At 72.3% G+C, this 228,113-nt stretch carries 193 protein-coding genes and 4 pseudogenes (2 of these 197 only partly in view); 116 read left to right on the forward strand and 81 right to left on the reverse strand.

The window, feature by feature from the left end; all coding sequences use genetic code 11:
• Both ACIGQF_RS00800 and ACIGQF_RS00805 read left to right on the forward strand, forming a co-directional pair.
• A protein-coding gene (locus ACIGQF_RS00800; RefSeq protein ID WP_399703625.1) for a bifunctional lysylphosphatidylglycerol flippase/synthetase MprF crosses the window boundary here: on the forward strand, window positions 1–63 show its end. 936 nt of this gene lie to the left of the window's left edge; 63 of the gene's 999 nt are visible here — the last part of the coding sequence; its start codon lies beyond the left edge, outside the window; the stop codon is at window positions 61–63.
• Between the two features lie 38 nt (window positions 64–101).
• Window positions 102–1,163 (forward strand): fatty acid desaturase family protein, encoded by a 1,062-nt coding sequence (locus tag ACIGQF_RS00805; protein WP_399703627.1) that lies wholly within the window; start codon window positions 102–104, stop codon window positions 1,161–1,163.
• A 73-nt stretch (window positions 1,164–1,236) separates the two neighbouring features.
• On the opposite strand, the gene ACIGQF_RS00810 is transcribed toward ACIGQF_RS00805, so the two are convergent.
• The 6 genes from ACIGQF_RS00810 to ACIGQF_RS00835 are packed head-to-tail and all read right to left on the reverse strand — an operon-like array spanning window position 1,237 to window position 7,667.
• Window positions 1,237–2,046 (reverse strand): BTAD domain-containing putative transcriptional regulator, encoded by an 810-nt coding sequence (locus ACIGQF_RS00810; protein WP_399703628.1) that lies wholly within the window; start codon window positions 2,044–2,046, stop codon window positions 1,237–1,239.
• A 22-nt stretch (window positions 2,047–2,068) separates the two neighbouring features.
• Window positions 2,069–2,851: a thioesterase II family protein gene (locus ACIGQF_RS00815; RefSeq protein WP_399703631.1), complete on the reverse strand. Its 783-nt coding sequence runs from the start codon at window positions 2,849–2,851 to the stop codon at window positions 2,069–2,071.
• The gene (locus tag ACIGQF_RS00820) at window positions 2,848–3,357 is read right to left on the reverse strand and encodes a PaaI family thioesterase (RefSeq protein WP_399703632.1); all 510 of its coding nucleotides are present in this window, start codon (window positions 3,355–3,357) and stop codon (window positions 2,848–2,850) included. Before ACIGQF_RS00820 ends, ACIGQF_RS00815 begins: the two co-directional genes overlap by 4 nt.
• A 16-nt stretch (window positions 3,358–3,373) precedes the next feature.
• The gene (locus ACIGQF_RS00825; protein ID WP_399703634.1) at window positions 3,374–4,522 is read right to left on the reverse strand and encodes an acyl-CoA dehydrogenase; all 1,149 of its coding nucleotides are present in this window, start codon (window positions 4,520–4,522) and stop codon (window positions 3,374–3,376) included.
• Between the two features lie 5 nt (window positions 4,523–4,527).
• A complete protein-coding gene (locus tag ACIGQF_RS00830) occupies window positions 4,528–6,192 on the reverse strand; it encodes an aldehyde dehydrogenase family protein (protein WP_399703636.1) in 1,665 nt (554 codons plus the stop codon).
• Window positions 6,193–6,215: 23 nt separating this feature from the next.
• Window positions 6,216–7,667: a CoA transferase gene (locus ACIGQF_RS00835; protein WP_399703638.1), complete on the reverse strand. Its 1,452-nt coding sequence runs from the start codon at window positions 7,665–7,667 to the stop codon at window positions 6,216–6,218.
• 133 nt (window positions 7,668–7,800) lie between these two features.
• On the opposite strand from ACIGQF_RS00835, the gene ACIGQF_RS00840 reads away from it, so the two are divergent.
• Genes ACIGQF_RS00840 through ACIGQF_RS00855 form a run of 4 tightly spaced genes read left to right on the forward strand, consistent with a single transcriptional unit; the run spans window position 7,801 to window position 17,070 of the window.
• Complete coding sequence (locus tag ACIGQF_RS00840; protein WP_399703641.1) at window positions 7,801–8,109, forward strand: acyl carrier protein; 309 nt, start codon at window positions 7,801–7,803, stop codon at window positions 8,107–8,109.
• Window positions 8,110–8,124: 15 nt separating this feature from the next.
• The gene (locus ACIGQF_RS00845; protein WP_399703643.1) at window positions 8,125–14,445 is read left to right on the forward strand and encodes an SDR family NAD(P)-dependent oxidoreductase; all 6,321 of its coding nucleotides are present in this window, start codon (window positions 8,125–8,127) and stop codon (window positions 14,443–14,445) included.
• A 13-nt stretch (window positions 14,446–14,458) separates the two neighbouring features.
• Window positions 14,459–16,063, forward strand: coding sequence for a long-chain-fatty-acid--CoA ligase (locus ACIGQF_RS00850; RefSeq protein WP_399703645.1), 1,605 nt, complete (start codon window positions 14,459–14,461; stop codon window positions 16,061–16,063).
• Window positions 16,064–16,089: 26 nt separating this feature from the next.
• Window positions 16,090–17,070 carry an LLM class flavin-dependent oxidoreductase gene (locus ACIGQF_RS00855; RefSeq protein WP_399703647.1) on the forward strand — a complete coding sequence of 327 codons (981 nt, stop codon included), beginning with the start codon at window positions 16,090–16,092 and terminating at the stop codon, window positions 17,068–17,070.
• 17 nt (window positions 17,071–17,087) lie between these two features.
• Here ACIGQF_RS00855 and ACIGQF_RS00860 read toward each other — a convergent pair whose 3' ends face one another.
• Together ACIGQF_RS00860 and ACIGQF_RS00865 are read right to left on the reverse strand one after the other, a co-directional pair.
• Window positions 17,088–18,014: an esterase/lipase family protein gene (locus ACIGQF_RS00860; RefSeq protein WP_399703649.1), complete on the reverse strand. Its 927-nt coding sequence runs from the start codon at window positions 18,012–18,014 to the stop codon at window positions 17,088–17,090.
• A gap of 76 nt (window positions 18,015–18,090) precedes the next feature.
• Window positions 18,091–19,284: a galactosyldiacylglycerol synthase gene (locus tag ACIGQF_RS00865; protein ID WP_399703651.1), complete on the reverse strand. Its 1,194-nt coding sequence runs from the start codon at window positions 19,282–19,284 to the stop codon at window positions 18,091–18,093.
• A 68-nt stretch (window positions 19,285–19,352) separates the two neighbouring features.
• Between ACIGQF_RS00865 and ACIGQF_RS00870 the strand changes: the two genes are divergently transcribed.
• The 4 genes from ACIGQF_RS00870 to ACIGQF_RS00885 all read left to right on the forward strand — a co-directional run bounded on the left by ACIGQF_RS00870 (window position 19,353) and on the right by ACIGQF_RS00885 (window position 22,990).
• Window positions 19,353–20,108, forward strand: coding sequence for a polysaccharide deacetylase family protein (locus ACIGQF_RS00870; protein WP_399703653.1), 756 nt, complete (start codon window positions 19,353–19,355; stop codon window positions 20,106–20,108).
• Window positions 20,109–20,242: 134 nt separating this feature from the next.
• The gene (locus tag ACIGQF_RS00875; protein ID WP_399703656.1) at window positions 20,243–21,079 is read left to right on the forward strand and encodes an SDR family NAD(P)-dependent oxidoreductase; all 837 of its coding nucleotides are present in this window, start codon (window positions 20,243–20,245) and stop codon (window positions 21,077–21,079) included.
• Window positions 21,080–21,127: 48 nt separating this feature from the next.
• Window positions 21,128–22,051, forward strand: coding sequence for a DMT family transporter (locus tag ACIGQF_RS00880; RefSeq protein ID WP_399703659.1), 924 nt, complete (start codon window positions 21,128–21,130; stop codon window positions 22,049–22,051).
• 27 nt (window positions 22,052–22,078) lie between these two features.
• Window positions 22,079–22,990, forward strand: coding sequence for a DMT family transporter (locus ACIGQF_RS00885; RefSeq protein ID WP_399703661.1), 912 nt, complete (start codon window positions 22,079–22,081; stop codon window positions 22,988–22,990).
• Here the strand turns inward: ACIGQF_RS00885 and ACIGQF_RS00890 are convergent.
• Window positions 22,987–23,376: a winged helix-turn-helix transcriptional regulator gene (locus ACIGQF_RS00890; protein WP_399703663.1), complete on the reverse strand. Its 390-nt coding sequence runs from the start codon at window positions 23,374–23,376 to the stop codon at window positions 22,987–22,989. The two genes, ACIGQF_RS00885 and ACIGQF_RS00890, sit on opposite strands and share 4 nt — an antisense overlap.
• Before the next feature lie 68 nt (window positions 23,377–23,444).
• Here ACIGQF_RS00890 and ACIGQF_RS00895 point away from each other — a divergent pair, with 68 nt between their 5' ends.
• Window positions 23,445–23,870, forward strand: a complete 426-nt coding sequence (locus ACIGQF_RS00895; RefSeq protein ID WP_399703666.1) for a YybH family protein — start codon at window positions 23,445–23,447, stop codon at window positions 23,868–23,870.
• A gap of 27 nt (window positions 23,871–23,897) precedes the next feature.
• Here ACIGQF_RS00895 and ACIGQF_RS00900 read toward each other — a convergent pair whose 3' ends face one another.
• Window positions 23,898–25,076 (reverse strand): MalY/PatB family protein, encoded by a 1,179-nt coding sequence (locus ACIGQF_RS00900; RefSeq protein ID WP_399703668.1) that lies wholly within the window; start codon window positions 25,074–25,076, stop codon window positions 23,898–23,900.
• A 60-nt stretch (window positions 25,077–25,136) separates the two neighbouring features.
• Window positions 25,137–25,970 carry a dimethylargininase gene (gene ddaH / locus ACIGQF_RS00905; protein ID WP_399703670.1) on the reverse strand — a complete coding sequence of 278 codons (834 nt, stop codon included), beginning with the start codon at window positions 25,968–25,970 and terminating at the stop codon, window positions 25,137–25,139.
• A gap of 143 nt (window positions 25,971–26,113) precedes the next feature.
• Here ddaH (ACIGQF_RS00905) and ACIGQF_RS00910 point away from each other — a divergent pair, with 143 nt between their 5' ends.
• The 4 genes from ACIGQF_RS00910 (at window position 26,114) to ACIGQF_RS00925 (ending at window position 30,835) form a co-directional block, all read left to right on the forward strand.
• Complete coding sequence (locus tag ACIGQF_RS00910) at window positions 26,114–26,770, forward strand: response regulator (protein WP_399703673.1); 657 nt, start codon at window positions 26,114–26,116, stop codon at window positions 26,768–26,770.
• A 5-nt stretch (window positions 26,771–26,775) separates the two neighbouring features.
• The gene (locus ACIGQF_RS00915) at window positions 26,776–28,389 is read left to right on the forward strand and encodes a sensor histidine kinase (protein WP_399703675.1); all 1,614 of its coding nucleotides are present in this window, start codon (window positions 26,776–26,778) and stop codon (window positions 28,387–28,389) included.
• 106 nt (window positions 28,390–28,495) lie between these two features.
• Complete coding sequence (locus tag ACIGQF_RS00920) at window positions 28,496–29,734, forward strand: cytochrome P450 (protein ID WP_399703677.1); 1,239 nt, start codon at window positions 28,496–28,498, stop codon at window positions 29,732–29,734.
• A 390-nt stretch (window positions 29,735–30,124) separates the two neighbouring features.
• Window positions 30,125–30,835: an ANTAR domain-containing protein gene (locus ACIGQF_RS00925; RefSeq protein WP_399703680.1), complete on the forward strand. Its 711-nt coding sequence runs from the start codon at window positions 30,125–30,127 to the stop codon at window positions 30,833–30,835.
• 212 nt (window positions 30,836–31,047) lie between these two features.
• Here the strand turns inward: ACIGQF_RS00925 and aac(3) are convergent, their stop codons facing one another.
• Window positions 31,048–31,905 carry an aminoglycoside 3-N-acetyltransferase gene (aac(3), locus tag ACIGQF_RS00930; protein WP_399703682.1) on the reverse strand — a complete coding sequence of 286 codons (858 nt, stop codon included), beginning with the start codon at window positions 31,903–31,905 and terminating at the stop codon, window positions 31,048–31,050.
• A gap of 166 nt (window positions 31,906–32,071) precedes the next feature.
• On the opposite strand from aac(3), the gene ACIGQF_RS00935 reads away from it, so the two are divergent.
• From ACIGQF_RS00935 to ACIGQF_RS00945, 3 genes are all read left to right on the forward strand, one after another.
• Window positions 32,072–32,377, forward strand: a complete 306-nt coding sequence (locus ACIGQF_RS00935) for a hypothetical protein (RefSeq protein ID WP_399703685.1) — start codon at window positions 32,072–32,074, stop codon at window positions 32,375–32,377.
• 37 nt (window positions 32,378–32,414) lie between these two features.
• A complete protein-coding gene (locus tag ACIGQF_RS00940; protein WP_399703687.1) occupies window positions 32,415–33,674 on the forward strand; it encodes a nucleotide sugar dehydrogenase in 1,260 nt (419 codons plus the stop codon).
• A gap of 157 nt (window positions 33,675–33,831) precedes the next feature.
• Window positions 33,832–34,365 (forward strand): EF-hand domain-containing protein, encoded by a 534-nt coding sequence (locus tag ACIGQF_RS00945; RefSeq protein ID WP_399703690.1) that lies wholly within the window; start codon window positions 33,832–33,834, stop codon window positions 34,363–34,365.
• A gap of 76 nt (window positions 34,366–34,441) precedes the next feature.
• On the opposite strand, the gene ACIGQF_RS00950 is transcribed toward ACIGQF_RS00945, so the two are convergent.
• Genes ACIGQF_RS00950 through ACIGQF_RS00975 form a run of 6 tightly spaced genes read right to left on the reverse strand, consistent with a single transcriptional unit; the run spans window position 34,442 to window position 40,165 of the window.
• Complete coding sequence (locus tag ACIGQF_RS00950) at window positions 34,442–34,870, reverse strand: DUF6917 domain-containing protein (RefSeq protein ID WP_399703692.1); 429 nt, start codon at window positions 34,868–34,870, stop codon at window positions 34,442–34,444.
• Window positions 34,867–35,802, reverse strand: coding sequence for a Gfo/Idh/MocA family protein (locus ACIGQF_RS00955; RefSeq protein WP_399703695.1), 936 nt, complete (start codon window positions 35,800–35,802; stop codon window positions 34,867–34,869). The genes ACIGQF_RS00950 and ACIGQF_RS00955 overlap by 4 nt, the downstream gene beginning before the upstream one ends.
• Window positions 35,799–36,923 (reverse strand): Ldh family oxidoreductase, encoded by a 1,125-nt coding sequence (locus tag ACIGQF_RS00960; RefSeq protein ID WP_399703697.1) that lies wholly within the window; start codon window positions 36,921–36,923, stop codon window positions 35,799–35,801. The genes ACIGQF_RS00955 and ACIGQF_RS00960 overlap by 4 nt, the downstream gene beginning before the upstream one ends.
• Complete coding sequence (locus ACIGQF_RS00965; protein ID WP_399703699.1) at window positions 36,920–38,245, reverse strand: M20/M25/M40 family metallo-hydrolase; 1,326 nt, start codon at window positions 38,243–38,245, stop codon at window positions 36,920–36,922. The genes ACIGQF_RS00960 and ACIGQF_RS00965 overlap by 4 nt, the downstream gene beginning before the upstream one ends.
• A complete protein-coding gene (locus ACIGQF_RS00970; RefSeq protein WP_399703702.1) occupies window positions 38,242–39,141 on the reverse strand; it encodes a sugar phosphate isomerase/epimerase family protein in 900 nt (299 codons plus the stop codon). The genes ACIGQF_RS00965 and ACIGQF_RS00970 overlap by 4 nt, the downstream gene beginning before the upstream one ends.
• Window positions 39,131–40,165, reverse strand: a complete 1,035-nt coding sequence (locus tag ACIGQF_RS00975; RefSeq protein WP_399703704.1) for a hypothetical protein — start codon at window positions 40,163–40,165, stop codon at window positions 39,131–39,133. The genes ACIGQF_RS00970 and ACIGQF_RS00975 overlap by 11 nt, the downstream gene beginning before the upstream one ends.
• 331 nt (window positions 40,166–40,496) lie before the next feature.
• Between ACIGQF_RS00975 and ACIGQF_RS00980 the strand changes: the two genes are divergently transcribed.
• The 8 genes from ACIGQF_RS00980 to ACIGQF_RS01015 are packed head-to-tail and all read left to right on the forward strand — an operon-like array spanning window position 40,497 to window position 50,887.
• Window positions 40,497–41,585, forward strand: coding sequence for a DegT/DnrJ/EryC1/StrS family aminotransferase (locus ACIGQF_RS00980; RefSeq protein WP_399703706.1), 1,089 nt, complete (start codon window positions 40,497–40,499; stop codon window positions 41,583–41,585).
• Complete coding sequence (locus ACIGQF_RS00985) at window positions 41,582–42,712, forward strand: DegT/DnrJ/EryC1/StrS family aminotransferase (protein ID WP_399703708.1); 1,131 nt, start codon at window positions 41,582–41,584, stop codon at window positions 42,710–42,712. Before ACIGQF_RS00980 ends, ACIGQF_RS00985 begins: the two co-directional genes overlap by 4 nt.
• Before the next feature lie 17 nt (window positions 42,713–42,729).
• Window positions 42,730–43,710, forward strand: a complete 981-nt coding sequence (locus ACIGQF_RS00990) for a UbiA family prenyltransferase (protein ID WP_399703710.1) — start codon at window positions 42,730–42,732, stop codon at window positions 43,708–43,710.
• Window positions 43,707–45,077 (forward strand): protoporphyrinogen/coproporphyrinogen oxidase, encoded by a 1,371-nt coding sequence (locus ACIGQF_RS00995; RefSeq protein WP_399703713.1) that lies wholly within the window; start codon window positions 43,707–43,709, stop codon window positions 45,075–45,077. The genes ACIGQF_RS00990 and ACIGQF_RS00995 overlap by 4 nt, the downstream gene beginning before the upstream one ends.
• Complete coding sequence (locus ACIGQF_RS01000; protein ID WP_399703717.1) at window positions 45,064–46,659, forward strand: AMP-binding protein; 1,596 nt, start codon at window positions 45,064–45,066, stop codon at window positions 46,657–46,659. Before ACIGQF_RS00995 ends, ACIGQF_RS01000 begins: the two co-directional genes overlap by 14 nt.
• 30 nt (window positions 46,660–46,689) lie before the next feature.
• Window positions 46,690–47,535, forward strand: a complete 846-nt coding sequence (locus ACIGQF_RS01005) for a methyltransferase (RefSeq protein ID WP_399703720.1) — start codon at window positions 46,690–46,692, stop codon at window positions 47,533–47,535.
• Window positions 47,532–49,226, forward strand: a complete 1,695-nt coding sequence (locus tag ACIGQF_RS01010) for a CoA transferase (RefSeq protein WP_399703722.1) — start codon at window positions 47,532–47,534, stop codon at window positions 49,224–49,226. The genes ACIGQF_RS01005 and ACIGQF_RS01010 overlap by 4 nt, the downstream gene beginning before the upstream one ends.
• Window positions 49,223–50,887 (forward strand): class I adenylate-forming enzyme family protein, encoded by a 1,665-nt coding sequence (locus ACIGQF_RS01015; protein WP_399703725.1) that lies wholly within the window; start codon window positions 49,223–49,225, stop codon window positions 50,885–50,887. The genes ACIGQF_RS01010 and ACIGQF_RS01015 overlap by 4 nt, the downstream gene beginning before the upstream one ends.
• A gap of 10 nt (window positions 50,888–50,897) precedes the next feature.
• On the opposite strand, the gene ACIGQF_RS01020 is transcribed toward ACIGQF_RS01015, so the two are convergent.
• Window positions 50,898–51,611: a GntR family transcriptional regulator gene (locus ACIGQF_RS01020; protein ID WP_399703728.1), complete on the reverse strand. Its 714-nt coding sequence runs from the start codon at window positions 51,609–51,611 to the stop codon at window positions 50,898–50,900.
• A 194-nt stretch (window positions 51,612–51,805) separates the two neighbouring features.
• Between ACIGQF_RS01020 and manD the strand changes: the two genes are divergently transcribed.
• From manD to ACIGQF_RS01040, 4 genes are all read left to right on the forward strand, one after another.
• The gene (gene manD / locus ACIGQF_RS01025) at window positions 51,806–53,014 is read left to right on the forward strand and encodes a D-mannonate dehydratase ManD (protein WP_399703730.1); all 1,209 of its coding nucleotides are present in this window, start codon (window positions 51,806–51,808) and stop codon (window positions 53,012–53,014) included.
• A gap of 5 nt (window positions 53,015–53,019) precedes the next feature.
• Window positions 53,020–54,480, forward strand: a complete 1,461-nt coding sequence (locus ACIGQF_RS01030) for a mannitol dehydrogenase family protein (protein ID WP_399703733.1) — start codon at window positions 53,020–53,022, stop codon at window positions 54,478–54,480.
• Between the two features lie 79 nt (window positions 54,481–54,559).
• A complete protein-coding gene (locus tag ACIGQF_RS01035; RefSeq protein ID WP_399703736.1) occupies window positions 54,560–55,957 on the forward strand; it encodes an MFS transporter in 1,398 nt (465 codons plus the stop codon).
• A complete protein-coding gene (locus ACIGQF_RS01040) occupies window positions 55,954–56,997 on the forward strand; it encodes an L-idonate 5-dehydrogenase (protein ID WP_399703738.1) in 1,044 nt (347 codons plus the stop codon). Before ACIGQF_RS01035 ends, ACIGQF_RS01040 begins: the two co-directional genes overlap by 4 nt.
• On the opposite strand, the gene ACIGQF_RS01045 is transcribed toward ACIGQF_RS01040, so the two are convergent.
• The 4 genes from ACIGQF_RS01045 to ACIGQF_RS01060 all read right to left on the reverse strand — a co-directional run bounded on the left by ACIGQF_RS01045 (window position 56,960) and on the right by ACIGQF_RS01060 (window position 59,738).
• On the reverse strand, window positions 56,960–57,256 hold the full coding sequence (locus tag ACIGQF_RS01045; RefSeq protein ID WP_399703740.1) for a hypothetical protein: 297 nt from the start codon (window positions 57,254–57,256) through the stop codon (window positions 56,960–56,962). The genes ACIGQF_RS01040 and ACIGQF_RS01045 overlap by 38 nt on opposite strands.
• A 49-nt stretch (window positions 57,257–57,305) precedes the next feature.
• Complete coding sequence (locus ACIGQF_RS01050) at window positions 57,306–58,868, reverse strand: pectinesterase family protein (protein ID WP_399703743.1); 1,563 nt, start codon at window positions 58,866–58,868, stop codon at window positions 57,306–57,308.
• Between the two features lie 102 nt (window positions 58,869–58,970).
• On the reverse strand, window positions 58,971–59,213 hold the full coding sequence (locus tag ACIGQF_RS01055; protein ID WP_399703746.1) for a DUF6411 family protein: 243 nt from the start codon (window positions 59,211–59,213) through the stop codon (window positions 58,971–58,973).
• A 126-nt stretch (window positions 59,214–59,339) separates the two neighbouring features.
• Window positions 59,340–59,738 (reverse strand): VOC family protein, encoded by a 399-nt coding sequence (locus tag ACIGQF_RS01060; protein ID WP_399703749.1) that lies wholly within the window; start codon window positions 59,736–59,738, stop codon window positions 59,340–59,342.
• Window positions 59,739–59,830: 92 nt separating this feature from the next.
• Here ACIGQF_RS01060 and ACIGQF_RS01065 point away from each other — a divergent pair, with 92 nt between their 5' ends.
• The gene (locus tag ACIGQF_RS01065) at window positions 59,831–60,844 is read left to right on the forward strand and encodes a helix-turn-helix transcriptional regulator (protein WP_399703751.1); all 1,014 of its coding nucleotides are present in this window, start codon (window positions 59,831–59,833) and stop codon (window positions 60,842–60,844) included.
• 43 nt (window positions 60,845–60,887) lie between these two features.
• On the opposite strand, the gene ACIGQF_RS01070 is transcribed toward ACIGQF_RS01065, so the two are convergent.
• The 7 genes from ACIGQF_RS01070 to frc form a co-directional block, all read right to left on the reverse strand.
• On the reverse strand, window positions 60,888–61,763 hold the full coding sequence (locus ACIGQF_RS01070; protein WP_399703754.1) for a DUF4231 domain-containing protein: 876 nt from the start codon (window positions 61,761–61,763) through the stop codon (window positions 60,888–60,890).
• A gap of 23 nt (window positions 61,764–61,786) precedes the next feature.
• Entirely contained in the window at window positions 61,787–62,428 is a 642-nt protein-coding gene (locus tag ACIGQF_RS01075) for a hypothetical protein (RefSeq protein WP_399703756.1), read from the reverse strand.
• Window positions 62,425–65,385 (reverse strand): TIR domain-containing protein, encoded by a 2,961-nt coding sequence (locus tag ACIGQF_RS01080; RefSeq protein ID WP_399703759.1) that lies wholly within the window; start codon window positions 65,383–65,385, stop codon window positions 62,425–62,427. Before ACIGQF_RS01080 ends, ACIGQF_RS01075 begins: the two co-directional genes overlap by 4 nt.
• Window positions 65,386–65,645: 260 nt before the next feature.
• Window positions 65,646–67,376 (reverse strand): oxalyl-CoA decarboxylase, encoded by a 1,731-nt coding sequence (gene oxc / locus ACIGQF_RS01085; RefSeq protein ID WP_399703762.1) that lies wholly within the window; start codon window positions 67,374–67,376, stop codon window positions 65,646–65,648.
• A 185-nt stretch (window positions 67,377–67,561) separates the two neighbouring features.
• Window positions 67,562–68,962: an OFA family MFS transporter gene (locus ACIGQF_RS01090; protein ID WP_399703765.1), complete on the reverse strand. Its 1,401-nt coding sequence runs from the start codon at window positions 68,960–68,962 to the stop codon at window positions 67,562–67,564.
• A gap of 110 nt (window positions 68,963–69,072) precedes the next feature.
• On the reverse strand, window positions 69,073–71,202 hold the full coding sequence (locus tag ACIGQF_RS01095) for an acetate--CoA ligase family protein (protein WP_399703767.1): 2,130 nt from the start codon (window positions 71,200–71,202) through the stop codon (window positions 69,073–69,075).
• Window positions 71,203–71,205: 3 nt separating this feature from the next.
• Complete coding sequence (gene frc / locus ACIGQF_RS01100; RefSeq protein ID WP_399703770.1) at window positions 71,206–72,438, reverse strand: formyl-CoA transferase; 1,233 nt, start codon at window positions 72,436–72,438, stop codon at window positions 71,206–71,208.
• A gap of 418 nt (window positions 72,439–72,856) precedes the next feature.
• On the opposite strand from frc, the gene ACIGQF_RS01105 reads away from it, so the two are divergent.
• The 5 genes from ACIGQF_RS01105 (at window position 72,857) to ACIGQF_RS01125 (ending at window position 78,902) form a co-directional block, all read left to right on the forward strand.
• The gene (locus ACIGQF_RS01105) at window positions 72,857–73,654 is read left to right on the forward strand and encodes an acyl-CoA dehydrogenase family protein (protein WP_399703773.1); all 798 of its coding nucleotides are present in this window, start codon (window positions 72,857–72,859) and stop codon (window positions 73,652–73,654) included.
• 108 nt (window positions 73,655–73,762) lie between these two features.
• On the forward strand, window positions 73,763–74,245 hold the full coding sequence (locus ACIGQF_RS01110) for a formate dehydrogenase subunit gamma (RefSeq protein WP_399703776.1): 483 nt from the start codon (window positions 73,763–73,765) through the stop codon (window positions 74,243–74,245).
• Window positions 74,242–75,855 (forward strand): formate dehydrogenase beta subunit, encoded by a 1,614-nt coding sequence (locus ACIGQF_RS01115; RefSeq protein ID WP_399703779.1) that lies wholly within the window; start codon window positions 74,242–74,244, stop codon window positions 75,853–75,855. Before ACIGQF_RS01110 ends, ACIGQF_RS01115 begins: the two co-directional genes overlap by 4 nt.
• Window positions 75,852–78,671, forward strand: a complete 2,820-nt coding sequence (gene fdhF / locus ACIGQF_RS01120; protein WP_399703781.1) for a formate dehydrogenase subunit alpha — start codon at window positions 75,852–75,854, stop codon at window positions 78,669–78,671. The genes ACIGQF_RS01115 and fdhF overlap by 4 nt, the downstream gene beginning before the upstream one ends.
• On the forward strand, window positions 78,672–78,902 hold the full coding sequence (locus ACIGQF_RS01125) for a formate dehydrogenase subunit delta (RefSeq protein ID WP_399703784.1): 231 nt from the start codon (window positions 78,672–78,674) through the stop codon (window positions 78,900–78,902). It begins immediately after the preceding gene.
• Window positions 78,903–78,941: 39 nt separating this feature from the next.
• Here the strand turns inward: ACIGQF_RS01125 and ACIGQF_RS01130 are convergent, their stop codons facing one another.
• Window positions 78,942–79,886, reverse strand: a complete 945-nt coding sequence (locus tag ACIGQF_RS01130) for an SMI1/KNR4 family protein (protein ID WP_399703787.1) — start codon at window positions 79,884–79,886, stop codon at window positions 78,942–78,944.
• Between the two features lie 266 nt (window positions 79,887–80,152).
• Between ACIGQF_RS01130 and ACIGQF_RS01135 the strand changes: the two genes are divergently transcribed.
• Window positions 80,153–80,362 (forward strand): hypothetical protein, encoded by a 210-nt coding sequence (locus tag ACIGQF_RS01135; RefSeq protein ID WP_399703790.1) that lies wholly within the window; start codon window positions 80,153–80,155, stop codon window positions 80,360–80,362.
• A 78-nt stretch (window positions 80,363–80,440) separates the two neighbouring features.
• Here ACIGQF_RS01135 and ACIGQF_RS01140 read toward each other — a convergent pair whose 3' ends face one another.
• Window positions 80,441–81,541, reverse strand: a complete 1,101-nt coding sequence (locus tag ACIGQF_RS01140; protein WP_399703792.1) for a hypothetical protein — start codon at window positions 81,539–81,541, stop codon at window positions 80,441–80,443.
• Between the two features lie 423 nt (window positions 81,542–81,964).
• On the opposite strand from ACIGQF_RS01140, the pseudogene ACIGQF_RS01145 reads away from it, so the two are divergent.
• A pseudogene (locus ACIGQF_RS01145) lies at window positions 81,965–82,588 on the forward strand (TetR/AcrR family transcriptional regulator); the annotation flags it as partial.
• 206 nt (window positions 82,589–82,794) lie between these two features.
• On the opposite strand, the gene ACIGQF_RS01150 reads toward ACIGQF_RS01145, so the two are convergent.
• Complete coding sequence (locus tag ACIGQF_RS01150; protein WP_399704742.1) at window positions 82,795–84,270, reverse strand: LVIVD repeat-containing protein; 1,476 nt, start codon at window positions 84,268–84,270, stop codon at window positions 82,795–82,797.
• Window positions 84,271–84,479: 209 nt separating this feature from the next.
• On the opposite strand from ACIGQF_RS01150, the gene ACIGQF_RS01155 reads away from it, so the two are divergent.
• Together ACIGQF_RS01155 and ACIGQF_RS01160 are read left to right on the forward strand one after the other, a co-directional pair.
• Entirely contained in the window at window positions 84,480–85,214 is a 735-nt protein-coding gene (locus tag ACIGQF_RS01155) for a DUF305 domain-containing protein (protein ID WP_399703794.1), read from the forward strand.
• A 279-nt stretch (window positions 85,215–85,493) separates the two neighbouring features.
• Complete coding sequence (locus ACIGQF_RS01160) at window positions 85,494–86,858, forward strand: FAD-dependent oxidoreductase (RefSeq protein ID WP_399703797.1); 1,365 nt, start codon at window positions 85,494–85,496, stop codon at window positions 86,856–86,858.
• An 82-nt stretch (window positions 86,859–86,940) separates the two neighbouring features.
• Here the strand turns inward: ACIGQF_RS01160 and ACIGQF_RS01165 are convergent, their stop codons facing one another.
• Complete coding sequence (locus tag ACIGQF_RS01165) at window positions 86,941–88,140, reverse strand: sensor histidine kinase (RefSeq protein WP_399703800.1); 1,200 nt, start codon at window positions 88,138–88,140, stop codon at window positions 86,941–86,943.
• Window positions 88,137–88,817 (reverse strand): response regulator, encoded by a 681-nt coding sequence (locus tag ACIGQF_RS01170; RefSeq protein WP_399703803.1) that lies wholly within the window; start codon window positions 88,815–88,817, stop codon window positions 88,137–88,139. Before ACIGQF_RS01170 ends, ACIGQF_RS01165 begins: the two co-directional genes overlap by 4 nt.
• Before the next feature lie 194 nt (window positions 88,818–89,011).
• Here ACIGQF_RS01170 and ACIGQF_RS01175 point away from each other — a divergent pair, with 194 nt between their 5' ends.
• Window positions 89,012–89,860 (forward strand): DUF4344 domain-containing metallopeptidase, encoded by an 849-nt coding sequence (locus ACIGQF_RS01175; protein WP_399703806.1) that lies wholly within the window; start codon window positions 89,012–89,014, stop codon window positions 89,858–89,860.
• Here the strand turns inward: ACIGQF_RS01175 and ACIGQF_RS01180 are convergent.
• Window positions 89,817–90,221: an ArsR/SmtB family transcription factor gene (locus ACIGQF_RS01180; protein ID WP_399703808.1), complete on the reverse strand. Its 405-nt coding sequence runs from the start codon at window positions 90,219–90,221 to the stop codon at window positions 89,817–89,819. The two genes, ACIGQF_RS01175 and ACIGQF_RS01180, sit on opposite strands and share 44 nt — an antisense overlap.
• A 363-nt stretch (window positions 90,222–90,584) precedes the next feature.
• Here ACIGQF_RS01180 and ACIGQF_RS01185 point away from each other — a divergent pair, with 363 nt between their 5' ends.
• From ACIGQF_RS01185 to ACIGQF_RS01235, 11 genes are all read left to right on the forward strand, one after another.
• Window positions 90,585–91,619 carry a hypothetical protein gene (locus tag ACIGQF_RS01185; RefSeq protein WP_399703811.1) on the forward strand — a complete coding sequence of 345 codons (1,035 nt, stop codon included), beginning with the start codon at window positions 90,585–90,587 and terminating at the stop codon, window positions 91,617–91,619.
• Between the two features lie 70 nt (window positions 91,620–91,689).
• Complete coding sequence (locus tag ACIGQF_RS01190) at window positions 91,690–92,958, forward strand: FAD-dependent monooxygenase (RefSeq protein WP_399703814.1); 1,269 nt, start codon at window positions 91,690–91,692, stop codon at window positions 92,956–92,958.
• Between the two features lie 54 nt (window positions 92,959–93,012).
• Window positions 93,013–94,404: an MFS transporter gene (locus tag ACIGQF_RS01195; protein ID WP_399703816.1), complete on the forward strand. Its 1,392-nt coding sequence runs from the start codon at window positions 93,013–93,015 to the stop codon at window positions 94,402–94,404.
• Between the two features lie 55 nt (window positions 94,405–94,459).
• A complete protein-coding gene (locus ACIGQF_RS01200; protein WP_399703818.1) occupies window positions 94,460–95,308 on the forward strand; it encodes an FAD binding domain-containing protein in 849 nt (282 codons plus the stop codon).
• Window positions 95,305–97,695 carry a xanthine dehydrogenase family protein molybdopterin-binding subunit gene (locus tag ACIGQF_RS01205; protein ID WP_399703820.1) on the forward strand — a complete coding sequence of 797 codons (2,391 nt, stop codon included), beginning with the start codon at window positions 95,305–95,307 and terminating at the stop codon, window positions 97,693–97,695. The genes ACIGQF_RS01200 and ACIGQF_RS01205 overlap by 4 nt, the downstream gene beginning before the upstream one ends.
• Window positions 97,692–98,228: a (2Fe-2S)-binding protein gene (locus tag ACIGQF_RS01210; RefSeq protein WP_399703823.1), complete on the forward strand. Its 537-nt coding sequence runs from the start codon at window positions 97,692–97,694 to the stop codon at window positions 98,226–98,228. Before ACIGQF_RS01205 ends, ACIGQF_RS01210 begins: the two co-directional genes overlap by 4 nt.
• Window positions 98,228–98,905 carry an SRPBCC family protein gene (locus ACIGQF_RS01215; protein WP_399703826.1) on the forward strand — a complete coding sequence of 226 codons (678 nt, stop codon included), beginning with the start codon at window positions 98,228–98,230 and terminating at the stop codon, window positions 98,903–98,905. The genes ACIGQF_RS01210 and ACIGQF_RS01215 overlap by 1 nt, the downstream gene beginning before the upstream one ends.
• Entirely contained in the window at window positions 98,902–99,558 is a 657-nt protein-coding gene (locus ACIGQF_RS01220; RefSeq protein WP_399703828.1) for an isochorismatase family protein, read from the forward strand. Before ACIGQF_RS01215 ends, ACIGQF_RS01220 begins: the two co-directional genes overlap by 4 nt.
• Before the next feature lie 11 nt (window positions 99,559–99,569).
• The gene (locus ACIGQF_RS01225; protein WP_399703831.1) at window positions 99,570–100,418 is read left to right on the forward strand and encodes an alpha/beta fold hydrolase; all 849 of its coding nucleotides are present in this window, start codon (window positions 99,570–99,572) and stop codon (window positions 100,416–100,418) included.
• Window positions 100,419–100,475: 57 nt separating this feature from the next.
• Window positions 100,476–100,967, forward strand: coding sequence for a MarR family winged helix-turn-helix transcriptional regulator (locus ACIGQF_RS01230; protein ID WP_399703834.1), 492 nt, complete (start codon window positions 100,476–100,478; stop codon window positions 100,965–100,967).
• 118 nt (window positions 100,968–101,085) lie between these two features.
• Complete coding sequence (locus ACIGQF_RS01235; protein ID WP_399704744.1) at window positions 101,086–101,814, forward strand: aspartate/glutamate racemase family protein; 729 nt, start codon at window positions 101,086–101,088, stop codon at window positions 101,812–101,814.
• 3 nt (window positions 101,815–101,817) lie between these two features.
• On the opposite strand, the gene ACIGQF_RS01240 is transcribed toward ACIGQF_RS01235, so the two are convergent.
• The 5 genes from ACIGQF_RS01240 to ACIGQF_RS01260 form a co-directional block, all read right to left on the reverse strand.
• Complete coding sequence (locus ACIGQF_RS01240) at window positions 101,818–102,399, reverse strand: VanZ family protein (protein WP_399703836.1); 582 nt, start codon at window positions 102,397–102,399, stop codon at window positions 101,818–101,820.
• A gap of 85 nt (window positions 102,400–102,484) precedes the next feature.
• Window positions 102,485–103,786: a cation:proton antiporter gene (locus ACIGQF_RS01245; protein WP_399703839.1), complete on the reverse strand. Its 1,302-nt coding sequence runs from the start codon at window positions 103,784–103,786 to the stop codon at window positions 102,485–102,487.
• Between the two features lies 1 nt (window position 103,787).
• Window positions 103,788–104,258: a TrkA C-terminal domain-containing protein gene (locus tag ACIGQF_RS01250; protein WP_361561725.1), complete on the reverse strand. Its 471-nt coding sequence runs from the start codon at window positions 104,256–104,258 to the stop codon at window positions 103,788–103,790.
• A 134-nt stretch (window positions 104,259–104,392) separates the two neighbouring features.
• The gene (locus tag ACIGQF_RS01255; protein WP_399703841.1) at window positions 104,393–104,851 is read right to left on the reverse strand and encodes an SRPBCC family protein; all 459 of its coding nucleotides are present in this window, start codon (window positions 104,849–104,851) and stop codon (window positions 104,393–104,395) included.
• A gap of 156 nt (window positions 104,852–105,007) precedes the next feature.
• Window positions 105,008–105,319, reverse strand: coding sequence for a hypothetical protein (locus ACIGQF_RS01260; protein WP_399703843.1), 312 nt, complete (start codon window positions 105,317–105,319; stop codon window positions 105,008–105,010).
• A gap of 428 nt (window positions 105,320–105,747) precedes the next feature.
• Between ACIGQF_RS01260 and ACIGQF_RS01265 the strand changes: the two genes are divergently transcribed.
• The 18 genes from ACIGQF_RS01265 to yicI all read left to right on the forward strand — a co-directional run bounded on the left by ACIGQF_RS01265 (window position 105,748) and on the right by yicI (window position 129,504).
• Window positions 105,748–107,004, forward strand: coding sequence for a GNAT family N-acetyltransferase (locus ACIGQF_RS01265; RefSeq protein ID WP_399703844.1), 1,257 nt, complete (start codon window positions 105,748–105,750; stop codon window positions 107,002–107,004).
• 51 nt (window positions 107,005–107,055) lie between these two features.
• Complete coding sequence (locus ACIGQF_RS01270) at window positions 107,056–108,291, forward strand: DegT/DnrJ/EryC1/StrS family aminotransferase (RefSeq protein ID WP_399703847.1); 1,236 nt, start codon at window positions 107,056–107,058, stop codon at window positions 108,289–108,291.
• A 64-nt stretch (window positions 108,292–108,355) separates the two neighbouring features.
• Window positions 108,356–109,411 (forward strand): glycosyltransferase family 2 protein, encoded by a 1,056-nt coding sequence (locus tag ACIGQF_RS01275; protein WP_399703850.1) that lies wholly within the window; start codon window positions 108,356–108,358, stop codon window positions 109,409–109,411.
• Window positions 109,408–110,805: an NAD(P)/FAD-dependent oxidoreductase gene (locus ACIGQF_RS01280; RefSeq protein ID WP_399703853.1), complete on the forward strand. Its 1,398-nt coding sequence runs from the start codon at window positions 109,408–109,410 to the stop codon at window positions 110,803–110,805. The genes ACIGQF_RS01275 and ACIGQF_RS01280 overlap by 4 nt, the downstream gene beginning before the upstream one ends.
• Window positions 110,798–112,219 (forward strand): aspartate aminotransferase family protein, encoded by a 1,422-nt coding sequence (locus tag ACIGQF_RS01285; RefSeq protein ID WP_399703855.1) that lies wholly within the window; start codon window positions 110,798–110,800, stop codon window positions 112,217–112,219. The genes ACIGQF_RS01280 and ACIGQF_RS01285 overlap by 8 nt, the downstream gene beginning before the upstream one ends.
• Entirely contained in the window at window positions 112,216–112,614 is a 399-nt protein-coding gene (locus ACIGQF_RS01290; RefSeq protein ID WP_399703859.1) for a hypothetical protein, read from the forward strand. Before ACIGQF_RS01285 ends, ACIGQF_RS01290 begins: the two co-directional genes overlap by 4 nt.
• Window positions 112,611–114,089 carry a GMC family oxidoreductase N-terminal domain-containing protein gene (locus ACIGQF_RS01295; RefSeq protein WP_399703862.1) on the forward strand — a complete coding sequence of 493 codons (1,479 nt, stop codon included), beginning with the start codon at window positions 112,611–112,613 and terminating at the stop codon, window positions 114,087–114,089. Before ACIGQF_RS01290 ends, ACIGQF_RS01295 begins: the two co-directional genes overlap by 4 nt.
• Window positions 114,086–115,699 carry an FAD-dependent oxidoreductase gene (locus ACIGQF_RS01300; RefSeq protein WP_399703863.1) on the forward strand — a complete coding sequence of 538 codons (1,614 nt, stop codon included), beginning with the start codon at window positions 114,086–114,088 and terminating at the stop codon, window positions 115,697–115,699. The genes ACIGQF_RS01295 and ACIGQF_RS01300 overlap by 4 nt, the downstream gene beginning before the upstream one ends.
• Entirely contained in the window at window positions 115,696–116,727 is a 1,032-nt protein-coding gene (locus ACIGQF_RS01305) for an iron-containing redox enzyme family protein (protein WP_399703866.1), read from the forward strand. Before ACIGQF_RS01300 ends, ACIGQF_RS01305 begins: the two co-directional genes overlap by 4 nt.
• Before the next feature lie 61 nt (window positions 116,728–116,788).
• Window positions 116,789–117,805 (forward strand): ROK family protein, encoded by a 1,017-nt coding sequence (locus tag ACIGQF_RS01310; RefSeq protein WP_399703869.1) that lies wholly within the window; start codon window positions 116,789–116,791, stop codon window positions 117,803–117,805.
• 60 nt (window positions 117,806–117,865) lie between these two features.
• On the forward strand, window positions 117,866–119,305 hold the full coding sequence (locus ACIGQF_RS01315) for a purine-cytosine permease family protein (protein ID WP_399703873.1): 1,440 nt from the start codon (window positions 117,866–117,868) through the stop codon (window positions 119,303–119,305).
• Window positions 119,302–119,823: a pyridoxamine 5'-phosphate oxidase family protein gene (locus tag ACIGQF_RS01320; RefSeq protein ID WP_399703875.1), complete on the forward strand. Its 522-nt coding sequence runs from the start codon at window positions 119,302–119,304 to the stop codon at window positions 119,821–119,823. Before ACIGQF_RS01315 ends, ACIGQF_RS01320 begins: the two co-directional genes overlap by 4 nt.
• Window positions 119,824–119,972: 149 nt before the next feature.
• Window positions 119,973–120,986, forward strand: a complete 1,014-nt coding sequence (locus ACIGQF_RS01325) for a LacI family DNA-binding transcriptional regulator (RefSeq protein WP_399703878.1) — start codon at window positions 119,973–119,975, stop codon at window positions 120,984–120,986.
• Window positions 120,987–121,073: 87 nt separating this feature from the next.
• Window positions 121,074–124,064, forward strand: coding sequence for a glycoside hydrolase family 3 C-terminal domain-containing protein (locus ACIGQF_RS01330; protein ID WP_399703881.1), 2,991 nt, complete (start codon window positions 121,074–121,076; stop codon window positions 124,062–124,064).
• A 101-nt stretch (window positions 124,065–124,165) separates the two neighbouring features.
• Entirely contained in the window at window positions 124,166–125,392 is a 1,227-nt protein-coding gene (locus ACIGQF_RS01335; protein ID WP_399703883.1) for an extracellular solute-binding protein, read from the forward strand.
• Between the two features lie 7 nt (window positions 125,393–125,399).
• A complete protein-coding gene (locus ACIGQF_RS01340; protein WP_399703886.1) occupies window positions 125,400–126,299 on the forward strand; it encodes a carbohydrate ABC transporter permease in 900 nt (299 codons plus the stop codon).
• A 6-nt stretch (window positions 126,300–126,305) separates the two neighbouring features.
• Window positions 126,306–127,127, forward strand: coding sequence for a carbohydrate ABC transporter permease (locus tag ACIGQF_RS01345; protein WP_399703889.1), 822 nt, complete (start codon window positions 126,306–126,308; stop codon window positions 127,125–127,127).
• Between the two features lie 31 nt (window positions 127,128–127,158).
• On the forward strand, window positions 127,159–129,504 hold the full coding sequence (gene yicI / locus ACIGQF_RS01350; RefSeq protein ID WP_399703892.1) for an alpha-xylosidase: 2,346 nt from the start codon (window positions 127,159–127,161) through the stop codon (window positions 129,502–129,504).
• A 78-nt stretch (window positions 129,505–129,582) separates the two neighbouring features.
• On the opposite strand, the gene ACIGQF_RS01355 is transcribed toward yicI, so the two are convergent.
• Window positions 129,583–130,884 (reverse strand): sensor histidine kinase, encoded by a 1,302-nt coding sequence (locus tag ACIGQF_RS01355; protein ID WP_399703895.1) that lies wholly within the window; start codon window positions 130,882–130,884, stop codon window positions 129,583–129,585.
• Between the two features lie 163 nt (window positions 130,885–131,047).
• Here ACIGQF_RS01355 and ACIGQF_RS01360 point away from each other — a divergent pair, with 163 nt between their 5' ends.
• The 3 genes from ACIGQF_RS01360 (at window position 131,048) to ACIGQF_RS01370 (ending at window position 136,089) form a co-directional block, all read left to right on the forward strand.
• Window positions 131,048–132,379 (forward strand): pyridoxal phosphate-dependent aminotransferase, encoded by a 1,332-nt coding sequence (locus ACIGQF_RS01360; RefSeq protein WP_399703898.1) that lies wholly within the window; start codon window positions 131,048–131,050, stop codon window positions 132,377–132,379.
• Window positions 132,380–132,551: 172 nt separating this feature from the next.
• Window positions 132,552–133,982, forward strand: coding sequence for a carboxypeptidase regulatory-like domain-containing protein (locus ACIGQF_RS01365; RefSeq protein WP_399703901.1), 1,431 nt, complete (start codon window positions 132,552–132,554; stop codon window positions 133,980–133,982).
• Between the two features lie 211 nt (window positions 133,983–134,193).
• The gene (locus ACIGQF_RS01370) at window positions 134,194–136,089 is read left to right on the forward strand and encodes an MFS transporter (RefSeq protein WP_399703903.1); all 1,896 of its coding nucleotides are present in this window, start codon (window positions 134,194–134,196) and stop codon (window positions 136,087–136,089) included.
• A gap of 81 nt (window positions 136,090–136,170) precedes the next feature.
• Here ACIGQF_RS01370 and ACIGQF_RS01375 read toward each other — a convergent pair whose 3' ends face one another.
• From ACIGQF_RS01375 to ACIGQF_RS01395, 5 genes and pseudogenes are all read right to left on the reverse strand, one after another.
• The gene (locus tag ACIGQF_RS01375; RefSeq protein ID WP_399703906.1) at window positions 136,171–136,581 is read right to left on the reverse strand and encodes a hypothetical protein; all 411 of its coding nucleotides are present in this window, start codon (window positions 136,579–136,581) and stop codon (window positions 136,171–136,173) included.
• Between the two features lie 189 nt (window positions 136,582–136,770).
• Window positions 136,771–137,378: pseudogene (locus ACIGQF_RS01380) on the reverse strand (hypothetical protein); the annotation flags it as partial.
• 263 nt (window positions 137,379–137,641) lie between these two features.
• A complete protein-coding gene (locus ACIGQF_RS01385) occupies window positions 137,642–138,028 on the reverse strand; it encodes a VOC family protein (RefSeq protein WP_399703908.1) in 387 nt (128 codons plus the stop codon).
• Window positions 138,029–138,171: 143 nt separating this feature from the next.
• On the reverse strand, window positions 138,172–139,272 hold the full coding sequence (locus ACIGQF_RS01390; RefSeq protein ID WP_399703911.1) for an NADH:flavin oxidoreductase/NADH oxidase: 1,101 nt from the start codon (window positions 139,270–139,272) through the stop codon (window positions 138,172–138,174).
• Between the two features lie 627 nt (window positions 139,273–139,899).
• Window positions 139,900–140,406, reverse strand: a complete 507-nt coding sequence (locus ACIGQF_RS01395) for a hypothetical protein (RefSeq protein ID WP_399703914.1) — start codon at window positions 140,404–140,406, stop codon at window positions 139,900–139,902.
• A gap of 326 nt (window positions 140,407–140,732) precedes the next feature.
• On the opposite strand from ACIGQF_RS01395, the gene ACIGQF_RS01400 reads away from it, so the two are divergent.
• Window positions 140,733–141,968 carry a protein kinase gene (locus tag ACIGQF_RS01400; RefSeq protein WP_399703917.1) on the forward strand — a complete coding sequence of 412 codons (1,236 nt, stop codon included), beginning with the start codon at window positions 140,733–140,735 and terminating at the stop codon, window positions 141,966–141,968.
• 40 nt (window positions 141,969–142,008) lie between these two features.
• Here ACIGQF_RS01400 and ACIGQF_RS01405 read toward each other — a convergent pair whose 3' ends face one another.
• On the reverse strand, window positions 142,009–142,938 hold the full coding sequence (locus ACIGQF_RS01405) for an EamA family transporter (RefSeq protein WP_399703920.1): 930 nt from the start codon (window positions 142,936–142,938) through the stop codon (window positions 142,009–142,011).
• An 84-nt stretch (window positions 142,939–143,022) separates the two neighbouring features.
• Here ACIGQF_RS01405 and ACIGQF_RS01410 point away from each other — a divergent pair, with 84 nt between their 5' ends.
• Entirely contained in the window at window positions 143,023–143,943 is a 921-nt protein-coding gene (locus ACIGQF_RS01410) for a LysR family transcriptional regulator (protein ID WP_399703922.1), read from the forward strand.
• A gap of 176 nt (window positions 143,944–144,119) precedes the next feature.
• On the forward strand, window positions 144,120–144,542 hold the full coding sequence (locus tag ACIGQF_RS01415) for a hypothetical protein (protein WP_399703925.1): 423 nt from the start codon (window positions 144,120–144,122) through the stop codon (window positions 144,540–144,542).
• Window positions 144,543–144,551: 9 nt separating this feature from the next.
• On the opposite strand, the gene ACIGQF_RS01420 is transcribed toward ACIGQF_RS01415, so the two are convergent.
• The 4 genes from ACIGQF_RS01420 to ACIGQF_RS01435 all read right to left on the reverse strand — a co-directional run bounded on the left by ACIGQF_RS01420 (window position 144,552) and on the right by ACIGQF_RS01435 (window position 149,708).
• A complete protein-coding gene (locus tag ACIGQF_RS01420; RefSeq protein WP_399703928.1) occupies window positions 144,552–146,183 on the reverse strand; it encodes a flavin-containing monooxygenase in 1,632 nt (543 codons plus the stop codon).
• Window positions 146,176–147,138 carry an alpha/beta hydrolase gene (locus ACIGQF_RS01425; RefSeq protein WP_399703931.1) on the reverse strand — a complete coding sequence of 321 codons (963 nt, stop codon included), beginning with the start codon at window positions 147,136–147,138 and terminating at the stop codon, window positions 146,176–146,178. Before ACIGQF_RS01425 ends, ACIGQF_RS01420 begins: the two co-directional genes overlap by 8 nt.
• Window positions 147,139–147,270: 132 nt before the next feature.
• Window positions 147,271–148,473 carry an MFS transporter gene (locus ACIGQF_RS01430; RefSeq protein WP_399703932.1) on the reverse strand — a complete coding sequence of 401 codons (1,203 nt, stop codon included), beginning with the start codon at window positions 148,471–148,473 and terminating at the stop codon, window positions 147,271–147,273.
• Between the two features lie 35 nt (window positions 148,474–148,508).
• Window positions 148,509–149,708, reverse strand: coding sequence for a glycosyltransferase (locus ACIGQF_RS01435; RefSeq protein ID WP_399703934.1), 1,200 nt, complete (start codon window positions 149,706–149,708; stop codon window positions 148,509–148,511).
• Window positions 149,709–149,950: 242 nt separating this feature from the next.
• On the opposite strand from ACIGQF_RS01435, the gene ACIGQF_RS01440 reads away from it, so the two are divergent.
• Complete coding sequence (locus tag ACIGQF_RS01440) at window positions 149,951–151,207, forward strand: DUF418 domain-containing protein (protein ID WP_399703937.1); 1,257 nt, start codon at window positions 149,951–149,953, stop codon at window positions 151,205–151,207.
• A gap of 26 nt (window positions 151,208–151,233) precedes the next feature.
• On the opposite strand, the gene ACIGQF_RS01445 is transcribed toward ACIGQF_RS01440, so the two are convergent.
• The 3 genes from ACIGQF_RS01445 to ACIGQF_RS01455 are packed head-to-tail and all read right to left on the reverse strand — an operon-like array spanning window position 151,234 to window position 153,299.
• Window positions 151,234–151,623 carry a BlaI/MecI/CopY family transcriptional regulator gene (locus ACIGQF_RS01445; RefSeq protein ID WP_399703940.1) on the reverse strand — a complete coding sequence of 130 codons (390 nt, stop codon included), beginning with the start codon at window positions 151,621–151,623 and terminating at the stop codon, window positions 151,234–151,236.
• A 9-nt stretch (window positions 151,624–151,632) separates the two neighbouring features.
• Window positions 151,633–152,835 (reverse strand): glycosyltransferase family 4 protein, encoded by a 1,203-nt coding sequence (locus tag ACIGQF_RS01450; RefSeq protein ID WP_399703942.1) that lies wholly within the window; start codon window positions 152,833–152,835, stop codon window positions 151,633–151,635.
• On the reverse strand, window positions 152,832–153,299 hold the full coding sequence (locus ACIGQF_RS01455; protein WP_399703945.1) for a hypothetical protein: 468 nt from the start codon (window positions 153,297–153,299) through the stop codon (window positions 152,832–152,834). Before ACIGQF_RS01455 ends, ACIGQF_RS01450 begins: the two co-directional genes overlap by 4 nt.
• A gap of 207 nt (window positions 153,300–153,506) precedes the next feature.
• On the opposite strand from ACIGQF_RS01455, the gene ACIGQF_RS01460 reads away from it, so the two are divergent.
• From ACIGQF_RS01460 to ACIGQF_RS01505, 10 genes and pseudogenes are all read left to right on the forward strand, one after another.
• Complete coding sequence (locus ACIGQF_RS01460) at window positions 153,507–154,028, forward strand: Lrp/AsnC family transcriptional regulator (RefSeq protein WP_399703948.1); 522 nt, start codon at window positions 153,507–153,509, stop codon at window positions 154,026–154,028.
• A 332-nt stretch (window positions 154,029–154,360) separates the two neighbouring features.
• Entirely contained in the window at window positions 154,361–155,173 is an 813-nt protein-coding gene (gene ddaH, locus ACIGQF_RS01465) for a dimethylargininase (protein ID WP_399704747.1), read from the forward strand.
• Window positions 155,170–156,432: an ornithine--oxo-acid transaminase gene (gene rocD, locus ACIGQF_RS01470; RefSeq protein WP_399703953.1), complete on the forward strand. Its 1,263-nt coding sequence runs from the start codon at window positions 155,170–155,172 to the stop codon at window positions 156,430–156,432. The genes ddaH (ACIGQF_RS01465) and rocD overlap by 4 nt, the downstream gene beginning before the upstream one ends.
• Before the next feature lie 70 nt (window positions 156,433–156,502).
• A complete protein-coding gene (gene argJ, locus ACIGQF_RS01475) occupies window positions 156,503–157,702 on the forward strand; it encodes a bifunctional glutamate N-acetyltransferase/amino-acid acetyltransferase ArgJ (protein ID WP_399703956.1) in 1,200 nt (399 codons plus the stop codon).
• Window positions 157,703–157,895: 193 nt separating this feature from the next.
• The gene (locus ACIGQF_RS01480; protein ID WP_399703959.1) at window positions 157,896–158,993 is read left to right on the forward strand and encodes a WD40/YVTN/BNR-like repeat-containing protein; all 1,098 of its coding nucleotides are present in this window, start codon (window positions 157,896–157,898) and stop codon (window positions 158,991–158,993) included.
• 240 nt (window positions 158,994–159,233) lie between these two features.
• A complete protein-coding gene (locus ACIGQF_RS01485) occupies window positions 159,234–159,911 on the forward strand; it encodes a uracil-DNA glycosylase (protein WP_399703962.1) in 678 nt (225 codons plus the stop codon).
• A 69-nt stretch (window positions 159,912–159,980) separates the two neighbouring features.
• Window positions 159,981–160,094, forward strand: a pseudogene (locus ACIGQF_RS01490) (DUF2510 domain-containing protein); the annotation flags it as partial.
• Window positions 160,095–160,355: 261 nt separating this feature from the next.
• Window positions 160,356–161,213, forward strand: a complete 858-nt coding sequence (locus ACIGQF_RS01495) for an LURP-one-related/scramblase family protein (protein WP_399704750.1) — start codon at window positions 160,356–160,358, stop codon at window positions 161,211–161,213.
• Window positions 161,214–161,217: 4 nt separating this feature from the next.
• A complete protein-coding gene (locus ACIGQF_RS01500) occupies window positions 161,218–162,231 on the forward strand; it encodes an N-acetylglucosamine kinase (RefSeq protein ID WP_399703965.1) in 1,014 nt (337 codons plus the stop codon).
• A gap of 371 nt (window positions 162,232–162,602) precedes the next feature.
• Complete coding sequence (locus tag ACIGQF_RS01505) at window positions 162,603–163,511, forward strand: sirohydrochlorin chelatase (protein ID WP_399703968.1); 909 nt, start codon at window positions 162,603–162,605, stop codon at window positions 163,509–163,511.
• 194 nt (window positions 163,512–163,705) lie between these two features.
• Here ACIGQF_RS01505 and ACIGQF_RS01510 read toward each other — a convergent pair whose 3' ends face one another.
• The 9 genes and pseudogenes from ACIGQF_RS01510 to ACIGQF_RS01550 form a co-directional block, all read right to left on the reverse strand.
• Complete coding sequence (locus tag ACIGQF_RS01510; RefSeq protein ID WP_399703970.1) at window positions 163,706–164,497, reverse strand: class I SAM-dependent methyltransferase; 792 nt, start codon at window positions 164,495–164,497, stop codon at window positions 163,706–163,708.
• 192 nt (window positions 164,498–164,689) lie between these two features.
• Window positions 164,690–165,748: a lactonase family protein gene (locus tag ACIGQF_RS01515; RefSeq protein ID WP_399703973.1), complete on the reverse strand. Its 1,059-nt coding sequence runs from the start codon at window positions 165,746–165,748 to the stop codon at window positions 164,690–164,692.
• Window positions 165,749–165,935: 187 nt separating this feature from the next.
• Window positions 165,936–167,450, reverse strand: a complete 1,515-nt coding sequence (locus ACIGQF_RS01520; RefSeq protein WP_399703976.1) for an FUSC family protein — start codon at window positions 167,448–167,450, stop codon at window positions 165,936–165,938.
• Window positions 167,451–167,684: 234 nt separating this feature from the next.
• Window positions 167,685–167,885, reverse strand: coding sequence for a YbdD/YjiX family protein (locus ACIGQF_RS01525; RefSeq protein ID WP_399703979.1), 201 nt, complete (start codon window positions 167,883–167,885; stop codon window positions 167,685–167,687).
• The gene (locus tag ACIGQF_RS01530) at window positions 167,882–169,951 is read right to left on the reverse strand and encodes a carbon starvation CstA family protein (protein WP_399703982.1); all 2,070 of its coding nucleotides are present in this window, start codon (window positions 169,949–169,951) and stop codon (window positions 167,882–167,884) included. The genes ACIGQF_RS01525 and ACIGQF_RS01530 overlap by 4 nt, the downstream gene beginning before the upstream one ends.
• 91 nt (window positions 169,952–170,042) lie before the next feature.
• Window positions 170,043–171,413, reverse strand: a pseudogene (gene sucB / locus ACIGQF_RS01535) (2-oxoglutarate dehydrogenase, E2 component, dihydrolipoamide succinyltransferase); the annotation flags it as partial.
• Window positions 171,362–174,034 carry a pyruvate dehydrogenase (acetyl-transferring), homodimeric type gene (gene aceE, locus ACIGQF_RS01540; protein WP_399703986.1) on the reverse strand — a complete coding sequence of 891 codons (2,673 nt, stop codon included), beginning with the start codon at window positions 174,032–174,034 and terminating at the stop codon, window positions 171,362–171,364. The pseudogene sucB and the gene aceE, both read right to left, overlap by 52 nt.
• Window positions 174,035–174,321: 287 nt before the next feature.
• Entirely contained in the window at window positions 174,322–175,020 is a 699-nt protein-coding gene (locus tag ACIGQF_RS01545) for a DsbA family protein (protein ID WP_362218564.1), read from the reverse strand.
• Window positions 175,017–175,688 (reverse strand): GntR family transcriptional regulator, encoded by a 672-nt coding sequence (locus ACIGQF_RS01550; RefSeq protein WP_399703988.1) that lies wholly within the window; start codon window positions 175,686–175,688, stop codon window positions 175,017–175,019. Before ACIGQF_RS01550 ends, ACIGQF_RS01545 begins: the two co-directional genes overlap by 4 nt.
• A gap of 262 nt (window positions 175,689–175,950) precedes the next feature.
• On the opposite strand from ACIGQF_RS01550, the gene ACIGQF_RS01555 reads away from it, so the two are divergent.
• From ACIGQF_RS01555 to ACIGQF_RS01595, 9 genes are all read left to right on the forward strand, one after another.
• A complete protein-coding gene (locus ACIGQF_RS01555) occupies window positions 175,951–177,105 on the forward strand; it encodes a pyridoxal phosphate-dependent aminotransferase (RefSeq protein WP_399703992.1) in 1,155 nt (384 codons plus the stop codon).
• Complete coding sequence (locus tag ACIGQF_RS01560; RefSeq protein WP_399703994.1) at window positions 177,095–177,607, forward strand: DUF6190 family protein; 513 nt, start codon at window positions 177,095–177,097, stop codon at window positions 177,605–177,607. Before ACIGQF_RS01555 ends, ACIGQF_RS01560 begins: the two co-directional genes overlap by 11 nt.
• Window positions 177,594–178,430: a dihydrodipicolinate synthase family protein gene (locus tag ACIGQF_RS01565; protein ID WP_399703997.1), complete on the forward strand. Its 837-nt coding sequence runs from the start codon at window positions 177,594–177,596 to the stop codon at window positions 178,428–178,430. The genes ACIGQF_RS01560 and ACIGQF_RS01565 overlap by 14 nt, the downstream gene beginning before the upstream one ends.
• 73 nt (window positions 178,431–178,503) lie before the next feature.
• Window positions 178,504–179,337 carry an iron-containing redox enzyme family protein gene (locus ACIGQF_RS01570; RefSeq protein ID WP_361564470.1) on the forward strand — a complete coding sequence of 278 codons (834 nt, stop codon included), beginning with the start codon at window positions 178,504–178,506 and terminating at the stop codon, window positions 179,335–179,337.
• Entirely contained in the window at window positions 179,338–179,616 is a 279-nt protein-coding gene (locus ACIGQF_RS01575; RefSeq protein WP_399704000.1) for a Rieske (2Fe-2S) protein, read from the forward strand. It abuts the gene before it with no gap.
• Between the two features lie 80 nt (window positions 179,617–179,696).
• On the forward strand, window positions 179,697–180,347 hold the full coding sequence (gene lipB / locus ACIGQF_RS01580) for a lipoyl(octanoyl) transferase LipB (protein ID WP_399704003.1): 651 nt from the start codon (window positions 179,697–179,699) through the stop codon (window positions 180,345–180,347).
• 122 nt (window positions 180,348–180,469) lie between these two features.
• Window positions 180,470–180,550: a putative leader peptide gene (locus ACIGQF_RS01585; RefSeq protein ID WP_399704753.1), complete on the forward strand. Its 81-nt coding sequence runs from the start codon at window positions 180,470–180,472 to the stop codon at window positions 180,548–180,550.
• A 197-nt stretch (window positions 180,551–180,747) separates the two neighbouring features.
• On the forward strand, window positions 180,748–181,899 hold the full coding sequence (locus tag ACIGQF_RS01590; RefSeq protein ID WP_399704006.1) for an LLM class flavin-dependent oxidoreductase: 1,152 nt from the start codon (window positions 180,748–180,750) through the stop codon (window positions 181,897–181,899).
• Window positions 181,896–183,263: an MFS transporter gene (locus tag ACIGQF_RS01595; RefSeq protein WP_399704009.1), complete on the forward strand. Its 1,368-nt coding sequence runs from the start codon at window positions 181,896–181,898 to the stop codon at window positions 183,261–183,263. The genes ACIGQF_RS01590 and ACIGQF_RS01595 overlap by 4 nt, the downstream gene beginning before the upstream one ends.
• Window positions 183,264–183,328: 65 nt before the next feature.
• On the opposite strand, the gene ACIGQF_RS01600 is transcribed toward ACIGQF_RS01595, so the two are convergent.
• Window positions 183,329–183,466 carry a hypothetical protein gene (locus ACIGQF_RS01600; RefSeq protein ID WP_399704013.1) on the reverse strand — a complete coding sequence of 46 codons (138 nt, stop codon included), beginning with the start codon at window positions 183,464–183,466 and terminating at the stop codon, window positions 183,329–183,331.
• Window positions 183,467–183,723: 257 nt separating this feature from the next.
• Here ACIGQF_RS01600 and ACIGQF_RS01605 point away from each other — a divergent pair, with 257 nt between their 5' ends.
• Both ACIGQF_RS01605 and ACIGQF_RS01610 read left to right on the forward strand, forming a co-directional pair.
• Window positions 183,724–184,203, forward strand: a complete 480-nt coding sequence (locus ACIGQF_RS01605) for an Lrp/AsnC family transcriptional regulator (RefSeq protein WP_361564452.1) — start codon at window positions 183,724–183,726, stop codon at window positions 184,201–184,203.
• A gap of 24 nt (window positions 184,204–184,227) precedes the next feature.
• Window positions 184,228–184,926 (forward strand): HAD family hydrolase, encoded by a 699-nt coding sequence (locus ACIGQF_RS01610; RefSeq protein WP_399704015.1) that lies wholly within the window; start codon window positions 184,228–184,230, stop codon window positions 184,924–184,926.
• Here ACIGQF_RS01610 and ACIGQF_RS01615 read toward each other — a convergent pair.
• Together ACIGQF_RS01615 and ACIGQF_RS01620 are read right to left on the reverse strand one after the other, a co-directional pair.
• Window positions 184,874–186,526, reverse strand: coding sequence for an AMP-binding protein (locus ACIGQF_RS01615; RefSeq protein ID WP_399704019.1), 1,653 nt, complete (start codon window positions 186,524–186,526; stop codon window positions 184,874–184,876). The two genes, ACIGQF_RS01610 and ACIGQF_RS01615, sit on opposite strands and share 53 nt — an antisense overlap.
• Before the next feature lie 2 nt (window positions 186,527–186,528).
• Window positions 186,529–187,350 (reverse strand): TetR/AcrR family transcriptional regulator, encoded by an 822-nt coding sequence (locus tag ACIGQF_RS01620; protein ID WP_399704022.1) that lies wholly within the window; start codon window positions 187,348–187,350, stop codon window positions 186,529–186,531.
• A 76-nt stretch (window positions 187,351–187,426) separates the two neighbouring features.
• On the opposite strand from ACIGQF_RS01620, the gene ACIGQF_RS01625 reads away from it, so the two are divergent.
• The 6 genes from ACIGQF_RS01625 to ACIGQF_RS01650 all read left to right on the forward strand — a co-directional run bounded on the left by ACIGQF_RS01625 (window position 187,427) and on the right by ACIGQF_RS01650 (window position 196,434).
• Window positions 187,427–190,633, forward strand: a complete 3,207-nt coding sequence (locus ACIGQF_RS01625; protein WP_399704025.1) for a carboxyl transferase domain-containing protein — start codon at window positions 187,427–187,429, stop codon at window positions 190,631–190,633.
• A gap of 220 nt (window positions 190,634–190,853) precedes the next feature.
• Window positions 190,854–192,146 carry a helix-turn-helix domain-containing protein gene (locus tag ACIGQF_RS01630; protein WP_399704029.1) on the forward strand — a complete coding sequence of 431 codons (1,293 nt, stop codon included), beginning with the start codon at window positions 190,854–190,856 and terminating at the stop codon, window positions 192,144–192,146.
• A gap of 13 nt (window positions 192,147–192,159) precedes the next feature.
• Window positions 192,160–192,915, forward strand: coding sequence for a toll/interleukin-1 receptor domain-containing protein (locus ACIGQF_RS01635; RefSeq protein WP_399704031.1), 756 nt, complete (start codon window positions 192,160–192,162; stop codon window positions 192,913–192,915).
• On the forward strand, window positions 192,912–194,888 hold the full coding sequence (locus ACIGQF_RS01640) for a hypothetical protein (RefSeq protein ID WP_399704034.1): 1,977 nt from the start codon (window positions 192,912–192,914) through the stop codon (window positions 194,886–194,888). Before ACIGQF_RS01635 ends, ACIGQF_RS01640 begins: the two co-directional genes overlap by 4 nt.
• A complete protein-coding gene (locus ACIGQF_RS01645) occupies window positions 194,885–195,952 on the forward strand; it encodes a hypothetical protein (protein ID WP_399704037.1) in 1,068 nt (355 codons plus the stop codon). The genes ACIGQF_RS01640 and ACIGQF_RS01645 overlap by 4 nt, the downstream gene beginning before the upstream one ends.
• Before the next feature lie 32 nt (window positions 195,953–195,984).
• On the forward strand, window positions 195,985–196,434 hold the full coding sequence (locus tag ACIGQF_RS01650; protein WP_399704040.1) for a hypothetical protein: 450 nt from the start codon (window positions 195,985–195,987) through the stop codon (window positions 196,432–196,434).
• A 64-nt stretch (window positions 196,435–196,498) separates the two neighbouring features.
• Here ACIGQF_RS01650 and ACIGQF_RS01655 read toward each other — a convergent pair whose 3' ends face one another.
• From ACIGQF_RS01655 to ACIGQF_RS01670, 4 genes are all read right to left on the reverse strand, one after another.
• Window positions 196,499–197,647: an XdhC family protein gene (locus ACIGQF_RS01655; protein WP_399704043.1), complete on the reverse strand. Its 1,149-nt coding sequence runs from the start codon at window positions 197,645–197,647 to the stop codon at window positions 196,499–196,501.
• Window positions 197,648–197,750: 103 nt separating this feature from the next.
• Window positions 197,751–199,886 carry a xanthine dehydrogenase family protein molybdopterin-binding subunit gene (locus ACIGQF_RS01660; protein WP_399704046.1) on the reverse strand — a complete coding sequence of 712 codons (2,136 nt, stop codon included), beginning with the start codon at window positions 199,884–199,886 and terminating at the stop codon, window positions 197,751–197,753.
• A complete protein-coding gene (locus ACIGQF_RS01665; protein WP_399704049.1) occupies window positions 199,883–200,875 on the reverse strand; it encodes an FAD binding domain-containing protein in 993 nt (330 codons plus the stop codon). The genes ACIGQF_RS01660 and ACIGQF_RS01665 overlap by 4 nt, the downstream gene beginning before the upstream one ends.
• Window positions 200,872–201,438, reverse strand: coding sequence for a (2Fe-2S)-binding protein (locus ACIGQF_RS01670; RefSeq protein ID WP_399704050.1), 567 nt, complete (start codon window positions 201,436–201,438; stop codon window positions 200,872–200,874). Before ACIGQF_RS01670 ends, ACIGQF_RS01665 begins: the two co-directional genes overlap by 4 nt.
• A 516-nt stretch (window positions 201,439–201,954) precedes the next feature.
• Here ACIGQF_RS01670 and ACIGQF_RS01675 point away from each other — a divergent pair.
• Window positions 201,955–202,509 (forward strand): TetR/AcrR family transcriptional regulator, encoded by a 555-nt coding sequence (locus ACIGQF_RS01675; RefSeq protein ID WP_399704755.1) that lies wholly within the window; start codon window positions 201,955–201,957, stop codon window positions 202,507–202,509.
• A gap of 14 nt (window positions 202,510–202,523) precedes the next feature.
• On the opposite strand, the gene ACIGQF_RS01680 is transcribed toward ACIGQF_RS01675, so the two are convergent.
• From ACIGQF_RS01680 to ACIGQF_RS01690, 3 genes are all read right to left on the reverse strand, one after another.
• A complete protein-coding gene (locus tag ACIGQF_RS01680) occupies window positions 202,524–204,623 on the reverse strand; it encodes a UvrD-helicase domain-containing protein (protein WP_399704052.1) in 2,100 nt (699 codons plus the stop codon).
• 78 nt (window positions 204,624–204,701) lie between these two features.
• Window positions 204,702–205,139 carry a hypothetical protein gene (locus ACIGQF_RS01685; RefSeq protein WP_399704053.1) on the reverse strand — a complete coding sequence of 146 codons (438 nt, stop codon included), beginning with the start codon at window positions 205,137–205,139 and terminating at the stop codon, window positions 204,702–204,704.
• A gap of 118 nt (window positions 205,140–205,257) precedes the next feature.
• Complete coding sequence (locus ACIGQF_RS01690) at window positions 205,258–206,127, reverse strand: LysR family substrate-binding domain-containing protein (RefSeq protein ID WP_399704055.1); 870 nt, start codon at window positions 206,125–206,127, stop codon at window positions 205,258–205,260.
• A gap of 58 nt (window positions 206,128–206,185) precedes the next feature.
• On the opposite strand from ACIGQF_RS01690, the gene ACIGQF_RS01695 reads away from it, so the two are divergent.
• The 3 genes from ACIGQF_RS01695 to ACIGQF_RS01705 all read left to right on the forward strand — a co-directional run bounded on the left by ACIGQF_RS01695 (window position 206,186) and on the right by ACIGQF_RS01705 (window position 208,406).
• Window positions 206,186–206,581, forward strand: coding sequence for a DUF5997 family protein (locus ACIGQF_RS01695; protein ID WP_361564429.1), 396 nt, complete (start codon window positions 206,186–206,188; stop codon window positions 206,579–206,581).
• A gap of 391 nt (window positions 206,582–206,972) precedes the next feature.
• Complete coding sequence (locus ACIGQF_RS01700) at window positions 206,973–207,182, forward strand: hypothetical protein (RefSeq protein WP_399704057.1); 210 nt, start codon at window positions 206,973–206,975, stop codon at window positions 207,180–207,182.
• A gap of 303 nt (window positions 207,183–207,485) precedes the next feature.
• Window positions 207,486–208,406, forward strand: coding sequence for an ornithine cyclodeaminase family protein (locus ACIGQF_RS01705; protein ID WP_399704059.1), 921 nt, complete (start codon window positions 207,486–207,488; stop codon window positions 208,404–208,406).
• 168 nt (window positions 208,407–208,574) lie between these two features.
• On the opposite strand, the gene ACIGQF_RS01710 is transcribed toward ACIGQF_RS01705, so the two are convergent.
• From ACIGQF_RS01710 to ACIGQF_RS01720, 3 genes are all read right to left on the reverse strand, one after another.
• Window positions 208,575–210,962, reverse strand: a complete 2,388-nt coding sequence (locus ACIGQF_RS01710) for an ATP-binding cassette domain-containing protein (RefSeq protein ID WP_399704061.1) — start codon at window positions 210,960–210,962, stop codon at window positions 208,575–208,577.
• A gap of 185 nt (window positions 210,963–211,147) precedes the next feature.
• The gene (locus ACIGQF_RS01715) at window positions 211,148–212,527 is read right to left on the reverse strand and encodes an MFS transporter (RefSeq protein WP_399704065.1); all 1,380 of its coding nucleotides are present in this window, start codon (window positions 212,525–212,527) and stop codon (window positions 211,148–211,150) included.
• A gap of 250 nt (window positions 212,528–212,777) precedes the next feature.
• Window positions 212,778–213,710, reverse strand: a complete 933-nt coding sequence (locus ACIGQF_RS01720) for a LysR family transcriptional regulator (protein WP_399704068.1) — start codon at window positions 213,708–213,710, stop codon at window positions 212,778–212,780.
• A gap of 302 nt (window positions 213,711–214,012) precedes the next feature.
• Here ACIGQF_RS01720 and ACIGQF_RS01725 point away from each other — a divergent pair, with 302 nt between their 5' ends.
• Window positions 214,013–216,376, forward strand: a complete 2,364-nt coding sequence (locus ACIGQF_RS01725) for an arylsulfatase (protein WP_399704070.1) — start codon at window positions 214,013–214,015, stop codon at window positions 216,374–216,376.
• 83 nt (window positions 216,377–216,459) lie between these two features.
• Complete coding sequence (locus tag ACIGQF_RS01730) at window positions 216,460–217,263, forward strand: formylglycine-generating enzyme family protein (protein WP_399704072.1); 804 nt, start codon at window positions 216,460–216,462, stop codon at window positions 217,261–217,263.
• 75 nt (window positions 217,264–217,338) lie between these two features.
• Here ACIGQF_RS01730 and ACIGQF_RS01735 read toward each other — a convergent pair whose 3' ends face one another.
• A complete protein-coding gene (locus tag ACIGQF_RS01735; protein ID WP_399704075.1) occupies window positions 217,339–217,824 on the reverse strand; it encodes a DedA family protein in 486 nt (161 codons plus the stop codon).
• 307 nt (window positions 217,825–218,131) lie between these two features.
• Here ACIGQF_RS01735 and ACIGQF_RS01740 point away from each other — a divergent pair, with 307 nt between their 5' ends.
• The 4 genes from ACIGQF_RS01740 to ACIGQF_RS01755 are packed head-to-tail and all read left to right on the forward strand — an operon-like array spanning window position 218,132 to window position 222,475.
• Window positions 218,132–219,427 (forward strand): ABC transporter substrate-binding protein, encoded by a 1,296-nt coding sequence (locus ACIGQF_RS01740; protein ID WP_399704077.1) that lies wholly within the window; start codon window positions 218,132–218,134, stop codon window positions 219,425–219,427.
• The gene (locus tag ACIGQF_RS01745) at window positions 219,427–220,416 is read left to right on the forward strand and encodes a carbohydrate ABC transporter permease (RefSeq protein WP_399704079.1); all 990 of its coding nucleotides are present in this window, start codon (window positions 219,427–219,429) and stop codon (window positions 220,414–220,416) included. Before ACIGQF_RS01740 ends, ACIGQF_RS01745 begins: the two co-directional genes overlap by 1 nt.
• Window positions 220,409–221,242 carry a carbohydrate ABC transporter permease gene (locus tag ACIGQF_RS01750; protein ID WP_399704082.1) on the forward strand — a complete coding sequence of 278 codons (834 nt, stop codon included), beginning with the start codon at window positions 220,409–220,411 and terminating at the stop codon, window positions 221,240–221,242. The genes ACIGQF_RS01745 and ACIGQF_RS01750 overlap by 8 nt, the downstream gene beginning before the upstream one ends.
• A 6-nt stretch (window positions 221,243–221,248) precedes the next feature.
• On the forward strand, window positions 221,249–222,475 hold the full coding sequence (locus ACIGQF_RS01755) for a Gfo/Idh/MocA family protein (protein WP_399704084.1): 1,227 nt from the start codon (window positions 221,249–221,251) through the stop codon (window positions 222,473–222,475).
• Between the two features lie 15 nt (window positions 222,476–222,490).
• Here the strand turns inward: ACIGQF_RS01755 and rutA are convergent, their stop codons facing one another.
• From rutA to ACIGQF_RS01770, 3 genes are all read right to left on the reverse strand, one after another.
• The gene (rutA, locus tag ACIGQF_RS01760; protein WP_399704087.1) at window positions 222,491–223,582 is read right to left on the reverse strand and encodes a pyrimidine utilization protein A; all 1,092 of its coding nucleotides are present in this window, start codon (window positions 223,580–223,582) and stop codon (window positions 222,491–222,493) included.
• Window positions 223,583–223,711: 129 nt separating this feature from the next.
• Window positions 223,712–224,737, reverse strand: coding sequence for a YncE family protein (locus ACIGQF_RS01765; protein ID WP_399704089.1), 1,026 nt, complete (start codon window positions 224,735–224,737; stop codon window positions 223,712–223,714).
• Window positions 224,738–224,853: 116 nt separating this feature from the next.
• The gene (locus ACIGQF_RS01770; protein WP_399704092.1) at window positions 224,854–226,167 is read right to left on the reverse strand and encodes a PAS domain-containing protein; all 1,314 of its coding nucleotides are present in this window, start codon (window positions 226,165–226,167) and stop codon (window positions 224,854–224,856) included.
• Window positions 226,168–226,487: 320 nt separating this feature from the next.
• Here ACIGQF_RS01770 and ACIGQF_RS01775 point away from each other — a divergent pair, with 320 nt between their 5' ends.
• Window positions 226,488–227,939, forward strand: coding sequence for an acetyl-CoA carboxylase biotin carboxylase subunit family protein (locus ACIGQF_RS01775; protein WP_399704094.1), 1,452 nt, complete (start codon window positions 226,488–226,490; stop codon window positions 227,937–227,939).
• Window positions 227,936–228,113, forward strand: the 5' end (the start) of a protein-coding gene (locus ACIGQF_RS01780) for a PEP/pyruvate-binding domain-containing protein (protein ID WP_399704096.1). Its footprint extends 1,835 nt past the window's final position; 178 of the gene's 2,013 nt are visible here — the first part of the coding sequence; its start codon is at window positions 227,936–227,938; its stop codon lies off the right edge, out of view. The genes ACIGQF_RS01775 and ACIGQF_RS01780 overlap by 4 nt, the downstream gene beginning before the upstream one ends.

Consider the following 228,113-nt stretch of genomic DNA (forward strand, 5'->3'; position numbering starts at 1 on the left):
TTCCGCGGGCGGGCCTCCCTCCGGTCACTGACCCACGTCTTCCGGGCGGCCAACGCGCTGTAGCCGTGCGCCGCCACCGACATCCCAGGAGGCCATCCGGTATGACCTACGTATCCCCGTACCGTTCCGGCGCGCTGCCCGGCGCGTCCTTCAACGAGCTGTTCCACCAGGTCAAGGACGCGGGGCTGCTCGCGCTGCGGCCCCGGCGCTACGTCGGCAGGCTGACGCTGAACGGGGCGCTGTTCGGCGCGGGCCTGGTGGCGTTCGTCCTCGTCGGCGACTCCTGGTACCAGCTCGCCGTCGCCGCGTATCTGGCGCTGTTCTCCGTGCAGTGCGCTTTCATGGGCCATGACGCGGGGCACAAGGCGATGTTCCGCGACAAGCGCGCGGCGACCGCGGTGGGGCTGATCCATCTGAATCTCGTCAACGGGGTCAGCTACGGGTGGTGGGTGGGCCACCACAACCGTCACCACAGTCACCCGAACCACATCGACCGCGATCCCGACATCGCCCGGCGCACGGCCGTGTTCCACGTCAAGCAGTACGCGAAGCGGAACGCCCGGCAGCGCTTCATCGTGCGCCACCAGGCGGTGCTCTTCTTCGTCCTGCTCGTCCTGGAGGCGTACAAGATCCAGAAGACCTCGGTGCTGGCGGTCGCCCGCGGCGTGCTGCGCCGTCCCGTGCTGGAGGGATTCCTGCTGACGGCCCGGGTGGGCGTCTTCCTGGGCACTCTGCTGCTGGTGCTGCCGCCGCTCAAGGCCCTGGCGTTCCTCCTGGTCCACCAGGCGCTGACCGGTGTGTACCTGGGGCTGGTCTTCGCGCCGAACCACAAGGGCATGGCGGTCCGTGAGGGCGAGGAGGAGGCCCTGGACTGGCTGGAGCGGCAGGTGCTGACGTCCCGCAACGTCCGCCCCTCCCCGCTGGCGGATTTCCTCTACGGAGGGCTGAACTACCAGGTGGAACACCACCTCTTCCCGGCGATGCCGCGGCAGAACCTCGGCCGGTGCCGGAAGATCGTGCGCGCGTACTGCGCGGCGCACTGCCTGCCGTACCGGGAGCTGGGGTTCGCTGCCTCCTACCGGGAGGTCGCCGCCTTCCTGCACGAGGTCAGCGCCCCGATGCGGGCGGACCACGAGCGGGGGCGGCACCGCCGGGCCGCCTGAGAGGTCCTTTGACAAGTCCACGGCCGCCCTCCGGAGAACGGAGGGCGGCCGTGCGCGTACGGCGTCGAAGGGCTCAGCCGCGCGAGGGCACCCGGGCCGCGCGCACCACCGAGGCCGGGCCTCGGTCCAGCCCCGGGTCCTGGACCAGGATGGCGTGCTCCATCCGGCGCAGCGACGGGGAGGGGTCCACGCCGAGCTGCTCGACCAGGCACTGCCAGGTCTGCCGGCAGGTGTCCAGCGCCTCCGCCTGCCGGCCCGAGCGGTAGAGCGCGACCATGAGCTGCTCGCAGAAGCGTTCGCGCAACGGATCGGCCAGGTGGGCTTCGCGCAGTTCGGCAAGGACCGCCGAGTGCCGTCCCAACTGCAGCTCGCTGTCGAACAGCGTCTCCAGGGCCCGCAGCCGGTACTCCTCGTACCGCGCGGCGGCAGCCTTGCCGAGCGGCCCGCCGGGGCTGCCGCCACAGACGGCGCCACGCCAAAGGCGCAGTGCGCCGCGCAGCAGCGTGACGGTCTCCTCGGGCGCCTCGGCGCGCAGCCGTTCGGCCCGCGCCGTGCTCTCCATGAAGGTGGTGGCGTCCAGCCGGGCGCCGTCCATGCGGAGCTGATAGCCGTACGGCAGGCAGACCAGGCGTGGCGTGGTGCGGCCCGGCTCGATCGTCCGCAGTTTCTTGCGGAGCCGGCTGGCGTGCGCCTGGAGGGCGTTGGCCGCACCTGCCGGCGCCGACTCCGCCCACAGTTCGGCCATCAACGTCGCACTGGACACCGTCCTTCCCTCGCTCACCAGAAGGGCCTGCAAGAGCATCCGCTGGAAACCACCGGACACCGTGACACGGCCTTCCGGTGAGAGCATCTCCAAGCCACCGAGAATCCGGAACTCGACCATGCCAGGAAGCTATACCGTCCGGCTATCGTCCGGCTTTCCGGTCAGTATCGAAGTTCCTCTCCGGCGAGAGTCGCTGGAAGTGCCGGGCGAAATCCGTCGCGACGGCGAGGGCGTGCTCCGTGAGGTAGAAATGACCTCCTGGGAATTCGCTGGCCCCGAGGAAGGAAGGGGTACGGGAGGCCCATTCGGCGAGTCCGCCGGGCTCCAGCGTCGGGTCGGACCTGCCGCCGTACGCGGCGACCGGGCAGCCGACCCGGGCTCCGTCCTCACGGTAGTCGGCGACCAGAGCGAGGTCGGCGCGGACCGCGGGCAGGATCAGCGCGACCAGCTCCGGGTCGGTGCCGGCCTCCGCCGGCAGCACGCCGAAGCGCCGGATCGCCGCGGCGAACTCCCCGTCCGGCAGCGGCAGCAGCGCGTCGACCGGCCGGAACCGCTCGGGCGCCCAGCCGGACGCGCCGAGCAGCGCCGGCCCCGTGCCGCCGGCCACCGCGAGCGCCACGGCCAGCCGGTATCCGAGCAGCGCCCCCAGGCTGTGCCCGAAGAACGCGTACGGGCGATCGTCCAGCTCTGCCTCGATCGCTTCGTGCAACGCCTCGACCAGCGGTTCCGCCCGCCGGTAGGGCGGCTCGGCGTGGCGTTCCCCGCGTCCCGGCAGCTGGACTACCCGCACCTCGACGCCGGGGAGCAGCGCCGCCCAGTGGCGGTAGAACGCGGCACTGCCCCCGGCGTGCGGGAAGAAGAACAGCTGGCGTGCCGCGTCCGCGCGGGGTTCCGCCGTATGGAACCAGCGGCCCGGCCGTGTCATCCCGCGCCTCCTTCCGCCGCGTCCCGCATCCGGTCGGCGAAGGCCGTGTCCGGGACGACGCTCGCGCGGGCCTGGGCGGCCGTACGGCCCGCCGCGTCCAGGACGCGGGCGTTGGCGACCATGCGGCGCCGGCCCGGGTGCACGAGTTCGGCGTACACCGTGCAGGTGTCGCCGGGCCGCACCGCCCGCAGGAAGTCGATGTCCAGGCTGAGGGTGACCATCGGGTTCGCACGCTCGCCGTGGCTCATCGCGGCGGCGCAGCAGGCGTCGTCCAGCACCATGGCGAGGTACCCCGCGTGCACACCGCTCCCGGCGAAGTTGGCGAGCTCCCGCGGGGGCCGCCAGGTCTCCTCGATCGCGCCCTGCCGCGCTCCGGTCACCCGCAGGCCGAGCAGGGTGTGGTGGGCGCCGTGCGGCACCCTTCCGTCGGCCAGGGCCTGCAGCATCTGCGCCCCGGTCAGTTCGTGCCACAGCGCGAGCATCGCGCTCTCCATCGTCTCCGGCATGTCCGGCATCGTCCCATCAGGCCAGTGCGAGCGGGGCGCCGCCGAAGTAGCCGAGCAGCGGTTCGGCGGTGCTGGTGCGGGACGGCGGGTGGAAGGCCAGCGGGCGGACTGCGGCGGCGAGCAGCGCGCCTTCCGGGGAGCGGATGAAGTCCATGCCCCCGAGGAGTTCGAGGGCCAGGTCGGCAGCGCCGGACAGGGCTTCCTGGACGGCGAACCGGGCGACGAGCACGGCGGCGACCGCTTCCTCCCCCGCCAGGGCGCCGTCGCGGACCCCGCGGGCCGTGCCTTCCAGGAGCAGGTACGCCGATTCGACGCGGACCGCGAGCGCGGCCCGGTCGGTGACGCTGCCCCGGGCGTGCTCCAGTACGCGCTGGGCGAGTGCGGCCGCGGCGCCCGAGTATCCGGCGGAGATCAGCAGCTCGAACCAGACGAACCCGGCGCTCTGCATCTCGGAGAGCCGGTCGCGGCCCTCGCCGTCGGCCGTGGTGCGCAGCACCAGTTCCTCGGGCACGAACACGTCCGCGAGCCGGACCTCGTCGCTCTCGGCGGCGGCGAGCACGCCGCTGCCCCAGAAGGGGTGCACGGTGATGCCGGGGGTGCCGGCGGTGACCAGCGCGACGGCCAGTTCGGGCCGTCCGTCGGCGCCGGGCACGGTGACGCTCGCGGTGAGCAGGTCCATCGAACGGGACAGGCTGCACGGCTTCTTGGCGCCGTTGAGGAGGTAGCCGCCGTCGACGGGGCATGCGGAGACCGCGGGAGCGAGGATGTTCTGCTGCGTGCGCCCCTCGGCCCAGCCGGACGCCATCAGCTTCCGGCCGGGCACGACGCCGGCCAGCAGGTCGCGCTGGGCGGCGGTGAGCCCGTCCGCGCGGCCGGCCAGCGAGTACAGCATCGCGGCCGTGAAGTGGTGCATGGTCGCGGCGGCGGCGAGGGAGGGCGAGTACGAGCCGACGGCGCGCTGGACGCGTACGGCGTCCACCGGGTCGGCGCCGCGGCCGCCGAAGGCGGCGGGCACCAGCAGCGCGGGGCCGCCGTGCTCGCGGAAGAGCGGGACGACCGGGCTGCCGACCTGTTCCCGGTCCATGAGGTCGGTCTCCTCCAGGGCCTTGCCGAGGCCCGGGTGGTACTGCTCGCAGGTGGTGCGGGCGGATTCCAGGGAACGCATGAAGGTCACCTTTCGCCGAAGACCGTCCGGCGCGGACTGACGCCGGAGCTGATGCCGACGCCCTGCAGGTGCGAGGTGGTCAGCATGGGGTAGTTGGCCTCGCCGTGCACGCCGCCGGTCAGGCCGGTACCGCCGTGGCTGGGCAAGCAGGGCAGGAAGCCGATGTGCGAGTCGTTGACCTTGAGCAGCCCGCCGTTGCCCACCCGCCGCACGAAGGCGTCCACGACGGAGGTGCTGCGGGTCCACAGGGAGTTGCGCAGGCCGTAGGCGTTGGCATTCAGGAAGTCGAGGAACCGGTCGAGCAGTGCCTCGTCGGCGGCCGGTTCGGCGACGACCACCGGCAGCAGCGGGAAGAACGTCTCGCGGCGCACCATCTCCAGCTTCCGGGCACCGGCGAGGCCGTCGACGCGGACGACGGTCGGCTCCAGGAACACCCCGGTCTCCGACCGTGTGGCGTCGGCCTCCATACGGTGCCCGCCGCAGACCAGCTCGGCCCCGGACTTGAGGGCCTCGTCGAGCAGGGCGAAGAACCGCTCACTGCGCCGTACGGGAGAGAGCAGGACGTCCTCGTCCCCGGGGTGTCCCGGCCTGATGTCGCGGGCCTTGGCCGTCACCTCCGTGAGGAGCGCGTCGGCGATGTCGGGGTGGGCGAGGACGTAGTTGGGGACCATGCAGATCTGGCCCGAGCCGTAGAACGCCTCGGTGACGGCCTCGGCGGCGAGCGGCAGGTCGGCGTCCTTCCAGACCACGATGCCGTCGTTGCCCGCGAGTTCGAGGATCGGCTTCTTGCCGGCGGCGGTGCAGCGCAGCTGGAAGCGGAGCCCCTCCTCGCTGCCGCCGATGTAGAAGACGTCGTCCACCAGCGGGCTCTCCAGCCACCGGGTGAGGGTGCGGCCGGGGTTGCCGCAGACGGCTCCCAGGGCGCCGGGCGGCGCGCCGGCGTCCATGAGGGCGGGCGCGGCGAGTTCGCGCAGCAGGTACATGGTGCTGAGCGCGATGCTGCGCGGCGCGCGGACCACGACGGCGTTGCCCGCCATGAGCATCAGGACGGCGAGCGCGGCGCTCGGCGCGGGCGCGTTCTGCGGCGGGTTCAGACAGACGACTCCGTCGGGCTGCCGGTGGACGAGGAGGCGGCGGCCGGCGTGCCGGAACTCGGTGTGCATGCACTGCCGGTACCAGGCGCAGCTCTCCTCGCCGTACAGCTCCAGCAGGCCGCCGAGCTGCCAGCGGGCGAGCCGCAGCGGGGTGCCCTCGGCGACCATCAGGTCGAGGAGTTCCGCACTGTGCCGCACCAGCCGCTCGCGGAAGAGCGGCCCGAGGGCCATGCGCCGGTCCAGTGGTACGGCGGCCCATGCGGGTGCCGCGGCGGACGCGGCCTTGAGTGCGGCGTCGATGCCCGCGTCGCCCGCGACGGCGACCCGGCCCACCACGTACGGGTGCTGGGCGGCCTCGGAGCGGGGGTCCGGTGAGCGTTCCAGCGCGCGCTTCAGGCTGACGCTGGTGAAGACGTCCTCCAGGAGCGAGCCGGCGCTGACGGTGTAGACCCAGCCTTCGCCTTCGACGTCCCGTCCTCCGATGTACGAGGAGTAGCTGAGCAGCGGCCGTTCGCGGGGCCGCGTTGCGGCTGCCGCGCCGGCCGGTGCGGTGGTGCTGCGGGGAGAGTGCCCCACGGTGCCTCCAACGGGGGTGAGGGTCACGGGCCGACCGGTAGGGGGCGCCAGCGCGGCGCCGAGGATCCGCGCGGCACGAGTACGGGGTCGTCGTAACCTGCGGGCGTCTCGCTCAGGCGGACGGGCGGGAGGGTGTACCGGATCTCGCCCAGCGGGGTGGTGCGCGTGTCCCACTCCGGGGCCGGCGGGACGGCGTCCTCGGCGAGGGCCGCGGTCAGCTCCGGGTCCCAGCTGCCCAGCTCCCAGCACCAGTTGGCGACGCCGGCGAGCGAGACGCGCACGGCGTAGCTGCCGCCTTCGGTGGCGCGGCGGACGGCGGCGGCCATGATGCCCGTGGCCGCCAGGTAGGAAGCGACGTAGTCGCAGAGGATGCGGCCGGGCGGCAGCTTCGGGGTGCCGTCTCCTTCGCGCAGGCTGATACCGGTGAACGCCTGGGCCTGCTGGTCGAATCCGCCGCGTGCCCGCCACGGTCCGGTGTGGCCGTAGGCGCTGAGCGAGCAGTGGACGATGCCGGGGCGGGCCGCCGCGCACTCCTCGGCGGTGAGGCCGAGCCGTTCGGCCTTCGCCGGGCGGTGGTTGTGCACGAAGACGTCCGCTTCGCGCAGCAGCCCGTCGAAGGCGGCGCGGCCCTCGGTGCCGGCATGGAGGTCCAGGCGGGCTGAGCGCATGCCGGCCGCCGACTCGTGCCAGACGGCGTCGTGCTCGAAGGAGTCCGGTTCGCACACGTGCAGTACGTCGGCGCCGTACTCGGCCAGCGTCCGCCCGGTCGCGGTGCCCGCCAGGATGTGGGTGTACTGCAGGCAGCGCAGCGAGGACAGCGGCCGCGGCCCGGTCGGCAGCGGCACAGTGGGCCCGTCGGCGATCCGCTCCACCGCGACCGGCGATTCGGCGAGCACGGCGCGGCCCTGCGGGTGGGCGAGGAATTCCGCCCTGCTACGGGCGATGGCGAAGGGCACGGCCCGTTCGGCCGCTGCCTCCTCCAGCGCGTCCGCTTCCCAGCGGCGTACCGCGGCGGCGATGCGCTCCCTGGTGTGCGCGCAGTCCAGGAGGTCGAGCAGGGCGTCGCGGGTGCGCGGGTAGCAGGCGATGGGGATGACCCAGCGGTCGTCGGCGGTGCGGTAGAAGTCCCAGGCCGCGGGGGCCAGGCCGGTGAGGCCGGCCAGCGAACCCATGCTGGAGAAATAGCCGTTGAGCGTCGTGCCGCCGCCCAGGAACGGGGACATGCGGTGCAGTCCCCGGCCCAGGTGCAGCGACAGGTGCTGGGCGCGGCCGGTGCGCAGCTGCCAGATCTGCGCGGCGCCGACGGCCGAGGCGAGCAGGGGCACCCCGATCGCGGCGGACATGCGGAGCGGGCTCCTGACGTACGGACCATCGCCGGTCACGGTCAGGCCGCTCACCGCGGATTCCCGGCCCAGGCCGATCATTTTCAGTGTGCTGTCCAGTTCCCTGGTGAAGTCGAACCGGTCCCCCATCATTTCCTCGATTCTTCGCCGGAAGGCGTGTTCTCGGGTGCGGGCCAGCCGAGTCTGCCATTGCCTGCGGACCGCTGGAACACATGGTCAGCGGGGTGTCAGCGGGGTGTCAGCCCGCTTTGCTTGACTGCCGACCATGGCGGACTCCGACGACCTTCACCGGCTCCCCCGCTCCGAGCGCCGGGAGGCGCTGGAAGCAATCCTGTCCAGGGAGTTCAAGGCCTGCCTCCTGATGGCCGAGGAGGAGGAATTCCCGCGTGAGGAGAATTTCTTCGACCTCGGTCTCACGTCGCTGCGCGTCATGGAGCTGAAGCAGCGGATGGAGACCCTGCTGCGCTGCGAGATCAGCTCCAACGTGCTGTTCAACAGCCCCAACCTGGCGAGGCTCGCGGAGCATCTGGCCACCGACGTCCTGCCCGGCCTCTTCGACGAACCGGTCCGCTGAGGGAAGGAACCAGCCATGCCAGAAACACCCGGGTCCGCCGGGGAAAAGGACCGGCGGGACTCGACAGAGCCGATCGCCGTCGTCGGGGTGGGCCTGCGATTTCCCGGCGGGAGCGAAACGCCCGAGGAATTCGCGGAGTTCCTGCGCGCCGGGCGGTCGGCCGAGGGCCCGGCCCCCGAGGACCGCTGGGTCGGCGAGTCGGCGGGAATTCCGGAGGGGAATTTCCTCGACGGGCTCGACCGGTTCGACGCGAAATTCTTCAAGATATCGCCGAAGGAAGCCCCGTACATCGACCCGCAGCAGCGGCTGGTGCTGGAGACGGCCTGGCAGGCGCTGGAGGACGCCAACATCGATCCCACGAGCCTGCGGGACACCGACACCGGGGTCTACATGGGCGTGATGTCGATGGACTACCTCGCGGAGAGCGTCGCCGTCCCGGACCGCGAGCTGTCCGGCGCCCTCGTGCCCGGCAACGCGCACAGCGCCGTGTCGGGCCGGCTGTCGTACTTCCTGGGGCTGCGCGGCCCCTGCATGAGCGTGGACACCGCCTGCTCCTCGTCGCTCACCACCGCACACCTGGCGGCCCAGGGACTGCGCCGCGGGGAGTGCGACCTCGTCCTGTGCGGCGGCGTGAACGCCGTCCACCACCCCCTGATCCAGAACACCCTGCACCGGGCCGGGATGCTCGGCTCGGACGGCCGCTGCAAGACCTTCGACGAGAGCGCCGACGGCTACAGCCGCGGCGAGGGCTGCGGTGTACTGGTGCTCAAGCGGCTGTCCGACGCGCTGCGCGACCAGGACCGCGTCCTGGGCCTGCTGCGCGGCTCCGCCGTGCGCGCGGACGGCGAGAGCGCGGGCCTGACCGCACCCAACGGCATCGCACAGCAGGCTGTCATGCGGGCCGCGATCGCCGACGCCGGGCTGGCGCCGGAGGACATCCAGTACGTCGAGGCCCACGGCACGGGCACCCCTCTGGGTGACCCCATCGAACTCGGCTCGATCAGCGACACCTTCGCCGCTTCCCACAGCCCGGCCGGGCCGGTGGTGGTCGGCTCGGTGAAGACCAACGTGGGGCACCTGGAGTCGGCGGCGGGCGTCTGCGGCATCGTCAAGGTGCTGCTCCAGATGCGGGAGGGCGTCTTCTACCCGCACCTGCACCTCACCACCCCGTCGCCGCGCATCCCCTGGGACAGCTGCCCGGTGACCGTGCCGACCGGGCTCACGCCGTGGCCCGCCGACGGCCCGCGGCGCGCCCTGGTCAACGGCTTCGGCATCGCCGGCACCCTCGGCTGCGTGGTCGTGGAGGAGCCGCCCCCGCCCCGTACGGAGACACCGCCGGCGGACGGCGTGCCGCACGTCCTCACCCTGTCGGCCAAGAGTGCCCCGGCGCTGCGCCGCCAGGCCGAGCGGTACCGGCAGTACCTCGCAGCGCGTCCCGACGTGTCCGTCGCCGCGCTGTGCCGCACCGCCGCGCTCGGGCGGGCGCACCTCCCCGTGCGCCGCGCCGGGGTCGTCAGTGACCGCGCCGGGCTGGCGAAGCTGCTCGACGGCTGGGCCGCGCGCGACGGCGAGTCGGACGGCGGCGCCGGCAGCAGCGCTCCCGTCGTACGCAAGGTGGCGTTCCTCTTCACCGGGCAGGGCAGCCAGTACCCGGGCATGGGCCGGGCCCTGTACGCGCAGCACCCGGTCTTCCGGGAACACCTGGACGCCTGCGACCGGCTCTTCGCGCCGCATCTCGGCCGGTCGGTGCGGGACCTGGTGACCGGCGACGCCGCCGACGGGGACGCGGTCCACCGCACCGTGCACACCCAGCCCGCCCTGTTCGCGCTGGAGTACGCACTGGCGCGGCTGTGGCTGTCCTGGGGCGTGCGCCCGAACGTCCTGATCGGCCACAGCATCGGGGAGATCGCGGCGGCGGCCGTCGCCGGGGTGTTCTCCCTGGAAGATGCGGTGGCGCTGGTCGCGGCGCGGGCCAGGCTGATGCAGTCCGTCACCGCGCCCGGCGGCATGGCCCAGGTGGCGGCCGCGCCCGAGGAGCTCGCGCCGCTGCTCGACGGCCGGCCCGACCTCGCCGTCGCCTGCCGCAACGCGCCCCGGCAGTGCGTGCTCTCCGGCGCCCGCGCGGCGCTGGACGAGGTGTGCGCGCGGCTGCGCGACGCCGGGCACGACGTACGGGAGCTGCCGGTCTCGCACGCGTTCCACTCGCCGCTGATGGCCGAGGTGACGGACGCCTTCCGGCACGAGCTGAAGGACATCGCCTTCCACGAGCCGCGGCTGACGCTGGTCTCGAACGTCACCGGGCGCGTCGCCAGGCCCGGCGAGCTGACCACACCGGAGTACTGGGCCCGGCACATCGGCGCGCCGGTGGACTTCGCCGGCGGCATGGCGACGGTGGCCGGGCGCGGCGGCCACGCGTGCGTGGAGATCGGCCCCGGCTCGACGCTCACCTCCCTCGCCCGGCAGTGCGTGCCGGCCGGTGACCACCTGTGGCTGGGCGGCCCGAAGCGGAGGGAGGCGGACGGCGGCGCGGTGCTGACGGCCCTCGCCCGGCTGTACGCCGCGGGCTTCCCGGTGTCCTGGGCGGGCGTGCACGGTGATGCGGCCGACCGGCCCGTCACCCTGCCCACGTACCCCTTCGAGCGGAAGCCGTACTGGCTGCCCGCGCCCCGGGGCCGCGACCGGGGCCGGACACCGGCCGCGACCGGAGCGCAGCACCACCCGCTGCTGGGCGAGGAGGTCACCACCGACGAGCAACGGGCGGGCGACGTGCGGGAGTTCGCGGCGAGGATCGACGCCGCGCATCCGGCGTACCTCGCGGACCACGTCATCATGGGGCAGGTCGTGCTGCCCGGCGCGGCCTATCTGGAGGTGCTGCTCGCGCTCCAGGACGCGGTGTACGGCGAGACCTCCCGGCCGGTGACGGACGTGGCGATCCTGGAACCCGTCTTCCTGGCCGCCGACCGGACAGCCGAGCTGCGTACCCGGCTGCGGTCCCGGGCGGACGGCACGGCGACAGCCGAGATCGTGACGCGGGTGGCGGGCCGGGACGGCGACTTCGAGCGGTGTCACGCGACGGCGGTCCTCGGCCCGCCCGACGCGCCCGGTACCGAGCTGAGCCCGGCCGGGACGGAGCTGTGCGCGTCGGCGGCCGGCGCGGGTGAGCCGGCGGCCACGGTCGGCGAGGCGGAACTGTACGCCGGGATGTCCGCGGCGGGGGTCGACTACGGACCGGAGTTCCGCCGGCTGCTGCGGGCCGCACGGCACGGCGGGCAGCTCGCGGTGAGCACGCTGCGGGGCGTACGGACCGGTGCCGCCGAGCAGCTGTCGCCGGCGCTGCTGGACAGTTCGCTGCACGGTCTGGCGGTCCTCGACGACGCCGATGAGACGTATCTGCCGGTGCGGTTCGGGCGGCTGCGGCTGTTCAAGAAGCCGCGCGCCGCGGAGCTGCGTACGGTGGCCAGGCTCGCCCCCGTGCCGCCGGAGGCCGCGGGGGACGTGGACGTGTCCGCCGACCTCGTGGTACTGGAGGGCGACCGCCCGGTCTTCGAGCTGACCGGGCTCGGCCTGAAGCGGGTGGCCAACTCCACGGCCGGCGGCGGGCGCCCCGCGCACGCCTTCCACGAACCGCGCTGGGTCAAGCGTTTCCTGACCGGGCCCGGCCGGGCGGCGGGGGCCGGGGAGCCGCGCCGGGTGCTGGTCCTGAACCGGACGGCGGACGAGTTCGCCGCACCGGAGGCACGGACCGCGGAGACCGGTACGGAACTGGCGTACGCCGCCGGGGCCGACGTGCTGGCCGAGTACCTGACCGACAGGTGGCCCACGGACGTGTGCTGGTTCTGGCGGCCGGGCGACGGCGACGGGGCGGCCGCGCTCCGTGCCGAGTGCCGGCGCAACTACCGTGACCTGCTCGCGGTTCTCGGCGAACTGGAGCGCGCGGGCTTCGGCCACGGCGGGCGTCTGTGGCTGGTCACCGAGGGCGCCCAGCTGCTGCCGGACGACGTGCCGCAGAGTGCGGGACCGTCGGCGGCCGCCACCCTGTGGGGGTTCGGCCAGACGCTGTGGCACGAGTATCCGGGCTACCGGGTCACCCTGGTCGATCTGCCTCCCAGGAGCGGAGGGAGTGGTGCGGACCTCGCCGGGCCGCTGCTGGCCGAGTGGGCGGCACGCGACGCCGGGGAGTTCCAGGTGGCGTACCGGGCCGGAGCCCGGCACGTGCGCCGGCTGTACCCGCTCGATGCCGCGGGGCGGCAGGACTCCCCCGTCCGGCTCGCGATCCAGGAGTACGGTTCCCTCGCCGGGGTGCGGCCGGAGCCTGCCGAGGTGGTGCCGCCCGTGGGCGACCAGGTCCAAATGGCGGTGCACGCCGCGGGGCTGAACTTCAAGGACGTGCTCAACGCGCTGGGTCTGCTCCGGCAGCACGCCGAGGAGGCGGGCGTCGCCCACCGGCCGCAGCCGCTCGGCTTCGAATGCGCGGGGACGGTGGTGGCGGCCGGGCCGGACGCCGCCTTCGAGCCCGGCGACGAGGTGATCGTCAACGCGCTGGGCTGCATGAGCAGCACGCTGACCGTGTCCTCGGAGCTGGCGGTGCGCAAGCCGGCCCGGATCACCATGGCCGAGGCGGCCGGAGTGCCGACCGTCTTCGTCACCGCGCACTACGCGCTGCATCACCTCGCCGGGCTGAAGCCGGGCGACCGGGTGCTCGTCCACGCCGCGGCGGGCGGTGTCGGGCAGGCCGCCGTGCAGCTCGCCCAGCAGGCCGGGGCCGAGGTGTTCGCCACGGCCAGTCCCGGCAAGTGGCAGCTGCTGCGCGATCGCGGCATCCGCCACATCATGAACTCCCGGACCCTGGACTTCGCCGACGAGGTGCTGGCCGCCACCGGCGGCGAGGGCGTGGACCTCGTGCTGAACAGCCTGAACAAGGAGTTCATCCCGGCGGGCCTGCGCTGCCTGGCCGAGGGCGGGCGGTTCGTGGAACTGGGCAAGGTGGGCTCCTGGAGCCACGAGCAGGTGGCCGAGGTGCGCCCCGACGTGGCGTACCACCACTTCGACCTCGGTGAACGGCCCGAGGCCGAGGCGCGGGAGCACACCTGCCAGATACTGCGGACCGTCGTCGAGCAGATCGCCGACGGGCGGCTCCAGCCCGTGCCCGCCACCGCCTACTCCCTCGACGAGGTGGAGGAGGCCTTCTCGGTGCTCAGCCAGGGCGCCAGTACCGGAAAGCTGGTGCTGCGGTTCGCCGAGGACCGGGTCCGTCCCGCGCGGCCGCTGACCGTGGCGCCCGACCGTACGTACCTCGTCACCGGCGGGCTGGGCGGGCTCGGGCTGGTGACCGCCCGGAAGCTCGCCGACCTCGGCGCGCGCCACCTGGCGCTCGTCGGCCGCACCGGGCTGCCCGCTGCGGAGGCGGCGGCGCTCGCGGCCGGGCTCGGCAAGGACGTCGACGTCACCGTCCTGCGCGCCGACATCGCCGAGCCCGCCGAGGTCGAACGCATCACCGCCGAACTGAAGCAGTCGCCGTATCCGGTGGCCGGCATCGTGCACGCGGCGGGCGTCCTGAACGACCTGCCCGTATCGAAGCTGACCTGGGAGGACATGGAAACTGTCCTGAGGCCCAAGGTCTACGGCACCTGGCTGCTGCACGAAGCAGCGGCGTCCTTCCCCGAGCTGGACTTCCTCGTCGGCTACTCCTCCGTCGCCGCCGTGCTCGGCGGTCCCGCGCAGGCCAACTACGCGGCGGGCAACGCCTATCTGGACGGCCTGCTGCGCTGGCGGGCGGGCCGGGGCCTGCCCGGGCTGTCCGTCAACTGGGGCCCGTGGTCCGAGGTCGGCATGTCGGCCCGGCTGGCCGCGCCGCTCGCCCGCCGCATCCAGGACCAGGGCGTCGCGTTCCTGAACCCGGCGGACGGCATGCACGCGCTGGTCACCCTGGCCGGCGGGACGGCCCCCCAGGTCGTCGCCGCCGCCTGCGACTGGGACCGGTACGCGGCGGGCCAGAGCCAGCCCCACAGCCTGTACCGGCACCTCGTACGGGAGACGGGCGGCGGGGCCCGCCCTGCGCTCGACGCCGAGCACCTGCTGACGCTGCCCGCCGAGGAGCGCAGGGCGGCACTCAACACGTACCTGCGGTCCCGGATCGCCGACATGCTGCACTTCGACGGCACGGACGACGTGGCGTCCGACGCGGTCTTCCTGGAGCTGGGGCTGGACTCGCTCGCCGCGGTGGAGCTGAAGAACGCCCTGGAGACCGCGTTGCGCGTGCCGTTGCCCGCCTCGGTCACGTTCGACCACCCCTCCGTGGACCGGCTCACCGATTTCCTCGACCGGCAGCTGTCCTGAAGGAGCGATGAGGATGCAGGACGACACGCTCGTACGTGCCCGGCAGGCGGTCCGGCCGCGGACGCTGGACGCGGTCGCGGCCCGGCAGGCCGCCGACCGCCCCGACCACCCGGCGGTGCTGTGCGAGGGCCGGACGCTCACGTACGGACAGCTCCACCGGGAGAGCGACCGCACCGCACATGCGCTGCGCTCGGCCGGCCTCGGTCCGGGCTCCCGGGTGGCCTACCTCGGCAAAGAGTCCGAGCACTTCTACGAGATCGCGCTGGCCTGCGCCAAGAGCGGCGCCGTACTGGTCCCGGTCAACTGGCGGCTGACCCGTGAGGAGATCGCGCACATCCTGCGCGACTCCGGCACCGAGCTGCTCTTCGCCGAGCGCGAGCGGCTGGCCGTCGCCGGGGAGCTGAGCGCGGTCCTGCCGGAGCTGCGTGCGGTGGTCCCGCTGGACTCCGATGAGGAGCGCGGCTCGGGCTTGCTGGCATGGAAGGCCGGCCGCCCGTCCGGCGGTCGCTCCCCCGGCCCCGCTGCCACTCCCGACGATGCCGTGGCGCAGATCTACACCAGCGGCACCACGGGGCTGCCCAAGGGCGTGGTACTGGCCCACCGCAGCTTCTTCGGCGTCGACGAAGCGCTGACGCGGCACGGCTGCGACTGGGTGGACTGGCGGCCCGATGACCGGTGTCTGATCGGCATGCCGGGCTTCCACATCGGCGGTCTCTCCTACGCGATGCAGGGCTTCGTCGCGGGGGCCACGATGGTCAGCATGCCGGCGTTCGTCCCCGGTGACGTGCTCCGGCAGATCGGCGAACTCGGCCTCACTCAGGGCCTGCTGACCCCCGCCATGCTCCAGATGCTGCTGGCCGAGCCGGGCGCCGGGCCCGCCGCTTTCCGCTCCGTACGCAAGGTGATCTACGGCGGCGCGCCGATCTCCGAACCGCTCCTGCGGCGCTGCCTGGAGACCATGGGCTGCGAGTTCGCGCAGATCTACGGCAGCACCGAGACGGGGAACTTCGCCGCCTGCCTGGCGCCCGGTGACCACGTGCCCGGCAGTCCCCGGCTGGCGGCGGCCGGGCGGGCCTATCCCGGCATCGACCTGCGGATCACCGGGGAGGACGGCGAGGAGCTGCCGCCCGGTGCCGTCGGCGAGGTCTGGGTCCGCAGCCCCGCGCGCATGGTGGGCTACCACCGGCACCCCGCGGCCACCCGCGAGACGGTACGGGACGGCTGGGTCCGCATGGGGGACGCGGGCAGGCTCGACGCCGACGGGTATCTCTTCCTCAGCGACCGGATCGACGACACGGTCATCATCGGCGGCGAGAACGTCTATCCGACGGAGATCGAGCACGCGCTGGCCGCGCATCCCGCGGTGGCCGAGGCGGCCGTCGTGGGCGGACCGGACGAACGCTGGGGAGAGACCCTGCACGCGTACGTCGTGCTGCGACCGGCCCGCCGGGCCACCCCGCGCGAGCTGATGTGCTTCCTGCGGGGCCGGCTCGCCGACTTCAAGGTTCCCGCGGTCTACGAGTTCCTGGCCGAGCTGCCGCGCAATCCCAACGGCAAGGTGCTGCGCCGCGCCCTCCGGGACCCGCTGTGGCAGGGCCGGACGCGCAAGGTCAATTGACGGTACGTCAGCCTGGGAGGCAAAGGATGAGCACCGGGGAACGGACGGACGGGCGGCGGCCCCTGGTCGGGGTCCTGCTGCCGACGCGCGAGGCGGCGATCAACGGTGATCACACCGTGGCGCCGCTGCTGGACTTCGCCCGCGAGGCGGAGCGGCTCGGGTACGACTCGGTGTGGACGGGGGACTCGCTGCTGGCCCGGCCCCGGCTCGACCCGGTGGTGGTGCTGGCCGCAGCGGCGGCCGTAACCACCCGGGTGACGCTGGGCACGGCGGCCTTCACGGCGGCCCTGCGGCACCCGTTGCTCGGCGCGCACCAGCTCGCGAGCCTGGACCGGGCGGCCGGCGGGCGTCTGGTGGCCGGGCTCGGCGCGGGCTTCCCGGTGCCGGAGACGGCGGCGGAGTTCGCCGCGGTGGACGTGGCGTACACCGGGCGCTTCGCGCGGCTGGACGAGACGGTCCGGCGGTGGCGGGAGGTGTGGCGCGGCGAGCCGGCCACGGAGGGGCCTCCTGGGGCCTTCGGCCGGCTGCCCACTCCATCCTCGCCCGCCGGCCCCCCGCTCTGGCTGGCGGGCAGCGACACCCCACGGGTGCTGGCGCGGACGGCGGAACTGTACGACGGGTGGCTGCCGTTCCTGCCGGACGCGGGCGCCTACGCACGGGCCTGGGAGCGGATCGGTGAGCTGGCCGCCGAACGGGGGCGTCCGGCGGACGCCGTCACACCGGGCCTGTACGCGACGGTGGCGGTCGATCCGGACCGGGCGGCGGCGCGCAAGCAGCTGGACGCCTACACGCAGGCCTACTACGGGCGTTCGCTGGACCAAATGGCGGAGTTCCAGGCATGTGGATACGGCAGTGCGCAGGAGTGCGCGGAGTGGCTCGGCGGGTACGTGCGGGCCGGTGCGCGCCATGTGATCCTGCGCATCGGCTCGCTGGACCCGGGAGCGCAGCGTGACCAGCTCGCCGAGGCGGCGCGGGAACTGGTGCCCGCGCTGCACGCGGGCACCTGATCCCCTTGTGGCGGTCGTCAGGGGGCCGGCTTCGGCTGCGGTGCTGCCGCCACGGCGGGCTCCTTGGTCTTCTTCGGCTTCGCCGGTGCGAGCGCGCGCAGCACCTCGCGCATGGCGAACGGCGAGTAGACGACGGCGTTGTGCTCGCTGAGGTCGGCGACGCACAGGTCCTGGAGGAGGACGTTGCGGACGTCGGGGCCCCGGAGCCAGCACGAGGTGTAGGGCGTGACCACTTCGTCGTACTTGGTGGCGATGACGGTGTAGCGCACTCCTTCGACGGTGTCGGGGCCGTCGTTGAGCTTGTTCATGAAGTCGCTGCCCTTGTGCTGCTCGGTGAGCGCGGGCATGACCATGTTGGTCAGCTCGACGGACATCGGGTACTGCTTCATGAGGGCGGCGATGCCGTTGCCGGTGGTGCCGTGGTTGTTCGGGGCCAGTCCGATCAGGTGGTGCACCTTGGCGGCGCCGCCGAGGTACTTGAGGTAGTAGCGCGGGAGCATGCCGCCCTGCGAGTGGCCGATGATGTCGACCTTCTCAGCGCCGGTGGCCGCCAGCACGCGCTCTACGTAGGCGGCCAGTTCCTGGGCCGACTCCTCCATGGAGGCGAGGCCGTGCATGACCGGGATGCGGGGGTCGGCGCCGTAGTCGAGCCGGAAGACGCTGTACCCGGCGGCCGCCAGGACCGGGGCGACGGTCAGCCAGTACGTCTCGGCGTTGCCGAAGGTGCCGTGCACGAGGACGACCGGGCGGGGGTGCTCCTCGTCGGGGCGCGCGGACCAGTCGTCGATGCCCGGCGAGCGGGTCAGCGCGGTGGCCGCCTGTGTGGTGATGGCGGCGGCCTGGGCGAGGGCCAATCCCTCGGTCATCTTGCCGGTCACGCTCTGGGTGACCGCTTCGAGCGGGTTGGCGAACGGTAACTTGGAGCCTTTTCCGGTAGGGAACATGCTGAATCCTCCAGGCATGACGGGAATACCCATTCCGACCCGAATAATCGGATGAGCACCGTTATGTCGCCTCACGCTACCGCCCCGGAAGCCGCCTGCTTCCGTCCCGTTGCTCCCGGGGGCCGGTATCCCGCCATGCCGGGGACCCGCCGTCCGTGCGGTCCGCCGCCGCCAGCACCGCGTCGGCGGCATCGGCCCGGAACAGGTCGCGGCCGGCGGCGATCCGGGCCTGCCGGACAGGGCCGTCGCAGGTCAGGTCGGCGAGGGCCCGCAGCAGGTCGGCCGGGCCGTCGGCGAGGGCGGACAGCCCGGCCTCGGCCATCCGCCGGGCACCCGCCGCGCCGTGCCCGGGGATCGGGCGGTGGGTCACCACCGGCAGCCCGGCCGCCAGCGCCTGCGCCGCGGTCTGCCCCGCGGCGTTCTCCACCAGCGCCCCGGCCGCCGCCATCAGCGCCGGCACGTCCGCCACCCAGCCGAGGGCGACGGTGCCCCGCACCCGGCCTAGCCGCCGCCGCAGCGACCGGCTCCGGCCGCACATCACGACCGGGAGGTAGCCGCCGTCGCGGAGCAGCGCGGCCGTGCGCGCGAGGTGCGAGGCGACGCCCCAGGCACCGCTGGAGAGGAGGACCGGGGTGCGGCCCGGAGCCAGTGCGGCGAAGCGGCGGGCGAAGCGGGCGGTACGCGCGGGGTCCGGCGGGGCATGGAACGCGGCGGGCACGACGGGGCCGACCGCCTCGGCCGCCCCGCCGCCGAGCCGCCCGACATCCTCGGCCGTCTGCCGGGTCGGGCAGAGGTGCAGGTCGTTGGCGGGGTGGAGCCACTGGCGGTGCACGGCGAAGTCGGTGACCACCACGATGCTCGGGCAGGACAGCGCCCCGGCGTCCCGGAGCCGGCCGGTGACCTGCGCGGCCAGGTGAAAGGTGGCGAGCACGGCGTCGGGCCGCTCGCCGGCCAGGCGTCGCCGCAGCTCCCGCGCGGCGGGGGCGACCACGGGCGAGGTGTCGGGGCCCGGGTGCGGGCGGCCGGGGCCGGCCGGCGGGCGGGGGACGAAGTAGGCGCGGTAGATCGCCTCGTAGAGCGCGGGCGTGTACCGGATCGTGGCGGCGTAGAAGCCGCGCAGCGCGGCTCCGGTACCGGCCGGCAGCAGATCCAGGACGTCGAGCGTCGCGACGCGGTGGCCGCGGCCGGTCAGCCGGTGGGACAGCTCACCGGCGACCGCGTGATGGCCGGCCCCCATGCCGGCGCTGAGGATGACGAAACGTCCGCCCATGTGTCCATGCCCCCGGTCAGGATGTCATTCCCGAGCATTTCGCAACGTACGCGACCATACTGGACCCCATGCCCATCAACCGCCCTCCACTCGGACCTGCCGCGTGGCAGGTGGCGACCGGAGCCGCCACGGCGACGGCCGCGCTGCACATCGGACCGGCCGGTACCTGGCTGCCTCCGGTACGGCGCATGCTCTTCCCCGGCCTGGACGGGCAGGGGCAGCCCGGACACGTGGCGCTGACCTTCGACGACGGCCCCGACCGGGCGAGCACGCCGCGCTTCCTGGACGCACTGGACGACCTGGACGTCCGGGCGACCTTCTTCCTGCTGGGCTCGGCACTGGCCGAGGCCCCCGAGACGGGGCGGGAACTGGTGGCACGCGGGCACGAGGTGGGGCTGCACGGCTGGGACCACCGCAGACCGTGGTGGCCGGGGCCGGTGCGCGAACTGCGCGAACTGCGCCGGGCCGTGCGCGCGGTCACGGACATCTGCGGGCACCGGCCGCGGTGGTACCGGCCGCCGTACGGCATCCTCACCGGCGGCCGCTGGGCCGCGGCGCACCGCCTCGGGCTGCGGACCGTGCTGTGGTCGGCGTGGGGCCGGGACTGGGTGGCGGGCGCTTCCGCGGAAACGATCGTGCGCACCGTGGAGCACCGACTGGAGGGCGGCGGGACCGTGCTGCTGCACGACAGCGACCGGACCTCGGCGCCCGGCTCCTGGCGCGCCACGCTCCAGGCCCTGCCCGTGCTGGTACGGAACTGCCGGCGGCAGGGGCTCACGGTGGGCCCGCTGCGCGACCACGGGACCGACGACACGGTTCCATAACCCCTGTGGTGGCAATTGCCCGGATCATCACGAAGGTCGTGTCATGCTGATGAGATGTCGGAACCTGTGCCCCGCCCTGTTCGGGCCCGGGCACAGCCGCTGAGGGTGCGTACCGTCTCCGGAGGAGGTCTCCTGTGGAAGCCACGGGACCACTGCCGCACAGCCCTGTGCTCCCCGAGGGCCGGCCCGGACCACACGGTTCCGCGCGGCGGCCGCACCGGACCGGGTCACCGGTCGCTCTGATCACCGGCGCCTCGTCGGGCATCGGCGCCGCCGTGGCCGCCCGGTTCGCCGCCGAGGGCGGCTGGCAACTCCTGCTGAACGGCCGGGACGAGGAACGGCTCGGGCGGGTCGCGGCCCGCTGCGATGCCACGCCACTGCCCTGCGACCTGAGCGACCCGGCCGGCTGCGAGCAGCTCGTCGGCGCCGCGCTCGATGTGTCGGGCGGGATCGACGTCCTGGTCGCCGGGGCCGGCATCGGCTGGGCCGGGCCGTTCGCCACGATGCCGCCCGACGCGATCGACGAGGTACTGGCGGTGGACCTGGCCGCCGTCGTGCACCTCACCCGCCGCGTCCTCCCCCACATAGTGCGCAGGGACCGCGGTCATCTGCTCTTCGTGGGCTCGATCGCGGGCGCCGTTGGCGTGCGCGAGGAGGCCGTCTACTCGGCGGCCAAGGCGGCGGTCGCGGCCTTCGCCGAGAGCCTGCGGTACGAACTGGCCGGTACCCGCGTGCGCGTGTCCCTCGTGGTGCCCGGCGCGGTGAACACCCCCTTCTTCGCCCGCAGGGGAGCGCCGTACCAGCGGTCCCGGCCCCGGCCGATCGACGCGTCGCGGGTGGCCGACGCCGTGTGGGAGGCGGTGGCGCACGAACGCAGCGAGGTCTTCGTGCCCGGCTGGCTGCAGCTCCCCGCCCGTTTCAAGGGGCTCGCCCCGGCCCTGTTCCGGCGGCTGGCCACGCGTTTCGCCTGAGGGACCGACCGCACCGTCCTCCCGGGAGGACGGCCGAGGAAGGACGTCGTGCTGAGCTACCTCCTGGCCGTACTCGCCGCCTGCGCCAACGCGGCCGCCTCGGTGCTGCAGCGGCGCGCGAGCCGCGACCTGCCGAGCGAGGACAGCCTGCGGCCGCGGCTGATCCTGCACCTGCTGAGCCGCCCCGTGTGGTTCGCCGGCTTCCTCTGCGTGATCCTCGGCTTCCTCCTCCAGGCCGCGGCGCTGGCCACCGGCAGCCTGTCCGTCGTCCAGCCGATCCTCGTCGTCGAACTGCCGGTGACACTGCTGCTGGCGTCGTTCGTGTTCCACACCCGGCTGCACCACCGCGAGTGGCTGTCCACCGTCGGCATGACCGTGGGGCTGGCCGCGCTGCTGTACTTCCTCTCCCCCGCCGCCGGCGCGGGTGAGGTGGCCGGGTGGCAGGCCTGGACGGTGGGCGTCGCCGCCAACCTCCTGGTCGTGGTCGTCGCCGTGGAGTGGGGCCGCCGCGCCGCGCCCGCCCGCCCCGGCGGCGGCAGCCGCAGGGCCGGCGCCTTCGGCGTGGCGGCCGGCTGCCAGTTCGGCCTGACGGCCGCCTTCATGAAGGGCGCGATGAGCCACGGCGAGGAGGGCATCGGCGCGGTGCTCGCGACCTGGCAGCTGTACGCCATGGTCGCGGCCGGCATCCTCGCGATGTTCCTCCTCCAGTCGGCGCTGCACGCCGGCAATCTGCTCGCCGCGCAGCCCGGACTGACGCTCTCCGACCCGATCGTGGCCATCCTGTGGGGCAGCTTCGCCTTCGCCGAGCATGTCCGGGGCGGCTGGTACGTCGTCCCCGCGGTGGCCGGCGGGGTGCTGATGGCGTGCTCCGTGGTCGTGCTGACCCGTTCCCCGCTGCTGAAGGGTGAGGAGGCGCTGATCGAGGCGGACCGGATGGCGCCCGCCGCCGGATCCCCGCAACCGCCCCGCTGAGCCCGCCCGCACACAGGGAGTCGCCGCATGCTCTATCTCTTCGGTGTGCTCGCCGCGTGCATGCTCGGGCTGGGCTTCGTCCTCCAGCAGCACGCGGCGCGCAACGCGCCGCTGTCCGACATGCTCAGCTTCCGGCTGCTGCTGGACCTGGTGAAGGTGCCGCTGTGGCTCGCGGGGATCGGCTGCATGGTCGCAGGCCAGATCTTCAGCGTGCTCGCGCTGAGCCGCGGCGATCTGTCCCGGATCGAACCGCTGCTGGCCACCAACCTGCTCTTCGCCATGGTGCTGGCCCGGTGGCTCAGCGGCGAACGGCTGGGCCTCTCGGGCTGGGCCGGGGTGCTCCTGCTCAGCGGCGGCGTGACGGCCTTCATCATCGCCGGCGCGCCGCACAGCGGCCCCGACGACACCGGTTCGCTGCGGCACTGGCTGGTCTTCGGCGGCGTCCTCGGCGTCGCCCTGCTCCTCGTGCTGACGGCCCGTCACCTGAAGCTGGTGAAGGAGCCGCCGCTGCTGGCCGCCGCTGCCGGCGTGCTCTACGGCCTCCAGGACGCGCTGACCCGGTTGTCCAGTTCGATCGCGGAGGAGCACGGCCTCGCCCGGCTGCTGGTGAGCTGGGAGCCGTACGTGATCGTGGTGCTGGCCGTGACCGGCCTGATGCTCGTGCAGAGCGCCTTCGAGGCCGGGCCGCTGCGCATGTCGCTGCCCGCGCTCACCGCCGCCGAACCGCTGGCCGGCATCGCCTGCGGCATCGGCTTCCTCGGCGACCGCATCCGCGTCACCCCGGGCGCCCTGGCCGGCGAGTTCGCCGGCCTCGCGGCAGTGGTGGCCGGCGTCTTCCTCCTCGGCCGCCACCCCGCCATGCCCACCGGCTCCCACCAGGAAGGGAAGCGGACCGGCTCCCACCGGGAAGCGGACGAACCGACGCCGGGGGGCGACTAGGCCAGGGGCCGGGCGGCGCCCCAGTCCCACAGTGCCTGGAGCACGGGCCCCAGCTGCCGGCCGTGCGAGGTGAGCCGGTAGGCGACGGTGGCCGGCCACCCTTCGGTGCGGTGCCTCTCGACGACGCCCGCGGTGACGAGCCGGCCGAGCCGGTCGCTGAGCACCTTGTCGGACAGGCCGGGGAGAGAGGCGGCCAGCTCGCTGTAGGAACGGGACTCCTGACGCAGCAGTTCGCGCACCACGAGGGTGGTCCAGCGACCGCGCAGCGCGGCGAGGGTGATCTCCACAGGGCATTCCGGGACCGGAGCGGTGACCTCCGCGTGCGGGGCGTCGGGCAGTCCGGGGGCCGGGTCCACCAGGGCGCGGCTTACCGTTCGGTGAGTCACGAGCGCGTCTCCTACCGTTGGCGTGTCCCGGGCGCCCACCCGACACACATCGAACAGGTGATCTCATCATGACGTATGCCGACGCCGGGTACGCGCGTCCGCTCCCGGTCCGCGCCGAGGACGTGCCCGCCGCCTTCGCCGAGCGGTTCAACAGCCGTGATCCGCAGGCGGTCCAGGAGCTGTACGAGCCGGCGGCCGCCTTCGTGCCCGAGTCCGGGGAAGCCGTGCACGGTCAGGCGGCCATCGCCCGGCAGAACGCCCCGTTCCTCGGCCTCGGACTGCCGATTTCCGTACGCCCGCGGCACGTGCACGTCGCCGGCGACATCGCCCTGCTGATCGTGGACTGGACGATCGAGGGCGCGGCCTCGGGCACGGCCGCGGATGTGGCCCGGCGCGGAGCCGACGGATGCTGGCGCTATGTGATCGACAGTCCCTTCGGCGCGGTTCCGCCGCCGGACTCCGGCGACCGCGGCAGCGGCCCCGCGGCCGGCTGACGCCTTCCCCGCTTCCGCGGCGAGCGCTCAGGGCACCGCCTCCGCCATTCTCCGTACCGCTTCGGTCAGTACCTCGGGGGAGGTGGCCAGGTTCAGCCGGGCGTGGCCCGCGCCGCCGGTGCCGAAGTCCGTGCCGGAGCTGAGGGCGACCCGGCCGCGCTCCAGGAAGACCGCCGCCGGGTCGTCGCCCAGGCCGAGGCCGCGGCAGTCCAGCCAGGCCAGGTAGGTCGCCTCGGCCGGCGTGTACCGCACCGCCGGGAGCTCGGCTGCCAGCAGGTCCGCGAGCAGGCGGCGGTTCTCGTCCAGTCCGGCGAGCAGTGCGTCCAGCCAGTCGCGGCCGTCCCGGAGCGCGGCGGTGTGCGCGAGGATGCCGACGTGGCTGGGGCCGTGGCCGACCTCCTCGGGCAGCCGCGCGAGGTCGCCGGCGGCGGCCGGGCCCGCGACGGCGAGGGCCGCCTTGAGCCCGGCGAGGTTCCAGCCCTTGGAGGCGGACAGCAGGGACAGTCCGTCCGCCGCGCCCGGCACGCTCAGGTACGGCACGAAGGAGACGCCGGGGCCCACCACCGGCGCGTGGATCTCGTCCGCCACGACCCGGACGCCGTACCGGGCGGCCAGCGCGGCGACCGCCGCCAGTTCCGCCGCCGTGTGCACCGTGCCGGTCGGGTTGTGCGGGCTGCACAGCAGGTACGCGGCCGGGCGCCCGTCCGCGACGGCGGTGCGGAACGCGGCTTCCAGGGCGGTGAGGTCGATCCGGTGGCCGGGGCCGAGCGGCGCCTCCACGATCTTCCGGTCCGCGTTGCCGACGAACTGGTAGAAGGGCGGGTAGACGGGGCAGTTGACGACCACCGCGTCACCCGGCCCGGTGGTCAGCTTCAGCATCTCCACCACGCCCAGCATCACGTCCGGCACGATCGCCGTGCGCTCCACTGCGAGCCCGTCCCACCCCCACCGCTCCCGCGCGAACTCCGCGAACGCCACGGCGTACGCCGTCCCCGCCGGATAGCCGGTGTCGCCGAGCGCGAGCGCTTCGGTCACCGCCCGGACGACCGGTTCGGCCAGCGGCACGTCCATCTCCGCCACCCACAGCGGCAGCACGTCGTCGGGGTACGTGCGCCACTTCATGCTCGTCCGCCGGCGCAGTTCGGCCAGGGTGAGGCGGCGCAGCGGGTTCGCTTCGGCGGATGCGTCGCGCGGCATGCTGTCCATGCGCCTCACGATAGGCCTCCCGTCACGAATTCCCCATGGGCCGGGCGGAGGTGGGCGTCCTCAGCCCTCGCGCAGCTCCAGCGTGCAGCACTTGACGCTGCCGCCGGCCTTGAGGAGTTCGGTGAGGTCCACGCCGATCGGCTCGAAACCGCGCTCCCGCAGGCCCGCGATCAGCCCCGTCGCGGCCTCCGGGAGCAGTACGTGGCGTCCGTCGGAGAACGCGTTGAGGCCGAACACCGCCGCGTCCCCGGCCGTCGCGGTCAGCGCGCCGGGGAACAGCTCGCGCAGCACGGCCCGGCTGCCCGGTGTGAACGCCTCGGGGTAGTACATGACCTCGTCGTCGGAGAGCACGGCCAGCGCGGTGTCCAGGTGGTAGAAGCGGGGGTCGACCAGCGTCAGTCCGGTGACCGGCACGCCGAAGAACTCCTGTGCCTCGGCGTGCGCGCGAGGGTCGGTGCGGAAGCCGGTACCCGCCAGGAGGCGGCGTCCGGCGAGCAGGTAGTCGCCCTCCCCCTCGTTGATGTGCTCGGGCCAGTACGTCTCGGTGAAGCCGTTGGCCCGCAGCCAGGAGAGGTACAGCGGGCCCTCGGCGGTGCGCTCCTCGTGCCGGAAGCGGGCGCCCAGCGCCTTGCCGTCCACGACGGTGGCACCGTTCGCCGCGAACACCATGTCCGGCAGCCCGTCGGCCGGCTCGATCGTCTCCACGGTGTGCCCCAGCTCGCGGTAGAGCGCGCGCAGCCGCTCCCACTGCGCGAGGGCGAGCCCGGCGTCCACCGGCTTCTCCGGCACCATCCAGGGGTTGATCGAGTACCTGACGTCGAAGTGGCGCGGCGCGCACATCAGGAGGCGGCGCGGGACGGCGGTACGGAGCGGGGTGGAGCCGGTGCGGTGCATGGCGTCGTGTTCCTCTTCCGGTGGGGGTTCGGAGTCTCCGGGTGCGGGGTGTGCAGGGGGTGAAGGGCGACGGAACGGGGGATGCCGGCGGGGTGCCACGGGCCGGCCCGGCGGTAACCTGGGCCCCGGTCAAGGGGGAGATCATGACGCGAGTGCTGCTGGCGGACGACGAGGCGATGATCCGGGCCGGCATCCGGGCGATTCTCGGCGCGGCACCGGACATCGAGGTGGTCGCGGAGGCGTCCGACGGGCACGAGGCCGTGGCGCTCGCCGTACGGCACCGTCCGGACGTGTGCCTGCTCGACATCCGGATGCCGCGGCTGGACGGGCTCGGGGCCGCCGCGGAGCTGCGCCGGGTGGTGCCCGGGACCGCGGTGGTCATGCTCACCACGTTCTCCGAGGACGAGTACATCGCGAGCGCGCTGGACTCCGGCGCCTCCGGGTTCCTGCTGAAGTCCGGCGACCCCCGTGAGCTGATCGCCGGTGTCCAAGCGGTCGCGGAGGGCGGCGCCTGCCTCTCCCCCACCGTCGCGCGCCGGGTGATCAGCCGGCTCGGCGCCGGGCAGCTCGGCAGGCAGGCCGGCGCCCGGTCCCGCATCGAGGTACTGACCGGCCGCGAGCGGGAAGTGCTGGCCCTGGTCGGGGCCGGGCTGTCCAACGCCGAGATCGCCCGCCGGCTGCATGTGGTGGAGGGGACGGTCAAGGCGTACGTGAGCCGGATCCTCGACCGGCTGGACGTCAGGAACCGTGTACAGGCCGCGATCCTCGCCCACGAGGCCGGCCTCGTGGGCGAGCACTAGCCGCGATGCCCGGCCCCGCAGGAAGGCGGAAACGCCTGCCCGGCAGCAGCAGTTGGCTCGCCCGGGTCATCGATCTCACGCTGTGGGCGGCGCTGGCGGCCCCGCCGGCCGTGGCCGTCTGCACCCTGCCCGCAGGCCTGCCCCGGTACGTGGCGGCCGCCGCCGTCCCGCTGCTCGCCGTGGCCGTACTGCTCTGCCGCCGCCGGCCGTTGACCGCCCTCGGGTTACCCGTGCTGCCGGCCCTGGCGCACAGCGTGGAGCTGGTCAGCCCGCTGTACTGGCCGGCGCTCGCCGTCCTCGCCTTCCTGGCCGGGCGGCGCACGACGGAGATCCGGCCGGCGCTGTGGTTCTTCGCGGCGGTCGCGGTGGCCGGCCTGCCGCTGTGCACGATCGTCGGCCGCGACCCGTGGGGCTGGCCCACCCTGCTCCTCACCCTGCTGCTCACCGCGATGCTGCCCTGGCTCCTCGGCCGGCTCGGGCGGCAGTACGCCGAACTGGCCGGCAGCGGCTGGCGGCTGGCCGACCGGATGGAGCGCGAGCAGCAGGCCGTCGCCGACCGCGCCAGGATCCGCGAACGGGCCCGCATCGCCGGGGACATGCACGACTCGCTCGGCCACGAGCTGACGCTGCTGGCGGTGCGGGCGGGCGCGCTGGAGATCGACCCCACCCTCGACGCCCGGCAGCAGGCGGCCGTCGGCGAGCTGCGGGCGGCCGCTGCCGCCGCCACCGGCGAACTGCGAGAGATCATCGGTGTGCTGCGGGCCGACTACGAGGCGGCGCCGGTCGCCCCGTCCGAGGAGACGGTCGAAGAACTGGCCGAACGGGCCCGCGCCGCCGGGGTCGACGTCCGTCTGGAGTACGCCGGGGACATGGCCGACCCGGAGCCCGCCGGTCACCCGGCCGGGCTGCCGCCGATGGCCGGCCGCGCCGTGCACCGCGTGGTCCAGGAGTCGCTGACGAACGCGGCCAAGCACGCGCCGGGCGCCACCGTACGCGTACGGATCGGCCGCGCGGCCGGCACCGTGTCCGTCGCGGTGGTCAACGACCCGCCGGGCGGCGGCGCGCCACCGCCCGGGGCGGCCTCGGGCGGCGCCGGGCTCGTGGGCCTGGACGAGCGGGTCCGGCTGGCGGGCGGCACGCTCAGGGCGGGGCCGGCGCCCGGGGGCGGCTTCGAGGTCGTGGCCGATCTGCCGACCGCCCCGGGAACGGCTCCCCGCGCCGCCGGCTCCCCCGCCCTGACCGGCGCATCGGCACGGGAGCTGGAGCGGGCCCGGTCGCAGGTGCGGCGGCGGCTCACGCAGACCGTTGTGGCTCCCCTGGCCGTACTGACCGGCATCCTCCTGCTCATGATCCCGGTTGCCCTGCTCAGCTCGTCCTTCTCGGTGCTGGACCGCGCGGCGTACGACCGGCTGCGGGTGGGCGACCGGCAGCCCGCGGTCGAGGACCGGCTGCCGGTCTTCACACGGGACGGGCCACCGGACGGCGCACCGCTCCTGCCCCGCGGGCAGCGCTGCGTGTACTACAGCACGGCCGTCCTCGCCTCCGACGCCTACCGGCTCTGCTTCGCGCACGGCCGACTGACCGGGAAGTCGGTGGTGGGCGGCGATACGGAGGGCTGATCACGGCAGCGCCCGTACCCCCAGCCCCGTACGAACCCGCTGTTCCACTCGCCCACTTGCAGCTCCACCCATCCACCCACAGCGCGCACACCGAGGAGAGAACCGCATGGACGACCAGCAGATATTCGTTCTGGATCCCACCGGGAGCGACCGGCACGGCGAGGACGCGGCGTTGCGCGCCCGCGGCCCGGCCGCGCGCGTCGACGTCCTCGGCGTACCGGCCTGGGCCGTCACCGATCCCGCCCTGCTCAAGCGGCTGCTGACCGATTCCCGGATCTCCAAGGACCCCCACCAGCACTGGCCGCTCTTCCCCGATCAGATCGTCGGGAAGTGGCCGCTGGCTCTCTGGGTGGCCGTGCGGAACATGTTCACCGCGTACGGCGCCGACCACCGCCGGCTGCGCCGCCTGGTCAGCCCGGCCTTCACCGCGCGGCGCGTGCAGGCGCTGTCGGCGCGGATCGAGAAGGTGACGAACGAGCTGCTCGACGACCTCGCGGCCACGCCGCCCGGCGAACCGGCGGATCTCCGCGCACGCTTCGCGTACCCGCTGCCGATCCAGGTCATCGGCCATCTCATGGGCCTGCCCGAGGACGCGATCGGCTCCTTCCGCGGGGCCGTCGACGCGGTCTTCGACACCACCCTCACATCCGAAGAGGCCACGGCCAACACCGAGGAGCTGTACGGGCTCCTTTCCGGGCTCGTCGCCGCGAAGCGGGCGGAACCGGCCGATGACCTGATCTCGACGCTGATCGCCTCCCGCGACGTCGAGGGCGACGGTTCGCGCCTCAGCGAACAGGAGTTGCTCGACACTCTGCTGCTCGTGATCAGCGCGGGTTACGAGACCACCGTCAACCTCCTGGACCAGGCCGTCACCGCCCTGCTCAGCCACCCCGACCAGCTCGCCGCCGTGCGTGACGGGCGGGCCGGGTGGGGCTCCGTGGTCGAAGAGGCCCTCCGCTGGGAGGCTCCGGTTCCCCATCTGCCCATGCGCTTCGCCATCGAGGACATCGCCCTCCCGACAGGCCAGACCATCAAGGCGGGCGACGCGATCCTCGCCTCGTACTCGGCGGCCGGCCGCCATCCCGCACTGCACGGGCCGACCGCCGAGGAGTTCGATCTGTCCCGGCCCAGCAGCGAGCACCTGGCGTTCGGGCACGGGGCGCACTTCTGCCTGGGCGCGCCGCTGGCCCGTATGGAGGCCGAGATCGCGCTCCGCGGGCTCTTCACGCGCTTCCCCGACCTGGCGCTCGCCGTCCCGCCGCACGCACTGCGGCCCCAGGGTTCGTTCCTCGCCAATGGCCACAAGGAGGTACCGGCACTGCTGGGGCGGGACGCGAGGGCCTGACCGTACGGGGGCACCGGGTCGGGCCACCGCGTCCCGTACGAGCCAATGTCGCGGGCCCGCCGATTGGCCGAGTACCACAGGGCTCGGCTGTCCCCGGGGCATGCCCCAGCGGCAAGGTCGCTGGTCCCGAAGAGTGCCGGGCGGCCGCAACCGATCGGTCGTGGGAGGGGTGAATCCGGACTCCAGGGGTAGACGGGCAGGAGTACATGTCCGAGTCATAGTCATGGGCCCGGGCGTGTACGAGATCCTGAGAGGGTGCCGGCACCGCGCGGTGGCTGCGCGCGGTGCGCGGCACCGCCGGAGGAGGGCGCAGCGGCCGATGGTGTGGGCCGCCCTCCTGCCGGCCGGACGATCGTTTTCCGCTCCTTTCTCGGTGCTCTAAGGATGAACATGGGTCGTGAACAGCTCCTGGCCGACGTCTTCGTGGACCTCGCCGGTGCCTGCTGCCGGGATCTGGTCGACACCAGCGGATATCTGGAGCGGTTCGCCCTCCGGTGCGTGCAATTACTGGACGTGTCGGCCGCGGGCGTGCTCTGCGCGCCGCCGGGTGAAGAACTCCGGCCGACCGCGGCGAGCGAGACCGATCCGGCCTTCACCGGCCTGCTGGCCACCTCTCCGCTGGAGGGGCCGGCCCGGGAGAGTTACCGCACGGCCGCCCCGATCGGCCCGGTGGACCTCATGCGCACCACCAACCGCTGGCCCCGCTTCGCCAAGGCGGCCCTCGCGGCCGGTTACCGCTTCGCCGGTGCGGTACCGCTGGTGTGGCGGGAGCGGCCCGACGGGGCTCTGCTGCTGCTCCGTACCACCGATCCCGTGCCCGAGCGGGACGTACGGCTGAGCCAGGCGCTGGCCCATGTCGCTGCCGCCGCCCTGTGCCACCAGGAGTCCCTGAGCGCCTACCGCAAGGTCAACAACCAGCTGCGCACGGCCCTGCAGAGCCGCGTCACCATCGAGCAGGCCAAGGGCTTCCTCGCCCACCGCATGGGGGTGAGCGTCCAGGAGGCCTTCAACGCGATGCGCGGTCACGCCCGCAGCCACAGCCGGCTGCTGCGGGAGGTGGCCCGGGACGTCCTGGAGCAGGCCCTCATCCCGGAACCTTGACGCCGGGCACCGGCCCCACCGTTCCCTCCCAGCACGGCGCGATGGCCCGGCCGCTCCCGCCCGGTGCCGTCTCCCGGCAGCTACCGGACGGGACGCGGGAAGAGAGCGGACGCCATGGGACGCAGATGGAAGATCCGGATCGGCTGACGGTCCGGGAGAGGCGCGTCGGGCGGAGGTAGTGACAAGCACGTGACGGTGACGTCCCGCGGCCTTCAGGCGGCGGAACCGCCCAGCTTCTCCTCGATCCAGGCGACGCCGAACTCCACGACGTCCCGGGCCTCGAAGAGGTGGCTCTCCGCCGCGCCGACCCGTCCGCTGCTGCCCAGGCCCGCGGCGAGCAGGTCGCGGACGATCACCTCGAACGGCCAGGTCCCCTCGGGGACGACGGCCGAGTAGTCGAAGGCGCCGTCCTCCGAGTCGATGTCGTGGAAGCGCCGCCACACCCGCTCGCCGCCCACCACGACCGGCTGCTCGTACGTCACGAACCGCTTGCCCGGCGCGTCGGCGAGCGCCTCGGCGTGGTGCAGCAGCGTGAGGGAGTCCAGCGGTGCGCCCAGGAGGAGGACCCGGCCGCCGGTGTCGACCAGCCGCGCGAGCGGGCTGCCGGGGCCGTGCGGCCCGTCCCACGGATGGTCGGCCATCAGCTCCTCCGCTGCGGCGCCCAGCGCGGCGAAGCTCGCGTCGGGGTGCCGGCTGCGGACGGCTCCGGGCAGGCGGCGCAGGGCCTCCGGGAGCCGGCCGTTGGCGTGGTCCGCCTCGCTGATGAGCGGGTCGTAGGCGGGGTGTTCCGCGCGCAGCGCGTCCTGCCACGCCTGGGGCCAGCTGGTGAAGTCGTAGGGCGGGGCGTCGTTCCAGCCGCAGGTGACCATCAACGTGCCGCCCTTGCCGACGACTTCGCCGAGCGCACCGATGACGGTCTCGGGCCCGCCCGCCACGTATCCGAGGGCCGACATGCGGGTGTGGAACATGACGGTGTCGCCCTCGGCGAGGCCGAGCGCCGTCAGGTCGCGGCGGAGACGGGCGCGGGTGACCGGGCCGTCGGAGTGTGCCAGCAGGGCCATTTCATCCATGGTCGCGAATATATCCATTCCCGGCGGTGCCGATCATACGATCGCCTCATGCGACCGGATCTCCGCATTGTCGCTGATTCGGGTGCACCTTGACGGGTGAATATTACGCGGGGCGCCCCAGGGGCAGCATTCAGGCGTTGATCGTTCTCCGCGAAAGGAAAGGCATATGCGCCGAGTCGGCTCCGCTCTCCTCCTCCTCGCAGCCGCGGCTCTCACGACGGCCGCGACGACCGTTCCGGCGGCCGCCGCCGAGGGCGAGGTCATTGTGTTCGAAACCGAACTCCAGCCTCTCACGACGTACGAGAATCCGAGCGGCTGCACCAAATTGCCGATCGGCTCCCACGTGCTGGCCAATCGCACCGACGGCCCCGTCCAGGTGTACGCGGACCCGTTCTGCATGACGCCGAGCTTCACCGTGCAGCCGGGACACGGCTCGCATCTCGCCGCGGGTACAGGAAGTTTCTCCGCCTGATCCGGTAACGAGCCGTCGCGGACTGGGGGGACATGTCATGACTGCCGATCTCACCGTGATCGGACTGGGACACGTGGGGCTGCCGCTGGCGCGGGCCGCGTGCGCCGCGGGACTGACCACCGTCGGGTACGACGTCTCGGACGCCGTGGTGACCGGTCTCAACGGGGGGCGTTCGCACGTCGGCGGGGTCGCGGACGCGGCCGTCGCCGGCATGCGCGCGGCGGGCTTCCGCGCCACCTCGGACCCCGGGGCACCGGGGCTGGCGGACACCGTGGTGATCTGCGTGCCCACCGGACTGGGCGCGGGCGGCGCCCCGGATCTCTCCGCGGTGCGCGCGGCGGCCCGCACCGTGGCCCACTGCCTGCGGCCCGGCATGCTCGTGGTGCTGGAGTCCACGAGCCACCCGGGCACCACGCAGGACATCGTCCGCCCGCTCCTGGAGAAGGGCAGCGGGCTGCGGGCCGGCGCCGACTTCCATCTCGCCTACTCGCCCGAGCGCATCGACCCGGGCAACCGGCAGTACGGCCTCCACAACACCCCGAAGGTGGTCAGCGGCTGCACTCCCCTGTGCGCCAAGCACGCGGTCGCCTTCTACGGCCGCTTCGTGCGGACGCTGGTGGTCTCGCGGGGCACGCGGGAGGCCGAGATGGCCAAGCTGCTGGAGAACACCTACCGGTACATCAACATCGCGCTGGTCGACGAGGTGGCGCTGTACTGCGACCGGGCGGGCATCGACGTCTGGGACGTACTGCACTGCGCCGGGACGAAGCCCTTCGGGTTCGCGCCCTTCCGGCCCGGCGCCGGGGTCGGCGGGCACTGCATACCGGTCGACCCGCGCTATCTCGCCGCCAAGGCCGAAGCCGAGGGCTTCTCCTTCCGGATGCTGGCCGCGGCCCACGAGGTGGTGTCGCGGAGGCCGGCGCACGTCGTCGGCCGGGCGGTCGGACTCCTCGACGAGCTGGGCAAGCCGCCGGAAGCGGCGTCCGTGGTGCTCCTCGGGGTGGCGTACAAGCCCGATGTGGCCGACGCCAGGGAGTCGCCGGCGGGACCGGTGGCAGGCGGACTGCGCGCGCGGGGAGCGACGGTCCGCTACCACGATCCGTACGTACCGGAATTCGCCGCCGACGGCGTGCCACTGCGCCGCGTGGCATCCCTGCGCGACGCCCTGGCGGGCGCGGATCTGGCCATTCTCCTGCAGGACCACGCCTGTTACGACATGGCGTCACTGGCGCGCGCGGAATGCGCCCTGCTCGACACCCGTGGAAAGGCCTCCGGGCCCCGGGTCACCCTGCTCTGACGGAATTCTGAATTCCGGCGGCCGGCGGAGCATTCCAGCATTCCACGGAGCTTCATCAGACTTGCCGGCTTTCGGGGAAGGAAGGCCGCGCGAGGCGGTGCCGGAAAACCGCTCCGGCATCGCGCATGCCCTGCACGACCGAGGAAAGGACACCGCAATGGCTACTCCCGTGGCGAATCAGCGGCTTGAGAAGCGCTTCGACAAGTGGGACTCGGACGGCAATGGAATCCTCGAATGGGGTGACTTCGAGCAGGAGGCGGCCAGGATCGCCCAGAACTTCGGGGCCGACGCCCGCTCCGAGGAGGCGAAGACGCTGCGGGAAGGCTTCCGCAACCTCTTCGACCACCTCACGCAGGCGGCCGGGACGCCCGCGAACGGTCCCCTCACCAGGGACCAGTTCATGAGCGTCACGCAGAACCTGATCTTCGAGGGTGGCGAGGCCGACTTCAACCGCGCGCTCGGCCCGGTGGTCAAGGGGATCGTCGGTCTCTGCGACAAGAACGCCGACGGGCAGATCAACGCCGGTGAGTTCGAGGCCTGGCTGGTAGGCGTCGGCGTGGACCGCTCCGCCGCCCAGGAGGCCTTCCGCAAGGTGGACTCCGACGACAACGGCGAGCTGTCCGTCGACGAACTGCTCGCCGCGGTACGCGAATACCACTTCGGCCGGCTCGACGTCGAGCTGCTCGGCTGACGCACCACACCGCCCTGGAACGGGTGCGGCCGGTGGTCCCGGAAGGGGCCACCGGCCGTCGTGTGTGCGGTGCCGGTCAGGGTGCAGCGGGCCGTACCTGGGTGAAGGCGACCGGCAGCTCCGGGCACAGCTCCAGGTCGCCGCCGGTGACGAGCCGGCCGCTGCCGATAAGGATGTTGTAGTGGTTCGGGAAGTGGCAGGCGTCGAAGCCGACCACCGTGCCGATGCGCAGGCCGTCGATCCACACGTCGTCGCCGCGGTCGATCACCCCGGCGCAGGCCAGCTCCACGAAGCCGAGGAAGCCGACCCGGTCGATGCGGGCGCCCGGACGGGTGTCCCGCTGGTCGGTGGTGACCAGTTCATGCACCTCGCCGCGGCGCACACAGCGGCTGGCATGCGGTTCGAGCGTCATGCCACGGTCCGTACGGCGGTGCAGCAGAACCTTCACGAGGTCGCCCCGCACCGAGCGCTTCGCGCCGTTCTCCTCCGACGTACGACCGGTCACTGTCGTCCCCCCTCTGCCCTCGCGGCCTGTTCGGTGCGGTAGACGGCCGCCACCAGCTCCAGCGCGGCGAGGCCGTCGTCGGTCCCGCTGTCCGCCGGCGGTCCAGCCGTGGCGAAGTCGCCCAGGATGCCCCCGTACTCGTGCCACAGCGACGCCTTGAAGCCCGTATGCCCGGCCAGCATGTCGGTGCGGTGCACGGTGCCGTCCGCCAGCCGCACCTCGATGTCCTTGGTCTCGCCGGGGTACGACCAGTCCAGCTCCACCGTGGCCGTGGCGCCGCCGGCCGCCCGCAGTGCGATGACCGCCTGCCGGTCGGTGCCCCGGCCGTCGCGGGTGACCTCCGCCCCGTCGACCTCGACGTCGCCGAGCAGGAGCCGTACGAGGTCGAAGGCGTTGGGACCGTTGTCCGCGACACAGCCGCCGCCGCAGCGCCGGGGGTCGAGGTACCAGGTGTCGCCCGCGATGTGCTCCTCGATGCGTTCGAGGTAGCGGACCCGGACCGACGCGATGGGTGCGCGCGCCGCGGCCAGGTCGCGCCGCAGCAGCCGTACGCCGTCGTTGTAGCGGCGGTGGAACGCGGTGAAGAGCGGGGTCGCCCGGGCCCTGGCGAGCGCGGCCAGCTCCCTTCCCTCCGCCGCCCGCAGGGCGAGCGGTTTCTCGACGCAGACCGGGAGGCCGGCGCGGAGCGCGTCCGCGCAGATCCCGGCGTGCGCGTGGTTCGGTACGGCGACGACCACGGCGTCCAGCCCCGGCTCCGCCAGCAGCGCGCGGTGTCCCGTGTGGCATGCCACCCGGCCCCGGTGCGGGGCCAGTGCCTCCTGCCGCGCGTCGCACACGGCCGCCAGGGTCCAGCCGGGCAGCCGGTCGATCGCGGCGAGGTAGTACCGGGAGATCGCGCCCAGCCCGATAACGGCGATGCGGCGGGGCGTCATCGCACCCCTCCGTCCGCGGGGTCGAGAACGCCGAGGGCCGTGAGCTCCTCGTACAGGTGGGCCGGGAGGGGAATGCCCTCGCGGCGGCGCTCGCGCGCGCGTTCCGCCTCCCACCAGCCCGGATAGCGCACGGGACGGTCCTCGTGGACGGGCGGGCAGGCCAGCAGCGTGCCGAACAGCCCGCGCGCCGCGCCGGCGAAGTCGCCGTCCGGCCGCAGCTTCTCGGGTGCGACGGCGAGGGCGAGGAAGCCGATGTCGTCGTCGCTGCCGTGCGGCCGGCCGTCCCCCTGGAGTGCCTCGGGGGCCGGTCCGACGGCGGCGCCCGGCAGCAGCGCGGCCAGCAGTTCGACCGCCAGGCCGAGCCCGAAACCCTTGTAGGCGCCGGTCTCGGGGGCGCCGCCGAGCCAGCGCAGGTACGCCTCGCCGCGGTCGAAAGCGGCCGGGTCCGTGCGCGGCTCCCCCGCCTCGTCCGCCAGCCAGCCCTCGGGAACGGACTCGCCACGGCGGGCCGCGGTGCGGATCCGCCCGGTGGGCACGACCGTGGTGCTCATGTCGAGGACGAAGGGGTGGCCGGTGAGGGCCGGCGCGGCGACGCTGAGCGGGTTGGTGCCGAGCATGGCGAGCCTGCCGTCCGGCGGGCGGGCGATGCGCTGCCCGCCGCAGTTGCCCGCGAGCACACCGATCATGCCCTGGTCGGCGGCGCGCGCGGTGTGGAAGCCGGCGCAGCCGAAATGGGTGGCGTTGCGTACGGACACCAGGCCGATGCCGTACAGCCCGGCCCGTTCCACCGCGAGGTCCATCGCCTCGGCGGCGGCCCACAGCCCGAGCGCACGGCGGGAGTCGAGGACGACGCAGGCGCCGAGGTCGGTGAGCGTCGCCGGCTCGGCCAGCGGGTCGGCCCGGCCGCTGTCCAGGAGGGGGAGGTAAAGGCGGCCGAGGTTGAAGACGCCGTGGGAGTCGAGCCCGGTGAGGTCTCCGTGGCAGAGCGCGGTGGCGGCCGTACGGGCGCGCCGGTGCGGGATGCCGTAGGAGGTGAAGCGGGCGGTGACGGCGGCGCGCAGGGCGTTGTGGTCGACCGGTACCGGCTGCTGCGGTGCCCGGTGCTGTCGGGGCAGGGTCATACGAGGCTCCCTTGCCGGTCCGCGGGGCGGTCCGTCGGCCGGGTCGTGCGCCGGGCGAACGCCGTGAGCACCGCGCACACCGTGGCGGCGAAGCCCTCCAGGTCGGCGAGGTCGGCGAATTCCCCTTGCGCGTGTGCGTGGTTGGTGTCGAGGGAGCCGGGGCCGAGGACCGTGGTGAAGGTGCCGGGGCGGTCCGCCATCCAGAGGGCGTCGCAGGTGAAGGCCGGTTCGTCGGCGGGCCATCGGGGCACGCCCGCGTCCGCGAGGAGGGCCTCGGCCCACGGGTCGGCGCCGGCCAGGCACGGCAGCCCGCGTTTGTCCCAGTCGAGCCGGGTGATCCGGGCCGCGTCGGCGGCCGTGCGGGCGAACTCGCGGGTGCGGCCGAAGCGTTCGGTGAAGGCTCGGAGGCCGGTCCCGAGGGCCTCGGCCACCGCGTGCTCCAGCGCGGCGCCGTCCGCGGTGCATGCGTACGAGAGGTTGAGGAGCAGGAACCCGCTGCCGTGGACGCGGTTGTGCCGGTCGCCGGTGTGCAGCCCGGCGACGCAGACCCGGCCGTCGGGCAGTGCGCCGTCCAGCGCCGCTGCCAGGTGCTGGGCCAGGAAGCCGAGGAGGACCGTGGCGTTGTGTCCGGCGTCCGGGCGGTCGTCGATCGCGTCCTGCCCGTCGACGGTGATCCGCGCCGTCATGGCGGCCGTGGCCCTCGGGAGGTACCGCAGCCCGGTCGGTTCGCAGAAGAGGTTGAGGCGTCCGTGGTATCCGGCCTCGATCAGCGGCCGGGTGCCGTACGTGCCCAGCGCGCCGCCCTCCTCCCCGGCGACCGCCTGCACGAGGACGGCGGTGTCCCGCCCGAGAGAGGGCTCTGCCGCTGCCGCCGCCCGCACTCCGGCGAGCAGGGCCACCGCGGGGCCCTTGGCGTCCACGGCGCCCCGCCCTGTGAAGCGGCGCCCGTCGAAGGTCACCGGTTCCTGCCCGGCGACCGTGTCGAGGTGGACGTTGCACATCACGGTCGCCGCCGGGGGCAGCGCGGGCCCCAGGCGCAGGACGAGGCTGGGCTGTGCGTCGAGGAAGCCGGGGCCGGCAGCGGCGGCCCTGCGTACGACGGCGGGCACGTCCGGGCGGTCCAGGCAGCCGGCGGGCGGCGGGGCGTGGTGCACGACGCGCATGCCGAACTCTCCGGCGGCGCGTGCGTAGGCGCGCTGTGCGTCCCACAGCCGGGCGGGTCCGTCCTCGGGACCTGCTTCCAGGGGGCCGGCGGTCGGGGTCCGCAGCAAGCGCAGGAGCAGGTCGTGGTCGGCGGGGCCGAGCAGGGTACGGCCGGTCATCGGCGGGCTCCTTCGGGGACGGCGGCCGGCCGCGCGTACGGGGCCAGCCGGGCGAGCACCCGTTCCAGGCGCCGGCCGGCCTCGACGAAGGGGTCCTGGGCGCCGTCCCGCGCGTCGGGTCCCTCGTGCGGGCGGAAGGCGAGGTGCGGTTCGAGGGAGAAGGTGCCGGTGTAGCCGGTCTCCAGGAGCAGCCTCAGGGAATCGGCGACGCGGGCACGGCCGTCGCCGGGCAGGGTGTACGTCACCGAGCCGTCCGGCGCCCGTACCGCGTCCTTGACGTGGACGTGGGCGACGTGCGGCAGCACCTTCTCCAGCGTGCCGAAGGCGTCGTAGCCGTGCGGGACGCCGTTGCCGGTGTCGAAGAGGAGGCACAGGGCCGGGCTGCCGACCTCGCGCACCAGGCGCAGCATGCGGTCGGCGCGGTCGCCGGCCCAGCCCGCGCAGTTCTCGTGCAGGAGGGTGAGGCCGGCCTGTTCGGCCCGGTCGGCGAGGCAGCCGACGCGGTCGATGGCGCGTGCCGCCCACTCGGGCTCGGGGAGTCCGTCGTTGGGGTACGACATGATCCGGACGTACCGGCAGTCCAGCGCGTCGCAGCGCTCGGCCAGTGTGTCCAGTTCGGCGAGGTCGTCGGCGAAGGGGCCGGTGACCGGGCGGGCCCAGTTGCCGATCCGGGAGGCGAGACAGACCACGTCGAGCCCGGCGTCCCGGACGCGCGCCGCGACGTCGCGGAACGTTCCGTCATCGAGATCGGCCACGGCCGTTCCGTCGACGGAGCGCAGCTCCAGCGCGCCCCAGCCCAGCCGGCCGAGCGCGGCGAGCTGCCCGTCGAGGCAGGGGGCCGCCTCGTCACCGATGCCGGCCAGCCGGTCCCGGGGGAAGGGGGGTTCACCGCACATACTGCTCCTCCGTGGTCGGGGCGTCCGGGGTCTCCCCCGCGGTCGTGCGTTCGGCGGCCCGGCAGTGGTCCTTCGCGGCGCACAGCAGGCGGACCACGTCGTAGGGCACGGCGGAGTGGTTCCGCCGGCCCGCCGCGAAATCCTGGTAGGTGCGGTGCATGAAGGCCGTGAACGCGTCGTCGCGGAAGACGCGGGGGCCGTGCGGGTCGTCCGGGAGGACGAGCTGAGCGTGGTCGTCGTGCTCACTGAGGGGGTAGTGGCCGGTCACCGATCCCCGCTCGAACCGCAGCGTGACGCTGCGCTGTTGGACGGGCGAGGTGAGGTCGGAGGTGATCTCGGTCCGTGTGCCGGAGCGGTGCCGGAGGGTGATCCGGGCGCTGCCCATGTGGGGGCGTACGCCGTCGTCGCAGCGCAGGTCGCTCCAGTGCGCGTCGACGAGTTCGGCGGGTCCTGCCAGGTCGAGGGCGACGCCGAGGGAGTGCGGAATCTCGACGTCGAAGGCGGTCGGGTGGCCTTCGCGGGTGAAGGTCCGTACGAAGCGCGGTTTGTGCTGGGCGAAGGCGATGTGGCGCAGTGCGCCGAACGGGCGCTCGTGGACGAGCCGGCGCAGCCGGCCGGTCAGGCCGGATGCCAGCCAGTGACTCACGACGACCAGGTCGAGGTCGTAATGGCGGCGCAGCCGGACGATGTCGTCGAGGGCCGCACGGTCGGCCGCCAGGGGCTTCTCGACCAGGAACCTGCGGAAGCCGAGCGCGGCGAGTTCGGTGAGGACGGGTGTGCGCGACGCCGGTGGGGTGCAGACGTGGACGACGGTGCGCTGCGGGGTGACGAGGCGGACGGCTTCGGCGAGCGAGTGGGTGACCGTCACGCCGGGCAGGCCGCGGCCGGCCTCCGGGCGGGAGTCGCAGGCCACCAACGGGCCGACGGCCAGGGGGGCTTCGGGTAAGGAGGCCAGGCGGGCGAGAGCCTTCACGTGGAGTCCGGCTCCGGAACGGCCCAGCCCGATCACGAGGGGCTGCAGCATCTTCCTCCAAAAGCGGTGCGCGGCGTGCGCGCCGTTCATCGGACAAGCGAATGCTCCGTGCCGCCGTTTGGTGAGTCAAGAAATATGAAGAGGGCTTACCGCAAAGTGTGAATATGACAGAGGAAGAGTGTCGGATGCAGCAAACCGGGGAGTCTCACCCTGCGGGAAACCGCCGAATGCGTCCCAGGGGGTGGTCGAGGTATCTCTCGGCATGGATCGCCGCGGTACGACCGATGAGAGCGCGGCGTCCTCTCACGTGCATTGTCATACAGTCCCATTCTTCTCGCAGGCGGCGACATTCGCCCGGCTGTGGCCATTGATCGAGCGCCGGGTGAACGAGGTCTTCGCCAACGGAAAATTCTCGCACGGCCGTCAGGTGGCGGAACTGGAAAAGGCGTTGTGCGAGTTCACGGGGGCCCGTTATGTGATCGGAGTGAACAGTGGGACGGATGCGCTGGTACTGCTGCTGCGTGCCTGTGGAATCCGTCCCGGCGACGGCGTACTGGTGCCGGCGTACTCCTTCGCGGCCACCGCCACCTCCGTGGTACTGGCGGGCGGGCGTCCGCAGTTCGTCGACATCGACCCGGTGACGTACGCCATGGACCCCGCGGCGCTGGCCGCCGCCATCACCCCGGCAAGCCGCTTCGTGATGCCCGCGCACCTCTTCCATCAGATGGCCGACATGCCCGCGCTGACCGCCGTCGCCGCACGTCAGGGGCTGGTGCTGGTGGAGGACAGCGCCGAGGCGATCGGCATGCGGCAGCGCGGGGTGCACGCCGGCCTGCACGGCGCGGGCGGGGTGCTGTCGTTCTTCCCGAGCAAGACGCTCGGGGCGCTCGGCGACGCCGGGGCCGTGCTCACCGACGACCCCGGTACGGCGGAACTGGTCTCCGGGCTGCGCCACCACGGCCGGCTCGGCCGCACCCTGGACGACTTCCCCGCGATCTCCACCCGGAGCGCGCTGCCCGGGGTGAACAGCAAGATGGACGACATCCAGGCGGCCGTGCTGCTGGCCAAGCTGACCCGGCTGGACGCCGACATCCGCCGCCGCGCCGAACTGGCCGCGCTTTACCGGGAGCGCCTCACCAGAATTCCCGGCGTCCGCCGGCTGCCCGAAGTCGTCGACCGCGGCCCCGACTCCGCACCCGTCTTCTATGTTTATCTGATCGAGGCCGATCGCCGGGACGAACTGGTATCGCACCTCACCCGGCACGGCATCGGCACCGAGGTCTATTACCCGACACCACTGCACCTGCAGCCCTGCTTCACCGAAACCGGCCATTCCCCGGGCGACTTCCCGAATGCGGAGGCCGCGAGCCGGCACGCGGTGGCGCTGCCTTTCCACCCGGACCTTTCCGAGCGCCAGCTCGACCGGGTCTGCGAGGCGATCCGCACCTTCTACCGAGGGAGACCGGAATGACCACCCGGGCGCGCATTCCGTTCTTCCCGCCGGACCTCTTCGAGGACGACCGTACGGTCCTGCTCGACCTCCTGCTGGAGCTCGGCATGTCACCGCAGCAGCGCTTCATCCTGGGCGAGCACACCCGCAGGCTGGAGCGGCTGCTCCAGGACTCCCTCGGCGCGGCGGACGTGGTCGCGTGCGGCAGCGGGACCTCGGCGCTGGACCTGGCGCTCACCGCGGTGGGCGTGGCCCCCGGCGACGAGGTGGTGGTGCCGGCCTTCGGCTGCGCCCCGCTCGCCGCGTCCGTCGTCCAGCTCGGTGCCACCCCGGTCTTCGCCGACATCGATCCGCACACGATGGTCGCCGACCCCGTGGAGGTGGAGCGCCGGATCACCGCCCGCACCAAGGTGGTCATGCCGGCGCACGTCTTCTCCGTCATGGCCGACATGCCGGCCTTCGCCGAGCTGGCACAGCGGCACGGGGTCCGGCTGATCGAGGACTCCGCCGTCGCGCAGGGCGCGGTGCTCGACGGCACGCCCGCCGGACTGTGGGGCGAGGCCGGAGTGTTCTCGTTCGTGCAGGTGAAGTCGTTCGGGATGCCCGGCGAGGGTGGCGTGGTGGTGACCAGGGACGCCGCCATCGGGCAGCGGGTGCGGATGCTGCGCAACCACGGGCAGGACGGCAGCCGCCGGTTCCTGCACCACATCATCGGGCGGAACAGCAGGTTCGACGAGATCCAGGCGGCCTTCCAGGTGCACCGCTTCGGCGGGCTGCCGCGGCGGCTGGAGCGGCGCGCCGCCATCGCCGCGTACTACACCGAGCGGTTCGCGCCGCTCGCCGAGCGCGGGATCGTCCCGCCGCCCGCCGGCCGGGACGGCCGCTGCTACTACGTCTACACGGTGCTCGCGGACCGCCGGCAGGCGCTGGCGGACCACCTGCGCGAGCGTGGCGTCGACTGCCACGCGTACTACCCCCTGCCGCTGCCGCTGCAGCCGGCGTTCGCGGTGTTCGCCGCGCCCGGGGACCGCTGGCCGCACGCCGAGCGGGCGGGCCGGCGCGCACTGTCACTGCCCGTGCACCACCGGCTGTCGGACGCCGACGTCGAGCACGTCGCCGACGCCGTGTGCGAGTTCGCGGGCACTTGAGCGGAAGGAGCAAGCCGATGGCCTCTCACGACCTCCGATCCGGCCTGCGGACGGGCGGCGCGAGCCGGCCGGAGCACCGGCTGCGCAGCTACGCCCGGCTGGGCAAACTCGACGTCTTCGACTACTACTTGAGCATCCTGGTGGTGCTCGCCGCCGTGCTCCTGCCGCTCACGCGGTCCGGCCCGGCCACCGCCGCGATGCTCTCACTGTTCCTGCTCGGCCAGGTCTGCGTGATCATGGCGATGGTCGCCCTGGACGATGTGACCGGCTTCCGGGACGGCAGCGACACCGCCAACTACGGCCCGGACAACCCCCTGCGCAACAAGCTCCGCAAGCCCTTGGTGGCCGGCACCCTGACGGAGCATCAGGCGATGGCGTTCGCCCGGTGGACGGCGCTGGCCGGCGCGGTCCTGTGGGCGGGCGCCGTGGCCGTCGCCCCGCACCGGCCGCTGTGGGCGGTGGTGCTGACCGCGGCCCTGTTCGTGGTCTCCCTCCAGTACTCCTACGGCCTCAAGCTCAGCTACCACGGCTTCCAGGAGGCGTTCCTCGTCTGGCTGGGCCTGGTGCTGGTGATGGCGCCGTACGGCTTCGCCGTGGGCCGCTTCTCGTGGTTCCTCCTCGTCCAGGGACTGCTGTTCGGGTTCGGGCCGCTGATGTTCGGGGTGTACTCCAACACCAACGACGTCGAGGGCGACCGCGCCGTCGGCCGGCCGACCGTGGCGGCGCTGGTGTCGGAGCGCGGCAACGCCCTCTTCATCGGGTGCCTGTCGGCCGCCGAGTTCCTGCTCGGGGCGGTCGCCTCGGCGGTGGGAATCGCCCCGTGGTGGTTCGTGCTCCTGATGCTCCCGGCGACGGCCCTGCGGACCAAGCAGTTCGTCACCGGGTTCGTCCTCGGCGACATCATGCGGGCCCGGAAGACCGGGTTCGCGGTGCACCGCGTGAGCGTGGCGCTCCTGGTGACCGCGAACCTCCTGCTCGCCGCGGGGGCCGCCGCATGAGGGCGGACCTGGACGTGGCCGTGATCGGCGCCGGGATCGCGGGCCTCGCCACCGCGCACGAACTGCGGCGGGCCGGGCTGACGGTGCGGGTGTACGAGGAACGGCAGCACGTCGGCGGCCGGATGCACAGCTTCCGGCACGACGGCTACACCATCGACGAGGGCGCCGAGCAGATCTCCCGGCAGGGCTACCGCGCCACCTGGGAGCTGATCGAGCGGCTGGGCCTGCCGCGCGAGGAGGTGGCGCCCCTCGGCGGCCGGCTCGCGGTGTGGCGCGGCGGGAAGGCCCGGCCGGGCCTGGCGGAACGGTCGGCGGTGATCACCGGTGCCGGGCTCGGCCCGCGCGCCCGCATCGACCTGGCCCGCCTCCTCGGCCGGCTCGCGCGCCATGGCGAGGAGTTCGACACCGACCACCCCGAGCGGACCCCGCTGGGCAGGATCACCCTCCGGGAGCTGGCCGGGCGCTACCACCCCGACCTGCACGACTATCTCCTCCAGCCGGTCGCCGGGTGCTTCTTCGGCTGGGACACCGCGCGCTCCGCCGCGGCCCCGATGCTGAGCCTGTTGCGGGAGGTGGGCCCGCCCGCGGCCTGGCGTACGTACGCGGACGGCATGGACCGGCTCGCCCGCGGGCTCGCCGCCGGCCTCGACGTGGTGACCGGCAGCGAGGTGCACGAGGTCGTCGCCGACCGGGACTCGGCCGGCGTGCGCATCGGCGGCGAGGTCGTCACGGCACGCGCCGCGGTGCTGTGCGTACCGGCGCCCGTCGCGGCCCGGCTGCACGCCAACCCCGCCCCGGAGGTGGCCGATTACCTCACCGCGTGCACGTTCACCCCCACGCTGAAGGTGAGCTGCCTGCTGGACCGGCCGCTCGGCCCGGTGGCGGGCCGGCCGTCCTACCTCCTCCTCACCCCGGACGCGGAGGACAGCGCGCTCTCCGGCATCATCGCCGACCACGTCAAGCACCCGGCACGGGCGCCGGCCGGCAAGGGGCTGCTGACGCTCCTGGCGGACGCCCGTACCGTCCCCGAGCTGCTCACCGCGCCGCACCAGGAGGTCGTGGCACGCCTCACCACGGCGGCCCGGCGCTACGTACCCGGGCTGGAGCACGCCTGGATGCGCACCTTCGTGCACGCGTTCCGGCACGGCCTGCCGGAGGCCACACCCGCGGCGCTGGGCCACCGCGCGCGCTTCATGGCCCGCGCCACCGGACCCGTGGAGTACGCGGGCGACTGGGTGCTGCTGCGGCCGTCCTCCGAGGGCGCCGTGCGGGCGGCGGCGCTCGCCGCCTCGCGGGTCATCGGCCGGCTGCGCGGCCCCCGCCCGAACGACGCGACCGACCGGAGGACGACGCATGAAGCCGCATGACATGGGGGTCCTGTTCGACGAGTGCGCCGAGCGGGGCCACGACACGGTGTTCCGGCTGGACCGGCCCTTCGACATCGCGCCGGAGACCGGTACGGCGCACTCCGTCGCCGGTCTGGCGGCGCTGGTCCAGGACATGGCGGGCCGGCTGGCCGCCGCCGGGGCCCGACCCGGGGACCGGATCGCGATCGTCAAGGACAACCACTGGGACTACGACCTGCTGGCCTGCGCCGCGGTACGCATCGGCGCCCTGCCCGCCCAGCTCTCCGGGCAGCTTCCGCCGGACGCCCTGCGGCTCCTCCTCGAACGGCTGCGTCCCGCCCTGCTCGTGACCACCTCGGGCCTGCTCGAACGCTGCCGCGCCGAGGGCACCGACCTGCTGCCGGCCGCGGGCGTCTGCGTCGTGCTGGACGGCGAGTTACCGGGTGCCCTCGCCCTGGAAGCACTGCAGGGGCACCCCGTACCGGCCCCGCGCCGCCGGCACGACGACGAGCCCCTGGTCATCAACCACACCTCCGGCACGACCGGCGTGCCCAAGCTGGTGGTCCACTCGACCCGCACGATCATCGGCAAACTCGCCCGCTTCGAGACCGTGCGCTACCCGAAGATCGGCGTACGGCGCGCCGACTCCCTCCTCAACGCGAGCGCGTTCGCCCACGGCCGGACGTTCTGCTGGACCGCGAGCGTGCTCTGCCTGGCGCCGCGCCGGATCACCATCGTCACGGGCCAGGACCCGGACGCAGTCGACCCGTTGCTGCGGGAGGCGCCGCCGACGATCGTCGAGGCCCTCCCCGCGACGTTCGTCCGCTTCCGGCCGCTGACCGCGCGCCTGGACAACCCCTTCCGCAACGTCCGGCTCTGCATCAGTACGTACGACGCGGTGCATCCGCCCACCCTCCGCGCGTACTTGGAGGCGAGCAGCCACCGCGCGCCGCTGTGGATGCAGGGCTGGGGCCAGACCGAGACCGGCCCGCTGACCTTCCGCTTCCACACCCGCCGCTCGGTGGCGGACGGCGCCGCCGGCAGTGCCGGCGCCCGCAACCTCGGCCGTCCCGTCCCGTTCAAGACCCGGCTGCGCGTGGTCGACGCCGACACGCTCGCCCCGCTGCCCCGCGGCCGGGAGGGGCTGGTCCTGGTCAGGACCTCGGCGCGCGGCCTCGCGTACGTGGGTGAGGACAGCCGGTGGGAGGCGAAGCAGCACGGCGGCTGGTGGAACACCGGCGACCTCGGCGTCCGGCACCGGAACGGCAGTGTCCGGCTGCTCGACCGCGAGGTCGACCGCGCGCACCGGCTCAGCTGCCTGGCCACGGAGGACGTGGTGGAGGACCGGCTGCCGGAGGTCCTGGAGTGCGTACTGCTCGCCACCCCGGGCGAGCCGCCGCTGCCCGTCGTGGTCACCGCGGACGGCACGCTGAACCCCGGCCGCTGGAAGGAGGCGGTGGCCGACCTCCCGGCGCTGCGCCCGCCCACCGTCCTGACCTGGGACGAGGTGCCGCGCACGGGCACGGGGAAGGTGCGCCGCGGCGCCCTGCGGTCCCGGCTCACCGGCCGTACGGACACCTGCGGTTCCGGCCGGTGGACCTGACCGGCCCCGGCAGGGAGGAGGAGCGAACCCATGTACCGCAGAGAGGCGGGAAGCACCCTGCGCCAGTCCCTGGAGACCGCGCCCGGTTACGTCTTCGACAACGACAGCGCCCACAGCCGGGAGCAGCACCGCTGCCTGGCCGCCGCGTACGACCCGGTGACCCTGGAGCGGCTGGCCGCGACGGGGGTCGGGGACGGCTGGCGGTGCCTGGAGATCGGTTCGGGCGGCGGCAGCGTGGCCCGCTGGCTGGCCGGCCGGGTCGCCCCGAGCGGCGAGGTCCTGGCCACCGACGTCAAGCCGCACCACATCCCCGAGACGCCGCGGCTGGTCGTGGCACAGCACGACGCGGTCACCGACCCGCTGCCGGAAGCGGCCTTCGACCTGGTGGTGGCCCGCCTCGTCCTCCAGCACCTCCCGGAGCGCCTGGCCGTGCTCGACAAGCTGGTACACGCGCTCAAGCCGGGCGGCGTGCTGCAGATCGACGAGTTCGACACCTCCTACGAACCGCCCCTGCTCGCCCCGGACGCCCGCGCGGCGGAGCTGTACTCCACGTTCCTGCGGGCCAAGGCTGCGGCGATGCGGGCCGGCGGCGGTGACCCGCACTGGGGGCGCCGGGTGCCGGCCGCGATGCGGGCCGCCGGGCTCGTCGACATCGATCCGCGGCCCTTCATCGAGCTCCGGCACGCCGATTCGGCGGGCCTCCGGCTCCAGTTGCACCACACCCACCACCTGCGCGACAAACTGGTCGCCGAGGGCATGACCGAGGGGGAGCTGGAAGAGGTCAGGGATCTGATGCGGGACCCGTCCTTCCGCGCGGCGTCCAGCATCCTGTACTCGACGCAAGGGCGCCGTCCCCTGCCCGGAGCCGGCTCATGACCGGACCGGCGCCGCACGCCGAGGCCGCGGTCGCGGAGCGCGTCGCGGCCCGCGCCCTGGACCTCGCGGACGCGCCCCGGGCCGGCCGTCCCCCGTACGACATCGACTGGGCGGGCCCGGTCGGCCTGCCGCTGTCGGAGGAACGCGCCGTGCAGGCGGCCTGCGGCATCATGCACGTCCACGGCCGCGCGGGCGGCCGCCCCGCGCCGCTCGCCGTCGACTACGCCTCGGCCGTGGCCGGTGTGCTGGCCGCGCAGGGCGCCCTGGCCGTCCTGATCGCGCGCTCCCGGGGGCTCGCGCTGGACGGGGTCCGCACCTCGGTCGCCCAGGCCGCGCTGCTCTCCGTCACGCAGTACCTCGCCGCCGCGACCGCCGACGACGGCCCGCCCGAGCCCTTCGCGCCGGGCGACTGCTCGTGGACCACGTCCGACGGGGTGCTCTTCGAGTTCGAGACCCTGGACCCGCACCGGTGGCAGGCGTTCTGGCAGCTGCTCGGCGCGCCGCCGGCCGACGTCGGCCGCGGCTGGCTCCCCTTCCAGCAGCGCTTCGCCACCGCCACCTGCCCCCTCCCCCTCGGCCTGCACGAGGCGGTGGCGCGCGTACCCTTCCGGACCGTACGGCACGCCGCGGGGCAGGTGGGCGTCAGCGTGCTGACCGTCCGGGAGGATCCGTTCCCCCCGATGGGCATCCGGCCGTGGACCCGGACGCCGTTCCCGGAGCGGGCGGCCGGCCGCCCCCGTCCGGCGAGGGAGCGGCCGCTCGACGGCCTGCGCGTCGTGGAGTCGACGCGGCGCGTACAGGGCCCGCTCGCCGGGCACATTCTGCGGCTGCTGGGCGCGCAGGTGATGCGCGTCGAACCGCCGGGCGGCGATCCGATGCGCGGCATCCCGCCGATGGCGGGCACCTGCTCGGCGCGGTTCAGCGCGCTCAACGCGGACAAGACCGTGGCGGAGATCGACATCACGACCGACGCCGGCCGGCGCGAGGTCCACGACCTGGTCGCCCGGGCCGACGTCTTCCTGCACAACTGGGCGCCGGGCAAGGCGGCCCAACTCCGGCTGGAAGCCGACGACCTGCGCCGCACCCGCCCCGGCCTGGTGTACGCCTGGGCCTCGGGCTGGGGCGACGCGCTCGGGCCCAGGCCGCCGGTCGGCACCGACTATCTGGTGCAGGCCCGCAGCGGCCTGGCGGCGGCGCTCCGCCCCGCTGAGGAGATGCCCGTCCCCTCCCTGATGACGCTCACCGACGTCCTCGGGGGACTGGTGTCGGCGCAGGGCGTGCTCGCGGCGCTGCTGACCCGCATCCGGACCGGTTACGGCGGGCACGTGGACTCCTCGCTGCTGTCCGCCGCCGCGGTGATCCCCCGCCGCCGGCGCCGGGTCGAATGGACGCCGCTGGACCACCCGTTGCGTACCGCGGACGGCTATCTCGCGCTGGGCCCCGACGCCCGCGCCCGGCCTGAGCTGGTCGCCCGGCTCACCGGGCCGGGCGCCTCGGCGGACCTCCCCACGACGCTGCTCCGCTTCCGGCTGCGGCCGACGGGCCACTGGTCGCCGCTGCTGCACGAGGCGGGCCTGACGGCGACACCGGTCTGCACCGACCTGCGGGACCTGCCGCGCGCCCCGGCCTTCCACCGGGCCCTCGCGAGCGCCGAGCACGTGTTCCCGCGCACCCCCTGGGAGTTCACATGACCACCGCGGAAGCCCCGGCGACGGTATGGACCTCGCGGGCCGGGATCGCCGTCCGCGACCTGGTGCCGGCGCGGTACCGCCGCGCGTGGGCCGCCGCCGGCCACTGCCCGGACCGGGATCTGTACGCCCTCTTCGCGGGGCACGCGCGCCGGCACCCCGGCCGGGAGGCGGTCATCGACTCGGCGGGCGTGCTGGACTACGCCGCGCTCGCCGCCCGCGTCCGGTGTACGGCAGCCGCGTTCACCGACGCAGGGCTGGGCGAACGGGACATCGTCGCGATCCGGCTGCCCAACGGGCGGGACGCGGTGGTGGCCGAGCTGGCGGTGGCCGCGATCGGCGCGGTGTCCCTGCCGTACCCGCCGGGCCGCGGCACCCGCGACACGGTGAGCCTGCTCGGCCGCGCCCGCGCCCGCGGCGCTGTCTTCTCCTCCCCCGCCGACCTCGCCCTGCGGTATCAACTGCCTCACCTGCGCGCGGTATTCACCACCGGAGACGTCGCCCCCGGTGTCCGGCCGCTCCCCTCCCCCGGCGCCGAGCAGCACAGCACACCACCCCCCGACTGGCGCCCGGCCTCCCCGGCCCCCGAGTCCCCCGCCCGCATCCTGGTCTCCTCCGGCTCAGAGGCCGAGCCGAAGATGGTCGCCTACTCGCACAACGCGATGGCGGGCGGCCGGGCCGCGTACGTGCGCGCCCTGCACACCGACGCGACGCCGCCCCGCCATCTCGTCCTCGTCCCGCTCGGCTCGTCGTTCGGCTCCTGCGGGACGCCCGTCACGGTCGCCGCGCTCGGCGGCACCCTCCTCGTACAGGACTCCTTCGACCCGGCCGGCGCCCTCCGCGTGATCACCGAACACCGGCCGACACACGTCCTCGGCGTACCGACCATGCTCCGCCGCCTCGCCGACCACCCGCCGCTTACCGACGAGGACCTCACCGGCCTGCGGGCGCTCGTCGCCAGCGGCGCCGCCCTCCCGCCGGCCACCGCGGACGCCTGCCGCCGGCGCTTCGGCCGCCCGGTCATCGCCGTGTACGGCTCCTCCGACGGCGTCAACTGCCACACCGCGGCGACCGGCCTCACACCGGAGACCGGCACCGGCCGTCCCGACCCGGCGGTCGCGGAAATCCGCATCGCGGCCGAGGACGGCACCGTCCTCGGCCCGGAACAGCCCGGCGAGATCCTCGCCAGGGGCCCGATGACCCCGCTGTGCTACGTCGCGAGCCCGGACCTCGACGCGCGCTACCGCACCGCGACGGGCTGGGTCCGTACCGGCGACCGAGGGCTGCTGGACGCGTGCGGGCGGCTGCACGTGCTCGGCCGGCTCCGGCAGCTCGTCGTGCGCGGCGGCTGGAACATCAGCCCCGCCGAGGTGGAGCGGGAGGTGGCGGCCCACCCCGCCGTCGCCGAGGTCGCGTGTGTCGCCGTACCCGATCCCGAGCTGGGCGAGCGGCTGTGCGCCTGCGTACGCGGGACGCCAGGCGCGCCCCCGCTCACGCTGGCGGCGCTCACCGCTTTCCTGGCGGACCGCGGCCTGGAACGCCGCAAGTTCCCCGAACTCCTGCTCAGCGTCGACGAGATGCCGCTGGGCCCGACCGGCAAGATCTCCCGCCGCACCCTGGCCTCCCACGCGGCCGAGCTGCCGCTCCCCGTACAGCGCCGCTGAGGGCGGCCCGTCACTCCCAGACGACGACGTTGCGGCGCACCGGGACGGAGCCGGTGTCCGTCGCAAAGAGTTCCGGGGAGCGGGCACGGACGCGTTCGACGTCGTCGAAGACGGCGCGGAGGTGGGTGCGCATGGCGGAGCGGACCAGTGCGGCGTCGCCCGCGAGCACCGCGTCGAAGATCTCGACGTGCTGGGCGGCGAACCCGTCCGGCGAGGCGGTCTCGTAGAGGCCGAGCCGGCGCGCCCGGTCCAGGTGGCCCTTGGCCGAGACGACGGTGGCCCAGGCGCTGCCGTGGCCGCTCAGCCGCAGCAGGGTGTGGTGGAAGGCCTCGTCCAGCTCGAAGAACTCCTCCAGGCCCAGGCCCGGCCGCCGCTGCTCCGCGAGATTGCGGCGCAGCTCCTCGACCAGCTCGGGGTCGAGCTCGGCCGGGAGATCGTCCAGGGCCGCCAGCTCCACGGCCTCCCGCAGGAACTGCGCGTCGGCCACCCGGGCCGGGTCGACGCGGGAGACGAAGGACCCGACCTGCGGAAAGATCTGCACCAGGCCCTCCTGGGCCAGCAGGATCAGGCTCTCCCTGACCGGGGTCCGGCTCACCCCGAGGGACGCCCCGAGCTCGTTCTCGGACAGCGCGGCGCCCGGCGGGAGCTCAAGGGTCAGCACCTTGCGGCGCAGCGTCTCGTAGACGGCGCGGCGACTGGTTCGCTGCCGGTTCGATCGGGCCATGCGCTCATCGTATCGGGGCGCGCCGCTCTCGCCGTCCCGCAGGTCGATCGATGTTTCCAAAGTATTGCGCACCTGTACGACCAATGCTTGTATACCAGTGCTGGTCGACCAGTCGCCCCGGGCGACGTGCACCGTACGCCCGGATCGGCGCAGGCCACCGGCCGCGCTGCGGATTCCGAAGGAGCAAGATTTCTGTGAGCAAGATCGAGCGTGCCGAGGTCTTCGTCGCCTCACCGGGGCGGACTTTCGTCACCCTGCGCATCACCACGTCGGACGGTGTGACCGGCCTGGGCGACGCCACGCTGAACGGCCGCGAGCTGGCCGTGGCGAGCTACCTTCAGGACCACCTGGTCCCCCTGCTGATCGGCAGGGACCCGGCCCGCATCGAGGACATCTGGCAGTACCTGTACCGGGGCGCGTACTGGCGCCGCGGCCCGGTCACCATGACCGCCATCGCCGCCGTCGACACCGCCCTGTGGGACATCAAGGGCAAGGTCGCGGGCCTGCCGGTCTACCAGCTGCTCGGCGGCCGCTCGCGCGACGGCGTCATGGTCTACGGGCACGCCAGCGGCGCGGACACCTCCGCCCTGCTCGACGACGTCGACCGCTTCCTCGGCCTCGGCTACAAGGCCGTACGCGCCCAGGCCGCCGTCCCCGACGTCGGCGGCACCTACGGAGTGCGCAAGGGCAAGGTCTACGAGCCGGCCGCGAGCGCGCTGCCCGAGGAGCAGCCCTGGGACACCGAGGCGTACCTGCGGTTCGCACCCACCTACCTGGAGGCGGTCCGCGAGCGCTTCGGCTTCGGCTTCCACCTGCTGCACGACGTCCACCACCGGCTCACCCCGATCGAGGCGGCCCGCTTCGGCAAGCAGGTCGAGGACTGCCGGCTGTTCTGGATGGAGGACCCGACGCCGGTCGAGAACCAGGAGTCGTTCCGGCTGATCCGGCAGCACACCACGACGCCGCTCGCCGTGGGCGAGGTGCTGAACTCGATCTGGGACGTCCAGCACCTGATCACGGAGCAGCTGATCGACTACGTCCGCACCAGCGTCGTGCACGCGGGCGGCATCACGCACCTGCGCCGCATCTTCGACCTGGCCGCGCTGTACCAGGTCAGGACCGGCTCGCACGGCGCGACCGACCTCTCGCCCGTCACCCTCGCGGCGGCCGTCCACCTCGACACCGCGACCCCCAACTTCGGCATCCAGGAGTACATGGAGCACGCCGACGAGACCGGCGAGGTCTTCCGCAGCGGGGTGACGTTCGCCGACGGCATGCTGCACGTGTCCGAGGAGCCCGGCCTCGGCGTCGAGTACGACGAGAAGGCCGCCGAGCGCTTCCCGTACCAGGCCCGCTACCTGCCCGTCGCGCGCCGCCTCGACGGCTCCGTGCACGACTGGTGACCGCCATGACCTCCCCCGTACTGAACCTGGCCGCCCTGCCCCGCGTCCCGGAGCACCTGCGGCCGCCCGTCGACCCGCGCGAACTCCGGCCCCGCATCGTCCACTTCGGGCTCGGCGCCTTCCACCGGGCGCACCAGGCCCGCTACACCGAGAACGCCGCGCACCGCTCCGGAGAGCCCTGGGGCACCGTCGCCGTCGCCCCGCGTTCGGCCGGTACCGCGGCGGAACTGCGGGCTCAGGACTGCCTCTACTCGCTGACCGAGCTGCGCCCTTCGGACACCAACACCCGGGTGTCCGGGGCGATCGTCGAGGCACTGGGCATGCGGCCCGGCGCCGAACGGCTCGACGCGCTGCTCGCCGCGCCCGACGTCTCCGTGCTGACCCTGACCATCACCGAGAAGGGGTACCACCGGCGCGCGGACACCGGCGCGCTGGACACCGCGGCACCCGCGGTCGCCGCCGACCTCGCGGCGGCGGACACCGCGGCGCTCACCACCGTAGTCGGCCGGATCGCCGCAGGGCTCGCCGCGCGGATGCGCGCCGGCGGAGCCCCCGTCACCGTCGTTTCCTGCGACAACATGGCGGCCAACGGCGCCGCGCTCGGCCGGGTGGTACGCGACTTCGTCACGGCGGCACCGTGGCCGGACCGGCAGGCCGTACTGGACTGGATGGCCGCCTCCGTCGCGTTCCCCTCGACGATCGTGGACCGCATCGTGCCCGCGACCACCGAAGCGGACCGGCAGGCGGCGCGGGCCGCGCTCGGGGTGCACGACGCGCTGCCGGTCGTCGGCGAGCCGTACCGGCAGTGGGTCCTGGAGGACTCCTTCGCCGGCCCGCGGCCCCCGTGGCAGCTGGACGGCGCCCTGTTCGTACCCGATGTCGTGCCGTACCAGCTCACCAAGTTGCGGCTGCTCAACGGCTGCCACTCGGCGCTGGCCTACCTGGGCGCGGCGGCAGGCGCTGCGACCGTCGCCGACGCCATGGCGACCGGCTGGGGCGAACGGCTCGTCCGGTCCCTGTGCGCCGAGATCGCCCCGACGCTGCCCGCCGGCGGCCCCGACCCGGCCGCGTACGCCGAGGACCTGGTCCAGCGGTTCGGCAACCCCGGCATCCGGCACCTGCTGCGCCAGATCGGCTCCGACGGGTCCCTGAAGATCCCGGAACGGTGGCTCGCCGCCCTGCGGACGCTGCGGGCCGCCTCCGCCGCCACCCCGTTGCTCGAACTCGCCCTCGCCGCCTGGGCCAACGCCACCCGTCCCGCCGACGACGGCGGCCAGCTGTTCGGCACGACCGACCCCGCCGCCCCGGCCCTCGGCCGCTGCTGGCAGGAGGGCGCGGACCCCGAGGACACGGTCCGCCGGCTGCTCCACACGCTCGGCGCCGGGGACCTGGCCGCCGACCCCGGTCTGGTCACCGCCGTCACCGCCCGGCTCCCGGCCCTGCGCGCCGGCCGCGTGGAGATCTGACCCGAAACCAGGACAGGCCCACCCCCCGAAAGCCCCGTACCGCCCGCTCCCGCACGGCCAGAGAACAACGGAGTTCCTCATGACGGACACGACGCAGACGGAGCCGAACAGCCCCGCGCGGAGAACGACCCGCGACCTCACCAGGGCAGCCGTATCCGGCTGGCTCGGTACCGCCATGGAGTTCATGGACTTCCAGCTGTACTCGCTGGCGGCCGCCATCGTCTTCAACAAGATCTTCTTCCCCGACGTCAGCCCCGCCATCGGCCTGATCGCCGCCATGGCCACCTACGGCGTCGGCTACGTCGCACGGCTCGCCGGCGCCCTGTACTTCGGCCGGATGGGCGACCGCATCGGCCGCAAGAAGGTCCTCTTCCTCACCATCCTGCTGATGGGCGCCTCGACCACGCTGATCGGCGTGCTGCCCACGTACGGCATGATCGGCATCTTCGCGCCGATCCTCCTGGTGGCACTGCGCCTCATCCAGGGCTTCGGCGCCGGCGCCGAGATCGCCGGGGCGACCGTGATGCTCGCCGAGTACGCCCCCGCCAAGCGCCGCGGGCTGATCTCCTCCCTGGTCTCCCTCGGGACCAACTCCGGCACCCTGGCCGCCTCCGGCCTGTGGGCGGTGCTGCTCGCCGTGCTGAGCGAGGAGCAACTGGTCTCCTGGGGCTGGCGGCTGCCGTTCCTGCTGAGCTTCGCTCTCATGCTCTTCGCCGTCTGGCTGCGCCGGAACCTCAAGGAGAGCCCGGTCTTCGAGGAGCGGGCCGACGTCGTGGACGGCGTGGCGATGTCCCGCGCCGAGGTCGCCACCGCCGTCGCCCACGACACCGTCGAGGAGCAGCAGCAGAGCGTCCTCGAAGCGGGTATCCGCCAGCGCAAGGGCAAGGCGTTCTTCCTCTCCCTGGGACTGCGCTTCGGCCAGGCCGGCAACTCGGGCCTCGTCCAGACCTTCCTCGTCGGCTACATCGCCACCACGCTGGGCGCCGACCGGTCCGTGCCGACCGACGCCATCGTCTGGGGCTCGCTGCTGGGCTTCGCCACCGTGCCGCTGATCGGCCTGCTCGGCGACCGGTTCGGCCGCCGCCCGCTCTACATCGCGCTCACGGTGCTCACCATCGTGCTGGCGTTCCCGGTGCTGCTGCTGATCGCCTCCGGCAGCACGGCCGGCGTCATGGCCGGCATGATCATCGGGCTCAACGTCGGTGTCCTGGGCCTCTTCTCGCTGGAGAGCGTGACCATGGCCGAACTGTTCGGCGCCCGGACCCGCTTCACCCAGCTCGCGCTGGCCAAGGAGATCGGCGGCATCCTCGCCACCGCCATCGGCCCCGTCGTCGCGGCCACCCTCACCGCCGTCACCGGCAGCTGGTGGCCCGTCGCGGCGATGCTGATCGTCTACTCGCTCATCACCCTCGTCTCGATCGTCCTCGCCCCCGAAACGCGCGGGCGCGACCTGGTGCGTCTGGAGGACGCCGTATGAAGTCTGTTGTCGTGCACGGTCCCGGTGACCTCCGGATCGACGACCGTCCGGACCCCGTACCGGGCCCCGGCGAGGTGCTGCTCGCCATGGAGTGGGGCGGCATCTGCGGCTCCGACATCGGCTACTGGAAGCACGGCGGAACCGGTACGGCCGTCCTCAAGGACCCGCTGGTGCTCGGCCACGAGGTCGCCGGCCGGATCGCCGCCCTCGGCGCCGGCGTCACCGGCCTGGCGGCGGGCCTGGCGGTCACCGTCCACCCGGCCACCCCGGTCGGCGGCGAGCCGCTGCCCGAGCGGCTCGCCGGCCGGACCAACCTCCACCCCCGCATCCGCTACTTCGGGTCGGCCGCCTTCCATCCGCACACCGACGGCGGATTCAGCGAGTACCGGGTGGTCCGCGCGGCCCAGATCCGGCCGCTGCCGGAGAACGTGTCCACCGAACACGGCGCGCTCGCCGAGCCGTTGGCCGTCGCCCTGCACGCCGTGCACCGGGCCGGGGACGTCCGCGGGAAGACCGTACTGGTCAACGGGGCCGGGCCGATCGGCTCCCTGGTGGTGGCCGCGGCGAAGCACCGCGGTGCCGGCACGGTGATCGCCGCGGACCTCTCCGCCTCCTCCCTCGCGGTGGCGCGGGCGATGGGCGCCGACGAGACGGTCGACCTCGGGCAGGGCGCCGCACTCCCCGACGACGTGGAGCTGGTCTTCGAGGCGTCCGGCGCCCCGGCCGCGCTGGGCCCCGTCCTCCGGGCGACCGCTCGCGGCGGCACGCTCGTCCAGGTCGGCAACCTCCCCGGCGCGGCGGCGCCCGCGGCCCTCGGCGACCTCGTCACGCGCGAGATCACCTGGGTCGGCTCGTACCGCTTCGCCGAGGAGATCGACGACGCGCTCGAAGCCATGCGGCAGGGCCTCGACGTGTCGCCCGTCATCAGCCACCGCTTCGGGCTGGCGGAGGCGGGCCGGGCGCTGGCCGTCGCCGCCGACCGTTCGAGCGGCAGCAGCAAGGTCATGCTCCGTCTGGACCTGCGGACTCCGGGTCGGTGAACGCCCGGGAGTCCGGGGAGGCCCGCGGGCCGGGCAGCCGGGGTGCCACGTTCACGTAGTCGTGGGCGGCCGTGGAGAGCAGCAGCACGGTCAGCGTCGTGATGCCGTAGACGGATCTGCGGAGCAGCCGCTCCAAGGTGCGCATGGCCTCCTGGTGCCGCCCGTCGGCCGGGGCCGTGCCATCGTCCGGCTCCTCGTCGCTCTGTACCTCGGCGTTCAGCGGCATGTCGTGGCTGCTCGCCTCGTACAGGCGTGACATGCCGGAGAGCCGGGCTCTGAGCCGGGCTCTGAGCCGGGCTCTGAGCCGGCTAGGACGCGGACGGCGTCCAGTCCCCCAGCCAGTCGACGATCTCGTACGCGGTCGCCTGTTGGTCCGTCAGCTGGGGGCGGTCCGCACCGGCGGGTCCCGCGCCCGGCCCGGTGTTGGCGTATTCGGCGAAGCGGTCGTCCTTCCAGGAGAAGCCGCCCATGTCCGTCCAGGGGGCGGTCTTCACCGCGGCGCTCAGACGGGTGTTACGGACGACGGCCTGGGGGTCGAGGGTGGCGTCGCCGCCCGCGTGCCAGGGCCGTCCGAGGTAGTGGCTGCGGTCGCCGACGCCGCCCTCGACGACCGAGTCGTTGATGAGGAAGCCCTTGTTCCCGGCGGCCGTGGACGGCGCGGTGACATACCCGGCCGACGTCCCGTCCCAGCGCTTCTTCAAGGTGAGGACGGACCGGTCGAGCACGGCGGTGGCCCGGCCGAAGACGAAGTCGACGTTGCCGACGACGGTGGACCGGTCGACGTACACCCGCCCGCGCTTGTCCTTCGAAGCGGTGTCGAGGAGCAGGGTGTCCTGGTCGCCCTTGACGACGATCTGCCGGAGCAGCACCTTGTCGGCCGCGGTACGCAACGCGACCGCCTGGTGGCCCTCCTGGCCCTGATGGGCGGCCTCGTCGAAGTCGTTGCTGACGGTGAGGTTGCGCAGCTGGAAGTCGTCGGCCTCCACGGCGAGCGTGGCGCTGCCGGAGGTGCCGTACGTACCGCCGCCCGGCTTGGCCGTCCCCGCCGACCGCCCCTCGACGATCTGCGCGTCCGCCGCGGTCGCTCCGGTGCCCTGGATCGTGACGTGCGGCTTGTTCGCCGGCACCTGCACCGCCTCCCGGTACGTTCCCGGCTTGACGGCGATGACGGTCCGCGAGGTGTTGCCGGACGGCACGGCGTCCACGGCGGCCTGCACGGTGCGGTACTGCCCGCTGCCGTCCGCGGCGACGGTGAGGGTGGTGGCCGCGGAGGCCGCCTTGGCGCCCAGCGTGGCGCGCGGCCCGGAACCGGACTTCACGAGACCGGGCACATCGGCGGCAGGGTCGAGCGTGTACGGGTAGTACGTCCTCGGGTCGAAGGCCGCTCCCCCGCTCTCGTTGCGCCCCTCGGTGCCCTTGAAGACGTTGCCGCGCTGCACGAGCGGGGCGGAGGCGACCTTGATCTCCTTGCCCTTGGGATCCATCGTGATCGCGCCGTCGACGACGATGACGTACGGCTCGGCGGCGGTGGCGTATTTCTCCAGGTCGGCGAGCGACCGTACGGTGACGGTCTTCCCGTCCCGCCCGCCGTAGGTGCCGTTCTGGCCGAGCGCGTTCACGGAGGCGAAGCCGTCCGCCGCCTCTCCGGCCCGGGCGGGTGCCGCCGCGGCGGTCCGCCCGGCGCCGCCGGTGCCCTCCACCGCTTCCGCGCCCGTCGCACCGAAAGCGCCGAAGGCACCGCCGCAGGCGAGGCCCGTGGCGACGAGCACGCCCAGCGGTACGCCCGCTCCCAGGCCCCACCCGGCACCGGTTCCGCGCCGCCCGTGCCGTCCCTTGCGCGCACGAAGTGTTCTGTCGCGTTGTGTGGTCATTCCCCGGCCTCTCCCGAAGTCGCTTGTCGGCTCTCTTCGGGCGGTGGTCGCCGGTGAGGCGGGAAAGGTTGCCGGGTGGGCGGGCCGGTGCCGGTTCCGGTATTAGAACGGCATCCGGCCGCGGGCGCGCCGACCCGCCGACCCACTGCGGCCCACGGCCTTGGAACTGCTGCTGAAGGGCTTGCTGAGGGCCCGGCCCAGGAGGCCGGGGGCCTTGCCGCCGGCCCGCGACCCGGCGTGCAGCGTGCGCTGGGTGCCACGCTGCGGGTGCCGGGACAGCCGGGGCACCAGGAAGGCCAGGACTGCCAGAACGACGCATACGGCGACTATGCCGAGAATCATCATGGAGGCTCCTTGGTCGAGGCGTATGTCCCGTGTGCCCCGCAAGGCCCGGCCCATGCGGCGCGGTCACTGCCGTACGGCACCGGCAAGCCATCCGCAGCCGGCCCACGGGGACCGCGACGCGGCGAGTCAGCGCGCGAACTTCTCGATGGCCGCCGGCGTGACGGGGGTGAAGAAGTTGACGAGATTGCCGTCCGGGTCGCGGAACAGCAGTGCCCGGTTGCCCCAGGGCATGGTGGTGGGCTCGTTGACGAAGTCGGTGACGAAGCCCGTCAGGTTCCGGTGCACACGGTCCACGTCGTCGACGAGAAACTCGATGATCACGCTGTGGTTGGCCGCCGGGCGGGCGGAGTCCGGCGCGAACAGGTCGACGGTGCGGGAGCCGGCGATCGCGAGGGTGGCGTACTGAGTCCCGATTTCGGCGAACTCCTCGGTGGCCCAGGTCGCCGCCACCCCCGTGGCGCGCTCGTAGAAGTCGACGAGGCGTGCGACGTCGCCGGTGATGATGCGGATCGAGACGAAGTTCATGGGTTCTCCTCGGCAGTGCTGAAGTCGTGCGCTCCGCAGGCTAGGAGAGATAGGGGACAGAATCGGTCCAGTATGCGCCGTACGCTGGGCACATGCCCCGACCCACCGGCCGCGTACTGACACTCCTGGAGCTGCTGCAGTCGGGCGGCACCCGCACCATGGCCGAGCTCGCCGACCGGCTCGGCGTCGACGGGCGCACCGTGCGGCGGTACGTGGACCACCTGCTCGACCTCGACGTGCCCGTGGAGTCGGTGCGCGGCCGCTACGGCGGGTACCGGCTCGCCCCCGGCTACCGCCTGCCGCCGCTCATGCTCGGCGACGACGAGGCGCTGGCCGTACTGCTCGGCCTGGAAGCCGGCCGGCGAACGGGGCTGACGACCGCGGAGCACACGGCGAGCGAGACGGCCGCGGCCAAGATCCGGCGCGTGCTGCCCCGGCACATCGCCCACCGGCTCGACGCGCTGCTGGAGTCCATCGCCTTCACGGACCGGCCCGGCGAGTTCGACACCCCGGACGCCGAGGTCCTGCTGACCCTCGCCGACGCGGTGCGCCACTGCCGGCCGGTCGCGATCCGGTACACCGACCGTACGGACCGCCGCAGCGAGCGGACGCTGCACGCGTACGGGATCGTCGCCCACGCGGGCCGGTGGTACGTCACGGGCAGGGACGCCGGGGTCGGCGAGGACCGGACCTTCCGCCTCGATCGCATCGCGGACGCGCGGCCCCTGCCCGGATCGTTCGAGGTGCCGGAGGGGCCGGGCCCGGCCCAGCGCGTGCTGTCAGGGTTCGCCACGGCCGAGTACCGGCACGAGGTGACCCTGCGGATCCAGGGGACAGCCGAACAGATCCGCACCCGTCTTCCCGCCGGTGTCGCGACCCTGGAGGAGCTGGAGCCCGCGACGGGCGAGGAACTGGAGGCCGCGGCGGGCGAGAGCGGGACGCCCGGGTCCTGGCTGCGCGTCGAGATTCGGGCGGAGCGGCTCGACTGGGTGCCGCCCGTACTCGCCGCGCTCGACCTGCCCTTCGTCATCGAGCGCCCCGCCGAACTCCGCGACCGCGTCCTCGCCCTCGCCGACCGCCTCGCACACCGCGCCCGCCAAGGCTGAGCGGGGGACGCGTTGGTGTCTTGCCGAGAGACGCATGGGCGCCTCACATGTGGGAAGCGCGCCACAGAGTGTGTTCGCGTGAGACGGCGTCCTCGGCGTTGGCCACGAAGGTCGCCCATTCCGCCTCGGTTTCCGGGCGTTGGGCGCGGAAGGCGATCGTCGCCAATTCGTGCCGGGCGACGGCGTACGCGACGGCGAGGGTCTTGTGCTGCTTGGTCTGCACCCACGCGGTGCCGCCCGCGGCGAGCGCCGCGCACACACCGAGCAGGTCCACGTCGATGACGCCCGTCACCTTCGCGACGCCCGCGCAGACCCCGAGCAGTTCGAGGACCGTGAGAGCGAGCGCCCACACCGTGCTCCGGCGCTCGTTCCACCGCGACTTGGTGCCGTACCACTCACGCTGGCCCTCGATGCGTTCGTGCAGGTAGATCGCCCGGCGTTCCTCCAGGGGCAGCCGGCGCACCCGCATCATCCCGTTGGTGACCTGCTCCGGGGTGCCCCCGTCGGGGACGAGCCAGGCGGCCTCGACATCGGCCTCGATCTCGGCGAACCGGGTCAGCAGCAACTCGGCGGCGGCTTCGTCCTCGGTCTCCTCGGTGCCCATCGGGCTGCCGCCGACCATATAGCGCCAGGTGAGTGTCTTGGCGGACTCGGCGACCGCGCGCCCCTCGTACCAGATGCGGTCCGGACGTTCCTTGAGCAGATACACCTCGGTGACCACGGCCGCGCAGAACGCCACCACCGATCCGGCCGCTGCGACGTCCGCGCCGTTGACCTGCCAGCTGAACACCCCTAGCGCGGCCGCCGCGATCAGCGCCCCCAGCTGGCACTTGGTCGCCAGCAGATAACGCCGTTGTCCTCGCATGGAGTTGACGTCGGCGGCCCTGAAGAGTGCCGGAAAGTCCTCGTATGCAGGCATGGTCCCCCGTTCGATGTCCCGTCCTACTTACCCGGCTTCCGCTCGAAGCTCTTGCCGTTCCAGGTGAAGGTGCGCTCGACCCGCAACGAAGGGCAGCAGAAAGGGTCGTCAGGAGTGTAGGCGGCGAGGTTGAGCGTCACGGACTTCCCGGAGAAAGAGACGCCGCCTACCCTCGGTCCAGGGCCGTTCGCCTTCTCCCCGGCGCTGAGAAGCACCCCGATACGCCGCGGGGCCTCCGGCGGCGACGAACCGTCGTACACCTCCAACTGCTGCGGGTAGGTGGAGGCCTGGTGGCGGCAGGTGAACCAGACGAAGGCGTCGGGCACTCCCGTACCGCGTACGTCGGCGAACCGGGTGTCCAGGATCTCGACCCCTTCGTTGCCCGCGCCGGTGCAGTCGATGTCGTCGATCACGGTGGCCCAGTCCGTGTCCGCCAGTGGCGTCGCTCCGGGCGAGCCGGGCTCATCCGACGAGGGCTTCCCGCCGGTGGCCTCCGTGGTGCGGGAGTGGTCCTTGCCCTTCGCGTCGCCGCCCTCCTCGGAGCCACCGCAGCCGGCGACGAGCAGGGTCGCGAGCAGCGACAGGAGAACGGACAGGCACAACAGAAGTGGACGGCCCAGGGGCCGCCGGACACTGGGCCTGACACTGGGAACGGAGCGCGTCATCGTCTGCTCTCCTCGGTCGAGTGCGGCTGGAGCGGTAGGACCGGTTGGTCGCGGATGCGCGAGGGGTCGGCGCAGATCTGTGCGGCGACGCCGGTGGCGCCGGTCAGTTCGGGGGTGTTCCGTGTGCGGTGCAATGCCTTGCCGACCAGGCGGCACAGGTGCCGTTCGGTGCTGCCCCGCCACAGCCGCACCGCCCCGTCCGCACCGCCGCTGACCAGCCGGGTACCGTCCGGGGACCAGCTCAGGGCCGTGACGCGCCCGTCGTGCGCCTTCTCCCTGAGCTGTGGCGGGGCGTCCCGGCGCGGCTCCCACCAGCGGATCGTCCCCGCACCGTCGCCCGCGGCCAGCCGCGTGGAGTCCGGGGACCAGGCCAGCGCCTCGACGGAGCTGTCACCGGAGGTCAGAACGTCCGGCAGTGGTTTACCGGTCTCGCCGTCCCACAACCGGATAGTGCCGTCCACGCCACCGACGGCGATCAGCTTGCCGTCCGGCGACCAGGCCATGCTGCGCCCCAGATGCGGGGACTCCTTCGGCGCGGCACCCCAGGGCTGCCCGCTCGCCGCGTCCCAGAGGTGCAGCGAGCCATCGGGCAGCACGGCGGCCACGTGCCGGCTGTCCGGGGACCAGGCCACGGAGCGCGCCCCCCGCCCGGTTTCCTCCGCCCCTCGGGTGGCGTCCCGCGGCTGACGGCGCACGGGCTTTCCGGTGGTGGCGTGCCAGATCCGGACCGTACCGTCGCGCGTCCCGGAGGCGACACGCGTCCCGTCCGGGGACCAGGCAGCGGCGGTGGCACCGCCGCTGCCCCACCAGTGCGCGCCGGTGTCCGCACCGCCGGGCAGCGTACGTGGCAGCAGACCGTCGTGCCCCACTCTCAGCAGACGACGCCCCTTCGGGTCCCACGCGACGGCCGTGACGTCGTCGCCCGCCCGGCGCCGCCGCTGCGGGCTGTCGAGGACAGGTTTTCCCGTACGGGGATCCCAGACCCACACGGTGCCGTCGCCACTGCCGCCGGCGATGTGACGGCCGTCCGGCGACCAGGCCACGGAGCTGATGGCCTCGGTGGGGCCGGACAAGCGGGCCTCGGGGGGTGGCGGGGGTGCGACCTCCCACACGCGCATGACGGACCTCGCCGGCCCGTTCTGACCGTCCGACGCGTCGCTGACGAACGTGCCCGCGAGGAAACGGCCGTCGGGAGACCAGGCGAGTCCGCCGGTGAGCGAGCGGCTGCTGTCGCGGCCGAGTGCCGGGCCGACCGGTTCGCCGGTGTCCGGATCCCACAGCCGGAGGGTGCCGGCGAAGTCGGCCGCGGCCACCCGAGTGCCATCGGGTGACCAGCTGATCTCACTGACCCCGTCGCCGAGCCGGTCGGACGAAGCGGCCGTGACCTTCCCCGTACGCCCGTCATGCCAAGTGATGCGCCCGTCCCTGCTCCCGACGGAGATACGACGGCCGTCCGGCGACCAGGCCGGCCTCATGTACTCGCGCCCCGCCCGCGCGGTCCACAGCAGCCTGCCCCGTCGTACGTCCCAGACCTTGAGGGACTCATAGGCGAGGGAGCACAGGAACCTGCCGTCGGGCGACCAGGAAAGGCTGTAGATCCTCTCCGATGACCGCGACCGGGGCAGCGGATCCTTCACGAGCGGTCGGCCGGTCCCGACACTCCACAGGCTGACGCCGTCCCGGCCCGAGGCCACGGCGAGCGTGTCCCCCTTCCGGGAGAACTCCATGGCGGTGACGATGGTGTAGTCGTCCGGCAGCGCGTACGGCCCTGCGGTGATCTTGCCGGAGGCGCTGTCGCGCACGGCGTAAGACGGCGGGCCGTACGTGGATTCCCTGCGGGCCAGCAGCATCGACCGGCCGTCCCCGCTCCACCGGACCGAGCTGAGCCGCAGCCGATCGAATGTGAGCTCGGCCGGCTTCCGGTACGGGACGGCGGCCCTGCCCTCCCGCACGTTCCAGCGGGCCACTCCCCCGACCGTGTCGGCCACCCAGATCCGCGAACCGTCCGGGGACCATCGCACCGAAGCGTCGAAGAAGCCCTGCGCCGGAACCTCACCGACCAGCCGCGCCTGCCACGAGTCGAGGCCGCGTACCGCCGCCGCGAACGCGGCACGGGCCTCGGGGAGGGGCGGGGTGACGCGCTGTTCCGCGGCGATGGCGTAGGCAAGCGCCGCGTACGGGTCGGTGGCGTTGCGGGACTGCGCGGCGTACTGGCGGACCTCGGCCAGCGCCGTCTGCTCCCGGGCCGTGTTCCGCTGCTGCACAGCGGTGACGGCGGCGAGAGCGGCGATGACGGCGAGGGCCGCCAGGACGGCGGTCGTCAGCAGCACGTGGCGCCGCGACCTGCGGTGCTGGCGGATGTCCTCGCCGATCAGCTTGTCCTTGGCGATGCCGTGCAGGGGGGCCGCCAGCGTGGCCACCGCGGTGCGGAACTCCGGGTCGCGCAGCGACAGTTCCGGCCTGGTGCGGGCCCACCCCAGGAGCACCGCGTTGGGCTCCTCCCGGAAGCGGCCCGACAGGCATCTCGGCAGTGCGGTCGTGCGCCGCCAGTCAAAGTCGCCGAGGGCCGCGTCCCAGGCCATCCCGGGTGGCTGACGGCTGCCGTCGGGGGGCGGGTCGGTGAGGACGATCACGAGGTTGTCGACGCCCCGGTGGGTGCACCAGTACTCGACCTCCTGCTCGACCCAGGGCGCCCGGGCGGACTGCTCGCAGGCCAGGAGAACGAAGAAGCGGGACGCGTCCATCGCTTCCCGGAGGGAACTCCACAGCTGGGAGCTCGCGGCCAGGCTGCCCTCGTCGCGGAAGACCCGCAGGGCACGCAGCCGATACCACGGTTTGGCGAAGGCGTGCAGGCCGTGCTGGAGGCCGCGGGCCACGTCACCGTCGGCGGCCCTGCTGTAGGAGATGAACGCGTCGTACGCGTACCCGTCCTCGGGCTCCCGCGGCTCCTGGGGCACGGCAGGGGGCCCGCCGCCGGATAATCGGCGTGGGGCCAGGAAACGAGGGACCCTCACCACGGTGCCAGACTCCCGGAAGCCGCTGTACGCGTCCAACCACTTCGATGCTGACGACACAGATTGGCAGAGGGGGACGGAAGGGGGAAGAGGGCCGTGCGGGGTTCCGGCAGCGCACCGTCCGGCTCCGCCCCTGCCCATGCAGGAGCGGAGCCGGACGGTATGCCTCGTACAAGCCGGGCCGCCGGACGGCCCGAGAGGGGTCAGCCGCCGATGCCCTTCGGGTTGAGGTGGGCGATCCGGCCGCTCTCGGTACCGTCCGAGGGGTCGATGACGCAGTCGATGAGGGCCGGCGTGCGCGCCGCCAGGGCCTCGCGCAGCGCGGCGGCGACCTCGGCGGGCGTCGTCGCCCGGTACCCCTTGCCGCCGAAGGCCTCGATCATCACGTCGTGGCGGGCCTGGAGGGCGGTCGGGGCCGGGTCGTCGGTCGGTGAGGCGCCGTCGCCCCGGTAGACACCGCTGTTGTTGAAGACGAGGGTGACGATGGGGAGGCGGTAGCGGCAGATGGTCTCCACTTCCATGCCGCTGAATCCGAAGGCGCTGTCGCCCTCCAGCGCGACGACCGGTTCGCCGGTCTCGACGGCGGCCGCGATGGCGTAGCCCATGCCGATGCCCATGACGCCCCAGGTACCGCTGTCCAGCCGGCGGCGCGGGGACGACATGCCGATGGCGCTGCGGGCGAGGTCGAGTGTGTTGGCCCCTTCGTTGACGAGGTAGGTGCGCGGGTTCTCCGCCAGCACGTCGCGGATCGCCTGCAGGGCGCCCATGAACTTCATGGGGCTCGCGGTCCTGGCGGCTTCGAGGCGCTTGGCCATCTTGGCGACGTTCTGTTCCGTGCGGGCGGCGAGTTCCTCCCGCCACTGGCCCGGTACCGCGATCCGGCCGGGCTTGCTCCGCTCGGTGAGCGCCTCCATGACCGAGCCCACGTCACCGACGAGGGGCGCCGCGATGGGCTGGTTGCTGTCCATCTCGGCGGCGGCGATGTCGACCTGGACGAACTTGGCGTCCGGACTCCACTGCGGCGCCTCGCCGTGTCCGAGGAGCCAGTTGAGCCGCGCGCCGACGAGCATCACCACGTCGGCGCGGCGCAGGGCGAGGGACCGGGCGGTGGCCGCCGACTGCGGGTGGTCGTCGGGCAGCAGGCCCTTGGCCATCGACATCGGCAGGTAGGGCACTCCGGTGGCCTCGATGAACTCGCGGATCTGCGCGTCCGCCTGTGCGTAGGCGGCCCCCTTGCCCAGGACGACCAGCGGCCGTTCGGCGTTGGCGAGGAGGTCGATCGCGCGGTCGACGGCTTCGGGTTCGGGCAGCTGGCGCGGCGCGGGATCGACGGGGGCCCACAGCGAGGCCGCGCCCTTCCCGGCGTCGATGACCTCGCCCAGGACGGCGGCGGGGATGTCGAGGTAGACGCCGCCGGGACGGCCGGAGACCGCGGTGCGGATGGCGCGGGCGATGCCGCGGCCGATGTCCTCGGCGCGGTGGACGCGGTACGCCGCCTTGGCGAAGGGCCTGGCCGCCGCCAGCTGGTCCATCTCCTCGTAGTCGCCCCGCTGGAGGTCGACCAGGTGCCGTTCGCTGGACCCGGAGATCTGGACCATCGGGAAGCAGTTCGTGGTGGCGTTGGCGAGCGCCACGAGGCCGTTGAGGAACCCCGGAGCGGACACCGTCAGGCAGATGCCGGGCTTCTTCGTCAGGAATCCGGCCGCGGCCGCGGCGTGCCCGGCATCGCTCTCGTGCCGGAAGCCGATGTAGCGGAGCCCTTCGCGCTGGGCGAGGCGCGCCAGGTCGGTGATCGGGATGCCGACCACACCGTAGAGGTTCTGCACCCCGTTGAGTTTGAGCGCGTCGACGACCAGATGGATTCCGTCGGTGAGGGTGGCCGGGGCGTCGTCGGCACCCCCGTTCGCCGTTTCCGGGATGGCTGCGTCGGTCATGGTCAGGATCCTCCCTGGACGGTTGCGCTCTGAGTCGTACGTCAGTACGTCATGGAACTCGCGGGCACTCGGGCATGCGGTTGTCTCCGGCCGCACCCGGGCGGGTGTGCGTGCGGCACGGGGGCGCACTGCACGCACACCCGTCGGTCGTTCGCCGGCCCTGCCCGTCGGGCGGCTCGCGGCCGTCAGACCGCTTCGCGGCTGATGGGCTGCGGGTTGGGGGTGATGCCCCGGGCTCTGGGCCGGCCCGGCTGGCTCAGCGTGAGGGCGACCAGCGCCGAGGCCATGGAGATCACACCCGCGAGGGCGTAGGCGCCGTAATAGCCCCAGGATTCGACCACTATCGCGCCCATGCCGCCGCCGAAGAGACCGCTGACCAGCTTGCCGCTGTAGACGATGCCGTAGTTGGTGGCGTTGTAGTTCTCACCGAAGTAGTCCGGCGTGAGGGCCGCGAACATCGGGAAGAACGCGCCGCCGCCGAATCCGGAGAGGAAGGCGAAGGCCAGGAACAGCCACTCGTTGTGCGTCTTGCCGGCCCAGATGACACCGAACTGGGCCAGGCCCAGGATCACGATGATGTACACCAGGGTCTGCTTGCGGCCCAGCATGTCGGACAGCCAGCCGGTGATCGCCCGGCCGACGCCGTTGACGACGGACATGACGCCCATGGAGGACGCCGCCACCAGCGGCCCGAAGCCGACGTCCTTGGCGAAGGCGACCTGGAAGGAGATGCCGAAGATCGACACACCGCCGCACATCACCAGGCTGAACCACATCAGCGGGAGCCGACCGGTCTTCATGGCTTCCTTGGGCGTGTACTGCCGCACCGCCGGCGGGTTCTTCTGGAGGCTGCGGGTGTTCTTCGGCGCGCTGGCGTACGTCAGCGGGTCGACATGGCTCGGCCACCAGTTCTTCGGCGGATCCTTGAAGAAATAGGCGCAGACGGCCACGATCACCAGCACGTACACGCCGATGAGGTCCAGCACCTCGTTGTAGTTGCTGGTGTCGAAGGCGTAGTTGAAGATGAAGATGAAGGGCAGCGCGCCATAGGCGAAGCCGCCGTTCACGAATCCCGTCTTCGCTCCGCGCCGTTCCGGGAACCACTTGCCCACCATGTTGATGCACGTGGCGTACACCAGGCCGGAACCGATGCCGCCCACCACACCGAAGCCGAGGATGGCGAGCCACACGTTGTCCATGTGCGACAGGCTCGCGAAGCTGATGAGGTTCAGCACCGCGCCGATGTACATGGCACTCCTGGCGGTGAGGATGCCCCGCTCCCGCAGCCAGCCGGCCGGGAAGGCGATGCCCGCCTGGGAGAAGACCCAGATGCTGAGGATCCAGAAGGTGTCCGTCTGGCTCCAGCCGTGGGCGTGCCCGAGTGTGTCCTCCGCCGATCCATAGGCGTACTCCGACACGCTGATGGCCATCATCGCGATCCACGGAAGGTAGACCATCAGCTTGCGCGAGTGACCGAGGATGTCCCGGTCCGTCTCGCCCAGTCGGTATACGCGTCCTCTGCTGTCCGTGACTTCCCGGTACGCCGTCGTTGGCCCACCGGGGACTTGCTGCCGTTCTGAGGTCATGTTGTCCCCTTGGCATTGAGAAGAACCCGAACTGCGCCTCCTGTCTCACCCCTTCCTTCCTCCACGCGGCCGTGGTGGCGGCCGCTGCGTCCGCGTACGGACCCGGCGTCCTAGAGCAGTCCTGCCGCGCGTGCCCAGCGGTACTTCGCGCCCAGCGCCGCCACCGGCTTCTCCGTGGTGTAGGGGTAGGCGACGACACCGTGCTCGAAGAGGTACTGGCAGGCCTCCTCGACCTCGACGTCGCCCGCGAGCGACGCCACCACCGGCTTCTCGATCCCCTTCTCCCGCGCCTCGGCCACGACTTTCGCCGTCAGCTCGGCGAAGACCATCGGCGGGGTGACGATCGTGTGCCAGTAGCCCAGTACGAGCGCGTGGATACGGGGGTCGTCCAGGCCGAGCCGGATGGTCGCTTCGTAGGTGGCGGGCGGCTCGCCCCCGGTGATGTCGATCGGGTTGCCGGCGGCGCCGAAGGGCGGGATGAAGCCGCGGAACGCCTCGTCGAGGTCCGGCGGGATCTCCATCAGCGACAGCCCGTTGTCGACGATGGCGTCCGAGAGCAGCACGCCGGAGCCGCCGGCCCCCGTGATGATGACGACGTTGTCGCCCTTCGGTGCGGGCATGACGGGGAGTGCCCGGGCGTACTCCAGCATCTCGTTCAGTCCGGGCGCGCGGATCACGCCCGCCTGGCGCAGCACGTCGTCGTAGACGGCGTCGTCGCCGGCGAGTGCGCCCGTGTGCGAACCGGCCGCCTTGGCTCCCGCGCTGGTCCGCCCGGCCTTGAGCACCACGACCGGTTTCTTCGGCACGGTGGCGCGGGCCGCCTCGACGAACGCGCGGCCGTCCTTGAGGTCCTCCAGGTGCATGGCGATGCACTGGGTGTGGGGGTCCTCGCCGAAGTAGGTCAGCAGGTCGTCCTCGTCCACGTCGGACTTGTTGCCGAGGCCGACGATGGCCGAGACGCCGGTCTTCGTGGTGCGCGCGAAGCCCAGGATGGCCATGCCGATGCCGCCGGACTGCGAGGTGAGGGCGACGCCGCCCTTCACGTCGTACGGGGTGCAGAAGGTGGCGCACAGGTCCTGCCACGGCGAGTAATAGCCATAGATGTTCGGGCCCAGCAGGCGTACCCCGTGCTCCTCGGCGATGTCCACGATCCGCTGCTGCAGCGCGTGCTCGCCGGTCTCCGCGAAGCCGGAGGGGATGAGCACGGCGTTGGGGATGCCCTTGCGGCCCACCTCCTCAAGAGCCGCGGGCACGAACTTCGCCGGGATGGCGAAGACCGCCACGTCGACGTCGCCCGGCACGTCGGTCACGGACTTGTACGCCTTGCGGCCCAGGATGTCGTCGGCCTTGGGGTTCACCGGGTGGATCTCGCCGGGGAAGCCGCCGTCGATGAGGTTGCGCATCACCGAGTTGCCGATCTTTCCCTGCTCGTTCGAGGCACCGATGACGGTGACCGACCGCGGCTCCATCAGCCGCCGCATCGCCCCGAGGATCTCCTCGCGGGTGTAGCGGCGCCGCTCGGCGGGCTGCTCGTCGGTGAGCAGGATGCGTACGTCGGCGGCGATCACCCCGTCCTCCGTCGCGAAGACCGGGTTGAGGTCCACCTCGGCGATCTCGGGGAAGTCGGCGGCCAGTTGGGAGACCTTGACGATGAGTCCGGCGAGCGCCTCCCGGTCGACGGCCTTGCCGCCGCGCACGCCGTTCAGTACGTCCGCCGCCTTGATCGAGTCGAGCATCGACAGCGCGTCGTCGTGGCCGGCCGGGGCGAGGCGGAAGGTGATGTCCTTGACCACCTCGACCAGCACACCGCCGAGCCCGAAGGCGACGACCTTGCCGAAGGTGGGGTCGGTGACGGCACCGACCAGCACCTCCTGACCGGCCGGCACCATCTGCTGCACCTGCACGCCGGTGATGCGGGCCGCCGGGTCGTACGCCTTCGCGTTGGTGACGATCTCGGTGAACGCGGCGCGCACCTCCTCCACCGAGGCCACGCCGATGCGTACCCCGCCCGCGTCCGTCTTGTGCAGGATCTGCGGGGAGACGATCTTCATGGCGACCGGGAAGCCGATGCGGTCCGCCAGGGCCACCGCCTCGTCGGCGGTCGTCGCCAGCTCCTCGGCAGGTGTCGGGATGGCGTAGGCGTCGGTGATCCGCTTGCCTTCGGGGGCCGTCAGGGCCGTACGCCCCTCAGCCCGGGCCGCGTCCAGTACCTCGCGCACGGCCTTCGTGTCGAACGTCATGGGTCAGATCACTCCGTTCGCCTTGAGCAGCGCCAGTTCCTCTTGGGAAAGCCCGAGTTCGCTCCCGTACACCTCTTCGTTGTGCTCGCCGAGCAGCGGCGAAGAGGTGATCTCCACCGGGGAGTCGGAGAGCTTCATGGGCGAGCCGACGGTGGTGAAGGTGCCGCGCTCGGGGTGCTCGACCTGGACGATCATGCCGTTGGCGGCCAGCGACTCGTCCTCGATGATCTCCTTGGTGGAGAGGATCGGACCGCACGGGATGTTGTGGGCGTTGAGCGCCCCCAGCACCTCCCACTTGGGCAGCGTGGCCGACCACTCCTCGATCAGCTGGAACATCTTGTCCAGCTTCGGCAGCCGCGCCTCCGGGGTGTTCCAGTCCGGGTCCTCGGCCAGCTCGGGCCGGCCGATGAGCTTCGCGAGCGGCTCCCAGCCGACCGGCTGCACGATGACGTAGACGTAGTCGTTGGGGCCGCCGGGCGCGCACTTGACGGCCCAGCCAGGCTGTCCGCCGCCGGAGGCGTTGCCCGAGCGCGGCACTTCCTCACCGAAGTCGTCGTTCGGGTACTCGTTCAACGGGCCGTGGGCCAGCCGCTGGTGGTCGCGCAGCTTCACGCGGCACAGGTTCAGCACCGAGTGCTGCATGGCCACCGTCACCCGCTGCCCGCGCCCGGTCCTCTCGCGCTGGAGGAGCGCCGCGAGGATGCCGGTCACCAGATGCACGCCGGTGCCCGAGTCGCCGATCTGCGCGCCGGTGGCCGTGGGCGGGCCGTCCTCGAAACCGGTGGTGGACATGGAGCCGCCCATTGCCTGGGCGACGACCTCGTACGCCTTGTAGGAGGTGTACGGGCCCTCGCCGAAGCCCTTGATGGAGGCGAAGACCAGTCGCGGGTTGATCTGTTTGATGCGGTCCCAGGTGAACCCCATCCGGTCGACCGCGCCAGGCCCGAAGTTCTCGACCATCACGTCGCTGCGCCGGATCAGCTCGGTGAGCAGCTCCTTGCCGCGGTCGGTCTTGGTGTTGAGGGTGATGCTGCGCTTGTTGCAGTTCAGCATCGTGAAGTAGAGGGAGTCGACGTCCGGGACGTCCCGCAGCTGCTTGCGGGTGATGTCGCCGCTCGTCGCCTCCACCTTGATCACGTCGGCGCCGAACCAGGCCAGCAACTGCGTGGCGGAGGGGCCTGACTGTACGTGCGTCATGTCGAGGACGCGTACGCCGTCGAGTGCCTTGGTCGTCACTGTGGTCACCTCACTTGTCCGTGGTGGGTCCGTGGTTCCGGGACACAGGCGTGCGGGTCGCACCGGATGTTCGGGGTGGCGGCCTGTGTGACCGGAGGAAAGAGCGCAACGAACCTCCTCGCCGTGGCTGCCCGGCGTGCGGGCCGACTGGCCGTACGACTGCGGGGCCCAGAGCAACGAATACTGTATGCAATACGTGGGTGTCCAGGGCCGCGCGGGAAGTTCCAGGTGTGACGCAAGGGGCGTACCACGTCCGGTGACTTCGCATCAGATCGCGTTACCTCGAGGGGGGTTCGCAGCCGAGCACCGAAGGAATACTGTATGCAATCAGCACGGCGGACGCGACCCCGCGACCGCCTTCCGAGTCGTGCCCGACAGCCGTCGCACACCACTCCGCCAAGACTCCAGGGGGCGCCCCATGTCGTACCGCACCGGCCTCTCCCACGTCATGACCAGCGTCATCGAACCCTGCGCCGAGCAGGCCGGCAGTCGCGGACGGTTCCCCCGCGCCTCCGTGCGCGCGCTGGGCCGGGCCGGCCTCCTGGGACTCACCGTCTCCGCCGAAGCCGGCGGCGGGGGCCGGGGCCCGGCCGAGGCCGCCGAGGTGGTGCGGGAGATCTCCCGCGTCTGCCCGGCCACCGGAGCCGTACTGCGCTCCCACTACGCGGCCGTCGCCGTCATCGACGCCTACGGCAGCCCCTGGCTGCGCCGGAGGATCGCCGCCGGAGAGCATCTGAGCACACTGGCGCTGACGGAGGCCGGCGAGAGCGCGACAGCGGCGCCGGCTCCCGGGACGCGCTCGACGGCGACCCGCACCGGAGAGGTCGTGGCGCTCAGCGCGCGCAAGCGCGACGTGGTCGGGGCGGCGGAGGCGGACAGCTACCTCTGGTCCTCCCGGCCCGTCGACGGGCGCGACGGGATGACGCTCTGGCTCGTACCGGCGGACGCCGCGGGCCTGTTCGTCCCGGCCCGGCCGGACGGCGCGGGTCCGCGCGGCAGCGCGACCTCCACGGTCTGCGCCGATCCCGTCCTGGTCCCGGCGGGGGCGATGCTCGGGCCGAACGGCGGCGGGCTCGACCTCGTACTGGGCTCCGTCCTGCCGTGGCTGGCCGCGACGCCCGTGGCGAGCGGGCCCGACCGCGCGCCGGAGGCCACCGTCCGGGACCGGGGCGGCACGGCCGTCCCGGCCGCCGGGGAAAAGCTGCCGGCTTCGTGACCACCGGAGGAACAACCGGGAGGCTACGGACGGTAGACCGTATACAGTCTACGTGTATACGCTGCGCCGCGGCAGGACTCTCGCGCTCGACGGTGAGGTGGAGCGATCATGACGACAAGCGTGCGTGATGTGCCGACGGAAGCCACGATCAGCGCGATCGTGGCCGCCCATCGAGGCCAACGCGGCCCCCTGCTGGCGATACTGCACGCCGTCCAGGCCGAACTCGGGCACGTACCGGACGAGGCGATCGCGCAGCTCGCCCGGGAACTCAACCTCTCCCGCGCCGACGTGCACGGAGTGGTCTCCTTCTACCACGACTTCCGCCGCGAGCCGGCCGGCCGTACGACGGTACGCATCTGCCGTGCCGAAGCCTGCCAGGCCCTCGGCGCCGACGCGCTCATGGCCCGCGCCCGCGAACGGCTCGGCATCCCGCCGGGCGACACGACAGTGGACGGTGCCGTCACCGTCGAGCAGGTCTTCTGCCTCGGCAACTGCGCCCTCGGGCCCTCCGTCCAGATCGACGGCACGGTGCACGGCCGGATGAGCCCGGACCGACTGCACGCACTCCTCGACGAGGCGGTCTCCTCATGACAGTCGTACCGGACTCCCCCGTGACGGTGTACGTCCCCCGCGACTCGGCCGCGAGATCCGTCGGCGCCGACGCGGTCGCGGACGCCGTACGCCGGGCCGCCGCCGAACAGGGGCGGCCGGTCGAGGTGGTACGCAACGGCTCCCGGGGCATGCTCTGGCTGGAGCCGCTGGTCGAAGTGGTGACGCCGCACGGCCGGATCGGCTACGGGCCCATCGCCCCCGCGGACGTCGCGGACCTCGTCGCCGCGGGCATGCTCGACGGTGCCGACCATGCCCGCCGGCTCGGCGTCGTGGACGAACTGCCCTGGCTGACCCGCCAGACCCGGGTCACCTTCGCCAGGGTCGGGATCACCGATCCCCTCTCCCCCGAGGACTACGTACAGCACGGCGGCCTCGAAGGGCTGCGCAAGGCACTGGAACTCCCGCCCGCCGACGTGGTCGCCGCGGTCACCGAGTCCGGCCTGCGCGGCCGGGGCGGCGCGGGATTCCCGGCCGGCATCAAATGGCGGACCGTACTGGACTGCGCCGACGAGCTGAAGTTCATCTGCTGCAACGCCGACGAGGGCGACAGCGGGACCTTCGCGGACCGCATGGTCATGGAGGGCGACCCGTTCATGCTCATCGAGGGCATGACGATCGCCGCGCACGCGGTCGGCGCACGCGAGGGCTACCTCTACATCCGCTCGGAATATCCCGACGCGGTGGCCACGATGCGCGCAGCGATCGACATCGCCCGCGAGCACCACTGGCTCGGTGACCGCGTCCTCGGCTCGGGCCTCTCCTTCGACCTGCACGTGCGGGTCGGCGCCGGCGCGTACATCTGCGGCGAGGAGACCTCCATGCTGGAGAGCCTGGAGGGCAAGCGCGGCATGGTCCGCTCCAAGCCACCCATCCCGGCCCTGCAAGGGCTCTTCGGCAAGCCGACCGTGGTCAACAACGTACTCACGCTCGCCACCGTGCCGGTGATCCTGGACCGCGGCGCCCCGGCCTACCAGGAGCTCGGCGTGGAACGCTCGCGCGGCACCCAGGTCTTCCAGCTCAGCGGCAACATCGCCCGCGGCGGCATCGTGGAGACCGCGTTCGGCATCACCCTGCGCGAGCTGATCGAGGACTACGGCGGCGGCACGCTGTCCGGGCGCCCGGTCCGTACGGCCCAGGTCGGCGGCCCGCTGGGTGCCTACCTGCCCACCTCGATGTTCGACCTGCCCATGGACTACGAGGCATTCGCTGCGGCCGGCGCGATGGTCGGCCACGGCGGCATCGTGGTCTTCGACGACACCGTGGACATGGCAGCCCAGGCCCGCTTCGCGATGGAGTTCTGCGCCGCGGAGTCCTGCGGCAAGTGCACCCCGTGCCGGATCGGTTCGGTACGCGGTGTCGAGGTGATCGACCGAATCGTTTCCGGTGAGCAGCGCGACGACAACCTCGCCCTCCTCGAAGACCTCTGCGAGACGATGACCGAGGGTTCACTGTGCGCCATGGGCGGCCTGACGCCGATGCCGGTGCGCAGCGCGATGACCCACTTCTCCGACGACTTCCTCGCCCGCGATCGACGCGGAACGGTACGGCCCGCGCAGGCGGACGCTGCCAGGACGGAGGGCACGGCATGAGTCTGCTCAAGGAACCCGACTTCGGCACCCCGGAACGTCCCGGGGAGGCAACGGTGTCGGTGGAGGTGGACGGCCTGGCCGTGACGGTGCCGCGGGGCACCTCCGTCATGCGTGCGGCAGCACTGGCCGGCGTCGACGTACCCAAGCTCTGCGCCACGGACAGCCTCGAAGCGTTCGGTTCCTGCCGGCTGTGCGTCGTCGAGATCGACGGACGCAAGGGCACCCCGGCCTCCTGCACCACACCGGTCGCCGAGAACATGCGGGTGCGCACCCACACACCCAAGGTGGAAAAGCTCCGCCGGGGCGTCATGGAGCTGTACCTCTCCGACCACCCACTGGACTGCCTCACCTGCCCGGCCAACGGCGACTGCGAGCTGCAGGACATGGCAGGCGTCGTCGGGGTGCGCCAGGTCAGGTACGGGTACGAGGGCGAGAACCACCTCGACGCCGAGAAGGACGTGAGCAACCCCTACTTCGACTTCGACCCGTCCAAGTGCATCGTCTGCTCGCGCTGCGTACGGGCCTGTGGCGAGGTGCAGGGCACCTTCGCCCTGACCATCGAGGGCCGCGGCTTCGACTCCAGGGTCTCCCCCGGTGCCGGCGAGCTGTTCCAGGACTCCGACTGCGTCTCGTGCGGTGCGTGCGTCCAGGCCTGCCCGACCTCCACGCTCCAGGAACGGTCCGTCGTCGACCTCGGCATGCCCACCCGCTCGGTGGTCACGACCTGCGCGTACTGCGGCGTCGGCTGCTCCTTCAAGGCGGAGCTGCGCGGCGACGAGCTGGTGCGGATGGTGCCCTACAAGGACGGCGGCGCGAACGAGGGCCACTCCTGCGTGAAGGGCCGGTTCGCCTTCGGCTACGCGACCCATCCCGACCGCGTCCTGAAGCCCATGGTGCGCGAGAAGACCACCGACCCGTGGCGGGAGGTCGAATGGGAGGAGGCCATCGCCACCGTCGCCACCAGACTGCGGGACATCCAGCAGCGCCACGGCCCCGGCTCGATCGGCGCCATCAGCTCCTCCCGCTGCACCAACGAAGAGGTCTACGTCCTCCAGAAGATGGTGCGCGCCGCCTTCGGCAACAACAACGTCGACACCTGCGCTCGGGTCTGCCACTCCCCCACCGGATACGGGCTGAAGCAGACCTTCGGCGAATCCGCCGGCACGCAGGACTTCCGCTCGGTCGCCAAGGCCGACGTCATCATGGTCATCGGAGCCAACCCGACCGACGCGCACCCCGTCTTCGCCTCCCGGATGAAACGCCGGCTGCGCGAGGGCGCGGGCCTCATCGTCATCGACCCGCGCCGCATCGACCTGGTGCGCTCACCGCACGTCGAGGCCGCACACCACCTCCAGCTCAAGCCCAGCACCAACGTCGCCGTCATCAACGCCCTCGCACATGTGGTGGTCACCGAGAACCTCACCGACAAGTCCTTCGTCGCGGCACGGTGCGAAGGCTTCGAGGAGTGGGCGGAGTTCGTCGCCCGCCCGGACAACAGCCCGGAGGCCACCGAACCCATCACCGGCGTCCCGGCAGCAGAACTGCGCGCAGCCGCCCGGCTGTACGCGCAGGCGCCCAACGGAGCCATCTACTACGGCCTCGGTGTCACCGAGCACAGCCAGGGCTCCACCATGGTCATGGGAATGGCGAACCTCGCCATGGCCTGCGGAAACGTCGGCCGCGAGGGCGTAGGGGTCAACCCGATGCGCGGCCAGAACAACGTACAGGGCTCGTGCGACATGGGCTCCTTCCCGCACGAGTTCACCGGCTACCGCCACGTCGCCGACGACGCGGTCCGTACCGTCTTCGAGAACCTGTGGGGCCGCGAGCTGCTTCCCGAACCCGGGCTGCGCATCCCCAACATGTTCGACGCCGCGATCGACGGCGACTTCCGGGGCCTGTTCGTCCAGGGTGAGGACATCGCCCAGTCCGACCCGAACCTGAACCACGTCACCGCCGCGCTCGCGTCGATGGAGCTGGTGGTGGTGCAGGACCTGTTCCTCAACGAGACGGCGAAGTACGCACACGTCCTGCTGCCCGGCGCCTCCTTCCTGGAGAAGGACGGCACCTTCACCAACGCCGAACGCCGCGTCAACCGGGTACGTGCGGTGATGCCGCCGAAGACCGGCAAGCACGAGTGGCAGATCATCTGCGACATCGCCACCGCCATGGGCTACCCCATGTCGTACGGCCACCCCAGCCAGATCATGACAGAGATCGCACAGGTCACCCCCACCTTCCAGGGCGTCTCCTACGAACTGCTGGACAAGCTCGGCAGCGTCCAGTGGCCGTGCAACACCCAGGCGCCGGAAGGCACACCGACCATGCACGTCGACGATTTCACCCGCGGCAAGGGCAGGTTCGTAGTCACCACCTACATACCGACGGACGAACGCACCACCGCGCGCTTCCCCCTGATCCTGACGACGGGCCGCATCCTCAGCCAGTACAACGTCGGGGCGCAGACCCGGCGCACCGGCAACGTGGCATGGCACGCCGAGGACCTCCTGGAGGTACACCCGCACGACGCCGAGGTACGCGGCATCGACGACGGCGACACGGTCCGGCTGACCAGCCGCGTCGGTGAGACCACACTCCGCGCGTCCGTCTCCGACCGCATGCCGCCCGGCGTCGTCTACACCACCTTCCACCATCCCGTGACCGGCGCCAACGTGGTAACCACCGAAATATCGGACTGGGCAACCAACTGCCCGGAGTACAAGGTGACCGCGGTACAGGTGGGGCTGGTCGGCGGTACCCGCGGTGGCACCAGCACTGAGGCAGTCGAGAACGACTCACTGGCGGTGAGGGACTGAATGAGTACCACCACGCCCCTACCGCCGGAATGCCGGCTGGCGAACGACATCGCCAGAGCCTTCCGGCACCTGCCCGACGACCAGGCCGCCGAAGCCGTCGCAAGCCACATCCGCAGATTCTGGGACCCACGAATGCGCACCCGCCTGTCCCGGTTCGCCGCCGAGGGGGCGGCGGGACTGCACCCCGACGTCATCGCGGCGGTGGGGCTGTTGACGGGTCCGGAGGGCTGAGCAGGACGCACCGACGGAACTGCGACTGCGACGCACACTTCAGCCGTTCCAGGACTCCCACAAGGCCCTCTCGTCCGGGCTCTCAGGTGGGCCCCACACCAGCATGCCGTCGATCAGCCCCGGCCTGTAGCCCGGGAACAGCTTCGGATACTCCAGCCTGTCGGCCGTCTCCTCCAGGAACATGGTCAGCGACTTGTCCTCGACCGTGCGCACAGCTGTCTCGCCCCATCCCCCGGTTTCGCCCGTCTCGCCGTCCACGAACCTGCCATGGCTCAGATCCGTGACGCTCCACGAACAGAAGGGAAACCAGGACGGCTGCCACAAAGGCATCCCCTCTTCCTCACCCTCACCGAACCGCTGCACCTGCCGGCGCTGGCTGTCGATATGCCCCTGGTACGACCTCGCCACTGCATCGAGGTCCATCAAGGCCCAGCCATGCTCCGGAAACAGCCCCGCCCCGCGAACATCGAGACTCCCCGCGCACAGCCGCCACAGCGCCCGCAACGACACCGGGACCCGAGCCCCGAGCGCCTCCTCCAACTCGGCCACCTCGCTCTCCGACGCACCGGGCTTGAGCGCGGCATGCGTGGTGGGGGCGTGCCGGCGAAGCCAGGCCTCGATCCGCCGCCAGGCCTCGGTCACCTGCCGCACCTGCACCGCATCCTCAAGCGGCCCCTCCTTCCGGCCGGCACACTCGGGCTCTGCCGTCCGCGCGGGCATGCTGGTCAGCACGTCCACCCTGCGTACCTGCACCGTGCCCTCATCCAGCCCCGGCAGCCCGTAGGCGTAATGAACGTCCAGCCCCGGGCAGTCGTCGAAAGTCTCGCCATCGACGTGGACCACATACATCGACGGCTCCCACCCCGGAGTGCCCAACAACGGATCCTCCGCCAGCCGGCCGCACAGCACCTTCAGCGCGTACGCAACACCCGCCCCCAACCGCGTGCACTGCTCCCGCACATCCTCAGACACCTCAACAGCCATAGCCCCGGCCCCCTCCAGCCATTCCGCACCCGATCGGTGGCGAGGTCGTCAGATTGCCATAAGCAGGGCGGCAGCCCCCCCCCGTGGCGGCTCCCTGACCGCATGGGGCCGGCGGCACATCGCGGTCAATGTCCGCCCACTCGACTCAGGCCTTGCGGGGCTGAAACCGGCCGACCTCGTCGTCACGCCGCCGGACTGACGGACGGCCCTTCACGAGCGCCGCCGGGAGACGGCATCCTGGACACACCCGACTCACAGGAGATGCGATGCGCCACTGGAAGCCGGGCACGCGGCGGCTCCTCGCAGGAGCCTTGGCCGCGTCCGCCGGGATCGCGGCCCTCGCCAGCTTTCACGGTCCTCATGGGGGCGGCGGGGCGGTGGTGAAGCGGCCGACGCACGCCGAGCGGGAGTCCTGGATGACGGAGAAGGAACTTCGGGAGATCCTGCGCAACGACGGACCCAGGGAGTTCAAGTAGAGGCGCGCTCTCTGCTCAAGCTCCCCGGACCACTTCAACTTCCCGGGGTCACTTCAGTTCCCCGGGCCGGGAAGGCGGTTACTCGACGGCCTGGTACACGGAGACCGCCTGCGCACCGTGTTCGGAGGAGTACAGGTGGTTGTCCGTGTAGGTGCCGTCCGGGTCCACGTTGCGATGGCTGTTGGTGCCGACGATCTGCGGCGTGCTGACCAGGTTCTTCACCATCGGGCCGCCGGAAGCGCCGCCACCCATGTCGCAGTCCATCCGGAGCCGCTCGTCCAGCGGGTTCCACTCGGAGGCGTCCACGGTGTCGCCGGCGCAGTACATCTGGTCCTCGCCGCTGAAGTCACTGTCCGGCCGGTTGTAACCGCGGCCGGGGTAGCCGAGGGAGAAGACGAGGTCGTTGTCCGGGGAGTTGGAGCGGAACTCGTACCCGTAGGCGCCGACCTCGTCCTGAAGGTAGCCTCGCCGCGCGTCCTTCTTGACGACCATGGCGCCCATGTCCGCGTAGCGGTAGTCCGGTTCGTCGATCCACTGCTGGGGGACGACGGAGTAGTCCTTCACCCACCCGCCGTACGGGTCGTCACCGCCCTGGGAGCCGGGCAGGAAGATGCTGTTCTTGGTCCAGCCGCCGCTCTTCTTGTCGTAGAGGCAGTGCGCGGCAGTCCACAGCGTGGAGCGGTTCTCGTGCGTGATGACGGACGCCGTGCACTGTGCGGGCTTGCCGTTGGCCTGCTGGAACAGGAGGAGTCCGGTCTGCCGCCACGGCCAGCGGTGCGGGAACGGCGTGCGCAGCGACCGGGACAGCTCGGGGGCGTCGGCGGCCGGCCGCGCCTTCTGGTCCGCGCTCCTGGCGCCCTTCGGGAGCGTCGGGCCGGCGGACATGGACACGTCGGGCAGGTCGGCGCCGCCGGCCGGGGTTCTCTGCTGCCGCGCGGCTGGCGCATGGGCGCTTCCTCCGTCGGCGGGGTGGGCCATGGCCTGGGCTCTGCGCTCGGGTGTCCAGTAGGCGCGCACCGTACTGGGCTTCGCGGTCTCACGGTCGATCTGTACTCCGGGAAGGCGGCTGCCCTCGCCGGCACCGGGCCCGGCGGCCTGTGCGGTGCTGCCGAGGGCACCCAGTAGAGCCGAGGCGGCCATGGCAGCGACGGTGATCCTGATGCTTCCGGCTGTTCTCATGCCGCGAGGAGATCACGCACACGCCTTTGTCATGAACAAGACAATCTCGGCAGGGCTTATTCCGCCCGAACTCTGGCCGACCGCCGGGGGTTGACACCACCGGGCCGCGAACGGTCGCGGCTTTCCCACCGTACGCGACCGTGGTCGAGAGGCCTCGCGGCAGAGGTCACCGTTCCCCAGCCTGCGGCCGGCCGCCCGGCCATCAGCCCGGCGCCCGATTTTCCGCTCGACCGATACCGCAAGAGGGGGGCAGAGTTGGCCACACCCGCGACCTGAGCTCTGCACGGTGCGAAAGCCTGCTTCGGGCGATCCCCCGCGTCGCCCGAAGCAGGCAGCTTGACCGGATACCGCTCCGGGTGGAGTCGGCGTCCGGAGACGGACTGAGTATACTGGCCCGGAGCCAGTCAACGCAGGAGTTACAGAATGTCCCCCCGCAGCGCATCGGTCAACGAAGAATTGCGGCGGCGTTCCCGGGAGCGGCTGCTGCAGGCGACTGTCGAGCTGGTGGGCGAGCGGGGGTACGAGGCGACGACGCTGGGGGCCATCGCGGACCGGGCCGGGTCGGCACGTGGTCTGATCTCGTACTACTTCCCGGGCAAGCGGCAGTTGCTGCAGTCCGCCGTGCACCGGCTGATGCATCTGTCGCTGGAGGCCGGGCTGACCCGGGAACCGTATCCGGACGGGCCGGACGCGGGGCGGGAGCTGCTCGCGCGGGCGATCGACGCGATCCTGGGGCTGGCCCAGGATCGGCCCACGCTGATGCGGACGCACATGGCGGGCATCCTGACCGCCGAGGGCTTCATCCAGTGCCCCGAGCAGCAGCGGCTCGCGCAGCTGCTGCGCGACACGGTCATCCGTTACGGGTCGGCCGATCCGGACACCGACTATCCGCTGCTGCGCGCGCTGCTGATGGGTGCGGTGGTCGCCGTACTGCTGCCGGGCGCGCCGATGCCGGTCAGCCGGCTGCGCGGCGAGCTGTTCCAGCGGTACGGGCTGGACTGGCGGCTCGGGGCGCCGCCCGAGGGTGTGGTGCCGATGGAGGGCGTGGTGCCGACGATGGGGGGCGTGGTGCCGACGGAGGCGGGTTCCGGGGCGGGCCCGCTGTTGCCTGCGGGCCCGCCGTCGATCGTGGCACAGGCGTCGGGAGCGACGCCGGGGCCGGGGCGGCCGCCGGGGTCCGGGCGGCCGCCGGGGTCCGGGCGGCCGCCGGAGACCGAACTACCCGCTGGTCAGCGGTAGTCGGAGACCGCCGGTCAGCGGTAGTCGGGCTGGGTCTGGACGTTCAGTTCGGACAGGTGGACCGAGCGCGCGCTGTCCGTGCGGCGGTCGTCGATCTTCAGGACGTCGAAGCCCTTGGCCATGTCGTTGGAGTAGATGTGGCCGTTGTAGTAGTACGCGGACCAGGAGCCGCCGCCGACGAGGGTGTCGGCGGAGAGCGGACCACGCTCGAAGTAGCCGATCTCCTTGGGCTCGGCGGAGTCGGTGAAGTCCCAGATCGACACGCCGCCCTGGTACCACGCCTGGACCATGATGTCGCGGCCCTTGGCCGGGATGAGCGAGCCGTTGTGCGCGACGCAGTTCTCGGTGTCGGCCTGGTGGCGCGGGATCTTGTAGTAGCTGCGGAAGACCAGCTTGCGGTGGTCGCCCTTGCCGGTGATGTCGTAGATGCCGTCCGCGCCGCGGTTCGGGCCGGTCTTCTCGTTGCAGGTGGCGGCACCTCCGCCGCCCAGCTCGTCGGTGAACACGACCTTCTTGCCGCTCTCGTTGAACGTGGCGGAGTGCCAGAAGGCGAAGTTCACGTTGTCCTGGACGCGGTCGATGACCTTGGGCGCGGCCGGGTTCTTGATGTCGAGGAGGATGCCGTCACCCATGCACGCGCCCGCCGCCAGCTTCAGCTTCGGGAAGGTGGTGAGGTCGTGGCAGCCGGTGGTCCGGGAGACGCCGGGGTTGGTCGAGCCGCCGGGGTTGCCGCCGTCCGGGAAGAGCACGGGGAAGTCGATGACCGCGGCCTGCTCGGGCGCGGAACGCGGCACCTTGATGACGGAGATGCCGTCGTGCGGCGGCCGGCAGTCGGGGAACGCCTCGCTGGGCGAGTACGAGGAGACGTAGACGTACACGTTCTTGCGGTCCGGGGCCAGGGTGTGGGTGTGCGAGCCGCAGGCGGTCTCGACGGCGGCGACGTACTTCGGGTTCTTCTTGTCGCTGATGTCGAAGACCTTCATGCCCTCCCAGGAGGACTTCTCGGTCGCGGGCTGCGTGGTACTGCTGCAGGAGTCGTCGCTGCGCGAGGAGTCGGTGGAGAGGAAGAGCAGGTCACCGGAGACGGAGACGTCGTTCTGCGAGCCGGGGCAGAGGACCTGGCTCACGGTACGGGGCCGGCTGGGCCGGGAGATGTCGTAGATCACGAAGCCGTCGTAGTTGCCGGCGAACGCGTACTTCCCCTGGAAGGCCAGGTCCGAATTGGTGCTCTTCAGCGCGGTCTTGGGGAGATTGGCAAGGTGCCGAACGTTGTCGCTGTGGACGACCTCGTCCACGCCGGGTATCTCACCGTCCTTGATGGCCTCCTTGGTGTCGGCCCGCTGGCCGCTGCTCACTTCCCGTTGCACGGACGGGGTGTCACCCGGGTCCGGGGTGGCGGCGGCCGGTCCGGCCGCGAACAGCGAGGCGAGCAGGCCGCACGCGGCGACGGCCGCGCGGAGGTGACCGCGGCGGCCGAGGGGGCGTGGCAGAAGTGGTCTTCGTACGGTGGGTCTGTGCGTCGACGACGTCACAGCGTCCTCCCTTGGAGTCCATTCGGGGTGGGAACGGTTGTTCTGGCCCCGGAGTTGACCCTGGGTAGTATCGCGCTGCTCATGTACATCTCAATAGGCCGTAAAGAAGATGTCACATATGACCTGCGAGATCAGTGAACGGTCCGGCCGAGAACAGGAGTTCCACCGTGAAGCGTTCCAGGAGAGTCGCCCTCGCAATCGTCGCGGCCGCAACCGCCGCAGTGCTCGGGACCGGCGGATGTTCGGCGGGCGGTGGCGGTGCGACGGACGCGGCTGCCGGTGACGCCGGGCAGCGGGTCATCGCTCCCGGGAAGCCCGGCGAACCGGCGCGCACCCTCTCCGCCGACGAGGCACGCAAGGAGACGGACGATGACTCCCCGAACTCCGCCGACTTCGCATACGTACAGATGATGATCGAGCATCACCGGCAGGCCCTGGTGATGACCGCGCTGGCGAGGAAACACGCCGGGGCGGCGTCCGTGCAGCGGCTCGCCGACCGGATCGACGCGGCGCAGCGGCCCGAGATCGACGCGATGAAGGGCTGGCTGACCAGCCACGGCGGCCCACGCGAGCAGCAGGGTCACGGCGGACACGGGGATCAAGGCAGTGAGCACGGGGAGCACGGGGACCACGGTGAGCGTTCCGATGAGCACGGTGGTGAGCACTCCGCCGCGATGCCGGGCATGGCGACGGAGGCCCAGCTCGACAACCTGCGCGCGGCCCGCGGCAAGGGCTTCGACGAGCTGTTCCTGACGCTGATGATCACCCACCACCAGGGCGCGGTGACCATGGCGACGGAAGCCCTCTCCGACGGCAACAACGTCCGGGTGGAAGAGATGGCCACCGACGTCATCGCCCAGCAGACGGCGGAGATCGACCGCATGCGGAAGCTGACGCCTTAGATCTGTTTGCTGCGCTCATCGGACCAGGGTGCGGTCGCCGTGGCGGTCGGTGAGCCGGCGCCACGCGAGCCGCTCAGCACGGGCGCCGCTGTGCGCGGGCCGTTCGAGGCCGGGACCGGTGTCCGGCCTCCTCTGCGGCGGGTGGGCCGGGGCAAGGCACGTGTTTCGGTGCGTTCTCGTGGGGTTTTGCGCCACTCCAGGGGGCGCAACCGCGCGGTGGCCTCCCCTACCCCGTGCGACGGTGCGATCCTGGAGGTATCCCGCGGAAGGGGCCTCCCAGTGCTTCGTGTCGCAGTGATCGGATCGGGACCGAGCGGGGTCTACACCGCTCAGGCTCTCGTCCAGCAGCAAGCCGTACCGGACGTCGAGGTGTACGTCCTGGACCGGTTGCCATGCCCGTACGGCCTCGTCCGGTACGGCGTGGCACCCGACCACGAGAAGATCAAGACCTTGCAGGGCACGCTCCGGACCGTGCTGGAGCACCCGCGTGTCCATTTCCTCGGCCACGTGGACGTCGGCACGGGCGGGCTCGACCACGCCGAGCTGCGCCGCATCTTCCACGCGGTGGTCTACTGCGTGGGCGCCGCCACCGACCGGCGGCTCGGCGTCCCCGGCGAGGAGCTGCCGGGCAGCCGCTCCGCCACGGAGTTCGTGGCCTGGTACAGCGCGCACCCGGACGCGGCGGCGGCCGGCGCGTTCGCGCTCGGCGGGCAGTCCGCCGTGGTGATCGGCATGGGCAACGTCGCCGTCGACGTCGCGCGGATCCTGGCCCGCGCGGCCGGTGACCTGGTGCCGACGGACGTGCCGCAGCCCGCCCTCGAAACGCTCGCCGGGAGCGGTGTGCGCGACGTCTGGATGGTGGGGCGGCGCGGCCCCACCCAGGCGAAGTTCACCACGAAGGAGCTGCGGGAGCTGGGCGTTCTGCCCGGCGCCGATGTGGTGGTACGCCCGGACGAGCTGGCGATGGACCCGGCGTGCAGCGCCGACCCGGGTGCGCTCCCGGCAGTCGTGCGCCGCAACGTCGATGTGCTGCGTGAGTGGTCGCAGCGGCCCGTTCCCCCGCCGGGCGGCCCACGGCGCCGCATCCACCTGCGGTTCTACTTGCGCCCCGCCGAGCTGATCGGTGACCCGGCGGGCGGGGTGCGTGCCGTGCGGTTCGAGCGGACGGCGCCGGACGGGCAGGGCGGGGTGCGCGGCACGGGGCGGTACGAGGACATCGACGCGAGGCTGGTGCTGCGCTCGGTGGGGTACCGGGGCGTGGCGCAGCCGGGGCTGCCGTTCGACACGGCGACGGGGACGGTGCCGAACGTCGAGGGGCGGGTGCTGCGGGACGGCACACCGTGCCCGGGTGAGTACGTCGCCGGGTGGATCAAGCGCGGGCCGACGGGCGTGATCGGCACGAACCGGCCGTGCGCGAAGCAAACCGTCGGCGCGCTGCTGGAAGACGCCCCGGGGCTGGCCGGGCGTGAGCTGCCGGACGACCCGGTGGCGGCGCTGCGGCGGGCGGGGCAGCGGCCGGTGCCGTGGCCGGGGTGGCTGGGCATCGAGGCGGCGGAGGCGGCCCTGGGCCAGGAGCTGGGCCGTACGACGGTGAAGATCCCGGACTGGGAGGGGCTGTTGGAGGCGGCACGAGCGGGACGGTGAGGACTGCCCCGTACAAGTGACCACTCTCCATGGGTGGCCAATCCATGACCGATCCAGGGGTGACCGATCCACGAGGGCCCCGCTACCCCCGCCCCGTAGGGAAGCCCGCGCTGACCAGGAAGCCGCCGTCGCCCGTCGGGTGGGCAGCGAACGTGCCGCCGAGGAGCAGTGCGCGTTCCCGCAGTCCCAGCAGGCCGTGGCCGCCCTCGGGGAGCGGGTGGCCGGGCTCCTCGGGGGCGGCGGCCGGTGCGGCGGGTCCGTTGCGTACGTCCACGGTCAGCTGCTCCCCTGCCGTGCCGGGGTCCCGTACCTCCGCCGTGACCCGGACCTCGGCACCGGGCGCGTGCTTGCGGACGTTGGTGAGCGCTTCCTGGACGGTGCGGTAAGCGGCGCGTTCGACCGCTTCCGGCCAGGTGCGCGCGTGCGTCCCCGGGGCGTCGCCGAGCACGCCGTCGAGGTCGAGGGCGACCGGCAGGCCGCTCTGCGCGGCCAGCCGGGGCAGGTCGGCGAGCCGGGGCTGCGGAGCCAGTCCGGCGCCCGTGCCGCCGCCGGAGCGCAGCGCCCCGACCATGTGGCGCAGCTCTTCGAGGGTCTTCACGGCGAGGTCGCGCACCGTGCCGGCGCGCTCCCGCGAGGCGTCGTCCCGGCAGGTCACCTGGAGCGCGCCGGCCTGCAGGCTGATCAGGCTCACCTGGTGGGCGACGACGTCGTGCATCTCGCGGGCCAGCCGGGCCCGCTCGGTGGTCACCGCCCGTTCGGCCCGCAGCTCCGCCTCGCGGTGGCGGCTCTCGGTGAGGTCCCGGACGCGGTCACGCAGCTGGCTGCGCATCCGGGCCCAGCGGCCGAACACGGCGGCGCCGGCGCCGAGGACGCACGAGTCCAGCACGTCCAGGACGCTCTGGCGGCCGTCGGCGGGGGTCCAGTCGCCGAGCGGGTACGGGAGGTAGTGCGCGAGGGCCAGGGCCAGGGCGCCCGCGACCACGACGGTGGTACTGGCGCGGCGCGCGGCGAGCGTGCAGAGCGCGATCATCGGGGCGAACCAGATGTACCCGATGTACATGCCCAGCAGCGACACCACGAGGGCGGCCTCGGGGCAGCGGTGCCGGACGAGCAGGACGAGGGCCGACGCGAGCGAGAGCCACAGCGGCAGGCCCGGCTCCGTACCGTTGACGAGGAAGGCGTCCAGCAGGCCGAGGGCCACGGGAAGCACCTGCGTCAGGAGGGCGCGTGCGGGTACGGCGTGCCGGCGGATCCGGGCGACGACGGTCGCGCCGTCGGTCACGGCCGCGCGTCCCCGTACGCCCTGTCCCGCTCCACAGGGCCCACCAGGCCGGCGCGGTCCGCGATCACCGCTGCCTGGACGCGGTTGAGGCCGCCGAGCTTCGCCAGCAGCGCGCTGACGTGGTCCTTGACGGTGCCGTGTGCCAGGTGGAGGCGGAGCGCGATCTCGCCGTTGGACAGGCCCTCGCCGACCAGCGCGAGCACCTGCCGCTCGCGGTCGGTGAGGCCGCCGACGCTGCGGGCCGCGGCGGCGTCCGGCTTGCCGCCGAGGTAGCCGCCGATGACGGCCGGGGTGACGCCGGGTGCGAGCACCCGGCCGCCGTCGGCCAGGACCCGTACCGCGTGCACCAGTTGTTCCGGTGCGGTGTCCTTCAGGAGGAAGCCGGCCGCGCCCTCGTGCAGCGCGGCGCCGAGGTACTCCTCGCCGTCGAAGGTGGTGAGCATGGCGGTCTTCGGCGGGTCCGGCAGGTCGCGCAGCCCGCGCAGGATGGTCAGCCCGTCCACGTCCGGCATGCGGATGTCCAGCAGCAGCACGTCCGGGCGGTAGGCCAGCAGGGTGGCGCGCGCCTCGCCGCCGCCGCAGTCGGCGACCACGTCGATGTCCGGCGCCGAGCCGAGGATCAGCCGCAGCCCGGAGCGGACCAGCTCCTCGTCGTCCACGACCACGACCCGAATCACCCGTGCTCCTCGTTCCGGCGCTGTCCGCCGCCGGCTCCGGCGGCGCTCTCCGCGATCGAGGTTACGGCAGGTAAGGGGCGTCGGAGCGGCACCTGAAGAGGAGATCGGCGGTGTCCGCCCCCGCCGGTCGGCGGGGCGTGCCGAAGTCCGGCGGGGGATCCGCCGGCGGGCCGGGGGCGGCGAGGGTGGCGGGCATGACAGGAAAGCACGCCGCTCCCAAGGCGCGGTCCCGGCGGAGCGGGGCGCTCCGCCGGACCGTACTGACCACCACGGCACTGACGGGCCTCTCGGCCACGCTGGTCGCCGCCGCGCCCGGCTGGGCCGACTCCGGCCGGGCCGCCGCCGGGCACGCCGCCGCGCCCGCCCGCGGTCTGGTGCCGCAGTATCTGAAGCCCGGCCGCGGCGACGCGGACGAGCGGGCCTTCCTCCAGCGGAACCGCCTGCTGGAGCGGGTCTCGGGCAAGCTCAACGGCAGGCTGGACATCCCCGCGAAGATCCGGATGACGGGCCGCTCGTGCGGCAACAGCGACATCGCGTACGACCCGGAGAAGGGCCGGATCGACGTCTGCTACGAGTTCGTGGCGGAGGTCCGGGACATGTTCAAGGACGCCCGGTACGGCAGGGTCGGCGAGCGGACGGCGGGCGTGGTGTCCGAGACGCTGTACCACGAGTCGGCGCACGCGCTGATCGACAAGCTGCGGCTGCCTTTCACGGGGCACGAGGAGGACGCGGCCGACCAGTTCGCCGCGTACAACCTCATCCCGCAGGGCGCCAAGGGGCAGCGGTCGCTGCTCGCCGCGGCGGAGAACTACGACCTGTACGCGCGTCAGGAGGCGGGCCACGTCGACTTCTCCGACGAGCACTCCCCCAGCGCCGCGCGCGCCGCGAACTACCGCTCCTACCTCTACGGCGCCGCCCCGAAGCGATGGGCCGCGCTGGTCGACGGCAAGCACCTCACGCGGAGCCGCTCGGAGTACTCACGGGAGGAGTACCAGGACCTCAGGACGGGCTGGTCGCACCTGCTGCGGCCGCATCTGCGCTGAGGCCGGCCGCGGCCTGCCGCCGGGCCGCTGCCAGCACGGTGTCCAGGAGGCCGGGGAAGAGCTCCGCCAGATCGTCCCGGCGCAGTGCGTTCATCTTGGCCGTGCCGCGGTAGATCTGGGTGATCACACCGTGCTCGCGCAGCACCCGGAAGTGGTGGGTGAGCGTGGACTTGCTGACGGGCGCGTCGAAGACCGAGCAGGAGCACTCCCCTTCGGCATCGGCCAGGACCCGCACGATGCCGAGCCGTACGGGGTCGGCGAGCGCGTGCAGCACGTTCTCCAGCCGGATGGCGTCGCGGCTCGGGTGGGCGAGCACGCGCGGGCCGCCCTCGGCGGGTGTGGAGGTGGCGGCGGGCGGCATGGACGGCTCCTGTCGGTCGGCGCTCCCGGACGGTGCGTTCCCGATGTACGAGAACCATCGTAGTTCTCCACCGGCCGGACCGCCAAGGACGCCCTTAAGGCGCCGCACCCCTTCCGGGTGCGGCGCTTCGCCGTGCCGCTCCGGCGCGCGATTACCGGGTGAACTCGCGCCGGCCCCCTTGCCAAGCCAAGATAGTACGTGTTCGGATTATCTCTGTCGGAGCGCGCAAGGAAGGCACGTCTCCGCAGATCAGAGCATGTACGGCGGGCTCATGACGCATGCCCGCCGCGGCCCCGGGCGGCGCTGTCGCCGCACCTCACGACGAACTCCACGAGCCACACCCGTACGCCCTTGGAGGATTCCGTGTTCGACCTCTCTTCCGTCGATCTCCTCGACGCCTTCACCCGCGAACTCCGTCTGTGCAAGCTCCGCAACGACGAGCACGTCGTGGTCCTCGCCGAGCCGGGCAGCCGCGGCGACTACGTGGCGGCCGCCTTCGGCGCGGCAAAGGCCTGCGGCGCCCATGTCATCGCGGCCACCGTGCCCGGCGGCACCCCGGCGCCGCTGCCCAGCACGCACACCGGCGCAGGCCCCGGACTGACGTCGGTGCTGAACGACACCACCGCCCAGGAGCTGCTGAAATCCGCCGACCTGGTCGTCGACCTGACCCGTGAGGGGTTCATCCACGCGCCCGTGCAGCAGGAGATCCTCAAGGCCGGGACGCGCATCATCTTCGTCTGCGACGCCCCCGAGGTCCTCATCCGCAACCTGCCCAAGGAGGCGGACAAGGACGCGGTTCTGGCCGGTGTCGACCTGCTGAAGCGATCGTCCGTCATGCGGGTCACCTCGGCCGCGGGTACGGACCTGACCGTACGGCTCACCGGCTCCGAGCCGGAGTTCCAGTGCGGTTTCGCGGACGACCCCGGGCGCTGGGACCACTGGCCGAGCACGATGGTGCTGTGCTGGCCGGAGATCTCCGACGGACGGATCGTGCTCGACAAGGGCGACATCCTGCTGCCGTTCAAGGAGTACGTGCGCGAGCCGGTCACCCTCGACGTCGCCGGCGGGCACATCGACAGGATCAGCGGCGGGGCCGAGGCCGACCTGCTGAACACCTTCTTCGACGACTTCGACGACAAGTGGGGACGCAGCCTGTCCCACATGGGGTGGGGCCTGATGCGCACCGCCGACTGGTTCGCCACCGCGATGTACGGCAAGGACGAGCTGATGGGCATGGACGCGCGGGCCTTCGCGGGGAACTTCCTGTGGTCCACCGGACCGCACCCGGTCCTCGGCCGCGAGTCCTACGCGCACCTGGACATCGCGATGCGCGGCTGCACCGTCTCGGTCGACGGCACCGACGTCGTCGTGGACGGCAGGCTCACCGACGACGGCTGACGGGCCCGGCCGCGGCCCCGCGGACCCCGTATCCCGGCAACGCCTTGCCTCACCACTCCCTGGAGGAACAATGGCGCCCAGTCAGTCCTACGAAGTCACCCTCGCCGGCGGCGGCCTCGGCGGCATGACCGCCGCGCTGGCGCTGCGCCAACGGGGCCTGCGGGTCACCGTCCTGGAACAGGCACCGCAGCTCGGCGAGGTCGGCGCGGGCATCCAGACCGCGCCGAACGCCAGCCGGGTACTGCTCGGGCTCGGGCTGCGCCGGCAGCTGGAGGCCATCCATACCGAGCCGCTGGACCAGGTCAGGCGGCGCTGGCAGGACGGCCGCGTGGTCGGCCTCACCTCACTGGGCCAGCACTGCAAGGACCGGTACAACGCCCCGTACTGGCACTACCACCGCGCCGACCTGCACCGCGTGCTCATGGACGCCTGCCTCGACCCGGCCGGGCCGGGCCCGGTGGTCCGGATCCACACCTCCAGCCGGGTCGCGGAGGTGGACCGCTCCGACCCGGCGCGGCCGGTGGCCGTCACCGACGACGGGCGGCGCTACCCCGGCGACGTACTGATCGGCGCCGACGGCATCCGCAGCAGGGTCCGTGATGTGATCGGCGCCCCGGACACGCTGGAGTTCTCCGGGGAGATGGCGTTCCGGGCGCTGATCCCCGGCGACCTCATCGCCGCCGACCCCGCGACCCGCTGGCTGGTCGACCGGTACCAGAGCACCATCTGGTACGGCCCCGGCCGGCACCTGGTCCACTACATGATCCGCCGCGGGGAGTTCCTGAACGTCGTCGCGTGCGTGCCCTGCACGGACGAGGTCGCCGAGAAGTGGACCGTCGCCTCCACACCGCAGGACTTGGTGAACGCGTTCCCCGGCTGGGACGACCGGGTACCCGCGATGCTCTCCAAGGCCAAGGACGACGTCAGCTGCTTCGCGCTGTACCACCGGCGCCGGGACCCGGTCTGGATGGACGGCCGCGTGACACTGCTGGGCGACGCCTGCCACGCCATGCTCCCCTACCAGGCGCAGGGCGCCTCGCAGGCGATGGAGGACGCGGCGGTGCTGGCGGAGGAGCTGGGCGCGGTCAACGGCGGTGAGGTGGAGGCGGCGCTGCGCCGCTACGTCGACCGGCGGGCCAAGCACGCCGGGATGGTGCAGGACGCCTCGCTCCAGAACAAGACCTTCTACCACTTCCCCGACGGCCCCGAGCAGTCCGCGCGGGACGAGACGCTCAAGCGGTTCGACGGCGAGTCCGATCTGTCCTACGAGTGGCTGTGGCGCGGCACCCCGCTGCACGACCCCGACTCCGTCGCCTTCTCCTACCCGTTCGCCCGCTGACAGTTCTTCCGCTCACCCACCGCACCGGCACCCCGCCCCGGACTCAGGAGCGACATGAAGACAGGCGACCGGATCGTCCAGGACCTCCCGTGGAAATGGGGCGTCCAGGGCCGGATCTTCCTCATCGGCGGTCTCGGCTATCTCTTCGACGCGTACGACATCGCGCTCAACGGCTTCCTGATGCCGCTGGTGGGCGCCCACTTCGACCTCTCGCTCGGCGCCCGCGGCCTGGTCGCGACGGCCAATCTGGTCGGCATGGCCCTGGGTGCGGTGGTCTGGGGCGCCATCGCGGACCGCATCGGCCGCAAGAAGGCCTTCAGCGTCACCCTGCTGATCTTCGCGGTGTTCTCGGTGCTCGGCGCGTTCGCCCCGGCCTACCCGGTCTTCCTCGCGCTGCGCTTCCTCGCCGGGATCGGGCTCGGCGGCTGCATTCCCGTGGACTACGCGCTGGTCGGCGAGTTCTCGCCGAAGAAGTACCGGGGCCGGGTGCTCACCGCGCTGGACGCGTGGTGGCCGGTGGGTGTGACGCTGTGCGGCCTGGTGTCCACGGCCCTGCTCCCGCTGGACGGCAACTGGCGGTGGATGCTCGCCACGATGAGCGTGCCGGCGCTGCTGCTCTTCTGGGTGCGCCGCGGAGTGCCCGAGTCGCCGGTGTACCTCACCCGGCAGGGCCGTGAGGCGGAGGCCCGTGCGGTCATCGACGACCTGGTGGCCCGCACCGGGGCGCCCGTCGAGCCGTACGTGATCCCGGCGCCGGTGGCGGTGGAGCGGACCCGGGGGCCGCGCGCCGCCGCCGAACAGCTGGCCAGGATCTGGTCGTTCAGCCCGCGGATCACCTCGGCCGCCTGGCTGCTCTTCGCCACCGTCATGCTCGTCTACTACGCGGCGCTGAGCTGGCTGCCGTCCATCCTGAAGGAGCAGGGGCTCGGCGACACGGCCGCGTTCATGAACACCACGCTGATGAGCGGCGTGGGCATCGTGGGCGTACTGGTCTCCACCGCGCTGGTGGACCTGGTCGGCCGCAAGTGGCTGATCGGCGTGTCGGCGCCGGTCGCAGCCCTCGCGCTGGTGGTCTTCGCGCTGGTGCTGCACCTGCCGGCCGGCTCGCTCGTGGCCATCGGCGTCTTCGGCTTCCTGATGCAGCTGGCCATCCCCGCGATGTACGCGTACGTCGCGGAGCTGTACCCGACACGGCTGCGGGCCAGCGGGTTCGGCTGGGCCTCCTCGGTCAGCCGGGTGCTCACCGGGTTCGCGCCGCTGCTGTTCGGCTCGGTGCTGTGGCCGCTGATCGGACTGCCGCTGACCTTCGCGGTGCTCGCCGTGGCGGTGCTGCTCGCCGTCCTCTGGACGGCGGTCGCGGCCCCCGAGACCAAGGGCGCGGAGCTGGACGGCACCGACCCGGAAGCCCAGGGCGTACCGGAGGCCGCCCCGCGGACCGCGCTCTAGCGGACCGCCCGCCGTCCGCGCGCACGCCGCCCGCCCGTACCCGACAAGGAGGATCATGAAGCCCGCCCCCTTCCGCTACCACCGGGCCCGCAGCGCCGAGGACGCCACCCGGCTGCTGAGCGAGCTCGGCGACGAGGCGAAGGTCATCGCCGGCGGCCAGAGTCTGGTCGCGATGATGAACTACCGGCTGGCCCGGCCGGCCCACCTGGTCGACATCGGCGGCCTGCGGACCCTCGACCATCTGCACACCGACGCCGACGGCGCGCTGCGCATCGGGGCGCTGACCACGCACCACACCGTGGAGACCGCGCCACCGGACGTGCTGGAACCGGGCTTCGGGGTGCTGCGCCGGGCCATGGGCTGGATCGGGCATCTGCCGATCCGGACCCGCGGCACGGTCGGCGGCAGCCTCGCGCACGCCGACGCCACCGCGGAATGGTGCCTGCTGGCCGTCGCGCTCGGCGCCGAGATCGTGGCGGAGGGGCCGCGCGGCAGCCGCCGGATCCGCGCCGAGGACTTCTTCTTCGGGTACTACACCTCCGCGCTGGACCCCGACGAACTCCTCGTCGAGATCGTCTTCCCGCGCCCGGCACCGCACGCCGCGCTCACCGAATTCGCCGAGCGCCGCGGTGACTTCGCGCTCGTGGCGGCCGCCGTCGACCTCGACGTGGCGGGCGGCGCGGTGCACGGCGGACGGGTGGCGCTGGGCGGGGTGGCCCCGGCGCCGGTACGGGTTCCCGAGGCGGAGGCCGTGCTGGCCGGCGGGGGCACATTCGCCGAGTGCGCGGCAGCGGCGGCCGAGGCGAGCGATCCGCCGGGCGACGCCGCCGGCGGCCCGGAGTACCGCCGTCATCTCATCCGTACGTTGGTCCGGCGCGCCTGTGAGGAGGCGATGGCCCTGTGACATCCGTATCGCAGACATCCGCATCGGAGGGCCGGCTGGTGGGCCGGTCGGTCGCCCGCCGCGAGGATCCGCGGCTGCTGACCGGGCGCGGCCGGTTCGTGGACGACATCGAGCTGCCGGGCATGCTGCACGCGCAGTTCGTCCGCAGCACGATCGCGCACGCCGAGGTGACGGGCGTCGACCTGAGCGCGGTGCGTCAAGTGCCGGGTGTGGTGGCGGCGTTCACCGCTGCGGACTTGGGCCTCGGGGACATCACCGCACGGCTGGACCGCCCGCTCACCGAGTTCGTGCCCACGGCCATGCCCGTCCTGGCCAAGGACCGCGTCCGGTACGTCGGCGAGCCGCTGGCGGTCGTGGTGGCCCGGGACGCGTACGCGGCCGAGGACGGCCTGGAGGCGGCCCGGGTGAGCTATGCGCCGCTGCCGCCGGTGACCTGCGAGGAGCAGGCGCTCGCGGACGGCGCGCCGCTGCTCCACGACGACGCGCCGCGCAACACCCTCGTCGACGTCTCGCTCTTCGCCACGGAGGGCATCGACGAGGTCTTCGCGCAGGCGGCGTGCGTGGTCCGGGTGGATTCCCGGACCGGACGGCAGAACGCGCTGCCGCTGGAGACCCGCGGCACGGTGGCGCACTGGGACGACCGCGAGGAACAGCTCGTACTGGAGACCTGTACACAGGTGCCGCACCAGGTGCGGACGGTGGCCGCGCGCTGCCTGGGCCTGGACGAGCGGGCAGTGCGGGTGCGAGTGCCGGACATGGGCGGCGGCTTCGGGCTGAAGTGCGTCGTGGGCCGGGAGGAGATCGCCGCGGCTGCCGCGGCGGTGCGGCTGCGCCGGCCGGTCAAGTGGATCGAGGACCGCAAGGACGCGCTGACCGCGTCGTTCCTCGCCCGCGAGCAGCACTACGACGTGCGGGCCGCGTTCGACGCCGAGGGGCATGTCCTGGGGCTGGACGCCGATGTGGTGTGCGACATGGGCGCCTACTCCTGCTATCCGTTCACCGCGGGCATCGAGCCGCTGATGGCGTCGGCGGAGATGCCCGGCGTGTACCGGGTACCCGCGTACCGGGTGCGCGGCCGTGCCGTGACCACCAACAAGGCGCCGACCGCGCCGTACCGGGGCGTGAGCCGGCCGCAGTACGTGATGGTCGTCGAGCGGCTCTTCGAGCGCGCGGCGCGCGAACTCGGCCTGGACCCGGTCGAGATCCGCCGCCGCAACGTCATCACCGACTTCCCGTACACGGGCGTCAACGGCATCACCTACGACCCGGGGTCCTACCGGGAGGCGCTGGACCTGTGCGAGCGGACCGTACGCGCTGAGGGCTGGTACGAGAAGCAGGCGGCGGCCGCCGCCGAGGGACGCCTGCTCGGCATCGGCTACTCCTGCTTCAGCGAGCGCACCGGCTACGGCTCCACCGCCTTCGCGCAGCGCAAGATGGAGGTGGTGCCCGGCTTCGACCTCGCCGAGGTGCGGATGGACACCAGCGGCGCGGTCACGGTCACCACCGGCACGGTGAGCCACGGCCAGAGCCATGAGACGACCATGGCGCAGATCGTCGCCGACGAGCTGGGCCTGGAGCTGGCGAAAGTGAAGCTGCACCAGGGCGACACCGACCGGGTCGTCTACGGCTGGGGCACCTTCGCCAGCCGGTCCATCGCGGTCGGCGGCAGCGCCGTCCGGCTGGCGGCGGCCGGGCTGGGCACCAAGCTCCGCCGGATCGCCGCGGCCCGCTGGGGCGTCGCCCCGGAGGACACGGAGTGCGGGACCGGAGGGGTGCGGCGCCGCGACGAGCCCGGCGTGTCGCTCCCGTACGAGCAGCTGGCGGAGATCGCGTACCTCAAGGCGCACCTGCTGCCGAAGGACGTCACGCCGGGGCTGTCGGCCACCGCCGCGTTCGACGTCTTCAACGACGGCACGTTCTCCAACGCCACCCACGCCTGCGTGGTGGAGCTGCACGAGGGCACCGGGCAGGTGGAGATCCTGCGGTACGTGTGCGTCGAGGACTGCGGCGTGGCGGTCAACCCGCAGGTGGTGGAGGGCCAGTGCCGGGGCGGTATCGCGCAGGGCATCGCGGGCGCGCTCTTCGAGCAGGTGACGTACGACGCGCAGGGCGAGCCGTCGGCGACCGGCTTCATGGACTACAAGGTGCCCACCGCGCACGAGATCCCGGACGTGGCGATCCACCACCTGGAGACGCCGTGCGCGTTCACCGGGACCGGCGCGAAGGGCGCCGGCGAGGGCGGCACGATCGGCGCGCCCGCCGCCGTGCTGAACGCCGTCAACGACGCCCTGCGCCCCACCGGCGTCGAACTGGACCACACGCCGATCACGCCGGCGGCGGTGCACGACGCACTGCGGCGGCAGCCGACCCTGGAGCGCGCCCGATGACCGACCCCGTCACCCAGCCCGTCACCGACCCGGCGGCCGGTCTGCAGCTGATGACGCTGCACGTCAACGGCGAGGAGCACGAGGTGCTCGCCGAGTCCCGCCGCACCCTCGTCGACGTGCTCCGGCACGACCTGCGGCTGACCGGCACCCACGTGGGGTGCGAGCACGGCATCTGCGGTGCCTGCACGGTGCTGGTCGACGACCGGCCGGTACGCGCCTGCCTGATGTTCGCGGCGCAGGCGGAGGGGGCCCGGATCCGTACGGTCGAGTCGCTGTCCGGCGGCGAGGGCGGGCGTGAACTCAGCGACCTGCAGCAGGCGTTCAGCGCGCACCACGGACTGCAGTGCGGGTTCTGCACGCCCGGCTTCCTGATGCTCGCCGAGGGGTTCCTCGCCGAGCGGCCGGAGGCGACGAAGGAGGAGATCCGCGAGGTGGTCGCGGCCAACCTGTGCCGGTGCACCGGCTACCAGACCATCGTCGAGGCCATCGACGGCTGCGCGGCGGCCCGCCGGCTCGCCGGGAAGGAGAACTGATGCTGCTGACCCACACGGTCCCCGTGAAGGCCCCGCCGGACCGGTTGTTCGCGCTGCTCAACGATGTCGAGCGGGTGGCGTCGTGCATGCCGGGCGCGGCGCTCGACGGGCAGGACGGCGATGCCTGGCAGGGCCGGGTGACGGTCCGGGTCGGCCCGGTGACGGCGGCGTACGCGGGGACCGTACGGTTCCTGGAGGCCGATGCCGGGGAGCGGCGGCTGCGGGTGCGGGCGCGCGGTGCCGACGCGCACGGCAGCGGTGACGCCGAGGCCGAGGTGACGCTGGTGGTGGCGGAGGCGCCGGAGGGCGCGCAGCTGCGGCTGGAGACCGACCTGGTGATCCGGGGGAAGATCGCGCAGTTCGGGAAGGGGGCGATCGGCGCGGTCTCGGACCGGATCCTCCAGCAGTTCGCGCGGAACCTGGGCAGCCTGCTGGACCAGCAGCGGGTGCCGGCGGCGGAACCGGCGGCGGGCCCGGCGGCGGCGACCGCACCGGCCGCTGCGACGGCCGCGACACCGGCCGCCCCCGAGCTCGACGGACTGTCGATGATCGCCGGTCCGGCACTGACGAAGTACGGCCCGGTGGCCGCCGCCTTCGCCTTCGGCCTGTTCGAGGGCTGGCTGCTCGGGCGCATGGCCGGGCTGCGCCGCGAGCTGAAGGCCGTGAGGCGGGCATGAGCGCGGGCCGGTACGGGGAGACCACCGACCGCACCTACGAGCGCGCCGGATTCGGCGCCCCCGTACGCCGCGGCAGCCGCCCTGCCGTCGTCGTGGTCGACCTCACCCGTGGCTTCACCGAGGACACCTTCCCGTCCGGAGCCGATCTGACGGACGTGGTCGGGGCGACGGGGCGGCTGATCGAAGCGGCGCGCCCGGCAGGGGTGCCGGTGGTGTTCACGGCCATCGCCTACACGCCCGCCGAGGCCGCCGGTGACTCCGTCACCTGGCTCCAGAAGGCGCAGGGCATGCGGACGCTGCGCGCGGGCGGCGAGGCGGTGGCCGTCGATCCCCGGCTGCCGCGCCGGCCCGAGGACCATCTGATCGTCAAGAAGGGCGCCTCGGCGTTCTTCGGCACCTCGCTCGCGGCGACGCTGACCGCGCTGGGCTGCGACACCGTCGTGGTGTGCGGCGCGACGACGAGCGGCTGCGTGCGGGCCACCGCGGTGGACGCGGTGCAGTCCGGCTTCCCGGTGCTCGTGCCGCGGGAGTGCGTGGGCGACCGCGCGCCCGGCCCGCACGAGGCGAACCTCTTCGACATCCAGGCGAAGTACGGCGATGTGATCGGCCTCGCGGACGCCCTCGCCTACCTCGACCGACTCCCCCGTACCTGAGGAGATCTGCCATGCCGACCGATCCCAGGTCGCTGCCCCAGTCGGCCCTCGCCGACCTCGCCGACGTCCCCGCCACCGGCCGGTGGGTGCGCTCCGGGTCCGCCCGGCTGCACGTCCTGGACTACGGCGGACCGGGCGTTCCGCTGGTGATGCTGCCCGGCATCACCAGCCCGGCCGTCACGATGGACTTCGTCGCCCGCGAACTGACGGACCGGGTAAGGCCGTTGGTGGTGGACGTGCGGGGCCGCGGGCTCTCGGACGGCGGCGGCCGGTACACGCTTGAGGAGTACGCCGAGGACACCGAGGCCGTGGTCGAGGGGCTGGGCCTGGAGCGGCCGCTGCTGTTCGGGCACTCGATGGGCGCGCGGATCGCGGCGGCCACCGCGGTGCGCGGCAAGGTGCCCCTCGGCGGTACGGTGCTCGCCGACCCGCCGATGAGCGGTCCGGGGCGCGGCCCGTACCCGACCACACTCGACACCTTCCTCGGCCAGCTCCGTCAGGCGCAGCACGGTACGGACGCCGACGAGGTGGCCGCCTCGTGGCCGCGCTGGCCGCGCCGGGAACAGGAGCTGCGGGCCCGCTGGCTGGCCAGTTGCGCGGAGGAGGCCGTCGTCGCCACGCACCGCGGGTTCGAGGCGGAGGACTTCTTCGACCGGTGGCCCGCGGTGCCCGGCCCGGTGGCTCTGCTGTACGGCGCGGACAGCCCGGTGGTCACGGCGGCCGGCGCGGCCGAGGCGCGGCGGCTGCTGCCCTCGGCAGCCTTCGCGGTGGTCCCGGACGCCGGCCACATGATCTTCTGGGACAACCCCGCCGCCGGGCTCGCCGCGCTGCGCGACGCACTGCGCCCGATGGCGGGGTGACCGCACCGCCGGGGCATCGGCCGATCCGGGCGTGTCGCGCCGTGATTGAGTGGCCCCATGGCTGACCAGAGGGCTGACACCACCCCTTCCGCAGAGTCCGTACCGGCGATCCCCGTGGCCCTGACGGCCGCGCCGGGCTATCAGGTGCGGCGGCTCTACCAGGCGTACCTCGCGGTGTGGGTGCGCGCCGTCGATGCCACGCTGACCGGGCCGCAGTTCGCGGTGCTGACCGCCGTGGACGCGGCTCCCGGACACGACCAGCGGTCGATGGCCTCGGCAGTGGCGCTGGACACCTCCACGATGGCGGACGTGGCCCGGCGCCTGGAGAACCGCGGGCTGCTCGTCCGCCGCACCGCGGCCGACGACGGCCGCCGCAAGCTGCTGTACCTCACCGAGGAGGGCGAGCGCACCCTCCGCGCCGCGCACGACCGCGCCCGTGCGCTGGACGAACGGCTGCTCGCGCCGTACGACGCCGGGCAGCGCGCGGACCTGATGGACCTGCTGACCTCCATGGCCGACCACTGGGAGGGCCTGGCCGAGGAGTCCTGACCCGCACCCGTACCGCCGCCGGCGCGGGTGTCCGTACCTCTCCGAAGGAGCACCCGTGACGGATCTGTACCGCGGTACGAGCGACCGCCCCGGCAGCCCGGCCGACCACCACATCGGCATGATCGTGCCCAGCTCCAACCTGACGATGGAGACCGAGGTGCCGCGCATGCTGCGGGCCCGGGAGCGGGAGCGGCCCGAGGACCGCTTCGTCTTCCACAGCAGCCGGATGCGCATGCGGCACGTCACGCCCGAGGAGCTGCGTGGCATGAACGCGCAGACCGAGCGGGCCGCGCTGGAGCTGGCCGATGCCCGCCCCGACGTGGTGGCCACCGCCTGTCTGGTGGCGATCATGGCGCAGGGGCCCGGCCACCACTGCACGGCCGAGGCCGAGATCACCGAGGCGCTGCGCGGTCAGGGCGCGCAGGCTCCGGTGGTCTCCAGCGCCGGCGCGCTGCTCGACGGCATCGCGGCGCTGGGCGCCCGCCGGGTCGCGGTCCTCACGCCGTACATGAAGGACCTCACCCGGCTGGTCGTCGAGTACATCGAGGACGCGGGCGTGGAGGTGGTGGACGCGCTGAGCCTGGAGGTGCCCGACAACCTCGCGGTGGCCCGGCTGGACCCGGAGGACCTGCGCGAGCACTGGCGGAAGCTGGACCTCGTGCGCGCCGACGCGCTGGTCCTCTCGGCCTGTGTGCAGATGCCGTCGCTGGCGGCGGTCCAGCCGGTGGAGGACGCGGCCGGGCTGCCGGTGCTCTCGGCGGCCACCGCCACCACGTACCGCATCCTCAAGGAACTCGGCCTGGATCCCGTCGTACCGGGCGCGGGGCGGCTCCTCGCCGGCGGCTGACCGCTACGCCGTACTGGTGCGCCGCTGCCACCAGTGGCGGCGCCGGGGGTGGACGGCGCGGCCCAGCCGGCGGCCGAGCAGGACGTAACCGAGCAGTGCGCCCGTGGTGTTGAGGATGACGTCGTCGATGTCGAAGGCGCGCCCGGTGACCAGGGCGCCCTGCACCAGCTCGACCAGCAGCATCACGGCCGCGGTCACCAGCACCACCCGCACCGGGCCGCGGGTTTTCGGCGCCACCACCGGCAGTAGCAGCCCGAAGGGCACACCGAGCACGATGTTCCCGCCGAGTTGCTTGACGGTGTCGACGAAAGCGGGCTGCGTGAGGTAGTCGCGGAGCGAGTCGCCGGGCCGCAGGTTGGTGTGGGTGAGGGCTTCGGAGGCGGCCGACGGCTGGAGGGTCAGCCGGGCGAGCACGGCGCCGAACGCCACCATGACGGCGAACGCCACCACCATCACCAGCACCCTGACGGGCGGCGGGAGCGATGCCCCGCCGCCCGCGGTGGGGCCGCGGCTCTTCTTCCCGGCGGCGCCGGAGCGCCGGAGTGTCAGCCTGGTGGCGCCCTTGCGCCGGGATGACCGCGCCATGAAGACCCCTCGCCTCAGGTGGACCTGCCGGAGTTGGTCTGTTCCGACGGTGCGGTTACCCCTGTGGCGGCAGTGCATGCGCGTCCTAGCGGGACGCGGGTTCCTCCTCCGGGGCCCCGGACGCCTCGGCCGGGGCTTCGGCAGCGGTCTCGGCCGGGACGTCGGCGACAGCCTCGGCCGGGGCTTCGGCGGGGCCGGCCGCCGGCTTGCGGGAGGTGATGCCGAAGAGCGGCAGGAGCCCGGTCCGGGCGCGGTTGACCACGGGCGCTGCCCAGCGCGCGGTGAGCGGCCCGAGGATGACCATGATCAGGACGTAGGCGGTGGCGATGGGGCCGATCCGCGGCTCGACGGCCGTGGTGAGCCCGGCGATGACGATGGAGAACTCCCCGCGTGCCACCAGCGCGCCGCCGGCCCGCAGCCGCCCGTTGGGCCCGATGCCGGCCCGGCGGGCCGCGTACCAGCCGGTCAGGATCTTGGTCACGGTGGTGACGACGGCGAGCAGCAGCGCCGGGAGCAGGACCGGCGGGATGGCCGTGGGGTCCGTGGACAGCCCGAAGAAGACGAAGAAGACGGCGGCGAAGAGGTCGCGCAGCGGCATGAGGAGCTTGCGCGCGCCCTCCGCGACCTCACCGGACAGCGCGATGCCGACGAGGAACGCGCCGACCGCGGCGGAGACCTGGAGTTCCTGGGCGATGCCCGCGACGAGCACGGTCAGCCCGAGGACGACCAGAAGCAGCATCTCCGGGTTGTCGGAGGAGACCCAGCGGCTGATCAGGCGGCCGTGCCGGAGCGCGAGGTAGAGGACGAGGCCGACGGCGCCGAGGGCGATGAGGAGCGTGACGCTGCCGCCGGCGAGGCCGACGCCGGCCAGCAGGGCGGTGAGCAGCGGCAGGTAGACCGCCATGGAGAGGTCTTCGAGGACCAGGACGCCGAGGATGACGGGGGTCTCGCGGTTGCCGAGCCGGTTGAGGTCGGTGAGGACCTTGGCGATGACGCCGGAGGAGGAGATCCAGGTGACGCCGGCCAGCGCGACGGCGGCGACCGGGCCCCAGCCGAGCACCAGGGCGGCAATGGCGCCCGGTACGGCGTTCAGCAGGAAGTCGACGGCGCCGGAGGGGTATTGCGTCTTCAGGCTCGTGACGAGTTCGGAGGCGCTGTATTCGAGGCCGAGCAGGAGCAGCAGCAGGATGACGCCGATCTCGGCGCCGACGGCCACGAACTCCTCGCTGGCGTTGAGGGGCAGCAGCCCGCCGTGCCCGAAAGCCAGCCCGGCGAGGAGGTAGAGGGGTATGGGCGAGAGTCCGACCCGGCCGGCGAACCGGCCGAGGAGACCGAGGGCGAGGATGACGGCGCCGAACTCCACGAGCAGTGCGGTGGTCTCGTGCATGTCAGCCTCCGGCGATGATCGCGGCGAGGGCGTCGACGCCCTCACGGGTGCCGACCGCGACGAGGGTGTCGCCGATGGCGAATCGGAAATCGGGGCCCGGCGACGGGTGGGCGCTGGTGCGGCGCAGCACCGCGACGATGGACGCGCCGGTCCGGGTGCGGGCCTGGGTGTCACCGAGCAGCCGGCCGCCGTACGGGGACCGGCTGCCGATCGGGATGTGCTCGGTGACCAGGTCGATGCCGTCGGTACGGACGGCGTCCAGCGGGGCCGGGTCTATCAGGTGGGCGAGCGCCGTCGCCTCGTCCCGTTCCAGTGGTACCGATGAGCGGCAGGTATCGGGGTCGTCGGCTTCGTAGAAGCCGAGGAAGCGGCGTCCGTCGTGGTGTACCACCACGGAGAGGCGCTGTCCGGCATGCGTGGTGAAGTCGTAGCGCGTACCGACGCCCGGCAGCGAAGTGCGTCGCGTCCCCATCGTGTCCTCCCCGGACATCGCGCCGGGGTGCGCCGGTGGCGCGGACCGCACGCGATCTCCTTTACCTGGCCATTACGTTTTACCCCATCATTACAGATGCTTGACGAGTACACGTGGCCGGGCGGGGACGCGGTTCAGCCGACGGGCATGTGCCAGGGCTCCTCCGGCAGTGGGCTGCCCGTCTCGACAAGCGACTTGAGGTTGGACAGCACCGCGGCCCAGCCGCCGGCCGCCGCCTCGCGCTCCGCCTCGTCGGCCAGGTTCTCGTGGGTCACGGTGAGCCGGACGATCCCGCCGTACGGCTCGATGCCGAAGGTGACCTTGGACGGGCCGCCGGCCGGCTCCTCGCCCGGCGCGGCCCAGGTGGTGACCAGCCGCCGCGGCGGGGTGCTCTCGACGACCATCCCGACGACGTCGGCGATGCCGGAGCCGTCCGTTCGCCGGTGCTCCCAGGAGGAGCCGGTCCGCCAGTCGGAGACATTGCTGTGGCCCCAGTACGCGGCCGTCAGCTCGGGGTCGGTCAGCGCGTGCCAGACCTTCTCCGGCGGGCCCTCGATGTAGGTGACGTAGACAACGGTCGGACTGTCGTTCATGGCGTCCTCGGCTCGTCGGTGCGGGACAGCGGGCGCCCGCGGGTACGGGCGCCCGCTCACCACCCGACGTTGTGCGGGCCGCGCCCGCCCGTCAATCGGGACGCGCCGGCTCAGCGCCGAACGGGCGACACGGGCCGCCCGGCGGCATCCGGTGGCTCAGGCCTCGGCCGCGATCCAGGCGATGTGCCAGCCGTTCTTGGCGGCGTACTCCGGGTCGATCGCCTGCCGGTCCACCCGGCGCACGTAGATGCGGAAGCCCGCCGGAGTGGCGGCGTAGACGGTATTGCCACCGGTGGTCATCCACATACGGTCGTCACCGGTGAGGGCCGCGATGTATGCGGGGGTACTGGTGAATTCCCCTTCCGAGGTGTCGACGTCGATGTACACGCCGTCGCCGTTCCGGTCGGGATAGGCGACCCACCCCTCGCCGGGCTTGGTCCTGCCGGAAACGAGCTTGCCGTTTTTCATCTCGGCTCCCGTCACGTCATGTACAGCTCACGCGGCGCCTTCGGCCGCTGTTCCGAGTCTGCGTGCATTGCCGGTCCACGCAAGGCTCTTCCAGGGAGAATGGCCGGATGCCAAAGCCGCGGTACCGGGCTTCCCCGGAATGGCCGGAATCAGCGTTGACCGGCACGTTCCCGGTGGCAGGGGTTGACAGCGGACGGCCGCCTCAAGACTGTGGTTATCAGCCTCTGGCGGCCCCGAATCGGTTCACCGGCGCATGGGGAGACCGCGATCCGGGCCTCGCGGCGGTCCATTCCGCAAGACGGCACACACCTCGGCGGAAATGACCTCGACTTCGGGTAGTACGGCCTGCCCGGTACATGCGCCGACTGAATCCCTTTCCCCGAATTGATGTCCGTACGGGCATCATCCGGAAACGGTCGGAGGTGTCCGTGCATTCTTCCTCACCGCCTTCTCCGGATTACGACTTCCGCCCGCCCGACGACTGGTCCGATTTCACCGGAGTGGTGAGTCTGGCCTACGGCGGGTACGACCATTCACCGGAACACCGCGCGGCCGTCGCCGAGCTGCTGGAGCCCAAGCGCTCGCTGCTCGCCCGCGCCGCCGGCCGGACCTGCGCCACGCTGGCCGGCTACTCCCTGGACATGACCCTGCCCGGCACCGGCCCGCGCCCGGTGCTCGGCCTCGGCTACATCGCCGTCTCCCCCGCGCACCGGCGGCGCGGCCTGATGCGCGAGCTGATCAGGCGGACCCTCACCGACCTGCACACCACACGGGCCGAGCCGGTCGCGGTCCTCAACTCCAGCGAGCCGGGCATCTACGGCCGCTTCGGCTTCGGCGCGGCGAGCCGGGCCGTCTCGCTCACGATCCCGGTCGAGGCCAGGGAACTCGCCGACGTCCCGGCGGGCGACGGTCCCCCGCTGACCCTGGAGGTCGCCTCCCCGGTCGAGAGCGAGGCCGCAATCGCGGCGGTGTGCCGCGCCTGCGTCGCCGACCGCCCCGGAACGCTGCACCGGGAGGGCGCCTGGCTGCGCCGCTCCCTCGCCGATCCGCCCGCCGACCGCGGCGGCGCCGGACGCCTGCTGTGCATGCTGGCCACCGACGGCACGGCCGTACGCGGCTACACCCTCTACCGGCTCACCGCCGGCTGGACCCGCTCCTTCCCGCGGTTCACCGTCACCGTCCGGGAACTGTGCGCGGCCGACCCGGCCGCCCACGCCTTCCTGTGGCGGTCGCTGCTGGACGTCGACCTCGGCGGCACCGTCGTCGCCGAGGCGCGCCCGGTCGACGACCCGGTCCTGGCCCTGCTCACCGACTCGCGCAGCGCCGCGCCGACCGTGCGCGACCAGCTGTACGCCCGGGTGGTCGACGTGGACCGCGCGCTGGCCGCCCGCGGCTACGCCGCCGAGGCCGAGCTGGTGCTGGAGGTGAGCGACCCGCTCTGCCCGTGGAACGAGGGGCGGTGGCGGCTCATCACGGGCCCCGCCGGGGCCGACTGCGTCCGCACCCGCGCAGCCGCCGATCTGGTGCTCACGGCACGGGAGCTGGGCGCCGTACTGCTGGGCGACGGCTCGTTCGTGCAACTGGCGCTGGCCGGCCGGGTGACGGAGCTGCGCCCCGACGCGGTCCGCGCCGCCACGGCCGCCTTCCGCCACGACCCGGCGCCGTTCTGCCCCATCGTCTTCTGACCCCCGGCCGCACCTCCCGCCACCACCCGCCGACCCCTAACGGAGCCCGCCATGCCCGGTCCCGGCTATGCCTTCTTCGGGGAAGAGGAACGCGCCAACGTCCAGCAGGTACTGAACGCCTGGTCCCGCTCCACCGCCGCGCACTCCTACCCGCTCGGCGACCTCACCCAGACGCGGCTGTTCGAGCAGGAGGCCGCGCGCCGCCTGGGCAGCCCCTACTGCCTGTCCGTCAACAGCGGTACGTCCGCGCTGCTCACCGCGCTGGCGGCGCTGGACATCGGCCCCGGCGACGAGGTCATCGTCCCCGGCTACCTCTACGTCGCCTCGGTCGCCGCCGTCGTCCACAGCGGCGCCACGCCCGTCGTCGCCGAGATCGACGAGACGCTGACCCTGGATCCCGCCGACGTCCGGGCCCGGATCACGCCGCGCACCAAGGCGCTGATGCCGATCCACATGCTCGGCGCGCCCTGCGACATGGCCGCGCTCCAGGGGATCGCGGACGAGCACGGGCTGCCGGTGCTGGAGGACGTGGCGCAGGCCTGCGGCGGGACGTACCACGGCCGGCCGCTGGGCTCCTTCGGCCGCGCCGCGGCGTTCTCGCTCAACATGTTCAAGGTGATCACCGCGTGCGACGGCGGGTTCCTGCTCACCGCCGACGACCGCACCTTCCAGCGGGCGTACGGCTTCCACGACCACGGCTGGTTCCCGTACCGCCGGGAGGAGGGGCCCGGTGACCGGATCCTCGGCCTGAACCTGCGGATGACCGAGCTGACGGCGGCCGTCGCCCGCGCCCAGCTGGCCCGGCTGGACACCGTACTGGCCCGCACCCGGGCGCAGCGCAACGCGCTGGCCGCCCTCATCCCCCTGCGGCACGGACTGGCCCGCCGCCCGTCGCACGACCCGGCCGGCGACTGCGCGACCGTGCTGGTCCACCTCTTCGAGGACCGGGCGGCGGCCGAGGCCGTGGCGAAGCGGCTGGGCACCAGGACACTGCTGCACTCGCCCAAGCACTACTACGGCGGGCTGCCGGAGCTGCGCGCCCTGGCCGCCGGGGATGCCCGGTCCTGCCCGTCCCGGCGCCCGGAACCCGCGTGGCCGCGGCAGGACTTCCGGCCCGGCGCGCTGCCCCGCACCGACGACGTCCTGGGCCGCGCGGTGGCCCTGACCGTGGGCCTGTCCGACACGTACCTGGGCGCCGACGCGGGCGTCACCGTGTTCAGCGGGCCCGACGAGATCGCCGCGGCCGCCGAGCGCTTCCGGGCCACGGCGGACGAGGTACTGGGCTGACGCGACACGGGCTCCGGCCCGGCACCGCACCGGCCGGCGCCCCGCTCGATGGGGAGGAGACGACATGCCCTCGATCCCGTTCCCGGCGGCCCCCGGGAGTCCGCGCGCCGCCGGCACGACCGGCGCCGCCGGCACGGCCCCCGGCCGGCCGCCGCTGATCAGCGTGGTGGTGCCGTGCTTCGACGAGGAGGCGGTGCTGGAGCGCACCCACCTCCGGCTCACCACCGTGCTGCTCGGCCTCCCGGACTGCGCGCACGAGGTGGTCTACGTCGACGACGGCAGCCGGGACAACACCTGGCGCACGCTCGCCTCCCTCACCGGCGGCGACCCCGCGGTCCGGCTCGTCCGGCTGACCCGGAACTTCGGCCACCAGCAGGCGATACTCGCCGGGCTGCGGACGGCCGCCGGAGACGCGGTGATCACCATGGACGCCGACCTCCAGGACCCGCCCGAGCTGATCCCCGAGCTGGTCGCACGGTGGCGCGCCGGCTGGTCCGTGGTGTCGGCCCGGCGGACCTCGCGCGCCGGGGAGAGCCCCTTCAAGCGGGTCACGGCGCACGTCTACTACCGGCTGCTGGCCGCGCTCGCGGACCAGCCGGTGGCGCTGGACACCGGCGACTTCCGGCTGCTGGACCGGGCCGTCGTCCGGCTGCTCACCGAACTGCCCGAGGGCGAACCGTACTTGCGCGGATCGGTGTGCTGGGCGGGCTTCCCGGAGACCAGCGTGGGATACGAACGGCTGCCGCGCCCGGCCGGCCGCTCCAAGTACTCGCTGCGGAAGATGGCCGACCTCTCCCGCCGCGGGCTGGTGTCCTGCTCCCCCGCGCCCGCCCGCATGCCGGCCGTGGTCGGCTTCGCCTGGCTGGGCGGCGCGGCCATGACCGCAGCGGTGCGCCGCCACCGACTGCCGCTGGCGGCCTGGACGTTCGGCTGCGAGGCGGTGCTGCTGGGGCTGCTCGGCGAGTACCTGCGGCTGGTCCACCGCGAGCTGCGCGGCCGCCCGCCGTACGTCCTCCTGGAACGGCACCCGCCGCAGTCCGACGGTCCGGCGGGGGCGGAAGTGCCGGGCACCGAGGCCGTACTGCCGCTGCCGGTGGCCCGTACCCGGGCGGCCCGATGAGCACCGCGGACGGGCGTGAGTGGGACGTCGTCGTGGTGGGCGCCGGTTTCACCGGGCTCGCGGCGGCGCACGAACTGGGCCGGGCGGGGCTGCGCTGCCTGGTCCTGGAGGCCGACGACCGGGTGGGTGGCCTCGCGGGCACCTTCCCGGTCGGCGGGCGGCAGCTGGAGCGCTTCTACCACCACTGGTTCGCCTCCGACACGGACATCTTCCGGCTCTGCGCCGAGCTGGGCTGCGCAGGCCTCGTCGAGCGGTACCCGGGCCGTACCGGCTTCTACCACGCGGGCTCCGTCCACCGGCTGTCCACGCCGCTGGACGTGGCGCGGTTCGCGCCGCTGCCGGTCGCCGACCGGTTCCGGCTCGGCCGGTCGGTGCTGCGGGCCGGGCGGGTGCGGCACTGGCGGGAGCTGGAGGCGCTGACGGCCGAGGAGTGGCTGGTGGGGCTGGCCGGACGCCGGGTCTACGACCGGGTCTGGCGGCCACTGCTGGAGGGCAAGTTCGGGGAGTACGCACCCGAGGTCGGCGCCACCTGGATGTGGACCAAGCTGCATCTGCGCGGCGGCAGCCGCAGCCGCGCCGGGCGCGAAGTGCTCTACTACCTGCGCGGCGGCTGCGGCGCCCTGCTGGCCGCGTGGCTGCCCGAGCTGGCCCGGCTGGGGGTGCGCATCCGTACGTCCTGCCCGGTCACGGACGTGCTGGTCGGGCCCCGGGGCGTGACCGGCGTACGGGCGGGCGGCACGCTGCACGCCGCCCGGCGGGTGCTGGTGACCACCGCGCCCGGCCCCGCCGCCGGCTTCCTCACGGGGCAGGCGGCGGCCCATCCGGCCGTACCGGGCCTGCGGCGGCAGCTCGCGGCGGTCCCGTACCTGGCCAACATCTGTCTGGTGCTGGAGAACGACCGGCCGCTGTCGGACACCTACTGGCTCAACGTCACCGACCCCGGATTCCCCTACGTCGGCGTCATCGAGCACACCAACCTCGACCCGGCACGGCACTACGGGGGACGGCACGTGGTCTACCTGTCGAAGTACCTGCCGGCGGACGCCCGGCTGTACCGGATGCCCAACGACCAGGTCTACCGGTACAGCCTGCTCCATCTGCGCCGGATGTTCCCCGCGTTCCGGGAGGAGTGGGTGCGCCGGTACCACGTGTGGCGCGCCGAGCACGCCCAGCCGGTGATCACCCGGCACTACTCGCGGACCGTCCCCGCCACCGAATCCCCCGTACCGGGCCTCTACCTGGCCGGCATGGCCCAGGTGTTCCCCGAGGACCGGGGCACCAACTACGCCCTCCGGGGCGGGCAGCGGGCCGGCCGGCTGATCGCCGACCGCGTCCGGGCGGCGGCCCGGCCCGCGCACCCCACCCTGGCCATCACGGGAGCGGCAGATGACTGACCTCTTCACCGCCGAGGACTGCCTGCACATGACGCCACGTCAGGTGCACGGCCTGTACCGCCGTTACGTCAGCCGCAGCCAGGTGTCGCTGCTCGGCTCCTTCGGCTTCGGACACGATCTGGCCGAGCATGCCGAGGGCTGCTGGATCACCCTGCGCGACGGACGGCGGATCCTGGACTTCACCGGCGGCATCGGCGTCCTCAACCACGGCCACAACCACCCGCGGATCCTCGCGGCCCGCCGCCGCTTCGCCGAACGCCAGGCCATGGAGGTGCACAAGAACTTCCTCTCGCCCTACGTCGCCGCGCTCGCCCACAACCTCGCGCAGCTGCTGCCCGGCGACCTGAACATCGGCTACTTCCCGAACTCCGGCGCCGAGGCCGTCGAGGGAGCGCTGAAGCTGGCGTACAAGTACCACCGCGGCCGCCGCGGCACCGTGCTGCACAGCGACATCGCCTTCCACGGCAAGCTGCTCGGCGCGGGCAGCCTCACCGCCTCGCCCGAGGTGACGTTCCCCTACCCCGGTCTGCCCGGCACCGACGCCTTCGCCTACGACGACCTGGCCTCCTTCGTCCTCGCGCTGGAACGGCACACCACCGGCGACGGCGGCAGCGACGTCTACGCGGTGGTGCTGGAGCCGTTCAGCGCCTCGGGGCTGCGCGAGTGCTCCGGGGAGTTCCTGCACGAGGTGCGGCGGCTGTGCACCGAGCGGGACATCGTGCTCGTCCTGGACGAGGTGTACACCGGCTGGGGCAGGACGGGGACGCTGTTCCACTTCATGCGCCACCCGGGTCTCGTCCCCGACGTGCTCACCACGTCCAAGTCCTTCGGCGGCGGCAAGGCGTCGGTCTCCGGCTACGTCGCGCGCGAGCCGCTGTTCCGGGCCGCGTACGACAACCTCACCGACGCCACCCTGCACAGCACCACCTACTACGGCTTCGGGGAGGAGACCGTCACGGCCCTGGAGGCGGTGGCCATCGCGGTCGAGGACGACTATCCGGGGCGCGCGGTGCGGATCGGCGAGCGGCTGGCCGCCGGCCTGGCCGGGATCGCCGCCCGCCACCCGGACCTGGTCGCGGGCACGGCCGGGCGGGGCGCGCTGCACGGCGTGTTCCTGCGGGCCGGCCATCCGGCGCTGGACCGGGTGCTGCGGCTGCTGCCCGGCTCGTTCGCGCAGGACCCGCGGCTGCGGCTGAAGCTGGTCACCGCTGCCGTGATCGCCGCGCTGTACCGGGACCACGACGTGCTGACGTTCTACGGCTCCAACCACGGTCTGCCGCTGATCGTCTCGCCGCCGCTGGTGGCCGGGGACAAGGAGGTCGAGGTGTTCCTGGCCGCGCTGGACGCCGTGCTGGAGCAGGGCGCGCCGCGCCTGCTGGCGGCGTTCGCCAAGGACCGGGCGGTCCGGCGGTGAGGCCCGACGCGCTGGAGCGGGCGCTGACGGCCGCCGGGCTGCCCGCGCTGTGGGCCGCGCGCCACCCGGTACTGCGGGACCCCGAGGTCCTCGCGCGCGCCACCGCCCATGTGGCGGGCAGCCTGCGGGTCCAGCCACGCCCCTACCGGATCGCGGCCCGGCTCGTACTGCGCCTTCTGCCCCTCGCGTTCCTGCTGATGGCCCGGGTCCGCGTGGCACGCTCCCGGCCCGAGGCGCTGGCGTACGGCAGCCGGCGCCTCGCGCGGCTGCCCGGGTGCGCGCTGCTGCTGCGCTCGGCGGAGACGCTGGCGCTGTACGGCGGGCTGGACGGCGGTCCGGACCGTGTCCCGCGGCCGTCAGCGCCGCCCTCCGTCCCGACGGGAGCCCCGACATGAGCGGACGCACGCCCCGCACCGTCGAGTGCGACGCGCTGGTCATCGGCTCGGGCGCCGGCGGGGCCGTCGCCGCCCTGGAGCTGGCACGGGCGGGCCGCCGGCCCGTCGTCCTGGAGGAGGGCCCGCGGGTGTCCACCGCCGAACTGGCCGCCGCGGCACCGGCCGAGAGCCTGCGGCGGCTGTACCGCAACGCCGGGCTCACCCCCGTCTTCGGCAGCCCCGTCATCCCGTACGGCGAGGGCCGCTGCGTGGGCGGCACCACCGTGGTCAACGGCGGCCTGCTGTGGGAACCGCCGGCCGGGCTGCTGGACCGGTGGGCGGACGCCCTCGGCACCGACGGCTACCGCCTCCGCCACCTCACCGGCCACCTGAGCGAGATCTCCCGACGGCTGGACGTGGCGCCGCAGCGGCACGGCGCGGGCAATGAGGACTCCCGGCTGCTGGCCGCAGCCGCCGAGGGCCTGGGCTGGCGCTGGACGCTCGCCCGGCGCGCGGCACCGGGCTGCGCCCACCGCAACCGCTGCCCCACCGGCTGCCCGTCCGGCGCCAAGCGGACCATGGCGACGACGTATCTGCCGGAGGCCGAACGGTACGGCGCACGCATCACACCGGGCGTACGCGTCGTACGGCTGGACCACGACGGCGGCACGGTGCACGCCGTACGGGCCGTGGGGCCGGACGGCGCGCCGGTGCGGTACCGGCCGCGTACGGTCTTCCTGGCCGCCGGTGCCGTCGGCAGCGCCGCGCTCCTCCAGTGCAGCGGCATCCACCGCCGGACGGCGGGCCGCGCCACGGCCTTCCATGTGAACCTGCGGCTCCCGGCCCGCTTCGGCTCCGCGCTGCACGCCGAGCGGGGCACCATCTTCACGGCCCAGGTCGGCGAGTTCGGCGGGCTGGGCGTCCACGTCATGGCCGCCAACCACACGCCCGGGGCGCTGGCGGCGGCGCTCGCGCGCCAGGGCCCGGCGGCGGTCGACACCCTGCTGGCCGATTACGCGCGGACGGCGGTCTTCACCGTGCAGGTGCGGATGACAGGCCGGATATCCGTCGGCCGGCTGCCCGGCGCGGGGACCGTGCTGCGCCACCGGCTCGCGCCGCACGACGTGGACCTGCTGCGGTTCGCGCTGGTGCGGGCCGCGCGGCTGCTGTTCCGGGCCGGTGCGGTGGAGCTGTACCCGCCTGCGCCCGGGGTGCTGGACTCGGTGCGGTCGGCCGAGGAGTTCGCGCGCGGCACCGACCCGCGCACCTGGGACCTGGTCTGTGTGCACGCCATGGCGTCCTGCCCGATGGTGCCTGCCGAGCGCGGCGGGGTGTGCGGCCCGGACGGCCGCCCGTACGGCTTCCGCAACCTGCGGGTGTGCGACGCCGCGGTGCTGCCCGGCCCGACCGGTGTCAGCCCGCAGGGCACGATCATGGCCTTCGCGCACGAGATCGCCGCCCGGTACCTCACGGCTCCGCCGAGGAGGCAGCGTTGAACACCACACACCCGCCGGAGCTGCCGGGACTGCTGCGCCCCACCGGGCCCGAAGTGGACTGCGACATCGCGGTCATCGGGGCCGGCATGGGCGGGGCGACCCTGGCGTACGCACTGCGCGACTCCGGCGCCCGCGTCCTCGTCGTCGAGCGCGGCGACTTCCTGCCCCGGGAGGCGGCGAACTGGTCGCCGCACGCGGTCTTCACCGAGCGGCGCTACCGCAACGCCGAGCACTGGTACGACGCCGACACCGGGCGGCGCTTCCAGCCGAACGTCCACTACTGCGTCGGCGGCAACACCAAGGTCTTCGGCGCCACCCTGCCGCGATTCCGGGAGGCCGACTTCGGCCCGGTGGAACACGCGGAGGGCATCTCGCCCGCCTGGCCGTTCTCGTACGCCGAGCTGGAGCCGTACTACGCGGCGGCCGAGCGGCTCTACCGGGTGCACGGCACGTCCGGCCAGGACCCCACCGAGCCCTGGCGGTCCGGCGCCTTCCCGTACCCGGCGGTGCCGCACGAACCGGCCGTCGCCGCGCTGGCCGACGCGCTGCGCGCCCAGGGCCTGGCCCCCTTCGACCTGCCCACCGGCATCGACCTGCGGCCGGGCGGGGCCTGCGTGCGCTGCGCCACCTGCGACGGCTTCCCCTGCCTGCTGGACGCCAAGAGCGACGCGGACGTGTGCGCGCTGCGGCCCGCGCTGGCCTCGGGCAATGTGTCCCTGCTGACCCGGACGACCGTGACCGGGCTGCTGGCCGACCCGCCGGGGCGGCGGGTGACCGCCGCCGCAGCCCGCCGCGACGGCACGGAGCTGCGCATCCGCGCGGACCGGTACGTGCTGGCCTGCGGCGCGGTGAACACCGCCGCACTGCTGCTGCGTTCGCGGACCGGGCGGCCCGAGGGGCTGGCGAACTCCTCGGGACAAGTGGGCCGCCGCTACATGGCGCACCACAGCACCTTCCTCGTCGCCGCCGATCCCCGCCGCACCGGCCGGACGGTCTTCCAGAAGACCCTGGGCCTGAACGACTGGTACCTGGCGAACGGCGCACGCGGCCCGCTGGGCAACGTCCAGACCCTCGGCAAGCTCCAGCCCGCCACCGCCCGCGGCCTCCATCCCCGGCTGCCGGGCCCGGCGCTGGAGTTCCTCACCCGGCACAGCGTCGACCTCTACCTGACCAGCGAGGACCTGCCGGACCCCGGCAACCGCGTCACGGTCGGGCCGAGCGGCGCCATCCGGATCGCGCGGCGCCCCGCGAATCTCGCTCCCCACCACGAGCTGGTGCGCAGGACCGCCCGGATGATGCGCCGCGCCGGGTACCCGCTGGTGTCTGCCCGGCGCATGGGCATCGACGTCACCTCGCACCAGTGCGGCACAGCGGCCGCCGGTACCGACCCGGCCACCAGCGTCGTCGACCCGGGGTGCAAGGCGCACGACCTGGACAACCTGTGGGTCGCCGACAGCTCGTGGTTCCCGTCGTCGGCGGCCGTCAACCCCGGCCTGACCATCGCCGCCAACGCGCTGCGCGTCGCGGACGGGCTGCTCCCCCGCGGGCCGGGCAGCGTCCGGGCCCACGCGGAGGACCCGGCCGGCACCGTACAGGGAGGACCCCGATGAGCACCGCACCGCTGCAGGACATGTACTGGCCGCCCGTACGGCCGTTCCAGGGGCTCGCCCCCGAGCTGGCCCGCTTCCTGTCCGCACCGTCCGACGCGCAGGCGGAGATGCTGGCCCGGCTCCGCGACGCCCCCGAGGCGCACGGCCGGTTCCTGCACGAACACCTGGCCACGCTCTGCTCCCGGTCCCTCGGCTACCGCGACGGTCCGGCCACCCTGACGCGCGACGACGACCTGGAGATCGCCCTGTTCGCGGCGCGGACCCGGCTGGAGCGCGAGCTGATCGACGTCTGGGCCAGGCCCGCGCCGGTGCCCGAACCTGACGGCCAGGAGGCGGCCGCCGACTACCTGGACGAGCTGGCCGCCGACAACAGCGGCGTCTCCCACCCGCTCTTCGACTATCTGGCCACCGAGGCCACCCGCCCGCAGATCGAGTACTTCATCCGCTGCGAACTGATCCGCAACGAGGTCGTGGACGACGAGGTCGCGCTGCTGGTGGTCGGTCTCCAGGGCCGGCAGAAGGCGGTCGCCGCCGCCAACCTCTGGGACGAGTGCGGCCGCGGCCGGCTGGAGAACTTCCACACCTACTGGCTGCGCCGCCAGCTCGGCTCGGCCGCCGGCTGGGAGGAACTGGCCCGGTACCGCAGCGCGCACCCCTGGTTCGCGAAGATCACCTCGAATCTGTTCACGGCACTGCTCACCCGCCCCTCCCGCACCCAGGCCGCGTACGGCTGCTTCTTCGTCTTCGAGAGCTGGGTCGAGCCGCACTTCCGGCAGCTGCTGGCGGGCATGGACCGGGTGGGCCTGCACGACGAGGACACCCGCCTCTACTTCACCGCGCACACCCGTATCGACCCCCGTCACAGCCAGGAGCTCTCCGAGGGACTGCGCGCCCAGCGGCCCCGGCTGACGCCCGCCGAGATCTGCCAGGTGCTGCGCGGCGCCCATCTGGCCGTCGACGCGGGGACCCGGCAGTACGACCATCTGCTCCGGCATCTCGTACGGTGGCGCGGCCCGCACGCGGGGTAAGGGACCGGAAGGCACACGTCCCGTTAAATGGTGACGTGCTGTCACTTGATCAGGAGGCGCCGTGAACCGTACCGAGGAGCAGGCGCCCGTGGCGGGCGCCGACCGGGTGCTCGGACTGGACGTCGGCGGCACGGTCGTCAAGTCCGCGCTGGTCGCCCCGGACGGCACCGTCACCGGCGAGCGCCGCTCCGCCACCCGCCCGGCCGACGGCCCGGACGCCGTGCTCGCGGCCGTACTGGACCACGCCGAGCAGGCCGTGGCCGAGGCCCAAGCCGGCGGCGGTACGGTGCGCGCCGCGGGCATCGCCTCCTGCGGGCTGGTCGACGAGGACGCCGGCACGGTGGTGTTCTCCTCGGTCGTCAAGTGGCGGGACGTCCCGCTGCGGCGGCTGGTCGCCGAGCGCCTCGGGCTGCCCGTGGCGCTCGGCCACGACGTGCGCTCCGGCGGCATCGCCGAGGCCCGGCTCGGCGCGGGCCGGGGCCACCCCGTGGTGCTCTTCGTCCCGGTCGGCACCGGCGTCGGCGGCGCCGTGCTGCTCGACGGCCTGCCGTTCGCCGGCAGCCACTGGCGCTCGGCGGAGCTGGGCCATCTGGTCCTGCGGCCCGGCGGCGAGCCGTGCGGATGCGGGCAGCGCGGCTGCCTGGACACGCTCGCGGGCGGCGCCGCGATCGCCCGGCGGTACGCCGCCGCACGCGGGGCGGCGCACGGCGACGCGGGGCCCGCGGTGACCGCGGCGGAGGTGGCGCGCCGGGCGGCCGCGGGCGATGCGGCCGCCGCCCGGGTCTGGGACGAGGCGGCGGACGCGATGGCCGAGGGGCTGCTGGCGGCGGTCACGCTCTTCGACCCCGGCGTGCTGGTCCTGGGCGGCGGCGTCAGCCAGGCGGGTGATCAGCTGCTGGTGCCGCTGCGGCGGCACCTGGAACGCCGGGTGGCCTTCCAGGTCCTGCCCGACATCGTGCGTGCGGCGCTCGGCGAACGCGCGGGCCGCATCGGCGCCGGCCTGCTCGCCTGGGACCTGCTGCGGGCCGCGCGCACCACCGCCGCCGGTCCCGTCGCGCCCGCCGGCTCCCTCCCCTGACCCGGGCCGGGGCCGGCCCCGGCCGGCACCCGGCACCGGCGTCCGCACCGAGAGGCCCCCATGAAGCGCCAACGCCCCACTTCCCCGGCCCGGTTCATCGAGGGCCGCACCATCGACGCGGTACCGGAGGACGAACGGCACGGCCGGCCGCGCGATCTCTTCGCCCTCTGGTTCGCCGCGAACATCAGCCCCCTCACCCTCGTCTCCGGCACCCTCGCGCCGGTCGTCTTCGGCCTCGGCCTGTGGCCCGGCATCGCCGCCGTCCTGCTGGGCAACCTCGCCGGCGGGTTCCTCATGGCGCTGCACGCCGCCCAGGGGCCGAGACTCGGCGTACCCCAACTGATCCAGAGCCGGGGCCAGTTCGGCAGCCACGGGGCGCTGCTGGTGACCGTGCTGGTCGTCTTCATGTACGCGGGCTGGTTCGCCTCCAACCTCGTCATCGCCGGGCAGGCCCTCCATCACGTCGTGCCCGCGCTGTCCGTCCCGGCCTGGCTGGTGGTGTGCGCCATCGCCGGCCTGGTCGTCGCCACGGTCGGCCACGACCTCATCCACCGGGTCGGCCGCTGGGCGACAGCGCTCGCCCTGCTCCTCCTCGCGCTCTGCGCCGTACGCGTCCTGACCGCACAGGACGTACTCCAACGGGCCGCAGGCGAAAGCGACTTCTCCCTCACCGGCTTCGTGGGCATGGCCGCGACCGGCGTCCTCCTCCAGATCGCCTACGCGCCGTACGTCTCGGACTACACCCGCTACATGCCGTCCGACACGGCCGGGCGCCGCGCCACTCTGTGGTGCACCTACTGGGGCTGCGTGCTGGGCAGCGCACTGCCGATGCTGCTCGGCGTGGTCATGGGCCTGGCCGTCGCGGACGACACGATGAGCGGTCTGGCCGCGGTCCTCGGCGGCACGCTGTCCGCCGTCGTCCTCTTCGGCTTCGCCGCCGTCGTCGTGCACATCAACTCGATGAACCTCTACGGCACGGCGCTCTGCCTGGTGACCGCGGTCCAGACGTTCCGGCACCGCTGGCTGCCCGGCCGCGCCACCCGCACCCTCCTGATCGCCGCCCCGCTGGCCGCCGGCCTGACCATGGCGCTGGCCTTCCAGGGCTCCTTCCTGGCCTCCTACACCGACTTCCTCTCGGTCCTCCAGTACGTCCTGATCCCGTGGACCGCCATCAACCTCGTCGACTTCTACCTGGTCCGGCGCGGCACGTACGACGTGGCCTCCTTCTTCGCCCCGGCGGGCGGCATCTACGGCCGCTTCCGCACCCCCGCGCTCCTGGTCTACGCCGCGAGCTTCGCCCTCCAGATCCCCTTCATGCACACCTCCGCCTACACCGGCCCGGTCGCCCACGCCCTGGGCGGCACCGACCTGGCCTGGGCCGTCGGCCTGGTCTCGGCGGCCGCCGGGTACGGGGCGGTGGCGCGGCTCGGCGCGCGCCACCGGCCGGACGGGGCCCCGATCGCACCGGCCGTCACCGCAGATCCGAGGAGCACACCATGACTTCCGTGCACGACGACCTCTGCCGTACCGCCGCCCGGCTCCTGCGCGCCAACCGCTACCTCACCCTGGGCACCGCCTCCCCGGACGGCGTGCCGTGGGCGGTGCCCGTCACCTACGCCTGGGACGACGCCGACCGCTTCTACTGGTACTCGGCGTCCGACGCGGTGCACTCACGCAACATCACGGCGAACGCCGCCGTCTCACTCCTGGTCTACGACTCACGCGCAGCGGACGCCGACGGCCAGGCCCTGTACGCGGCGGCCACGGCGGAAACCGTCCCGGAGGCGGACCTCCCCGCAGCCCTGGCCACCTTCTACACCCACCGCTACCCCGACCCGGCACTCCGGGCCCGCAAGACCCGAAGCGCGGCGGAGTTCCTCGACGCGGCCCCCCAACGCATGTACCGCGCGACAGTCCACACCTACTCCCTCCTCCACCCCGACGCCCACCCGGCCCACGGCCCGTCGGTCCCGTACCGCGTATCCGTACCGTTCAGCACGGCGCTGGCGGCGCCCTGAGCGGGTGAAAGCGCCTCGGGAAACCCGGCGTTCACACCATTGACACTCCCCCACCCCCTCCCTACTGTTCCCCGGCGAATCGCTTCGACGCCCGTTGTCGAAACGGTTCGATACGCCGGTCCGGGGGGCGCGGTAGCGAGGAGAGCGGGATGGTCAAGATCACGGATGTGGCGCGGCGCGCCGGGGTGTCGCCGAGCACGGTGTCGTACGTGCTCAGCGGGAAGCGGTCCATCTCGGCTGCCACCCAGCGCCGTGTCGAGGAGAGCATCCGCGAGCTGGGGTACCGCCCGCATGCCGGGGCGCGGGCGCTGGCCAGCAGCCGGTCCAATGTGGTGGCGCTCGTGATGCCGCTGCGCAGTGGCATCCATGTGCCCGTGCAGATGCAGTTCGCTGCGTCCGTGGTCACCACGGCCCGCACGCACGATCACGACGTGCTGCTGCTGACGCAGGAGGAGGGCGAGGACGGGCTGCGCCGGGTGGCGGACAGTGCGCTGGTGGACGCGCTGGTGGTGATGGACGTCCAACTGCACGACGCCCGGGTGCCGCTGCTCCGCTCCCTGGGGCTGCCCTCGGTGCTCATCGGGTTCCCCGCCGAGGCCGAGGGGCTGACCTGTATCGACTTGGACTTCACGGCGACGGGCGAGGAGTGCGTCGCGCACCTGGCCCGGCTCGGGCACCGCAGTGTGGCACTGCTGGGTTCGCCGCCGGAGGTGTACGTACGCGGTACCGGCTTCGCGCGGCGGACGGCGGCGGGGTTCACTGCCGCGGCACACCGGTACGGCATGTCCTCGGCCGTGCTGCCGTGCGCGCCCGGGGCGCAGGCCGCGCGCGAGACGGTCGACCGGCTGCTGCGCGAACACCCGGATCTGACGGGGGTCGTCGTGCACAACGAGCCGGCGCTCGGCCCGCTGCTGGAGGCGTTCCGGGGTGCCGGGCTGCGCGTACCGGAGGATCTGTCGGTGATCGCGCTGTGTCCGGACGAGTTCGCCGAAGGGGCCGCGGTGCCGCTGACCTCCGTCGCGATTCCCGCCGCCGAGGTGGGTGAACGGTCCGTCGAGCTGCTGATGGCCAAGCTCGACGGCCGGGAGGTGCCCGATGCGACCTTGCTGCCGCCGCGGCTGACCGAACGGGCGAGCACCGCGCCTCGTACGAGCACTGCTTGACGGCGGCCGGCCCCGGCCGGTCTCCGGTTCCGCTCCTCACCGGCACCACGCACCGTTCATCGAAGCGCTTCGACTCGAAGGAGTCCAGTGAAGCCCCAGGGTCTTTCCCGACGTGACGTGCTCGCCCTCGGCCTGGCGGCCGCTCCCCTGGCCGCCGGCCTGGATCTGGCCGGAGCCGGTCCGGCGGCGGCCGCGCCTCCCCGTGCCACCACGAGTTCCGGTCATCCTTTCCGGAATCCGGAGCTGCCCCTCAAGGAGCGTGTCGGCGATCTGCTCCGCAGACTGACGACGGACGAGAAGGTCTCCCTGCTGCACCAGTACCAGGCGGGGATCCCGCGACTCGGCATACGGCCGTTCCGCACCGGCACCGAGGCGCTGCACGGGGTCGCCTGGCTCGGCCCGGCCACCGTCTTCCCGCAGGCCCTCGGCCTGGCCTCCACCTGGAACCCCGCCCTGATTCGCCGCGTGGGTTCAGCCGTCGGCGACGAGGCACGCGGCTTCCAGCACGACCGGCCGGCGGGCTGGGGGCTGAACTTGTGGGCGCCGGTGGTCAACCTGCTGCGCGATCCGCGCTGGGGCCGCAACGAGGAGGGGTACAGCGAGGACCCGTACCTGACCGGTGTCATGTCCACCGCCTACGGCAAGGGCCTGCAGGGCGACGACCCGGACCACCTCAAGACGGCGCCCACGATCAAGCACTACCTGGCCAACAACACCGAGACCCGCCGCACCACCTCCGACTCGGTCCTCCGCCCGCGCGTCCTGAAGGAGTACGACGAGGCGGCCTTCCGCCCGGCCCTCAGCGCCGATGCGGTGACCGGTGTGATGTCCGCGTACAACCTGGTCAACGGCCGTCCCGCCACGGTCCATCCGGACCTGAACGACACCGTGCGCAAGTGGGCGAAGAAGGACCTCTTCCATGTCACCGACGCGGACGCGCCCAACAATCTGCTCCCCGGCAACCAGGACTACTACCCCACCCTGGCGGAGGGCGACGCCGCCGCGCTCAGGGCCGGTATCGACAGCTTCACCTCCGACAGCGCGGACCCGGCGAAGACCGTCAAGGCGCTGCGCACGGCTCTGGCGGACGGGCTGATCGACGAGTCCGACATCGACACGGCGGTCCGGCATCTGCTCGGCATCCGGTTCCGGCTCGGCGAGTTCGACCCCGGCGGCGGCCCGTACGCGACGATCGGCAGATCGGTCATCGACAGCCCGGCACACCGTGCGCTGGCCCGCGAGACCGCCCGCGAGGCGGTGGTCCTGCTGCGGAACGACCACGCGACGCTGCCGCTGGACGCGGGGGCCGTGAGGAAGGTCGCCGTGATCGGTCCGCTGGCCGACACCCTCTACACCGACTGGTACTCGGGGACCCTCCCGTACGAGGTCACCCCGCTCCAGGCCGTCAGGGAGCGGCTCGGCTCCGCCGCGACCGTCACCACCAGCGAAGGCGTGGACCGGGTGGCGTTCCGCAACACCGCGACGGGTGCCTACCTCACCGGGGGCGGCGGCGAGAGCGGGGCCGTGCTCGGAGAGGCGGGCGGCAGCGCGGGCGACACCGGACGGTTCGATGTCTTCGACTGGGGACAGGGCGTGGTGACGCTGCGCAGCGTGGCCAACGGCAAGTACGTCGGCTACGACGGGACGGCGTTCCGCAACGACCAGGCGCAGCCCAACGGCTGGTACGTGCAGCAGCAGTTCGTCCTGGAGGAGCCGGACGACGGCACCGGCACCCGGCTGATCCGTTACGCGGGGTACGAGACCGCGGCCGACTGGTTCGGCGACAAGAAGTACCTCGGCGCCGACGGCGACGGCACCCTGCGGCTGGCCACCCGGGAGGACGCCGCCCGGTACGAGGTGGAGACCGTGCGCGGCGGTGTCGCCCACGCGGTCGAGGCGGTGCGCGGTGCCGACGCCGCGGTCGTGGTGGTCGGCAGCATGCCGTGCATCAACGGCCGCGAGGACCACGACCGTACGGACATGGGGCTGGCCGCCGGGCAGTCGGCGCTGGTCGAGGCGGTGCGCGCGGCCAATCCCCGCACCGTGGTCGTCCTGGAGACCAGCTATCCGGTGACGGCCGGCCGGGAGCGGCGGCGCGTCCCGGCGATCGTGTGGACCACGCACGCGGGCCAGGAGACCGGGCACGCCGTGGCCGACGTGCTGTTCGGCGACCACAATCCGGCCGGGCGGCTCACCCAGACCTGGTACCGCTCCGCCGACGATCTGCCGGACATGCTGGACTACGACATCATCGCCTCGGACCGCACCTACCTCTACTTCCGGGGCGAGCCGCTGTACCCCTTCGGGCACGGCCTGTCCTACACCGCGTTCCGCTACGGCCGGCCCGAGCTGTCCGCCCGCAGGGTGGACGCCGACGGCACGGTCACCGTCTCCGTGCGGGTGACCAACACCGGCGAGCGGGACGGCGACGAGGTCGTGCAGCTCTACACCCACCAGCGGACCTCACGCGTCAAACAGCCGCTGAAGCAGCTCCGCGGCTTCGCCCGCGTCCACCTGAAAGCTGGGCGGAGCACCACCGTACGGCTGCCGCTGCGCGCCGCTGACCTCGCCCACTGGGACGTCACCCGCGGCCGCACGGTCGTGGAGAGCAGCGTCCACGACGTGCTGGTGGGCGCGTCGTCGCGGGACATCCGGGGGCGTACGGCGCTCCGCGTCGACGGCGAGACCGTCCCGGCCCGGGACCTGGCCAGGACCACCCGCGCCGCTGACTTCGACGACTACCGGGGCGTCCGGATCGTCGACGAGAGCAGAGCGCGCGGGGATGCGGTCGGCGCTGCAGGGGACGGTGGCTGGATCGTCTTCCACGACGCCGAACTGGGCGGCGGAGCCCGGACGTTCACCGCTCGTGTCGCGAGGGAGGACGGTGGCGGCGGGACCGTGCAGGTACGGCTCGGCGCACCGGACGGGCCGGTGGCCGGGACGGCCGAGGTGACCGGCACCGGCGGCCGGTACACGTACGCCACCGTCACCGCCCGGCTGCGCGGCGCCCGCGGCCGGCACGACGTCTACCTGGTCTTCTCCGGCGCGATGCGGCTGAGCACGTTCTCGCTGCGCTGACGCGCCTGCCCTGCCCCTCCGGCTCCCCTGCCTACCGAAGCCGTCGCACCTCCCACAGCCGTCGCACCCCTCAGAGCCGCCGCCGAAACGGAGAACCCACCATGCACTCCCGCGCAGCAAGACCCGTGCTCGCCGTGGTCACGGCGGTCGCCACGGGCGCGCTCGGTCTCACCGGGTGCGCCGCGGCGCCGGACCCCGGCACGGTCACCGTGCTCAACTCGGCGACCGACACCGCCGAACACCACAAGAACCAGAAGTTCTTCGACCGCTGCGCCCGGCCGTTGGGCCTGCGCGTGGAACAGCTCAGCGTCCCCGCCGACCAGGTGTCCTCCAAGGCGCTGCGGATGGCGTCCTCCCACTCGCTCCCCGACATCCTGGAGCTGGACGGCTCGGAGCTGCCGCAGTTCGCGCTGACCGGCGGCCTGCGGCCGCTGTCCGGCCTCGGCGTGGCCGCCGCGGGCTTCTCCCGCAGCGCCGTCTCCCTCGGGTCCTATCAGGGCACCCGGTACGGCGTGGCGCGCTCCGCCAACTCCCTCGCGCTGTACTACAACCCCGACCTGCTGGCGAAGGCCGGTGTCGAGCCGCCCCGCACCTGGGCGGAGCTGCGTGCCACCGCACGGAAGCTCACCGGGGACGGCACCTACGGGCTGGCCTTCAGCGCCAGTCCGGACGCCGACGGGGTCTACCAGTTCCTGCCGTTCTTCTGGTCCGCGGGCGGGGACGAGGCCCGGCTCGACGGCGGTGGCGGCACCGCGGCGCTGGGGCTGTGGCAGCAGCTGGTGGCGGACCGCTCGGTCTCCAAGGCCGTGGTGAACTGGAACCAGCAGGACGTCAACGACCAGTTCGTCGCGGGCCGCGCCGCCATGATGATCAACGGCCCGTGGCAGGTGCCGGTGCTCGCCGCGCAGCACAGGACCAAGTGGGCCGTCGCCACGATTCCCGTGCCGAAGGCGGGCGGCACCGCGGTCGCGCCCATCGGCGGCACCGTCATGACCGTACCGAAGAGCGACACCCCGGAGCGCGAGCGGAACGCGGCGAAGATCCTGAACTGCCTCAACACCCCCGCGAATCAGCTCGCCTGGGGGCAGGCCACCAACAACGTGCCCACCCGTACCGCCGCGGCCCGCAGCTACGCGGAGCGGAACCCGAAGCTGGCGCCGTTCACCGAGCTGGTCGCCACGGCTCGCTCCCGCACCGCCCGGGTCGGCACCCGGTGGCCTGTCGTGGGGGACGCCCTCGCGGGCGCCTTCCAGTCCGTACTGACCGGCCGGAGCAGCCCCGGGCAGGCGTTGCAACGGGCCCAGCAGCAGGCGTCGGCGGGGAAGTGAGCGCGGCATGAACTCCCTCACGCGGCGTCCCGCCCTCCTGCGCTGGCTCTTCATCGCCCCCGCACTCGTCTACATGGCGGCCTTCTTCGGCTACCCGCTGGTGCGCAATCTGCTGATGAGCTTCCAGCACTACACGCCCACCACCTACTTCACCGGCGAGGCCCCCTTCAACGGGCTCGACAACTGGCGTGCGGTGCTCTCCGATCCGCTCTTCACCGACGCGCTGTGGCACACGGCGCTGTTCACGGCCGGGTCGCTGGCCGGCCAGTTCACCATCGGGCTGGCGCTGGCCGTCTTCTTCTCCCGGCGCTTCCGGCTCGCGGGGCCCATCCGGGCCGTACTGCTGCTGCCGTGGCTGGTGCCCATGGTGGTGTCGGCGGTGGTGTGGCGGCGCATCCTCGATCAGGAGCACGGCGTCCTGAACACCGCGCTGCAGGCCGTCGGGCCGGTGGACGGCGGGGTGCCGTGGCTCAGCAGTCCGAGCGTGGCGCTGGTCTCCGCCGTCCTGGTCAACATCTGGATCGGCATCCCCTTCAACATGGTCATCCTCTACGGGGGCCTCCAGGAGATACCGCGCGAGCTGTACGAGGCGGCCGCGCTGGACGGGGCGCGTCCCTGGCGGGCGTTCCGCAGCATCACCCTGCCGATGCTGCGGCCCGTGATCACCGTCGTCCTCGTGCTCGGCTTCATGTCGACGGTGAAGATCCTGGACCTGATCCTGGCGCTCACCGGGGGCGGGCCGGCCGACGCCACCCAGACCCTGGGCACCGTCACCTATCAACTGTCCTTCCTACGGCTCGACTTCGGCCAGGGTGCCGTCGTCGGCACCGTCCTCATCCTGGTCAGCGCGGTCTTCGCCGTGCTGTACCTGCGCGCGAACCGCGCCGACTTCGGCAAGGGGAAGTGATCTCCGATGATCCCGTCATCCGGCCGCCGGCTGCGCGGCGCCTGGAACACCGCCGCCGCGCTGCTGATCCTCGCCGTGCTGCTCTTCCCCGTGTACTGGATGGTGAACACCGCGCTGCAGCCCGCTTCGGGCATCGCGGTCGGCTGGTTCCCGAGCGACCCGGGCCTGGCGAGTTTCCGGCTCGCGCTGGAGAGCCAGGGCCGGTCGATGCTCACCAGCCTGGTCGTCGCGCTCGGTGCCGTCGCCGTCTGTCTGGCGCTGGCGGCACCCGCCGCGTACGGGCTGGCGCAGTCCGCGCTGCGCGGCGGCCGCACCGTCGTCTTCACCACACTCATCACGCAGATGGTGCCGGGCATCGTCATCGCCAACGCCCTGTACAGCGCGTACGCGGAGCTGGGCCTGGTCAACTCCTACCTCGGGCTGATCCTGGCCGATGCCTCGCTGGGGCTGCCGTTCTCCATCGTGCTGCTGCGCGCCTTCATGGTGTCCCTGCCCGCCGAGGTGATCGAAGCGGCCCTGGTCGACGGCGCGAACCGCTTCACCGCCTTCGTCCGCATCGTGCTCCCGATGTCCCGCAACGCGCTCATCACGGCCGGGCTGTTCACGTTCCTCTTCGCCTGGTCGGACTTCATGTTCGCGCTGACCCTCAACACCACCGACGACGTCAAGCCGGTCACCCTCGGCATCTACCAGTTCGTCGGCGCCCATGTCAGCGACTGGGGCGCGGTCATGGCGACGGCCGTGCTGTCCGCGGTGCCCGCGGCGGTCCTGCTGGTCGTCGCCCAGAAGTACATCGCCGCGGGCATCGCCGGCGGCTCCGTCAAGTAGCCACCGCGCGACAGGGAAGGCACCTCATCCGATGAAGTTCACCGACGGCTACTGGCTGATGCGGGACGGCGTCGACGCCTCGTACGCCACCGAGATCACAGACACCCGCGTCACGGACGACCGCTTCACCCTCTACGCCGCCGTACGCCACGTCCGGCACCGCGGCGACACACTCAACGCACCGCTGCTCACCGTGGAGTGCTTCTCGCCCGCCGAGGGGGTGATCGGCGTCCGCGCCACCCATCACGCGGGCACGGCCGACCGGGGCCCGCACTTCGCCCTGCGCACCGGCCCGGACGGCACCCCCGCCGGCAAGGTCCACCGCGACGGCTCGCTGCTCGAACTGACCACCGGAGGGCTGTCGTTGCGGGTCGACACGGCGGCACCGTACCGGCTGGACTTCACCGCCGGCGGCCGTACCCTCACCTCGGTCGCGGCGCGCGGCACGGGCTTCGCGACGACGCCCGACGGCGCGCACCACTCCCTCGCCCAGCTCTCCCTGGACGTCGGCGAGCTGGTGTACGGGCTGGGCGAGCGCTTCACGCCGTTCACCCGCAACGGGCAGCGCGTCGACATCTGGCAGGCGGACGGCGGCACGGCCAGCGAGCAGGCCTACAAGAACGTACCGTTCCACCTCACCAACCGCGGCTACGGCGTCTTCGTCAACCACCCGGGCCATGTCTCCTACGAGGTGGGCTCCGAAGCGGTCGGCCGGGTCCAGTTCAGCGTCGAGGACCAGAGCCTGGAGTTCTACCTCGTCCACGGCCCGTCGCCGAAGGAGATCCTGGACCGCTACACCGCGCTGACCGGCCGCCCGGCGCTGCCGCCCGCCTGGTCGTTCGGCCTGTGGCTGTCCACGTCCTTCACCACCTCCTACGACGAGGCGACCGTCACCCGCTTCGTACGCGGCATGGCCGAGCGCGAGATCCCGCTCGGCGTCTTCCACTTCGACTGCTTCTGGATGCGCGCGTACCAGTGGTGCGACTTCACCTGGGACCCGGAGGTCTTCCCCGACCCGGAGGGCATGCTGCGGCGCCTCAAGGGCGAACACGGCGATGGCGACGGGAACGGGAACAGGGACGACGACGGCAATGGCGACGGGCTGAAGATCTGCGTCTGGATCAATCCCTACATCGCGCAGAAGTCCCCGTTGTTCGAGGAGGCCGCCCGCCTCGGGTACTTGGTGCGCAGACCGGACGGCAGTGTGTGGCAGTGGGACATGTGGCAGGCCGGCATGGGGCTGGTGGACTTCACCCACCCCGGGGCGCGCGAGTGGTACGCGGACAAGCTGCGCGGGCTGCTCGGCCAGGGCGTCGACTGCTTCAAGACCGACTTCGGGGAGCGCGTCCCCACCGACGTGGTGTGGCACGACGGGTCCGACCCGGCCCGGATGCACAACTACTACACCCACCTCTACAACCGCACCGTCTTCGAAACACTCTCCGCCGAGCGGGGCGAGGGCGAGGCCGTGCTCTTCGCGCGCTCCGCGACCGCCGGCGGCCAGCAGTTCCCCGTGCACTGGGGCGGCGACTGCGAGTCCACCTTCGGCGCGATGGCCGAGTCGCTGCGCGGCGGGCTCTCGCTGGGCCTCTCCGGCTTCGGGTTCTGGAGCCACGACATCGGGGGCTTCGAGGGCACGCCGAGCCCGGAGGTCTTCAAGCGCTGGGTGCAGTTCGGACTGCTCTCCTCGCACAGCCGGCTGCACGGCAGTACCTCGTACCGCGTGCCGTGGGACTTCGACGAGGAGGCCGTCGCCGTCACCCGCGACTTCACCCGGCTCAAGCACCGGCTGATGCCGTACCTGTACCGGGCCGCCCAGCAGGCGGCCTCCCACGGCACGCCCGTGATGCGCGCGATGCTCCTGGAGTTCCCCGACGACCCGGCCTGCCACACCCTGGACCGGCAGTACATGCTCGGCGACGACCTCCTGGTGGCGCCGGTACTCAGCGCCGACGGCACCGTGGAGTACTACGTACCGGACGGCGAGTGGACCCACCTGCTCTCCGGCGAACGGGTCCGGGGCCCCGGCTGGCGGCGCGAGCGGTACGGCTTCGACAGCCTGCCCCTGCTGGCACGCCCCGGCTCCGTCCTCCCCTTCGGGAGCGTGCCCGACAGCGCGGTCTACGACTGGCGGCGCGACGTGACCCTGCGGGTGCACCGGCTCCGCGACGGCGACACGGTGACCACGCGCGTCCCGGCTCCGGACGGCACCCCCGAGGCCGTCTTCCGTACCCGCCGGGACGGCTCGGACCTCCGTGTCGAGGCGACCGGGGCCCCGGGCCCCTGGCACGTCCTCCTGACCGGGTCCGGCACCGTCCTGACCGCGGACCCGGGCGTCCGGGAGCTGTCGGCACACCTCGGCGCGGCGGACTGCTGACCCGGTTCCCGGTTCACAAGGGGCCGGTGGTCCCCTTACAGGGCCGGTGGTACGTCGGCCGGGAGCCGGTGCGGTCCGTCAGCCGGCCGTCCGCGCCGGGGCGGGGAGGGTGGCGTGGACCTGGAAGCCCCCGCCGTCCCGGGGACCCGTCGTGAGGTCGCCGCCCGCCAGGCGTACCCGCTCCGCCAAGCCGATCAGGCCGTGGCCGCCACTGGGCAGCAGCGGTTCGGTGCCGTCCGGGGACGCGTCCGCCGGGCGGGCCGCCGGGCCGTTGGTGACGCTCACGCACAGCGTGCTCGCCTCGTAGGCGACACGGATGTCCGTGGGCGCGCCGGGCGCGTGCTTGTGCACGTTCGTCAGCGCTTCCTGCACGACGCGGTAGGCGGCCCGTTCGACCTGCTCGGCGAGCGGCCGGGGCGTGCCCTCGCTCTGCAGGGCTACGGACAGCCCGGCGGCGCGTGAACTGTCGGCCAGCGCGGCGATCCGGTCGACGGCGGCGCCCTCCGCGTCGGCGGGCGCCGCGGCACTGTCCGCGTCCGTCGCAGCGGGCTCGGGGCCGGGGCCGTTCTTGAGGAGGCCCAGCATTTCGCGCAGTTCGGTGAGGGCCTGCCGGCCGGCCGTGCGGATGATCTCCGCGGCCTCGGCCGTCACCTTGGGGTCGTGTGCCACGGTGGCCAGCGCGTTGGCGTGCACCACGATGAGGCTCACCTGGTGCGAGACCACGTCGTGCATCTCACCGGCGATCCGCTGGCGCTCCTCGGCCCGCGCGGCCTCCGCGAGGAGCCGCTGCTCCCGCTCGGCGCGTTCGGCGCGCTCCACCAGTCCGGCCAGCACGGCCCGCCGCTCCCCCATGTACAGGCCGAGGAGCAGCGGCACGAGGACCATCAGGACGAAGTTGACCAGGACTCCGCCGAGGAGCAGCCGCGGATGCGTCCAGGACTCGGCGTTCCTGGGGAGCGCCACCAGCAGTCCCGCCACCGCCGTGATCCAGACCGTACGGCGGCTGTGCGGTCCGCGGTAGGCGCCTTCGGCGTAGAACGCGAAGGGGAGGACGAACGGCGCGAACTGGAGCACCTTCGCGACGAGCGCGACCAGCAGTGCCACTTCGGGAATCCGGCGCCGCGCCAGCAGGGGCAGCGCGCTCACGGCGGCCAGCAGCAGGTTGCCCCACTGTGAAGCCGGACCCATGTACGGGTTGTTGAGGCTGTTCCAGATCGAGAGCCCCAGGACCGCCGCCGTGACCAGCACGTCCGCGGCGGCCGGCGACCGGAGCGGGGACCGGCCGGTGCCGTCCGGCGCCGTCGTCCGGTGCTCCTCCGGTACGACCAGGCGGGAGCGGAGGGAGAGCCGGATGTGCTGACTGCGACTGCTGGTACTCACCCGGCGAGGATAGGCGGCCCGGCCTCCCCTTTGGGGAGCAGGTGACACACCACCCATCGAATGCAAATTACCTTGCATGTATCGTGCGATTCGCAAGCGGGATTGCGTCAGGCGGCGTGCCCGCGACCCTACGGACCGATCCGCGTGAGGAGTGTGGGCCGCCGTGACCATGCATTCGGCGACCTTGGCCATCAACGAGACGATTCGGGCCCGCCGCGCCGCGGGCGAGAAGGTCCTGCACCTCGGCTTCGGCGAGGCCGGGCTGCCGGTGCCCGACGACATCACGGCGGTGCTGTCGGCCGCCGCGGGCCGCAACGGGTACGGCCCCGTGGTCGGCGAGGAGGCGGCGCGCACGGCCGCGGCCGGGTGGTTCACCCGCCGCTCCGCGGCCACCGGGCCCGAGCAGGTGCTGTTCGCGCCCGGCAGCAAGGCCCTGCTCTTCGCGCTGCTCGCCGTACTCCCCGGTGACGTGGTCCTGCCCTGCCCCGCCTGGGTCAGCTACGCGGCGCAGGCCGCACTGGCCGGCAAGCGGGTCGTCGACGTACCGGTGCCGGACGCTGCCGGCGGCGTACCGGATCCAGCGCTGCTGGAGGACGCGCTGGCCGTCGCACGGGCGGACGGCGCGCGGCCCGGCGTACTGATCCTCACCGTGCCGGACAACCCGACCGGTACGGTCGCCCGCGAGGCGGACGTCCGGGCGGTGTGCGAGATCGCCGAACGGCACGGACTCGTGGTCATCTCGGACGAGATCTACGCGGAGGTGCTGCACCCGGCGGGCCCGGACGCGGACTCGGCAGGCCCGGACGCGGGCGGGTCGGCCGATCCTCGGCGCACGGCGGAGCCTCGGCGCGCGCCCAGCGCCGTCCGCCATCTCCCCGAGCGGACGGTCGTCACCAGCGGTCTGAGCAAGTCCATGGCGCTGGGCGGCTGGCGAATCGGGTTCGCGCGGGTGCCGGCGGGCGCCTGGGGGGAGCGGCTGATGCGCGACCTGACCGGCGTGGCCAGCGAGATCTGGTCCAGCCTGGCCGCGCCCATGCAGGCCGCAGCCGCGCACATCCTGGCGGACCCGCCGGAGGTACGGGCACACATCGACGCGGCCCGGCGGCTGCACGGCACCGTCGCACGCGCCGTGCACGCCGAGTTCACCACCGCCGGGGCACACTGCCGGGCGCCCGAGGCGGGGTTCTACCTCTACCCGGACTTCGAGCCGCTGCGGCCGGTGCTCGCCGCACAGGGCATCACCACCGGCGCGGGTCTCGCCGCAGCCCTGCTGGAGGGGCACGGCGTCGGGGTGCTGGCGGGCGAGGCCTTCGGAGACGCGCCCGAGGGGCTGCGGGCCCGGGTGGCGACGAGCCTGCTGTACGGCGAGACGGCCGACGAGCGCCGGTCGGCGCTGCGGTCGCCGGACCCGCTGACCCTGCCGTGGATCGAGGCATCCCTCGCGCACCTCCGGGAGGCGCTCACCGCTCTCACCGCACCGGTCCGGGGCCGCTGACGCAGAACGGCGCGGGGGCGGGGGCCGCACGCGGGACCCGCCCCCGCGCGGGCCAACCTGCTGGGCCGAGTGCAGCAAAACGGGTGTGCCGGACCCTGCGGGCGGAGATCCCACAGCAGCAAAGGGTCGGCAATCCGCAGCGGCGGCGTGGGCGCGGTCAGGGAAGGGCGGCATGTCCGAAACACAGCAAGAGGTCGCGGCACCGGCCGACGACGAACCGAAGCCGCGGTGGACGCACACGGCGAAGGTCCTCGTCAGCAGCCTCTGGTTCCCGGCGCTGTTCTTCTTCGGCTTTCTCTTCTGCTACCTGCTGGCCTTTCACAACCCCACCCCGCACGACATCAAAGTGGCCGTGCCCGCGCCGGCCGCCGGTCAGCTCCAGCAGACGCTCGACCGGGCCGTCCCGGGCGGCTTCGAGGTGCACCCGGTACACGGTGGTGACGCCGCGCTCCGGAGCGCGGTACTGGAACGCCGCACCGCCGGCGCGTACCTCCCGGACCCCGCGCACCCGGCCCTCTACACCGCCAAGGCAGGCGGCTTCGAGATCGAGGCCGTGCTCCAGCAGGTGTTCACGCCGGTCGCCGAGCACGGCGGTGCCTCCCTCAAGCAGATCGAGCTCGCGCCCACCGCGCCCAAGGACGCCATGGGCACCAGCCTCTTCTACCTCTGCCTGGGCCTCACCATCCCGTCGTACATCATGGTGATGATGATGCTGCGGGCCACCGTCCTCAGCCGCTGGAAGAAGGTCGTCACCTTCGTCGTCTCCGGCGCCGTGATGGCCGTGGCCGCCTTCTACATCGCGCTCGCGATGGACTGCATCGTGGACCGGCCGGTCTGCCTGCTGTACATGTTCATGCTGAGCCTCGGAGTCTCGCTGACCTGCTACGGACTGGTGCCGTTCGTCCGGCAGTTCTTCCCCGGGGTGGCCATCGTCGTCTTCGTGCTGCTCTCCATGCCGGCCAGCGGCGGGGCGATCCCGGTCGAGATGGTGCCCGCCTTCTTCCGCTGGCTGCATCCGTACATGCCGCTGGGCAATCTGGTCGACGCGCTGCGCAACGAGATGTACTTCGACGGCGTCGAGCTGTTCCGCCCGTTGCTGGCGCTGAGCCTCTGGATCGTCGCGGGCGTCGTACTCATCTGCATCGGCTACTTCTGGGAGCGGCACCGGGTGCGCGTGGCACGCTCCGGCGGGGACGAGGAGCTGACCCCTTCCGACCTGGAAGAGGCGGTGCAGGACCCGACATTCGAGATGCCCCATCCGATGCCGGTGCGCGCGGCCACCCACTACATCGGGGCGTCCGAACCGATGCTGACCGGACGCATCCGGGATACCGGGGAGCAGCCGCTGCACGGTGTGCTGATCACCGTGACCACCACCGACGGACGGCAGCTGACGCGTACCCGCACCGACGAACACGGCGCGTACAGCATCACCGGGCTGCCCGAGGGCTTCGTCAACATCGTCGCCGGCGGGCCGCGCCGCATCCCGTCGATCAAGCGGGTGTACGTCAGGGACGGCACCGTCGCCCACCAGGACTTCGTGCTGCGGCCGCGGCCGCCGGAGCAGCCGCCGGGATCCGCGGGCGCTTCCACCGCGTCCTGAGCGAGGGCAATCGGGGGCGGTCGATGTGACCGACGTAATGGAAGGTTAAAAACTTCCCTTCGTACGATGCTCCTCGGAATACCCGTGCGTGCGCACGAGTTCGTTCTCCACGTACGACACACGCTCACCGGTGGGCCCGTCAGCGGACCCACCGGCGGTGTGCGTTCGCCACCGCCCGCCCGCCCGCTCCCGTCCCCGGAGGTCCCAGGCAATGTCCCAGACGATGGCTCAACGACGCACAGGCGGAGTCGTCCTCGTCCTCGCCTTCGCCGGCATCGCGGTCGCCGTGATGCAAACGCTGCTCGTACCGGTCATCAAGGACCTGCCCACCCTCCTGGACACCGCACCGTCGAACGCCACCTGGGTCATGACGTCCACGCTGCTCGCCGGCGCCGTCGCAACCCCGATCATGGGCCGGCTCGGCGACCTGTACGGCAAGCGGCGCATGCTGGTCAGCAGCCTCGCGGTCATGGTCGTGGGGTCCCTGATCTGCGGCTTCACCAGCGACCTCCTCGTGATGATCGTCGGCCGCGCGCTCCAGGGCTTCGCCATGGGCGCCATCCCGCTCGGCATCGGCCTCATGCGCGACGAACTCCCCCGTGAGCGGCTCGGTTCGGCCCTCGCCCTGATGAGCTCCTCCATAGGCGTCGGCGGCGGGCTCGCACTGCCGGCCGCCGCCCTGATCGCCCAGCACGCGGACTGGCACGCCCTGTTCTTCGCCGCCGCCGGCCTGGGCGTCCTGTCGATCCTGCTGACGCTGCTGATCGTGCCGGAGAGCGACGTGCGGGCCGAGGGCCACTTCGACGTCGCCGGCGCCCTCGGACTCTCCCTCGGTCTCGTCCTGTTCCTGCTGCCGATCACCAAGGGCAGCGACTGGGGCTGGAGTTCCGGTACGACGCTCGGCCTCTTCGCCGCCGCGCTGGTCGTACTCCTCCTGTGGGGCGTGATGGAGCTGCGCATAAAGGCCCCGCTGGTCGATCTGCGTACCACCGCGCGCCGCGAGGTGCTGCTCACGAACCTCGCCTCGATCATGGTCGGTGTCGCGTTCTACGCGATCTCCCTCGTCCTCCCGCAGCTCCTCCAGCTGCCGACCGCCACCGGCTACGGCCTGGGCCAGACCATGGTGGTCGCGGGGCTGTGCGTGGCACCGCTGGGCCTCACGATGATGTTCACCGCACCCGTCTACGCCCGGCTGTCGGCACGGTACGGCCCGAAGCTCACCCTCATGCTCGGCATGCTGATCATCGCGATCGGTTACGGCGCGGGGCTCGGCCTGATGAGCGCCGCCTGGCAGACCATCGTCATCTCGGTCGTCGTCGGCGCCGGCATCGGCCTCGCGTACTCCTCCCTCCCGGCGCTGATCAACGGCGCCGTCGACCCGTCCGAGACGGGCGCGGCCAACGGCCTCAACACCCTGATGCGTTCGATCGGTACGTCCGTGTCGAGCGCCGTCATCGGCATGGTCCTCGCCAATACCGCGCACCACGTGGGAGGCGCGGCGGTCCCCACCATGCACGGCTTCCGCGTCTCGTTCCTCATCGCCACCGCGGCGGTCGCCCTCGGCCTGCTGCTCGCGGTCTTCCTCCCGCGCAGCAGGCAGATCTCCGCACCGCAGATGCTGGCCAGCAGCGAGGACGAGATCAGCCGGCAGCAGCAGCCCGCCGCGGCGATCCCGGCGCCCCGCACGACCCCGGCGACACAGCCCGCCTCGGCGGTCCAGCCAGTTCCGGCGGCCCAGCCGGTTTCGGCAATCCAGCCGGTTCCGGCGTCCCAGCCGGTTTCGGCGTCCCAGCCGGTTTCGGCGTCCCGGGCGCCCGGCGCCGGATTCCGCGGCCGCGTCCTGGACCCGGCCGGCCTCCCCGTCGCCCGCGCCCGGGTGGCGCTGATCGACCGGCACGGACGCCGGGCCGGCACCGCCCTCACCGGCCACGACGGCCGCTACTCGGTCGCCGTCCCGGACGGCGGCGCGTACGTCCTGGCCGCCATGGTCGCCGGCCACTCCCCGCAGGCCTCGGCGGCCGTACACCACGGCGAGAACCGCCCGGTGGACATCGACCTGGTCGTCTCGTCGGCTGCGGCGGAACGCGGGACGACGGTACAGGGGTAGCAGCCGGTGTGTGGCTCATCCCGGTCGCCGGGCGTCGACACCGCGGGCGTCCGGCGACCGGTTGCTCCCCGCGCCGCCCGATTACTCCCCCGCGCCGCCGGGCGCGGGCTCGACCGCTCCCCGGGGGCACGCCCTGACCAGGCGCAGGCCCGCGTTCTGCAAGGGCGCCAGGTCCGGCGTGCGGCCCTCGGCCAGCGCCACGCGTACCTGGCCCGCGGCCTCGCGGACCGCGGTGGCGGCCTGCTGCACCTCAGCGCCGGCCGACCGCTGCGTCAGCTCACCGGCCGCCTTGTCCAGGGCATCGACCGCCGCGTCCGCCTCCTGGTCGAGAGCGGACACCAGTACGGCGTGTTCCAGGTCGCCAATGGCGTCGGACACCGCGAGTGCGAACTTCGCACACCCCACGGCCCGGTCCTGGCCCTCCGTCGGCTGACACCCCACGAGCAGGGCTGCCGCCAGCACCACCGCCGCGGCGCTCGCCATCCGCTGCATGTCGTCACGTCCCTCCGGTGAACCGTCCCCCGCTTCGGGAAGGCAGGCCGGCGCGCGCCGGGCACGGCCGCATCCTACGAACGGCGACCGCGCACCGGGAGGGCATTTTCCGCGCATCCGATCAGCGCCGGGCAGAGGGCACATCTCCAGCCAATACCCGGCGGCACGTTGCGGTTGCGACTACTTGTGCTACCTCTGCGCGCCGTTGGGGCGTTGGCCTTCGAAGTCCTGCGCGGGCGGCTCGGCGATCCAGTGGCGACCGTCGGTGGTCCAGCCGAGGAACCGGCGGGCCCGGCCCCCGTCCGCCGTACCGTCGGCGGCGAACTTCCCACCGACGGCGACCAGTCGCAGCCCGGCGAGCGCGGGCGCGAGCCGCGCGGCGGCACGGGCAGGAGGCCGGGCCGCCTCCCCGTCCGGCCCGCCGACGCTCCGCCGCTGCTCGTCGGGGGTGCACAGCGACAGATGAAAGACCATCTGCCGCCACGCGTACGCCGCGTCCTTGACGGTGGCCGGCGGACGCGGCTGCCCCGGTACCCGGGCCGTCAGCCGGCACACGGCGGTGAAGCAGCGGAGCGCCAGATCCGGCGGACCGGGTACGGGGCGATGCCTACGCGGTGCACCAATGTGGCCAGATTGTGCGTGGTCAGAATCTGCGCCTGCTCGATGACGGCACCATTGGCCGCCACCGACCACGACCGCCGCCCAGGGGTCTCCGACCCCGCCCGCTCGGCGCACAGCCGCGCGAACCCGGGGGACGCGCGTGCCGCGTACCCGCGCGTCAGTGCCCCGCCCGCCTCGACGGGCCTCCTCGGGCACGGTCACTTCATAACGGCCGCTGTCCAGCAGCGCGTACAGCCCGGCAAGGCCCGACTCGGTGAGGCAGTGGCCGAACAGCGCGCCACGATCCTCCGGCACCCCGGACCGCCGCGCGGCCTCCCGCTCCCGCTCCTCGGCGCGGTGGCGGGCCGCCTCGTCCTCGTGACGCAGTGCGGTGGCAAAAGCCTTGGCCAACTGGCCCCGGGCGTAACCGGAACCGGTGGCGTGCTGCTGCTCAACTGCTTTACCCTCCCCCACCGACCAGGCAGAAGGGGTGCCCGGCAGGGTCCACGAGCACCCGCCACCGCCCCTCACACGGCTGCCGCTCCGGCTTCCCGGCCCCCAGCCCCACCAGCCGCTCCTCGGCCTCGTCCAAATCGTCCACCGCAAAACACAGATGAAGCTGCTGCGGAACGATCTGGTCCGGCCAGGTCGGTGCCCGATACTCACCCACCCGCTGAAACCCGAGGACCAGCCCACTCCCGCCCCCGTCCGCATCGCGGAGTCCCGCGAATTCCGCATTCGACTCCGGATGCGGCGCAAGCCCGGTCGCCTGCTGATAGAACGCCGACAGTGCCAAGGGATCGGGACAGTCGAGCGTGATCGCGGTAAGCCTCATCTGCGGCGGCATGACATGGCACCTCCGGGCCGGTGAACGGACATTCCAGCCCGGCCCGTGCCGCACTCAGCGGAGTGCGGCACGGGCCGGGCGGTGCGAGCGATGAGGCTCAGTATGTGCGATCAGGCGCGGTGGTACCGCTGGTCTTTGTGCGATCAGGCACGGTGGTACTGCTGGGCAACGTGCGGCGTGGCGCCCAGCTCGCGGGCGGCCTGCTGAGCGAAGTACGGCGTACGCAGCAGCTCGCGCCCGAGCAGCACCGCATCCGCCTCCCCGTCCGCGACGATCTTCTCCGCCTGCTGCGCCTCGGTGATCAGCCCGACGGCGCCCACCGGCAGCCCGGCCTCCTTCTTGACGCGCGTGGCGAAGGGCACCTGGTAGTTCGGCACGGCCTCGATCTTCGCGTCCGGCGCGTTACCACCCGTGGAGGTGTCCAGCAGGTCGACGCCGTGCGCCTTGAGGTCGGCAGCGAAGCGGACGGTGTCGTCGGCGGTCCAGCCCTCCCGCTCGTCCTCCGCGTTCTCGCTCAGCCAGTCGGTCGCCGAGATCCGGAAGAAGACGGGCAGGTCCTCGGGCCACACCGCCCGCACCGCGTCCACGACCTCCAGCGCGAACCGCACCCGGTTCTCGTACGACCCGCCGTACTCATCGGTGCGCCGGTTCGTAAAGGGCGACAGGAACTCATTGATCAGGTACCCGTGCGCACCATGGATCTCGGCAACCTGGAACCCGGCCTCCAGCGCAAGCCGCGCCGTCGCCGCGAACCGCTCCACGATCTCCTTGATCTCCGCCACGGACAGCTCCGCCGGCTCGGTCGACTTCCCGTCGAACGCCACCGCACTCGGCGCGACCGGCTGCCACCCATGTCCCTCACCAGGAGCAATCGGCGCACCTCGGTCCACCCACGTCCGCTCGGTGCTCGCCTTGCGCCCGGCATGCGCTATCTGGATACCGGCGACGGCACCCTGCGCCTTGACGAAGTCGGTGATGCGACGGAACGCCGCGACCTGGGTGTCGTTCCACAGCCCCAGGTCGTACGGGCTGATCCGCCCCTCGGGGCTCACAGCGGTCGCCTCGGTGATGATCAGGCCGGTACCGCCCACGGCACGGGCAGCCAGGTGCTGAAAGTGCCAGTCATTCGGCGCACCCTGCTCAGGCCCGTCCGGCGCCGCCGAGTACTGGCACATCGGAGCCATCCACAGGCGATTGGGAATGGTCAGCTGCCGGAGAGTGATCGGCTCGAACAGTGCGCTCACAACGGGCTCCCTGTACATGAACGAGGGCGGAGTCGGCCACGGACAGAGCGAGCCCGAAGCCTTGGATGCGACAGCATCGTAGTACGACACACATCGTAGTACGGCACCCATCAAACTAAAAGAAGTCCACACCGAACTACGACGCTCCTCGTACAACAGGAGCACGCCAGAGAGCATTCCTGACCGCCGGTCGCGTGGCTTACATCACGCGACCGGTAGGACGGCCGGCGGGCAGGCCGCCTTCGGGACGAAGGTCAGCATGTAGATCATTGCGGCGGATCGGCGTGAGTGGACCTCGGAGCCGAGCCAAAGCGGGCACTTCGCAGACACGCAGACACGCGGTACACCGCCCTCCGAGAACGCCCACCGCCGACTCGGACCTCCAGCAACGAGGCCCACGCGCCCGCTCACCTTCTCGCCTCGGTTGCGGCAACAGGTTCGCCCAAGCGACCTGCGCCCGTACTGGCGGCCGGTGCCCGGCGGGGAGGAACTGCCGGAGCTGTGGAAGAAGTCCCACATTTGGGTGTGGCAACCCGAGGCCGAGAAGGGCAGGGGCGCAGTGGTTCCACACATGCCCGGTGAATTGACCTGACCCCACAGGCCCTGCTCAACAGGCACGGGCCGGCTCTAGGCGGTCGACACGGTGCGCCAGATCTGCACCAGACAAAACTGGTCCTGTCCGTGCAGCTCGGCTTCATAGTCGGTGGGCGTGGCCAGCACGTCGGAACACCCCTTCAGAGGAGAGGCGAAAGGCCCCGTGTCCGGATTGAACACCCACTGCCACCGCATCCGGTACGTGCCCGGCGAAGGCAGCACCAGCGGAATCTCCCACATCCCGCCGTCGACGGTCTGCAGCTGGAGCTCGCCCTCGGGAAGGTCCACCTCGACTTCTTCCTGCCCCGCCCACGGGCCGGGCGGCGGCGACGGGGCGGTGGTCCACGACTCCAGGCGTATCGCGACCGTAACCACCTCCGGCGGAGTCTGGAGATACACCAGGCCCGGCCCGGGAAGCAGCCACTTCGTTCTGTCCGCCTCGTCATCGAACGTTTCGGCCGCCATGGTGTTGTCGTGCAGCCCGAGGAGCCGGTAGCTCGCCGATACCTTCGCCTCGCAGGAATCCAGCAACCTAGTCATCAAGCGCCTCACAAACCAGGGAAAGTGCCGCTCAACGGCAGCGCGCCAACGGACTGTAGACGAAAGGAGACGAGCCTGCGGAGACTGACATCGACGCGAACATGCCGATGCCTGGGCGCAACGGTGGATGTCAGGCACTACCGCACAGGAGGCCTGCTGGGGGCTCCTCCCGCCCCGGCGGACGCAAGCGGCCGCCCTGTCAGCCAGACAGTCGCCTTCGTATGCCTTCGTACCCGCGGTGCTGGATTGGGGCGTACTGCTCTACATTCCGTCTCATGTCAGCAACTTGTCCTCGCGAGTGGGGCCCGTGGCGCTTTCTTCGGCCCATGAAGGGCGTCAGCCATGTCTGTGTCGTCCGGCATGTCGACAGCCGAGAGTTCGGGGTGCTGAAGTCTCCCCGGACCAACGGCGGTGAGGTCACCGCGACCACACGGGCGCGCTTCCAGCAGGAGGTGCGCTGGATGCAGCAGCTGACCAGCGAGGCCGTCACAGGCATCGTGCCGGTTCTGGATGCCGATCAGCACGACCCGCCTGAATGGTTCGTGATGCCGCAGGCGCAGACGCTGCGGTCGGCACTCAGCCCGCGTGGCCGGAAAGCGGAGTTGCGGGAAGTGGTGGCGGCGGTTCGTGAAATAGCCGACACACTGGCCCGGCTCCACGAGCGGGGTATCGCGCACCGGGACATCAAACCGGACAACCTCCTCTACGCTCAGCAGCGTCCCCTGGTCGCAGATTTGGGGATTGCGGGCTGGCCCGAGCGGCCGGAACTCACCGCCGTCGGCGCCGCTATGGGGCCGCTGTATTTCCTGGCCCCGGAGATGCGCTCCTTCAACCCCGAGAAGCCCGCCTTCGACGCCGACGTCTGGTCACTGGCCAAAACGCTCTTCGTGCTCGCCAAGGGCCTGGAGTTTCCGCCTGAAGGCACCCACTACGAGCAGGGCAGCCCCTACTCGCTGTGGGCCGAGGGCGCGGAGGCATCGATGGACCTCGCTCCGGTCCTCGAAGCCGCGACCGCTTACGAGCCCGTCCGTCGGCTGACAATGGCGTCCTTCCGCGACGAGCTCTCGGCATGGCTGGAGCTCCACCCCGGCCCCGTCAGCCCGGCCCATCCCGCCTTTCGCCGAGGCTTCCGCGCTATCAGAGCCATCACCGCGGAGGCCCGTCGCCATGAGGACGAGCTGCGGCGCATGCTGCCACCACAGATGCGGCGCCTGGCACGCGCACAGCACGGTCATGCCGACCGTTGGCTGGGGCCCGCCGTGGACGCTCAGAAACCCGAGGACGTGAAACTGCTGGACCTGCACGGCTATCCGGACGACCCCGACTACGACGAGGGGGTGGACGGCATGTGCCTGATGAGCACGCTGCCAGATGAGCAGGGGCGGCGCATCGTACTGGGCGGCTTCCTCATGGGAACCGTCACCACGCTGGCGGCCGAACTCCAGCAGGACGGCGCCCTGCTGGACAGCTGGAGCGAGGACGTCAACATTCTGCTGCCCAGCGCGACTGTCGCCCTGCGCCGTATGACGCAACAGGCACAGGACGCGATCACCGTTCGATGATGCTCGTCGGCACTGCAACCAGCCCCGGCGGCACGGCGGTTCAGCTGGACGGTGAGCCAACTGTGGTGGACGTCTTGGCGTCGTGGGGTTCAGGGGTCGTCGGGGTGGGGCGGGCGCCGGTGTGGGTGGCGCCCATGCCGGCGGTTACTACGAAGGCGACGCCGGCTGCGGGGGCGAGGTCGGGGGTCTGGCCGAGTACCAGCAGGCCGGCGAGGAGTGCGATGGCCGGTTCCAGGCTCATCAGGGTGCCGAAGGCGGAGGTAGTGAGGCGGCGCAGGGCGAGGAACTCGAGGGCGAAGGGCAGTACGGCGCCCAGCGCGGCCAGTACCAGCATGGCTCCGAGCAGCCTCCAAGTGACGTGTTCCAGGTCGGCGGGGGCGGCGACCAGGAGGCCGATGAGGCCGGCGACGGGCATGGAGACGGCCAGCCCGTTGAGGCCGGTCACGGAGTCGCCCACGCGCTGGGTCAGCAGGATGTAGGCCGCCCAGCAGGCCGCGGCTGCCAGTGCGAAGCCCGCGCCGGCCGCGTCGATGCCGCCGCGCCAGGGTTCGGTCAGTGCGACGACACCGATGGCGGCCATGACCGTCCAGCGCTTACGACCGCGGCCCGGGCCGTAGAGGGATACGGCCAGCGGGCCGAGGAATTCCAGCGCGCTGGCCGTGCCGAGCGGCAACCGGGTCACGGCGAGCATGAAGAACACCATCATGCCCGCGCTGACCGCACCCAGCAGGGTGCACGCCAACAGGTCGCGGCCGGCGAAGTCGCGCGGGCGGGGCCGTATCAGGGCCAGCAGGAGCAGACCGGCCCACGCCAGACGGAGCCCTGTCGCGCCCAGGGCTCCGAGCTGATCGACCAGCGGAACCGACAGCGCCAGGCCGAGCTGGATGGTGGACATGGAGGCAACGGCCATCAGGGCCCCGGTCGCGGACGTGGGCAGGCTCGGACCTGTGCGGTGTTTCAGCAAGCTCATGGATCTGAGTAGACGGTGTGCGGACCGTTCGCGTCCACGTGCTGATCATCAACAATTCGTTCGTGGATCGTGGACAATGGTGGAATGGAGACGCGACGACTGCGGATGCTGGTGGAGCTGTCCCGTCTGGGGTCCATGCGTGCGGTGGCCGACACGCTGGCCACGACCACCTCGACGGTCTCGCAGCAGATCGCCGCCCTGGCGGACGAAATGGGCACCGCGTTGACCGAACCGCACGGGCGCCTGGTGCGGCTGACGCCCGCGGGCCGCCGACTGGCCGAGCACGCGGTGACGATCCTCTCCGCCGTCGAGACGGCGCGCCACGACCTCGCCCCGGGAGGCGAGCCCAACGGCACCCTGCGCGTCGCAGGATTCGCCACCGCCATCCGCGCCCACCTGCTGCCCATCGTCACCGCCCTGACCGCGAGTCACCCCCGCCTCCGTGTCCTGATCCGCGAGCACGAACCTGCCGAAGCACTGCAGCTCCTGGCCGAAGACGCCACCGATCTGGCTCTGACGTACGACTACAACCTGGCGCCCGCGGCCGAGGACCCCGTGGTGAACACCACTGCCCTGTGGGCCGCCAGCTGGGGTCTGGGCGTCCCCGCGCAGGCCGGCATCCAGAAGGGAACAACGCTGGAGGTCTTCGCCCAACTCGCCGGGCAGGACTGGATCGTCAACTCGCGCAACACCGCGGACGAGACCGTCATCCGTACGCTTGCCTCCATGGCGGGCTTCACCCCGCGCATCACCCACCAGGCCGACAGCCTCGACCTCGTGCAGGGGATGATCACGGCTGGGCTCGGCGTCGGTCTGCTCCCCCTGGGTACCATCACGCTTCCGGCTGTGCGGTTTCTCCCGCTCACCGCCCCCGACGTAGAACAGCGCGCGTACGCCGTCGCCCGCCACGGTCGCCTGGACTGGCCACCGCTCGCCCTGGTCACCGACCTCCTCGTCAGCCGGTCCGAGAAGTCCGGCCAGTCCGAGCGGTCCGGGACCCGGTAACTCCCCGCCCGGCCTCCCACCCGCCCGGACATCGAAGAGCCCCGTCAGATGCCGTGATCAGCAGGATCAGCCTGTGCAGGAGGCGGCTCGGCGTCCTCGCTGCCGAGGTCGTACTTGAAAGGTACTCGCTCCGGCGCTGAGCAGGCGGAGCCGCTGACCGGCTGCGGCGTGCGGGGGTGGGCCTGACGCGCGACAGCGACGGGTCGGTACGCCACTTCTACTCGGCCCACCCGAGGATGTCCGACGACATCGACGAGCGGGGCATCGACCTGCTCGCCCCGGAACGGCTGCTGTACATCCTGAAGCGGGCCGACCACCGGGGTCTCGTCCCCGTCCTTCAGGTCGCCGTCCAGCACCTGGCCGAGCCGGCGGCCGAGAGGGCCGCGCGCACCGCGCTCCACGAGCGGCTGGTGGAGCCCCTGCACCGGCGCTTCGCGGCGGAGGGGCTGGAGCGGCCCCGGCTGCGGGCCGAGATGATCGTCGCGGCGATCTTCGGGGTCGCGCTGGGCCGGGGTTCCGGGGCGTTCGACGAACTGGGCGAGGTGGCACCGGACGACCTGGGCGCGTTGCTGCTCGACACCCTGGCCGCCGGGGCCTGACGTACGGGCTCAGGCCAGCTCGAACCCGTGGTAGTGCGCCACCGCCACGCCGTCACCGATCTGCCGGTACGTTCCGACGCCGCCGATGAACGGCATGAACACCCGTTGCTTTCCGGGGATGTTGGCGCCCATGTACCACGAGGCGGCCTGCGGCATCAGCGTGAGGTCCGCGAGGTCGTTGGTGGTGTTCACCCAGTTGTCCTCGGCCTCGGGCGCCGCCTCCATGCGGTGCAGTCCGTGCTCGCGGAGGTACTCCAGCGCGCGGGTGATCCAGTCGACGTGGTACTCGATCGAGGTCATCATGTTGGACAGCACCGACGGGCTCTGCGGGCCGGTGACCATGAAGAGGTTCGGGAAGCCGGCCGACATCAGCCCCAGGTACGTACGCGGGCCGTGTGCCCACTTCTCGCGCAGGGTGCGGCCCTCACCGCGTATCTCCATGGCGTTCAGCGCGCCGGTCATCGCGTCGAAACCGGTGGCGAGGACGATCACGTCGCAGTCGTACGCGCGCTCGTGGTCCGCTCCGCCCGTGACGATCCCGCGTGCGGTGATGCGGCGGACCGGCTGTTCGTTGAGGTCGACGAGCGACACATGGTCCTCGTTGTAGACCTCGAAGTAGCCGGTGTCGACGCACATCCGCTTGCTGGCGATCGGGTAGGTACGCGGCGACAGCTTCTCGGCCAGCTCCGGGTCCCGGACCTTCGCGCGGATGCGGCCGCGCACGTACTCGGCGGCGATCTCGTTGGCCCGCGCGTCCCTGAGGACGTCCTTGAAGGCGCTGGAGAAGCACAGGCCGCCGTCGGCCCACCGGGTGTCGAACTCGCGCCGGATCTCCTCGGCGCCGGTCTCGGTCAGGGTGCGTGTGCTCTCCGGGCACCGGAATCCGGTGCGCGACATCCGGCTGTACTCCCGGATCTCGGGGTAGTGCTTCCGGGCTTCGGCCAGCCGCTCCCCGTTGGGCCCGTTGTGGGCCGGCACGGCGAAGCTCGGCGTGCGCTGGAAGACGGTGAGTTCCGCGACGACGGGCGCGATCGCGGTGATCGTCTGGAGTCCGGAGGAACCGGTGCCGATGACGGCGACCCGCTTCCCGGCCAGGTCGACGCCGTCGTGCGGCCAGCCGGACGTCCAGTACACCTCGCCCGCGAAGTCCTCCAACCCTTCGAAGGCGGGCCGGGACGGGACCGAGAGGCACCCGGTCGCCGCGATCACGTACCGCGCGGTCCGGGACGTCCCGTCGTCGGTCGTCACCGTCCACCGGTACGCGTCCTCGTCCCAGTCCAGTTGCTCGACCCGGGTGCCGAAGGTGATGTCCTCGCGCAGGCCGTAGCGGTCCGCGACGTGCCGCGCGTAGGACAGCAGCTCCGGCTGGGCGGCGTAGCGCTCGCTCCAGTCCCACTCCTGCTGGAGCTCCGGGTCGAAGGAGTAGGAGTACTCGACCGACTCGATGTCACAGCGCGCCCCCGGATAGCGGTTCCAGTACCAGGTGCCGCCGACGTCGTCGCCCGCCTCGATGATCCGTGCTGTGCAACCAAGTTGGCGCAGCCTGTGCAGCTGGTAGAGGCCCGCGAAGCCGGCGCCGATGACGATGACGTCGAGATCGGGGGCCGAGCTCTGCGGGGCACCGGATATGCGGTCAGACATGGCTGGTCACGCTCCCCTGGGCGGACGAGGCGACGAAGCGGTTGATGTGGTCGGCGACGACGTTCATGCCCGCTTCCTGGCCGGGGAGGATGCCGGCCATCTGGAAGTACGCGTGCATCTGGCCCTCGGCCTCGGCGAGCGTGACCGGCACCCCCGCCTCCTCCAACGCCCTTGCGTACGCGACGCCTTCGTCGTGCAGGGGGTCGTACTGGGCGACGTACACCAGCGCCGGTGGCAGTCCCGCGTGGCTCGTGGCGCGGAGCGGGGACGCGTCCGGGTGGGTGCGGGCCGCCTCGTCCGCGAGGTAGTGCCCCCAGAACCACCGCATGGTGTCCCGGCTGAGCAGCAGCTGGTTCTCGGGCGCCAGGTAGGAGGCGGTGTCCGGGTCGCAGTCGGTCACGGGGTAGACCAGGACCTGGTAATCGATCCTCGGCCCTGCCTTGTCGCGCGCCCACAGCGTCATCACCGCGCTGATGTTCCCGCCCGCGCTGTCCCCCGCGACGATCAGTGGTACGCCCTCGGGCGCCAGCTCGGCGGCGTGTGCTGCCACCCATCGCAGTGCGGTCCAGCTGTCCTCGACGGCGGTCGGGAACGGGTGCTCGGGGGCCTTGCGGTAGTTGACGAGCACCACGGCCGACTGTGTCGCGTTCGCCAGCCGGCGGCCCACGTGGTCGTACTGCAGGTCGATGTCGCCGAGGACCCAGCCGCCGCCGTGGTAGTAGACGATGACCGCCCGCGGCACGCCCTCGGGTTGGAGTACGCGGACCCGGAACCGGCCTCCCCTGCCGTCGAGCCGGAGGTTCCGTACGGCGCCGACCTCCGGGCCCCGCCCGCTCAGCCCGGCCAGGACCGGCCCGCTCATCCGGGCGATCGCCGGTGTCGACTCGTGGATCGCCGGGCCGTCGGCCTCGGCGAGTCGGTCCAGAAATGCCTGGGATACGGGTTCCAGCGGCATGGCACCAGCTCCTCTCATCGGCGCGCCTTCGCGTCGTCCGCGCGGTCACGAGCGCCGACGCACCACCGTAAGGTCGTTCTCCGCACAACGGCAGAGCACCTCCGGCCCCGGTCTCCCGCACGGGCGGGCGCGTCAGCCGCCCTTCCGCTCCGGGAGCGGCCTCCGCAGCAGGTGGGCGCCCGTGCAGGCGGCCAGTACGGCCACGCAGGCGGTGAAGGTCAGGCCCGCGCCGCGGAGGCCGAGGGCGACGGTGAGGGCGCCGACGCCGACGACCGGGAGGGAGATCCCGGTGTAGGCGACGACGAAGAAGGTGGAGATGGTGCCGCCGCGGTGTTCGGCGGGCGCGGCAGCAGCAACGGACGTCAGGGACGCGCGGAAGGCCAGCCCCTGGCCGAGGCCGCCGCACAGGGCGCCGGCGACGAGCAGCGGCAGCACCTCGGCGACGAGCGAGCCCGCCACCATCGCGAGGCCGGCCACGAGGACGAAACAGCCGCACGGGAGCGCCCGGCGCGCCCCCAGCTTCTCCGTCAGCGACTGCCCCGCCGTCGAGCCCAGGAAGACCGAGGAGACCACCGCGCCCGACACCGCAAGGTTCGTCACGCCCAGCGTCTCGGCCTCGAAGGCCGGAGCCACGGCAGTGAAGAGGCCCAGCAGCGAGAAGCCGGCGAAGGCGGCGAACGCCGAGGGCGCGAACACACTGCGGGTCTCGGCCGGTACGACCAGACCCTGCGGTGCGAGCCGTGGCCACCGTACGGGGTGGTCGATCGTCTCGGGCAGCAGCAGTACCAGTACGCACGCGGGCACGAGCAGCGCGAGGTGGGCGAGGAAGGGCAGGCTGAGCGGCCACGGCGCGTACTGGGCGAGGATCCCCGCGAGCAGCGGGCCGCAGCCGAGACCGCCCATGTTCGCGGCCGCGGCGGCGAACCCGGCGCGCGACTTCCGTTCCACCGGGGCCAGTTCGAGCACCGCGGCGGTGGCGGCGCCGCTGAACAGACCGGCGGAGAAGCCGGAGAGCAGCCGGCCGGCGAAGAGCAGTGGCAGCCCTCCCTCGCTCAGGAAGCACACGGCGCTGAGCGCGGAGAAGGCCAGCGCCGCGAGCAGGACGGGGCGACGGCCGACCCGGTCGGAGTAGTTGCCGGCGAGCAGCAGTACGGCGATGACGCCGAGCGCGTAGACGGCGAACACCACCGTCACGATCAGCTCCGAGAAGCCGAGTTCCTGGCGGTACAGCCCGTAGAGCGGGGTGGGCAGCGTGGTGCCCGCCATGCCCACGGCGAACACGGACGCCGCTGCCGGATAGCCGGGGCGCCGGCCCGCACCTTGACGAACGATCATGTCCCCACGGTACGAGCCGGTCGCGCTCCGGTGCGTCAGCTCGCGTCCGCCGTGGCGGTCACCGCGTCCGTGACGAGCCGGTCCAGGCCGGGGAGGGCGTGGGAGCGGCGCTGCAGGGCCCGGGCGCGGGCGCGGCAGACACGGTCCTCCAGTACGGACCGTACGGCCGTGGCCAGGGATTCGCGCGTGAGGTCCTGGACGTCGATACGGCGGCCGACGCCGATCTCCTGGAGCCGGGCGGCGTTGTGGGACTGCTCGGCGAAGAGCGGGACGGCCACCATGGGGACGCCGGCGGCCAGCGCCTCGCGGGTCCCGTTGAAGCCGGCGTGCGTAATGAACGCGTCACTCGACCTCAGGAGCAGTTCCTGCTGGACGAACGACGTCAGGTGGACGTTGTCGGCGCGGGCGCCCGTCCACTCCGCCGGGTCGTTGCCGGCGCCGAGCGCGACGACGCCGGTGACCGGCAGTTCGCCGAGCGCCCCGATGATGGTGTCGAGGAGGCGCGCGGCGCCGTCGCCGGGGAAGTGGGTCGCGTTGGAGCCCAGCGTGGCGAGGACGAGCGGGCGGTCGGCGGGCAGCCCGGCGATCTCCGGGTCGAGGATCTCCTCGGCTGCGGGCGCGGGCACCCGGTAGTAGTGGGCGCTGGGCAGCCGCTGTGCCTCGGGGTAGAAGTCCTCCGGTACGACGCCGGCCCGGAAGGTGCGGAAGACGTGCCAGGGGTCGGCGACCGGGTCCAGGCCCAGCTCGGCGCGCTGCTTGTCGATCTCCTCGGTGACGGCCGGGTGGCCGTACGGCGCCATGGGGGCGATGTCCAGTACGCCGTGCGGGATGCCGAGCCGTTCACCGGCCAGGTAGCCGCCGAACTCGGTGGACTCGTGCAGGATCAGGTCGGGACGCCAGTCTCGGCACACCTCGACGAGGTCGCGGGCGCAGGGGCCGGCCAGCCGGCCCACGAACGCCCGCGCGAAGAACTCCGGCTCCAGTTCGATGGTGACCGAGCCGAACCGGCGCATGTCGGCCGGCGGCCGCAGGTCGCCCCGTTGCAGCACCTCGCCGAGCCCCACCACGTTCGGCAGCCGCAGCGCGGTCAGCCCGCGCCGCTCGATGTGGTCCGCGACGGCCGCCCCGGTGGCGACCGCCACCTCGTGGCCCGCCCGCCGGGCGCTCTCGGCCGCCGGCAGCACCAGCGGCGCGAGATGCGAATAGCTGGCCTGAGCGGTGAAAAGGATGCGCAAGATGGTTCGCTCCCTCGGACGCCGCGCAGCCGTCATCCGGGGCGTACGCGGCTGGGACTGGGGAAAAAATCAACAACCGTTGAGCAGCCTAACCGTCCGGATTCCGGAGCCTTTGAGCGGGGCGCACCGTACCGCGCAGTGACGAATGCGTCACTGAATTCCCTTGAACCGTTCCCCGCTCCGCCCGATGCGGGCATCTTGGGCCCATGCCGCAGAATCTGCCCAAGATGCGTCACTTATCGATGCCGTCGCGCACTTCGTCCGGTGCGCGGGAGACGGCACCCCAGGGCGGCCGGTCCAGGGCCGCCACACCTGACTGCCCGTCACCGCCCGCCGCTGGAACGGGCACCGCCCGGCTGGTCGGCGTCGACCTCGCCCGCGGCCTCGCGGTACTGGGCATGTTCGCGGCCCACGTGGGCCCCGACCCGTCCGACGGCGGCCCGGCGGGCTTCTTCATGGAAATCGCGCGGGGCCGCTCCTCCGCCCTCTTCGCGCTGCTCGCCGGCTTCTCGATCGTCCTCATCACCGGCCGCCCCGAACCCCGCACCGGGCGCGCGGGCAGGCAGGCCATGACCCGGGTCGCCATCCGCGCGGTCGTCCTGCTGGTCCTGGGAACGGCGCTCACCGCGCTGGACACCTCCATCGACGTGATCCTCGCCTACTACGCGGTGGCGTTCATCGTGGCACTCCCCCTGTACCGGCTCGGCGCCGGCGCCCTCGCGACGATCGCCGCCGCCACGGCGCTGGTGTTCCCCCAGGACCTGTTCCTGCTCAAGGTCTGGATCGCCGGGAGCAGCTGGGGTGACGTGGTCGACGCCCACGATCCGCTGCGCGCGGTCAACGGCTACGACGGCGTCATGGACCTGCTGTTCACCGGCTCGTATCCGGTACTGACCTGGATTCCGTTCCTGATCGCCGGCATGGCGGTGGCCCGGCTCGACCTCACCCGGACCGTGGTGCGGCTCCGGCTCGCGTACACCGGTGCCGCGCTGGCGGTCCTCGGCTACGGCGGCTCCTGGCTGGCCCTGCGCCTGATCCCGAACGTTTCCGCCGCCGTCGCGGCGGGCTCGGACGGCGACTCCCCGTCCTCGGCCTGGTGGTCCGACACCGTCGGCGAGCCCACCGTCCTCTTCCGGGAGTGGCTGCTGGTGGCCGCGCCGCACAGCCAGACCACCCCGTCGATCATGGGTAACACCGGCGTCGCCCTCCTCGTGGTGGCCGGCTGTTTCCTCGCCCTGGACCGGCTTTCCGGCTTCCGGCGGGTGGCCGCGCCGGTCATCGCGGTCGGCGCGATGTCCCTGACGGCGTACGTGCTGCACATCGTGGCCATCCGGACGCTGGGCACGGAGGACTGGTCCGACTCCAGTGAGCCGCTGACGCTGCTGGGCTTCGCCGTCGGCGCGATGGTGTTCGCCCTCGTGTGGCGGCGACTGTTCCGGCGTGGGCCGCTGGAGTACCTGCTGTACCGGGCCACCCGGCCGGCGCGCCACGTGCGATGAGCCCTGCCGCCGGGCGGCCGGTCCGCTCAGCGACCGTCGCGGCCGGCGGCCAGGAACCCCCGCAGCGCGGCCTCTTCCTCGGCACTGAGGCCGGTGACGAACTGCTCCAGCGCGGCGATCGGATCCGGCCCCCTGCCCAGGGCCTGGTGCATCATCTCGGCGGTCAGTTCGGCGGCGTTCTTGGCCGGCCGGTAGGCGCCGCGCCGACCTCCGGCATCCCGTACGACCAGGTCCTTGTCGTGCAGCCGCTTCAGGATGGTGTGGATGGTGTTGTACGCGAGGTCGCCGCCGATCCCGGCCTGCACCTCCGCCGGCGTCAGCGGCTCCTCGGTCGCCCACAGGGCGCCCAGCACTTCGCTCTCCAGCGTCCCGGCGCTGCGGCGTTCCCCTCTGCCACGAGGGTTTCTCCCTGTCATGCGTGCACCCTACAGCTCGTAGGGCGCGTCCGCGCCGCCCGGCCGGCCCGCCTTCCCCTTGGCCGCGAGCAGTTCGGCCAGCAGCTTCTCCCACCGGCCGCGGATGCGGTCGGGGGCGTAGCGGCGGGCCGCCTCCGCCGCGTGCCCGCCGAGCTTCCTGCGCAGGCCGCGGTCCTCGACGAGGCGGGTGAGCGCAGCGGTCATCCCCTCGATGTCGCCGAGGGGCACGAGCAGGCCGTCCTCGCCGTCGGTGATGATCTCGCGGGGGCCGTGCGGGCAGTCAAAACTCACGGCCGGGATGCCGTGGCTCATCGCTTCGGCCAGCACCATGCCGAACCCCTCGCGCCGTGAGGCGAGGGCGAAGACCGAGGCCTTGGCGAGCTCCTGGTCGAATTCCTGCGTGGCGCCCATCAGATAGACGTGGTTGTAGAGGTGCCGGTCGTGGATGAGCTTCCGCAGGCGGTCGTGTTCGGGGCCCGCCCCGAAGATGCGCAGCTGCCATTCGGGGTGTGCCTGCGCGACCGGCTCGAAGGCCTTGATGAGCTTGGCGAAGCCCTTGCCCTTGACCAGCCGGCCGGCGGCGACGACGAGCGGCCGGTCGAGCGCGGAGAGCGGCGGGACGCCCTCTTCGGAGAGCGGGTTGGGGACGCAGACGACGCGGACGCCGCCGCCGAGCCGCTGCCGGTAGGCGTCCTCGTCGGCCGCGGTCAGTACGGTCACCGCGTCCAGCCGCGGGTACCAGCGGTCGATCTCGCGGGCGAGCTCCGGTTTGTGGTGGGAGTAGTGCAGGTGTTCCTGGCCGACTCGGACGACCGAGGCGGGTGCGAAGCGGGCGGAGAGGAGGTTCAGGGCGGGCCGGGTGGTGATCAGTACGCCGTCGCGCAGGGAGCGCAGGTAGCGCACGACGCGCTGGTCGGTGAGGCGGTTGAACCGGTCGTAGCGGACCTCGGCCTCCGGGACGAGCCGGCTGGGGCGGCGGCGCCGCCGGTGCGCGAGCGGGCGGGTCCAGCGGGACGGCGGGTCGGTGCCGTCGACCAGCGGGGTCAGCCGGACGCCGGGGTGCAGCGGGAAGCGGGGTTCGGCGCGGTGCCGGTGGACGCTCACGACCTCGACGTCGTGGCCGGCGGCGGCGAGTGCGTTGGCCTGGTTGACTACGGTGCGCACGGTCCCGCCCACCGCGTAGGCGTTGAGCAGCAGGAAGCGGATTTTCATCGGGCGACCTCCCCGTCGCAGACGATCGAGAGGTTGTCCTGAATGGTGTAGTACGGCTCGAACCGCCGGCCGCCGGAGGTCTGGGCGGGGTAGGTGAAGATCTTCTTCTTGCCGTGCACGTCGTCCAGATGACGCCCCAGCCGGACTTCTTCCTCCTGCCCGTCGGGGACGAGGTAGAGGTCCCAGACCCGTTCGCCCTCCGGCGTGGCGGCGGCGAGCCCGTCCAGCGGGACGGACGCCTCGAACCGCGTTTCCCGGCCCTCGGCGGGCAGTCGCAGTTCCGCGTCGGGCGCGCCGCGCACTCGGGCGATCAGCGCGCCGGCCCCGGCGGGCGCGCCCACGACGTGGCCGACGATCCGGATCCGGCCGTCACGCGGCCAGACCTCGGCCACTTCGGCGTGTGCGGGCCCGGTGCGGTCCGGCGGGTCGTGCATGACGCGCTCCTCCTGCAGCTGATCCGACATCCTGTAGGGTCACGGTCAGTAACCCTACAGGATGTAGGACCACGGGACCGGTGAGCACCGCACGGGCCACCCGAGTACCCCGAACCACCCCTCCGACGCCTGCGGACCGCGACACCCGGGGCCGGCGGGGCGCCCTGCCCCCCTCCGCGCGGCGTGCTCCATAGGATCCGTACGGCCAGACCCCCTGCGACGGAGGAACCACCCGCCATGGCCCACGCATCCGGCCCGCTCGACGAGTTGGACCGCAAGATCATCGCGGCCCTGACCGCGAACGCCAGGACCAGCTTCGCCGAGATCGGCACGGCCATCGGCCTGTCGGCCACCGCGGTCAAACGCCGGGTGGACCGGATGCGCGAAACCGGCGTGATCACGGGGTTCACCGCGACGGTCCGGCCCGCCGCGCTCGGCTGGCGCACCGAGGCGTACATCGAGGTCTACTGCGACGGCGCGGCGCCGCCCCGCCGGATCGCCGAGGTCGTCCGCAGGTACCCGGAGATCACCGCCGCGATGACGGTCTCCGGCGGCGCCGACGCGCTGCTGCACGTCCGGGCGACGGACGTGGAGCACTTCGAAGAGGTGCTGGAGCGCATCCGGACCGAGTCCTTCATCCGCAAGACGATCAGTTACATGGTCCTCTCGCACCTGATCCCGGACAGCCCGGAGGCCGGCGCCGGCTCCTCCGCCGTCCAGGGCTACGGCCCCGACGACCCCGCCTCCCCCGGCCGTTAGGGCGACCCCACACGGATCATCGGGCACACCGGTTCCACCGACGCACGAACCCTGCGCAGGGTGGGCCATCTGCGCACGTTCACTGCGCCGGTACGCAGCGTTCCGGACTTGTCCGGCACAACAGCAGCTTTCTACCGTTGAGACATCCCAACGTCACCCACCGATGACCCCGCGTCACCGGTGGGACGCCCCTTGCCGTGTCGCCGGAAACGGAGGACCCCGCCGTGCCCGAACCCGTGTCCGCACTCGTGCGCGAGCCCGTGCCCGTCGAGCCCGTCCCCGCCGGGGCCATACCGGTAGCGGCCGTGCCCGAAGGGGCCGTGCGCACGATCGTGCGCCCACCCCGTGTACCGCGTCCGCGGCGCTACCTGGTCTGCGAACCGCGCCACTTCGAGGTGCGGTACGCCATCAACCCCTGGATGCGCGACGCGGCGCCGGTCGACACCGCACTGGCGCAGCGGCAGTGGGCGACGCTGGTCCAGGCGTACCGCGACCACGGCCACACGGTCGAGACCGTGGAGCCGGTGGCGGACCTGCCGGACATGGTGTTCGCGGCGAACTCGGCGCTCGTCGTGGGCGGCCGCGTGTTCGGCTCCCGCTTCCTCGCCCCGGAACGCCGCCCCGAGTCCGCCGCGTACGAGGCGTGGTTCCGCGCTGCCGGGTTCGACGTACGGGCCCCGGAGGCGGTGTGCGAGGGCGAGGGCGACCTCGTACCGGTCGGCGACTACGTCCTGGCCGGTACGGGCTTCCGCACGACGCGGGAGGCGCACGGGGAGGTGCAGGAATTCCTCGGCGTGCCGACGATCGGCCTGCAGCTGGTGGACCCGTACTTCTACCACCTCGACACCGCCCTCTTCGCGCTCGACGACACCAACGTCGCCTACTACCCGGAAGCCTTCTCACCCGGCAGCCTGGAAGTGCTGCGCCGGCTGTTCCCGGAGGCGGTGACGGCCACCCGGGAGGACGCGATGGCGTTCGGCCTCAACTCCGTCTCCGACGGCTGTCACGTCTTCGTCGCCCCGCAGGCCGAGGGGCTCGTCGAACAGCTCGCCCGCCACGGCTACGTCCCCGTCCCCGTCGACCTGTCGGAGTTCCACAAGGCCGGCGGCGGCATCAAGTGCTGCACCCAGGAGGTCCGTCCATGACCGCGCCCGCCCGCCCCTCCGTCACGCCTGAGAGCCGCTCGCCGCAGGCCCCGGCCCTCCGCTCGTCGGCGGAGCTGATCCGCGCGGAGGCCCCCGTCCTCGCGCACAACTACCACCCGCTCCCGGTGGTCGTGGCGCGCGCCGAGGGCGTCTGGGTCGAGGACGTCGAGGGCCGCCGGTACCTCGACATGCTCGCCGGGTACTCGGCTCTGAACTTCGGCCACCGCCACCCGGCGCTCATCGAAGCCGCGCACCGCCAGCTCGACCAGGTCACCCTCACCTCGCGCGCCTTCCACCACGACCGGCTGGCCGGCTTCGCCGAGGAGCTGGCCGCCCTGACGGGCCTGGACATGGTCCTGCCCATGAACACCGGCGCCGAAGCCGTGGAGAGCGGCATCAAGGTGGCCCGCAAGTGGGCGTACGACGTCAAGGGCGTCGCCCCGGACCAGGCCACGATCGTGGTCGCCGCGGACAACTTCCACGGCCGCACCACCACACTCGTCAGCTTCTCCACCGACCCCCAGGCGCGCGCGGGGTACGGCCCCTACACGCCCGGCTTCCGCATCGTCCCGTACAACGACCTCGCCGCCCTCGAAGCGGCCGTGGACGAGACCACGGCCGCCGTGCTCATCGAGCCGATCCAGGGCGAGGCCGGCGTGATCATCCCCGACGACGGCTACCTCACCGGCGTCCGCGAGCTGACCCGGCGGGCCGGCTGTCTGTTCATCGCCGACGAGATCCAGTCCGGACTGGGACGTACGGGCCGCACGCTGGCCGTGGAGCACGAAGGCGTGGTCCCTGACGTCCTGCTGCTCGGCAAGGCGCTCGGCGGCGGCATCGTCCCCGTCTCGGCCGTCGTCGCCCGCCGCGAGGTGCTGGAGGTGCTGCACCCGGGCGAGCACGGCTCGACGTTCGGCGGGAACCCGCTGGCCACCGCGGTCGGTTCGGCCGTCATCGGGCTGCTGAGCACCGGCGAATACCAGCGCCGCGCCACCGAACTGGGCGAGGTGCTGCGCAGCGGCCTCGACGGCCTGGTCGGCAAGGGCGTCACCGGCTACCGGGCACGCGGCCTGTGGGCGGGCGTGGACATCGACCCCGCGCTGGGCACGGGCCGCGCGATCAGCGAACGCCTCATGCGGGAAGGCGTCCTGGTCAAGGACACCCACGGCTCCACCATCCGGCTCGCCCCGCCGCTGACCATCGAGGAGGGCGAACTCTCGTCGGCGGTCGAGGCCCTGGGACGCGTACTGGGCGACTAACGCATAGCCATACGGCTACTGACAACAAAATAGCTGGCGCCCCCGACGCTCATCCGTAATTATATGCGGCATGACACATATTGATTCACAGTCATCCGCGGACACGAATGAGCCGGACTGGCCCGTGGGCTTCCGTGCCTACACCGGCAACGGAGGCCTGCGGGCGCACGGGGACGACCTCTCGATCGTGGCGTCGGACCGGCCGTCCGTCAGCGCCGCGATGTTCACCCGCAGCCGATTCGCCGGCCCCGCGGTGGTGCTCAGCCGGGCGCACGCCGCCGGCGGGCACCTGCGCGCCATCACCACCCTGGCGCAGAACGCCAACGTGGCCACCGGCCGGCAGGGCGAGGAGAACGCGGCCGAGGTGGTCGGCCGGGTCGCCGCGATCCTGGGCATCCCGGCCGACGCCGTCCTCATCGGGTCCACCGGGGTGATCGGACGGCCGCTCCCGATGGCCGCCCTCCGCGCGCACTTGGAAGCGACGGCGGAGCGCGGCACGGAGGTCTTCGAAGCGGGCCCCCTCGACGTGGCACGGGCGATGATGACCACCGACACCCGCCCGAAGACCAGCGCCCGGACGGTCGGCGGGGCCCGCATCGTCGGCGTCGCCAAGGGCGTCGGCATGCTGGAGCCGAACATGGCGACGATGCTGGCGTACCTCTTCACCGACGCGGACCTCTCCCCCGCCGAGCTGGACGGCGCGCTCCGGAGCGCGGTCGAGAAGACCTTCAACTGCCTGAGCGTGGACACGGACACCTCCACCTCCGACACCGTGGCCGTGCTCGCCAACGGAGCGGCCGGCCCCGTCGACCTCGCGGCCTTCTCGGCAGCACTCACCGACGTCTGCCTCGACCTCACCCAGCAGCTGGCGAGCGACGGGGAGGGCGCGAGCAAGCTGCTGCGCGTCACGGTGGCAGAGGCCGCCGACCACGCGCAGGCCAAGCGGGTCGCCAAGAGCGTGGTGAACTCCCCGCTGGTCAAGACCGCCGTGCACGGAGCCGACCCGAACTGGGGCCGGGTCGTGATGGCCATCGGCAAGAACACCGAGGACACGGACATCGAGCCGGCGAAGGTGTCCGTACTGTTCGGCGAGACCGAGGTGTACCCGGAGGAGCCGGGGCCCGACACGCTGGAGAAGCTGGCGGAGACGATGCGGCGGGACGAGGTCGACATCACGATCGGGCTCGGCACCGGAGACGCCACGGCCACGGTCTACGGCTGCGACCTCACGGAGGGCTACATCCGCGTCAACGCCGACTACACGACCTGACGCGCGTCCGCGCCGGCGGCCGGCGCCGGGAAATGGCGACGCGGGCCGCCCCGGCGCCGGCCGTCGGCCCATGTCCCGGCGCGGACCGTAACACCCCGCCCGAACTGCGCGGATACCGCTCCGAGCGCCGTTGTCAGTGGTCGGGTGCAGACTGACTCGTACCTGGAACAACGGCGTTCGGAGGTGCAGTGACATGACCGTGGGCACGCAGGATGTCCTTCTCGCTGTAGGGACCCGGAAGGGCCTGTTCATCGGCCGGCGAAGGCGGGGCACGTGGGAGCTGAGCGAGCCCCATTTCCCCGCCCAGGCGGTCTACTCGATCGGCATCGACACCCGCCGCGCGACGCCCCGGCTGCTGGCCGGCGCGGACAGCGCCCACTGGGGCCCCTCGGTGTTCCACTCCGACGACCTCGGCAAGAGCTGGGTCGAGCCGAAGCGCGCCGCGGTGAAGTACCCGGAGTACACCGGGAGCTCGCTGGAACGGGTGTGGCAGCTCCAGCCCGCGGGCCCCGCCGCGCCCGACGTGGTCTACGCCGGTACGGAGCCGGGCGCGCTCTTCCGGTCCGAGGACGGCGGCGAGTCCTTCGAGCTGGTGCGGTCGCTGTGGGAACACCCCTCGCACGACCAGTGGGTGCCAGGTGGCGGCGGCCTCGCCGTGCACACGGTGATCACCGACCCGCGCACCGCCGACGCGGTGACGGTGGCGGTGTCGACGGCCGGCGTCTTCCGCACCCGCGACGGCGGCGCGAGCTGGTCCCCGTCGAACAGCGGCGTGAAGGCGGTCTTCCTGCCCGACCCCGACCCCGAGTTCGGCCAGTGCGTCCACAAGATCGCGCAGGATTCGGCCGACCGCGACCGCCTCTATCTGCAGAACCACTGGGGCGTGTACCGCAGCGACAACGCGGGCGGGACGTGGACGGACATCGGGACCGGACTGCCGTCGGACTTCGGGTTCGCGGTGGCCGCCCACCCGCACCGCGGCGACGTGGCGTACGTCTTCCCGATCACCGCGGACATGGACCGGGTGCCGGCCGACCACCGCTGCCGGGTGTTCCGCACGTCCGACGCAGGCAACAGCTGGGAGGCGCTGACCGCGGGACTGCCGCAGGAGGACCACTACGGCACGGTGCTGCGCGACGCGCTCTCCGTCGACGACGCGGACCCGGCAGGCGTGTACTTCGGCAACCGCAACGGCGAGGTGTTCGCCAGCGCGGACGACGGCGACACCTGGCAACAACTCGCCGCCCACCTGCCGGACATCCTCTGCGTACGGGCGGCTGCGGTGGCTTAGAAGAGCGGACGGGCACGGACGCCTGGACGGATACGTACGCAGGCTACGGACGAGCGCTGACGCAGACGGGTATGTGTGCAGGACCGCGCACGGGCGGTGGCTCGGACGGGGCGAGCACGGGGTGGTGAGGCGGTCGGGTGTGACCGGGGATGGCGTGATCCGAGCGAGGCGGCTACGGAAGTGACCGGGGAAGGGGACGCGGGTTGATAGGGACCACCGCACGGCCAGTAGGGTGACGCCGTGGCTGCACGACCTCTCCATGAAATCGTCGAACCGGGCTGGGCCAAGGCACTTGAGCCCGTCGCCGGACGGATCGCCGCGATGGGCGACTTCCTGCGGGCGGAGATCGCCTCGGGACGTACGTACCTCCCGGCCGGCAGCAACGTGCTGCGCGCCTTCCAACAGCCCTTCGACGACGTACGGGTGCTCATCGTCGGACAGGACCCCTACCCCACTCCCGGGCATGCCGTCGGGCTGAGCTTCTCGGTGGCGCCGGAGGTGCGGCCGCTGCCGGGCAGCCTGGAGAACATCTTCCGTGAGATGCACTCCGACCTCGGGCTGCCGCGGCCGGCCAACGGGGACCTGACGCCGTGGACGCGGCAGGGCGTGCTGCTGCTGAACCGCGCCCTGACGACCGCGCCCCGTAAGCCCGCCGCCCACCGCGGCAAGGGCTGGGAAGAGGTCACGGAGCAGGCGATCCGCGCGCTGGCCGCGCGCGGGCGTCCGATGGTGGCCGTCCTGTGGGGACGGGACGCGCGCAATCTGCGCCCGCTCCTCGGACAGGTGCCGTCGGTCGAGTCGGCGCACCCCTCGCCCATGTCGGCGGACCGGGGGTTCTTCGGCTCGCGGCCGTTCAGCCGGGTCAATGACCTGCTGGCCCGGCAGGGGGCCGAACCGGTCGCCTGGCAGCTGCCCTGACCGGAAGCCGTCGCCGCCCTGACCTGGCGGCCTGGCGGCCGCGCTGACCTGGAGGGATAGTGTGCCCGCATGACCACGAACACGAACGTCCCGGCGGGCTGGTACGCCGACCCGCAGGGCACGCCTGACCAACTGCGCTGGTGGGACGGCACCCGGTGGACCGAGCACACGCACCCGGGCGGCCAGGGCCAGAACCAGGCCGGCCAGGGCCAGGCACAGCAGCAGGAATCGGCACAGGGGCAGGCACAGGGACCGGCGCAGGGGCAGGCGCCCGGCCAGGGAGGACAGCCGGGGGCTCAGCCGGGTGGGGCCTACCCCGGGGCGCAGCCTGAGGCTCAGCCCGGTGGCGGTTTCCCGGGGGCTCAGCCCGGTGGCGGGCAGCCTGGAGGTCAGCCGGGGTTCCCGGGCGGGCCTCAGCCGGGTGGTCGGGCCGGAGGGCAGCCGATGCCGCAGGCGCAGTCGCACGGGCAGGGGGCACCGCAGCAGCCGTACGGCCGGCCGCAGCCCCAGCCTTACTCCCAGCAGCACCAGCAGCCTCATCAGCCCCAGCCGCAGATGGGGCAGCAGCAGGGCGGGCAGCCGATGCCGCAGGGGTACGGCTACCCGCAGCAGGGCCCGGGCCCCGGCGCCGGTGATCCGGCACAGGTGCAGCGCCAGGTCCAGCAGCAGGCCGGCGTCGCGCCGACCGGCCCCGGGGGCGGCGGTTCGCTGTTCACCGAGCCGGTCCTGGTCGTGAACCAGAAGGCCAAGCTGATCGAGATGACGAACGAGTACAGCGTCTTCGACCAGCACGGCAACACCATCGGCTCGGTCGTCCAGGTCGGCCAGACGACAGCCAAGAAGGTGCTGCGCCTGGTCTCCAGCCTCGACCAGTACATGACCCACAAGCTGGAGATCCGCGACGCGTACGGCCAGCCGCAGCTGGTGATGACCCGGCCGGCGAAGTTCATCAAGTCCAAGGTGCTGGTGGAGCGCCCGGACGGACAGCCGGTCGGCGAGATCGTGCAGCAGAACGCCATCGGGAAGATCAACTTCGCCATGGTGGTCAACGGCCAGCAGATCGGCGCGATCAAGGCGGAGAACTGGCGGGCCTGGAACTTCGCCATCGTCGACCACGCCGACCAGGAGATCGCCCGGATCACCAAGACGTGGGAAGGCCTGGCGAAGACGATGTTCACCACGGCCGACAACTACGTCCTGCAGATCCACCAGCAGCTGCCCGACCCGCTGCTGAGCCTGGTGGTCGCGACGGCCCTGACCGTCGACACGGCCCTCAAGCAGGACGCCCGCGGCTTTGGGTGAGCCCATGGCACCGGACCTGGTGCTCGGTGTCGACTCCGGCGGATCGGGCCTGCGCATCGCGGTCGCCCGCGCGCACGGGGACGGCTCCCCGGCCGACGGTGCCCCGGCGCGACGGCTCGGCGGGGTCGACTTCCAGGAGCCCGTCCGTACGGGGCCCTGCGGTATCGACGCCGGCGACCTGCTCGCCCGGCTGCTCCCGGCGGCCGCCTCGTTGGTACGCGCGGCGGGCGCCGACAGCCGCTGTGCGGCGGTGTGCGTGGGCGCGGCCGGCATGGTCACGCTAGGCGACGACCTGCGCGCGACGCTGCCGTCCGCTCTGGCCCGCGCGCTCGGCACGAACCGGCTGGCGCTCGCGTCCGACGCCGTCACCGCGTACGCGGGTGCCCTCGGCCGGCGCCCCGGAGCCGTGGTCGCCGCCGGTACGGGCATGATCGCGATGGGCACCGACCTCACCGCCACGACCGGCTGGCGCCGCGCCGACGGCTGGGGCCACCTGCTGGGCGACTGCGGCAGCGGCGCCTGGATCGGCCGGGCCGGCCTGGAGGCGGCGATGCGTGCGTACGACGGCCGGCCCGGCGGTTCGGGGCCGCTGCTGGCCCGTGCGGAGGCGGTGTTCGGGCCGGTCACCGGCCTGCCCGGCAAGCTCTACCCACGCTCCGACCGGCCCGCCGTACTGGCCTCCTTCGCCCCTGAGGTGGCGCGCTGCGCCGCCGAGGACAAGTTCGCCGCCGCGATTCTGGACGAGGCGGCCCACCACATCGCCGACGCCGCGGCCGCGGTCTGCCCGCCGGAGGCCCCGCGCAGCGAGCGGGAAGTCGCCTACACCGGCGGCCTGTTCAAGATGGGCGAGCCGCTGCTGGAACCGCTGCGGGCGGCACTCGCGGTACGACTCCCCGGCGTACGCCTGGTCGCGGCGGCCGGCGACCCGCTGGACGGCGCGCTGCTCATCGCCTCGGCACTGGCCCGCGACGAGCTGCGGCTGCCCACCGACGCCCGCCACCTCCACGTCACGGACTGAGCCACGCCGGGCCGGAGACCCGCGATATTCACAGTCGCACACGCGAGCACGCCTCTCAGCCCTCCCCCCTGCCTCGACTCCCCGGCCGCACCCCTACCGCCTCACCCGCCCCTTCCACGCCTTTGTCCTCTTTGATTCCTTTACCCCCTTCGCCATCCTCTCTCCGCCTCGCCTCCTCAACCCTCTCCGACCCCTAAGCGGAATCCGCAGCGCCGCCCTCCGCGGGATCGTCCGCGCGAGAAGACAGCGCAGATCACACGGCGTGTCGTGTGACTTTCACACGGAGACGCGCGGGACGAATCGGTACACAAACCACCTGACTGTGCCCTCCCTCGGCACCGGGTGCCGAAGAGGCGTTAGCATGCGGCGCCATGAGTTCCCCCACTGGGCCCGCACCCGGCCTGCCTGTACGAATGCCGCGTCCGCGCCAGTCCGGACGCCACCGCCGACCGGAGCCGGTCGCCGCGCCCGAGGGCGCGCCCGCGCTCGTCCTGGCCGTTCCCGGCGCCCCCACCGCCGCGTCGCGCAGCCTGGCGGAGGAGGTGTCCAGCATCGCCCGCTCCGAGCTGCCCGGCCTCGACGCGCGCATCGGGTACGTCGACGGCGGCGATGAGGAGTTCCCGTCGCTGGAGGCCGTGCTCTCGCACGCTGCCGCCGAGCGCAGGGCCCGCATCGAGGCCGGTGCGTCGGACCTCAAGGACGCCCCGGCCGCCGTCGTCGTGCCGCTGCTCGCGGGGCCCGACAACGCCCTGCTCCGCCGTATACGCCAGGCGATCATGAGCAGTGGCTCCGCCGCCGAGCTCACCGACGTACTCGGCCCGCACCCGCTGCTCGCCGAGGCGCTGCACGTGCGGCTGTCCGAGGCCGGCCTGGCGCGCGCCGACCGGGCCCGCCTCTTCACGGTTGCAACGGCCGCGGACGGCATCATCCTCGCCACCGTCGGCGGCGAGGAGGCCGTGCAGGCCGCCGGCATCACCGGCATGCTGCTCTCCGCGCGCCTCGCGGTGCCGGTGCTGGCCGCCGCGCTGGACGAGGACGGCGCGATCTCGCGTACGGCCGAGCAGCTGCGGAACTCCGGTTCGCAGCAGCTGGCGCTGGCGCCGTACCTCATCGGCCCGGAGATCGCCGACGGCCTGCTGGGGGCGGCCGCGGCCGAGGCGGGCTGCGCCTCCGCCGAGGCGCTGGGTGCGTACATGGCGGTGGGCCGCCTGGTCCTCTCCAACTACGCCGCCTCGCTGGGCATCACGCTCCAGTCGGCGCAGGGAGCGCCGACCCGCTGACCCGTCGCCGGCCGCCCCACGCGGCCGGCGCCCCGCTCCAGTGGCTGAACCCTCCGACGGGCCGTCCCGCACCACGCGGTGGCGGCCCGTCGCCGTACCCGGCCGAACCCTGCCCGGGGCTCGGCGGGGCCCTGCCGACCCCAGCACCGGCCCTGCTCTCGGCACCCGTTCAGGTCCAGCGGCAGTCACAGGCATCAGCCGCTCGTGCGTCCCACCAGCACTCTGACCCGTACTTCCTCCGCGTACGGCCCCTCCGGCAGGGCCGCGCGCAGTCCGGCGGCGAAGTGCGAGCGCTCCTCGGGGCCGGGGAGCCGGTCCGCCGGTACGGCGGAGCAGACGCCGCCGAGCAGCTCCTCGAAGGACAGCTCGGCGCGGTACCGGTGGTCGATCTCGCGGACCCCGTCGTAGCCCGCCCCGTGCAGCGCCCTGGCGTAGTCGGACCGTTCGTCGTCGGCCGTGCCGCAGGTGGCCTCCAGGGCCGTGCCGAAGTAGCGCTCCAGCTGTCCCCGGAGCGCGTCCGACCAGTGGGTCTCCTGCTGCCACAGCGGTACGCCGTTGGCGATCACGGCGACGCCGCCGCCGGGCCGCAGCAGCGGGCGCAGCTCGCGGAAGAGCCGGCCGTGGTCCATCCAGTGCAGCGCCTGGCCGATGACGGTCATGGCCAGGGAACCCCGGCCGAGCAGTGTGCCGAGCGCCGCGACGTCGGTGTCCGCGCCGAGCACCCAGGTGGCGTTCTGCACGCCCGCCTCGTCGGCGGCGCGGCGGGCCAGCCGCAGCATGTCCGGTTCGGGGTCCATGCCGAGGACCGCGCCGACCCGCGGGGCGAGCGGTACGGCCAGCGCTCCGGTGCCGCACCCCAGGTCGAGTGCGGTGTCGCCGGCGGTCAGGCCGAACGTCTCTTGCAGGGTGTCCAGGAGCTCCGGGCGGTAACCGCGCCGGAAGCGGGCGTAGTACTCCGCGACCTCACCACTGAATCCGACGGTCATGCGGCCAGCCTGCCCGGAATCGGGCCGTCGCGCCCGGCATTCGGACGATCTCACCGACGAACGTCCGCTATCGGCTGAACACACCCAGCGGGCTGAACCCGAGCGGCACATGTCGGCCGGTACGGCGCGTTTCCGTACGCCGGGAACGCGCCGCACGGGCCGAAACGACACTGGTCAAGACCGGCCAGGCGGTCAGCGCGCGAAGACCACGCACGAGGCCGACGGGACCGGGAGCGATCCGCCGAGCTCGGGGATGCCGGTGTCCGCGTCGACAGCGAACCAGGTGACGTCCCCGGAGCGCTCGTTGGCGGCGTAGAGGTACCGGCCTTCCGGGTGCAGCGCCAGGTCACGGGGCCAGTCGCCGCCGCACGGCACGGTCGTCACCCGTCGCGGCGCCGCCCCGTCCTCCTCCAGCGCCAGTACGGCGATGCTGTCGTCCCCGCGGTTGGCTGCCCAGCCGAACCGTCCGTCCGCCGAGACCACGAACTCCGACGGCAGCGTCGGCGTCACACCGCCCTCGGGCAGTACGGGCGTCTCCCCCAGCGGTGTCAGGAGCCCCTGCACCGCGTCCCAGCGGCAGGTGGTCACCGCGGGGTCCAGCTCGTTGATGACGTACGCGAGGTGGCCGCGCGGGTGGAAGCGGAGGTGGCGGGGGCCGCTGCCGGCGCGCATGGCGATCTCGCGCCGCATCACCAGTTCCCCGCTCCCCGGGTCGATGTCGCACACGCGGACCGAGTCGGTGCCGAGGTCGACGCTGAGCACCCAGCGCCCGGAGGGATCGGCCACCACGGCGTGCGCGTGCGGGCCGGTCTGCCGGTCGGGGTCCGGGCCGCTGCCGTGGTGCTGGAGGACGCCGCCGGGGCCCGGCTCGGTGGGCGCGCCGTCCGCCCGCAGGGGCAGCGCACTGACGCTGCCGGAGCGGTAGTTGGCGGTGAGCAGGTGCCCGGCGTGCGGGGTGAGATGGGTGGGGGCCGAGCCGTGGACGGATGCCGGCGGCGCGAGCAGTTCGGGCCGCTCCCCCGCGAGCGAAAAGGCCGCGGCCGCGCCGTCGGGGGTCTCGCTCACCGCGTACAGCAGCCGGCTGTCGGCCGCCACGGCGAGGTAGGAGGGGCTGGTCACCGCGTCCGTGCGGGCCAGCTCCTTGAGCGCGCCGCTCTCCGGGTCGAACTCGGCGGTGACGACGCCGGCGCCGCCGGCCGTCGACCCGATGTACGCCCGCCACCCGGAAACGTTTCGGCCGGCACCGTTCACGCTCGTACCCCGCTTCTCGTTCGTCCGCCCCGTATTGGTCGGTCACCGACGCTAACAGCCGGGCGACACCCCCGCCGGAGATCACCTGCACGGAGCCGCCCGGCCCCGAAGACCCGCCCCGAAGAAGCTTTTCCCAGCCGCAGAAGCGATTCCCAGTCGCCTACCGGGGCTCAGGCCCCGGTCAGGCTCAAGCGCCGATCAGCGACCGGCGGGCAGGCGCTCGCAGCGGGTCCGCGAGTTCGGCGAGGGCGTGTTCCAGGCCGTGCAGGTGGGCGAGGGCCGGTTCCGTGGCGTGGAGCTGCGGCGCGGCGGCCACCGCGTGCCGCTCCGCGCGGGCGGCCGGGCCCGGTGCGGTGAGCGCTTCCACCGCGGCCTCCACGCGCAGGCAGGCGGCGGTGAGGCGGTCGTCGTGGGAGGCCTCCGGGTCGGCGGCGACGGCGGCCAGCCCGCGGACCTCGCGGGCGCAGTCGTCGAGCAGGGCGAGTACCCGGCGGGCCCGTCCCTTGCGGGCCCGCACCGGGCTCAGCGGGTGGACCAGCGGGGCGAGGGAGGCCCGTACCTTGCCGAGCAGCAATTCCAGTTCCACGACGCGGGCGGCGGGGTCGGCGGTGCCGGAGCCGGCGAGGCGCGCGGCGGCCTCGGCCGTGCAGGCGTGCACGCAGCGCAGAGCGCGCTGGATCCAGGCGTCCGTCGTGGCGTGCGTGGTGACGGGCAGGACGAGCAGCACAGCCAGTACGGCGCCGAGGGCCCCGACCCCCGTCTCCGCGACCCGCAGGACGAGCAGGCCCGTGTCCAGCACCCCGAGGAGCCCGTACAGCAGCCCGGCCATCACCGTGACCGCGAGCATCATCCAGGTGTACGACACGGCCGCCGTGTAGAAGATGCCGAAGACGCAGACCGCGACGAGCGCGGCGGTGGCCACCGGCGCGCCGTGCAGCGGCACCGCGACGCCCAGCCCGATGCCGATCCCGATCACCGTGCCGAGCACCCGCCGGAAGCTGCGGACCAGTGCCTCGCCGCTCGACGCCGTGTTCACGAAGACCCACCACGTCGCGCCGACGGCCCAGTACCAGCGCTCCTGCGACAGCACCTGCCCCGCGGCGAGCGCGAAGGCACCGCCGGCCATGGCCTGGAGCGCCTGCCGCGTGGTCGGCCGGGCGAGCCCGGTGCCGGCGGTCAGGGGCGCGACCGCGGCGGGCGCCGGCAGCCGGCGCTCGTAGCACCACACCCCGAAGCGCACGGTCGCGGCGGCCAGCAGGGACAGCAGCATCGCGCCGTACAGCTCGGGCAACTGTCCGGGGACCGTGTGCAGGAACTGCGTCGCGAAGAACATCATGAACGCGAACACACCGAGGGAGTGCCCGCGCGGCCCCCACCGGCGGGCGTACACTCCGGCGCCGACCACGGCGAGGAAGGCCGCGTCCCGCGCCACCGGATGGTCGTGCAGGACGGCGGCGAGGGCGAGTACGGGGAAGCCGACCAACGGCAGCAGCGCGGTCGTGACCGCCTGCCCGCGGACCGTCGGGTCCAGGACCGTGAAGAGCGCCAGCAGGGCCGCGAGGCCCCCGGTGATCGCCGCGGCCAGTGAGTGACCGGTCAGCCCGCACAGGGCCACCGCCGACCCGATGCCGAGCACCGCCCGCAACGCGCTGCGCAACCGCAGCCGCCCCGGGTCCGGAGCCACGAACACCCTCTTGAGCACAGATCCCCGCCCCTTCCGCGTTCCGCTGACGCGTCCGCGCGCGTCACGTCGTGCCGCGTCGGTGTCACGTCGTGTCACGCCATGAAAAAGGCGCCGCGGAATCCGCAGCGCCATCGACATGACCATCAGAACACCCGAGAGCCCAGTGGCTCAACAGACCTCGGATCTGCTGTGCCATTGGCCCATCGGCGCGCGCCCCGGCGGGGGCGGGGGCGTGCCAATGGACCACCGCGGTCAGCAGCAGGTGCGGCCGGTCAGGGGATCCTCGTCGCGGCGGTCGGTGCGGTACCGCTCGAAGGCCGCGCGGGAGAGGACGGGGGCCGAGGGGTCCTGTGCGCGGGCATGGGCGACGTACCGGCCGTACGCGTGCTCGCCGGTGAACTCGCGCACGTACCAGCGGACCCGGCGCAGCGCGCGCCGCAGCGGCACGCTCACGCGGCGAGCTTGGACTCGACGTACGCCGCCTCCCGCAGTTCCGGCTTTCCTCCGCCCCGGACGGTGCGCACGCAGACGCGTGCGCAGGCGGCGACCACCACGAGGGTGAGGAGGGCGAAGGCGATGGTGAGCACGCCCGTCACGGTCGAGTTGTGGACGATCGTCGCCATGTCGGCGGCGGACTTGGCGGGCGCGCGGACCGCACCGGCCTCCAGCGCCTGCTGGTACTGCGCCCGCTGCGCGAAAAAGCTCACCTTCGGGTCGGAGGAGAACACCTTCTGCCAGCTCGCCGTCATGGTCACGGCGAGGTCCCACACCAGCGGAACGCCGGTGACCCAGGCCCACTTGAGACGCCCCGACTTGATGAGCAGCGTCGTGCCGACGGCCAGGGCGACGGCGGCGAGCAGCTGGTTGGCGATGCCGAAGAGCGGGAAGAGCTGGTTGATCCCGCCGAGCGGGTCGGTGACGCCCACCCACAGGAAGTAGCCCCAGGCGAGCACGACCGCCGCCGAGGTGAGCCAGCTGCCCGGCCGCCAGCTCTGGTCGCGGAACCGCGGCAGGACGTTGCCGAGGGTGTCCTGGAGCATGAAGCGGCCGACGCGGGTCGCCGCGTCCACGGCGGTGAGGATGAACAGCGCCTCGAACATGATCGCGAAGTGGTACCAGAACGCCATCATCCCGTCGCTGCCGAACGCCTTGGCCAGGATGAGGGCCATGCCCATCGCGAGGGTGGGCGCACCGCCCGTGCGCGAGACGAGGGACTCCTCGCCGACCGAGCGCGCCGCGGCAGCCAGGTCGTCCGGACCGATCGAGAAGCCGAGCGAGGAGACGGCGGCGGACGCGGAGTGGAGCGTGTCGCCGAGCAGTCCGGCGGGCGCGTTCATCGCGTAGTACAGGCCCGGGTCGATCACGCACGCCGCGATCAGCGCCATCAGCGCGACGAAGGACTCCATCAGCATCGCGCCGTACCCGATGGGCGCGACGTGCGACTCCTTCTCGATCATCTTCGGCGTGGTGCCGGAGGAGATCAGGGCGTGGAAGCCGGAGAGCGCGCCGCAGGCGATGGTGATGAACGCGAACGGGAAGAGCCCGCCGGCGAAGACCGGGCCGTCACCGGCCCGCGCGAACGCGGTGACCGGTGCCACGGCGAGGTCCGGCAGCGAGATCAGCACCCCGGCCGCCAGCAGCACGATGACGCCGACCTTCATGAAGGTGGAGAGGTAGTCGCGGGGCGCGAGCAGCATCCACACGGGCAACACGGACGCGACGAAGCCGTACGCCATCAGGCACAGCGCCAGCGTCTGCGGGGACAGGACCAGCGCGTCGCCGATCGGGGACTCGGCGACCCAGCGGCCGCCCGCGATGGCCGCGAGCAGCAGGGCGAGTCCGATGAGGCTGACCTCGGTCACCCGGCCGGGGCGCAGGTACCGCAGGTACACCCCCATGAGCAGGGCGATGGGGATGGTCATGCCGATGGAGAAGGTGCCCCAGGCGGAGTGGGCGAGGGAGTTCACCACGATGAGGGCGAGCACACCCAGGATGATGATCATGATCGCGAAGACGGCGAGCAGCGCCGCGGCCCCGCCGACCGCGCCGATCTCCTCGCGCGCCATCTGGCCCAGGCTCTTGCCGTCCCGCCGCATGGAGAAGAACAGCGTCACCATGTCCTGGACGGCACCGGCGAAGATCACGCCGATGATGATCCAGACGGTGCCCGGCAGATAGCCCATCTGGGCCGCCAGCACGGGGCCTACGAGCGGACCGGCGCCGGCGATGGCGGCGAAGTGGTGACCGAACAGCACGCGCCGGTCGGTGGGGTGGAAGTCCACCCCGTCGTCGAGCCGCTCGGCCGGCGTGGCCCGCCGGTCGTCGACCCGCAGCACCTTGCGTGCGATGAAGCGGGCGTAGAAGCGCTGGGCGATCAGGTACGAGCCGACGCCCGCTGCGATCACCCAGACCGCCGAGATCCGCTCACCGCGGGAGAGCGCCAGCACGGACCAGCCGGCCGCGCCGAGCGCCGCGATCAGCGTCCAGACGGCGATCCGGACGTAACGGGAACTCCACACTGGGGTTGCGCCTTTCCTGGGGTACGGGGACGGACGGGCGGCCGCGCCGGGGCCCGGGGCGCGACCGCCCCGTGATGGGCGTTTTCGCCGGTCAGCCGCCCAACTCCGCTTCGAACTCCGCTGTTTCGAGAATCTGCTTGACCGTGGTCAGGTAGCGGGCGGCGTCCGCGCCGTCCACCAGACGGTGGTCGTAGGAGAGCGACAGGTACGTCATGTGGCGGACCGCGATGGTCTCGCCCAGCTCCGGGTGGTCCACGACCACCGGGCGCTTGACGGTGGCGCCGATGCCCAGGATGGCGACCTGGTTCGGCGGCACGATGACCGTGTCGAACAGCGCACCGCGCGAGCCGGTGTTGCTGATGGTGAAGCTGGCGCCGGACAGGTCGTCCGGGCTGATCCTGCTCTCGCGGACCTTGGCGGCCAGCTCGGCGGTCTTCTTGGCGATGCCCGCGATGTTCAGGTCGCCGGCGCCCTTGATGACCGGGGTCATCAGGCCCTTCTCGTTGTCCACCGCGATTCCGACGTTCTCGGAGTCGAAGTAGGAGATGGTGCCCTCGTCCTCGTTGATCCGGGCGTTGATGACCGGGTGGGCCTTCAGCGCCTGGACGGCGGCCTTGACGAAGAACGGCATCGGGGACAGCTTGACGCCCTCACGGGCGGCGAAGCCGGCCTTGGCCTTCTCGCACATCCGCATGATCTTGGTGACGTCCACCTCGACCACGGAGGTCAGCTGCGCCTGGCCGTGCAGGGCCTTCATCATGTTGTCGCCGATGACCTTGCGCATCCGCGGCATCTTGACGGTCCGGCCACGCAGCGTGTGCCCGTCCCCCTCCGGGGCGGGGGCCGACGGCGTGGTGGCAGGCGCGCCCTTCGCGGGCGCCTCGGCCGCGGCCAGCACGTCCTGCTTGCGGATCCGGCCGCCCACGCCGGTGCCCTGAACCGAGGCCAGGTTCACACCGTTCTCCCGGGCCAGCTTGCGGACCAGGGGGGTGGCGTAGGCGCCGTCGGACTCACCGACAGGGACGGGCGGTGCGAGCGGCGCGGCCGGGGCGGAGGCCGGCGCCGGAGCGGGGGCCGGGACCGGCTCGGAAGCGGGGGCCGACTCGGAGGCGGGCGCCGCGGCGGCGGGCTCGGGCGCGGCGGGCTCAGGCGCGGCGGCCGGGGTGGCACCCTTCTCGCCGATCACCGCGAGCCTGCCACCGACCTCTGCCGTCTCGTCCTCCCCCACCACGATCTCCAGCAGGGTGCCGGAGGCCGGGGCCGGGATCTCGGTGTCGACCTTGTCCGTGGACACCTCCAGCAGCGGTTCCTCGGCCTCGACCGGCTCGCCGACCTCCTTCAGCCAGCGGGTGACGATGCCCTCGGTGACCGACTCGCCCAGCGCGGGCAGCACGACATCCGTGCTCACGGTCAGCCCTCCAGCCCGTAGCGCGTGGTGGCCCGGCGTACGACCTCCGGCTTGACGTCACCGCGGCGGGCCAGCGTGGCCAGCACCTTCACGGCGATGGACTGGGCGTCCACCCCGAAGTACCGGCGGACGTTCTCCCGGCTGTCGGAGAGGCCGAAGCCGTCCGTACCGATGGAGACCCACTCCTGCTCGACCCAGGGGGCGATCTGGTCGGGCACGGCCCGCATCCAGTCGCTGACCGCGACCACGGGGCCGGGCGCGCCGTCCAGCGCGCGGGTCACGTACGGAATCCGGTCGTCGCCGCGCAGTCGTGCGGCATCGCATTCCAGGGCGTCCCGGCGCAGCTCCGTCCAGGACGGCGCCGACCACACGTCGGCGGCCACGCCCCAGTCCTCGGCGAGCAGTTCCTGGGCTTCGAGCACCCAGTGGATGGCCGTACCGGAGGCGAGCAGCTGGAGCTTCGGCGCGTCTGAGGGGACCCCCGCCGCCTCCTTGTACCGGTAGAGACCGCGCAGGATGCCCTGCTCGTCCAGGTCCTCGGGCATGGGCGGCTGGACCTTGGTCTCGTTGTAGACCGTGAGGTAGTAGAAGACGTTCTCGCCGCCGGGGTGCTCGGCCGTCCCGCCGTACATGCGGCGCAGGCCGTCCTTGACGATCACCGCGACCTCGTAGGCGAAGGCGGGGTCGTAGGAGACGGCGGCCGGGTTGGTGGAGGCGATGAGGTGGGAGTGGCCGTCGGCGTGCTGGAGGCCCTCACCGGTCATCGTCGTACGGCCGGCGGTCGCGCCGATGACGAAACCGCGCCCGAGCTGGTCGCCCAGGGCCCAGAACTGGTCGGCGGTCCGCTGCCATCCGAACATCGAGTAGAAGATGTAGAACGGGATCATCGGCTCGCCGTGCGTCGCGTACGAGGTCGCGGCGGCGGTCAGCGAGGCGAGCGAACCGGCTTCGGTGATGCCCTCGTTGAGGATCTGACCGTTCTTGGCCTCCTTGTAGTACAGGAGCTGATCACGGTCGACCGGGTCGTACGTCTGGCCGAGCGGCGAGTAGATCCCGGCGGACGGGAAGAGGGACTCCATGCCGAAAGTGCGGGCCTCGTCGGGGACGACGGGCACCCAGCGCTTGCCGGTCTCCTTGTCCCGCATCAGCTCCTTCACCAGGCGGACGAACGCCATCGTCGTGGCGATCTCCTGGGTCCCCGAGCCCTTCTTCAGCGCGTCGAACGGCTTGTCGGCGGGCATCGGGAGCGGTTTCGCGGTGACCTTGCGGGCCGGGGCCGGGCCGCCCAGCGCGGCGCGCCGTTCCTTCAGGTACGCGACCTCGGGTGAGTCCGCGCCCGGGTGCACGTACGGCACCAGCTCGTCGTTCAGCCTGCTGTCGGGGATGGGGAGTTCGAGCAGGTCGCGCATGGCGCGGAACTCCTTGCCCGACAGCTTCTTCATCTGGTGGTTGGCGTTGCGCGATTCGAAGCCGGGGCCGAGCGTCCAGCCCTTGACGGTCTGCGCCAGGATGACGGTCGGCGCGCCCTTGTGTTCGAGTGCGGCCTGGTACGCGGCGTAGACCTTGCGGGGCTCGTGGCCGGCGCGCGAGGTGCCGACGATCTCCTCCAGCCGGGCATCGGTGAGCTGCTGTCCCAGGCGGGCCAGCTCCGGCCGGTCGCCGAGGAAGTGCTCGCGGATGTACGCGCCGTCACGGGCCGCGAAGGTCTGGAACTGTCCGTCGGGGATGCTGCCGAGGTGGCGTACGAGGGCGCCGTCCACGTCCTGTCCGAGCAGGTCGTCCCAGGCCTGGCCCCACAGCGATTTGACGACGTTCCAGCCGGCGGCGCGGAACTGCCGCTCCAGCTCCTGCACGATCTTGAAGTTGCCGCGGACGGGGCCGTCCAGACGCTGCAGGTTGCAGTTGATGACGAAGGTCAGGTTGTCCAGGCCCTCGCGTGCCGCCAGGGCGAGCGCGGCGGTGGACTCCGGCTCGTCCATCTCGCCGTCACCGAGGAAGGCCCAGACGTGGGAGTGCGAGGTGTCCTTGATCCCGCGGTGCTCCAGGTAGCGGTTGAAGCGCGCCTGGTAGATCGCCGAGAGCGGGCCCAGGCCCATCGAGACGGTGGGGAACTCCCACAGCCAGGGCAGCCGCCGCGGGTGCGGGTAGGAGGGCAGGCCCTCGCCGCCGGCCTCCTGACGGAAGCGGTCCAACTGCTCCTCGGTCAGGCGGCCTTCGAGGAAGGCCCGGGCGTAGACACCGGGTGACGCGTGCCCCTGGACGTACAGCTGGTCACCGCTGCCGTCCGCCTCCTTGCCGCGGAAGAAGTGCTGGTAGCCGACCTCGTAGAGCCAGGCCGCCGAGGCGAAGGTGGCCATGTGGCCGCCGAGGCCGCCGCGCTGGTTGCCGCGGGTCACCATCGCCGCCGCGTTCCAGCGGTTCCAGGCGGTGATCCGCGCCTCCATCGCCTCGTCGCCCGGGAACTCCGGCTCGGCGGCGGTCGGAATGGTGTTGATGTACGGCGTCTCCAGGAGCGGGGGGAGGCCGACCCCGGTGCGTTCGGCGTGCTCCGCGACGCGGCGCAGCAGGTAGGCGGCCCGGTGCGGCCCACCGGCGCGGGCGGCGCCGTCCAGCGATTCGCGCCATTCGGCGACCTCGGACGGGTCGCTGTCGGGCAGTTGGTCGAGCTGGGACACGGTGATCCCCTTTCACGTTCCTGGGTGAGGAACCGGAGGTGCCGCGCGCTTCTGCGGCACCTCCGGTGGTCGGGCGGACGACCGGCAATGCGGGTGGACCGGTCGAAACGGCCTCAACTGACGTCACCTTGCGGCAACTTCCGGACTGCGGAACCATGATTCCGCTCAACAAAAAGTAGAGACTCGCGGGCGCCAGGGTCAACCATTACCGAGCAGTAATGATTGATGATCGATCATTTTTACCTGTACGGAGCCTCCTCCCCCGGCCGCGCCCCGGGGCGCGGGGGTCAGCCGGCGGCGCGCTTGAGCAACTCCTCGTACGCGCTCGGGTCATCGCTCGTGACCTGCGGAAACCCGGTGCCGTACGCGCCGTGCCAGCGTGCGGTGACCCCCGGGTTGGGGTGGTCGGAACCGTCCGGCAGGTACAGGTGCGGACTGCACTTCACCTCGTGCTCCTTGGCGCAGCGGAAGTCCTCGGTCACCGTCCGCCGGGCCCGGCCGTCGTCCAGACCTGCGGCGATGGCCTCGGCGTCGACGCCTTCGGTCTCCTCGGCGACGGCGACGACCACGGCCCGCGCGCCGATCGATCGGCTCTCCGCCCAGAACGCCCGGCGCAGCGCCAGGTCGAGGCGTTCGGACGCCTCCAGGCCCTGCTCCTTGGCGACCTGGACGGCCTCCAGCGCGGGCATCGAGGTCGAGGGGAACTTCCAGTCGGGGGCGCGCCAGAGCTGCCAGCCGGCGTCCGGCTCGATGTGCGCGATGCCCCCGACCTCGGAGTCGGTTCCGGGGCGCGGGCTGGGCCCGTTGTTGAACAACTCCAGCGGGAAGGCCCGGTGGTTGAAGCGCACGCGGTCCTCCAGGCCGAGGCGCCGGCGGGTGGCGTGCAGGCGGTGGATCCCCACGTGCGCGAACGAACACCAGATGTCGGAGAAGACGGTGACGACACCGGGTTCGGTCTGCGTACGGGGGTGGGGCGTGCCGGTCATGGGGCTCCGATCGGTTTGTTGGCGTAATCCAGGACGTGCAGCTGCACCAGGCGCCCTGCGTAGGGGTCCTGCCGGCGGAAGGCCTGCACGATGGCCTCGTGATCGGCCGCGTTCTCGTGCAGTCCGGTGCGCAGCCACTTCAGGGACAGTCGCGTCCACAGCTCGATGGCCAGCGACTCCCAGTTGCGGAACAGTACGTGGTTCCCGGCGGCCCGGACGATCTCCCGGTGGAACTCGACGCCGTGCGTGATCTGGGCGTCGGTGTCGCCCTCCCGGGCCGCTTGATGCATCCGTTCCAAGTGCGGTTCCAGCGTCGACACATCGCCGGCGAGCCGCGGCACCGCCAGCTCGGCGGCCAGCCGTTCCAGTGCGGCGCGTACGGGATAGACCTCGCTGAGCTGGTCGGGGGTCAACTCCCGTACGCGCACGCCCTTTCCTGGCGTGGACTCGATCAACTGCATCGCCTGGAGGTCGCGCAGCGCTTCACGGACCGGCGCCTGGCTGACGCCGAGTTCCTGTGCCACCCGCCGCTCGATGATGCGGTCCCCCGGTTCCCACCGCCCGTCCAGGAGCTGCTGCAGCAGGTGGCGCCGCACCTGTTCGCTGAGGGGCACGCGGGCCACCGGGATGACGCTGTGCGGTGGTTCGGGGGTGCTGGTACCGACCATGGACGAATCTCCGGGAGCTCTTGAGCGTTGATCGATCATCGATTAACGTACGGCATCAGGCGGTCACACCGCATCAGTTCTGTGTGCTTCCAAGGGAAGCCGATGCGTCTCACGCCGGGTGCGGGCCCGGCAGCGCCACACGACGCGCGCTCTCCGCGTCGTTCGATCGCCTTTTCCCGATATTTCCCTTCGCCTGCGGGCCGGCCCGATCGATCGATCAGATCCGCCCTGTCCGCACGCGCTGCTTCCTTCAAGGAGCCCTGTGCCCGAGCAGCTTCTCGACCTCACCCAGCACGAGATCCAGGCACTCAAGACCCGGTTCAACCTCGCCGACGCCCACACCCACCAGCAGCAGTCGCCCGGCCAGCGGGAGATCGTCGCCGCGCTCCCGGCCCTGTGGTACGAAGCGGAGGAGACCCGGCAGGCCGATCTGGAGGACCGCTTCAAGGAGGTCTTCTTCCGCCTGCACGGCCAGAACAGCGTGCGCGCCGATACGACGATGCTGTCGTACGCGGCGTCCATCTCCACCCTCGTCGCGGGCATGTACCTGCGCCGGCACGACATCAGCGTCAGCCTCGTCGAGCCGTGCTTCGACAACCTCCCCGACGTCCTCCGCAACGTCGGCGTCCAGCCGGTGCCCGTCCCCGAGGACGCACTGCACGACGCCGACCGCATCTACGAGCGGCTCGCCGAGTCCGTCACCACCGACGCGCTCTTCCTCGTCGACCCCAACAACCCGACCGGCTTCTCGCTGCTCTCGCACGGCCGCAAGGGCTTCGAAGAGGTCATCCGCTACTGCGTCGACCACGACAAACTCTTCGTCGTCGACCTGTGCTTCGCCGCGTTCGCCCTCGCCGACCCGCGCTTCGGCCGCTTCGACCTCTACGAGCTGCTGGACTCCTCCGGCGTGCGGTACATCGCGCTGGAGGACACCGGCAAGACCTGGCCGCTCCAGGACGCCAAGTGCGCGCTGCTCACCTGCAGCCGCGACCTGTACGAGGACGTCTACAACATCCACACCAGCGTGCTGCTGGACGTCTCCCCCTTCGTCCTCAACTTCCTCGCCCGCTACGTCGAGGACTCCATCGAGGACGGCATGGCCTCGGTCCGCGATGTGATCACCCGCAACCGGGAGACCGCGCTCAAGACCCTCGACGGCAGCCTCCTCGAACACATCGAGCCGGCCGTCAACGTCAGCGTCGCCTGGTTCCGCATCCGCGACGAGCAGGTCAAGGCCACCGAACTCCAGGAACACCTCGCCGCGTACGAGGTGTACGTCCTCCCCGGCACCTACTTCTTCTGGAACGAGCCGGAGCGCGGCGAGCGGTACGTCCGCCTCGCGCTGGCCCGCGACCCGCAGGAGTTCAAGGCGTCGGTGACCCGGCTGCGCGAAGGGGTGGACTCCTATGGCGGGTGACCTCTACATCGACGCCTCCCTGTTCATGGGGATGCACAGCACCGACCCGGCGGTGCGGGCCTCGTGCGCGGCCTTCTTCGCGGCACATCTGGAGCGGCCGCTGGTGATGACGTACGAGGAAGTGGGCCGCTGCGACGACGTCGTGTGGGGATACCCGCGTGCCGCGCAGGACGCGTACTACCCGTTCATGGACCTGCTGCACTCGGTGATGCCGGTCCGCCGCCGCGCCTACACCGCCGACGACTGGCTGGCCTTCGACCAATTACCCTCCCCCGCCGCCGCGTTGTCGCTGCGGGAGCGGATGCTGCTGGCCTCGGTCTCGGCCACCTGCGGGGAGCTGGTCACGGTCAATCCGCGGCTGCTCTCCCTGACGTCCCTCGGCCTGCCGGTCCGCCGGCCCGACCCGGCCGGCGGACCGGTGCGCTTCGCCGACGGGACGGGCACCCTCGACAAGCTCTACGACATCTCCCTGGAACTGGTGGTGGACCATGCCGCAGTCTGAACCGCAGCCCGGCCGTTCGGCGCAGGTCGACCGGCTCAAGCAGCTGCGCGGGACCGTCGTCCCGCTGGTGACCCCGGTCAACGAGCGCCGGCAGGTGTGCGAGGAGAGCACCGTCCGGCTGATCGAGTCCCTGCGGGACGGTGTCACCGGCTTCATGCCGGCGCTCAGCACCGGCGAGGGCTGGCGCCTGTCGCTCAAGCAGTGGATCGACATCGTGCACCTCACCGTGACCCACGCGGCCGGTGCCCCGGTGCTGGCGGGCGTGGAGATCGGCCGTACCGCCGGGATCCTCGCCCGCGCCGGGCTCGCCGCGGAACTGGGGGCCGACGCGATTGTCGTGCCGCCGCCCTTCCCCGCCGCCGACGTGCCGCCCGTTTCCCTCCTGGAGCACTTCCGGGTCATCGTCGAGAAGAGCCCGCTGCCGGTCTTCGTCTACCACGAGAACGCCATCTCCAAGGCGCCGCTGGACGTGGACGCGCTGCGCGAGGTGTGCGCGCTGCCGGGCGTCGTGGGCGTGAAGGAGTCCAGCGGCTCGGCGGAGTTCACCCGCGAGCTGCTGGCCAAGGGCACGGACGTACCGGTCTTCCAGGGCTGGGAGCACCTGATCGCCGAAGCGCCCGGCGTGCACGGCTTCGTCGGACCGCTGGCCAACCTCGAACCGGCCGCGTGCAATGCCGCGCTGGACGGCTTCTCGCGGGAGGCCCAGGCACGGGTCGACGTGCTCTCCAAGGAGTACGAGCTGCTGGCGGACGACTGGTACCTGCACGTGAAGACCGAACTGGTCCGGCGCGGTGTCATCGGCACCGCGCTCGCGGCCGGCTGACCGGAGCCGACCGGCGCGGCCGGGCCGGCCCCCGACGGGCGGCCCGGCCGCGCCACCACCACAGGAGTCACGAGTGACCACGACCACGACACGTACGGCCGGCAGCCGGCTGTTCGAGCTGAACCGCACCATCCACACCCCCGACGAGCTGCGCGAACTCCATGAGCTGGAGCAGCGGCTGATCGTCGCCCGCGCCGACGAGATCGAGGCGACGGCACCGGACATGCCCGACCGGGCCACCCTGAGCCGGCACATGAAAGAACTGCTGGCCGCCGAGGAGGCGGACCCGCCGCCCTTCGAGCGGGTACTGGCCGAGGACCTGACCCGGGAGCAGTTCAAGGAGGTCGTCGCCCAGTTCGCCGTGGACGGGCTGACCGAGTCCGAGTCCTTCCTGCCCATCGTGTGGCGGCTGCCGAAGAAGGCCAAGATGGCGATCTTCCGGGTGCTGGTGGACGAGTTCGGCTGCGGCAACCTGGACCAGGCGCACTTCAACATCTACCGCGAGCTGATGCTCGAACTCGGCATGTCGGTGGAGGTCGACGACTACCTCGACACCACGAACGAGGAGACGTTCGCCTTCGTCAACGCCTTCTTCTGGGCCGCGGCGCGCGCCCCGCACCCCGAGTACTTCCTCGGCACGCTGTGCTACCTGGAGTGCAGCATCCTGTACGCCTTCAAGCCGTTCGCCGCGGCGGCCGAGCGGCTGGGGCTCACCGGCGCCCGGTACTACACCGAGCACCTGCACATCGACCATTTCCACGCCAAGGAGCTCCAGGTCGCGATCCGCGAGCTGGACGCCGAGGCGGAGCTGCACCCGGTCAAGGTGTGGACCGGCTTCAAGCTCGCCAGCGAGGTCATCGGCGGCGCCACCGAGGCGGCCGTCGCCTCCGCAGTGAAGGTGGCCTGAATGCCCGGACCGACACCGCCGACCTCGGTCGAGCAGATCTCCGAGGACCGCCTGCGCGTGACGGTCGGCGACCGCGCATTCGAGGTGGGCGCCTTCTGCCCGCACCGCCGCGGTCTCCTCGCCCACGGCTATGTGAACGCCGCCCGCCTGCGGATCACCTGCCCGCTGCACCACTCCAGCTACTCCCTGGAGACGGGCGAGGCGATCACCGGCCCGACCTCCGACGCCCTGTGCGTCCGGGAGCTGTCCGCGGCGGAACCCGCGGCCGCCGAAGGCTGACGTACCCGGTGAGGCGGACCGCTCGTCGCGGTCCGCCTCACCGCGTCCCACCCCTCTCCCCCTGACAGGAGCCCTCCAACGTGTCGTACGAGCAGCGGCTGGACCGCGTCGACCTGGGAGAGGTCCCGTACGCCGAGGCCATGGAAGCCATGCGGGGCTGGGTCGCGGAGCGGCGGGCCGGCCGGGCCCGCGACCGGCTCTTCCTGCTGACGCACCCGCCTGTCATCACCTACGGCTCCCGGACCCCGGCGGCGGAGCTGCCGCGCGCCGACTCCCCGATCCCACTGGTCGAGGTCGACCGGGGCGGGCAGGCGACGTACCACGGCCCCGGCCAGCTGATCGGCTACCTGGTGCTGAACCTGCGCGAGCGCGGCCCCGGCGACATCGTCCGCTGGCTGGAGAACGGGCTGATCCGCGCCCTGGACTCGCTGGGCTTCGAGACGGTGCGCCGTGACACACCGCCCGGCGCGCAGAGCCTGGTCGGTGTGTGGACGCCCGATCACGACAAGCTGGTGTCCATCGGGATGCGCATCCGGGGCGGCGTGACGAGCCATGGCTTCGCTCTCAACATCGCCTCCGACCTGGACGAGTTCACCCGGTTCACGGCGTGCGGGCTGCCCGAGGTGGCGATGACCTCGCTGGCGGAGATGGCCGTGGCGCAGGGCCGGACGGCACCGGGCGAGGACGAGGTACGGGACGCGGTGGCCCGGGCGCTCGGCGCTTCGCGGTGACTGCTGTCGTACGGGCGCTCGACGCTGGGCAGTGGCCTGCGGCCCGTACGGCCGTCTCACCTGCTGAAACGCTTGTCTCAACGGCTTGAACCGGGCGGGGTGCCCGACGCACAATGCCAGGCATGACTGCTGCTGCCGACCTCCTCGTGGGACGCCTCCACGTCGATCTGTGTCGCCAGTCCAGCGCCAACTGTCGCGTCTGACGCGCTTTCCGGCCGCGGCCCCCTGGCTCACCGGGGCCGTGCTGCCGCGTTTCTCCCTCGTTTCCCGCACCCGGCGGCGCGCTGTCGCCGCTCCCCCGCGGCGCCTCGTCATGCCTTCCGCGGCACCTCGTCACGTACCTCGCCGGGCCACCGTGCCCTGTTCGGGGCGTGACCCGCCGCCCTTCCCCGGAGTCCTCATGTCTGCTCTGACATTCCATTGGTTCCTGCCCACGACCGGTGACAGCCGGCACATCGTCGGCGGCGGCCACGGTTCCCAGCCCGGCACCGCCGGCGGCGACCGCCCCGCCTCGGTCGAGTACCTGGGCCAGATCGCCCGGACCGCCGAGCAGCTCGGCTTCGTGGGGGCGCTGACGCCGACCGGCGCATGGTGCGAGGACGCCTGGCTGACGACGGCGATGCTCACCCAGGTCACCGAGCGGCTGAAATTCCTGGTCGCCTTCCGGCCCGGCCAGATCACCCCGACGCTGTCGGCGCAGATGGCCGCGACGTACCAGCGGCAGTCGCACGGCCGGCTGCTGCTCAACGTCGTGACCGGCGGCGAGTCGGCAGAGCAGCGCGCCTACGGCGACTTCCTCGACAAGGACCAGCGGTACGCACGCACCGGCGAGTTCCTGGACATCGTGCGGCGGCTGTGGGACGGGGAGACGGTCGACCACCACGGGGAGCACCTGCGGGTGGAGGGCGCGAAGCTGAACCGGCTGCCCGACCCGGTGCCGCGCGTCTACTTCGGCGGCTCCTCGCCCGCGGCCGGTGAGGTGGCGGCGCGGTACACCGATGTGTATTTGACCTGGGGCGAGCCGCCGCAGCAGGTGAAGCAGAAGATCGACTGGGTGCGTTCGCTGGCCGCCGCGCAGGGCCGCGAGGTGCGGTTCGGCATCCGGCTGCACACCATCAGCCGGGACACCTCGGAGCAGGCGTGGGCCGAGGCCGAGCGGCTGCTGAAGGGCATGGACCCGGAGCGCATCAAGGCGGTGCAGCAAGGTCTGGCGACCAGCGAGTCCGAAGGCCAGCGCCGGATGCGTGAACTGCACGGCAGCGGGTCCACCGACAAGCTGGAGATCTACCCCAACCTGTGGGCGGGCGTCGGGCTGGTCCGCGGCGGCGCCGGCACGGCGCTGGTGGGCAGCCACTCCGAGGTCGCCAACCTGATCGAGGAGTACGCCCGGCTCGGCATCGAGGAGTTCGTGCTCTCCGGTGTGCCGCACCTGGAGGAGGCGTACTGGTTCGGCGAGGGCGTGCTGCCGCTGCTGGAGAAGCGCGGTCTGTGGCAGCACCCGGCCGGCCCGCGTACGGCCGAGGCGGGCATCGTCCCGTTCGCCGGCCGATGAGCCCCGCGTCCGCGCCCGCGCAGGCGCCACCGCACGCCCCCGAAGGGCAGGAGGGGGCCCCGGCCTCACGGCTGCGGACGGTGGTGCTCGCCAGCCTGCTGGGCACCACCGTCGAGTGGTACGACTTCTTCCTCTACGCCACGGCTGCCGGGCTGGTCTTCGACAAGCTGTTCTTCCCGGTGGCGAACGGCACGGTCGGCACGATGCTGTCGTTCGCGACGTTCGCCGTCGGCTTCGTCGCCCGTCCCGTGGGCGGCCTGCTCTTCGGGCACATCGGCGACCGGATCGGCCGCAAGCGGACCCTCGCCTTCACCATGGGCCTGATGGGCGTCTCCACCTCACTCATCGGCCTGCTGCCCACCTATCAGCAGGTCGGCATCCTCGCCCCCGCACTGCTCCTGGTCCTCCGGGTCGCGCAGGGCGTGGCGCTGGGCGGCGAGTGGGCGGGCGCCGTGCTGCTGGCCGTCGAGTACGGGCCCGAGGGCCGCAAGGGACGGTTCGGCAGCTATCCGCAGATCGGGCTGGCGCTCGGCCTGGCGCTGGGCACCGGGGTGTTCGCACTCCTCAACAACGTACTCAGCGACGCGGCGTTCCTCGGATACGGCTGGCGGGTCGCCTTCCTGATCAGCCTGGTGCTGGTCGGCGTCGGCCTGGCCGTCCGGCTGAAGATCGACGAGACGCCGGCGTTCCGCGCGGTGCGCCGGCTCCAGGAACTGCCGCGCTCGGCACCGCTGGTGGAGGTGGTGCGCGAGAAGGCCGCCCGGCGGCACGTGCTGCTCGGCATGCTGGCGCGGTGGGGCGAGGGCGCCGCCTTCAACACCTGGGGCGTCTTCGCCCTCACCTACGCGACGGGGACGCTGGCGTTGGACCGTACGGCGGTGCTGCTCGCGGTGACGGCCGCGGCTCTGCTGATGGCCGTACTGATTCCGGTGTCCGGAGTGGCGGTCGACCGGCTGGGCGCGCGCCGCGTCTACCTCGTCGGCATGGGTGCCTTCGCCGTCTCGGTGTTCCCGGCGTTCTGGCTCTTCGGCACGGGCGGGACATGGGCCTTCGCGGTGGCGCTCCTGGTCACCCTCGGCCTCGTGCACGCCTCCTTCTACGGGGCCCAAGGCACGCTGTTCGCGGCCCTGTTCGCCACTCCGGTGCGGTACACGGGCATGTCGTTCGTCTACCAGATGTCCGGCATCTTCGCGTCCGGCATCACCCCCCTGATCATGACGGCGCTGCTGGCCCTGGGCTCGGGCACGCCCTGGCTCGCCTGCGGCTATCTGGCGTTGACGGGGCTGGTGAGCATGTGGGCGACCAGCCGGCTGCGGGAGCCGGAGCTGCACATCCCGACCGGGCGGTCGCTCGCCGCCGGTTAGCCGCGGGCGGTACCGGGACGGCCGGCACGCACAGGTCGGGGACGCGACCTGCGCTGCCGGTCGCCTCAGGCCGCTGCCATTGCCGCGTCCGCGCGGTACTTCCGTACGTAGGCGGTGCAGAGTTCCATGACGACCTTGGTGATGATCACCTCGGCGATGGCGAGGCCGGCCTTCGCCAGCACCGCGCAGAGCAACTCTCCCACCGAGATCACACTCCTGTTCGATTCTGTCCGCGCGACTCCTCGGACGGGGTCGCGTCGGCCGCTCCCCCTTCCCTGCCCTGCCGAGGTGACGGAAGGGTGACTTTCGGCGAACACACAGTGACACTCAGGTGAACTGATGTTCGGGCGATCAGCGCTCTCGCGGCCCCCGCCGTCGCATGCCGGCGCGGCACACCGCAGACTGGAGGCCGGCGGCCGACCGGCCCGCACCCGCACCGCCCGTAAGGAGCCCGTCCCCCATGGCCGTGGACGCACTCGACGCCCGGATCCTCCGGCTGCTGCTCGAACAGCCGCGGACGAGCGTGCGCGAGTACGCACGCATCCTCGGCGTCGCCCGCGGCACGGTGCAGGCGCGCCTGGACCGGCTGGAGCGGGACGAGGTGATCACCGCGTACGGACCGCGGCTGTCCCCCGCGGCGCTCGGCCACCCCGTCACCGCCTTCGCGCACATCGAGGTCACCCAGGGCCACCTGGAAGAGGTCGCGGCGCTGCTGGCCGAGGTCCCGCAGATCATCGAGGCGTTCTCCACCACGGGCGGCGGCGACCTGCTGGCCAAGGTGGTGGCGCGCGACGCGGCCCACCTGGAGGACGTGATCCAGCGGCTGATCAACATGCCGGGGGTGGTGCGGACCCGCACGGAGGTGGCGCTCCGCGAGCGCGTGCCGCACCGGCTGCTGCCGCTCGTGGAGGACGTGGGCGGGGCTGCGGCGGCGCGCTGACCGCGGGCTTGGCATGCTGGGGGCATGAGCACCGACCCCACCCGCACCCCCGTCGTCTTCGACCTCGACGGCACCCTCGTCGACAGTGAACCCAACTACTACGAAGCCGGGCGGCGGCTGCTCGCCCGGTACGGGGTCACCGACTTCACCTGGGAGCACCACGCCCGGTTCATCGGCATCGGGACGCGCGAGACGCTGGAGATCCTCAAGAAGGAGTACGGGATCGAGGCGCCGGTGTCGGAGCTGCTGGCCGGGAAGAACGAGATCTACCTGGAGCTGGCGGGGGCGAACACCGAGGTCTTCCCCGAGATGCGGGCTTTCGTGGAGCAGCTGCACGCGGCCGGGCACCCGCTCGCGGTGGCGTCCGGTTCGTCGCGGGCCGCGATCGACGCCGTGCTGAAGGGCACGGACCTGGACACATGGCTCTCCACGCGGGTGTCGGCCGAGGAGGTGGAGCGCGGCAAGCCCGCGCCCGACGTCTTCCTGGAGGCGGCCCGGCGGCTGGCGGTGGAGCCGGAGAGCTGCGTGGTGCTGGAGGACGCACCGCCCGGCGCCGAGGCCGCGCACCGCGCCGGCATGGGCTGCATCGCGATCCCCTACGTGCCGGAGACCGCGGGAGACCCGGCGTTCGAGGGCGCCGGGCTCCTCTTCAGCGGCGGTCAGCGGGAGTTCACGGCGCAGGCCGCGTACGCCTGGCTCGCGCGGCGAGCTCCGTCTTCCTGATCTTGCCGGTGGCGGTGAGCGGCAGATCGTCCGTCAGCTCGATGGCGGGCAGCTTGTAGGCGGCCATCGACGCGCCCGCCCACTCCCCCAGCACCTCGGCGGTGAGCGTGCTGCCGGGGACGGTACGCACGTACGCGTACGGGCGCTGGCCGCGCCGCTCGTCCGGTACTGCCACGACGGCCGCGGCCAGCACGTCCGGATGGCGCCCGAGCAAGGTTTCCACCTCCGTCGGAAAGACGCTCATGCCGTTCACCTTGATCATGTCCTTGTCGCGCCCCAGATAGATCAGACAGCCGTCCTCGTCGAGGGAGCCGATGTCTCCGGTGTGCAGCCAGCCCCCGCGCAGCGCCGCCGCGGTGGCCTCGGGCGCGCGCCAGTAGCGGGTGAGCACGGACGGGCCGCGGACCACGATCTCGCCGCGCTCGCCGAGCGGCAGCGGCTCACCGGTCGCGAAGTCCACGACCATGATGTCCGTGCCGGGCACCGGCAGCCCGCAGAAAGTGGGCTCGCCGAGCAGATCGCGGTCGCCGTCCTGGAAGCCGAGGGTGGAGGTGTCGCTGGTGTGCGTCTCGGTCATGCCGTACGACGCCTCGCGCAGCACGCTGTGGCCGCCCACAGCGCGGCGCCACCGGTCGCGCACCTCGGGGGTGAGCTTGCGGATGAAGGAGACGGTGAGCGGCGCGGTGAAGGCGGAGAGGTCGCGCGTGGCGAGGTCCGGGCGGTCCAGGAGTTCGAGGTAGTTCTCGACCGTGCCGGCCATGGTGGCGACCCGGTACCGCTCCAGCCCGTCCAGGACGGCGGCCGGGTCCCAGCGCGCGAGCAGCACGCTCGTACCGCCGGAGACGAGCGGCGCGAGGATGCCCAGGTTCTCCCCCGCGATCCAGAAAACCGGCAGGTAGCAGAGGGAGACGATGCCCTCGGGGGCCGGTTCGAGGGCACGCCCCGAATCGATGGCGGTCGCCGTGTAGACCATGTGCCGCTGGGTGTGTTCGCAGCCCTTGGGCATGCCGGTGGTGCCGCCGGTGTAGTTGAGGGCGGCGAGCGCGTCCGAGTCGTCGGCGATGCTGCCGTGCGGGGCGTGCCCGAGGGCGTCGTGCCAGTCGTCGGTGTCCGCGAGCAGCACCTCGCGCACCGGAGTGTCGGCGCGTATCTCCTCGACGGCCGCGGCCAGTTCGGTACGGGAGATGACCAGGCAGGCGCCGGAGTCGGCCAGTTCGTGGCGGAGTTCGGCGGCCTTGAACATGGGGTTGACCGGTACGTGGACCGCGCCCAGGCGGAGCACTGCCAGCATCGCGATCAGGAACTGGGGGCAGTTGGGGAGGTGGACGCCGACGCGGTCGCCGTTCCGCACCCCGCGCGCGGCCAGCCATCCGGCCAGCCGGTCCGCGGCCTCGTCCAGCTCCCGGTAGGTCGTCTCCCGGCCCTCGAAGACGAGTGCCGTGCGGTCGGGGGCAACGGTCGCCCAGTGGTGCACATGGCCGGGCACGGTCCGCTCGCCGGCCCGCGGCCGGATGCCACCGGACTGCCGGCCGCTACGGGCCCGGTCCTGCCGGGTACGGAGATCGGTCAGGTAGTGCTCGATACGCGTCGCGCGGCTCACTGCTACTCCTCCGGTATCGCCTGGTGTCCCTCGTCGTGCGGCGGTGCGCTGCGCTGCCGCGGCGCCGGTGCCCGGACGCCCAGCAGATGCAGGTACATGGCGGTGACCTCGCGTACCGCGGACTCGTACGCGGCCGGGTCCTCGGCGACCAGCCGGGCGAACTGCACACTCATCCCGCCCACCGCGCGGGCCACCGCCGACGGGCCGGTCACGGGCGTCAGCTCACCCGCCTCGGTCAGACGGCGGATGTAGCGGGCGGTGCGACGCGTGGGCCGCTCACTGATCTCCTGCCACAGCTCGGCCAGTTCCGCGTCACCCTGCGCCTGCTGCTCGATCAGCCGCAGCAGCGGGAGGTGCCCCGCGTACGCCTCGATGAAGGCGGCGGTGGAGTCGTACGCGACCGCGCGCACGTCGTCCGGATCGGTGTCCGGCACCTCCTGGGCGGCGAGGAAGGCGTCCCGCACCCGCACGGCGAGCACCCGGAAGATCTCTTCCTTGGACGCGAAGTAGACGTAGAAGCCGGCCCGGGACAGTTCGGCCTCGGCGGCGATGTCGGCGATGGTGGCAGGACCGTAACCACGGCGCGCGAAGACCGCCTCCGCGGCGTCCAGCAGCCGGTGCCGCACGGGCGTGTCACTGCGGTCGCGGGCCGTACGGGTCGCCCAGGGCCGGTGCCCACGCACGGACGGCCGGCCGGACTCCCCCGGCCGGTCCGACTCCTTGGCTGCCGGCCGGTCGGACTCGCTCGGCCGGTCGGGCTCCTTTGGCCGGTCGCGCTCCGAAGCCTGCCGGGGTGCGGATGCGGACTGCTCTCTGCCTGCCACGCCTCGACCATATTGACGTTGACGCCAATGTCAATGACCATGACAGCCGCCGTCTCAGCGTGGAGGTGCTCGCTCAATGGGGTCAGCCGTGCTCATCGCCAATCGCGGGGAGATCGCCGTCCGGGTGGCGCGCGCCGCCGCCGCGGCCGGACTGCGCAGCGTCGCGGTGTACGCCGCGGACGACACGGCATCCCCGCACGTCCGCCTGGCCGACGAGGCGCATCCCCTGCCCGGCTCCGGCCCCGCCGCCCACCTGGACGCGACAGCCCTGCTCGCCGTAGCACAGAAGGCCAACTGTGCCTACGTTCACCCCGGTTACGGATTCCTCAGCGAGGACGCCGACTTCGCGCGGGCCTGCGCCGAGGCGGGCACCGTCTTCATCGGTCCCTCCCCCGACGTGCTCGGCCTCTTCGGCGACAAGGCACGCGCCCGGGACCTCGCACGCTCCCTCGACGTACCGGTACTGCCGGGCACCAGCGGTCCGACCACCCTCGACGAGGCCCGCGCGTTCCTGACCGACGGCCCGGGCGCGGGCGGCCCGGTGATGGTCAAGGCACTGGGCGGAGGCGGCGGCCGGGGCATGCGCGTGGCGCGGGACGCCGCAGAGCTGACCGAGGCCTGGGAACGCTGCCGCTCGGAGGCCGAACAGGGCTTCGGCCGCGGCGACCTGTATGTCGAGCGTCTGCTCACGGGCGCCCGCCACATCGAAGTGCAGATCATCGGCGACACCACAGGCGCGGTCACCCACGTCTGGGAACGGGACTGCTCGGCCCAACGCCGCCACCAGAAACTCATCGAAATAGCCCCCGCGCCCGCCCTGTCCACGAGCATCCGCGACCAACTCCTGCAGTGCGCGACCAGCATGGCCCGCGAGGTGGGTTATGTCGGGGTCGGCACCTTCGAATTCCTCGTCCGCGACGACGAGTTCCACTTCATGGAGGCCAACCCCCGCCTCCAGGTCGAGCACACCGTCACCGAAGAAGTGACCGGCATCGACCTGGTCGACGCGCAGCTGCGGCTGGCGGCCGGCGCCACGCTCACGGACCTGGGCCTGGCCGACGGCCCGCCCCCGCCCCGCGGCTTCGCCGTACAGGCACGAGTGAACGCCGAGGTCACGACGCGGGACGGCACCGTACGCGGCTCCGCGGGCACCCTCACCCGCTTCGAGGTCCCCACCGGCCCCGGCGTCCGCGTCGACACGGGGGCATGCGGCGGCCTGACCGTCGGCGCGCGCTACGACCCACTGCTGGCAAAAGTCATCACCCGCGTCCCCACACCGGACTTCACCGCGGCCTGCGAACGAACCCGGCAGGCCCTCGCCGAATTCACCGTGGAGGGCGTACGCACCGGAATCCCCCTGCTCAGGGCGGTGCTGGGCCGCCCGGAGTTCGCGGCGGGCGGCACGCACACGTCCTGGGTGACCGACCACCTGCCCGGCCTGATCACCGAGGACGACGCCCCGCCGGCCGTGGAGGGCAACAACGACGGAGCGGTCGCCGCGCCCATGGCGGGCACCGTAGTCACTCTCGACGTGGCACCGGGCGACACCGTACGGGCAGGACAGCAACTGCTCGTCCTCGAAGCGATGAAGATGGAGCATGTCCTGACCGCGCCGATTGCCGGCACGGTACGCACCGTACGGGTCACGGTCGGCGACACGGCCTCCGAAGGACAGCCCCTGGTGATCCTGGAACCGGCCGCGTTCGGCACCGCCGACGAGACCGCAACCACCGAGGCCGACCCGGACGCCATCCGCCCCGACCTGGCCGAGACCCTGGCCCGGCACGCAGTCGGACTGGACGCCCAACGCCCCGAGGCAGTCGCCAAACGACACGCACTCGGCCGCCGCACCGCACGCGAGAACATCGCCGACCTCTGCGACGAGGGCAGCTTCACGGAGTTCGGCGCACTGGCGATAGCGGCACAACGCCGGCGCCGCTCCCTCGACGACCTGATCGCCTCGACCCCGGCCGACGGCATGGTCACCGGCACCGGAACGGTCGACGGCGCGCCGTGCGTAGCGATGTCGTACGACTACACCGTGCTGGCCGGCACGCAGGGCCACAACAACCACCGCAAGACCGACCGCCTGCTGAGCGTGGCCGAACAACGCCGCCTGCCCGTAGTCCTGTTCGCCGAAGGCGGCGGCGGCCGCCCCGGCGACACCGACACCTCCTCCATCGCCGGCCTCGACATCATGACGTTCCACCAGATGGGCAGGCTGAGCGGCCTGGTCCCCCTGATCGGCATCGCCTCCGGCCGCTGCTTCGCGGGCAACGCGGCACTGCTGGGCTGCTGCGACGTGGTGATCGCCACCCCCGAGGCGTCGATCGGCATGGGCGGCCCGGCGATGATCGAGGGCGGCGGCCTCGGCTCGTACGCCCCCGAGGAGGTCGGCCCGCTCTCCGTCCAGGTGCCCAACGGCGTCGTGGACATCCCCGTCGCGGACGAGGCCGAAGCGGTCCGAACCGCCAAACGCTACCTCTCCTACTTCCGCGGCCCCACCGAGGACTGGCAGGCACCGGACCCCCGCCTGCTGCGCCACACCATCCCCGAGAACCGCCGCCGGGCCTACCCCATCCGCCAGGTCATCGACGCCCTGGCCGACACCGACTCGGTCCTGGAACTACGCTCCGGCTTCGGCACGGGCGTGGTCACCGCGCTCGTACGGGTGGCCGGCCGCCCCCTCGGCCTCCTCGCCAACAACCCCCAACACCTCGGCGGCGCCATCGACCGCGACGCCGCCGACAAGGCCGCCCGCTTCCTCCAGCTCTGCGACGCCTTCGGCCTGCCGGTCCTCGCCCTCTGCGACACGCCCGGCTTCATGGTCGGCCCCGACGCCGAACGCGACGCGACGGTACGACACTTCGCCCGCCTCTTCGTCACCGGCGCCAACCTCCGCGTCCCCGTCGTCTCCCTCATCCTCCGCAAGGCGTACGGCCTCGGCGCGATGGCCATGATGGGCGGCTCGACCCGCGCACCCCTCGCCACCGCCGCCTGGCCGACCGGCGAACTCGGCGGCATGGGCCTGGAGGGCGCGGTCCGCCTCGGCTACCGCAAAGAACTGGAAGCCATCCCCGACCCGGCCGCCCGCCAACGCGCCTTCGAATCCCGCGTGGCGGAACTCTACGACCACGGCAAGGCAGTGAACGCCGCGGCCGCCCTGGAGCTCGACGCAGTAATCGACCCGGCAACCTCCCGCGACTGGATCACCTCAGCCCTGGCGGACTACCGGACGGAGAATCTGCCGGAGCGGGGACGGGGGTTCGTGGATACGTGGTGAGGGGCCTCGCCCAGTAGGCCACCCCACCCGTCAAGGCCCACCCGGCACACAGCCCACCCGCTCGTAGCCGACCACAACTCAACCATTCGGGAATACCGCGTCCCACCTGCGGAGAAGGAAACGGGAAACAGCACCTTTCGCCTTGTCCGTCCGGCCGGGGTTGCCGCACTCTTTCGTGCGGCAACCCCGTTCGCCTGGATGGATGGTTATGGAGGTTCCCGTGCCGCAGCCGTCCACCGAATTCGGTGAGGAGCTGAGGAGAAGGCGTCTGGACGCCGGCCTCAGCCTCACCGCGCTGTCCTCCGCCGTGCACTACAGCAAGGCGCAGCTGAGCAAGGTCGAACGGGGCATCAAGGCACCCAGCCGCGACCTCGCCCGCCTCTGCGACTCCGCTCTGCAGGCAGGCGGAGCACTGATCGCCCTGGTCGCTGCGCCCGCTGCCGACTCGCCCGCCGAGCCGGCAGCGCACGGAATCGACGAGGAGGAGTGGACGATGCAGCTGTCACCGGACGGCCCGAGCTGGTTCCAGCCTGTGGGCCGGCGCCAGGTCATGAGTGCGGGCGCCGCCTCCTTGATGAGCTGGCGCACGGGCGGCCAGGGCCCGGTCTCCGCCGCCACCGGCGCCGGAATGCTGGCGGCATCCCGCTCTCTGTTCACCCACTACCGGCGGCTCGGCCAGAACGTCGAACCCGGCTTCCTGCTCCCCGGCCTGATCGCGCAGACCCACACCCTGCGGGAGCTGTCCGCGCATGCCGACGCCCGTACCCGCCAGGAGCTGCTGGCGCTGGGGTCCCGGTACGCGGAGTACGTCGGCTGGCTGGTGCAGGAGACGGGAGACGAGCAGGCGGCACTGTGGTGGACGCAGCGCGCGGTGGACCTCGCGGCCGCGGGCGGCGACCGGGCGCTGGCCGGGTACGCGCTGGTCCGCCGGGCGCTGGTCACCATGTACCAGGAGGACGCCGAGCAGACCGTAGCCCTGGCGCAGCGGGCGCAGAACGACTCCCTTCCACCGCGGATCCGGGGCCTGGCCGCCCAGCGCGAGGCGCAGGGCCACGCCCTCGCCGGCGACCGCGACGCGTGCCTGCGCGCCCTGGACAAGGCCCGCTCGCTGCTGGCCCGCCAGGAGGGCGATGCGAACGCACCGGTGATAGGCAGCATGCACCTGCCCGACTCGGTCGGCATGGTCACCGGCTGGTGCCTCTTCGACCTGGGACGCCCGCAGGAGTCGGCGGTGGAACTGGACCGGCAGCTCGCGCGGGTCTCCCCCGACGCGGTACGGACGCAGGTGCGCTACGGCGTCCGCCGGGCCCTCGCCTACGCGGCGGACGGCGAGATCGACCACGCCTGCGAGCTGACGGAGCCGCTGCTCGACGGGGTGACGGCCGTACGGTCCGCGACCGTCACGATCGACCTCCGCCGCCTCGCCCGCGTCCTGGCCCGCTACTCCGACCGCACCGCAGTACGCCGCCTGGCACCGCGCCTCGGCACGTTATCCCGCTTCCCCACTCCCTGAGGAGGAACCCGCTATGGCTGATGTGTTCATCAACTACCGGACGGGCGATGGAAACGACATCGCCGCCCTGATCGACAATGAGCTGTCCAACCGCTTCGGCAAGCACCGCGCCTTCCGCGCCTCGAAGTCCATCGCTCCCGGCACCCCGTATGCCGACGCGCTGCTGACGAATGTGCGCCGCAGCGCGCTGCTGCTGGCGGTCATCGGGCCCGACTGGCTCAACTTCCGATCCAGGCTGAACGACCCGGAGGACTGGGTCCGGAAGGAGATCGAGGAGGCGTTCACTTGTGGACTGCCGGTGATTCCCGTGCTGTCGGGCCGGCTCACGGAGCGCCTGAAGAAAGACGTCCTGCCGGGTGAGCTGGCACGACTGGCAGACCTCCAGTCCGTACGGCTGGACACACAGAACGCCGAAGCCGACCTCAAGCGCCTCGGCGACCTGGTCGCCGACATGATCCCCGACCTCCACGACCTGGAGCGGGCCGACACTCCTGCCCCCGAACCCGGTCCCGTGTCCAACACAATCGGCGACGTCCACGGCACCGCCGTACAGAGCCGCGACTTCACCGGCGATGTCGGCGGCACGATCATCAAGGACTCGACCGGCCCCGTACATGCCGGCAACGGCAACATCTACCAGAACTCACGCCACGTGTCGGGCGGCCGGCACTACTCGGGTGACGGCATGACCAACTACGAGGGCGACCATCACGGTGACAACCGGCACCGGTTCGGCGGCTCGGAGCGGCACGAGGACGACGAACGGTGAACGATCACATCACCTCGCGATTTGAGCAACCCGGTGGCCCGGTGCATGCCGGCTTCGGCAACCTTTACTACAACGTCACAGTCGGCCCGTCGGGAGAGACAAAGAACCGCGCACGTACCCGCAGGTTCGCGGATGATGACTTTCGCCTGCTCAAGCAGCGGTTCGTCGACCCTGGCGGGATGGGCGAGGCACGCAGCCTGCTGGCCGACCACAGCACCGTACTTTTGCACGGTAGTCCCGGCAGCGGCAGAACTGCCGCCGCGAAAGTCCTCCTGTACGAGTATCACCGGGATACCGGCATCTTCCGCGAGCTGCTGCCCGAGGACACGGCGGAGGTCGACCTCACCGACCCCGGGCTGGTCGGTACCGGTGACAGGGTGCTTCTGGACTTCGCCGAAGTCCCTGGCTCGCAATGGAAGAAGTACCGCAAGGATCTTCCTGCGCTCCGCAATGCCGTGCAGGATCAGCAAGCGCACTTGGTCGTCGTGGTTCCGTACGAGGGGCTGCTGGAAGCCGACCTCCAGTTCTACCGGGCCGAGATTGAACGCCCACCGGCCGAGGAAGTGTTCCGGCGTCATCTACGGCTGCATCGGATACCGCACGAGGAGTATCTGCAACCAGCTCCCGCGCTGGTGGAATTCCTGGCAGCGCAACGCTCCATGGGAGCGGTCGCGGACCTCGCCGACCGTGTGCGGCGGGCCCGCTCGGCACAGCCGTCAGACGGTTTCGCCGCCTGGTGCGAGAAAGCTCTCGCTGCACGGAAGAACTGGCGGACGGAGGTCGCGGGCCTCGTCGCCGACCAGTGTGCAGCACCGCAGCGTGCATTGCTGTTCAGCACGGCCATGCTCCACGGCGCGCACGCCGACGTGATCCACCACGCCACAGCGCTGCTGCTCCGTCTCGCCGGCACGCCTGAGGGCGAGGGGCCTCCGCTGGAGCGCAAGGACTTGGCCCAGCGATTGGGCGAGATACGCGCCTCGGCCGGCCCGGACGGTCACGTGCGGTTCGACAGCCTGGACTTCGACATCGCCGTCCGCGCGCACTTCTGGGACCACATGCCCGATCTCCGAAAGCTCCTCAGCGCCTGGACCCTTGAGAGTACGGAACTGGACGACCCGCACCTCGACGGAGACCTCCGCCAGGCCCTGGTGCAGCGGCTCGCCGAGGAGTACCTGCGCACCGGGCAGGGGGAAGAACTGTTCGCACTGGCGGGCGAGTGGGGCAGCAGTGCCACAAATCTGGTTCGCCTGGAGGCGGCAGTCCACGCCCTCACCCATGGGCTCGAGAACGAAAGATACGAAGCAAGCTTTCGGCAGCTGGTCTACAGGTGGTGCAGGGACAAACAGCTCACAGGGATGCTGGCCTACGTGCTGCTCCGCGTATGCACCGATGTGATCGCGCCGGCCCACCCCGATCAGGCAATGACCCGACTGCGCTACCTGGCCCGCCGTGAGCGTGGCTCCACCCTGGCGCTGGACGCTCTCTGCGATCTGGTGGCGACGAGCAGCCGGCTCAGGCGGCGTCTGCTCGATCGTCTCACTTGGCACTCATCCGCACCGGACGCTGACGCCCGTATCTTCCTGCGGATCTGCGACCCGGTGCCGCTGGCCGACGTGGGTGATGCACCACGCGCGCTGGTGGACGAGGAGAACGTACAGAGCTGCGTGGTCCTCGGCTGGCGTGCCGTCTTCGACAGCCTACCGAGATCACACTGGCACCCGTACGCCAAGCACTGGCTGCACACCGCCGCAACCGTCGGCGACCGCCACGGCCTGCTTCTCGACCTCCTGGTCGAATCCGCCAGCCGGAACGGCAAGCACCTAGCCGCCTTGTATTCCGTTGCCCGCGCCGCGGAGCCCACTACCCCGGGCGGACGAGCCCGGGGCATCGCCACCACCGACCTACTGCTCCAAAAGATCTCCGAGGCTCAGGGCCTCGGCCGACCGGCATCATCCAGGGGGAACACGCCATGACGACCGGGTGCAAGACGACGACCGTCTTTCTCACCGTGCTGTGCGCTCTGTTGCTGACGATCCTCGGGCTGGTGCAGGAGTGGCCGACGTGGGTGTGGCCAGCGCTCGCCGTACTGCTCATCGCAGTACCTGCCGCAGTCTTCAAGATCGCGTCGGCGCGTCGTGGTCCGGTGCCGGTCGAATACGAAGAGCAGATCACCGCCGCGCCCTTCGAACGGAGGGAGGAGCGCGTCACGTGTGTGGCATTGCCGAGTCAGTGGGCCGACTACGACTTCCAGTTCTCCGCGACCGTACGGTGGTATCCGCTCGACGCCGGTGGCGACGACCCCATCGTCAACCCGGCCGGGCTCGCCGTCGACGCGGTGCTGGACCGCGCCCGGGCCATCACCGAACAGCGGGAGCCCGGCCGCGCCTCTCTCGTGCAGCACGAGCTGAGCGGTGCCCTCAGCAGGATGCGTCCGGAGAGCACGGGGCACCTGCAGGTCATGGCAGAGGACGTCACCCTCGTTCTGCGCGAGCACGATCAGGAGAGGCTGGACAAGCTCGCCGAGGTACGCAAGGACAAGGCGGTCTGGGAGCACCAGCGGAAGTACGAGCAGAGCAAGCGCGAATACCTGGGTGAGGACGTACTCAAGGACACCGGGAGCGCGGTGGTCTGGTGGCTCGCCAAGAACGACGACCACGTGGGGAAGACCGTGGCGGACCTCGACCTCCTCGCCCAGCTCACCTCCGCCGCCAACGACACGGACATCCCGGAGCGGTTGCGGGACATGCTGGCGCAGCGGAGCGGCGAGCAGGCGGTGCCCTTCGAGCGGGAACCCACCGCAGCCGACCACTTCGAAGCCTTTCTCAACGGCATGGGTTTCACCGACGACGACGTACGCCGCTTCATGGCCAAGCAGATCGCCGATGTCATCAGGACTCAGATGCCGCATGCGACGGCCGAGGAAATGCTGCGGCGGTACGACCCGCCGGCCGATTTCACCGGCGACGACGAGGACGAGTCGTCGGCGGCGTCCCCGGAAGACCCCGATGAGGCGGCCGGCGGCACGCCCCGCGCCTGACCATCCGGTCCCCTACGTGAAGGAGAAGCACAATGGACAGCGAGCTGGCCGCCCTGGCCACGTCCGGAGCGACCACGCTGGTGTCGCTCATGGTCACCGATTCCTGGACGCACGCCCGCGAGTTGCTGGGACGGTTCCTGTCGCGCGGTGACAGCGGCAGTGCCGCGGTCGCCGACTTGGACGCCGCCCGGGCCCGGCTTCTCGCGGCCGAGGCGGCGGGTGATCCGGACGGCGCCCGGGACACCGCCGAGCAGTGGCAGCCGTACCTGCGGCACCTGCTGTCGTCCGGTGCCGCCTCCGGCGGGGAGCTGCGCGAGCTGCTCGCCTCGTTGCAGCGCCTGGAGCGGGAAGCCGACGCACGGCCGGTCGGCGTACGCAATGACATCAGTGGTGGGGTGCAGCACGGCCCGGTGATCCAGACGGGCCGGATCTCCGGGCTGACGTTCCACGTCGGGCAGTCCCCCGCTCCCCCCTCGGACTGACCCCGCGAGACGTCAAGCTGGCGAGTCACCGAGTCGCCGCCGATGCCGTTCGACGCGAAGGGGGTCACGCCACCGCCGCCCCCCTGTCCCCCTCCCCCGACGGTGAGCGGTGGATCGGCATGCGCGCCCCCGTAAGGGGTGCCCCCGTCCCACCGTGGCGCGTGGCGACTATTTCGGCGGCTATGGAGAGGGCGGTTTCTTCGGGGGTGCGGGCGCCGAGGTCCAGGCCTATGGGGGAATGGAGGCGGGCCAGTTGGGGCGCGGTGACGCCTGCTTCGCGCAGGCGGTGGTTGCGGTCCTCGTGGGTGCGGCGGGAGCCCATGGCGCCGATGAAGGCGGCGGGCATGGTGAGGGCCTCCGCGAGGAGGGGGACGTCGAACTTGGCGTCGTGGGTGAGGACGCAGAGGACCGTACGGTCGTCGGTTCCGGTGCGCCGGAGGTAGCGGTGCGGCCAGTCGACCACGACGTCGTCGGCCTCGGGGAAGCGGGCGCGGGTGGCGAAGACGGGGCGGGCGTCGCACACGGTGACGTGGTAGCCGAGGAACTTGCCCATGCGGACCAGTGCCGCGGCGAAGTCTATGGCGCCGAAGACGATCATGCGGGCCGGGGGCACGCTCGACTCGGCGAAGAGGGTGAGATCGGACTCGCAGTGGGTGCCGTCCGCCGATGCGGTGAAGGCGGCTGTCCGGCCGGTGGCGAGCAGGGCTCGGGTTTCCGCCGCCGCTACTTGGTCCAGTTGCCGGGGGCCGCCGAGGCTGCCTTCGTACGAGCCGTCGGGGTGGACGAGGAGTGCCGTGCCGAGGAGGTCGGCGGGGCCTTCGGCGACTCGGACCACCGCGGCTGTCTCGCCGCGGGCCGCGGTTGACAGTGCCGCTTCGAGGACCGGCCTGGCCGGGGCGTCCGTGCGTACCGGAGTGACCAGTACCTCGATGACTCCCCCGCAGGTCAGGCCGACGGCGAAGGCGTCCTCGTCGCTGTAGCCGAAGCGTTCGCGCACCGTCGTGCCGTCCTGCAGGGCCTGGGTGCACAGGTCGTACACCGCACCCTCCACGCAGCCACCGGAGACCGATCCGATGACCGTGCCCTCGCTGTCGACGGCGAGGGCGGCACCGGGGCTGCGCGGTGCGCTGCCGCCGACGGCCACGACGGTGGCGACGGCGAAGCCCCGGCCCTGCTCGACCCATCGGTGCAGTTCATCGGCGATGTCCAGCATGTGGGTGTCCTCCTCCTGCTGCTGCCTGGGGTGGGGGTGCGGTGGGCGGGTGGTGCGGAGGGGCGGGCCGAGGCCGGCCCGCCCCTCCCGTCGGCAGCGCGGCTCAGACCGCCGCGCCCGCCGCCGCTGCCCCCGTGCCCGCCACGATCACCCGGTCCGGGCGGATCGGGAGGTGGCGGTGGCGTACGCCGGTCGCGTGCCAGACCGCGTTGGCGATGGCCGCCGCGGCGCCCACGATGCCGATCTCGCCGACGCCCTTGATGCCGACCGGGTCGTCCGGGTCCGCGTCCTCGACCCAGTCCGCCTCGATGACCGGTACGTCGGCGTTGGCGGCGAAGTGGTAGCCCGCGAGGTCGGGACTGACGTGGCCGCCCGTGGCCGCGTCGCGCACCGCTTCCTCGTGCAACGCCATGGACAGACCCCAGATCATGCCGCCGACCAACTGGCTGCGGGCGGTCAGCGGGTTGATGATGCGGCCCGCGGCGAAGACGCCGAGCATCCGCCGTACGCGCACCTCGCCGGTGGTGACGTCCACCGCGACCTCGGCGAACTGCGCTCCGAAGGAGTGCCGCTCCTTCTTGGCCAGCGCACCGACGGCCTCAGTGGTGTCGGACCGTACCGTGATGCCCTCCGGCGGGACGGTGCCGCCCAGGGACAGCCGTTCGCGCAGCTCACCGGCGGCGGCGATGACGGCCCAGCCCCAGGTGCGGGTGCCCATGGAGCCGCCGGCGATGCCCGCCGGGCCGAAGTCGCTGTCCGCGATCCGGACCCGGACCCGGTCCGGCTTCGTCTCCAGTGCGTCGGCGGCGATCTGGGTGATCGCGGTCCGCGCACCGGTGCCGATGTCCGCCGCGTTGATGCGTACGGTGAAGGTGCCGTCCGCCTCGGCCGTCACGGACGCCGTGGACGGCAGGGCGTTGGACGGGAACGCGGCCGCCGCCATGCCCGTACCGAGCAGCCAGCGCCCGTCACGCCGCACGCCGGGCCTCGGGTCGCGGTCCGCCCAGCCGAACCTGCGGGCGCCCTCCTCGAAGCAGGAGAGCACGTTGCGGCTGCTGAACGGCAGGCCGGAGAGGGGCCCGGCGTCCGGCTCGTTGCGTACCCGCAGTGCGATCGGGTCGATGCCGGCCCGCTCCGCGAGTTCGTCGAGCGCGCACTCCATCGCGAACGAACCCGGCGCCTCGCCCGGCGCGCGCATGAACGTCGGCGTCGGCACGTCGAGCCGTACGACGCGGTTGACGGTGTGGTGCGCGTCCGCGTCGTACATCACCCGCCCCACCGTGGCGCTCGGCTCGACGAACTCGTGCACGGTCGAGGTGAGGTTCTGGGATTCGTGCGCGAAGGCGCGCAGCCGTCCGTCGGTGTCCGCGCCGAGCCGGACCCGCTGTGCCGTGGGGCTGCGGTAGCCGGTGAGCGAGAACATCTGACGGCGGGTCAGTACGACGCGTACGGGCCGGTGAATGGCGGTGGTGGCCATCACGGCGCACACCTGGTGGACGCGGACGCCCTTGGACCCGAAGCCGCCGCCGACGTGCTCGGAGCGCACGCGTACGGAGGCCGGGTCGAGGGAGAAGAGGTTGGCGAGCTCGCCCGCCACCCACATGGTGCTCTGGTTGGAGTCGACGACTTCAAGCCGCCCGTCCTCCCACCGGGCCATCGCCGCGTGCGGCTCCAGCATGGTGTGGTGCTCTTCCGGCGTGGTGTACTCCGCGTCCACGACGAACTCCGACGCGGCCAGCTCGGCCTCGACGTCACCCTTCTCCTCGGCGGAGCCGTCCGGCGTGTACGTGCCGGGCCGGCCGGCGGCGAACACCACGTCGTGCGGTTCCTCGTCGTACCGGACCACCAGCGCCTCGGCGGCCTCCCTGGCCTGCTCGGACGTCTCGGCGACGACCAGTGCCACCGGCCATCCCATGTGCGGCACCCGGTCGTTCTGGAAGACCGCGATGGTGGGGTCGGGCTTGCCGAGCAGGCCCACGTAGTCGGTGTCGAGGCGGGGGGCGTTGCCGTGGTGCAGGACCTTGAGCACGCCGGGCATGGCCAGTACGGGGTCCGTCTCGACGGCGGTGATGCGGCCGCGGGCGATGGTGGACAGGACCAGCCAGCCGTGCGCCATCTCGGCGAAGGGGATCTCGCCCGCGTAGCGGGCAGCTCCGGTGACCTTGGCCAGGCCCTCCACGCGAGTGTGCGCGGTGCCTACGGCCCCCGTCACCGCGGGTGTTCCGGTCGCAGTGGTCATCGGGTGGCCTCCTCGGTGAGCTCGGTCAGGACGGACACGACGAGGTTGCGCATGAGCGTCACCTTGTACGCGTTGTCGGCCAGCGGTTCGGCGGCCGCCAGCTCGGCGTCCGCCGCGGCGGCGAACGCCTCGGCGGTCGCGGGGCCGCCGCAGAGCGCCGCCTCGGCCTCGCGCGCCCGCCAGGGGCGGGACGCCACCGCGCCGAAGGCGAGCCGCACTTCGCGCACGCGGCCCTCCCGCACGTCGAGTGCGGCGGCGAGGGAGCCTATCGCGAAGGCGTACGAGGCCCGCTCGCGCACCTTGCGGTACCGCGAGAGGGCGGCGACCGGGGCCGGCGGGATCGTGACACCGGTGATCAGCGCGCCGGACGGCAGTGCGGTCTCCAGGTGCGGCGTGTCCCCCACCGGGAGATAGAACTCCGCGAGCGGCAACTCGCCCGGCCCATCGGCGGTTTCGTACGAGACGACCGCGTCGAACGCACTGAGCGCCACCCCCATGTCGGAGGGGTGAGTGGCCACGCAGTGCTCACTGGCACCGAGGATCGCGTGGTTGTGGTGCTCGCCCGTGATGGCGGGGCAGCCACTGCCCGGGTTCCGCTTGTTGCAGGGCTTGGTCACATCGGCGAAGTAACCGCAGCGGGTGCGCTGGAGGAGGTTCCCGCCGACGGTCGCCATGTTGCGCAGCTGACCGGAGGCCCCGGCGAGCACGGCCTGCGCGAGCGCCGGGTACCGACGCCGTACTTCGGGGTGGGCGGCGAGGTCGCTGTTGGTGACGGTGGCGCCGATACGGAGCCCGCCATCATCCGTCAACTCGACCTCATTAAGGGGCAGTTCACGTACATCGACCAGCCCCGCCGGCCGCTCCACGCCGGTCTTCATCAGGTCGACGAGGTTGGTCCCGCCGCCGAGGTAACGCGCCTCGGGCTCGGCGCCGAGCAGCGCGACCGCGCCGGGGACGTCGAAGGCCCGCTGGTAACCGAATTCCCTCATACCGCAGCCTCCGTACCGGCCCGAGCGCCCTCGGCCTCGGCCTCGGCCGCCCGCGCGACCGCCTGGACAATGGACACGTACGCACCGCAGCGGCACAGGTTGCCGCTCATCCGCTCCCGGATCTCGTCGGCCGTGAGGGGCGGCGGTCCCGCTTCGGGCCGCACGTCGTCGGTCGCGGCGCTGGGCCAGCCCGCCGCGTGCTCCTTGATCACGCCGAGCGCGGAACAGATCTGGCCCGGGGTGCAATAACCGCACTGGTAACCGTCGAGGTCGAGGAACGCCTGCTGCACCGGGTGCAGTTCGTCCCCGTCGGCCACGCCCTCGATGGTGGTGATCTCACGCCCCTCGGCGGCCACCGCGAGCTGCAGGCAGGAGACGGCCCGGCGGCCGTCGAGCAGGACCGTACAGGCACCGCACTGGCCCTGGTCACAGCCCTTCTTGGTGCCCGTCAGGTCGAGCCGCTCACGCAGTGCGTCGAGCAGGGTGGTGCGGTGATCGACGGGCAGCGTGTGCTTCTCTCCGTTGATGTTCAAGGTGATGGCGCTGGACGTCGATGAGGGCATGGGCAGCCTTCTTTCGCATGTGGATACGTACGTACTGGCCCGGGAAACGATGTCGAGGCGGCGATGTCGAGGTGGCTCGGGCGGGGTGGCTCGGGCTTCGCGGTGTGAGGTGGGGGTGATGGTGGGCGGTCCTCGGACGGTCCGGAACGGGGGTGGCAGTACGGAGTGGCAGTGCATGGAGCCGCATCAGGTCCGCGGCCGGGGCCCACGCGACGGACGAGGGCCGGGAGCGCCGGCCGCCGGTCGTCCCCCGCCGACCGCGTCTGCCGCTATGGTGAACCTAAGCGGACAACTGTCCGTAACCGTTGAACTTAGCGGACAGGTGTCCGCTTAGCAAGGCCGTTCCGGGGTAATTCCCTACAACCGACGGCGATTCGGGAAGGAGGACGAGTGCAGCGGAGGAGGGACGCGGAGGACGCGCCGCCGACCTGCGCGGAGGCGACGGCACTGCCGGAAGCGGACGCGGCGGCGGAGGCCTGCGGGGCCGCGGAACCCGGGGCCCGGAAGGACGCGCCGCTGCGCTCGGACGCCCAGCGGAACCGCGAGCGCATCCTGGAAGTGGCCCTCGCGGAGCTGACGCACTCGGCGGACGCCCCGCTCAGCGCGATCGCCAAGAAGGCGGGCGTCGGCCAGGGCACCTTCTACCGCAACTTCCCCAACCGCGAGGCCCTCGTCCTGGAGGTCTACCGCTACGAGGTGCAGCAGGTCGCCGACACCGCGGCCCAGCTGCTGGCCACCCGCGCACCCGACCGGGCCCTGCGGGAGTGGATGGACCGCCTCGCCCAGTACGCGATGGCCAAGGCCGGCCTCGCCGACGCGATGCGCAGGGCCACCTGCTCGCGCGGCAGCCTGGCGGGACTGGGCCACGCCCCGCTGACCTCGGCCATCACCCTCCTCCTGACGGCGAACGAGGAAGCCGGCACCATCCGCCCCGGCATCACCCCCGACGACTTCCTCCTCGCCATCGCCGGCCTCTGGCAGATCGACCCCCACAGCGACTGGCACACCCGCTCCGCCCGCCTCCTGGACCTCATCATGTCCGGCCTTCGCGCGGGGGCACCGGGCGCCTGAGCGGCGCCTCGCGGTCACGTTGTCCGGACGCTGCCCAACCACAGGACGTCGCGAGCGCGGGTCATCGCGACGAAGAGCTGACTGCGGGCCAGCTCCTCGCGCTCGCGCGCGGTCTCGGACGCCTCGTGCTCCTTGGAGAGAACGGCGTCGTGGCACGGAAGGTGGACGTGCTTGAACTCCAGGCCTTTCGCCCGGAGGTAGCTGCCGAGCTTCACCGCCTCCACGGGGTGGCCGTCGTACTGCTCCAGCAGGCACACGCGGATACCTGCTCGGGTAAGGAGACGGTGATAGTGGCTGATGCTCCGCTTCGACGGGCACAGCACCGCCGCATCGGCCTGCTCCTGCGGCGACAATTCGCGGAGGGCTTCCAGCAGGGCCTCGTCATGCTCGGCCTCACTCGGCTTCACGACGTGCTGTACCCGGCCATCGTGACAGGTCAGATCGACATCCCGACGCCCTGGCGTACGGACTCCGTCGATGTCCTCGAAAGCGTCCTCGGCGACGATCGCGAGTGCCGCGTCCAGGATCTCCTTCCTGTTCCGGTAATTGACCCGCAATACCTGTCCCCGGCCACCCCGGATATCAATGCCTGCATCGGACAGCCGGAACCCTCCTGGGTAGACCGCCTGCTGGCCGTCCCCCACCAGGAGCAATCCGTTGGGGGCGTCCCCCACCAGGGAGTGCAGCAGGCGCACCCCGACGAGCGTCAGGTCCTGGACCTCGTCCACGACAACGGAGCTGTAGCGAGACCCGCCGGTCCCCCTTGCGGCCTCTGCCAATGCCATCGAAAGCACGTCATTGAAGTCGTGCACGCCGCGCTCGGCACGAATGGATTCGTACGCTTCGTAGAGCGCCCATACGGCTTCTCGGTGGGGACGCCGCAGGCTCGCCCGGCGACGGCGACGGGGCACCGCAGCGTACTCCTCGAAGGAGGTGATCCCGCGGCCCTTGATGACGTAGTCGATCTCTTCCCGCCAGTAGCCGTGTCTGGGGTCGATCTCCGACAGACAGCTGTCGCGACCGACATGCTTCCAGGCGAGGCTGAAGGCCGTCTCCGCCTTGTCACCGTGCAGTCTGACCTGCACTCCACGTTCGTGGAGGAATTCCTGGGCCCAGGAATGCAAGCTGTAGAAGTCGACCTTGTCGGCCACCGCGGGTGACATCGCTTCGAGAAAGGTCTTCTGCACACGAGGCAGGTTGTTGGCGAACGTCACGTACAGGATCCGGCGCTCCGTGCGCCTGGCGAGATGGGCGGCACGGTGCAGTCCGACGACGGTCTTGCCGGTACCTGCCGGACCGCTGATCCGCGCGGGCCCCGACCAATTGCGCCGTACGAGCGCGACCTGGTCGGGATCCAAGAATGTCATCCACTGTTCGATCGGTGCGCGCATCGCTTCTTCTAGAGCCGCGTCCCGCAAGCCTTCGAGGTCGAACAGCCCGACGCTCTCCGTCTCCGGGGACTCGACACGTTCCCGCGCCGCCGTCGCAACGCCAGAACTCTCGTACTCGGGGAAGACCCGTTCGAGGTGATCGGCAATGGCCCGGACCTGCTCCGCACGGAGCCTTCGGTGCTGCCGAAGCAGCGCGGGACCAACGTCCTGTTCACCCAGCAGGCCGATCCGGCCCAGTTCGCTGTTGACCCGCCGGCCGGCAAAGACCATGAGCGGCTGGACGGCCACCGGGGACAGGCCCAGTGAGGCCACCGCTCCCTCAGCGGCCTTCGTCACCGCCATCAGCTTGCGCGCATGGTCGTCGCGAAGCTCGCCGCCGGCCCAAAGCTCGCCGCCCGAGACCTCCGGTGCCGCCCGCCAGTTCTTGACGTCTACGACGAAGACACCGCCCGGGCCCACCAACAGCATGTCCACGTTGGCCGCGCGTGTGCCGGGCCACCGACGGTCGACGAGCAAGCGCCAGCCCCGCTCGGTGAGCACCAATAACTGGGCAGCCACGCTGCGTTCCGCCTCGCTCGCCGCTTCCCACCTGCGAGCCGCCAACCGAGCGGCTTGCCACTGTTCGCGTAACAGCCGCTCCTGGCGCCGTGCCTCCTGCGCCCGACGCGACGCCGAACCGCCTGCCCCCATATCACGCCCCCTCAGTACCGGCATGATGATCATAGGGCGATCAACGCTGCTCCCGACAGAGGGCACCCGCCCGCAGGACTGGCGGTCTTGCACGCAGGATGCCACCGCACGCTACGCAGGCCTGAGTTCGTCCTGGTCCTTTGTTGTGGTCACCTGTTCGCCGTTCACGACGTACCGCACTACGCCGGACCAGCGGCGGTCGGGGCCCTGGCGCCACTGGGTCAGGAGGCCCGGGACCCAGGTGCCGTTCACCCGTACCTGGCAGCGTTTGGCGGTCGGGGAGGGGCGGTAGTCGGGGAAGCATAAGATGCAGGCCCCCTTGCCCTTCTCCAGGGCTACGGCGAGGGCGACGTTCTCGGGTGTGTGGTTCTCCCGGCCGAAGCGGCGGGCCTTGCGCTGGCCGTCCAGCAGCCCTTCGCATGCCGTGGAGCGGTGGAAGACCGATCCTCCGCCGGTGATGAAGACCCGGGCGCTGAGCCCCCGGGGTACCGGTGCGCAGTCCGTGCACTGCCCGACCACAAGTTCATGGACGCAACGTTCATCTGCCATGTACCCATGCTTCCGAGGCATGGGCCGACTCACAATGCTCAAGCCGTCACAGGGGAGACACGGAAAGGACAGGCGGGTCGAGGGCACACGAGCCAGGGGCGTGTGGGGTCCCGCGTCGTTATGACCGGCGGCGGGGCTTGCTTCCCTTGGCGCCCTGCCTGCTGCCCGGCTTTCCGCCGTGCTTGCCGGACTTGGGGGCGCCGCCCTTGGTGTTGCCGCCCTTGGTGTTGCCTGCGGCGCGGCGGGGGCCGCCCTTGCCGGCCGGCTTGGCCGCCGTGGACTTCTGCCGGGCGCCGCCCTTCTCGGCACGCTTGCTCTGCTCCTCCGCGGCACGGCGGCCCCGCGTGCTGTTCACCGTGCGGCCGCGGACGATCCCGATGAAGTCGTCCACCATGTCGGTCGTCGCGTCCTCCCGCCAGGAGAGCGCGACCTGCGACTCCGGGACGCCCGTGACCGGCCGGTACGTGAGGTCCTTGCGGTGGTGCAGGCGGGCGATCGACTGCGGGACGACGAGCAGGCCGATCCCGGCCGCCACGAGGACGATGGCGTCGGCCGTGGTGGCGGGGCGCTCGAATGCGGGGCGCCCCGGCGGCTGCTCCCAGTCGAGCGTGTCGTCGAGCGGGTGCAGCAGGATCTCGTCGGCGAGGTCCTCGGCGGACACCTCGTCGAACGCCGCCGCGAGGTGGTCCTTCGGGATCACGACCACGGTCTGCTCGGTGTACAGGGGGATCGCGCTGAGGTCGGTACGGTCGACCGGCAGCCGCAGGAAGCCGGCGTCGGCGCCACCGCCGCGCAGCATGTCCGGCGCCTCGGCGGCGGACACCTGGAGGAGCTCCAGCGGTACGTCGGGCAGCCGCTCGTTCCACGTCTTCGCCCACTTGCCCGGCGTGACGCCCGGCACGTACGCGAGCCGGAACGAGGGGGACGCCGCGGGCGGCGCCGAGGGGGCCGGGGCGGGTACCGAGGGAAGATCTTCCGAGCCTGTCACTACGCCAGGCTACCGGTCGTGGTCAGAGGTGGCGCACACGCTCGATACCCTTGTCACCATGACGTCGCACCATCAGAGCACCCAGACCATGAAGCCCGCCACCGCGGCGAAGAAGCTGGGTGTGTACCTCGAGGCCACCCCCGCCGAATTCCAGGAGGGTGTCGTCTCGCGCACCGAGCTGAACGCACTCCAGGCCGAGCCGCCCGAGTGGCTGCGCGAGCTGCGGCGCAACGGCCCGCACCCCCGCCCCGTGGTCGCGTCGAAGCTGGGCGTCTCCATCTCGGGTCTGGCCCGTGGCGGCGTCACCGAGGCCCTCACCACGGAGCAGATCGACGCGCTGAAGGCGGAGAACCCGGAGTGGCTGCAGAAGGAGCGCGCCACCCAGGCCGAGGTCCGCAAGGAAGCCATCCGGATCAAGGAAAAGAACGCCCAGCGCAACGAGCAGGACAGCTGAGCCACCCCCGCCCCACCGCCGGGGCGGGAAGCGCCTGAGCGGGCGGACCGGTACATCTGTCCGCCCGCCGGGTCGCGCGGACGTCCGCGTCCGCGCCGTACCGCCGCATCCTCCGGCCTACTGCACGGCGGCCCCTCGCGCCGGTCGGAAGATGTCGCCCTCCGCCTCTTGACCGGCCGCCCCGCCGCTCGCCCCCTCGATCCGTCCGGGCGACGCGCACCAGATGCGGAGCCCTGTCCGTACGCGTTCCGTACGCACCGCCGGCCCACCCGAGGAATCCGGCCAGGTAAGCGCATTGTCGCCAACCGTCGGCACGGGAGCCGACACGCCGCCCGTCACGAGCTACACCTTCAAGCGAAGGACGCTCTTTCCTGACGGGAGGGCCTGCTGGATGCTGACGGTCAGTGTGGCGCTAGTGCTCGCCATCATCCTCGTCCTGCTGTTGTTCCGCCGTGTCCAGGCCAGAAGCCGGATCGACCAGACGATGGTCATTCTGCTCGCGCTGGTGCTGGGCGTACTGATCGCCCCGACGGGGCTGGGGCAGGCAATCGTGAATGGCATGGCCCAGATCTCGCAGGGCATCTCCCGCATCGGCCAGTGAACACGGGCCGCCCCGCCCCGTACAAATGCCGCACGGACGCCGACGAACGCCGCACGAACGCCGCACGGACGCCGCACGGACGCCGCACGGATGGGTGGGGGCGGCCCGCGTGGGTGTCCGCTCGCGCGAGGTGGGCGAGGCGGTCGAGGCGGTCGAAATGATTTCGCCGCCGGACCGGGGCAACTCCGCCGCGGCCGGGTCGTGCCTTACGCTCGCTGCCTGCTCGCTCTCCGCCCCGGCGGGGAGGCCCGGCTTCCCCGCCGCCGGCCCGGTGGAGAGACCTCACGACGATGCGGAGCCCCCATGCAGACCATCACCGTCGGCCCCTCCCGGATCCGCGAGGCCGTCACGATGCGCGAGGCCATCGACGCGGTGCGCGCCGGCTTCCTCGACCTGGCGGCGGGAGAGTTCGAGATGCCCACCCGCACCGCGTTGCGGGACGGGCAGTTCCTGGTGATGTCAGCACATCACCGTGCCACGGCCTCGGCCATGATCAAGACACTGAGCCTGAACTTCGACCGCGCCCCCGCCATCACCGGCACGGTGGTGTGGACGGAGACCGGCCGCGTCGACAGTCTGGTCGCCGATGCCGGAGCGGTGACCACCCTGCGCACCGGCGCCGCCGTGGGGGTCGCCACCGACCTGCTCGCCCCCGCCGACGCCGGCCGCCTGACCCTCGTCGGGGCGGGCGCCCAGGCCCCCGACCAGGTCCGCGCCGTCCACACCGTACGGCCGCTGCGCGAACTCACCGTGGTGGCCACCGATCCGCGCCGCGCGGAGAAGCTCGCCGAGTCGATGGCCCCGGAGCTGCCCGGTACGCACATCCGTACCTCCGCCGACGTGACGGCCGCGGTGGGCGAGGCCGAGATCGTCTGCTGCGCCACCAATACGACCGAACCGCTCTTCGCCGCGTCGGCCCTGCCCGCCCGGGTCCACGTCAATGCCATCGGCTCGTTCCGCCCCACCATGCGCGAACTGCCCGACGAGCTGCTCGCGCACAGCACCGTGGTGATCGACGAACTCGGCGCCGTCCTCGAAGAGTCCGGGGAGATCCGCCACGCGATCGAGGCGGGCGGCCTCACCCGGAACGACCTCACCGAACTCGGCACGGCGCTGTCCGCGCCCGAAGCCCCGCGGGGCGAGCAGACCGTGTTCAAGTCCGTCGGCGTCGCCATGCAGGACTGGGCCATCGCCCGCCTGCTGGCGGACAAATTCCTGGCCTGACCGCCTGACCGCCTGACCACTTCGCTGTCTGGCCGCCTCACCCCCTCATCACCTCGCCGCCCGACCGCTCCGGCCACCGGCCGGTCCCGCCGTACGCAACGACGGTGGCGGCCGGTCCCGCCGTACGCATCCACGTTGGCGGCCGGCGGCCGGAGCGCGGTGGTCCGGTCAGGCGCCGACGTAGGACGCGAGGTGCCGGCCGGTGAGGGTGGCGCGGTCGGCGACCAGGTCGGCGGGGGTGCCCTCGAAGACGATCCGGCCGCCGTCGTGGCCGGCGCCGGGGCCGAGGTCGATGATCCAGTCGGCATGCGCCATGACCGCCTGGTGGTGCTCCACGACGATCACCGACTTGCCGGCGTCGACGAGCCCGTCGAGCAGGCCGAGCAGCTGCTCGACATCGGCGAGGTGGAGGCCGGCCGTCGGCTCGTCGAGGACGTACACACCGCCCTTCTCTCCCATGTGCGTCGCCAGCTTCAGGCGCTGCCGCTCACCGCCGGACAGCGTGGTGAGCGGCTGGCCGAGGGTGAGATAGCCGAGCCCGACGTCGGCGAGCCGCTGGAGGACCTTGTGCGCGGCCGGGGTGCGCGCCTCGCCCTCGGCGAAGAACTCCAGGGCACCCGCCACGGACATCGCGAGGACCTCGGAGATGTCACGGCCGCCGAGGCGGTACTCCAGTACCGAGGCGTCGAACCGCTTGCCCTCGCAGTCCTCACAGGTGCTGGCGACCCCGGCCATCATCGCCAGGTCGGTGTAGATGACGCCGGCGCCGTTGCAGGTGGGGCAGGCGCCCTCGGAGTTGGCACTGAAGAGCGCCGGCTTGACGCCGTTGACCTTGGCGAACGCCTTGCGGATCGGGTCGAGCAGCCCGGTGTACGTCGCCGGATTGCTGCGCCGCGAACCGCGGATCGGGCTCTGGTCGACGGAGACGGCCCCGAGGTCGGCGGGGACCGACCCGTGCACGAGCGAGCTCTTGCCGGAGCCGGCGACACCTGTGATCACGGTGAGGACGCCGAGCGGGATGTCCACGTCGACGTCCTGGAGGTTGTTCACCGCGGCGCCGCGGATCTCCAGGACGCCGGTGGGCTCGCGCACCGCGTCCTTGAGCGAGGAGCGGTCGTCGAGGTGGCGCCCCGTGACGGTGTCGCTGCCGCGCAGCCCGTCGACGGTGCCCTCGAAGCAGACGGTACCGCCCCCGGTGCCGGCGCCGGGGCCGAGGTCGACGACATGGTCGGCGATCTCGATGACCTCGGGCTTGTGCTCCACGACGAGCACCGTGTTGCCCTTGTCCCGCAGCCTGCGCAGCAGGTCGTTCATCCGCTGGATGTCGTGCGGGTGCAGGCCGGCGGTCGGCTCGTCGAAGACGTACGTGACGTCGGTGAGCGAGGAGCCGAGGTGACGGATCATCTTGACGCGCTGCGCCTCACCGCCGGAGAGCGTGCCCGCGGGCCGGTCGAGCGAGAGATAGCCGAGGCCGATCTCGACGAAGGAGTCGAGGGTCCGCTGCAACGCGGTGAGCAGCGGCGCCACCGACCGCTCCTCGATGCCGCGCACCCACTCGGCCAGGTCCCTGATCTCCATTTGGCAGGCGTCGGCGATGGAGAGCTTCTTGATCTTCGAGGAGCGGGCGTGCGCGGCGAGCCGGGTGCCGTCGCAGTCGGGACAGGTGGCGAAGGTGACCGCGCGCTCCACGAACGCCCGGATGTGCGGCTGCATCGCCTCCTTGTCCTTGGCGAGCATCGACTTCTGGATCCGGGGGATCAGCCCCTCGTAGGTCATGTTGATGCCCGCGATCTTCATCCGGGTCGGCTCGCGGTGCAGGAGGTCGTGCAGCTGCCGCTCGGTGAAGGTACGGATCGGCTTGTCCGGGTCGAAGAAGCCCGACTCCGCGTAGAGCCGTGAGTTCCAGCCGCCGCCGGTGAAGCCGGGGATGGTGAACGCGCCCTCGTTGATCGACTTGCTGTCGTCGTACAGCTGGGACAGGTCGAGGTCGGAGACCGAGCCCCGGCCCTCGCAGCGCGGACACATGCCGCCGACCTTGTTGAAGGTGACCTTCTCCGCCTTCTTGGCGCCGCGCTCCACCTTGATCGCACCGGACGCCGAGACCGACGGCACATTGAACGCGAACGCGCCGGGCGGGCCGACGTACGGCTTGCCGAGGCGGCTGAAGAGGATGCGCAGCATCGCGTTGGCATCGGTGGCGGTACCGACCGTGGAGCGCGGGTCGGCACCCAACCTCTGCTGGTCCACGATGATCGCGGTCGTCAGCCCGTCGAGCACGTCCACCTCGGGCCGCGCCAGCGTCGGCATGAAGCCCTGGACGAAGGCGCTGTACGTCTCGTTGATCAACCGCTGCGACTCCGCGGCGACCGTGCCGAACACCAGCGAGCTCTTGCCCGATCCGGAGACGCCGGTGAACACCGTCAGCCGGCGCTTGGGGATCTCGACGCTGACGTCCTTGAGGTTGTTCACCCGCGCGCCGTGCACGCGGATCACGTCGTGGCTGTCGGCGGCGTGCGGCGCGGACGACTGCGAGTCCGCTCTCGGGGCCATGCTCATCGTGTCTCCATGTGTCGGGCGGGACCGCCTGCGCGGCCTCCGTCGGCGTCGCCCTGCTCGGCGCACCGGCGTCGAGCGGGTCGCCTGATTCTCCTTCGTCGGCGCCGCCGTCGCCCGCGAAATTCACGTTTCACCACTTCCTGGGCAACGCTCACCACTTCCCCCAGGATCCGTCACCGCGCTGGTCACTGCACGGGATCAGGGGAGCCGCGGCCGACGTCGGAGCGGGAGCGGGCGTCCCCGCGGCCGGCGTCCTCCAAGGTGCGTCCGCGTGTCTCCTCGGCCCATGCGAGGCACGCCACGAGCCCGACCACGGTGATGGCCGCGCCCGCGCACATCGTGCCCGACACCCCGAAGTGCTCCAGCGATGTCGGCACCAGATAGGTCCCGACGGCGGCCCCGATCTTGCTGAGCGCCACCACCAGACCGACCGCCGTGGCCCGGATGGCTGTGGGGAACAACTCGTTGGGGTAGAGCCACTCCAGGATGCCCGGCGCCCCCGCGAAGAAGGCGTACGCCGAGAAGCATCCGAGCACCACGGCGACCGGCGCGTCCTGCCACAGTCCCAGGACCAGCAGCGGCACCGCCATCAGCGCGAACGACCAGGTGATCATCGGGCGGCGGCCCACCGTCTCCAGCAGGCGCATCGCCGGCCCACAGCCCGCCAGGAACAGCAGGCTCACCAGCGCCGAGCCGACCGTGCCCACCGTCACCTCGTCGAAGCCGAAAGCACCGAGCAGCTTCGGGCCGAAGATGTAGATGGCCCACATCGGGATCACCTGGCAGGTGTAGAACAGCGAGACGAACAGCAGGCGCCGCAGGTAGATCCCGCGGAAGAGCGCGCGGACGCTGCCGTGCCGGATGCCGGTGGTACGGGCCGCCAGCAGCTGCTCCCGGCCGACGTCCTTGCCCAGTACGGACCGGATCAGCTCGCGCGCGTCGTCGATGCGGCCCCGCTCGATCAGCCACCGCGGCGACTCCGGCGTACCGTGCCGCAGCGCGAGGACGATCACGCTGAGCACCGCCGAGCTCGCGAGCATCCAGCGCCAGCCACCCTCCGGGAAGGCGACCGCGATGAGATAGCCGACCAAGTACGCGGCCAGCGCGCCGAGGTACCAGGCCATGATCACCCAGCCGAGCGCGCGCCCGCGCTGCCGTCGGGGCGACCACTCGGTGAGCAGCGCCGTCGCGATGGGGTAGTCCGCGCCGATGGCGAACCCGATCACGAAGCGGAGGGCGATGATCTGCCACGGCTCGGTGGTGACGACGGACGCCACCGACGCGACGAGCAGCACGGCCAGGTCGATGGTGTACATCGCCCGCCGGCCGACGACGTCGGTCAGCGGGCCGATCAGCAGCCCGCCGAAGAACATCCCGACGATGGCGGCGACGCCGATCAGTGCGGCGGTGGAACCGCTCAGTGCCAGGTCTCGGGTCATGTCGGTGAGCGCGACGCCGACGATGCTGAGCAGATAGCCGTCGAGCAGCGGGCCGCCGCAGCAGGCGATGAGCAGCTTCCGGTGGAAGGCACCGGGCGGCGCCTCTTCGATCGCATCGATCCTCACGGTGTCTCCCGGGTCATGGCGTCGCTTCGACGCGGCCGGTGGCGCCGGGCCGGGTGCGTCCATGCACCACGCCGTGTGATCAGCCGGCTGCCATGGCCGGTAAAGGTCGCATCCGGGCATGGGCCCGTCAACGAGGTGCGTGCGAACCCCCCGAGACGCAATGTGAATGTGCGCGGTAGACGCGCTCTATCCCGCCAGTTGGGCCCCTGCGGGCCCCGCAGGACCCCTCGCGTCGACGCCGCGCCGACGCTCACTTACCGCCCGCTTCCTGTTCCGCCAGTTCCACGAACGCGCGGGCGGCGGGCGACAGGGGGCCGGAGCGCCAGACCAGCCGGCCGCGCCGCAGCAGCCGCGGGCGTGTGGACAGCATGCGGGCTCCGTGCAGCGTGGCTTCCGCGGCCATCGAGGTGGGCAGCAGACACGCGCCGGTCCCGGCGAGGACCAGCGGCACGATCATCGCGCGGTGCGTGGTCTCCACCACGATCCGCGGCGCGACGCCGACCCGGGCACACACCTCGTCGACCGTGTCCCGGGTGGCGGTACCGGGCGGCGTCACGATCAGCTCCCGCTCCGCCAGCTCCCGCAGGCCGATCGTGCTCGTGTGCCGGTGGGGGTCGTTCGGCGGCAGGACGACATGCATTTCCTGCTCCGGCAGTTCGATCCCGGACAGGTCCGACTCGGTCACCGCCCCGTCGACGGTACCGCCGGCCGTCCCGCTCCCCGACGGCCTCGCCGACGCGTCCACCAGCCCCAGTTCACACTGCCCGGTGCGCACCGACTGCACGATCTCCGAGCCGTGCTCCCCGTCGCTCACCCGCACTCCGACCTTGGGGTACAGCGTGTGGAAGCGGCCCAGCAGCCCGGCCAGCGGATCGACCGCCAGGGTCGTCTGCGACACGATGTCCAGCCGCCCGCCGTTGAGGCCGAGGATCTCGCGGACCGACGACTTCGCCGTGGCGAAGTCCCGCAGCACCTGGCGCGCCGACCCCACCATGGCTTCGCCCGCCGAGGTGAGGGTGACTCCCTGCGGCAGACGGTGGAAGAGGCTGCCGCCCAGCTCGCGTTCGAGCGTCCGTATGGAGTGCGAGAGCGAGGGCTGGGCGACGTGCAGCGCATGCGCGGCAGCGGTGAATCCACCGTGGTCGACGACGGCGATGAAGTACTCCAGCTGACGTCTTTCCATCGTGCCTCCATCGTGGCGGACCGCTGATGATCGCTGAGCTGCTTGCTCCGGGCTTGTTGCTACCCCGGAGCCGACCGCCGTGCAGCGGGTACGTCGGTGAAGGGTTCGTGAGCCGTACCGCCCCGGGCACCGCCTCCGTGCGGAGACCACGCCGGCCTGCGGCCATAGAAGCTGTCTACCGGCCACATGGATATTTGGTCTGCGCGCGCTATGGGACACCCGTTGACCAGCTACGCGACGCCGCCCGAGGCTGACCGCAGCCATCCGGACCGGCGGAGCGGTCGCCCATGGAGGAGGAGCACATGCCCGAGTTCGACGCCGGACGACATGTCCTGCCCCGCCCGGACGCGCGCCGTCCGGTGACCACCGTGCTGGACGTTCACGACCAGGAGACCCCCTTCACGCCCGTCGGTCCGGTGCCGCCCCCGGAGAACGCGCCGAACGTGGTGATCGTGCTGGTCGACGACCTCGGGTTCGGCACCTCCAGCTCGTTCGGCGGGCCGTGCGAGATGCCGGCCGCCGAACGGCTCGCCGAGAACGGCCTGCGCTACACCCGCTTCCACGTGACGGCGTTGTGTTCGCCGACCCGGCAGGCCCTGCTGACCGGCCGCAACCATCACTCGGTCGGGATGGGCGGCACCACCGAGATGGCCACAGCGGCGCCCGGGTACAACGGGTTCCGGCCCCGGAGCGCTGCGACGCTGGCCCAGATCCTCCAGGGCAACGGGTACAGCACGGCGGCCTTCGGCAAGTGGCACCAGACGCCGCCGCGGGAGATCAGCGCGGTCGGGCCGTTCGACCGCTGGCCGACCGGCGAGGGCTTCGACACCTTCTACGGGTTCATGGGCGCCGAGATGAACCACTGGTATCCGCTGCTGTACCAGGGCACCACGCCCGTCGAGCCGGACCGCCGGCCCGAGGACGGCTACCACCTCTCCGAGGACCTCGTCGACCACGCCATCGACTGGGTACGTACGCAGCGCACCCTCACCCCGGACCGGCCGTTCTTCACCTACCTGGCGCTCGGTGCCGCGCACGCTCCGCTGCACGTCGGCCGCGAGTGGCAGGAGAAGTACCGCGGCCGGTTCGACCACGGCTGGGACCGGCAACGGGACATCACACTGCGGCGGCAGAAGGAACTGGGCGTCGTACCCGAGGACACGGAACTCGCGCCCTGGGCCGACGGCGTCCCCCACTGGGACGAACTCACCGACAGTCAGCGCCGCGTCACCGCCCGCTTCATGGAGACCTTCGCCGGGTTCACCGAGCACGCCGACACGCAGGTCGGCCGGTTCGTCACCGCCCTCGACGAGCTCGGCGAGCTGGACGACACACTGTTCCTCTACATCCTCGGCGACAACGGTGCCTCCGGTGAGGGCGGGATCGAGGGGACCATCGTGGAGCACCGGCTCGGGCACGGTGTGGTCGACGACCCGGACGAGATGGCCGAGCACCTCGACGAGATCGGCGGCCCCCGCAGCTACCCCATCGCCCCGGCCGGCTGGGCGCTGGCACTGAACACGCCGTACCAGTGGACCAAGCAGATCGCCTCGCACTTCGGCGGCACCCGCGACGGCATGATCCTGCACTGGCCGCGGGGAGTGCCCGAGCGGGGCGGCCTCCGCCACCAGTTCAGCCATGTCATCGACGTCCTGCCGACGATCCTGGACAGCGTGGGCATCCCCGCACCGTTCAGTGTCGACGGGGTGCCGCAACAGCCCATCGAGGGCACGAGCATGTGGGAGACGCTCGCCGATCCGCACGCACCCGAACGCCACCGCACGCAGTACTTCGAGATGTGCGGCAACCGGGGTATCTACCACGAGGGCTGGATGGCGGTCACCCGGCACGGCATCCCGTGGGAGATGGTGCCCACGCAGGGCCGCCGGTTCGCGGACGACACCTGGGAGCTGTACGACCTCACCCACGACTGGAGCCAGGCGCACGACCTCGCCGCCGAGCACCCCGGCAAACTCCGTGAGCTGCAGGACCTGTTCCTGATCGAGGCCGCGAAGTACCAGGTCTTCCCGCTGGACGACCGGGTCACCGAGCGCGAGAACCCCGCCGTGGCCGGCCGCCTCGACCTGCTCGGCGACCGGACGTCGGTGACGTACCGCGGCGGGATGCGGCGGTTCACCGAGGAGACCACCCCCAACGTCAAGAACCGCTCGCACAGCATCACAGCGGACATCGACGTGTTGGAGGCGGGGGCCGCTCAGGGCGTACTCATCGCGCAGGGCGGCCGGTTCGGCGGCTGGTCCCTGTACGTCACGGACGGCCGGCCCGCCTACGTCTACAACTACTTCGGCATGCACCTCTATACGGTGCGCAGCGATGCTCCGCTGTCCCCGGGGCGGCACGAAGTCCGGGTCGACTTCGACTACGACGGCGGCGGACTCGGCAAGGGCGGCACGGCGGTGCTCACGGTGGACGGCCGGAAGCAGGCATCGGGCCGGGTCGAACAGACCATCCCGTACTACTTCTCCTTCGACGAGACACTGAACGTCGGCGTGGACCTGAGCACACCGGTGACCGACGACTACCCGGTGATCGACAACGAGTTCACCGGCACGGTCCACACGGTCCGTATCGACCTGGCGGCCGCTGCCGCTCCCTCGGACGCGTTCGACGGCGGACTGCACCGACGCGTCATGGGGGCCCAGTGAGCTGCTGCGCACCGTCCGGCGGCCGGACACCGGCCCGGCCGCCGGCCCCGCGGCCCGTCTCCCGCCCGGCGTCGGACGAGGGCATGGTGGCCGTGCCCTCCGGCGACTTTCTGATGGGCAGCCAGGACGCTTTCGCCTACCCGGCCGACGGCGAGGGCCCGGTACGGAACGTGTCCGTCGACGCCTTTCTGATCGATGCCTGCGCGGTGTCGAACGCGGACTTCCGGCGGTTCACCGAAGACACCGGATACCGCACCTCGGCCGAGCGGACCGGATGGTCGTTCGTCTTCGCCGGGCTGCTTCCGGACGACTTCCCACCTACCCGGGGCGTCGTGCACGCGCCGTGGTGGCGCCAGGTCGAGGGCGCGGACTGGTGTCACCCGGAGGGACCGCACTCCGGCGTCGACGACCGGGCGGACCACCCCGTCCTCCACGTCGACTGGCACGACGCCCGCGCCTATGCCGCCTGGGCGGGCAAGCGCCTCCCCACCGAGGCGGAGTGGGAACGCGCTGCCCGGGGCGGCCTGCACGGCAAGGTCTTCCCGTGGGGTGACGAGCTCGCGCCGGGCGGACAGCACCGGATGAATGTGTGGCAGGGCGACTTCCCCCGCCACAACACCGCGGCCGACGGCTGGTACGGCACCTGCCCGGTGACCGCCTTCGAACCCAACGGCTTCGGCCTGTACAACACCACGGGCAACGTCTGGGAATGGTGCGCCGACCGCTTCTCGCCCGCGCCGCACCGGCCCGAGCGCGTCACGAAGGGCGGCTCGTACCTGTGCCACGAGTCCTACTGCCGCCGCTACCGGGTCGCCGCCCGACAGGCCCTCACCCCGGACTCCACCACCGGAAACGTGGGCTTCCGCTGCGCGAGCGACATGCCCTGACCCCACACCGCAACACCACCGGGCCAGGCGGCGATGGCCCCCCGGCAGGTTCTTCAGGCCCCCTCGCCAGGTCTTTCAGGACTTTTCGGCCGCGGCCTCGTGCGGAGCCGGAGCGGCACTCCTCCGCCGCCGGTACACCACCACGCCGCACACCGCGAGGAGCAGGACGGCGACCGCGGTCACGCCGAGTGCCGTCCGCTCGGCGAAGAGCCGTGCCAGCACTTCGAGCGCACCGAGCCCCACGGTCGCGTAGAGCAGCGCCCAGGCCGCTCCCCCGAGGAACAGTGCGGGAAGGTAGCGCGGCAGGGGCATGCGCATACTGCCGGCGAGGAAGTTGGCGGCGGTCTGGAAGCCGACGGTCAGGAACGAGACGGCGACCACCGGCGCGCCCCACCGCTGGATCGCCCGCTCGACGCGCTGGAACTTGCCGGAGGAGATCCGCCCGGCGAACCTGCTGCGCCTGGCGCCGGCGCCGGCGAGCCACCCGACGGCGAACGTTCCGCCGGCCCGCAGCAGCACGATGACGTAGAGACCGGCAGCCGTGAGCGCGACCTTATCCACGGCGCCTCGTCTCCATGTCTCACCCTCTCCGGTCCCGCCGGGCGCGGCCTCCCACCAGAACCACCCGGCACAGCCAGGTTAACCGAACGCCCGTACCCCGGACACACTGCACCGAGCGGCGGAAAGCGACGTCCAGACGCCCCGGGATGCGTAAAGATGATTGAAAGAGCCTTGACCGCGTCAACTTTGAGCAAATAGCGTCCGGATCACTCGGCAGGAGGACAGCGTTCCGACGGACGGCCTCCGCCGACTTCACGGCCTCTCCCCCGCGGCGGGGCCGACGGCACCGCCCCCAGGAAGGCTCCGCGTGCGTAGACGTTCCCTCCTCTCGGCGGCCGCCGCCTCGACGCTTGCGGCGGTCCCGCTCGCGGCGGGCTGCGGCCCCACCTCGTCGTCCTCGGCCTCCGGCGGCAGCTCGCGGCGCGGCCATCTCACCTACGGCGTCTGGGACGTCTACCAGCTGCCCGCCATGCAGCGGGTGGCGCGGGAGTTCGAGCGCACCCGGCCGGGGGTGACCGTCGACGTTCAGCTCACCCCCAACGGGACCTACTGGACCAAACTCCGTACCGCGTGCACCGGCGGCGCCGCTCCCGACGTCTTCTGGATGAACGGCCCCAACTTCGGTATGTACGCGGCTGCCGGGCAGCTCCTCCCGCTGGAGACCGACGGCCCCGACCCGGTGCTGCGGCCCGCCGACTTCCCGCCCGACCTCATGTCCCTCTACCGCTGGAAGGGCACCCAGTACGGGGCTCCCAAGGACTTCGACACGGTCGCGCTGTGGTTCAACAAGGAGCTCTTCGACCGGGCCAAGGTCGGCTACCCGGATTCCACCTGGACCTGGCAGGACCTGATATCCACCGCGCAGCGGCTCACCGACCGCAAGCGCGGGATCTACGGCGTCGGGGCGCCGGTCCGCGCGCAGGAGAACTACTACAACTCGATACCGCAGGCCGGCGGCTTCGTCATCTCCCAGGACAAGACACACTCCGGATACTCCGACGAGCACACCCTCGAAGGGCTGCAGCTGTGGGTCGACCTGATTCACCGCTACCGCGCCTCGCCGACGCTGCAGCAGATGACCGACACCGATCCGACCCAGATGTTCCAGTCCGGGACGCTGGCCATGACCTACGAGGCGTCGTACAACGCGGCGACGTTCTACGCCGACCGCGAGCTGCGGGCCAAGGTGGACGTCGCGCCCATGCCCAAGGGCCGGCGGCGCGCCACCGTCCTGCACGGCCTGGCCAATGTCGTCTACGCCCGCACGCCGCGGCCCGAGCTGGCCCGGGATTTCGTCCGGTTCCTCGGTGGGAAGCGCGCCTCGCTGCTCCAGGGCGAGTACGGCACCGCCATCCCGGCACGCAACGGCACCGCCGAACCGTGGGCCGCCGGCATGCCGGACTTCGACCTCCAGGTGCACCTGGACGCGCTCGACTACGCGGTGCCCTTCCCCAGCTCCGCCAACAGCGCCGCCTGGTCGCACAAGGAGCAGATGTGGCTCGCCAAGGCGTGGAGCGGCGACCTGAGTCTCAAGGACTCCACCGGCTCCCTGACCAAAGCGATGAATCAGCTTCTCGCGCAGGAGAGAAAGGGCCGCTCCTGATGAGCCTCGACGTACGTACGGGACCCGCCGTACCAGGACGACGCACCCGCCCGGACGCCGTGGGCCCGCGGGAAATGCGCCGCCGCGAGCGCCGCTTCCAGCACCGGGACAAGTGGTGGGGCTACGCGCTCATCGCCCCGGCCGGGCTGGGCCTCGCCGTCTTCTACCTGTGGCCCGTCGTACAGACGGTGTTCTACAGCTTCACCCAGTGGGGCGCCTTCGGCGGGACGACCTGGATCGGCCTGTCCAACTACCGCACCCTCGTGGCCGACCCCGAGTTCTGGCAGTCGCTCGCCAACACCGGCATCTACACCGGACTCGTACTCCTGGGCATCCCGCTGTCGATGGTGCTGGCGGTGCTGCTCAACCTCAAGGGCCTGCGCGGCACCGGCGTCTACCGCACGTTCTACTTCCTGCCGGTGGTCACGATGCCCGCCGCGGTCGCGGTGGTCTGGCGCTGGCTCTACAACGGCGACGTGGGCATCCTCAACCACGCACTGTCCGCCATCGGCATCGACGGAACGTACTGGGTGTCCGACCCGGACACCATCCGCTTCGCGGTGGCGGTCGTCGGCGTGTGGATGACCGTCGGCTACAACATGATCCTGCTGCTGGCGGGCCTCCAGAGCATCCCCGGCGACTACTACGAGGCCGCCGCGCTCGACGGTGCGGGGCGCATCCGGCAGTTCTTCTCGGTCACCCTGCCGCTGCTGAGTCCCACGCTGTTCTTCACCACCGTGCTGTCGGTCATCCAGTCCCTGCAGGTCTTCGACCTGGTGTACCTGATCATCGGCGCCAATACGCAGAACTCACTGCAGAACCCGGCCTACGGCGAGGGCCAGACCGTGGTGATGCTCTTCTTCCAGAAGGCGTTCTTCGACAACCAGCGCGGCTACGGCGCGGCCATCGTCTGCGTGCTGTTCGTCCTGATCATGGCACTGACCACCGTCCAGTTCCGGCTGCAGAAGAGGTGGGTCCACTATGCGTAAGGCACCTACGCGCACGGGGCGGATCTGGCCCGCCCACGTCCTGCTCGCACTGGGCGCGGTCATCACCGTCTTCCCCCTGGTGTGGGAGGTGCTGACATCCTTCAAGACCTTCGGCGAATCCGTACGAGTACCGCCGACGATCCTGCCCGCACAGTGGGACTGGTCGAACTACTCGAAGGTCTTCGAGGCGATTCCCTTCGGGCAGCAGTTCGTGAACACGGTGGTGATGGCGCTGCTGCGTACCGCGGCCCAGCTGCTGCTGTGCGCGATGGCGGCGTACGCCTTCGCCCGCATCCGCTTCCCGGGCCGCGGGGTCGTCTTCCTCGGGTTCCTCGCCGTACTGATGGTGCCCGGCCAGCTCTTCCTGCTGCCGCAGTACCAGATCATGCAGAGCCTGGGCTGGCTGGACTCCATGCAGGCGCTGGTGGTCCCCGGGATGTTCTCCGCCTTCGGCACCTTCCTGCTGCGGCAGTTCTTCATGGGGCTGCCCGAGGAGCTGGAGGAGGCGGCGCGGCTGGACGGCGCCAACCCCTTCACCGTCTTCTGGCGCATCGCCCTGCCGCTGGCCCGCCCGGGACTCCTCGCGCTCGGCATCCTCACGTTCCTGTGGTCCTGGAACGACCTGATGTGGCCGCTGATCGTCAACACCGACCCGGCCAGGATGCCGCTGTCCGCCGGGCTGGCCTCCCTCCAGGGCGCCCACCTGACCGAGTACCCGGTGCTGATGGCCGGGTCCCTCCTCGCCACGCTCCCGGTGATCGTGGTGTTCGTCGCGATGCAACGCCAGTTCATCCAGGGCATCGCGTTCTCCGGAATGAAGGGCTGAGCACACATGACCGACACCTCCGTCGCCCCGGCGGACAACCCCCCGCACACCCGCGACTTGCGGCTGGGCGTCATCGGGCTCGGCCTGCGCGCCACCCTCGCCAAGGAGGCCCACCACCCCGGTCAGGGTTCGGTGGTGGTGGCCGCCGCCGACACCGCGCCCGGCATGTTCGGCCGGGCCCGCGAGTGGTTCGGCGACGACGTCCACGTCTACCCCGACCACCATCAGATGCTGGCGGCCGAAGACCTGGACGCGGTCTTCGTCATCACCCCCGACCACACCCACGAGGCCCTCGCGGTGGACCTGCTGGAGGCCGGGGTCGCCGTCTTCGTGGAGAAGCCGCTCGCCATCACCACCGAGGGCTGCGACCGGGTACTGGAGGCCGCGCGCACCGGCGGCACCCGGCTGTACGTGGGCCACAACATGCGGCACATGCCGGTGGTGCGCGTCATGCGCGACCTCATCCGGCGCGGCGAGATCGGCGAGGTCAAGGCCGTGTGGTGCCGGCACTTCGTCGGCCACGGCGGTGACTTCTACTTCAAGGACTGGCACGCCGACCGCCGCAACACCACCGGCCTGCTCCTCCAGAAGGGCGCCCATGACCTGGACGTCATCCACTGGCTGGCCGGCGCCTACACCGAGCGCGTCACCGCGCTCGGCGGCCTGACCGTCTACGGCGACATCGCCGACCGCTCGGGACAGGCCCCCGGTGCCGTCATGCCCGACTGGTACGACCCGGAGCACAACTGGCCCCCGCTCTCCCTCACCGGCCTCAACCCCGTCGTCGATGTCGAGGACCTCTCGATGATGGTCATGCGGCTGGAGGGCGGCATCCACGCCAGCTACCAGCAGTGTCACTACACGCCGGACTACTGGCGCAACTACACCGTCATCGGCACCGAGGGCCGGCTGGAGAACTTCGGCGACCACGGGGAGACCGCCGAGGTCCGCGTGTGGAAGCACCGGAGCGGCTACCGCGCCGACGCCGACCTCGTCGTCCCGATGCCCTCGCCCGGCGAGGGCGGGCACGGCGGCTCCGACCCGCTGCTGGTCGCCGAGTTCCTGCGTTTCGTCCGCTCCGGGGGCCCGACGGACACCAGCCCGGTCGCCGCCCGCGAGGCGGTCGCCGCCGGCGTCGCCGCGACGGAGTCACTGCGCGCCGACGGCCGCCCCGTCACGGTGCCTCGTGTCGCCCCCGACCTGGCCGACTGGTTCGCGGGCGGCCAGGGCTGACCGGGCCACTCCGCACTACCGGGAAGGTGTCTCCACCGCACGCCCCGACCGGGACCTCATCAGCGGCTGGATGCGCGTCCCGAAATTCTCGATCCCTTCGAGGAAGTCGTCGAAGACCAGCATGATCCCCTTGGTGCCGGACACCTCGGCGACCTCGTCCAGCATCCCGGCGACGGTCTCGTACGAGCCGACGAGCGTGCCCATGTTGAAGTTCACGGCGCCCTCGGGCAGCGAGATGGTCCGGGCCGTGGCCGACTCGTCGTCCGTCGCGTCCGCTGCCGACTCGCCCGCCATGTACGCCAGCGCCGCGAGGTCGGCGTTGTCGTGGTAGTCCTGCCACTTCGCGTGGGCCGCCTCGTCGGTCTCGGCCGCGATGACCATGAACAGCGACAGCGCGCCGACGTCGCGGCCGGTCGCCCGTACCTCGTCCATGAGCGCGGCAGTGGTGTCCGAGAGCGCGAGCGGGGTGTTGACACCGCTGCCCAGGAGGAAGTTGTAGTCGGCGTGCTCGGCGGCGAACCGCATGCCGGTGCTGCTCTGGCCGGCCGCGACGATGTCCATGCGGCCGTTGGCCGGCCGCGGGGACAGTACGCAGCCGTCCATCTCGTAGAACTCACCCTTGAAGTCGCTGACGCCCTCGCTCCACAGCTCCTTCAGCACGGTGACGTATTCGACGGCCCGGTCGTAGCGGTTGCCGAAATGCCCGTCCCCGGGCCACAGGCCCATCTGCGCGTACTCACCGGGCGCCCAGCCGGTGACGATGTTGACGCCGAACCGCCCGGGGGCGATGGAGTCGACGGTGGCCGCCATCCGCGCGACGATCGCCGGTGGCAGCGCGAGGATCGGCGTCGAGGCGTACAGCTTGATCCGCTCGGTCACGGCCGCCAGGCCCGCCATCAGCGTGAACGACTCAAGACAGTGATCCCAGAACTCCGTGTCGCCACCGAAGCCCTTGAGCTTGATCATCGACAGGGCGAAGTCGAGCCCGTGCTCCTCGGCCTTCTGCACCACCGCCTTGTTCAGCTCGAAGGTCGGCATGTACTGCGGAGAACTCTTCGATATGAGCCAGCCGTTGTTGCCGATGGGGATGAAGACGCCGATATCCATAACGCTCCTAGCAGCTCCTTGACGAGTCGGGGGTAGTCGCACAGAGCCCCCCTTCCATGATCGAAGCGTTGGCGCTACGAACGCCACGTACAAAGGAGTTGTGTCACTCACCCTCCCGGGCCGTGTGCTTCAGGACTGCCCCGGCAGCAGCACCGAAGCGTCCGGCTCCAGCTGCGTGGCGAAGCCGCCGACGACGGCGAACCGGTCCAGGTCGACGACGGCGACCCGGTTGGTGTCCAACAGGGACACGTAGGCCAGCGGCCTGACAGGGTGGAATGACACCGCGGACGGGGTGCCGTCGAGGCGGAGGGAGCGGAGCGGCCGCAGGTCGGTGCTCCAGGTGGTGAGGCTCTTGGCGACGATGTCCGTCACCAGCAGCCGGTCGTCATCGAGCGGATAGACCCGCAACGGGTCTCCGCCCGTCTTCCGGCTCCGTCGTACCTTCATCGTGCGGGCGTCCAGGGCCACCAGCGAGGAGCTCTGGCGGGCCCCGACGAACAGTGTCTTCTCGTCCCGGCTCAGACAGCTGCTCTCGGGCAGTTGGCCCGGGGTGGCCAGAACGGGCGAGAAGGCTGCGTCGTGCGGGCGCACGAGGCTCACCGTGTGCGACAACAGCCCGGTGACATAGGCGCGTTCGCCGTCCCGGCTGAGGCTGAACAAGTGCGTCTTCACGCCGTGCGTGGGCACCGCCCTGGTCGGTGCCTGGTCGGTGGCAGGGGCGTCGAAGCCGAGCAGTACCGCCTTCTCCTCGCTCAGTGCGTACAGCCGGTCGTGCGCGTCGATGCCCATGCCGTGAATACGGTTGAACGGCCGGGTGTCGATCGTCCGGGCCAGGGACCGCTCGGCCAGGTCGACGACGAAGACCGCGGCGCCGCCCTCGCCGACGGTGGAGGACATGCGCACGCCGTAATGCCCGACATAGGCGTACCGTCCGCGCGAGTCGACGACCATCTCGTGCGGGTAGTCGGGCAGCCGTACCGTCCCCTGACGCTCCCCCGATGCGGTGTCGTAGAAGCTGACCGCGTGGCCGGCCTTCTCCACCACCATGAGGACGTCGGCCTCCGCCACCCGGGAAGCACCCGCGGCAGGCGTGGACAGTCCACTCGCCATCACCCCGGCGCCCACTGCCTTGATCACCGTACGACGTGTCGCCACAGTCCACACTCCGATCGTCCGACAGCCCGCGATTGTCCGCGGCGAGGAGACCCCCACGCGCAGGCACGAGCCTGCACGGCACGAGGGTGCGGCGTCCAGATCCCCGATCTCGCGCCTCAGGAGGTGCTGAGGGAGTGCGGGGTCGTGGCCGGGTGCGGGGGCCAGGCGCGGGGGGCGAGGATGCCGAGGACGTAGGCGCGGGCCACGAGGGCGGGCCTGGTCGCGGCGTCCAGGAGGTCCCGGAGCCGGCTGAGGTGGTAGTCGACCGCCTGCCGGGAGAGCTTCAGCGAGGCGGCGATCTCGGCATTGGTGCTGCCGTTGGCGAGGAGGGACAGTATGCGGATCTGCGCGGCGGTGAGCGGAGGTCGGGGCTCGTGGGCGATGCTCTGGTGGGTGACGACCGCCCACACGTGCGCGACGCGGCCGGCGGACCCGCACACCGTGGTCAGGTGGAGCTGTGCGCGGCGCTGGCGCCCGTCGGCATCGAGGAGTACGGCGAAGGTTTCCACCCGTCTGACGCGGCGGGTGATCAGTGCCTCCCATGCGAGACGCAGTGGGCGGAGGTCGGACGTGGCGGCGAGCAGGGTGTGCGCGCGGCGGCCGACCAGGTCCGACAGGCGCGTCCGGAACAGTTCGGCGGTGGCGGTACCCGCCTGTTCGATACGGCCGTTGACCGAGAGCAGCGCGCAGGGCAGACCGCTGTGGTCACGCAGCGCCCGCAGGTTCTCCTCGGCTTCCCGGCGCTGGCTCATCGCGCGGGCGTGTTCGGTGATGTCGACGTAGATCCCGGCCACACAGGTCCGGCCGTTCTCCTGGACGGGGAAGCGGTGGCCGGCAGCCTGTCCTGTGCTGCCGTCCGCGCGGTGATAGCGCAAGTGGTGGCGCACCGGCTTGCCACGGCTGAGGATCTCCTGGTCCAGGGCTCGGAACTGTGCGGCGTCGGAGGGGGTGTCGAGGTCCTCGATCCGGCTGCCGACGACCCGCTCCGGCGTGGTGCCGTAGAGGTGCGCGTAGGAATGGTTGGCCCACAGGTAGCAGCCGTCGTTGTCGCGGATGAAGGCCGCGGCCGGGGCGAAGTCGGCGAATTCCGCGAAGGCGGCGTACGGGCGATCGTCCCCGGGCTGCGTACCGGCCTCCACCGCGATCCCGCGCGTACAGGCCCCGCCCCGGTTCTCGCCCGGGGGCCAGCGCACGTCGAATGTCCGGCCGTCGAAGCGGACCAGACCCTGGCCGTCTTCGAGGGAGTGTCCCGGAGCGGACATCTCCTGGCGCGCGCGGTCGAGGAAGCGCTGCATGGTGGGCAGGTCGGTGAAGGCGCCGCCGCCCCTCTCCACGACGCGCCACTGCTCGTCGGCCTCCCACCAGGACACGGGGAGATGCTCCAGCAGTGCTCTGAGACCGGAATCGTCCACGACGGCCTTTCCGTCCATGTTCCCACCGGTCGGCGGGAGGTGACATCGCGATGCCTATCCCGCGCGGAACCCGCCCATGCTCGGTTCTCGGCCGACTGCGAGGCGTGAGCGCACCCCGCGCGGCTCGCCCTGTGTGACCCGGAACTCTTGCCTTCCATCGAAAATGTCGGCGACTTTGGCATTTGCCTGACCGGTCCCTGCCTTCTGCGGCTTTTCCGGGCTCCGCCGTTTGCTTCCCTTGAGTGCGCCGCCGGTCACCCGTCGTGTTCTACGCGGGTTGCGCGGCCGGGCCGTCGCTCGACACCTCGGACAGGACAAACGATGGGAGACGAACTTCAGTGAGCACAGTGCTGTTGGTGCACGCCAAGGGTGGTCCGCCGCTCGGCCATGTCCTGTCCCGGGCAGCCGCGAGGGCGGAAGTGCATCTGCTGGCGCTCAGCGCGCTTCCGCCGACGGTCGCGGAGTCCGCGACAAACCTGTGTGCCTCGGTCGTGATGCCCACCGACGCGGAGCGGTCCGACCTGGTCTCGCTGATCGTCTCGCGAGCCGAAGCCGTCGGCGCGGACGCGGTCCTCACCTTCTCCGAGTACGCGGTCGTGGCCGTCGCCGAGGCATGCGAGGCGCTCGGCCTCCACGGAGCGGGAGGGGCCGCCGCGCTCGCCCGCGACAAGCGGATGATGCGGCACACCTGGCACCGGCGCGGTCTGCCGCAGCCCGCTTTCCGTCCCGTCACCACGCAGGCGGAACTCCACGAGGCCGTCGCGGCCCTGTCCGCCCCCATGCTGCTGAAGGCGGCCTGGAGCGCGGGCTCCACCGCCCATCAGATCATCGGCGCCCCGCAGGAGGCCGAGGCCGCCTGGCGGCGCTCGCGGGAGACGATGGCCAGGTCCGCCCGGCTGGGCTTCGCCGAGCTCCATGTGGCCGAGGCGGAGGCGCACTTCGTGGTCGAGGAGATCGTGACCGGCGACGCCGCGCAGTGGTTCGACGAGCCCGGCTGGGGCGACTACGTCAGCGTCGAGGGCGTGGTGACCGGCGGTGTCTTCCGACCGGTCTGTGTCAGCGGCCGGATGCCGACGGTGCAGCCGTTCACCGAGCGGGCCGGCATCACTCCCGCCCTGCTTCCCACGGACCTCCAGGACCGCGTCGTGGCCCTCGCCCGGGAGGCCGTCGAAGCGCTCGGCCTGCGCGACTGCGGCACGCACACCGAGATCAAGCTCGGTGCCGGCGGGCGTATGTGGCTGATCGAGACGGCCGCCCGGTTCGGCGGCGCGATGACCGTCCCGCAGATCGAGGAGGTCTTCCGGCTCGACCTCGTCGGCATGCTCGTGGACCACCTGCTGGGCCGCCCGGTCGACTGGCCCGAGCGGGCCCTAGGCCCCGAGCAGGCGCGCGGCGCCGCGGGTTCCCTCGTCGTCCTGGCGGTGGACGGCCAGGGCGAGGCCTGGCGTGATCGGAGGGTGTGGGACTTCCCCGTGGTGCGGGAGGCCGTCGCACTGAGCGGGAGCAGCACCCTCTCGGTGGTACCGGAGAGTTCGCTGCCCGACGGCAGCACCGTACCGGTCTACGACCCCGTCGGCGGAGCCAACACCATGGCGGCGCTGTGTCTGCTCTCGGCCGCCGACGCACGCACGGTGCTCCGCGACTTCACCACCCTGGTGGACGTCCTGCCCGTCGTGCTGCCGCCCGCCGTGTCCGCCACAGCGCAGCCCGTGTCCGCACCGTCGCAGCCCGCGCCCGCCGCCCGGCTGCGAGCCCGGTCGGCAGTACAGTCCGAGGGAGCCCCCGCATGAGCAGCACCGCGCTCCCCCTCGGCGCTCCGGAACCCGCGACGGACCGCACGGTCGTCGGCGAGAACCTCTCGCTGCCGCTGTTCCGCACCCTGTCCGGGGTCCTGGCCGGCCACCCGTACCTCAAGATCGTCGTCGACCGTGCCGAGGACACCTGGCACCTGCTCGACACGGCCG

The organism is Streptomyces sp. NPDC053560 (genome assembly GCF_044544605.1).
Taxonomy (GTDB): domain Bacteria; phylum Actinomycetota; class Actinomycetes; order Streptomycetales; family Streptomycetaceae; genus Streptomyces.

What these genes read in the sequence shown, in the direction of transcription:
- ACIGQF_RS01655 (WP_399704043.1), bottom strand. Translation starts at nt 197,647, where the DNA reads ATGCTGGACATCGCCGATGAACTGCACCGATGGGTCGAGCAGGGCCGG.
- ACIGQF_RS01115 (WP_399703779.1), top strand. Translation starts at nt 74,242, where the DNA reads ATGACAGTCGTACCGGACTCCCCCGTGACGGTGTACGTCCCCCGCGAC.
- ACIGQF_RS01015 (WP_399703725.1), top strand. Translation starts at nt 49,223, where the DNA reads ATGACCACCGCGGAAGCCCCGGCGACGGTATGGACCTCGCGGGCCGGG.
- ACIGQF_RS01745 (WP_399704079.1), top strand. Translation starts at nt 219,427, where the DNA reads ATGAGCCTCGACGTACGTACGGGACCCGCCGTACCAGGACGACGCACC.
- ACIGQF_RS01460 (WP_399703948.1), top strand. Translation starts at nt 153,507, where the DNA reads ATGGCCCACGCATCCGGCCCGCTCGACGAGTTGGACCGCAAGATCATC.
- oxc (WP_399703762.1), bottom strand. Translation starts at nt 67,376, where the DNA reads ATGACCGACGCAGCCATCCCGGAAACGGCGAACGGGGGTGCCGACGAC.
- fdhF (WP_399703781.1), top strand. Translation starts at nt 75,852, where the DNA reads ATGAGTCTGCTCAAGGAACCCGACTTCGGCACCCCGGAACGTCCCGGG.
- ACIGQF_RS01550 (WP_399703988.1), bottom strand. Translation starts at nt 175,688, where the DNA reads ATGGTCGGTACCAGCACCCCCGAACCACCGCACAGCGTCATCCCGGTG.
- ACIGQF_RS01180 (WP_399703808.1), bottom strand. Translation starts at nt 90,221, where the DNA reads ATGCCGCCCGCCGCCACCTCCACACCCGCCGAGGGCGGCCCGCGCGTG.
- ACIGQF_RS00840 (WP_399703641.1), top strand. Translation starts at nt 7,801, where the DNA reads ATGGCGGACTCCGACGACCTTCACCGGCTCCCCCGCTCCGAGCGCCGG.
- ACIGQF_RS01340 (WP_399703886.1), top strand. Translation starts at nt 125,400, where the DNA reads ATGAACTCCCTCACGCGGCGTCCCGCCCTCCTGCGCTGGCTCTTCATC.
- ACIGQF_RS01260 (WP_399703843.1), bottom strand. Translation starts at nt 105,319, where the DNA reads ATGAAAAACGGCAAGCTCGTTTCCGGCAGGACCAAGCCCGGCGAGGGG.
- ACIGQF_RS01220 (WP_399703828.1), top strand. Translation starts at nt 98,902, where the DNA reads ATGAGCGCGGGCCGGTACGGGGAGACCACCGACCGCACCTACGAGCGC.
- ACIGQF_RS01420 (WP_399703928.1), bottom strand. Translation starts at nt 146,183, where the DNA reads ATGTCTGACCGCATATCCGGTGCCCCGCAGAGCTCGGCCCCCGATCTC.
- ACIGQF_RS01400 (WP_399703917.1), top strand. Translation starts at nt 140,733, where the DNA reads ATGAAGGGCGTCAGCCATGTCTGTGTCGTCCGGCATGTCGACAGCCGA.
- ACIGQF_RS01040 (WP_399703738.1), top strand. Translation starts at nt 55,954, where the DNA reads ATGAAGTCTGTTGTCGTGCACGGTCCCGGTGACCTCCGGATCGACGAC.
- ACIGQF_RS01395 (WP_399703914.1), bottom strand. Translation starts at nt 140,406, where the DNA reads ATGACTAGGTTGCTGGATTCCTGCGAGGCGAAGGTATCGGCGAGCTAC.
- rocD (WP_399703953.1), top strand. Translation starts at nt 155,170, where the DNA reads ATGACCGCGCCCGCCCGCCCCTCCGTCACGCCTGAGAGCCGCTCGCCG.
- ddaH (WP_399703670.1), bottom strand. Translation starts at nt 25,970, where the DNA reads ATGCACCGCACCGGCTCCACCCCGCTCCGTACCGCCGTCCCGCGCCGC.
- ACIGQF_RS01410 (WP_399703922.1), top strand. Translation starts at nt 143,023, where the DNA reads ATGGAGACGCGACGACTGCGGATGCTGGTGGAGCTGTCCCGTCTGGGG.
- ACIGQF_RS01455 (WP_399703945.1), bottom strand. Translation starts at nt 153,299, where the DNA reads ATGTCGGATCAGCTGCAGGAGGAGCGCGTCATGCACGACCCGCCGGAC.
- ACIGQF_RS01135 (WP_399703790.1), top strand. Translation starts at nt 80,153, where the DNA reads ATGCGCCACTGGAAGCCGGGCACGCGGCGGCTCCTCGCAGGAGCCTTG.
- ACIGQF_RS01035 (WP_399703736.1), top strand. Translation starts at nt 54,560, where the DNA reads ATGACGGACACGACGCAGACGGAGCCGAACAGCCCCGCGCGGAGAACG.
- ACIGQF_RS00820 (WP_399703632.1), bottom strand. Translation starts at nt 3,357, where the DNA reads ATGCCGGAGACGATGGAGAGCGCGATGCTCGCGCTGTGGCACGAACTG.
- ACIGQF_RS01320 (WP_399703875.1), top strand. Translation starts at nt 119,302, where the DNA reads ATGACTTCCGTGCACGACGACCTCTGCCGTACCGCCGCCCGGCTCCTG.
- ACIGQF_RS01480 (WP_399703959.1), top strand. Translation starts at nt 157,896, where the DNA reads ATGACCGTGGGCACGCAGGATGTCCTTCTCGCTGTAGGGACCCGGAAG.
- ACIGQF_RS01130 (WP_399703787.1), bottom strand. Translation starts at nt 79,886, where the DNA reads ATGGCTGTTGAGGTGTCTGAGGATGTGCGGGAGCAGTGCACGCGGTTG.
- ACIGQF_RS01385 (WP_399703908.1), bottom strand. Translation starts at nt 138,028, where the DNA reads ATGCCGCCGCAGATGAGGCTTACCGCGATCACGCTCGACTGTCCCGAT.
- ACIGQF_RS00915 (WP_399703675.1), top strand. Translation starts at nt 26,776, where the DNA reads ATGCCCGGCCCCGCAGGAAGGCGGAAACGCCTGCCCGGCAGCAGCAGT.
- ACIGQF_RS01030 (WP_399703733.1), top strand. Translation starts at nt 53,020, where the DNA reads ATGACCTCCCCCGTACTGAACCTGGCCGCCCTGCCCCGCGTCCCGGAG.
- ACIGQF_RS01505 (WP_399703968.1), top strand. Translation starts at nt 162,603, where the DNA reads ATGAGTTCCCCCACTGGGCCCGCACCCGGCCTGCCTGTACGAATGCCG.
- ACIGQF_RS00985 (WP_399703708.1), top strand. Translation starts at nt 41,582, where the DNA reads ATGACCACCCGGGCGCGCATTCCGTTCTTCCCGCCGGACCTCTTCGAG.
- ACIGQF_RS01315 (WP_399703873.1), top strand. Translation starts at nt 117,866, where the DNA reads ATGAAGCGCCAACGCCCCACTTCCCCGGCCCGGTTCATCGAGGGCCGC.
- ACIGQF_RS01710 (WP_399704061.1), bottom strand. Translation starts at nt 210,962, where the DNA reads ATGAGCATGGCCCCGAGAGCGGACTCGCAGTCGTCCGCGCCGCACGCC.
- ACIGQF_RS01250 (WP_361561725.1), bottom strand. Translation starts at nt 104,258, where the DNA reads ATGGGGACGCGACGCACTTCGCTGCCGGGCGTCGGTACGCGCTACGAC.
- ACIGQF_RS00960 (WP_399703697.1), bottom strand. Translation starts at nt 36,923, where the DNA reads ATGACCCTGCCCCGACAGCACCGGGCACCGCAGCAGCCGGTACCGGTC.
- ACIGQF_RS00895 (WP_399703666.1), top strand. Translation starts at nt 23,445, where the DNA reads ATGACGTATGCCGACGCCGGGTACGCGCGTCCGCTCCCGGTCCGCGCC.
- ACIGQF_RS01565 (WP_399703997.1), top strand. Translation starts at nt 177,594, where the DNA reads ATGCCGCAGTCTGAACCGCAGCCCGGCCGTTCGGCGCAGGTCGACCGG.
- ACIGQF_RS01770 (WP_399704092.1), bottom strand. Translation starts at nt 226,167, where the DNA reads ATGGACGGAAAGGCCGTCGTGGACGATTCCGGTCTCAGAGCACTGCTG.
- ACIGQF_RS00850 (WP_399703645.1), top strand. Translation starts at nt 14,459, where the DNA reads ATGCAGGACGACACGCTCGTACGTGCCCGGCAGGCGGTCCGGCCGCGG.
- ACIGQF_RS01695 (WP_361564429.1), top strand. Translation starts at nt 206,186, where the DNA reads ATGACGTCGCACCATCAGAGCACCCAGACCATGAAGCCCGCCACCGCG.
- ACIGQF_RS01595 (WP_399704009.1), top strand. Translation starts at nt 181,896, where the DNA reads ATGAGCCCCGCGTCCGCGCCCGCGCAGGCGCCACCGCACGCCCCCGAA.
- ACIGQF_RS00975 (WP_399703704.1), bottom strand. Translation starts at nt 40,165, where the DNA reads ATGCTGCAGCCCCTCGTGATCGGGCTGGGCCGTTCCGGAGCCGGACTC.
- ACIGQF_RS01560 (WP_399703994.1), top strand. Translation starts at nt 177,095, where the DNA reads ATGGCGGGTGACCTCTACATCGACGCCTCCCTGTTCATGGGGATGCAC.
- ACIGQF_RS01500 (WP_399703965.1), top strand. Translation starts at nt 161,218, where the DNA reads ATGGCACCGGACCTGGTGCTCGGTGTCGACTCCGGCGGATCGGGCCTG.
- ACIGQF_RS01590 (WP_399704006.1), top strand. Translation starts at nt 180,748, where the DNA reads ATGTCTGCTCTGACATTCCATTGGTTCCTGCCCACGACCGGTGACAGC.
- ACIGQF_RS01210 (WP_399703823.1), top strand. Translation starts at nt 97,692, where the DNA reads ATGACCGACCCCGTCACCCAGCCCGTCACCGACCCGGCGGCCGGTCTG.
- ACIGQF_RS00945 (WP_399703690.1), top strand. Translation starts at nt 33,832, where the DNA reads ATGGCTACTCCCGTGGCGAATCAGCGGCTTGAGAAGCGCTTCGACAAG.
- ACIGQF_RS00995 (WP_399703713.1), top strand. Translation starts at nt 43,707, where the DNA reads ATGAGGGCGGACCTGGACGTGGCCGTGATCGGCGCCGGGATCGCGGGC.
- ACIGQF_RS00870 (WP_399703653.1), top strand. Translation starts at nt 19,353, where the DNA reads ATGCCCATCAACCGCCCTCCACTCGGACCTGCCGCGTGGCAGGTGGCG.
- ACIGQF_RS01010 (WP_399703722.1), top strand. Translation starts at nt 47,532, where the DNA reads ATGACCGGACCGGCGCCGCACGCCGAGGCCGCGGTCGCGGAGCGCGTC.
- ACIGQF_RS01495 (WP_399704750.1), top strand. Translation starts at nt 160,356, where the DNA reads ATGCCGCAGGCGCAGTCGCACGGGCAGGGGGCACCGCAGCAGCCGTAC.
- ACIGQF_RS01625 (WP_399704025.1), top strand. Translation starts at nt 187,427, where the DNA reads ATGGGGTCAGCCGTGCTCATCGCCAATCGCGGGGAGATCGCCGTCCGG.
- ACIGQF_RS01225 (WP_399703831.1), top strand. Translation starts at nt 99,570, where the DNA reads ATGCCGACCGATCCCAGGTCGCTGCCCCAGTCGGCCCTCGCCGACCTC.
- ACIGQF_RS01755 (WP_399704084.1), top strand. Translation starts at nt 221,249, where the DNA reads ATGACCGACACCTCCGTCGCCCCGGCGGACAACCCCCCGCACACCCGC.
- ACIGQF_RS01450 (WP_399703942.1), bottom strand. Translation starts at nt 152,835, where the DNA reads ATGAAAATCCGCTTCCTGCTGCTCAACGCCTACGCGGTGGGCGGGACC.
- ACIGQF_RS01245 (WP_399703839.1), bottom strand. Translation starts at nt 103,786, where the DNA reads ATGCACGAGACCACCGCACTGCTCGTGGAGTTCGGCGCCGTCATCCTC.
- ACIGQF_RS01200 (WP_399703818.1), top strand. Translation starts at nt 94,460, where the DNA reads ATGAAGCCCGCCCCCTTCCGCTACCACCGGGCCCGCAGCGCCGAGGAC.
- ACIGQF_RS01050 (WP_399703743.1), bottom strand. Translation starts at nt 58,868, where the DNA reads ATGACCACACAACGCGACAGAACACTTCGTGCGCGCAAGGGACGGCAC.
- ACIGQF_RS01045 (WP_399703740.1), bottom strand. Translation starts at nt 57,256, where the DNA reads ATGTCACGCCTGTACGAGGCGAGCAGCCACGACATGCCGCTGAACGCC.
- ACIGQF_RS01235 (WP_399704744.1), top strand. Translation starts at nt 101,086, where the DNA reads ATGATCGTGCCCAGCTCCAACCTGACGATGGAGACCGAGGTGCCGCGC.
- ACIGQF_RS01345 (WP_399703889.1), top strand. Translation starts at nt 126,306, where the DNA reads ATGATCCCGTCATCCGGCCGCCGGCTGCGCGGCGCCTGGAACACCGCC.
- ACIGQF_RS00955 (WP_399703695.1), bottom strand. Translation starts at nt 35,802, where the DNA reads ATGACGCCCCGCCGCATCGCCGTTATCGGGCTGGGCGCGATCTCCCGG.
- ACIGQF_RS00965 (WP_399703699.1), bottom strand. Translation starts at nt 38,245, where the DNA reads ATGACCGGCCGTACCCTGCTCGGCCCCGCCGACCACGACCTGCTCCTG.
- ACIGQF_RS01195 (WP_399703816.1), top strand. Translation starts at nt 93,013, where the DNA reads ATGAAGACAGGCGACCGGATCGTCCAGGACCTCCCGTGGAAATGGGGC.
- ACIGQF_RS01175 (WP_399703806.1), top strand. Translation starts at nt 89,012, where the DNA reads ATGACAGGAAAGCACGCCGCTCCCAAGGCGCGGTCCCGGCGGAGCGGG.
- ACIGQF_RS01440 (WP_399703937.1), top strand. Translation starts at nt 149,951, where the DNA reads ATGCCGTCGCGCACTTCGTCCGGTGCGCGGGAGACGGCACCCCAGGGC.
- ACIGQF_RS00900 (WP_399703668.1), bottom strand. Translation starts at nt 25,076, where the DNA reads ATGGACAGCATGCCGCGCGACGCATCCGCCGAAGCGAACCCGCTGCGC.
- ACIGQF_RS00860 (WP_399703649.1), bottom strand. Translation starts at nt 18,014, where the DNA reads ATGTTCCCTACCGGAAAAGGCTCCAAGTTACCGTTCGCCAACCCGCTC.
- ACIGQF_RS01545 (WP_362218564.1), bottom strand. Translation starts at nt 175,020, where the DNA reads ATGACCGGCACGCCCCACCCCCGTACGCAGACCGAACCCGGTGTCGTC.
- ACIGQF_RS01255 (WP_399703841.1), bottom strand. Translation starts at nt 104,851, where the DNA reads ATGAACGACAGTCCGACCGTTGTCTACGTCACCTACATCGAGGGCCCG.
- ACIGQF_RS01000 (WP_399703717.1), top strand. Translation starts at nt 45,064, where the DNA reads ATGAAGCCGCATGACATGGGGGTCCTGTTCGACGAGTGCGCCGAGCGG.
- ACIGQF_RS01365 (WP_399703901.1), top strand. Translation starts at nt 132,552, where the DNA reads ATGTCCGAAACACAGCAAGAGGTCGCGGCACCGGCCGACGACGAACCG.
- ACIGQF_RS01105 (WP_399703773.1), top strand. Translation starts at nt 72,857, where the DNA reads ATGTCGTACCGCACCGGCCTCTCCCACGTCATGACCAGCGTCATCGAA.
- ACIGQF_RS01430 (WP_399703932.1), bottom strand. Translation starts at nt 148,473, where the DNA reads ATGATCGTTCGTCAAGGTGCGGGCCGGCGCCCCGGCTATCCGGCAGCG.
- argJ (WP_399703956.1), top strand. Translation starts at nt 156,503, where the DNA reads ATGACACATATTGATTCACAGTCATCCGCGGACACGAATGAGCCGGAC.
- ACIGQF_RS01295 (WP_399703862.1), top strand. Translation starts at nt 112,611, where the DNA reads ATGAGCGGACGCACGCCCCGCACCGTCGAGTGCGACGCGCTGGTCATC.
- ACIGQF_RS01140 (WP_399703792.1), bottom strand. Translation starts at nt 81,541, where the DNA reads ATGAGAACAGCCGGAAGCATCAGGATCACCGTCGCTGCCATGGCCGCC.
- ACIGQF_RS01090 (WP_399703765.1), bottom strand. Translation starts at nt 68,962, where the DNA reads ATGACCTCAGAACGGCAGCAAGTCCCCGGTGGGCCAACGACGGCGTAC.
- ACIGQF_RS01750 (WP_399704082.1), top strand. Translation starts at nt 220,409, where the DNA reads ATGCGTAAGGCACCTACGCGCACGGGGCGGATCTGGCCCGCCCACGTC.
- ACIGQF_RS01700 (WP_399704057.1), top strand. Translation starts at nt 206,973, where the DNA reads ATGCTGACGGTCAGTGTGGCGCTAGTGCTCGCCATCATCCTCGTCCTG.
- ACIGQF_RS01705 (WP_399704059.1), top strand. Translation starts at nt 207,486, where the DNA reads ATGCAGACCATCACCGTCGGCCCCTCCCGGATCCGCGAGGCCGTCACG.
- ACIGQF_RS01285 (WP_399703855.1), top strand. Translation starts at nt 110,798, where the DNA reads ATGACTGACCTCTTCACCGCCGAGGACTGCCTGCACATGACGCCACGT.
- ACIGQF_RS01240 (WP_399703836.1), bottom strand. Translation starts at nt 102,399, where the DNA reads ATGGCGCGGTCATCCCGGCGCAAGGGCGCCACCAGGCTGACACTCCGG.
- ACIGQF_RS00865 (WP_399703651.1), bottom strand. Translation starts at nt 19,284, where the DNA reads ATGGGCGGACGTTTCGTCATCCTCAGCGCCGGCATGGGGGCCGGCCAT.
- ACIGQF_RS01425 (WP_399703931.1), bottom strand. Translation starts at nt 147,138, where the DNA reads ATGCCGCTGGAACCCGTATCCCAGGCATTTCTGGACCGACTCGCCGAG.
- ACIGQF_RS00920 (WP_399703677.1), top strand. Translation starts at nt 28,496, where the DNA reads ATGGACGACCAGCAGATATTCGTTCTGGATCCCACCGGGAGCGACCGG.
- ACIGQF_RS01325 (WP_399703878.1), top strand. Translation starts at nt 119,973, where the DNA reads ATGGTCAAGATCACGGATGTGGCGCGGCGCGCCGGGGTGTCGCCGAGC.
- ACIGQF_RS01405 (WP_399703920.1), bottom strand. Translation starts at nt 142,938, where the DNA reads ATGAGCTTGCTGAAACACCGCACAGGTCCGAGCCTGCCCACGTCCGCG.
- ACIGQF_RS01670 (WP_399704050.1), bottom strand. Translation starts at nt 201,438, where the DNA reads ATGCCCTCATCGACGTCCAGCGCCATCACCTTGAACATCAACGGAGAG.
- ACIGQF_RS01075 (WP_399703756.1), bottom strand. Translation starts at nt 62,428, where the DNA reads ATGACGCGCTCCGTTCCCAGTGTCAGGCCCAGTGTCCGGCGGCCCCTG.
- ACIGQF_RS01610 (WP_399704015.1), top strand. Translation starts at nt 184,228, where the DNA reads ATGAGCACCGACCCCACCCGCACCCCCGTCGTCTTCGACCTCGACGGC.
- ACIGQF_RS01270 (WP_399703847.1), top strand. Translation starts at nt 107,056, where the DNA reads ATGCCCGGTCCCGGCTATGCCTTCTTCGGGGAAGAGGAACGCGCCAAC.
- ACIGQF_RS01370 (WP_399703903.1), top strand. Translation starts at nt 134,194, where the DNA reads ATGTCCCAGACGATGGCTCAACGACGCACAGGCGGAGTCGTCCTCGTC.
- ACIGQF_RS01055 (WP_399703746.1), bottom strand. Translation starts at nt 59,213, where the DNA reads ATGATGATTCTCGGCATAGTCGCCGTATGCGTCGTTCTGGCAGTCCTG.
- ACIGQF_RS01190 (WP_399703814.1), top strand. Translation starts at nt 91,690, where the DNA reads ATGGCGCCCAGTCAGTCCTACGAAGTCACCCTCGCCGGCGGCGGCCTC.
- ACIGQF_RS01730 (WP_399704072.1), top strand. Translation starts at nt 216,460, where the DNA reads ATGGTGGCCGTGCCCTCCGGCGACTTTCTGATGGGCAGCCAGGACGCT.
- ACIGQF_RS00845 (WP_399703643.1), top strand. Translation starts at nt 8,125, where the DNA reads ATGCCAGAAACACCCGGGTCCGCCGGGGAAAAGGACCGGCGGGACTCG.
- ACIGQF_RS01645 (WP_399704037.1), top strand. Translation starts at nt 194,885, where the DNA reads ATGACGACCGGGTGCAAGACGACGACCGTCTTTCTCACCGTGCTGTGC.
- ACIGQF_RS00855 (WP_399703647.1), top strand. Translation starts at nt 16,090, where the DNA reads ATGAGCACCGGGGAACGGACGGACGGGCGGCGGCCCCTGGTCGGGGTC.
- ACIGQF_RS01020 (WP_399703728.1), bottom strand. Translation starts at nt 51,611, where the DNA reads ATGGCCCGATCGAACCGGCAGCGAACCAGTCGCCGCGCCGTCTACGAG.
- ACIGQF_RS01230 (WP_399703834.1), top strand. Translation starts at nt 100,476, where the DNA reads ATGGCTGACCAGAGGGCTGACACCACCCCTTCCGCAGAGTCCGTACCG.
- ACIGQF_RS01215 (WP_399703826.1), top strand. Translation starts at nt 98,228, where the DNA reads ATGCTGCTGACCCACACGGTCCCCGTGAAGGCCCCGCCGGACCGGTTG.
- ACIGQF_RS01305 (WP_399703866.1), top strand. Translation starts at nt 115,696, where the DNA reads ATGAGCACCGCACCGCTGCAGGACATGTACTGGCCGCCCGTACGGCCG.
- ACIGQF_RS01335 (WP_399703883.1), top strand. Translation starts at nt 124,166, where the DNA reads ATGCACTCCCGCGCAGCAAGACCCGTGCTCGCCGTGGTCACGGCGGTC.
- ACIGQF_RS01070 (WP_399703754.1), bottom strand. Translation starts at nt 61,763, where the DNA reads ATGCCTGCATACGAGGACTTTCCGGCACTCTTCAGGGCCGCCGACGTC.
- ACIGQF_RS01725 (WP_399704070.1), top strand. Translation starts at nt 214,013, where the DNA reads ATGCCCGAGTTCGACGCCGGACGACATGTCCTGCCCCGCCCGGACGCG.
- ACIGQF_RS01575 (WP_399704000.1), top strand. Translation starts at nt 179,338, where the DNA reads ATGCCCGGACCGACACCGCCGACCTCGGTCGAGCAGATCTCCGAGGAC.
- ACIGQF_RS00935 (WP_399703685.1), top strand. Translation starts at nt 32,072, where the DNA reads ATGCGCCGAGTCGGCTCCGCTCTCCTCCTCCTCGCAGCCGCGGCTCTC.
- ACIGQF_RS00990 (WP_399703710.1), top strand. Translation starts at nt 42,730, where the DNA reads ATGGCCTCTCACGACCTCCGATCCGGCCTGCGGACGGGCGGCGCGAGC.
- ACIGQF_RS01510 (WP_399703970.1), bottom strand. Translation starts at nt 164,497, where the DNA reads ATGACCGTCGGATTCAGTGGTGAGGTCGCGGAGTACTACGCCCGCTTC.
- ACIGQF_RS01680 (WP_399704052.1), bottom strand. Translation starts at nt 204,623, where the DNA reads ATGATCATCATGCCGGTACTGAGGGGGCGTGATATGGGGGCAGGCGGT.
- ACIGQF_RS00910 (WP_399703673.1), top strand. Translation starts at nt 26,114, where the DNA reads ATGACGCGAGTGCTGCTGGCGGACGACGAGGCGATGATCCGGGCCGGC.
- ACIGQF_RS00815 (WP_399703631.1), bottom strand. Translation starts at nt 2,851, where the DNA reads ATGACACGGCCGGGCCGCTGGTTCCATACGGCGGAACCCCGCGCGGAC.
- ACIGQF_RS01685 (WP_399704053.1), bottom strand. Translation starts at nt 205,139, where the DNA reads ATGGCAGATGAACGTTGCGTCCATGAACTTGTGGTCGGGCAGTGCACG.
- yicI (WP_399703892.1), top strand. Translation starts at nt 127,159, where the DNA reads ATGAAGTTCACCGACGGCTACTGGCTGATGCGGGACGGCGTCGACGCC.
- rutA (WP_399704087.1), bottom strand. Translation starts at nt 223,582, where the DNA reads ATGGATATCGGCGTCTTCATCCCCATCGGCAACAACGGCTGGCTCATA.
- ACIGQF_RS00885 (WP_399703661.1), top strand. Translation starts at nt 22,079, where the DNA reads ATGCTCTATCTCTTCGGTGTGCTCGCCGCGTGCATGCTCGGGCTGGGC.
- ACIGQF_RS01110 (WP_399703776.1), top strand. Translation starts at nt 73,763, where the DNA reads ATGACGACAAGCGTGCGTGATGTGCCGACGGAAGCCACGATCAGCGCG.
- ACIGQF_RS01005 (WP_399703720.1), top strand. Translation starts at nt 46,690, where the DNA reads ATGTACCGCAGAGAGGCGGGAAGCACCCTGCGCCAGTCCCTGGAGACC.
- ACIGQF_RS01635 (WP_399704031.1), top strand. Translation starts at nt 192,160, where the DNA reads ATGGCTGATGTGTTCATCAACTACCGGACGGGCGATGGAAACGACATC.
- ACIGQF_RS00825 (WP_399703634.1), bottom strand. Translation starts at nt 4,522, where the DNA reads ATGCGTTCCCTGGAATCCGCCCGCACCACCTGCGAGCAGTACCACCCG.
- ACIGQF_RS01095 (WP_399703767.1), bottom strand. Translation starts at nt 71,202, where the DNA reads ATGACGTTCGACACGAAGGCCGTGCGCGAGGTACTGGACGCGGCCCGG.
- ACIGQF_RS01585 (WP_399704753.1), top strand. Translation starts at nt 180,470, where the DNA reads ATGACTGCTGCTGCCGACCTCCTCGTGGGACGCCTCCACGTCGATCTG.
- ACIGQF_RS01065 (WP_399703751.1), top strand. Translation starts at nt 59,831, where the DNA reads ATGCCCCGACCCACCGGCCGCGTACTGACACTCCTGGAGCTGCTGCAG.
- ACIGQF_RS01375 (WP_399703906.1), bottom strand. Translation starts at nt 136,581, where the DNA reads ATGCAGCGGATGGCGAGCGCCGCGGCGGTGGTGCTGGCGGCAGCCCTG.
- ACIGQF_RS00835 (WP_399703638.1), bottom strand. Translation starts at nt 7,667, where the DNA reads ATGATGGGGGACCGGTTCGACTTCACCAGGGAACTGGACAGCACACTG.
- ACIGQF_RS01280 (WP_399703853.1), top strand. Translation starts at nt 109,408, where the DNA reads ATGAGCACCGCGGACGGGCGTGAGTGGGACGTCGTCGTGGTGGGCGCC.
- ACIGQF_RS01060 (WP_399703749.1), bottom strand. Translation starts at nt 59,738, where the DNA reads ATGAACTTCGTCTCGATCCGCATCATCACCGGCGACGTCGCACGCCTC.
- ACIGQF_RS01445 (WP_399703940.1), bottom strand. Translation starts at nt 151,623, where the DNA reads ATGACAGGGAGAAACCCTCGTGGCAGAGGGGAACGCCGCAGCGCCGGG.
- ACIGQF_RS01605 (WP_361564452.1), top strand. Translation starts at nt 183,724, where the DNA reads ATGGCCGTGGACGCACTCGACGCCCGGATCCTCCGGCTGCTGCTCGAA.
- ACIGQF_RS00940 (WP_399703687.1), top strand. Translation starts at nt 32,415, where the DNA reads ATGACTGCCGATCTCACCGTGATCGGACTGGGACACGTGGGGCTGCCG.
- ACIGQF_RS01720 (WP_399704068.1), bottom strand. Translation starts at nt 213,710, where the DNA reads ATGGAAAGACGTCAGCTGGAGTACTTCATCGCCGTCGTCGACCACGGT.
- ACIGQF_RS01125 (WP_399703784.1), top strand. Translation starts at nt 78,672, where the DNA reads ATGAGTACCACCACGCCCCTACCGCCGGAATGCCGGCTGGCGAACGAC.
- ACIGQF_RS01650 (WP_399704040.1), top strand. Translation starts at nt 195,985, where the DNA reads ATGGACAGCGAGCTGGCCGCCCTGGCCACGTCCGGAGCGACCACGCTG.
- ACIGQF_RS00810 (WP_399703628.1), bottom strand. Translation starts at nt 2,046, where the DNA reads ATGGTCGAGTTCCGGATTCTCGGTGGCTTGGAGATGCTCTCACCGGAA.
- ACIGQF_RS00925 (WP_399703680.1), top strand. Translation starts at nt 30,125, where the DNA reads ATGGGTCGTGAACAGCTCCTGGCCGACGTCTTCGTGGACCTCGCCGGT.
- ACIGQF_RS00970 (WP_399703702.1), bottom strand. Translation starts at nt 39,141, where the DNA reads ATGTGCGGTGAACCCCCCTTCCCCCGGGACCGGCTGGCCGGCATCGGT.
- ACIGQF_RS01665 (WP_399704049.1), bottom strand. Translation starts at nt 200,875, where the DNA reads ATGAGGGAATTCGGTTACCAGCGGGCCTTCGACGTCCCCGGCGCGGTC.
- ACIGQF_RS01660 (WP_399704046.1), bottom strand. Translation starts at nt 199,886, where the DNA reads ATGACCACTGCGACCGGAACACCCGCGGTGACGGGGGCCGTAGGCACC.
- ACIGQF_RS01275 (WP_399703850.1), top strand. Translation starts at nt 108,356, where the DNA reads ATGCCCTCGATCCCGTTCCCGGCGGCCCCCGGGAGTCCGCGCGCCGCC.
- ACIGQF_RS00805 (WP_399703627.1), top strand. Translation starts at nt 102, where the DNA reads ATGACCTACGTATCCCCGTACCGTTCCGGCGCGCTGCCCGGCGCGTCC.